Genomic DNA, 230,686 nt, shown 5'->3' on the forward strand with positions numbered 1-230,686 from the left:
TTCCGCGGCAACTCGGGCAAGCAGGGTCTGGTGGCCGCTGAGGTTGCCCAGGATGACATTGAGTTGATCTGGAAGGTCTTAGAAAATGCTCCGGGCACCGAGGTGACCGTTGACCTCGTGTCCAAGATGGTCACCGCTGGCACCGTTGTGGCGCCGTTCCAGATTGACGACTACACGCGTTGGCGCCTGCTCGAAGGCCTGGATGACATTGGCCTGACGCTGCGTGACGAGCCGGCCATTACTGCTTTCGAGGCCACGCGCCCGGCCTACAAGCCCTTGACGCTGCCGGTGAAGGTCTAACCCAAGCCTCGTAGCGAAAGTCGGTCCGTCCCAGAGCAGGGGAGGGCCGGCTTTTGGCTTCCCTGAAGCACGACGCCGGGCCCCCGCCTTGCGCTGCTGGCCCGGCTGAAGCGGTGCCCCGCCTTCCGCCAGGTCCATCTCCTGACTCAGCTCCGACGCCGCAGTACCCGTTGTACGCTTCCGAGCAAATTCGTGGGCCACTGTCCCGGAGGCAATTCATGCACGTTGCCGTGCAGGGGACTGCCGCGCTGTCTGTGTTCGGGCTAAGCTCCTGCGCTCCGGCACCGAAGCTGAGCGCCGCCACGCAACTGACCTGCCTAGGCGGAACCATCACGATGGGGAGTGAGAGGGTCTCCGGGCTGCCCTGGAAGCAGATGGTCGAGGGCCCCGGGAGTTCACCAAGACTCAGGCGCCGCGGGCCGGCTGGAAAATTGCCCGCTTGGGTGCTCTTGACCTGTGCGACACCGGCAGGGAGGGTGTTCCCAGAATTGGAACGTACCTGTCCAATGCTTGGATGGACTGCCCTGGAGGTGGGACGCACCGTCTGCGACAAAGTCGGTGGCGCCGTACACAGAGCATGGCCCGCTCATCTGTGATGAGCGGGCCATGGACGAACTGCGAAATTTGAGGCTTACCTCCAGCCCTGCCAGACCAATTCAAGCTGGCCTTCAACGCTGAAGTATCCGACCAAGGCGCCCGTCCCCGACAACGTGCCCCAGTAAGTTCCGCCGGTCGAGTAGAAGCTGATGTTCACTTCAGAGATTCCTGCTCCACCGCCGCTGGAAGTGAAGTTGCAAAAGCCCTTTCTGACTATGCCGATGGGGCTTTCCTCGTCGTGAAAGTCCTTGGACAGGCAGATCTTGTTTGGGTCCACCACAAATGACCCAAACGTCACACAGGTGCCGGTTGCCCACGCCTTCCAACTCGTTCCTGTGCCGCCAAACAAGAAGGACAAAGGCGCTTGGCCGAGAAAAGGAACCCCGCCGCCGATCGCCCACCCGTAGGCGGAACTGACACTGAAGTTGCCCGGGCCAGCGGACCAAGTTTCTGTGGTCGCGGCTGCGGTTGGAGCCAGGAGATTGCTGTTGGCCTGCACCAACTCGCCGTCGGGAACGAGTGTGGCATATTGCCTGATCTGCTCGATCTGTGTGTGGACGGCCTGATCAGCTGCGGACTTAAGTTCCGCTTCGTTCGCTATCGGCTGGCTTGCGTTTGCAGCGAGCGTCTCAAAGTTCGAGACGTCCAAGCTCTGTTGCAAATGCAGCTCTACTTCTTTCGTGCTTGCCATCACTCGCTCCTCTTTGGGTTGGTGACTTATCCTTTACATGCATTACGTAACAGCGTGTAACCAAAGTGTAAGAACAGGAGAGCTCGTTAGGCAATAGGTTAGGACAGTCTTTCTCGGGCTGCTAGGGCGCCGGAGTGAGCTGGCGATGGAACCGGCCGGCTTCGGGCCCAGCTGTGCCCATGATCCGCGGACCGATGCAGCGCCCAAAGGCGATGTTTCGACCGGACTGGGTGATGGTGGTCAGGGTCGCCCCAGACCCGTCGGAGGATGAGGAAATGTGCACGGCATCGTCATATTCGGCGAAGTTTTCGCACCTCAGGCTGAACTCCAGGGCCTGAGATCCGGAGACCAGCAGGTGAGATTGCAGCGCCGCGCGGGCGAACAGCATTCCGGAGAGGTGGTCGCTGACATGGTCGAAAATAAAGCGGTCCCTGAAATTCCATACCAGCTGGGCATTCAATACCCCCGGCATCTGGTTGACACCTGCCAGCACCACCCCCAGTGCGCCGGTGTCTTCTCCAGTCATTGCCGGCGCATTGCGCCGGATGGCCCGGAAGGTCTGGGGTGGCAGGACGGACAAGTCCCCGTGCCCACTTCCCAGGATTACGTTTCCGGAGACGTAGTCGGCTTCCAGCTGCAGGTCGCTGATCTGGCCCTTGCGCATCCTCGAAGCGCACAGGCGCACATGGACCCGTCCGGTGAACTGACCCGGGGATTCGGGCAGCTTGCCCCCATGCCAGTTGAAGGTGAGTTCGTTCATCAAGAATGCCCAGCCCAGGGGAACGCCGCCGCCCCGGTGTGCGAACGCGATGGCGCATTGACGCATCATCTCCACGCCAAGAAGCGTTGCGTCAAGGGGCAGTCGGCCTGCCAGGGGGTGGTCGGGGGAGAGTGCCACGTCGATCCCCAGGGAACCTGCCCCAAGATCTTCTGCGGCAACCAGCAGGACTTGGCTTGCTGACTTTTTATGGACGAGTGTGCTGTCAACTGGGTGCCACATGGAAACCATTTCTCCTTAGGGAAATCGGTAGCCCAACGCCAACAACGTGCTGGCCACCGTTTGGGAAATAAGTGCCTCGTCCAATCCCTGCAGGCCCGGCATCAGGACCCGCAGCAACAGTGGGCCTGTAAGGAGGTCCATGGCCCACTCCAGGTCTGGATTGGGTGGGATCTCCCCCCGGGCTGCGGCCCGGGTGATGATCATGCCCGCCCCGTACCGGCGGGGGGCCAGAAACTCATCTACAAACACCTTGCGCAGGTCAGCGTCGGTGTGAAGGGAGTCCAGGAACCCTGCCAGACAGCTTGCGACCAGCGGGTTCGAGAAAAGCTCGATCTGGTCGCGCTGGACCCATTTAAGGTCCTCCGGAAGGTTACCGGAATCGACGCCGTGATCAAGATCAACGGCGAATCGGTCCAGGAGCAAGGCAAGGACAAGGCGGGGAATGCCGTCAAAGCGCCGGTAGAACGCGGGACGGGTTGTCCCGGCTCGCGTGGCGACTGCCTCGACGGAAAGCGCGCTGAAGCCGCGCTCAAGAATGAGTTCCTCGGCTGCCCGGTGTAGGGCGGCATCCAACTCGGCGTTTCGTGGACGTCCAATTGATGGGAGCATAGTGTTACAGAGTGTAACGGTCAGCGGGCCAGACAGCGGCGCGCAACACAGAAGGGCATTTCCATCCTTTTGGTCTATGGATGCGGGTCCATGGGGACGCGCATCGCGTCCCTTGCCAGCGAGTCCGGATTCGAGACGATCCTTGCTGGGCGCCCGTCACCAAAGCTCGCGACCGCGGCAAAGCGACTCCACCTCAACTGGCGCGCCTCATCCTTGGAGAGCCCGGACGGGCTTGACTCCCTCCTTGAGGGCGTTCAGATCGTCATTAACACGGCTGGCCCCTTCGTTCGAACGGCCGCCGAGCTCATACGAGCCTGTCTCCGAAACGGATGCCACTACCTAGACCTGTCAAACGAACCTGGAACCTTCCTGGGCGCCTGGTCCCTGGACGCCGACGCGCAGCATGCCGGGATAGTGCTTGTCCCGGGGGCAGGATTCGGGACGGCGGTCACACAGGCCCTTGCCGTTCGCGTGCTTGAAGGAATCCATGGGCCGGACACTTTGACAATCGTTCGCACCTCAGCGACCGGGGCAAAGAGCCTGGGGACAGCCATGACCACACGTGAAATCCTGGCCCAACCCGGCGCGGGCATCACGGACGGCCAATGGCGGCTGCAGAGCAACAAGATCGTCTCTTTCGACCTACCAGCCGGCCGGCGCACTGGCGTGCCTGTGGGACTGGGTGACGCCTTTGCAACCGCACGGGCCACGGGCATTCCGCACGTGAGGACCTATGCCACGACGACGATGAACCCCATGTTGGCCCGCCTTGCACTTCCCATCGTCCGCCAAATAATCCGCACGGGCATGCCCGGCCGGTTGCTGGCACCCCGCGCCGGAAGCTATGCCGGCCAGTCAGGCCCAGACGACATACAGGTATGGATTCAGGCCGCCAACCCGCAGGGTGACACGGCAACCGGCTACATCCACGGGGACAGTGGCGGTGAACTGGCCACACGGATAGCCATGCTCGCAGCACTGCAGCTCAGGGGCCCCACAACCCCCGGCGTCATCACCGCCGGTGAACTTGTCGGATCCGAGGCCGTGCTTGACCTGCCCGGCCTCCGGGTCACCAACCTCTGACCCGAATCCGCGAGTAGTGCCCGTTGAAGGTGGAATTCCCATCGAGCCTTGAAAATTGGCGATTTTTGGCCAGCGGGCATGGTGGGGCCCGGGAAATGTTCCCAAGCTGTCGACCATCCGGCATTACGCCCACGCGCTCGAGGCGCTCGTCGTCCACCGAACGGCACTGGACGAAGGCCGGTTGTTCACAGACAACCGGGATGACTGGGACATGGCCGCCAAGGGTCGTTCCGCGGCAACTCGGGCAAGCAGGGTCTGGTGGCCGCTGAGGTTGCCCAGGATGACATTGAGTTGATCTGGAAGGTCTTAGAAAATGCTCCGGGCACCGAGGTGACCGTTGACCTCGTGTCCAAGATGGTCACCGCTGGCACCGTTGTGGCGCCGTTCCAGATTGACGACTACACGCGTTGGCGCCTGCTCGAAGGCCTGGATGACATTGGCCTGACGCTGCGTGACGAGCCGGCCACTAGTGCTTTCGAGGCCACGCGCCCGGCCTACAAGCCCTTGACGCTGCCGGTGAAGGTCTAACCTCCACCCCGCTCAGCACGCACACAGCAATGGTCATCAGCTAGTGAAATTGTCACTGGCGGGTGACCATTTCTGCGTCCACACTCAGGCTGCCCAAACCCGCCCGCGTTTACGGATACGTACAGGGAGAAACTATGCTTGGCTGAGGCCTCCGTGCATTGCGGTTGCCCGGATAGAGGTATAGGTGACAATGAGCAGAATTCTGACGGTCCGAGGCGGTGTTCCGCTCAAGGGACGTGTCCAGGTACGTGGAGCCAAGAACTTGGTCCCCAAGGCCATGGTGGCTGCATTGCTGGGAAATTCCCCGTCAACGCTGCGCAATGTGCCTGAAATCAAGGACGTTGAAGTTGTCACCTCTTTGCTGCAGCTTCACGGAATCACGGTGGAGAAGGATTCGCTCACCGGAGACCTGACCATGGATCCGGCCAATGCCAAGAAGGCATCCAGTGCCGAAATCAACACCCATGCCGGAGATTCCCGTATCCCGATCCTGTTGTGCGGACCCCTGATCCACTCGATCGGACACGCCTTCATTCCGGATCTGGGCGGTTGTAAGATCGGTGACCGTCCCATCGATTACCACCTTGACGTCCTGCGCAAGTTTGGCGCCGTCGTTGAGAAGACAGGCGGCGGCATCTCCATCACCGCGCCCAACGGCCTCAAGGGCACCAAGATTTCCCTCCCGTATCCCAGCGTGGGTGCTACGGAACAGGTACTGCTGTCCGCAACCCGGGCCGAAGGCATCACCGAACTCTCCGGTGCCGCCACTGAGCCGGAAATCATTGACTTGATCGCCATCCTGCAAAAAATGGGTGCCATCATCTCCGTCCAGACGGACCGAACCATCCGGATTGAGGGCGTCACAGAACTCACCGGCTACGATCACACAGCACTGCCGGACCGCAACGAATCAGCCTCCTGGGCCTCGGCGGCACTGGTCACCGGTGGTGACATTTACGTTGAAGGCGCCAGCCAGCGTGACATGATGACGTTCGTGAACACCTTCCGCAAAATTGGCGGTGGCATGGACATTCAGGACGACGGCATCCGCTTCTTCCACAAAGGTGGAGCCCTGAAGCCGCTGGTTCTGGAGACAGACGTTCACCCCGGGTTCATGACTGACTGGCAGCAGCCTCTCGTAGTGGCACTGACGCAGGCCGAGGGCGTCTCAATTGTCCACGAAACCGTGTATGAAAACCGCTTCGGTTTCACCAATGCGCTGACTCGGATGGGCGCTAACATTCAGCTCCACCGCGAGTGCTTGGGCAGCATCCCCTGCCGTTTTGGGCAGCGCAACTTCATTCACTCTGCTGTCATTTCAGGGTCCACTCCGCTGAAGGGCGCCAACATCAACGTCCCCGATCTGCGCGGCGGCTTCAGCCACATGATCGCTGCCCTCGCGGCAGAGGGCACCTCCACCGTGACAGGCATTGACGTCATCAGCCGCGGATACGAGCGCTTTACCGCCAAGTTGCAGGGACTCGGCGCCGACTTCGACGTGCACGATTCCACGAAGTTCGTAGGCTAGAGACCATGACCGCTGATGAGCCTGGCAAGGCACCCCGCAAGCGCCCCTTCAAACCCGCAGGCATGAGCATGGGCACCCGGATGTTCTTCGCGCTGCTCGCGGGGGTTGCCCGGACTCTCATGAACGTGGTTGTTGGCAAGGAATGGCATGGCTTGGAGAAGTTGCCCCGGGATGAGGGCTTCATTGTGGTCCCGAACCACTGCACGGAAATTGACCCGATTGTTGTGGGTCACCTGCTGTACAACCAAAACATCATGCCGTACTTCTTGGCCAAGGATGGGTTGTTCAAGACGCCCGTGCTCGGTGCTGTCCTGCGTGGCGCCAACCAAATTCCCGTGGAGCGCAGCGGTGCCGGTGCTGGCAAGTCCCTGGTTGCCGCGCAGACCGTGCTCGACGGCGGTGGCGCGGTAGTAATCTACCCCGAAGGAACGCTCACCCGCGATCCCGAGTTGTGGCCCATGAAGGGGCGCACCGGCGCTGCCCGGCTCGCCTTGGGCACCGGCGCCAAGGTCATCCCGGTGGTTCATTGGGGTGCTCAAGAGGTGTTTCCGCGGTACGCCAAGGGCTTCAAAATCTTCCCGCGGAAGCGCGTCAAGGTAGTAGTTGGCGACCCTATTGACCTCAGTGAATTTGACGGCCACGCCGCCGACAAAGCCACTCTTGAGGCCATGACAGAGGTCATCATGGCGGCCATCACCGTGATGCTCGAGGAGCTGCGTGGGGCGAAAGCCCCCGCCGTGCGCTGGGATCCAGCCGCTCACCAGCAGTCCAGTCACGGCCGTTTCGTAGAGCGCGGATCTGCCGGTCACGGTGGCCCTGACGCGAGCAGCACGCCTGACGTGAGCAACACGCACGAGGCCGGCACAACAGAAACAGGGGATCTTCAGTGAGTATTGTGGATGGCATTGCGCCGGCCAAGATAGCGGTTTTGGGCGCCGGTAGCTGGGGGACCACGTTCGCTAAGATCCTTGGCGACGCTGCAGCAGGCACCGACCGCAAGATCGTCCTGTGGGGCCGCCGTCAGGAAGTGGTTGATCAGATCAACCAGCTCCACCGCAATCCTCGCTACCTCTCCACCACTGACCTTCCCACTAATATCTCCGCCTCAACGGACGTCCAAGAGGTCCTCAAAGATGCCGAGCTCGTGGTGCTGGCCGTCCCCGCCCAAACCTTGCGTGAGCAGTTGCGCGGCTTGGCCGGGCACATCGCCCGGGATGCCGTCGTGGTTAGTTTGATGAAGGGGCTGGAGCTGGGCACGGACCAGCGCATGTCTCAGGTCATTGAGCAGGAGCTGGGAATCGGTAATGACCGAGTAGTGGTGGTCTCCGGCCCCAACCTGGCCATGGAAATTGCGCGCCAGGAGCCCACGGCATCGGTCGTGGCCTGTGCAGATGAGGACACCGCCAAATGGGTGGCCAACGTCTGCAAGCCGCGGTATTTCCGCCCCTACACTGTCGATGACGTGGTGGGCGTTGAAATTGGCGGCATCGTGAAGAACGTGATCGCGCTATGCGTGGGTATGTGCGAGGGCCAAAAGGTAGGAGATAACACCAAGGCCTCCGTCATCACGCGCGGACTCGCTGAGACCACACGGTTGGCGCTAGCGCTGGGCGGCAAGGCCGAGACCATGGCCGGGCTCGCTGGCCTGGGCGACCTCGTGGCCACCTGCTCGTCATCGCTGAGCCGCAACCACACCGCCGGGCGCATGCTGGGCGAAGGCCTCACCCTGGACGAGGTCAATAACCGCATGACGCAGACAGCCGAGGGCATTAAATCTGGGCGTGCAGTCTCTGACCTCGCCGCCAAAATGGGTGTCGATATGCCCATCACCAACGCGGTTGTGGGCGTCCTTGAAGGTAAACTGACAGTCGATGAACTGGGGCCGCTGCTGCTGGCCCGCCAATTGAAATCCGAAGGCGAATAACGCGTGACTACCGATTCCCCCGCTACTACTGCGCCCATCCGTGTGGCCATCCTCTTTGGCGGGCGCTCCAGCGAGCATGCCGTCAGCTGTGTGACCGCCGCCGGTGTGCTGGGTGCCATTGACAGGACCAAGTACGACGTCGTTCCCATCGGTATCGCAAAATGCGGCCAGTGGGTTTTGGCTGATGAGGACATCGCCGGCTGGTCCCTCACCGCGGGTGCCCTGCCGGAGGTTTTGGCGGGGGATAAGACGCTCTCGCTGGCTCACTTGGGCGGGGGACACCAGCTGGTGCTCTCCGAAGCGGGTGCGATTCCGCAGGAACTGGGCGCCATTGACGTGGTGTTCCCGTTGTTGCACGGCCCGTGGGGCGAAGACGGAACCTTGCAGGGCATGCTGGAACTCAGCGATACCCGCTACGTTGGTGCCGGCGTGCTGGCCTCGGCCATTGGCATGGACAAGCACTTCATGAAGGTGGTTTTTGAAGCGGCCGGGCTGAGTGTTGGACCGTACATCGCCGTGACCGATCGCGAATGGAGCGTTGACCCGGAGAAGGTGCGCGCACGCGTTGCCGCACTGGGCTTCCCCGTCTTTGTGAAGCCGGCCCGCGCTGGATCCTCCATGGGCATCTCCAAGGTGGATTCGCTGGCTGAGCTGGATGCTGCCATTGCGCAGGCCCGCGAACATGACCTGAAGCTGGTCATCGAGGCAGGCATTGTAGGCCGCGAGATTGAGGTTGCCGTGCTCGAAGGCCAGGGGAGTGCAGCGCCCCGCGTCTCTCTGCCCGGTGAGATTGCCATGGCTGATAATGATCATGCGTTCTATGACTTTGAGGCTAAATATGTTCAGGGCAGTGCCGTGAACCTCAGCTGCCCGGCGGATATGCCTGACGCTGACCTTGAACGGGTACGCGAGCTGGCAGCGCTGGCGTTTGACGCCGTCGGTGCCGAAGGCCTCTCCCGCGTGGACTTCTTCTACACCGAGGCAGGGGAGCTGATCATCAACGAGATCAACACCATGCCTGGCTTCACCCCGAGCTCCATGTACCCGCAGATGTGGCAAGCCACTGGCTTGGCGTACCCGGAACTGATTGACGAACTGTTGCAGCTGGCGCTGAACCGCAAAGTAGGCCTGCGCTAGCCCACCCCGCCAACGCTCCCTCAGCGATTGGGGCTTTTTCCCCAACGCTCCCTCAGCGATGGTTGCTTTTCACTCAACGCTCTATCAGCGATGGTGGTTTTTCATCCAATGCTCCCCCGTCCAGCAAGGTGGGGGAGCATTTGTTATTGGCACCGCCCTAGCGGTGGAACCATTTGGTGTCCCTCATGTGGGGGACAAATGCCTCTGCACCACTTAGGAATTGGTGTCATTTGTCTCTTATAGATGACAAAATGCAACAAGCTTAGGTGCTGCTCGATGACGGTTTTTCAAAACCGAATGGCGTAATTTAGCGGACAGGTAGTGGGCGCATCAGTACAAAGTCGTACCCCAGCCTTATGCTTTCCTTAGTAGCTGTACTTTTGGCTAGTAGCTGTACTTAATGGGGAGCAGGGTAGAAATGAGCGGTCTCGCAATTCGGGTTGGCGTTGTCGATGACAATGAAGTGGTGCGGATTGGTTTTTCAGCGGCAGCGGCCATGGATGCTAAGCATGCGCAGACCCCTATCAAGGTCATTGCAGCTGCTGAATCCGTACCCAAGCTCTTGCAGTCCCGCGCCAATATCTTCGATGTAGTGGTCCTGGATTTGTCTTTAGCAGACGGTTCAGAACCAGGGGACAACGTCCGTGCCCTGATAGCTGCCGGCTATCCAGTTCTGGTGTTCAGCGTGGCAGATAATACCGATGCCATCAGATCTGCCCTGGCAGCAGGTGCGTCCGGGATCGCTCGCAAGGGTGATGACATCAGACAGGCCTTGGCAATGGTCCGTTTGGTTGCTGCCGGGGAAACCATTGACAGTCAAGAACTCGCCATTGCCATTTCCTCTGATTCAGGTTTTGTGGCGGCTGAACTCAGTGGCCGGGAACGGGAAACTCTCAAACTTTATGCAACAGGATTTACCGGCGTTCAAATTGCCCGGCGCATGAATGTTTCTGCGAATACTGTTGGCACTAACATCAAGCGCATTCGGGAAAAATATGCGGCCGCTGGACGCTATGCCCCCACCAAATTGGAGCTCTACCACCGGGCGCTGGAAGATGGCATCCTTGCCCCTGATATGCATTTAGAACAGACCCGCTAGGAAGGGCCGCAGTGTCTTCACCTCAGGGAGAATTGTTGTGAGAGCCCAGCTGCAAGACACCAGTCTGCTGCCCAACACCGTGGAAATGACGGAAGTGGTGCTGGCTCGGTCCATTGGCGTGTTTTCGCTGCTATTGGTGGCGTTGGCGTTGCCTGACCTGTTGCAGAATACGGGCGGGCAGCCCCGCCCTGGCTACATCACCTTTGTAGTCATGGTCCCGGTGCTCATTATTGCCGCCATGCTGCCCGTTAAACATGCGGTGATACGGCGCTTTTTTGCCGGCTCGGCAGCATGGCTCATTCTCTTGGGTTTCTTGCTGTGGCACCTGGGTCTGATTGGAAACTCTTTGCACGCGGACGCGAGGCCGTGGTCTTGGGGGATAGCCGGCGCCGGGGTAGGTTTGGCAGCCGTGGCCAGGAACACCTCCATGGCCAGCGTGTACGGTGCGCTCTTCACCATTTTGGTTCTGGTCATTCCGGGTTTGCCGGCGGGTTCTGCCCGCGAATGGCAGGACTCCTGGCAGGACGCCTTGCTGACATTCGCCATGACGGCCGCCATCATCGCCCCCATTTGGGCCCTTCGCCAAGCCGTCCAGGAATCGGAGTGCGCTGCCGTCACTGCCGTGGAGAAATTCTCTGACGCCGCCAAGTCACAGGCCATCACTGTGGAACGGATGCGGTTGGATGCTCTGACCCATGACATTGTGCTGAGCACCTTGATTGTGGCCTCGCAAGCTGTCAATCAGGACGTTGTGGAAGCCTCTCGCCGGGCAGCCACTGCCGCACTCGCTCAGTTGGATGATGTGAGGAACGACGCCGGTCCCTCCCAGGGTGAGCAGGTCGCCGTTGGCGAGTGGTTGGGCAGGTTGGGGGCGGCGGTGTCGATGTATGGAATCACTGTGGATGTCCCGGCACCCGGTACCCCTGGGCGGCAGCGGATTCCGCTGTTGGTGGGCAGAGCCATAGTCCAGGCCACCACAGAGGCAGTTCGCAACAGCCTTGAGCATGCTAACTGTGCCCAGACCGCCGTTAACGTTTCCTTCCCCCATGAGGGCCAGACAGGGCAGGAGGTGGCAGATTCAGTACGGGTTACCATCTCGGACAATGGACCCGGATTTGATCTGGAGACCATCCCGCTGGAACGGATGGGCATCAGGGTCTCCATCGTGGAACGCATGCAGGACGTGCAAGGTAGTGCCACAGTGATTTCCAGTTCAACCGCAGGCACCTTGGTGCTATTGGAATGGGACGGAGGAATCCATGGAACAGCGTCGAACTAGATGGCTGGTGCTGGTGTTTGCCACCTTCATGCCCATCGCCCACGTGATTATGGGATTGGCCAACAGTGATGTGCCTACCTCGCTGTGGCAGTACTTCCTCGCCATGCTGATTTGTTTGGCTTTGGTGGTGCTTTTGTGTTGGGATTCAGGGAAGAATGCCATGCCGCTGTGGGCTGCCTGGTCTGTGGTGGCGGGCGTGCTGCTCATGGACCTATTGGTGAACAGTGTGCTGCCCGCAGGTATTCACCCGGGGTATGCCTCGTGGCAAAATGGGGCCATTCAAATGCTCCTTGTGGCGTTGACCTTCAGAGACAGGATGCGGCTCGCATGGTTGGGGATGGGTTTGTTTGCCGTCGCGGACTTGAGTGCATCGCTTGCGCTGGGGCTTTCGGTCACTGATGCATTGGCACTAGTGTTGACCCCCATTATGTGGATGGTCATCGCCACGGCCGTCCGGTCCGTTTTGGGCCGCAGTAAGAACAATATTGCTGTGTATTCAGCCCAGAGCCAGCTGGCGGCCACCAAGCTGGCCAAGGAACATGCCCACGGTTTGTACCGCAAGCAGTGGTTGTTGGAGCTGGAACAGGCCACCCGTCCGGCGCTGGAAGCCATTGCGGGGCAAGACGCGGGCCAAGGACTGTCGGCATCGGACCGCTTGGACCTGGCCCTGTTGGAGGCAGAGTTGCGGGATCAGATCCGCGGCCGCGCCTTGGTGACCCCGGAAATTCAACAAGCCACCCGGGCCGCCAGGAAACGCGGTGTCAAGGTGGACCTTTTGGATGACAGAAAAACGTCCCTGCCTGACACCATTGCCGCCGATGTTTTCGCGCAGCTGCTGGACATTCTTGGCGCGGCCCAGTCCGGGACTCTGCGCGCCCGGGCGCTGCCTGTGGGCGAGAGCCCCGCCGTCACCATTCTCGCCTTCGATGAATCCGCAGATCAGAATGAAACGTACGTGGAAATCAGTGAGCCCCACCCCGTGCCGGCCACATAGGCGCAGACAAGAAGCAGGCAGTTCCTGAAGGTAGATCAGCGCTCCGGCTGCCTTCCTGCAGGGGATAAACTGGCAGCTGGTCTTGTCCTGCAGCGGAAATCATCATCATGCTTGGCGCAGGCGACATTCTAGGAGCCTTTCCCCCATGAGCACTGAGCCATTGCAGCAGCAGAACATCCTCCGCTGGATGCCCCGCGATGCCCAAGCCCAAGCCCAAGCCCAAGATACTGAACCCACTGAACACACTGCCCTGTGGAGCAGCGCAAGCGGTGCCGCCATGCCCAAAAAGGTGGTGGCTGTAGATGATTCGCTCACCGCCGATGAGGCTTACCGGCTCGCCGCTCAGGGCACGGCCTTGTTGTGGCAGGGCGATTACCACAATGCCCGCCAACTGCTCTCGGCCATGGCTCGCCGCCTCCCCGTCTTTTCAAGGCTCGACGGCGAATCCGTCGCCCAGTCCTTCTACCGCTACCGCCAGGGCCGGACGCAAAGGGCCAAAATGTTGGGACGGGTGTTGGTGCCGCTGGCTCCTGGCCCGTCCGTTCCTTTGCGCCGAGCTCCGGACGTGTCGGAGGCCTGGCTGCTGGCCGCAGGCCCCGTTGAGGAGCCGGCCGTGGCTCCGCTGCAGGACATCCTCGGCGCCGTTGGTGCGTTGGAATGGCGGCGTAACGGCCTGTTTGTCCAGGAACTCGATGCCGTGATCTACCCGCACTATGGCACCTTTGCCCCTGTCCGCAGCGAATATCTTGGGCTCATGGAGGGCTTGGAACTGCCATCCAAGGAACTGGCCTTTGATATTGGTACCGGCACGGGCGTGCTGGCAGCCATCCTGGCCAAGCGCGGCATCAAGCACATCGTGGCAACGGACAGCGAACCGGCTGCCATTGCCTGTGCAAAGGAGAACTTGTCCAATCTGGGGCTGGCGGACACGGTTGAGGCCGTTCAGGTCAATATGTTCCCGGAGGGCAAGGCACCTCTGGTGGTGTGTAATCCGCCGTGGCTGCCCGGCACCGTCAACACCCTCTTGGACAATGCCGTCTATGATCCCAAGAGCCGCATGCTCAAAGCATTCCTGAGCGGCCTGGCCAAGCACCTGGAACCCGGGGGAGAGGGGTGGCTCATCATCTCGGATCTGGCCGAACATCTGGGTCTGCGCTCCCGTGAGGAACTGGCGGGATGGATTGCGGCCGGGGGCCTTGAGGTGCTGGACAAGGTGGATACGCCGGCTCGGCACCCGCGGTCTATGGACCGCTCCGATCCATTCTTTGATGCCAGGAGCCAAGAAGTCACCTCTTTGTGGAAGCTCGGCGTCAAGCCCTAGCTGATCGGTGACCTTCGTCACATAATGGTCCCAGGTACGGTGTGGATGCTGCGGTGTGGGCGGGTCGACGCGGCTGCGCGTGGCAAGATGGCATCCATGATGGATGAAACTCAGACGGACGTGCGTCCGCGCACGCGCCGGAAAACCCGGCGCAACGTTCTCTTTGTCTTCCTTGGAATCTTCTTGGTTGCAGCCATTGTGAGCGGAGCCTACGTTATTAACTTGGCCAATAGCTTCAACGGCCAGACGCAGAAAATCGCCAATGCCTTCCCCGAAGAGTCCACCCGCCCTACCAAGGAGGGTGCGGCGGCGAAAGCGCAAAACATCCTGGTCTTGGGAAGCGATAGCCGCGGGGATTCCGTGGACATGGCCAATGAAGGTGCGGCTTCTGATCAGCGCTCCGACACCATGATGTGGGTCCATATCCCGGGCGATCGCAAAAACATTGTCATGATGTCCATCATGCGTGACACCTGGGTGGATATTCCCGGACATGGTCAGGCCAAGATTAACGCCGCCATGGCCTTTGGTGGTGTTCCGCTGGTGGTGCAAACCCTTGAGGGTATGTTCAACGCCCGGCTGGACCACGTTGCCATTGTCGATTTTGAGGGCTTCAAAGCCATCACCGATGCTCTCGGCGGGGTGGAGGTCAATGTTCCCATCGCCTTCACCTCATCGGGCAGCGAGGGGTTCACATTTGCGGCCGGCCCTCAGCGCATGAACGGCGATCAGGCGCTGGCATTTGTTCGTGAGCGCTATGCCTTCAGTGACGGCGACTACCAGCGCGTGCGTAACCAGCAGCTGTTCTTGAAATCGGTCATGAACACCGCACTGACGCCGGCCACCCTGACCAACCCCGCCAAGATCAGCGATTTGGTGAGCCAGGTATCTCCCTATGTCTCCGTCGACGAGGGCCTGGACGCGGCCGCCATGGCCAGCCTGGGTGTGAGCCTGCGCGATGTCCGCGGCTCCAACGTCCTGTCCTTCACGCTCCCCAACTTGGGGACGGGGACCAGCGCCGATGGCCAGTCCATTGTGATCAAGGACGACGCCGCCATCTCGGGTGTTGCTGATGCCCTCGGCTCAGACTCACTCGCCTTGTACATGGAAAAGAACGGGCTGGGGTAATTGCTGTAGTTCCGCAATAGCGCCAAAAAAGTAGGGTCGGGCCATCAGGCCCGACCCTACTTTTTATCCGGGGCCTGTTCGCAGTGCCCGGAGCTGGCTGTTATTTGGTGGCGGTGGGTACGTCGCCGATCCCGATGCACCCGCCGGTGGAGGGAATCTTTGCTGCGGCCGCTGAGATTTGGGTGAGAGCCGTGTCAGAGGGAATCTTGTTTTGTTCAAGAATTAGTTCAGTGGCGGGCTTGCGCCCGTACGTGGTGAATGTCCAGGATGTGCCGTTTTCCTTGATGACCCAGTCCACGCCATTGACGGTCACGCATCGATCAGTGGTAGGTCCGGGTGCCTGAACGCCACAGCGCAACAGCGCTACCGCCGGATCTCCCCAGGCCGCGGTTGCTTGGCTGGAGGTGCTGCGGCGCTTGGTGTCTGCCAGGGAATCGGGCAGCGCAACCATCATGGGCGCGCAGGCCGGATTGTTGGCATCGGCTGCCTCATTGATGGTTACTACAGGTGAGCAGGCTGTCAGGATGAGCAGTGCGACGGCGGCAAAAGGCGCAGCGGTCCGCCAGGAGCGGGAAATCAGAGGCATGTCACCAGCTTATCCGTTCAAGCTGGGAGGATCCGTGCCATGGCTCTCGTGGGCAGTCCTTCATCCTGCCCCGCTGGTAGGTGCTTGCCGGTGCCCGGGGGTGTCATCATTCGTTTGCGTGGACAACGCGCTGGGGACGTTGGATTCCACCGGTCTTGCCTCACAAATCTTGGAAAGACGGTGGGATCCCATGACATACCTGAGTATAAACGGGGAAGAACTGTATTCGGAAGTGGCTGGTGCGGGAGATCCCGTGCTGTTGCTCCATGGCGGTTTCTGTTCCCTGGAGTAGCTGCATGGACAGTCCGATGCGTTGGCGGAGGATTGCCAGGTCTGCGCCTTTGAGCGGTCCGGCCATGGGCGTTCGGCTGACATTGACGCCGACTACAGCTACGCCCGCGGCATTGCCGACACCCTCGCCTTTCCTGAGGCCCAGGGCCTGGATCGGTGCATGTGATTGGCTATAGTGACGGCGCGATCATTGGCCTCATGCTGGCCATGGAGCATCCTGAGAGGGGCGCTCTCTGGTGGCCATCAGCGCCAACCTTGATCCCGCAGTCTTCATCCCCGCAGCCGGCAACGGCCCCAGACTTGGCTCCCCGCCGTCGTCCGCCAATGCGCTCCGCGCAGCAGCCTAAGGGGGAAAAGAAGGCGGATCTGGAGGGGATGCTCTATGGGCAGCTCTCGCCGGATGGCGCCGGACATGCCGACACGGTCCTGGCTAAACTCATGCGGGTGTGGACCAGCGAGCCGCCCGGCGGGCAGCCACAAGCCTTCTTCCTCCGACAAGGTAAAGATTCGGTCGCCAACGCCCGTGGTCAGGGTTCCGCCGCGCGCCCACACCAGCTCGTGGAGGGGATATGAGTGTGGCTCCCACTCGAGCGGGGTTTGGGGTGTTTCCCATTCAGCAAAAATGATAAAAGAGTCACGCATGTTTGGTGGCAGGCTCTGTCCGCGGCGAACAGCCGTGCTTGGTTCGCGACGCCACGCCCCGTGCCCGGCATCGGTGAGCGGCGGAAGAGGCATTCGAGTGATTTTTCCGGAGTCGGTAGGCCAGGGCGTGGCCCCGACAATGGTGAGGGGAGGCAGTTACCCGACGTCCCGCCGTCGTACTTCCGCATTGTCTTGGATCACAGACAGCCCCGCTAACGGACCCCTAGGAATGCGGGCACGGCGGGGCTTTGATGGATACATAGACACATTCTCCGGCCGCTGGCTGCGAGCTCGGACCACACACGAAGGACGCAATCATGGCGACGATGCATGACCCCTCCCGCACCATTCGCGCAGCCCGCGGCACCGAACTCTCCGCCAAGTCCTGGCAAACCGAGGCGCCCCTGCGCATGCTCATGAACAATCTGGACCCCGAGGTTGCCGAGCGCCCCGAGGACCTGGTGGTCTACGGCGGAACCGGCCGCGCAGCCCGCTCCTGGGAGGCCTATGACGCCATTGTTGCCACGCTGAAGACGCTCGAGGCTGACGAGACCCTGCTGGTGCAGTCGGGCAAACCCGTGGGTGTTTTCCGGACCAACGTGTGGGCGCCGCGGGTGCTGCTGGCCAACTCGAACCTGGTGGGGGACTGGGCCACGTGGCCCGAATTCCGCAAGCTCGAGGCTGAGGGCCTCATGATGTACGGCCAGATGACGGCCGGCTCATGGATTTACATCGGCACCCAAGGGATTCTGCAGGGCACCTTTGAGACGTTTGCCGCCATTGCTGAAAAGCGCTTCGGCGGCACCATGGCCGGCACGCTGACCCTGACCGGTGGCTGCGGCGGCATGGGCGGGGCTCAGCCACTAGCCGTCACCCTGAATGGCGGTGCCTGCCTGATCGTTGACGTTTCCGAGGAACGCCTGTTGCGCCGCGTGGGCAAGCGCTACCTGGACGAGCTGGCACCGTCGTTGGATGCTGCGCTGGAACGTGTGCTTGCGGCGAAGGCGTCTCGCGTGCCCTTGTCCGTGGGTGTTGTGGGCAATGCTGCTGAGGTATTCCCGGAGATCCTGCGCCGGCACCAGGCGGGCGAATTCACGGTGGACATCGTGACCGACCAGACATCTGCCCACGATCCGCTCTCCTACCTGCCCACCGAATACTCCGTGGAGGAATGGGCTGCCGAATCCGAGGCTGATCCCGAAGGTTTCACCAAGAAGTCCCAGAACGCGATGGCCCGCCACGTTCAAGCCATGGTGGAATTCCAGGACGCCGGCGCCGAGGTGTTTGACTACGGCAACTCCATCCGCGACGAAGCCCGCAAGGGTGGCTACTCCCGTGCGTTCGAGTTCCCCGGCTTTGTCCCGGCCTACATCCGCCCCCTGTTCTGCGAGGGTCTGGGCCCGTTCCGTTGGGTTGCACTTTCCGGCGATCCCGAGGACATCCGTGTCACTGATGAGGCGCTGAAGGAACTGTTCCCCGAGAACGCCCACCTGCACCGCTGGCTGGATGCGGCCCAGGAACACGTTGAATTCGAGGGCCTGCCGGCTCGTATTTGCTGGCTGGGCTACGGCGAACGCGCCAAGGCAGGCGTGCTGTTCAATGAGTTGGTGGCTTCCGGACGCGTTTCAGCCCCCATTGTCATAGGCCGCGATCACCTTGACTCCGGATCCGTTGCCTCCCCGTACCGTGAGACCGAATCCATGAAGGACGGCTCCGATGCCATTGCCGACTGGCCGCTGTTGAATGCCATGCTCAACACCGCCTCCGGGGCCACCTGGGTGTCCATCCACCACGGCGGTGGCGTGGGAATTGGCCGCTCCATCCACGCCGGCCAGGTTTCTGTTGCCGATGGCACTGCGTTGGCGGGGGAGAAGCTGGCACGCCTGCTGACCAACGATCCCGGCATGGGTGTGATCCGCCACGCAGATGCCGGCTACGAGCGCGCCATTGACGTGGCCGCCGAGCGCGGGGTGCGCATCCCGATGCAGGAGCGGTAGCCGCTGCCTCATTGAGCATGCCGGTGTCGCCGCGCCGGGCCAGTTGAGGTTGTAGGATCCCACGCTGCCTGTCTTCAGCGACTCGCCTTGACCTGCGGTGATGCGCAGGTCAAGATCACCGAGATTCTCAACTTCGCGTCACTTTCCTACAATTGCTTTGCCGTTGATGAAAACGACGACGCTCATTTCCACAAACGATGCCCAATCAAACTGGATTCGTCAGGTATTGGCGAGCAACGACCCAACGATTGCCGGAGCCAGAAAAAAGGGGCTTATATGAACGGAAATCTTGTCCCATATAAGGCCCGCGGGAATTTTTGCGGACGGGGTATACGGGAATCCGGCGACCGCGGAAGCACGCGGATTGATGTAGCTGGACCGTTGATGGACCGGCTTGCAGGACTGTGACGCCTAGTGGCAACCCGGCAGTACGTTGGGGAGTAAAAGATCCTGTGGATAGATGCAGCGTGCCCTCTGCTTGCGGGTTTTCATGAGTTCATTTCCGTTTCATAGTGTCAATGTCCCTAGTCATGGCCCGTGAATGAGATGTTGGATGGCACCCAAAAGTTCGTTGTCGGTGCCCGGGGACCGTAGCCCTGCGAAGCCGGCGCTCACGAGGGCCGCTCCTTCGAAAAGGGCAACAAGGGAGTTTGCCCTCGCTTGCTGTGTGGCAGTTTCCATTTCGGGCTGGGCGCGCTTGACGATGAGCTGGACGTACTCCGCGTATTGGCTGTAGAAATCCCGGAGCACTGCTGCTATTGCATCGTCTGATGCGGCCATGGCCCAGATTTCAACGTACAGCCGCACTGTGGTGGGGTCATTTTGCTGCTGCATCAGCGACGAGGCTATCTGGCCACTTTCCTCCCTCGTGATGCGCGCATGGCTGTCACGTTCAAGGTCGACGCCCGTGGATTCCCGCATCCAGGTTAAGGACCGTTGCAGCACACGGTCCAGTAGGGCCTGCATCAGATCCGAGCGAGTGGGGAAGTAGTGCTGCAAGTGGCCAATACGGACGTTGGATGCGGCCGCGAAATTGCGCATCGTGGCGTTGGCGTTACCCGCCGTGACGAGAACATGCTCGGCTGCTTCGAGGAGGGCTTCCCGTCGCAACTCGCCCTTGGTGCCCGTCATACGGATTCAATCAGAACGTTGTGGGACTCCAGCTCGGCCAGGCCGCTGGCTATGTCTGTTCGGGATTCTGGGAAACCCACTCCCGCAGTAGCCCCGCTGTCCAGGACTTGCTGGAGTCCAAGATATCCACCCAGGGCCGTTAGATGGGCCTGGCCGGCGGGGTCCGTGATGACGACCGAGCGGGCTCCTCCGGGACCTTGCGCGTCAATGCGGATGATGGCGCTCCCACCCTGTCCGGAGGAATAGAGAAGCGAACGCCGCAGGCCCGTCCAGCGTTCGCCGCGCCCCCAGCGAAAGAAGCCCAAGGTTTTGGCAGCGAGCAAGGCAGTGGTTGATGAGTTGGAGCTGAACCCAATTTTGGTGGTCGCCGACCCTATGCCCAAGGTAATGGGAAGTGTGACCTGCTCAGGCGTATCCAACCGGGCCACCTTGGTGCGGTGCCCGCCGATGTCCACCCAACTGGCGTCAGAGAGGGGACTTACCGTTGCCAGTGTCCCGCCACGTCGCACCTCATAGTCCTGCCCCAGGCGGTCGATGAAGTCTACAGAGTCGACCCCGGCCCGGTCATTGACGTCATACCTGATCGCGACTTCAACACTCTCCGCACCGCCAAGCTCATGACTTAGTGAAGCTGCCACTATATTCACAATGCCGCCCATCCATCCTGAAGACAGAAGAACGGGAGCACTCGGCTGGAGCTGGGTTGCCAAAGTGGCCGCCCGCATCATCCGACTCGTCCATCGGGTGACGTCCACGTAGGGAATGCCTGCGCCTACGGCTGCACGGAGGACACGATCTTCGGGGTCATTGACGGTGCTGACGACGGCCCTGGGCGCGGCGGAGAACGGTTCCGGGTCGTTCAAATCCCAGCGATGGACAGAAGCTCCAAGCCCCGATGCAAGCTCTTGCCCTTTCGATGGGTTCCGCCCGGTGAGCAGCAGCGGCCAGGTGGGTGCGCAAAGCCGGGCGAGAGCGCTGCCCACGGTCCCGTAGCCACCGACAATGAGGATTGGGCCGGTAGGGGAGTGCTGCAAATTGTCTGTCATAAAATTAATTTAGGTCAATAGACCTATTAAGTCGAATTGGGTATCCCTCTCAGAACAAGCGGTGGCCAAACAAGTCGATGGACTCTTGCCAGGTCCAGTAATTCTGGAGAATTCATGCCCGATGCCCCGATGCCCTGATGCGGCGCGCGGGAGGACCGCTCTTTCAACTTTTCGACCAGGAGCCCCGCTCAGGGGCCTCCCCTTCTGGCCAGTTGTGCAAACGAGTGACTGAGACTGTGACTCTCAACGTCTTCTGAGACGGTACACATCGACAACTCTCCCGGTGCGCCCCGGAACTTCTAACGCTCGCCGTGCAGCCGCTGCGTGAGCTCCTTCACGCGGGCGTGGATGTCGTCGCGAACCAGCTCCATGCGTTCGCGGCCCTCGATGCCGCGTTGGCTGGGCTCATCCGTTTCCCACACCTCCACGCTCACGCCGTCCACGGCTGGAACCTTCGCTTCAGTGCCCAGTACGACGACGAGCCCCGCCTTCCGCATCGCATCCTCCGTCAGGAGCGTAGGCCGCTCCGCGCTGATGTCGACGCCTAGCTCCAGCAGGACCTCGGCAGAGAGCTGGTTGACGGCCTTGCCGGGAACAGTGCCCGCCGAGGTGACGGTGACGCCGTCGTCGCTTTCAAGCTTCATGAGGCCGGCAGCCATTTGAGACTTGCCGCCATTCTTGACGCAGACAAACAAGACGGCGGGCTTCGCGGCTGTTGAAGTCATGCTCATACCTTCGGGGTAAGTGTGGCGGCCAGAGACTCGAGCGCGCCGGGTACCAGTGAGTAGTACGCCCACACGCCCCGCTTGTCACGGGTGAGCAGGCCAGCCTCCACCAGGATCTTCAGGTGGTGAGAGACCGTGGGCTGCCCCAGGTCCAGCGGCTCGGTGATGTCACAGACGCACGTCTCTGCCGCGGGATCGGCGGCAATCATGGAAAGGATGCGCAGGCGGTTGGGATCTGCCAGTGCCTTGAAGCGGGCGGCCAGCGCCGCGGCCTCCTCGGCCTCAAGAGCGCCCGCGGCCGGAGCGGAGACGCAGCATGGCGCGTCAGCCTGGGTGCCCAGAACCGCAGGGATATCAGTAACAAGCGTCGTGGACATCGCCTGGCCTCGCCTTCATTCTGCTCCCGGAGGGGAGATTGACAACTGTCGATATATTCAACCATACTCGAAACATCGAAAACCGTCGATGTCTCAAATTGGAGAGTATTTGCCGTGACAACCACCGCCACACCCCAGGAAACAGGGCAACTGACGGCCAAACTTTCCACCCTGGACCGCTTCCTCGCCGTCTGGATCCTCGCCGCCATGGCACTGGGACTCGGTCTGGGACGGCTCATACCGCACTTGGGTGAGGCGATGGGAACCCTTCAGGTGGCGGGAGTGTCGGCACCCATCGCCGTCGGACTTCTGGTGATGATGTATCCGGTCCTGGCCAAGGTCCGCTACAAAGAGGCCGGGCGGGTGTTGGGCGATAAAAAACTCATGGTGACCTCGCTGGTGATCAACTGGGTCCTGGCGCCGGCGTTCATGTTTGTGCTCGCGTGGATATTCCTGGCGGACCTGCCCGAATACCGCACCGGTCTGATCATCGTGGGGCTGGCGCGCTGCATCGCCATGGTGTTCATTTGGAACGATCTTGCGTGCGGCGACCGTGAGGCTGCGGCTGTGCTGGTCGCCATCAACTCCGTGTTCCAGGTAGTCGCCTTTGGCGCGCTGGGCTGGTTCTACCTGCAATGGCTCCCTGCCCTGCTGGGACTGCCCACCACCAGCGCCGACTTCTCGTTCTGGACCATCACGGTCTCGGTAGTCGTGTTCCTGGGCATCCCTCTGGTGGCTGGCTGGCTGAGCCGCACCCTGGGTGAGCGGGCACGCGGCCGTGACTGGTACGAATCCAGATTCCTGCCGCGCATTGGGCCGTGGGCGCTGTATGGCTTGCTGTTCACCATTGTGCTGCTGTTCGCGTTGCAGGGTGACGCCATCATTGCCCATCCGCTGTCAGTGGTGCGGATTGCGTTGCCGCTGCTGGTCTACTTCCTCGTGGTGTTCTTCGCCTCCATGGCCATCGGCTTCGTTCTGAAGATGGGTTACGCACGCACCGCCACCCTCGCCTTCACCGCCGCGAGCAACAACTTTGAGCTCGCCATTGCCGTGGCCATCGCCACCTTCGGTGTCACCAGTGGGCAGGCGCTCGCAGGTGTGGTGGGCCCGTTGATCGAGGTGCCGCTGCTCATCGCCCTGGTCTACGTGGCCCTCTGGAGCCGCAAATTCTTCACCACCCGCACTGCAGAAAGGCTCACCCTATGAACATCGCCAAGCCCTCCGTCCTGTTCGTCTGTGTCCACAACGCCGGCCGTTCCCAGATGGCAGCCGCCTTCCTGAGCAACCTCTCCGCCGGGCAGATTGACGTCCGCTCTGCCGGGTCCGCCCCTGCCGATTCGATCAACCCCGCCGCCGTGGCGGCCATGCGGGAAGTGGGCATTGACATGTCCGCAGAGGTCCCGAAGGTGCTGTCCACGGCGGCAGTGGAGATGTCCGACGTCGTTATCACTATGGGCTGTGGCGATAGCTGCCCCGTGTTCCCCGGGAAGCGCTACGAGGATTGGGAGCTGGCTGACCCGGCCGGGCAGGGAGTTGAGGCCGTGCGGCCCATTCGCGACCAGATCCGTTTGCGTGTTGAGGACCTGATTAACTCGCTACTGCCCGGCGCTGCGTAACCATTTTGGAGGAGACTGTTGTGAATTCGCTATACCCTGTTGCTGTCATTGGAGCCGGGCCCATTGGGCTTGCCGCCGCCGCACATTTGTTGGAACGCGGGCAGGACGTTGTTGTGCTCGAGGCTGGGCCGTCCGCTGGCGCCGCCATGTCCGCGTGGGGGCACATCAAGCTGTTCTCCTCGTGGCAGTACAACATTGATGCTGCCTCCCGGCGGCTGTTGGAAACGCCTACCGCCGGCTATGCGGGGGAGTGGGTGGCGCCGCGGGCGACCAAGCTGCCCACCGGTGCCGAGATGGTGTCCGAATACCTGGCACCGCTGGCCGCACACCCTGCTGTGGCGGCCGTGGTTCGCTACGGCCACCGGGTTACGGCCATCACACGGGTGCTTCCAAACGGTGCCGGAGTGGACCTGACGCGTTCAGCAGGCCGGGAATCTTCCCTATTCTTGGTGCGTTCCCTGGTGGGGGATGAGACCGTGGATGTCCTGGCGCGTGCCGTCATTGATGCCTCGGGAACATGGGGTGGTTCCAACCCGGTGGGCCGCTCCGGGATCGAGGCCATCGGTGAGGCTGCCGCACGGTCCTTGGGATTAGTGAGCCCGCCGCTGCCCGATGTGCTGGGTTCCTCGGCGGAACGGTTCGCCGGTTGCACGGTCCTGGTTCTGGGTGCCGGGCACTCCGCAGCCAACACGCTCCTGGCGCTGGGCCGGCTGCGCCAACAGCATCCAGCAACCACCATTCTGTGGGGACTGCGCGGTACCGCCAACCCGGTCCGGCTCTACGGCGGTGGCGCGGCCGATGAACTGCCGGCCCGCGGCCAGCTCGGCACGCGCCTGCGCCGATTCGTGGAGAACGGCGACATCTCGATTGTTGAGAATGTTGCGCTTACGTCCCTGTCGCCGGATGCCGGTGCTGCCGGAGTGCGTTTGGCGCTCGCAGATGGCCGCAGCCTTGCCGTGGACGTGGTGGTTCCGGCCACAGGATTCCGCCCGGACCTCTCAATCCTGGCCGAACTGCGCCTGGACCTGGATCCTATTGTGGAGGCGCCGCGCGCACTTGGCCCGCTCATCGATCCCGAGTTCCACAGCTGCGGCACCGTCTCTGCCCACGGTGCACGCGAGCTGGCGCATCCGGAGCCCAACTTCTACATCGCGGGCATGAAGAGCTACGGCCGGGCACCAACCTTCCTCATGGCCACCGGCTACGAGCAGGTCCGCTCCATTGCGGCGGCCCTTGCCGGTGACCGTGCCGCGGCCGATGCCGTTGAACTGGATCTGCCCGAAACCGGTGTTTGCTCCACGGATCTGGCAGGCTCCTGCGATGCCCCGGCTGCTGCAGGTACTGAGGCTGGCTCGGGTAAATCGAGCTGTGGTGCGCCTGACGTAGCGCCCTGCAGTTAGGGTTCCAGCGGCTGTTCGGTCCATGTCACGGAGGCCGTGGTGAGGTGTTGGAGCACTTGCTCGTAGAATTCATCCACGGCGTAGCCCAGCGACTCCGCCACGTCCTGTCCACCTGACGTAAAGACGATCTGCGCCGTGCCGTTCCCACGGTCCTGGACCTCCACGCTGAAGCCGCCGTGGAAATAGTGGCCGTGTTCGGCGTCGTATTCCAGTCCGGCTAGCCACCGCTCAAGCAATGCCTCGAGTTTCTCCGGGTCAGCTCCCCGGAGATTCATGGCGAGGCTGGCAACCTTGTCCAGGTAAGGATTGTCAGGCCCCCACACCCAGTCGAAGTTCATGGCGTAACGCTCTGGTGCCTTCGTCATGGTGCCGCTCAGCGCTTCCAGTTGTAGGGCGTGGTGGTGGAGACCTTGACCAGGCCGGAGCGTTCAAGGATGGGGCGGGAGAATTCAGTGGAGTCGCTGTGGACCAGTTTCCTGCCCATAGCAAGTGCCGAACGGGCCCGTGCAGCCGTCAGGGCCCGGTAGATCCCGCGGCCCCGGTACTCCTGGAGAGTGGCGCCGCCCCAAATACCGACAAAGTCTGTGTTGGGAACCGGCTCGAGCCGGCCGGCGCTGACCATCCTGCCGTCCATTTCTGCCACCCAGAGTTCCATGCCGTCGTTGCGCGCCAGCCGTGCAATCAGGGCGTTAGCCGTGCGGGGACCGGCAGGATCACCAAAAGCAGCATCAACCATGGCGCTCATGGCACGCACATCGGCGTCGGAGATCACCGTGCGGAGGGTGGTGCCGCCGGGCATAGGAACGTCGTGGCACAGGGCCTCGAGTGGGCCAATCATGATGGATTCGGTGTCATCGGGCGTGAAGCCGCTGCCCACGAGCGCCTCGTGCAGGCCGGGCGCGCGGTCGTGGCCGCGGGTCTTCCATTCGACGTCGGTGATGAGCGGATTGTTGCAAAAATGCGCCAAGGCGCTTGCCACCAGGGGAGCCATCTCCCGGGCGCCCACCCCCACAAGGTTTTGGTACGTGATGAAGCCGCGACCGCCGTCGAACGTCACCAGCCGCAAAGGGCCCAACAGGGTCACATCCCGTGCGCTGGGAGTCTCGGCGTCGGTGCGCAGTTGCTGATCGTAGGCCTGAAGGTAGTGCTGCTGAATTGTCATTGACATTAGCTTCCCAGACCTGGGCTTCCGGGGCCACCGCCGCACCACCACAACTTTTTGTCAGGGCGGTGCGGACTTTCGGTGACTTTTACGACGTCGAGCGCACGCACCAGAAATCGCTGGCCAAGGAACGGTCCAGCAGGTACCCGTAGGGCATGGTGGCGTACCCGGCCATGCCCCATCCGGTGCCCCAGGAGTTGCGGATGGTGAAGCTCTGGCTGGCATCGTCATAGCCGACGGCCACCACGCAGTGCCCGCCCAGGACGCTCTCGCTGGTTGCCGGCATGGGGACCACGCCCGTTCTGGCGACGTCGGCACTTTCAAAACTGTCGTAGACGGTGAAGCCGAACACCACGGGGAATCCGGAGGCCAGGGCGCCCTTCATGGTGCTCAACGACTGGCTGACGCGAGAGTAGCTGATCGCGCGGTTTTTTTTGGCAGCGGTGTAGCACTTGGCCAACGGTTTTTTGGCGAACTTGGTGATGGTGTAGGGCCACAGGGTTTCGTCGCAGGCGCCGATGCTGGCCACGGACTTGATTCCGTCACGGATCTGGGCGCCTGAGTCCGAGTCCACTGTGCCTTCGATGACCCTCTCGTTGTAGTAGATGAACAGCCGCGAGGGGGTGGAAGTGTCTGCCTGGCCCTCCTTCATGGCCATAAACTGCAGCACCCCTGCAATGCCGTTTCCCGTGCAAGAGCCGAGCTGTCCCTGATCGTAAACGGGAGGGCACGCAGGCCGCAGGTCCACGGACGGCGGCAGGCTCGCCTGCACGGCCACGGGTGCCGCGAACTGAAAGTCACGCTGATCCGGCAGGTCTGGGATCCATCCATACCGGGAGTTGGTTCTGGCCATGGCGGTACTGCCTCCTTCGCCACGCCGTGGTCTGGACAGGCCTCACTGAGCGTGGATACAACAGACGTTCCTCCTTGCATCACGGCGGGTCAAGACTTCCACGCATCATTATGATCCTCAAAAGGTAGGGCGGCTGGCTGCTGAGGGTGGCGCCCAGAATGTCCTACCCCCTCCGCTACGGTTAAAGAATGACCCTCACCGTGGACCAACTCTCCGAATCCGAGCTCCTGGCCCGGATCTTCCCGCGCCTGCACGCCGGCACCACCACTTTGCTGGGGCCCGGGGACGATTCCGCCATCATCTCCGCACCGGACGGTCGCACGGTCATCTCCATCGACACGCAGGTTCAGGACAAGGATTTCCGCCTCCTGTGGCCCAACGGCAGTGTGTCCGCAGGATACGACGTCGGATGGAAGGCCGCCGCACAAAACCTCAGCGACATCAATGCCATGGGTGCCGTTGCCACCGCCATGGTTGTCAGCCTCACCCTCCCAGGTACGACGCCGGTCGCCTGGGTTGAGGACTTTGCCAACGGCCTGAGTGCCGCCATCGTTGCGCTCGGGGCACCCCAGTGTTCGGTGGCAGGCGGGGACCTCTCCGGCGGCAGCGAGATTGTGGTCACCGTTGCCGTGACGGGTTCGCTGGAGGGGCTTGAGCCGGTGCTCCGCAGCGGAGCCCGTGCGGGCGACCAGCTTGCCGTCTGCGGAAACATGGGCTTCTCGGCCGCGGGCTGGGCACTGTATGAGAGCACCGTTGCCGCCGCCGAGTTCACCCCGGCCATGGCTCGCGCCGCGGCACTGTTTGCCCGCCCGGTTCCGCCGCTGACCGCCGGGCCGGCTGCAGCGCGCGCCGGTGCCACCGCCATGATGGACATTTCTGATGGTCTCTTGCGGGATGCCACCCGGATTTCCGGTGCCAGTAAAGTGTCCGTGAATCTGGATTCCGCCGTGCTCGCCGGCATGGCCCGCGAACTGGAGGAAACCGCCGTCGTACTTGGAAAAAACCCGCTCACCTGGGTACTGACGGGCGGGGAAGATCATGGACTGTTATCCACATTCCCGGCAGGCCGCACCCTCCCCGAGGGGTTCATTGGGATAGGCTCAATAGTGTCAATGGAGGCGGCTGTTGCGGCTGTGACCATTGACGGACAGAATTTTGAAGGCGTCGTTTCAGGCGCCCTGGGATGGGACCATTTTGCAGTCTAAGATCACCGCAACTGCACCCGTAGTCCGCCGCTGGCTGGCCATGGCCGAACAAACGTTGGCAAACCACAGCGACAGGCTCAACGCCATCAACATCTACCCGGTGGCGGACGCAGACACGGGCACCAACTTATACTTGACAGTTCGCGCTGCCGCGCAGGCGTTGGCGGAATTAGAGCCCTCCGATGTCGGCGTCACCATGGCTACCGCAGGACGCGCGGCCATGGAACAGGCCCGGGGCAACTCTGGAACGCTGTTCGCCGTATCGCTTGCAGCCATGGCCGAGCCACTCGCTGACGCCCAGCGCCTCAGCGGACCCCTTTTGGCCGCCTCGCTGCACCGCGCACAATTGCGGGCCTGGAGCGCCTTGAGCGAACCCATGGCCGGCACCATTCTCTCCGTGTTGGAGGCTGCAGCCCGGGGCGCCGCGTCCGTGGAATCAGTGTTCAATGGCGATGAGTCAAACCAGGCGCTGGCAGAAACCATTGAGGCTGCCGTCTGTGCCGCCCGCGAAGCCGTGGTGCTGACCGAATCCCAGCTGGGCGTCTTGAGTGAGGCACATGTGGTGGATGCTGGCGGTGTGGGCCTGTTGCTCATTCTGGACTGCCTGCGATCTGTCATCGTCGGTGAACCCCTCCAAGAAGATCTGATGGATGGCCTGTCCGGTTACAAGGTGCAAGATCCCAATATTGCCTTGACCATGCCGGAACAAGAAGGTGTTGAGGTCATGTGCACCATCACCCTGACCCCGTTGGCAGCCGCCGGTTTGCGCTTGCAGCTCGACGGCATGGGCGATTCCGTCATCATGAGTGCCGTCTCCGAACACGCTGACCCCACCGGCGCGTACCCCTGGAGGGTGCATGTTCATGTTCCCGCAGCAACCCTGGCCCTTGAAGCCATCAGGGCTGTGGGTGATCCCAGCAACGTGAGCATTTCAGCGCTGTCCGCCACCGCGGCGAAGGACGCCCATGAGCTCATCTGACCCGGCCCCCAGATTTCCCAACCCGGATCAAGGCTACTCAGATCTTGCCTTGAATATCTCCCGGCTGCTGGGCAAAGCCACGGCTACTGTGGTGGAAAAAAATCTCGGGATCACCACAGCGGGGCAGATGCTGCACCAGTTCCCGCGCCGTTATCTGGCCCGCGGCGATCTAACCGATCTGAACCAACTGGAACTGGGCGAGGACGTCACCATCTTGGCCAAAGTGGTGGCCGCGCACACCCGCTTCATGCACACGCGCAAGGGCACCATCACCGATATTGTGATCACTGATAATTCCGGGCGCGCGTCCCAGTTGGCCATCAGCTTTTTCAATGGCTTCACGGCCAAAAAGGAACTCCAAGAAGGAGTGTTGGCCCTGTTCTCCGGCAAGGTGGGGTACTACGGTGGCCATCAGGTGCTGACCAACCCCGGCTATGTCCTGTTGCCGGACGACGAACTGGCCGAGCATGAAGCCGAACTTCAGGCCGCGAGGCCCATTCCGGTTTATCCGGCCACGTTGAAGTTTCCCAGCTGGAAAACTGCGGATGTCATCAAGGCACTCCTGCCGGCGCTGGATCTGACCAAAGTGCCAGATCCCGTCCCCAAACACATTGCCGCGCGTGAGAAACTCATGCCGTTGGCGCTGGCCTATGACGAGATCCACACCCCTACGGACATGGAGTCCTGGCCGCGAGCCCGCAAACGCTTCCGTTATCAGGAGGCTTTGGCGCTCCAGACTGCCTTGGCGCAACGCCGTTTGGTGGCCATGAAGCAGGACGCCACCGGCCGGCCCCCTGTCCAAGGTGGGCTGCTGGACGCCTTTGACGCCAAGCTGCCCTACACACTCACCGCCGGTCAGGCGGACATTGGTGCGTTGATCGCCTCCGAGGTTGCCCAGGGTCACCCCATGCACCGGCTCCTACAGGGCGAGGTGGGTTCCGGCAAGACGGTCATTGCCTTGCGTGCCATGCTTCAAGTGATCGACGCCGGTGGGCAGGCAGCCTTCCTGGCCCCCACCGAGGTGCTGGCCGCCCAGCATCTGCGCTCCATTTCTGCCCTCTTGGGTTCCTTGGGGGAGGGTGCCTTGTTGGGTGGTTCGTCCGCCACACAGGTGACCTTGCTGACCGGTTCCATGCCCGTAGCGGCTAAGAAGAAAGCGCTGCTGGCGGCCGCTTCCGGTGCGGCCGGCATTGTTATTGGCACGCATGCGCTTTTATCCGATAATGTGCAGTTTGCCGATCTTGGGCTCATTGTTGTCGATGAACAGCACCGCTTTGGTGTGGAGCAGCGCGATGTCCTCCGCGCCAAAGCACTCAAGCCCCCGCACCTGCTGGTCATGACGGCCACGCCCATTCCGCGCACCGTGGCCATGACGGTCTTTGGTGATCTGGAAGTCTCCGAGTTGACGGAGCTGCCGGCCGGGCGCACACCCATCCTGACCCACGTGGCTCCTTTGGCGGAGCACCCCTCTTGGGAATCGCGCGTGTGGGCCCGTACTCGTGAAGAGGTCGACGCCGGACACCAGGTCTATGTGGTTTGTCCCAAGATCGGTGATGCTCCCGATGCCGAAGATGTTCCCACGGATAAGGCTGACGCCCGCCCCATGGCCGGGGTGTTGGAGACCGTGGAGTACTTGCGAACAGTTCCGGCGCTGGCCGGGCTGCGTATTGCCACGCTGCACGGGCGCATGGACTCTGCCGACAAACAGGAGACCATGGCGGCCTTTACGGATGGAGCCATTGATGTCTTAGTGGCCACCACGGTGATTGAGGTGGGTGTGGATGTGCACAACGCCACGCTCATGGTGATCTTGGATGCCGATCGCTTTGGCATGTCACAGTTGCACCAGCTCCGAGGACGCATTGGGCGGGGTGGGCACGCTGGAACCTGCTTGTTGGTGACGGGATTGGAACCTGGCCATCCCAGCCGCAAGCGCCTGGATGCGGTGGCCGCCACCATTGATGGGTTTGTGTTGGCTCAGGAGGATTTGGAAATGCGCCGAGAAGGCGACATTCTGGGTGCTCGGCAGTCAGGCGGCGTGAGTGGTTTGCGGATGCTCAGCGTGGTGCGCGACGAGGCGCTGATTGGCAGGGCCCGGCAGGACGCCACAGAGATTGTCGCCGTGGATCCTGAATTGGAATTCCACCCGGCCCTGAAGCTGGAAATTGAGATGTACTTGACCGAACAGAATGAGGCTTTCCTTGAACGTGGCTAAGAAGACCATGGCTAGCAGCACCGCAGGTGTTAACAGCACGGCTGTCAACAGCGTGGCTGCGAGTTCTGGCGCTGTGCAGGCTCTGGCGTTTGGAGCGCGGGCATGACCCGGATTGTTGCCGGAGCAGCCGGAGGCACCACGCTGGTATCGGTGCCGGGAGACGGGACCCGTCCCACCACTGACCGAGTCAAGGAAGCGTTGTTTTCTCGGCTGGAATCCATGAACATGCTCGCCGACACGCGGGTACTGGACCTGTATGCGGGTTCCGGATCGCTGGGTGTGGAAAGTGCCAGCCGAGGGGCAAAATCCGTTGAACTGGTCGAGTTCAATGACAAAGCCGCAGCCGTATGCCAGCGCAATGCCGAACTGGTCAATAAGGTCCTTGGTAGCAAAGTTGTCACGGTGCAGCGTTCCAAAGTGGAATCGTTCCTTGAACGAGTGGTGGGCGCCGGCGTTGACCAGTGGGATCTGGTCTTCATGGATCCGCCCTACCCGCTGACCGAGGAAGAGCTGTCACTCGTGTTGGGACTGCTGGCTCAGCGGCTGAGTCCCTTCGCCGTGGTGGTGGTGGAGCGTTCAGCGCGCACCCCCGAACCCACCTGGCCCGCTGGTTTGGACGGGTTTGCCGAGAAGAAGTACGGGGAGACCCGCCTCTGGTTCGCCGAGCCGGCTGCTGACTGAGTCAACACTCCTGACTGCCGTTCATCCTGGCAATACCTGCTCTGTGCATACCCGCCCTGCGCACACTGCCGGCACTAAGAAATAGCGAGTACTTTGGATGGTGGAGGCACCCTCAGGAAGGTGCTTACGCAGCAGTCGGACCCACAATTACATATTCAGGCCGTGAGATCGCCCCATGACGGGGGAACAGGTGAACCGTTGCGACCATTCTTCCTTTGAAAGGATTGGGGTCATGCAATACCTCATCGCGTTCATCCCGCTGATCGTCGGGATAGTTGCTCTGGTGGTTCTTGTGTTACTCATTCGTGGCGGCGTGAAAATGATGTGGCAGGTTGCCGAGCCCAATGAGGCGCTGATCATTTCAGGTTTCAGCCGCGGGCGCCCCTCTGCTGCTACCACTGATGGCATGGACTTCCGCATCGTCACGGGCAAGGGTGCTTTTGTGATCCCCGGCCTGCAAACTGTCAGGCCGCTGTCCCTGACCCTGAACGAGACGGAATTGCAGGTCAACTGCGTCACCTCCCAAGGGATCCAGGTGGTGGTCCAGGGGGTCGTCATCTTCAAGATTGGGGATTCGACGCCGTTCATCGCTAACGCCGCGCGCCGTTTCCTAGGTCAGCAGGCCAAGATGGAAAGTCAGGTGTACAACGTTTTCGAGGGACACTTGCGCTCGATCATCGGTTCCATGACGGTGGAAGAGATTATCCGGGAGCGCGATAAGTTGGCCTCGCAGGTGCGCAGTGCCAGTGGGACCGAAATGGAAAAGCTTGGCCTCGTGGTGGATTCCTTGCAGATCAAGGATCTTGAGGATCCCACCGGGTACATTCAAAACCTTGCCAAACCGCACATCGCCCAGGTGGTGATGGAGGCGCGTATTGCCGAGGCCACCCGTAACCGTGAGGCGGCAGAAAAAGAAGCAGAAGCCGCATGGTTGATTGCCGATGCCCAAAGTATCTCTGCCATCAAGCAGTCGGCCGCCCAAGCCAATGCCGAAACGGCCAAGGCCAACGCCGCACAGGCCGGTCCATTGGCGGACGCCACAGCACGCCAGCAAGTGGTGGTCCAGGAAACCGAGGTCGCAAAACTCGAGGCTGACCGCGAGGAGCAGAAGCTGCAAACCTCCGTCAGGAAGCCGGCCGACGCCAAGGCCTATGCCCAGCGGACCGAGGCCGAGGCCCAAAAAGCGGCCGATATCAGTGCGGCCGAGGCCCGGGCCAGGAAGACTGAGCTTGAAGCGCAGGCAAATGCGACGGCGGCGGCGGCCACTGCCGGCGCAACCCGCGTCACCGGCGAGGCCGAGGCGGCGGCGACGAAAGCGCGTGGGGAGGCTGCGGCGTCGGCCATTAAGGCCAAGGCCCTAGCTGAAGCCGAGGGCATCAAGGCGCGTGCCGAAGCTTTGGGGACTAATCAAGAAGCGGTCATCAGCCAGCAGCTGGCTGAAAACATGCCGGCGATTGTGGCAGCGGCGGCTGAACCGTTCGCTCATGTTGGCCAGCTGACGGTGCTCAACGGCGGTGAGGGAATCAACAATATGGTGGGCGGGATCCTGGCGCAGGTGGGCAACTACCTGCCGGCATTGACCACAGCCCTGAAGGATGTCAATGCAGCCAAGACAGTCAGCGCAGCCAAGACAAAGGAGCCGCCGCGTGCGCCGTGATCAGGACAGGAGCTTGACGGGGAAAATTGGCAGGGTCTCCGGGGCGATCGGGCCTGGCACGTTGGGCGAGGTCATGATTGAGGTGAGGGGCGGAACGTCGGCGTATCCGGCCCACCCCTATGACGGAATCAGCAGCTTTCTGGTGGGGGAGCGGGTACTGGTCATGTACCTTGAATCGCCGCAAACCGTCTTTGTTGAGGCGCTGCCCGAGTTCCTCCAGCATCCCGCATAGGGTGGAGGGAAATCGCATGTTTGCCGGGTAGTAAGGATCTTTTGTGGAGCAACTTCGAGTGGGCCTCATTGGTGCCGGCGGCATTGCAGGCGTCCACATTGCGGGGTGGCAGCAGCTGGGCGCGCACGTGAGCGTTTATTCGCGCTCCGGCGCAGCTCATCTGGTGCAGGAGTTCGGCGTCGCTGAGGCTGAATCGTTGGATGCGCTGCTGGCGGATTGCGATCTAGTCAGCATCCTCACTCCCACCACCACACATCACGAATACGCTATGGCGGCCATCGCCGCCGGCAAGGACGTGATGTGTGAAAAGCCGCTCGCTGAAACCACTGCCCGGGCAGCCGAGATTGCCAACGCGGCCAAGTCCGCCGGGGTGCGGCTCTTCCCCGCCCATGTGGTGCGCTTTTTCCCCGAATATGTTGCTGCCAAGGCGCAGCTTGAGCAGGGCTTGTTGGGGTCGCCCCAGGTACTGCGTCTGAGCCGTGCCAGTGCGGCTCCGGCGGCGGGGTCCTGGTTCTTTGACGAGGAGGCGGCCGGTGGCATCATCCGGGATCAGATGATTCACGATCTCGATCAGGCCCTGTGGCTGGCTGGAGACGTCATCCAAGTGGAGGCCCTGCAGGCCCCGTCCACAGTAGACGGCGTGGTTCCGCGGCCCGTCACTGCCAAAGTGTTCTTGACCCATGAAAGCGGTGCCGTCAGTTTCCTGCGGGGGGAGTGGGGCCCGGACAACATGCCGTTCCATACCTCAATTGCCGTGGAAGGCGACGCCGGAATGTGGCGTTTTCCGCTCCCGCTCGCAGCAGATCTCGGCGCCGCTACGGACGGTGGCCCTGCGGACGGTGGCGGTTCGGCTCCAGTGGGTGGCCAGTTGCCCGAGCAGTCACCGGCGAGCAGCCCTTACACCTTACAGATTGCCGAGTTCGCACAGGCGTGCAGTACCGCGGCGCCATCTCGAGTTAGCCCGTACGACGGCGTCATGGCCGTTGCGCTGGCGGAGGCCGCCTATGCCTCGATCGCCTCGGGCGGACCAGTGGAATTCTCAGCCGCGAGTGTGGCTAAGCTGCTGGATTAGCGCGTGAAACTAGTGGACTAGCGCGTAAACAAGGGGGCCAGCGCCCACGGACTGGGAATACGGGCCATGCGACGGTGCTCTCATCGTCGCCAGAAGCTACGTTTGTCCCCGTGGTGACGAGTTGAAAACCCACCGTTGACAGCCCACAGTGGGTGCCGTACGTTCAGGGCACTGCACTCTTGCCGAGCCTAAGGCTGGAATCATGCGCATCCGGACGCTGTCACTCTCAATAACCCTCGGAGCCATGGCGTTTTCCGCGCTGACGGCCTGCAGTGGCGGTGCATCAGATCCACCAGGTGCCGGGGGAGAGCAAGGAGCCTCCGAAGGCGCTGCAGTGGATGAAGCCGCACTCGCCCCCGTGGTCACTGATCCGGCAACCAACGCGCCCGGTGGTGCGGCACCACCAACTACTGAGCCATCAACAGCCCCGCACCCAAGCACGGTTGATATTCGGGCGGTGGATCTGGCCAACTCCGCGTGGCTGTATTCGTTCGGCGGCTTCGATCTGCCCGTTGAGGTGAAGCTGGTTAACGGGGAGGCAAGCTCTGACGGTGACGGTGTGCCCATCACTTATTCGCTGGGGGACGTGGTCTACGGTGACGTTGATGGTGACGGGGACGATGATGCTGTGGCTCGTATTAACCGTGCGCAGAGCATGGGCTCGGAGGGGCTCTGGTATGTGTGGCTCGCCGAGGGGCCGGATGCGCTACAAATGAAATATCCCGTAGCCCAAACCGGCAGGTGCAGCACCTACGTGGAATCCGTGGTGATCTCAGATGGTGGGATCGCGTTGACCGAATACCAACGAATTCCTGGTCTCGATGACGCCATTCCGTGCTCCGATCCGGGCACCGGTCTCAAGAAGCGCACCATCACCGTTCATTCAGAAGGCCAAGACAAGTGGCCGGTACAAACGGCGCCGGTGGCGGCATGGGGTGGACTTTGCCCGGGGCCGCGATGGAACGAATCGTCACCCGGCCTGGTGGATCTGTGGGCTGCGCCTGCCAAGAATTCTCCCGTGACGGCGACTGAAGCACCCGACGGCGGAGCGATGTTTGAGCAAAAGGACGCACCGCTCTTGCAGCGTGACGGGTGGCTTCTGATCGGAGTCAAGCTGTCAGGGATGGCGAATGAACAAGGCGTCACAGAAATGGAGTGCGCCTGGGCCCTGAAGTGACGCCGCCTCCTGCAAGAGCCACCCAGCATGTGATCGAGCGTTCAGGAAAGCACCCCAATCGCTGATCGAGGGTTTGGGAAAACACCCCAATCGGTGATCGAGGGTTTGGGAAAACACCCCAATCGCTGATCGAGCGTTTGTAGTGGGGTGGGGCTAGTTGGTCAGTTCGTCCAGTTCCACGCCACTCATCACAGTTGCCGGATGCGGGCCTGCCGCCACCAGCGCTTGAGTCCACCCTTGTGACCACGGGCTGTTTTTGCCCAACAGGATGATGTTTCCGGGGTAGCGGCGGCTAAATAGCATGGTTGTGCCATAAGCGGCCACGCTGGGCATGGCTTCCTGGAGTGCCTTGGTCTGGCTGGTGACCAGCGTGAAACCGGGCTCGTCTCCAACGTTGACGGCCAGAATTCCTTCCGGCGTCAGCACTGCCGCCGCCTCGCGGTAAAAGTCTTCGCAGGCGAGGTGAGCAGGCGCGTCCGGGCCGCTGAAAATGTCCAGCACAACGACGTCGAACATCAGGCCTGCGGGCAGGGCAGCCAGCTCTTCACGGGCATCACCCACGTGGCTGCTCAGATCGGTGCCGGCCGGTAGCGGCAGCTGCTCGAGGACAAAGTCCAGCAGCTCACGTTCCAACTCCACGGCATGCTGGACGGATCCTGGCCGGGTGGCCTGGATGTAGCGGGCCAGCGTCAGTGCACCAGCGCCCAAGTGCAGAGCCGTGATGGGTTCCCCGGCCGGCTTCACCAGGTCAATGGCGTTGGCGATGCGGCGCAGGTATTCGTAGAACACTTCCTGCGGTGCGGCCAGGTTCACGTGCGATTGCTCTGCGCCGTCAATGCTCATGACAAAGGCGTTGTTGTGCCAAGGATCGGCTTCGATCGTGGCGTGGACGCCGCTGGTGCGCAGGAAACGGCTGGGCGTGGCCATTAAATCTTGTCCTTGAGGGTGGCGAGACGTTCGGCGGCCTGTTCCAGCAGCGGAACTTGTTTGCAGAAGGCGAACCGCAGCAGGGAGCGGGTGCGTTTGGCGCCTTCGGGGTGGCAGAAGACCGGGACGGGGATGGCGGCAACGCCAATGAGCTCCGGGAGGCGGCGGGCCAATGCGGTGGCATCGGTAATGCCCAGTTTTTGCGTATCGGCGTTGATGAAATACGTGCCTTGGGGCAGGTAGACGTCGAGCCCGGCGGCGCGCAGACCCTCGGCGAGGATGTCGCGTTTGTGGGCCAGCGTCGCGGCGGCGTCAGTGAAAAAGCTGTCCTCCATGCGGAGTCCGGCGGCGATGGCACCTTGGAAGGGTGTGCCGGAGGAGTAGCTCAGAAATTGCTTGACGGTGCGGGCTGCCGCGACGAGTTCCGCCGGGCCGGAAAGCCAGCCGATCTTCCATCCGGTGAAGGAGAAGGTCTTGCCGGCGGAGGAGATGGTGAGCGTTCGCTCAGCCGCACCCGGCAGCGTGGCCACGGGTATGTGCCGGGGACCGAACGTCAGGTGCTCATAGACCTCATCGGTGAGGATGACGGCGTCGTACTTGATGGCGAGCCGAACCACCTCACTGAGCACCTCCACGGGGAACATGGCGCCGGTGGGGTTATGCGGATTGTTCAGGATGACCATTTTGGTGCGCGGGCTGAAGCTGTTTTCCAGCGTGGCCAGATCCGGCATGAAATCCGGAGCCAGCAGTGCAGCCGTGGTGTGCTTGGCGCCAGAGAGGCCAATCATGGCGCCGTAGGAATCGTAGAACGGCTCAAAGGTGAGGACCTCATCGCCCGGGCCGGTCAGCGCCAGGACGGCAGCAGCAATAGCCTCGGTGGCGCCGGTGGAGATGATGACTTCAGTCTCCGGATCGAGGGTGATGCCGTAGAAACGGTCCTGATGCTCGGCCACGGCCTGGCGCAGATCCAGAATTCCCTTGCCAGGCGCGTACTGGTTTTTGCCAGAGGCGATGGCATCCTGGGCGATGCGGCTCAGCTCCGCCGGGCCGTCCTCATCAGGGAAACCCTGACCCAAGTTGATGGCGCCGTGGTGGTTGGCGAGGGAGGTGATCTCCTCAAAAATGGTCACTCCGAGGGAGCCGTCCGGGCCCAAAAGGTTGGCTCCTCGTGCGGTGCGGTGCCAGGGCGTGCTCATGATGCTCCTCAGGATTGCTGATGTCTACCGTGACCACGTTACCGGCGACGGCGTCCCACACCCTAGTGGGACCGCCCCGCCCTGCGGCCAGGCCCTGTGGCCATGCCCTTGGCCAGGCCTGCGCCAGTGCCGGGCACAGTGGTTCCGGGGAGTGTGAATTTCGACGAACCGAGCAGGGGGTACGTCCGAGAATTCTGTTACCGGCCAGTACGCCACGGAATGCTAGAGACACGGCGAAATCATTGGCTGCTGGAGCGGATCTGGGCTAGATTCGTGAGTATGCGACGCGCTGTATGCCCCGGATCCTTTGACCCCATTCACAAGGGACACATTGAGGTGATTGCCCGCGCGTCGTCCCTTTTTGACGAGGTAATAGTTGCGGTCTCCACCAACTATGCGAAAAAGTACCGGTTCTCGCTCAATGAGCGCTTGGAGATGGCTCGCAACACCTTCTCGGCCTTGTCCGGGATTGTTGTTGAACCCATGGGTGAGGGGCTGCTCTCCGATTACTGTCACGCCAGGGGCGTCTCTGCCATTGTGAAGGGTCTGCGCTCGTCCTCTGATTTTGACTACGAATTGCCTATGGCAACCATGAACCGCCAACTCTCCGGAGTGGAGACGGTGTTCTTGCCGGGGGATAGCCGCTACCTGCACCTGTCCTCCACCCTGATCAAGGAAGTCCACACACTCGGCGGGGACATTGCTGACTTTGTCCCGCGCGCCGTCCTGCGCCGTTTGCAGGGTGATGTTGGCCCCGACACCACACCCGTCACCATGGTCCAGCCCAAGGCTTAGCCGCCTGGGCTGATTTTCCGGGTTCGTGGGATCCGTAGGGTCGCGGATTTCCACGGGTTATACGCATCGGTAGCGTGTGCGTCTTGCGTATAAACAAAGTCCACTTAACTTATACGCAGCTGGCGGCCCACCAGACTGCGGCACAGTGAAAGCACCGCAGCTTGCTCGGGCGCGGCGTGCGTATAAATAAAGTGCTGAGTTGCTGAGTGCTACCAGCCGCGCTTAGAGTCCTGTTTCGGGGTTTTCCTGTTGGACAGGGTTTAGCTGATGTCCTGGATAGTGCTGGTTCGGGTCAATCACGGCACCGGAAAGCGGCCCGTATGCGAACCACCCCACGCCGCCGCCCTGATCGGCCTCGAGGCGCGCCTTCAGTTCTTGCTCAGCGGCCACCATTGCGCGGAATGCTTCAGCGGCCGCGGGGTTCCGGCTGTGTTGCTCCGAGCGGAAGAGTTGGCGGGAGGAACCGGGCTCGTAAGAGTGGAATTCCACCACGAAGCCGTCACCTAGTTCTTTGGCAAGCCGCTGCGCTAGTTCGCTACCCGTGGCTGTGAACTGTGCGGCCCCGCTGCGGGACTTCCATGCCTGATTGCCGTCAAGAGAGGCATAGTAGGAGCCTTCCCACGCCTCCATGTCTGCAACGAGAGCAGGGGAGAGCTTCGCATCGGCGTACGTGACCGGGCCATGTAGCCAAAGGACAGTGTCGGCATAGTCGGGGAAGAGTCGGATCGTCATGATGGACCCACCCGCCGCGTCGGCTTGTGTGGCGTCAGTTGTATCCGCTGCTGGCTCTGGCTCCATGGCACTGATATCCAGATGCAGCACCACACCTGTTGTCACAAGATGTGGGGACGATCCGGTGCCGGCCCCTGCCTCGCCAGCCCCAGGAACGTACCGGGGATAGCTGCTGATGGGCCGGAACTGCTGATCGTGGCCTGGGGCTGGCGCCCAGTTCACTCCGCCACCGTCTTCGTTGGCATAGAGCAGGGTCGCCAGTTCCATGGAGTCCACTACCCCGAACACTTCCGGGAAGCCATCAGGCACCGTTCCGTAATCGGTGGCATCAATGATTCCGGTCAGGGTTACCGGTCCCTCGGTCAACACCGGCGCATCCCAGTACAACGCGAATTCATCACAGCTGATGGCAGTGGGGAAGGCTCCCTCCACGTGCGAGGCCTGATCGGCCAGATGCACGGCAACCCCTTTGACTGTGGTTTCCCGGCCAAAGCTGCCGTAGTGCATCTGCGGATCCCCGGTGTCTGTCCGGAACTGCAGCACGTGACTCAGCACCATGCCAATGTAGGGGTGTTCGATGTCACCATCGCCTATTTGCCAGTCGGGGACGTACACGGGAAGGATCATGTGCTCGATTATGCCCACTTTGCGGCCGTATCGCATGAGAAATACGGCATAAAGCGGGCCCTTTCGTCACCACACACCACACATGCAGGAGCCAACGGAAGGCGCACGAGTCGGCCATCCGGCGTCGTGCTTAAGCGTGAAAACCGCGCAGATACGGGCTCAAGACAGAAAATACATGCGAAAAATGCGGCTTGAGAGTTACATCACGCATTGCGGTTCGTCGCAAAGGCCATTGCTGTCGTAGACTGAATAAGGCCAATTTGGTCTGGTACCGCTCATTTTGATGCCCGGGAGCTTTCGGGCTAAGATGGTGCGTCGGTCATATGTTCTTACAGGAGTTCTCATTAGCGAAACCACGTTGGGCAAAAAGTCCAACCATGGCACGCCCCTCAACGTCAGTGTGAGGGAGCTTGGGCGCAGCCCGGGCAGCATGTGGAAGTTCGAAGAGCGTATACCTGTGCCGGAAGATTTTGGCACTCCGCTCATTGGCGCGATTTCCGGATCCGATTTGGATCTGGAACTCCGTTTTGAGGCCGTTCATGAAGGTATTCTGGTATCGGGTAACGTACTTGTCGAAGTGACAGGTGAGTGTTCCCGCTGCTTGGAGACGTTCGAGGATGACCTTGAAGTCGATGTGCAAGAACTTTTCTTCTACGAGGAGCCGTCCGCGGAATTCCTTGAACAAGAAGAAGATCAGCAACGTTGGGTCGAGCACGATTCTATCGATCTTGAACCGGTGTTGCGGGACGCAGTGGTAACCGCCCTGCCGTTCCAGCCGGTGTGCCGGGAAGACTGCGAGGGTCTGTGTTCCGAATGCGGAATACACCTTGCGGATGAGCCGGGGCACCATCACGAGATCCTAGATTCTCGGTGGGCTGCCCTACAGGGCTTAACCGGCGAAGAAAACTAGCAAATAAGTTTTACTTATGGGCACATGCCTGTGAGTTATCGAGAGAAAAGAGTTTGCCGTGGCTGTTCCGAAGCGGAAGATGTCCCGTGCCAATACGCGCGCACGCCGTTCCCAGTGGAAGGCCACCGCGCCTGCTCTGGTAAAGACCATTGAAAATGGCGAAGTTGTTTACAGCTTGCCGCACCAGGCCAAGGTCGTCACCGACTCAGCCGGTACCGCACTGTTCTTGGAATACAAGGGCCGTAAGGTTGCTGACGTCTAAAGACGTCCGTTCGGCCAACAGGTCCGAATGATTGTTTAATATTTAGCAGGAGTGTCATGTCCGCAGAAATTCCATCATCGGAACTCACGGACGGACACAAACTGCTGTTGAAGCGTCTCGGTGTCAGTATTGATGCCGGGACGCTTCGTCTTGCCCTCACACATAGGTCTTACGCCTATGAAAACGGTGGCATCCCCACGAACGAGCGTCTCGAGTTCCTCGGCGACTCCATTCTGGGCTTCTCCGTCACCGACGCGCTCTACCGCGACAACCCGTTGCTGCCCGAAGGCGATCTGGCCAAGCGCCGTTCCGCCGTGGTCTCCACCCGCGCCTTGGCCTCCATCGGCCGTGAGCTGGGGATCGGCGAATTCATCTACCTCGGACAGGGCGAGAGGCTCACCAAGGGCCGCAACAAATCCTCCATTCTGGCTGACACCATGGAAGCGCTCATTGGCGCCACCTACCTCACCCACGGCATTGAAGTTGCCCGCCAACTGGTCATGCGACTGGTTGGCCCGCTGCTGGCCGATTCCGCCGTGCTCGGCGCCGGCACCGACTGGAAAACCAATATCCAGGAAATCGCCGCCGCCCGCCGCCTCGGCACCATTGTCTACGACATCACCGGCGTTGGTCCCGACCATAACCGTTCCTTCACCGCCAGCTTGATCATTGGCGGCAAGCACTACAGCACCGGCACCGGGCCCTCCAAAAAGGAAGCCGAGCGGACCGCCGCCGCTGCCGCTTGGGTGGATCTGGAAAAGAAGTTTGGCTCCGGCTCTAGTACTTCTGCCTCGTCTGCCACTGCCACTGCCACGTCCGACGCCGTTGCCTCCGCAGCTTCCGGCTCGCCTGCCGCTTCTTCCGCTTCGGCCGGCTCACTTTCCGGCACGGCTGCCGCTGGCGTTTCTACCGCAGAATAATGCCTGAGCTGCCCGAAGTTGAGGTAGTTCGCCGCGGCCTTGAACGTTGGGTTGCCGGGCGGAGCATTATTGATGTCTCCGTTCCGGATCCCCGCTCCATCCGCCGCCACGCGTTGGGTGTTGAGGACTTCCGCGGCAACTTGATCGGCGCCACCGTGCTTGACGTGGTCCGCCGCGGTAAATTCCTGTGGATGCCGCTGTCGGATGAGCTTTCATCCTCTGCTGAGCCGCACACTGCGCTCGTGGCTCATCTGGGCATGAGCGGGCAGTTGCTGGTGGAATCACCGGAGCAGCCGCACGAAAAACACCTCAAGGTACGCCTTTCCTTCTCCCAACGAGCTGACGCCCCGGAAGAATTGCGGTTTGTTGACCAGCGAATCTTTGGTGGACTCTTCGTAACATCACTTGTCCCCACCTCTGATGGACTGCCCGGCGGTGCCGGCAGGAGTGATGCGGCTTCGATTCCCGCTGAAGCGGCTCATATTGGCCGGGACCCGCTTGATCCGCACTTCGACATGGAAGCCCTCCATCAGAAGTTCCGGGCTCGCAAGACGGGGATTAAACGTGCGCTATTGGATCAGGCTTTTGTCTCTGGCATCGGAAACATCTATGCCGATGAGGCGCTCTGGGCTGCCAAGATGCACTATGCCCGGCGCACCGAAACCATGCGCCGGCCAGACACCGAGCGGATCATTCATGCCGCTCGTGAGGTCATGTCGCGTGCTTTGGATGCCGGTGGGACCAGCTTTGACTCACTGTATGTGAACGTCAACGGCGCCTCCGGGTACTTTTCCCGCTCACTGAACGCCTACGGCCGCGACGGAGAACCCTGCCCGCGCTGCGGCACCCTGATCAAGCGGGAGACTTTCATGAACCGCGGATCGCACTTCTGCCCGCTGTGCCAACAGTTGCGCTGAGTTGACGCCGAATGGGGAGCTGGCCGCCAGCACAGTATGAGTTTTCTGCTGTGTCTGGTTGGCCCGTTGGCACTTGGGGTGGCGTTGAATGCGTTGGTACGTCCGGCCCTTGCCCGGTCACTCGGCGGGGTGCAGCACGGCAGTGGCGCCGGTGTCCGGTCCCAAGATACGTGGTGGTCCTTCGCCGCCGTCGAGGTTCGGCCTCAACTTCCTAGGATCAGCCTCAGCAACCCAGGACCACTGCAGTGCTACTGGACAAAAAATGGTGAAGACGGGCATCCTTCTGCGGCGAATTACTGGGCTGGTGTTGCTGCCGCTAATTCTTGTTACCGGGGCCGGATGCACCATGCCGGGCGCCCCTCAAACACTCGACGAGGAACAACTTGGTGCCATCTCCGAGCGTGTCACCCAGTCAAAGCCAGGGCTGGAAGCAGCGCTACGGGCTGATACTAAGAGCTGCGAAGGGTTGTGCCAGCGCATGAGCCTGGATCTCTCGCCGCGAAAAGCCAATTACAAAGCAGTGGACCTGGGCCTGGCCATCTATGAAACCGACCTGGCCCTGACAGCAGAAAATATCACGGCATTTGAGTACTGCTTCGATTGGCGTCACTGGACTCAGGAAGAAGTGCAGTATCTCGATGCCCGTCTCGGTGAGGTCCGCGGACTTGGCTACGGAGGGGTTCTACGCAACGCGGCGGAGCAACGGCCAACGTACAATTGCTACTCCTTCGCCTCAATCTCCGGGCGGGAACAACTCGCTACATTCCTCCGCGTTCAAGGCGCTATTGCTGACTAGAAACTCTATGTCCCCATCGACGTGACGCCAAGCTGCTCTCGAGAACGCTTGCTGTGCTAAAAAATATTTGTGACATTGATGCGGATGGAGGCGTCCGTTGTCCACAGATTGGGGCATTTGCTCATATTCGCCTTGTTTGCCCAGGATAGTCTGAGCAGAATCTGAGACATGGAAAAAGAACTCGCTGAGAGTCTCTTCACGAATTTATGGCCTAGTCAGCAAATCGTCGCAACCACTGGGCAGCTCAATGCGCTCGGCTTGAGTACGCGGGCACTGGAAGCCGGGGTCAGGTATCGCCTCGTCCATAGAATGCGGCGCGGTGTCTACATCCCCATGCACCAATGGCAGGATCAGCCTCTCTGGGTTCAGGACAAACTTGCTCTCATGGGCCACCTCGTTCAGGCGACAGCTTTGCCTGTGTATTCGCATTTCAGCGCTGCACGTCTGCATGGGCTTAATGTCTGGAACTGTTCGCCGCTCATTCACCTCAGCGCCGGGTACAACACGTCTGCATCGACGCTTCCTGCCGATGTTGTGTTGCACAAACTTGATACCTCAGAGTCTGAGTTCCAAGAGCTGTATGTCAGAGGAGTGGGCATGGTGCGCTTGACCTCGCTCCGTCAGACAGTGCTTGACTGCGCCACCATTGCGCCCTTGACTCAGGCAGTCGTGATTGGTGATTCTGCTCTGAACAAAGGGCTTGTTTTTGAGGAATTGGAAGAAGCCCTTGCTGCGGCAACAGGACGGCGTGGCGTGCAACGTGCCCGGCGAGCCATAGCTGCCATGAATGCCCTGTCTGAATCTGCTGGGGAAAGCCGAACACGTTTGATCATTGCAGAGCTTCCCATCGAGCAGCCGGAGATGCAGATCTGGCTTGAAGGACGATTGGGACGCTTCCGGGTCGACTTCATGTGGCGAAAACTTCGGCTCATCCTCGAATTTGATGGCAATATCAAGTACTTAGACTTCCAGCTGTCCGCCGAACAAGCACTCATTCAGGAGCGCGAACGGGAGAATGAGCTGATCGAACAAGGGTGGCGGTTTATTCGGATCAAATGGGCGCATCTCAATGACCCGGATTCCCTCAAAGAACGAATCCTCAGGGCTTATTGGGCCGCATCGGCCGCAGCAGCTTAGATGATAGCGACTTTCCCGGTCCTGGACGGTAGTTAGCTGCTGGAGGACACAGACAAAAGCGCTAACGGTATCTAACCACCGTCCTGTCGCGGTGTGAGCCTTCTAACCACCGTCCGGTTGCGGTGTGGGCCCTCTAACCACCGTCCGGTCGCGGTGTGAGCCTTCTAACCACCGTCCGGTTGCGGTGTGGGCCGGAAATGTGACTCTCCTGGCGCCGCTTAGCCCCGGTAGTGCTTCGCCAACCGCGCCAAACCCTCATCGAGTGACACCGAGGGAGTCCAATCCAGAACGGCTTGGGTGTGCCGTTGATCGAACCAGTGGGCTGTGGACAGCTGTTCAGCCAAGAATCGGGTCATGGGCGGTTCATCTTGAACCCAGCCGCGGGATCCCGCAGCCGTCCAGGCCTTTTCAATGACAGATCCGGCGCCACGCGCCAGCCATCCGGGGACAGAGTAACTGGGTGCCTTCACACCAGCCGCCGCACAGATTCCGGCAATCAGCTCGCCCACGGCACGAGGCTCGCCATTCGTGACCACGAGCGCCTGTCCGTGGGCCTGATCCATGCGTTCGAGTCCGCGAACAATGGCTTCGGCAGCATTGCCCACATACGTGGTGTCAATGAGCGCACGCCCGCCATCAAGAAGGGGAAGGCGGCCGGCGCGGGCACGCTCCACCACGCGTTCCACCAACTGCGTATCGCCGGGGCCCCACACCACGTGCGGGCGGATCGCCGTCACGCGGAACTCGGGTGAGTCCTCGGACAGTGCGATCTCTTCGGCGGCCGCCTTGGACCGGGCGTAGTGTCCGCGGGCTAAATCCGGATTCGCGGTGCCAGCGGGAGCACCCACAATGGAGGCGCCAAAATGCGCCACAGACGGTGAGGACACAAACACAAAATCTCGCAGTCCCTCATGCTGGGAGGCGCTGATGAGCTGGCGAGTGCCCACAATGTTCGTGGAGACAAAGTCGGTCCACTCGCCGGTGAAGGAAACCTTCGCCGCCAAATGCACCACGGCGTCCATCCCTGCCACGGCGTGGGCCGCAACATCGGGATCCACAATGGATCCCTGGAGAGATTCCCACGGAGCCTGAACGGGACGGCGCTGCAAGCTCCGGACAAAGTAACCGCGATCGTGCAGCAGTTGCGCCACGGCCCGGCCCAGCATGCCGCTGGTGCCGGTGACCAGCACCTTTCGTTGCCCAGCTCCAGCCGTTGAGCCAGAACCGGACCCGGGGTCAGCCCCAGGCGTTGAGCCGAAACCCGAGTCAGAACCTAACCCCGAACCCTCAGTACTCACGGCTGTCCGGCTTTCTCCCCAGCTAGCATGCGCGCAGCCCAGCGTGACAGCTTGGCTCTGTCGATCTTGGAATTGTGCCGCACATCGGTGGGCATGGCGTCAAGGGTGAGGACGGCGGCAAGCGGCAAGTCCACCGAGAGCGATGCAGCCCGAACCGCAGCGGCCAGCGCAGCAGGAGCCAGCCCCGGACGCTTGACAGCAGGAATGGTCTCGATGATTGCAACAGCAGCCTGCGTCCCCATCGGGCCAACGCCAACAACCGCAGCACGCGCAACGCCAGCCACCGTCTCGATGGCCTGCTCGGGCGCAACAGGTGTCTTGACGCCAGCAGACGTGGTCAGAATGTGCTCCATCCGGCCCTCAACCCACAGCCGGCCCTCAGTGTCCAGATGCCCCACATCGCCGGTGCGGTGCCAGCCTGGAATGGACACGCTGTGCTGTTCGGTGATCCATAGGCGGTCGTAGCGGTCCTTCACATGTGGGGCGCTGACCAAAATCTCACCGGTGACATTGGCCGCAGTCGTCGATTCCAGCACCAGTCCCGCGGCCGTGATGGGCGCGATCGACACCGTGGCACCGTCCACTGCAGTCCCAACACACACGCCATTTCCCACACCGGCGGCAAGGATGCCCGGCAGATCAATGTCAGTGATGGGCAGCGCTTCCGTCATGCCGTAAGGGGTGTGCAGGGCGGCGTTGACAGCCAAGTCCTGGACCTTGGTGAGTAGCGTGTGTCCCAAAGGGGCGCCAGCAGAGAGGAGAAGTTCGACGCCGGCCATCACCTTTTTCAGCTCGGGTGAGAGTTCGTCAGCGGTCGCCACCACGTTGACGAGCGCCGCGGGGGAGGCGAACACAACTGTTGCATTGATGGCGGCGGCAGCCTCAGCGAGGGCCTTGGCGGTCAGGGTACGCGGGGAGGTGACATCCATGTCGGGAGTGACAGTGGTGGCGCCCAGCGCCGGGCCGAGCAGGGCAAACGGAGCGAACCCGGCCACGAGGGCTGTTCCGGCCGCCAGGTTGTAGCTTTCCTTGAGGGTGTCGCGCATGGCGGCCAGACGGCGGTGCGTGTACACCACTCCCTTGGCCGGGCCGGTGGAACCAGAGGTGAACAGCACGGCTGCATCAGCATCTGGCTCGGGAGCTGTAAAAGCAGTGGGGTAACCAGCCAGGCGGGTGACGCGACCGTTGGCCATCAATTGCGGCACAGTCGCGGCAACGTTAAGCAGGGGCTTCTTCACAGCGGCGGTGGAGCCTGTGAAGTCTTCGGCAGCGATCCGGATGCCGGGCCAGTTGTAGAGCCGCGCACCAGCCAAAGCGCGTTCAATGCCAATGAGGAAGTCCGGTCCGGCTCCCTTGATGGCACGGCCCAGTCCCTTGGTGCCCAATCCGGCATCGGCCACCACAATGACGGCCCCTAAACGCAAGCAGGCATAGATCAGGGTGGTCAGATTGATACCGGGTGGCACCAGCAGGTTGACGCGGTCTCCGGCCTTGACGCCGAATTCACGCAGCCCTGCGGCGAGATCGTCCACGTCGCGGGACAGCTGGGCCCAGGTCAGGGCACGGGTGCCTCCGCCGGGCAGCATGTCCACCACGGCCGTGGAGGCGTCCGAGCGCCGGGCATCAACTTCGGCAAGCATCGAGACGTACGCGCCAACATCAGCTGAAGCAGCAGCGGCAGAAGCAGGCGTACCGGCAGTCAGATCAGCAGTAGCGTCGGCATCGGATCCGGCAAGGTGATCCGCGAGCCAAGCGAAGGCTGGCGTGGCGATGTCGCGGTCCTCTTGAACCAAATGGCTGGCACCTTCAAAGCGGTGCACTTGGGCCTGTGGCAGCCGGGTCAAAAGATCCCGCAGGTACCTGTCGGAGAAGACAGGATCCTTGGGGCCCCACAGCATCAGCGCCGGAACATCCAGAGCGCTGATGTCAGTGGAGACCGCATCAAGTGCAGCCCACGACGGGTGCGCCGGGGTGGCCGGAATATCGGCCACAAAGTTGCCTACACCAGCTCGGCGGGCGATGGTTTGATACGGGGCCATGAAGGCGTCCCGGACCTCGTTGGCCAAGGTGGGCTGCGCCAAACCGTGCGTGATGCGCAAAAAGGCGGAAGACGTCGTCGTACCCCATTTGTGAACAGCGGGATGCAGGGCCAAGGTCAGGGCCGGGGGAAGTGCGAATCCGGCCGGGTGAACAGCTGTGTTTGTCAGTACGACGGCGGCCAGCTGATCCTTGTGGCGGGCGGCCCAACCGAGGGAGATGAGTCCGCCCCAGTCGTGCCCCACGCTGACAACGGGACCACTGAGGCCCAGCTCGGCGGTGAAGTCGGAGAGATCGGTGATGCGGTCCTCGAGGCGGCGGAAGGTGCCCGTGCGCTCGGAGAAGCCCATGTCCAGCTGATCCACGGCGATGACGCGCCACGGGCCGCCGGTTGCCAGAGTTTCAGGGGACGTGGCCCCGGCGAGCAGGGTGCGCCACAGGTAGCTCCATGTGGGATTGCCATGCACGCACAACAAGGTGCCCCGGGGTTCTAACCCGGTGGCCAGTACATCGGCCTCGTTGTCCAGATAGTGCCACTGCCGGCTGGCGCCCTCGGGATCAACGGAGGCGGTGGAAGGAACACTGCGAACCTGGCGCCAGTGCGCTTCCACTCCGGGCCACGGCTGGGACACAGCAGCAGACACAGCAGCTGACACGGGCTGCGGAACCGCAGTTTGTTCAGAAGCCACTGCTACCACGCAATTTCCATCATGGCAGTGTTCAAGCCGGAGCCAACACCCATGCACAGCACGCGGTCGCCACGGTTCAGGCTCTGGGATTCCTGCGCCAGGGTCATGGGCAGGGACGCGGGACCAACATTGCCCCACTTGGGGAACGTGATGGGGACGCGGCCCTTGATGAGGTTCACGGCCTTGATAATGGCGTTCGTGTACGAGTTGGAGACCTGGTGGGTGACGTAGCGGTCCATGGAACGCCAGTCCCAGCCGTCGGTGTGAGCCTCGTGCCAGGCGTCGGTGACAAGTTCCAGGCCGTTGTCCAGCAGGCCCTTGGTGTCGGTAAACATGCCATCGGGTCCGCCAACGCACAGTTCATGGTGTTGAGTGGCAGCACGCGAAACACCGCCCACAATGCGGTGGCCTTCCGGGTGCAGATCGGACGGGCCCATCACGGCTGCTGCGGCCCCGGAGCCCAGTGTCAGGGTGGCGAATTCCTTCAAGTAATCTTCGCGGGTGGACGTCTCGGCGTTCAAGCGCTTGAAGGTGGTTTCCTGCGTTGCTTGGGCGTCCTCGCCAGCCACAATCAGGGCGTACTTGATCTGGCCGGAATCAATCATGTTCGCGGCCAGGGTCATGCCGTTGACAAAGCCCAGGCAGGCGTTGGCCACATCGAAGTTCATGGCGGAGGACGGCAAGCCCAGTCCGCTGTGAACCTTCACGGCAACCGAGGGTTCAAGGTTGCGGCGGGTCACGGAGGTGTTAATCAGCAAACCCACCTGGCTGGCCTCAATGCCGGATTCGGCCAGGGCCTTGGCGCCTGCTTCAATGGCGGCGTCGTCAAAATCAGTTCCGGGGGCCCACCAGCGGCGTTCCTCAACACCGGCCACACGTTCCAGCAATCGCTTGGACAGGCGCAGACGTTTCAGGCTCGGGGCCAGGCGGGCGTCAAAGTCACTGGACTTGACCACCACCGGAGCCTCAATGCTCGAAACAGCGAGCAAGGAAGTGTTGTGGTGACGAAACGTAGCGTTGCCGATCAAGTTCCAGCCTTTTTCTTGGGGTATTGAGGTGTTTGATGGCACCGGAAAACCAGTGACGTGGCCCTCAATGGTGCACTGCCAGCCGTCGACGGCCGCCTGAACACATCAAGGCCCACGCTTAACTATGCACCTATAAGGGGTGTTCCCGCACATGCGCCTCGGTGCATACACAGCGCCTACAGGGTGCCTGCGTGGTGTGCGCACGGTGCGGGAGGCCCTGTGGGATGTGGAAATTCACGGTAGATTGGCTTGTGAGAAATGGTCCGGCGCGGGAGAAGAAAACAGTTTGCATCTAAAAAGTCTTACCGTGCGTGGATTCAAGTCCTTCGCCTCGGCCACCACCTTTGACTTTGAACCCGGTGTGACAGCTGTTGTTGGCCCCAACGGTTCCGGTAAGTCCAACGTGGTGGACGCGCTGGCCTGGGTCATGGGGGAGCAGGGCGCCAAGACGCTGCGTGGCGGCAAAATGGAGGATGTGATCTTCGCTGGCACCTCCGGTCGGCCACCCCTGGGCCGTGCACACGTTGCCCTCACTATTGACAATTCCGACGGCGCCCTGCCGATCGATTATGCCGAAGTCACCATTTCCCGCACCTTATTCCGGGCCGGCGGCTCCGAGTACGCCATCAACGGAACCAGCTGCCGGCTGCTGGACATCCAGGAACTCCTCTCCGATTCGGGCCTGGGCCGTGAGATGCATGTCATTGTGGGGCAGGGCCAGCTGGACAAGGTCCTGCATGCCACGCCCGAGGACCGCCGCGGCTTCATTGAAGAAGCTGCAGGAATCCTCAAGCACCGCCGCCGCAAGGAAAAGACCCTGCGCAAGCTGGACGCCATGGGTGCCAACCTGGCCAGGCTCACAGATCTGACGGGCGAGATCCGCCGCCAGCTGACACCCTTGGGCAAGCAGGCCGCCGTAGCTCGACGCGCCCAAGGCGTGCAATTCGACGTTCGCGATGCCCGGGCACGCCTGCTCGCGGACAGCATTGTCACGCTGACCCAGGCAGTGGAACGCGACGAAGCCGCAGAGCTAGCGCTAAAAAACCGCCGCGAACACGTGGAACGTGAACTGCAAAGTGCCCGCGCGCACCAAGCAGCCTTGGAGCAACAAGCAGCGGCTGCCACTCCCGTACTGAACGCGGCACGGGATAACTGGTACCAGCTCTCAGCCACCCGCGATCAGTTCAAGGCCTTGGGCGTACTGGCCACGGAGCGCCGCCGTCACCTCGGGGCAACGAAAGCCGCGCCGGATCCCAGCCGCGATCCTGACCGCTTGGCCGAACAGGCTGCACGGCTGCGCCAGGAAGAAGCCGAGCTGGACCTGGCCCTTGAGGAACGCCGCTATGGCCTGGAAACTGCCATGGAGATCAAGGCTGATGCCGAAGGCGCCGTCCGGGCCGAGGAACAGCGGGTTCGTGAGCAGTTGCGCGCCGCCGCCGATCGCCGAGAAGGTTTGGCGAAACTGGCCGGAAAGGTTGCAGCTGCCCGCTCCCGCGTGGAATCGGCCGAAGCCGAGATTGGCCGCCTGCACCACAGCAAGGCAGCCGGTGCCGAGCGGCACAATACCGCGGCACAAGAGTTTGCAGCCCTCGAGTCTCAAGTAGCCGGGGTGGAGCAGGGCGAGGAGCGCCTCGACGCGGACTACGAAACTGCCGCCGCCGCCCTCGCCACCATAGATGAGCAGATTGCCGCCCTGACGCGTGAGCAGGTGGCTGCCGAGCGGGAACGCGATTCCCTGACAGCCCGCCGCGACGCTCTCGCCGTCGGGCTGCTGCGCAAGGATGCCAGCGCCCAGCTGCTCGAGGCCAGGCCGGAGGGTGTCCTGGCATCCATGGCACAGCTCATTGCCGTGGTGCCCAGCTACGAGACTGCCCTTGCCGCAGCCCTGAACGCCGCGGCCGAGGGCGTTGGGGTCACAGGTTTGAACGCCGCGCTGGCTGCCCTTGAGCTCGTCAAGAAGCACGACGGCGGCCGCGTCACCTTGGTCCTCACCGACGCCACAGGTGGTGCCGGGCCTGGGGCCGACTCAGACTCGGGTGATGAACAAACTGCATCGAAGCAGGCCACGCTGAATCGGGCCGCCCTGACGCAGGCTGCTGCGGTAGCCGCACAGAGCGTTGCCGGGGCTGTTCTGGCACGAGCCCAGGTAAGCGGTCCGCCCGAACTGGACCGGACCCTCGATGCGCTGCTGGCCGGCGTGGTGCTGGTTCCGGATATGGCAGCAGCCCAAGACGTCTTGGCCCACGACGCATCGCTGACGGCAGTGACCGTTGCCGGGGATGTCTTCACCCAGTGGTTGGTGCAAGGCGGATCTGCCATGGCGCCGTCGTTATTGGAATTGCAAGCAACAGTCGATGAGACAGAAGCGGCGCTGGCCAAGGCGGTGGCACGCGGGGAACAGACACGCTTTGCGCTCGCGGGCCTGCAGGGACGACGTGGTGCTTTGGCGCAGGCTGAGGCAGATGCCTTGGCGGCGCTCAACGAATCCGACGCCCGGCTGGCAGCAGTGGCCGAACGGCTTGGATTGTTGGGGGCCACATTGCGCTCGGCGGCGGGGGAGTCCGATCGCCATGCGCAGGCAGTGCAGGGCGCAACCGCCAATCTGGAGCGTGAACAAGAGGCCTTGGAAGAGGTGGCGGCACGGTTGGCTGCGGCGCAAGAGGCCCCGGCCGACGTCGAGCCTTCCATGGATGAGCGCGATGCCCTGGCCGCGGCAGCCACGGCCGCCCGCTCAGTGGAGTTGGAGACTCGGCTGCAATTGCGCAGCACCGAGGATTCGCTCAATGCCACACGCAACCGCGCAGCGGCGCTGGAACGGGCAGCCGCCACGGAGCGCACGGCGCGGGAGCAAGAGGCGCAGCGTGCTGCGCGCCGGCAGTTCCAAGCCAGGAAGGCTGCCGCCGTGGTCGCCGCAACCCAGCAGGTTCTGGCGCTGGTCCAGGAGTCCATTGAGCTGGCTGAGCACGTGCGGGACGAGGCGGAGGAGCAACGGGCTACGCGTGAGGTGGAGCTGATGGCTGTCCGCAGCGCCACGGTGGAGGCCGAGAAGGAGCGGGCCCGGCTGACCGATTCCGTGCACAAGGACGAGCTGGCCCGTGCGGCCCAGAAGCTGCGGATCGAAACGTTGGAAAACAAGTCGATCGAGGAACTGGGCCTAAGCGTGGATCACCTGCTCAAGGAATACGGTCCTGACACGCTGGTTCCGCTCGGCCCGGGTGAGGTCACGGACAAGTGGGCCGCGCTGCACGTGCGCGTCGATGATGACGGCAACGAAATCCGTGAGGGCACCCCGTTTGTGCGCGAGGAGCAGGAGAAACGGCTCAAACGGGCCGAACGCGATCTTGCTGCCCTGGGAAAGGTCAACCCCTTGGCGCTGGAGGAATTCGCAGCCCTGGAGGAACGCCACCAGTTCCTGTCCTCGCAGTTGGAGGATCTGAAATCCAGCCGTAAGGACTTGCTGGACATCATCAAGGAAGTGGACCAGCGGGTGGAAGAAGTGTTCACTGCCGCCTACACGGACACTGCCGTGCAGTTCGAACAGGTCTTTTCCAGGCTGTTCCCTGGCGGTGAAGGGCGGCTGGTGCTGACTGATCCGGAGAACATGCTGACCACGGGCATTGAGGTTGAGGCCCGGCCCGCCGGGAAGAAGATTAAACGCCTGTCCCTGCTCTCGGGTGGGGAGCGCTCGCTGACTGCCGTGGCGCTGCTGGTGGCCATTTTCAAGGCCAGACCCTCGCCGTTCTATGTCATGGATGAGGTGGAGGCGGCGCTCGATGACACCAACTTGGGCCGGCTCATCACCCTTTTTGAGGAACTGCGCGAGTCCAGCCAGCTCATTATCATCACGCACCAGAAGCGCACCATGGAGGTTGCTGACGCGTTGTACGGCGTCTCGATGAGGGGCGACGGCGTCTCCGCAGTCATCAGCCAGCGCATGGACCGCGCCGCCTCCTGACGCCGCATCACTTTCCGGCGGTTTTTCCGCGACGCGGCATCATTTTCCGGCGGTTTTTGCGCGACGCCGCATCACTTTCCGGCGAGATCTTTGCTGAACGCGAGGAACGGCAAACTCTCCGCCGGCGCCTCGAGATCGAACAGGGCCGTGTAGTTGGTGCTCAGGTACAGGCCCCTGGCCTCGGGCTGACGTGGCCCCGTGGTCAGATACACGCGCCGGTAGCCGAGCTCGACGGCCTTAGCCTCGAGCTCGGCCATGACGCGGCGTGCTAAACCGCGGCGGCGATGCTGTGAATGGGTCCAGATGCGTTTGAATTCGGCGGTGTCGGGAGAGTAGCGGCGGAAGGCGCCACCGGCAATCGACACACCATTTTCCTGAATGATCAGCAGGGCACCATCTGGGGCTTCAAATTCTTCGGCTGGGTACCTGTTGAGCTCGGCTTCGGCGTTTCCTGCCCCGAACAAGTCGGCGTACCGGTGTTCGTATTCCACGGCCAGCTCATCCAGGAGTGGGCGCACCCGATCGTCGTTGAGGGGCAGTGACAGCACCGTGAGTTCCGTGGTGTCTAAGGGTGAGTTCATGAGAGTGTCCTTCCGGAAAAAGCTGTCAATGTGGAGCGCTGGGTCAACGTGAGCAGAAGCAGTCGGGCGAGCGCATCGTTCTCTCGAAAGGGAGCCGCGTTGCTATTTGGGCGGGCAAACGCCCCGGAGCCCCAGGCCGAGGTGCCGGGTCCGACGGCGAAAAGAGACTCCGTCGCCTCATCCCGTGACCCCACCACCTGATGGGAATCGCTCACCAATAATCTGCCCGTGGACACTGTACCGTCGGCGGTCAGCAAATGTTGCTCCGCGCCACCGCCGCTGCTGTGGAGCGACGACAGGAGTGGGTTGGCCGAGTGGGCCACAGTGGGTGCAGGTAGGCGGGCCTCGATGAATGCCGCGGCCATAACTGTCGTGGCGCCCTGCGCGGCCGTGGCTCGAAACAAGCCGCTGGACTCTTCCGCAGTCACCTGCAGATTGGGGCCGAGGAACTCCAACAGCCCGGCCCGGTGGATGGCCAGGAGTTGCCGCAAACGGTGCGGTGGCGGGCCGGAATCCACAAAACTAAAGAAGCCATGCCACCAACCATGCACCGCGGCATGAGATCCGGCACTCAGCCGTTCGGCCGGAACCAGCGAGGCGACATCCATATACGCCCGCAGCAATCCCAGGAACAGTGCAAGGGTTTCGGGGTGCTCCTCGCTGTCCCGGCGCCGCAGATCCTCGGCAATATGATCGACGACGGCGTCGGCAACCTCACCGGGAGTGCCGTAGATGAACCCGTCGAGGGGATGGTCCAGCCGCTCAAAGTCGAGGTGGAGCGCGGGATCCGGCACGGCGGAGCTGACGAGGGTGCTCCGTTCGGGGCTATACCAATCAAGGCCGGCCAAAGCATCGGAGAACTCGGACCAGTCCATGCTCACGCGCTCCGGGCTGCCGCTGAACAGCTCCTGATAGTACGAGTGCGCCGTGTCCTTGGCGATGAGAGGCCACAGCTGGGTGCGGAAATCGAGTTCGCTGTGGTCGGCCAGGAGCCGCTGGACCGCCTCGGCCGTGAAGAACTGTGCCGCCCCGGGTGCCGTGCCCCGCAAGGTGGCGGAGATTTTCGAATGGAACGGCACACCGCGCCGCGAGCCTGCCCACAGCCTCGGCTCGTGGCCGGATGGCACATAGTCAAGTTCGCCGTCGTCCCTCTTACGGAAGCGACCGCCGCGGCCCTCCATGAGCAAGACCACGAGGTCCACGAATGCCAAGCCCATGCCGGAAACAATCACGTCCTGCCCAGGATCAAGCGCGGAATAGTCCACATCGGTGGTGTACGCCGGGGCGGCATGAAAGCGGCCGTGGCGGGCGGCAAAGTCGGCAAAGTGCGCCGAGGGGCCGTGCACCGTGGCATCAGTATGACCTAAGGCAAGGACGACGGCGCTCGCGGCCAACACTGTTCCGCCGGCAAGGCGGACAGTATGAATGCCTTCCTTGGCGGCCGTCACCTCGAGAGCGGTGTCCCGGTGGACGGTCACGGTGGCCTGCGGTGCCAAGGTGGCAACGGCGCGGCGGAAGAACCACTCGAGGTAGGCGCTGTGCAGCTGCCGGGTCGGGAAGGATGCGCGCGTCAGGGTTGCTGCCTGTTCCGCCAGATGAGCATGAAGCAGCGGGGCGTCATCGAGGGTGCCGGCGGTCAGCGCGGCCGCCCATTGGGCGAGATCCGGTCCGTCGACGGCGGGGCCTGCGCACGCCACGGAGGCGTCCGTAAACATGGTCACGTCCCCGGCCATGGAATTGAGCATGAGTCCGGGGTCTTGATCAAAGCGCCAGATCCGTCCGGAGCCGGCCGTGAACGGTTCCACGACGTGGATGTCCACGGCGGTCGGGAGGAGCTCCGGCGCGTTGGCGCCGAGACGTTCCAGCACTCCGGCTGTGCGCGGGCCGCCGCCGATGAAGACGAGGCTGTGGTCGTGGCGAGACATAGGGACTCCTGGCCGGTGCTGCACGGAAGCCCGTGGAGCAGCTCTAGCGAATGGGTGATGTGCCCATGTTAGGGCGCCGCACAGGGCCGAAAAAAGGGTGCGGTCATGTCACTTCACCGCCGTTCATGGGGCGTCATTTCCAGTTCACGCAACGACACATGACGCTCTGCGTCCCATCATGAAGCCGTGCAACGAAGGCTTTGGAAGCGGTTCCGAAATCCGCCTAGATTTGCAGCCATCGAAGCACAACAATCACGATGAAAGAATCGAGGTGGCGCAATGAGCACCGCACCTACCAAGCTGGCCCCGTCGGCCACCCAGGCCCCGGAGTCCGGGGCGCCGTCGGCCACCCAGGCCCCGGAGTCCGGGGCGCCGTCGGCCACCGAGGCGCCGGAGCCCGCATCGGCCCAGCAACGCGCCGTGGCCGACTATTCGGGGTACCGCATCGTCGCCGCTAAACACCCGTGGCGCTGGGTCGGCACCGTCGTGGTGGCACTGGGTGTCGCGGCTATTTTGTGGTCGCTGATCACCAACCCCCGGTGGGAATGGGATGTGGTGGCGCAGTGGTTTACCGCGGAGTCCGTCATCCGGGGTCTGGGTGAAACTCTTAAGTTGACGGTTATTGCCGGAGCGCTGGGTTTCATCCTGGGCTTCATTTTGGCGCTGATGAGGCTTTCCGCGTCCCCGCTGTTGGCGTCGGTGTCGTGGACGTTCTCCTGGATTTTCCGTTCCACCCCGCTGTTGGTGCAGATGCTGCTCTGGTACAACTTGGGTTATCTGTACGAAAAGATCAGCCTGGGCATCCCCTTCACAAGTGTGACGTTTTTTGAGGTCCAAACCACAACGTTGGTTAGCCAATTCGCTGCGGCCATTCTGGGCCTGACCCTCAACCAGGCCGCCTATTCCGCGGAGATCATTCGCGGCGGCATTCTCTCGGTGGATCAGGGCCAAATTGAGGCAGCGGCGGCATTGGGTATTCCTGCCTGGCGTCGATCCACCCGCATCGTGTTGCCCCAAGCCATGCGCTCCATTCTGCCCACGGCGTTCAACGAGATTATTGGCTTGGTCAAGGGCACCTCCATTGTGTACGTCCTTGCCTACTCGGAACTGTTCTACACCGTGCAAGTCATTTACAACCGCACCCAACAGGTCCTGCCGCTGTTGCTCGTGGCCACGCTCTGGTACATCGTGATCACCTCTGTGTTGAGTGTTTTCCAGTACTACATTGAACGCCACTATGCGAAGGGGGCGGTGCGGACACTGCCGCTGACGCCGTTGCAAAAAGCCCGGAAGTTCTTCTCCCTCCGCACCACCGCCAAGGATCTGTCATGACCATCACCGAAACGATACCCACGCTCAGCGATACAAGGGGCCTGGTAGAAATCACTGACGTCCACAAAAGCTTCGGCACACTGCACGTGCTCAAGGGTGTTTCCCTGACAGTGGAACCCGGAGCCGTAACAGCCATCCTTGGCCCGTCGGGTTCGGGCAAGTCCACACTGCTGCGCACCATCAACCATCTGGAGAAGGTGGATTCCGGCTACGTCGCCATTGACGGCAACGTAGTGGGTTACAAGAAGCGTGGCAACACTCTGCACGAGCTTCGAGAAAAGGAAATCCTCAAACAACGGACCGAGATCGGGATGGTGTTTCAGAATTTCAACCTCTTTGGCCACCTCACGGCACTGGAAAATGTGAGTGAAGCCCCCGTGGTGGCGCAGGGAAAAACCAAGGCCGAGGCTCGCCGTCGTGGTCTGGAATTACTGGGGCGAGTGGGCCTGAAAGACAAAGCGGACGCCTATCCACGCCAACTTTCAGGGGGCCAGCAGCAACGCGTAGCCATTGCCCGGGCGCTGGCCCTAGACCCGAAGATCCTGCTCTTTGACGAGCCCACCTCCGCACTCGACCCGGAATTGGTCAACGAGGTCCTCGACGTTATCCGGGAGCTCGCCACCTCCGGCACCACGTTAATCATCGTCACGCATGAGATGGGCTTCGCTCGCGATGTGGCGGACACGGTGGTGTTCATGGACCAGGGCCAGATTGTGGAAAGCGGCCCTCCTGCGGACATCTTCGCCAATCCACAGCAGCAGCGCACCAAAAGCTTCTTCTCCAAAATCATCGAACCAGCGTTTAACATCTAAGGACCATTCCCATGTCACAGCCTCCCGCACTCCGGAACCCCCGACTTCGCACCCTCGCCGTGCTCCCCGCCGTCGTCCTTGCTGGCATGGCCGTGCTGACAGGCTGCTCCGATCCAGGGGCGCAAGCCGCCGTGGCCGGGCAGGAAACCGCTGCCGCCAACGGTGTGGTGTACAACAGTTCGCCGGAGCAGAACCGCATCCGTGCCCAGAAGGATCCGGCCCTGGCTGCCAAGGTACCGGCGGCGATCGCCGAGGACGGCAAGCTCACTGTGGGCACCACCGCCGGTTCCGTGCCGCTGAGCTTCCATGCCACCGATAACAAGACGCCCATTGGTTCCGAACTGGACCTGGCGCAGCTCGTGGCCGACAAATTGGGCCTCGAACTCGACGTGCAGGTTACTGCCTGGGAGAACTGGCCCCTGAAGACTCAATCCGGAGACCTTGAGGTGGTGTTCTCCAATGTGGGCATCAATGCAGACCGGGTGAAACTCTTTGACTTCTCCACCTACCGTGCCGCCTTTATGGGCTTCGAAGCCAAGAGCACCTCCAGCTATGACATCAAGAGCTCAGCGGATATCTCCGGACTCAGGATCTCCGTGGGATCGGGCACCAACCAAGAAAAGATCCTGCTCGCCTGGAATAAGGAACTCGAAGCCGCGGGCAAGGCTCCGGCCCAGTTGCAGTACTACTCATCGGATGCCGACACCATTCTGGCCCTGGGCTCCGGGCGCACCGACGTCAACATCACGCCCTACCCTTCAGCTGTCTACCGTGCCAACACTCGTGACGACTTGAAGATTGTGGGTAAGGTCAACGCCGGCTGGCCCAATGAAACCTTGGTCGCGGCCACCACGCTCAAGGACAACGGACTGGCCCCGGTCATCACCGACGCCCTGAACGAGGTCATCAAGGACGGCAGCTATGCCAAGGTTCTGAACCGCTGGGGCCTCAGCGAAGAAGCCTTGACGGCCTCCGAAACGGTCAATGAATCCAACTACACCGGCGCCACCAAATGAGATTTCCACGATTAGAAGTCATCGCCGAAGATCACCGCACGCAGAGGAGTCATCATGTCCACAGCAGCACCCGCTGATACCAACCAGCCAGCAAGCAGCCAAACCCCCTTTGAATCCGCGTGGACACAGTGGCACGAAGCCCACGAGAGCCTCCGCCGCGATCCGCACGGATTCCTGGCAGTCACCGATCTGCACTGGATCACCACAGAAGCAGCAGCGCTCGCAGGTGCCCCGGGCACGTGGCGGCTCGCGGACGACGCCGTTCATGTCACCTTGGGTGCCGGCGAGAGCCTGCTGCGCGACGGCGTCGAACTGAATACGACGGAGAACCTGAATGCCGAGGGAGAGCTGGTCTTTGGACCCATCGAGGAACGAGACGGCATCAACTTAGGCCATAGGAATAGTGTGTTGGAGCTGGCCAAGCGAGGCGGCGAATACATCCTGCGGCCGCGGAATCCGAGCAACGCCTTGCTCCGCAACTATCAGGGCACCCCGGCGTTCGTCCCTACCAAGTCCCTGGTGGTGGCGGCACAGTACGTGCCGTTCCGCCAGCCGCGCGAAACCACTGTGAGCGCCGCCGTGGAAGGAATTAGCCACGTTTATCAGGCACCCGGGAAAGTGACCTTCAAGCTCGACGGCGCGGAGCTGGCCTTGACAGCCTTCAACGGTTCAGCTCCGGGCACGTTCCAAGTGCTCTTCACAGATGAAACCTCAGGAATCAGCACGTATGCGGCCAACCGGACACTGACATTCACCGCCCCCGAGCAAGGTGGGACCACAACGCTCGATTTCAACCGGTCCGTGAACCTGCCGTGCGCCTACACAGACCTGGCCACCTGCCCCCTACCACCCGCCGAGAACCACCTTCCGGTGGCCATCACCGCCGGCGAGAAAATCCCTTTTGAACGAGAGGCCGCCCAATGAGCTCCACAGAAAATTCCCTACCCGGTTTCCTAGCCCTTGAGCTCGACGGCGACGGAGCGCACCCGGCTGCGTGGCGGGCCGCCCGCCATACACCTGCCGAACTCTTGACCGGTGAGCGGATCCGCGCCACGGTACTGGCCGCCGAATCGGCAGGGTTTCAGATAGCAACCTTTTCCGATGGGCCATTGGTGGCTGGCCAAGAAGGCCATGCCGGGCACGATGTCGCTGGCCGGCTCGACGCCGTGCAACGGGCCGCGTTCGCCGCACCGCTGACACACAGCATCATCCTGGTCCCCGAAGTGGACACCGTGTTTACCGAGCCTTTCCACGTGGCCACCCAACTGGCCAGTCTCGATTACGTCTCGGGTGGTCGAGCAGGCTGGCTTGTGGCGGCCAGCGGCACAGAACGAGAGGGGGCCGCCGTCGGACGGGCCAAGGTGGAGGGTGCGGCACTGGCTGCAGAGTCTGCCGCCTCGGTGGAGGTGGCCCGCAGGCTGTGGGACAGCTGGGAGGACGACGCCGTGATCCGCGACGTCGAGTCCGGGCGCTACCTCGACGTGGACAAGCTGCACTACGCAGATTTTGAAACCGGCCCCGATTTCCCGGGAACGGGCTACTCCGTGAAGGGTCCGGCCATCATTCCCCGCCCCCTGCAGGGGCAGCTCCCCGTGCTTGCACCGCTGCGTCTGATCGGTGGCAACGGTCTCGAAGATGGAGGCTTGAACGTAGGTGGCCCCGATTCTGGAATTGACGCCGTGCTGGTGCGGGCACGTGAGGTGAGCGAGCTGGCTGCCGAGGTCACGCGCATCCGCGGGCTGTTCGCGGGCCGGGTTGCCGTCATCGCCGAACTCGATGTGGTGCTCGATGCCCGCGGTCAGAGCGCGGCTGAGCGGATTGCGGAGCTGGATTCTCACACACCGTGGCACAGCAGTGGCGCCCGGTACACCGGTAATGCGCAGGGCCTGGTGGAGGTTTTGACGGAGATTCTGGCAACCGCCCACGGAGTTCGGCTGCACCCGGCCGTTCTGGACGTTGATCTAGATGAACTGGCCAGATTGGTGCTTCCGGTCCTGCGCCGCCGGGGCGTACTGGCACCCACCACTACCGATGCCACCTTCCGGGACCTGCTCGGACTGGACCATCCGGCCAGTCGCTACGCAGCCGTTGAGAAGCAATCCGTTGACTTTTAGGGAGAAATCATGAGCAAGAACAGCGAGATCGGCAACGGTTTTGTACCGAGCGGGCAACTGCAATTTGGCGTCTTTTTCCAGGGAGTGAATTCCGGCACCGTCTGGAAAGCAGCCGAATCCGGCTCCCAAACCGACTTTGACTCCTTCCGGCATCTGGCCCAGACCGCGGAGCGAGGGCTCTTCGCAGCGTTCTTCCTAGGCGAGGGCCTGCGGCTGCGTGAACACCTGGGCAGGCCCCACTCCTTGGATGTGGCGGGGCGTCCGGATGCGCAGACCATGTTGGCGGCCTTGGCGGCCGTGACGGACAAGATTGGTTTGGTCGCCACGCAAAACACCACCTACAACGATCCGGCCCATCTGGCGCACCGGTTCTCCAGCCTGGATCTGCTCTCCGGCGGCCGGGCGGCCTGGAACGTGGTCACCACGGATAACGCCTGGACGGGTGAGAACTTCCGGCGCGGCGGATACCTCGAGCACGCTGACCGCTACCGCCATGCCGAAGCCTTCGTTGAGACGGCCAAGCGGATCTGGGACAGTTGGGAGGAGGCCGCCATTGCCGAATCTGAGACTGCTGCAACATGGTCGGCTCCGGGATCGATCCGGGAAGTCAGCCACACGGGCCAGCACTACACCGTGGAGTATGCGCCTCGGCTGCCACGCAGCGCCCAGTACCGTCCAGTGCTGTTCCAAGCCGGGGATTCACCGGAAGGCCGCGACTTTGCCGCGCGCCAGGCCGACGTCATCTTTTCCGCTCATCCTGCCTATGAGCCGGCACTGGACTTCCGTCGCGACATTGTTGCCCGAACAGTGAAGGCCGGCCGTGGTCCCAACGACGTCCAAATCATGCCTGCCAGCGAGTTCATTCTCGCCGCCACGGCACAGGAAGCCGTGGACAAGAAGGCCTGGGTACGCAGCCTGCAGATTGGCCCGCAACAGGCCATTGCCTATCTGGAGCAGTTCTGGGGCAGGGAGCTTTCCGAGTACGATCCCGACGGTCCGCTACCCGAGATCGACCCCGTGGTGGTGGAAACCTCTGAAACCAGGGGGAGTGGCTTTCACGGTGCCAAGGCCCGCCAGTTGGCGGATCAATGGCGTGCCGAAAGTAAGGACAAGGGGCAGTCCATCCGGGAGTTTGTGTCCGGTAAGACCAGCCGTGTCGATGCGACGTTCACGGGCTCGTACACCGACATCGCGGACACGCTGGCACGTTATGCCAAGAGCGGTGCGGTGGACGGTTTCAACATCTCGCCGTGGCTTGTTCCCACCGGCCTGGATGACATCGTCAACCACCTGGTACCCGAGCTGCAGGCCCGCGGTGTCTACCCCACGGAGTACGCCGGCAGCACTTTGCGCGAGCACCTCGGCCTGCCCGTACCTGAGCGGCCAGAGCAGGGCGGCAACACCACGGCGACGGAAGTTTCCCTGCAACTGGCAGTAGCCGCACAGCAACTCTAAGTAACGCTACAAATGGCGCGTTTCCAAGGAAAAGTACGACGGCGGGAGGTGAGCTGAATTTCTTTAGCTCACCTCCCGCCGTCGTGCTCCAAGCGCGGAACTCAGCTGGCGGGCAGGCCGGGTGGGTTCAGCTCGGAGTGCTTGACGGCTTCACTGGAGAGCCCCCAGATGTCAAGGATCCTGGCGTAGCTGCCCTCGGCGATCAGATGGTTGATGCCGGCCTGCGCGGCGACGGCAAAGCCATTCCCCTTTTCGGTGGTGACGGCGATACTCGCTTGGAGCGGCCAGCCGCCATCGACAGTGCCGAGAAGTTTCGTCTTGCCGTCGGCGGCGGCCTTGTACGCGCCGGTGGGATTCGGCCCAAAGGTTAGGTCCGCACGGCCAGCCAGCAGAGCTAGCGAGGACGCGGAATCGTCGTCGTAGTATTGGAAATCCACCGGGTCCAGTCCCTTAGCCACATTCTCCTTGTTCCAGGCCAAGAGGATGGCCTCCTGATTGGTTCCTGATCCGACAATGATCCTTTTGCCCGCCACATCGGCGGCGGCGCCGACCTTGGTGATGGGGGAGTCGCTCTTGGCGTAGAAACCCAGCTTGTCCTCCCGGTAGCTGGCGAAATCAAACTTGACTTTGCGTTCTTCAGTGACAGTCACGTTCGTGATGGCCGCCTCGTATTTTCCAGAAGCAACACCTAAGGGCCAATCAGCCCATGCCGTGGGGACGATCTCGGCTTCCAATCCCAGCGACTGTGCCAGCGCTACGGCAATGTCCACCTCATTGCCGATGGGGGTCACATTGTCCGTGGCGTACAGACCCAAGGGTGCTGCGCCCAGCGTCACGGCAACGGTGAGCTTTCCGTCTTTTTTGATGGCCGCGGGGACCAGAGCGGCAGCCGCAGGGTCCTTGGTGACGGCCACCCTGTCCTGATCCGGAGTGAGGTTAAAGGTCTTGGTGCCGGAGGTGCTCACCGGAATCTGCGCCGTGCTGGCACCCGGGTCTGAGCAGGCGGCCAAGCCCACAAGTGCGGAGACGGCAACCGTTACGGTCAGAACTGATTGGGGGATGGTTATTTTCATGATGTCCTTTGCTGCAGTGTTGGTGTTTTTGCGGAGGTAAAAGCAACTATCCGGCACCTTTCGCAGCAGTTCCAAGACCCAGGAAATGCGCAGATACATGCATTCATAACGCGTCGCATCCCGTCTCACGAGGTCATGACAACAGGGCAACTCTGCCCGTAATGATGAGGGAAATATGTCCTTGAGTGGCGCAATATTACGGGGTGCAACGCACGCCCGGTGCGCTCGTGAAACTCTCAAGAAAGCACGCCATCAACAGCCCCACATGGCTCAGGGTGCGTACCTGTGATTTCACTGCCCAGGAAGAAAAGTTCATCATGACAAATACCGATGCATCACATAGCGCATTCACTCCCGCAGGCCACCTCCAGTTAGGGGTCACGGTGTTGGGGCCCGGCGCCGATGTGAGTTTTGAGGAATTGCGTACTTTGGCCCAGACGGCGGAACGTGGATTATTCTCCATGCTGACGTTGGATGAACGCTATTGGCTGCGCGGTGATCCCGGTGCTCTCTCTGCCACGGACCCGGCTGGCAGCAATGATGTGAGCACTTTATTGGCTGCCTTGGCTGCCGTGACAACAAATATTGGCCTGGTTGCGGCAGCGTCGCCGGACTATGACGATCCCGCATCCCTCACCCGGCGACTTGATTCGCTGACCAGAATTTCACAGGATCGCGCTGCGTGGCAGGTCCTTGCTGATGGGGCAATTTACGGCGAGGAAGCCCTCGAGGAGGAGCTTGGGGAAGCCCTCGAGGACACTATCGAAGCCCCACCGAGCGGAGGTGGGCGCCACGCCCTGATCGAGTCCATGCGCCACCAATGGCAAACGTGGAGCAGGTTCGAAACTCAGGGCCCGGTGGAACTGTTGGGAGCCTTTGCACATGAAGGCCAAAAATACAGTGTTGGCATGGGTGCACTTCGCCGGAGCGAACCAAGGGGCGGTCCCGTCCTGATCCACGGTGCAGAGTCTGCAGAAAGCCTCGCCACGGCAACTGAGCTGGCGGAGGTCATAGTGTCCGAGCCCGCGAGCCTTGAAGGTGCATTGGCCTTTCGGCGAGAGGTGGTGGCCCGCAGCCTCAGGGCCGGACGTGGCGCCAATGATGTGAAAATCATGCAGGCTGCAACGTTTATTGTGGCTCCCACGAGGGAAGAAGCCATCGAAAAGGCTGACTGGATCCGTGAGCAATTGCCGGAATCCGTGTGGGATGAGCGGGCGTTTGTTGGATCCTACGCGCACGTTGCCGATCAGCTGTTGGACTTTGCCCGCTCCGGTGCTGTGGATGGCTTCAACGTCATGCCGTGGCTCTTTGCGGACGAGCTGGCCGATTTGGTGAATCACTTGATTCCGGCATTGCAGGCTCGCGGGGCCTATCCCACTGAGTATGCCGCTGGCACGCTGCGCGGCAACTTGGGCCTGCCCGATCGCACCGTAACCGCCACAGTGAATACTACGCACGCCCTGCCAGTCATCGAGGTGGGGGACCTGGGCGATGTTCGCCTGGACCCGGATCTGCGCATGGAATTGATAGTGCAAAAACTCTCGGCTTGAGCCGGTCAATTGTGACGCTGTGTCACTCGCCGTTGAGCACTATTGAGCAGTATTGCCTGCCATGAACGGAACCTTGGCTGGCGCAGCGCCACCATGATGGTCTGGCCAGACAGCAACGAAAGGAAGCGCCATGACATCCCAACCCTCCGTCACCCCCACCCAGCTGCGCAACGTCCTGGGCCATTTCGCCACGGGACTGACCATCATCACTGCCGAGACACCCCAAGGTCCTGCCGGCTTCACCTGCCAATCCTTCGCCTCACTGTCGCTGGATCCGGCACTGGTGACCTTCAGCCCGGCCCGGACCTCCTCCACCTGGCCGCTATTGCGTGCCACCGGCAGGTTCACCATCAACATTCTGCCCGCCGAGCACCGTCATCTGTCGGCCCAGTTTGCCCGCTCCGGGTCCGACAAGTTCGCCGGGGTTGCCTACACAGATTCGCCGTTGGGGAACCCCATCCTGGATCAGGCGCTTGCCTGGGTGGATTGTGAACTTCACCAAGAGTACGACGGCGGCGACCACACCATTGTGGTGGGTTCCGTCCACGCCCTGGAAGCGAGGGCGCACGGAGATCCACTGCTGTTTTACCGAGGTACTTATGGTCAGCTCCACAGCGCACCAGCTCTCGTGGGGGCTCCTGCGTGAAAATTGTCGGAGTTGACGCAAGTCCGTATGGCCCAGGGAAGACGGCAGCAGCCGTGCAGGCTGTTCTGGCCGGCGCAGCCAGCCATGGCGCCACAACAGAACTGATCCGCCATGACCACCCGGACGTGGTGGCTCGCATCGCTGAGGCGGACGCCGTCGTTCTTGGCAGCCCCACCTACCGGGCCACGCACACCGCTGCCCTACGGATGCTGTTGGAAAGGATCGATCGAAAAGCGGGGGCGGAACCACTGGCCGCAACGCCCGTTGCTATCGTCATGACGGGAGCCTCTGGGGAGCACTTCCTGGGAACGCGGGATCTCGCTGGCACGATGAGCGGCTTTTTCGGCACGCAGCTGTTGTCCCCGGATTTGTACTTCCACGGCGCTGACTTTGACGCAGGGGGACAGCCGGGCGACCGTGCGGCGGAGCTATGTGCGTTGCATGGCGCAGCGCTGGCAGAGCTGGCGGGCGCTGTGGGCGGATCGACGGCGCTGAAGGCACTGCGGCCGTTGGTGTGAGAGTCCTTCATGCGGCCCCGCGGCTCAGTTTTACGGAAGAAGCTTGGTGTCCTTCGCCGGGAGCCAGAGCAGAACAGCCAGGAAGGCCACAGCTGTAGCCATCAGGAATGCAGGGCCGTAGGAGAAGGAATCGACCAGGATTCCCGCGGCAATGGGTCCGATGATAGCGCCGAGGTCCGAGCTCATCTGGAAGGTGGCTAGGACCTTCCCGCCTGAGCGTTCGTTACCAATCACGTCGGCCACGGTGGCTTGTTGGGCCGGGCCCATGAGTCCGCTGCCTAGTCCCGCGATGGCTGAGACTGCGAAGAACCAGAACTCATTACCCGTGAAGCCGAGGACGCCCATGGCAATGCCGTTCACTGCCAATCCGGCGATGATCATGGGTTTACGGCCCCACGCATCGGCCAACTTGCCAGAGAAGGTCAGCGCTATACCGGTACCAATGGCAAACACGGCGAGGGAGATGCCGGCTACCTCGGAGCCGGCGCCCAGCGCCGTGGTGGCAAACAGCGGCACCAAGGCCATGCGGATGCCGAAGGCGGACCAGCCATTGGCGAAACCGGACGCCAGCACCGCCCTGTAGGCAGGCATGCCCAAGGCAACCCGCAGAGGCAGGGCTTCCTTCTTCATCGCGGCAGTAGCAACGGCAGCACCCGCAGCGCCGCCAGCACCGCCGGTCCGTGCGCTCAAGCTGGAGACCGCTGGCAGCTGAGTTGCCACCAATAGAGCCACCAAAACCAGGGCGCACGCGTAGACCAAGAAGGGCAATTGCATGCCCAGCCCTGCCAATAATCCGCCCACGGCCGGTCCGGCAATGTTGCCGAGCAAAAATGACCCGGCGTACAGACTTGACACCCGTCCGCGCGCTGCGGGAGGGGCCATTTTAATGAGCAAGCCCATGGCTGCCACGGTGAACATGGTGGAGCCAATTCCGCCGAGGCCCCGGTACAGCAGCAGTTGCCAGTAATTCTGGGCAAAGGCGCACGCTGCCGAGGACGCAGCAACAATCAGGATGCCCAAAATATAGGTGCGGCGCTCACCCATCCGCTCCACGAGCCAGCCGCTCAGCGGCGCAAAAAGCAGCCTGGTGAAGGCAAAGGCGCTGACCACTACGGCGGCGGCGCTGACGCTGACGTCGAAGCTTTGCGCGAATTGCGGCAGCACGGGAGCCACGATCCCAAAGCCAATGGCAATCATGAATGCGGCAGCGACCAGCACCTTGATCTCGCGGGGGAGCTTCACCGCGGGCAGATCGAGTGACTTCTTCGAGGAGGGCTTAGAGGATGACATCACTGATGAGTGTCCCACACAGGGTCAAGACGGCTGTGAAATCGGCACTCAAAGCTGGCTCTGACCGTGCCCGTGAGAGACTGTTGGGGTGAACGAATTTCTCCCCATCATCCTGTCCATCGTGGTTGGACTCGCCGTCATTGGCGGTCTCATCCCCGTCTTCCTCAAGGCCCGCCGGAGCAGCCAGAATTACACCGGCCCCCGTGATGCCAATGACCCGGCACCCCTGGACTCAGCCGCCAGCACTGACGCCCAGGGTGGCGGCACTCTGGTGGAGGACCGCCCGGAACCCCAGGGGCCGCCGTCGGACATTGGGACGCCAGACCTCGAGACCGTAGAGCTTGAGCCGGAAGCACCCGCGGCCCCATCGCTGGAGACCCCGCTGCCCGTAGAAGGCCGCCTGGTGCGCCTGCGTGCGCGCCTGGCCAAGTCCAACAACGCGCTGGGCAAGGGCCTACTGGCGCTGCTCTCCCGCGACACCATTGACGAGAACGTGTGGGAAGAGGTCGAGGAGACGCTGCTGCTGGCGGACATCGGCACTGATTCCACCATGGATCTCGTGGACACGTTGCGCGACCGCGTGAAGGTTCTGGGTGTCCGCAGCCCCGAACATGTCCAGGCCATGCTGCGTGAAGAACTCATCAAGCTGATGGATCCCACCATGGACCGCACGCTGAACATCTCCCGTCACGATGACCGCCCCGCCGTGCTCATGGTGGTTGGCGTCAACGGCGTGGGCAAGACCACGACCGTTGGCAAACTGGCCCGGGTGTTAGTGGCCGAGGACAAGGACGTGCTGCTCGGCGCGGCTGACACCTTCCGCGCCGCCGCCGCCGAGCAGCTGGCCACCTGGGGTGCCCGCGTGGGTGTTCCCACTGTGAAGTCCGACGTCGATGGGGCAGACCCAGCCTCCGTCGCCTTCGAGGCGGTCAAGGTGGGCATTGAGCAGGAAGTTGATGTTGTCATGATTGACACCGCTGGCCGGCTGCAGAACAAGGTTGGCCTGATGGATGAACTTGGCAAGGTCAAGCGCGTCATTGAAAAGCAGGCAACGGTTGACGAGGTGTTGTTGGTCCTTGACGCAACCACCGGCCAGAACGGCCTGACTCAGGCAAAGGTCTTCGCCGAGGTTGTCAACATCACCGGCATTGTGTTGACCAAGCTCGACGGCACCGCCAAGGGCGGCATCGTGGTGGCCATCCAGAAAACGCTCGGCGTGCCCGTGAAGCTGGTCGGTTTGGGTGAAGGTGCCGACGATCTGGCCCCCTTCGACGCAGAGAGTTTTGTGGACGCATTGCTGAACTAACTGAAGTAGTCTTGCGCGCGGAGCGATTTGAACCGCTCGAATATAATAAAAAAGGAAAGTGTCCGCTTCGGCGGGCACTTTCCTTTTTAACCCTGCGACTTAACCCTGTAACTTAACCCTGTAATTTAACCCTTTTAGATTTTACAAAACAAATTCCAACTCCCAAGCCTGTATTGTCCGCATGGTTAGTAGCCGGAAATTCCGCGGCATGACGCCAACAATGTTACTGAACAGTAGCCTTGGGATCGATCACTACTTGCCCTTTGGTTAGTCTCTTTGGCCAGATGTCCAAAATGTTTGGGCTACGATTAAGTCGGTTTAAGGGTAAAAAAATAGACGGTCCGTAGCGTGAAATTTATGAAAGTGCTTACACTGCGCTCTCGGAACTCTACGACGCATCATTCATCGATCGCGATGTACTCAAGGACCTCCCGTGGCGGGGGCCACAAGCAGGAAAAAACTTTCAGAGGGGGACTGATCACAGTGGACACATTAATGACTGGTAGAAAAGAAAAAACCAGAACTCTTCGAATGGCGCTGGTGGGCTGTAACTACATCACCGGGCTGGGGCTGAGCCAGCTCCTGCGGGGTGCTGATTTCATTGACGTTGCAGGATTTGCCGCTGATGCGGAGGAGGTGCTGCAGTTGATGGCTGCCGGACCCGTTGACATGGTCTTGATCGACGCCAGCATGCAAGCAGCCGAGCTGGCACAGACTTGCCGCTCCCTGAATCAACTTCCCGTGCCGCCCACTGTGGTGGTCATGGGGGATGTTCCTTTTGACTTGGCTGAGTCCTTAGTGTTCTCAGGCGTCTGTGCCTTCCTGAACCAGGGACTGCTGGCAGAGGATCTGCCCGTTGGTCTCCGCATGATTCACCGGGGCGGGGCACTCTTGGTCAACCGTAGTGCCCGTGAAACCCTCATGAAGCGCAGCCGGAGTTTCGATGCGAGCCAGCGCACAAGGTTCGAGAGCCTGAATCCGCGCGAACGCATTATTGCCCAAGGTGTGGCCGAAGGCTCCACGAACGTGCAGCTTGCCGGCTCCATGCACATGAGCGAAGCGACAGTAAAGCTGATTGTTTCCAACATCATGACCAAGTTGGGGGTCTCCAACAGGGTGCAGATCGCCGTGGCCGTCACCAAGGCGCGCGTGGTCTGATGGGCTAGCGGCAAAGTCCGTTGCAAAAGATGACGCAAGCAGGATCGCTGAAGCGCAGGAAATACGCCGGAAACATTCCCGACGCGCCAAGTTAACCCTGCCGGCCCAGATGTAACGCGGTGGAAACTTTACTCACTCCGCCGTGAAACACGGGTGAACTTTCATTGTAAGAGTCCAAAGTACACAGCTTCGTAAGCCGAGGCAGTCAACAACTCTTGCAACGAAAGGCCAGCTCAATGAACACTGGCGATACAGCATGGGTCCTCATCTCAGCAGCTCTAGTGTTGCTGATGACCCCGGGACTTGCATTCTTCTACGGCGGCATGACTCGTGCCAAAGCCGTCCTGAACATGATGATGATGAGCTTCGGTGCCATTGGTCTTGTCGGCGTTCTGTGGGTCGTCTTCGGTTACTCAGCCACCTTTGGTTCTGATGTAGGCGGCGGACTTCTGGGTAACCCGTTGGAGAAGCTGGGACTGCAGGGCGTTTTGGATACAGGCGACGGGGCGCCACTAGTTGGCACCATTCCTGAAATTGTCTTTGTTGGCTTCCAAGCTGTCTTCGCCATTATCACCGTGGCCCTGATCACCGGTGCCATCGCTGACCGTGCCAAGTTCGGCGCGTGGATGACCTTCGCGGCTATCTGGGTCACGGTGGTTTACTTCCCCGTAGCGCACTGGGTGTTCTCCTTTACTGAGGATGCTGACGGGAACCCCACAGGTGGATGGATCGGCCAAGGCATGGGAGCCATTGACTTTGCCGGTGGAACCGCCGTACACATCAACGCAGGTGCAGCGGCTCTGGCGCTCGCCCTGATCCTGGGTCGCCGCAAGGGCTTCGGCAAGGATCCCAGCCACCGTCCTCACAACCTTCCCTTCGTGATGCTCGGTGCCGGTCTGCTCTGGTTCGGCTGGTTCGGCTTCAACGCCGGCTCCGCGCTCGGTGCCAACGCTGTAGCCGGTTACGCCTGGATCAACACCCTCGCCGCCCCCGCCGCAGCAATCCTTGGCTGGCTGATCGTTGAGAAGCTCCGTGACGGACACGCCACCTCACTAGGTGCAGCCTCGGGTGCCGTGGCTGGATTGGTAGCCATCACCCCGGCATGCTCGGCACTGACTCCCATGTGGTCCATCGTTCTGGGTCTGCTGGCAGGCGCAGTGTGCGCCCTGGCTGTTGGCTTGAAGTACCGTCTGGGCATCGATGACTCGCTCGACGTGGTCGGCGTGCACTTGGTGGGTGGCCTGGTTGGCACCTTGTTCATTGGCTTCGCCGCCGATCCCAACTCACCCGCAGCCGGACAGGGCCTCTTCTATGGAGGCGGGCTGGAACTGCTCGGCAAGCAGGCAATCGCCGCTGGCGCAGTCATGATTTACTCTTTCGTCATTGCCTACGCCATCGGCTGGGTCATCAACAAGACCATGGGCTTCCGGATCTCATCCTCCGACGAAGCAGCGGGAGTGGATGTATCAGTCCACGCCGAGTCCGCTTATGACTTCGGTGGCCGCGCCACCGGCAGCTTTGTGCCGATGACCGAGAAGCGAAGCGTCACCTCCGAGCCTGCAACGGCAGCCACAACCGAAGTAAAGGTAGACGCATGAAACTGATCACCGCCATCATTCGGCCCGAACAGCTGGACGACGTCCGCAACGCACTAGAAAGCTACGGAGTGCAAGGTCTGACCATCAGCAGCGCACACGGCTACGGACGTCAACGCGGGCACACCGAAGTCTACCGAGGCGCTGAATATGCAGTGGACCTTCATGCAAAGGTTCGTATTGAAGTACTAGCGTCAGATGAAGTGGCGTGGGATTTGATGGACGTTATTGTTGGCAGCTCCAACACCGGAAACCCGGGCGACGGCAAGGTATGGATGGTGGCCGTGCAGGAAGTCATGCGCGTACGCACCGGAGAGCGAGGCGTCGCCGCCATCTGATCGAATTCATCTGATTCAACTCAGCTAAGAAATGACGCAGCTGCTGCACCCAAAAGTTCGGGTGTAGCAGCTGCGTCATTTGTGCTGTTAAGCCACGGTTAAATCAGCGGCAAATCACGGCTAGAAAACCAACGGCTGGCCCAGAGCGAGCGTCTTAATCGCCGCTGGTTGTCCACGCTTCTGGGCCATTAGAGCCTGCCGGGTATTCCTCCATAGGAACTGCTGCGGACTTCCAAGCGGCGAATGTTGGCTCCACGATCCGCCAGCATTCCTCAGCGGTATCGCCTCGGACCGAGAGGAGCGGGTCCGCGCTGAGTACGCCGTCGAGCACTTCACCGTAGGGCAACAAAGGATCGCTACCTAGAACAGCTTCCAACTGGACACGGTCCAGCGTGAAGAGATTGCCAGGACCAATAACGTCCAGATCGAGCGTGAGAGTTTCCGGTCCGAAACCAATATGCAGACGCGTGGGGGAGTCGGTGCCCTTGAAGCCAATGGGCAAGTGGGGGACAGCTTTGAACGTGACAACGGCTTCCTTGCGGGTCCGGCCCAAGGCCTTCCCGGAACGCAAAATGAACGGCACCCCCGCCCAGCGCCAGTTGTTTACATAGACCTCAACTTCGGCCAGGGTCTCGGTGTCGTTGGCGGGGTCTACGCCTTCTTCGGAGAGGTAGTCGGGAACCTGACGGTCGCCAATGCTCCCGCTCGTGTAGCGGGCCCGGCGAGAGTGGGTTGCGAAGTCTGTACTGCCTTGCGGGCCGATGGTGCTGGCACGCAGCACGGCGGCAATGTTGGAGCGTACATCGTTTTCGCCCAATGTTGCTGGGGGCTCCATGGCCATGATCGCCATGATTTGCAGCAGGTGGCTCTGGATCATGTCACGCCCAGCACCAGCGTGGTCGTAGTAGCGGGCCCGGTTTTCCAAGGTCAAGGACTCATCAAAGATGATCTCCACCTTTTCAATATGCTCGCTGTTCCAAGAGTGTTCCAGTAGGCGGTTGGCAAAACGTAGGCCAATGACGTTGAGGACTGTCGATTTTCCGAGGAAGTGGTCCACTCGGTGGATATGGTCTTCGGGGACCAGCTTGGCTAGCGTGGCGTTGAGTTCCCGGGCGGATTCGGCGCTTGAGCCAAACGGCTTTTCCATGACCAAGCGGGTGCCGGAAGGAAGATCCTGCTTGCGCAGAACCTCACAGGCCTTCTGGCTCACGGCCGGTGGCAAGGCAAAGTACAAAGCCACCGGGCCCTCGATATCGGTCAGGAACTCGCCCAAGGCGCCCTTGGCCGTCACATCCAGCTGGTGATAGCTGCTGTCTTTTTGAACGCGTTTGAGTTCCTTGATGCCCTCGGCGGTGGATCCGCCACCAGGCTTTCCATCCGATTTCTCATCCGGTGCAAGCGAGGCCGTAAAGCTCTCCGTGAGCCGGTCCTGCCACTGCTGGGCGGTCCAGTCATCATTGCCGGCGCCCACCAACGTCAGCCCGGGCGCTCGGCCCGAGGCAATCAGCCTGGCAACACCGGGCAGCAAGAGCCGGCCGGTCAGATCACCTGATGCCCCCAGGATCACCAGACTCTTGATCCGTTGCGCCGCGCTGCCAGAGGAAGCCGGGGACCCGGCGTCGTGCTGGGCGGGGGAGGATGTGCTTGCAGTACCTGTGTCAGAAGTGGATTTCATCACCACTTCAGCATGCCACCAATCGTCACTGTTTTTGATGGTGTTGCGCGTGTGCGGGGTGGAAATTTTCCCTGTGGCGCAATTGCCAATGTCGAGGCAGAATGTGCAGCGAAGAGTCGGCGTAGTTGGTACCCTTGATAGTTGAGTCCCTCAGGAAAGGGAGTGGGGCGGTGTTAGCGCCGTCCCGCCGTTCTCATCCTGACTAACGTAAATTGCCGCGTTCATGCGCGGGCCGGCCATTGGGCTGTCCCGCGCGGGCGTTGGTTAATCCCTGACGAAAGAAGTACCCGGCGCGTGTTCAACTCCCTATCTGACCGGCTGACAGCAACTTTTAAGAACTTGCGTGGCAAGGGACGGCTGAGCGAGGCCGACGTCGACGCCACAGTGCGCGAGATTCGCCGCGCCCTCCTGGACGCCGATGTTGCCGTGCCCGTGGTCCGCGCGTTCACCGCAAAGGTCCGCGAACGCGCTTTGGGCTCCGAGGTTAATGAGGCGCTGAACCCGGCGCAGCAGATTGTGAAGATCGTCAACGAGGAACTCGTTGCCATCTTGGGCGGGGAAACTCGGCGCATCAATCTGGCCAAGAACCCGCCCACAGTGATCATGCTGGCCGGTCTGCAGGGTGCCGGTAAAACCACCCTCGCCGGAAAGCTGTCCAAGTGGCTCAAGGGGCAGGGTCACAGCCCGCTCTTGGTGGCCGCGGATTTGCAGCGCCCCAACGCTGTCAAGCAGTTGCAGGTCAACGGTGAGCGCGCAGGCGTTCCCGTGTTCGCCCCGCACCCGGGCGTGTCCAGCGAATTTGAATCCGCCACGGGCGATCCCGTAGCAGTTGCCCTGGCTGGTTTGGCCGAGGCCAAGTCCAAGCTGCACGACGTTGTCATTGTTGACACCGCCGGCCGCCTGGGTATTGACGCCGAACTGATGAAGCAGGCTGCGGACATCCGCGCCGCCATCAACCCCGACGAGGTCCTGTTCGTCATTGACGCCATGATCGGCCAGGATGCCGTCAACACGGCCCAGGCGTTCAACGAAGGCGTCAATTTCACCGGCGTCGTGCTGACCAAGCTCGACGGCGACGCCCGCGGTGGTGCCGCCCTCTCGGTTGCTTCCATCACTGGCAAGCCGGTCATGTTCGCCTCCACGGGCGAGGGCTTGGACGATTTTGAGCTGTTCCACCCGGACCGTATGGCCAGCCGCATCCTTGACATGGGTGACGTCCTCACGCTCATCGAGCAGGCTGAAAAGAACTGGGACAAGGGCGAAGCCGAACGGATGGCGCAGAAATTCGCCGACCAGGAAGACTTCACCCTGGATGACTTCCTGTCTCAGATGCAGCAGATCCGCAAAATGGGCTCCATGAAGAAGATGCTCATGATGATGCCTGGTGCCGCCGGCATGCGTCAGCAGCTGGAAAACTTCGACGAGCGCGAGATTGACCGCGTCGAGGCCATTGTCCGCTCCATGACCCCGCACGAGCGTGTTGCACCGAAGATCATCAACGGTTCCCGCCGCGCCCGCATCGCCAAGGGTTCCGGCGTGCACGTTTCCGAGGTCAACGGCCTGCTGGAGCGCTTCGGTCAGGCCCAGAAGATGATGAAGAAGATGGCTCAGGGTGGCGGAATTCCGGGCATGCCTGGCGTTGCTGGCCCCGGCGGCTTCAACAGCGCCCGCAAGGGTAAGCAGGGCGCCAAGAAGAAGGCTCGCTCCGGTAACCCGGCCAAGGCTGCTGCTGAGTTGAAGGCCGCACAGGAGAAGGCCAGCGCACCCAAGGCGTTGCCCACGGGAGCAGCTTTCGGCGCCGGCGCGGAGGACTTCGATCCGAGCAGCCTGAACCTGCCCAAGGGATTCGAGAAGTTCCTCGGGAAGTAGCCTTTGCGTTTCAGGGCATGGTGCTCGAGACCGACGGACCCCCGTCGAGACCGACGCAGCGCTACGTCTGACTCGACGGCTCTCCGTCGGTCTCGGCGACGTGGGCGCACGGGAATGTCAGGCCCATCCGGTAACCTGCATCAATGAGTAAAACCCGGATTGTGTTTGTCCACGGCATGGATAGCTATGGAGCCGCTGCCTGGCCAGCCCAACACCGCCTCGCCGGGAACTACGATTGTCTCTTTCTCAAGCGCACGGGATTTGACGCCGTCGCACCTGTCACAGCAACTGACTTTGCCGCGGATGCCAAAATTGTCATCGATGCTTTGGGCCATGGCGGGCACGTGGTGGCCCATGCTCAGGGAGCCGTGGCCGCCATGATGGCAGCGGTGCAGCGCCCTGATCTGGTCACGTCGCTGGTTCTGATTGAGCCCTTGTTGCCGTCACTGACAGCCGAACTACCGGCAAGTGCGGCGTATTCTGCGCGTGTGGCGGAATTGTTCGCCCGTTCCGGGGAGCTTGGCGATGCCGAGTTCCTCATGGAGTTCAATACTTTGCTGGCAGTGACCACGGCGGGAGCGGCGGAGCCGGTGGCTCGCCGGGCGGCCCGGGCGAGGCTGCAGTTACCGTCGTCGGCGGCCCCGCTGCTCATCATTGCCGGGGTGCCTACTCTGGTGCTCACGGGCGGTTGGGAGCCGTTGTATGAAGAGGTTGCCGATTACTTGGAGAGCACCGGGGCCAAACATGTTGTTCTACGCAGCGGGCACCGGCCTCACGATACCGCCGCCGGTGCAGCACAGATTGAACAGTTCATCCAGGCCACAGCGGCCACAGCGCGCAGCGCCGTACAGTCTGCGGATGCTGATCCGGCCTGAGCTATTCTGCCTGAACCATTCTGATTGTCACACCCAGCGGATAGTCTTCTGAGATGTTGGAAATCCGCCCGGCCGCCTTGCCTGAGTTTGCCCTACTTCCTGCCATAGAAGCCGAAGCAGATGCGGCTTTTGAGGCCCTCGATCCGCCCCTGTCCATCGCGGACTTTCCCGCCCCGGACTCGGCGCAGGATTACGCCGACGCCTATCACATCATGGTTGCGGGGCGTCCACCGGCCGGTTTTGTCAGGCTCGAGATCGTCGATAACCAGGCCCATATGGCTCAGTTGTCCGTAAGCCCGCAGTATGCGCGGCAGGGGATTGGGCGGCAGTTAGTTAACGCCGCCATTGCGTGGGCAGCCGAGGCCGGGTTTCACTCCATGACGCTCACTACCTTTGCGCACATTCCGTTCAATGCCCCCTTTTATGCCAGTTGCGGCTTTAGTGAGCTTCCCCACGAGCAGTGGACTCCAGAGCTGGCAGAACTTCGCCAACACGAGGCTTTCTTGGACGCCAAGGGAGCCCGGATCGCCATGCGAATAAAATTGACCTCTCGGGAATAGGTTGAAGCTTCAAGTAGTTTGCTACTATAGAAGCAACAACAAACCTTGGAGACATCATGACTGTACAAAACGATCTGCTTTCCGCCGACCTCACCATGGGCACCGTGATGCTCAAGGTTGGCGACATGACCCTGATGAGCAACTACTACCAGAAGGCCCTCGGGCTTGATGTGGTTGCCGAAGCCGACGGCGGCCAGTACTTGGGCCGCGGCACCACCCCGCTGGTGCACCTCCAGCCGGCCGGTGGCCTGCATATTCCCGGCCGCGGAGAAGCTGGACTTTTCCACACCGCCTTGCTGTTCGATGATCAAGCGTCTCTGGCCGCCACCGTGGCCACCGCGGCCCAGTACAGCCCGCAGGCCTTTGCTGGCAGCGCCGATCACCTGGTGTCCGAGGCCTTCTACTTCACCGATCCTGAAGGTAACGGCATCGAGCTCTACTGGGACCGCCCCCGCGATGCCTGGACCTGGAGCAATGGCGAAGTTGACATGGACTCACTGGCCCTCTCGCCCCAGCACTACCTGCAGCGGCACCTGACCGAAGAAGCAGTTGTTGGTCAGCGCCAGTCAGCTGCCGACATTGGCCATGTGCACCTGCAAGTTGGAGATATCAAGACGGCCGAATCCTTCTACGTTGACACGCTCGGCTTTGAGAAGACCTCTGGTTTCCACGGTCAGGCACTGTTCGTCTCCGCCGGCGGCTATCACCACCACATGGCCATGAATGTCTGGAACAGTCGCGGCGCTGGTCCCCGCAAGGACACCCTGGGGCTGGGCGAAGTACTCATTCAGCTTCCGGGTAAGGACGACGTCGGCGCCTTGGCGCAGCGTTTGGCTCACCACGGCATTGCCGTCGCCAACACCGGTGCCGAGCTCCGCTTTGATGATCCGTGGATGAACAAAATTCGCGTTAGTGTTGGTAGTGGACAGTCCGTCTAAGTAATCAGCGGGCGCTCCGGCACCGGAAGCGGGCCGGATCACCAACTTGAAAGGCTTCTGCGTGGCCAATTACTCTGAGTTCTTCATTGCCGACCACCACCAGGCAGTCGCTCGTGCCAAAGCGCGGCAGTCCGGGAAATCGCCCCAGATCGATGTGCCGGTACTGCCCACACCCGGACTGAGCGACTTTGAGATTGAAGTACTTGGCGAACTTGCCGTCAAGAAAGTTCATGCAACAGGTGTTGCTGCCGAGCTGAGCCTGGTCGACATTGAGCTGGACACCCTGTTCGCTGTTCCGGATGCGCTGTTGGAGGTCTTTGCGGAGCTCAATGCCCCTGAAGATCCCGAAGAGGTCGTGGAGCTGGCTGCTCAGTGGGCTGCTGCCGAGGAGATGGAATCCACTCCCGAGGTCACCGAGCCGCTGCTGCGTGCACTGACAGCCATGGCTGCCGCTGCCCTTTCGGCCGCTGAAAGCAACGCCAAGATGGGGCTGTTCTACTACTCCGCTGAGTAATCCCCAGCCGCTCGCACCGCTCGCCAGCTCGCGGCGGGTCCCTCGCGGCTGTGGGCTCAGCCCGTTTCGGAAATGACACCGATTCCGCTTTATGATCCCGCGATCCCGGTATCGAAAAGCGGAATCGGTGTCTTTTTTGCGTGTGAGGCGTAGCGAGACAGGTCATTTGCCAAACGTGGCCAGTAACACGTCGCCGTGGGTAGGGATTGTCTGGCATAATGGACAGGTACTCGATCCGCATGGCCCCTCTCTCCGTGTGATGATCCTGTCCTTAGAAGTCCGCCGCACGGCCCGCCCCACGGGAGCGTAAAACGGATTTCGTCCCTTTTTCGAAACAGGAGTAACCACAAAAGTGGCTGTAAAGATTCGCCTTAAGCGCTTCGGCAAGATGCGCGCCCCGTACTACCGCATCGTCGTCATGGACTCACACTCAAAGCGTGACGGCCGTGCCATCGAGGAAATCGGTAAGTACCACCCCACCGAAAACCCGTCCTTCATCGAGGTCACCAGCGACCGCGCTCAGTACTGGCTCTCCGTCGGTGCTCAGCCGTCTGAGCCTGTTGCCAAGATCCTGAAGATCACCGGTGACTGGCAGAAGTTCAAGGGACTCAAGGGCGCCGAAGGCACCTTGAAGACCAAGGCTCCGAAGGAAGCATTCGTTGCTCCTGAGGCCAAGAACGTTGTTGTCAAGGAAGCCATCACCAAGAAGGCCAAGAAGGCCGACGAGGCAGAAGTAACTGAGAGCACCGAGGCTGAGTAGCTTGCTGGCCGAAGCGCTGGAGCACCTGGTTCGCGGGATTGTTGACTCTCCCGAGGACGTTAAGGTGAGCGTCAAGAACAACCGCCGCGGGGAATCCCTCGAGGTGCGAGTTCATCAAGACGATCTGGGCCGGGTTATTGGCCGTCAGGGTCGCACCGCACGTGCCTTGCGCACTGTAGTTGCTGCTTTGGCCAACGGCGAGTCAGTACGTGTTGACGTTGTTGACACGGACCGCCGCCACTAACCTGCCCGGAGCTTGCGCAACTGCTAAGGTTGCGTGAAGTTTTTCAGCAGTGAAGCCAAACGTTTGGCCCCGGCACCATAATGGTGACGGGGCCAAACTTTTTTCCCCAAATTTTTCGCAGTTTATTCAGCAATAACTTAGGAGTTCCCATGCAGGTCCAGGTTGCCCGGATTGGCAAGCCCCATGGCATCAAGGGTGAGGTCACCGTATTGGTCCTCACCGATGCCCCCGATTCCCGCTTTGCGGTCGGATCCGAGTTCGTGGTGGAACCGGCAAAGCTCGGCACCCTGACTGTTAGGAGCTCGCGCTGGAACAAGGACATCTTGCTGCTCGGCTTTGAAGGTACCAATACCCGCAATGACGCGGAGTTGCTCCGTGGCGCCACCATGTTCTTCGAATCAGATGACGACGAGGACGACGACGCCTGGTACGAACACGAGCTGCTGGGCCTTGAGGTCCGGGTCGGCAAAAACAAGGTTGGCAAGGTGACAGGGTTGCGCACCCAGGCCGTGCAGGATCTGCTCATCGTTGAAGACTCCGATGGCGATGAAGTCCTGGTGCCCTTCGTGGACGAGATCGTCCCCGAGGTCAACATTGAGGAGGGTTACGTCCTGCTCACCCCGCCGGCCGGCTTGTTCACTGTCAATAAGGACGCCTCTGAGAATGATGAAAGCGGCGAAGCTGCCGATCTCAATGGCGCTGATGGTTCGGATGGTTCAGAAGGAAAGCCCGAGTAATGCGATTTGACGTTGTCAGCATCTTCCCCGAATATTTGGCTCCCCTTGATCTGAGCCTCATTGGCAAGGCCCGCACCGAGGGGCTGCTGGAGCTGGTAGTGCATGACCTGCGCAGCTACACAGCAGATCGCCACCGCACCGTCGACGACACCCCCTATGGTGGTGGCGCCGGCATGGTCATGAAGCCGGAGCCATGGGCGATGGCCCTGACGGACATTGCCGCTTCTTCTCCCGCGCCCGACGGCGTGTTGCCCACCTTGATTGTGCCCTCGCCTGCCGGTGAGGTATTCAATCAAGCGTTGGCCTATGAACTGGCAGAGACCGAACACTTGGTTTTCGCCTGTGGCCGGTATGAGGGCATTGACGAGCGGGTATTGGAATGGGCCGCGGATGATTACATTGTGCGTCCCGTCAGCCTGGGCGACTATGTGCTCAATGGCGGCGAAGTAGCTGTCTTAGCGATGGTGGAAGCCATTGGCCGTTTGGTGCCCGGCGTGGTGGGTAACCCGGAATCCCTCATTGAAGAATCCCACTCCGATGGCTTGCTCGAGTACCCGGTCTACACCAAGCCTTCCGTATGGCGCGATCGAGAAGTGCCGGAGGTGTTGCTCAGCGGGAACCACGGAAAGATCGCCAAGTTCCGCAAGGAACTGCAATTGCGCCGCACCGCCGATCGTCGTCCTGACCTCATTGACGTTCTTGACGTCTCTAAGTTCAGCAAAGCGGATCGCAACGTTCTGTGGGAACTGGGGTACGCCGTCGTCGATGGTAAGGCAGTTCGTCGAGAAGATGACTAAAGTGTGAGGAAATCTCATGCCGGGGCTCGCCCTGATTAGCTTGACGGCCATCGATATGGCAAAATATGTAGAAGTGCCTACTGGGCGCACTCCTGCCACAGGGGGAGCGATCGTCAACAGGGCGGCACGCTGGTATTCCATCCATGGAATCCGGTCCAATTCTTTCGTTCTCCATGACTGGCCTCGTGCCGTCCATGGAAAATGTGACACAAAGCAAATGACCTGTGGCGTTTGTCTGGAGTGAGAAAAATGCAGATTCTCGATTCTGTTGACGCAGCTAGCCTGCGCAGCGACATCCCCGCCTTCCGTGCCGGCGATACCGTTAATGTTCATGTGAACATTATTGAAGGTTCCCGCTCACGTGTTCAGCTGTTCAAGGGCTTCGTCCTTGGCCGTCATGGCGACGGCATCCGCGAGACCTTCACGGTCCGCAAGGTCTCCTTCGGCGTCGGCGTAGAGCGTACCTTCCCGGTACACTCCCCGGTTCTGGACAAGATCGAAGTTGTCACCAAGGGTGACGTTCGTCGTGCCAAGCTGTACTACATGCGTAACCTTCGCGGCAAGGCTGCAAAGATCAAGGAAAAGCGCGACAACCTCCCCACCAAGTAACAAAGGGGAGTCGCACTTTGACTCAAGCGAAACGCCAGTCCAGGAAACTGGGCTGGCGTTTTGTTGTTATTGCCGTAATTATTGTCTTTTTCTTCCTGGCGCTGGTTCGCAATGTGTGGATGGATGTTTACTACATTCCTTCTGAATCAATGGAACCTCTGGTACTCACAGGTGACCGCGTATTGGTCTCCCGGCTGGCTTTCACCAACAAGCCCATTGAGCGCGGTGACGTGGTCCTCTTTGATGGCCGAGGATCCTTTTTGCCCTTGAAATCCGGAGCAGGTCCGGTGGCTGACGGCATTGTGGCTACCGGGCAGTGGCTGGGCCTTGTGCCCAATGACAACATTTACGTCAAACGCGTCTTAGGTGTTGCCGGAGATACTGTTAAGTGCTGCTCGTCAGAGGGTCTGTTGGAAATTAATGGTGTGCCCGTTACTGAGAGTTACCTGTATCCAGGGGATGAACCCAGCGCGTTGACGTTCGAGGTCACTGTCCCAGAGGGTAAGTTGTGGCTTATGGGTGATCACCGTGATGTCTCGCTGGATTCGAGGTCCTTATTGGGTTCTCCCGGTGGTGGCCTGGTGTCAACTGACAGGGTCATTGGAACACCCGTCGCCACGGTGTGGCCCCTGGGTCGGATACACATGCTGGACACTGATTCGGGTGCAAGCCCTAACGGCACAAGTAAAAGTGGCTTGCCGTAGGTATCACCTCGGTATTGGCCCCCGCTATCCGTCCCGAGCTCTTGCCCGAGTGCGATCGCCCTTTCTTTGACCTGACTTTGCTAAGGAAATAAACGTTGACGCAACACAGTGATCCCGAAGAAACCGATGAGCCGGACCCCGTAGGGGGAGCCGAGCCGGCTTCGTTAGATGAGCGGGTGCGTCAAGATCTTCGGGCCCGCCACCTGGCGTCGGATCCAGTCGTTGAGGTGCCATTGACAACAGGTCAGCAGGTGGGCCGGCAGGCATTGGCGTGGGGCAAAGAGATCCTCACCATTGTTCTCATTGCCTTGGTGCTGTCCTTCCTCATCAAGACGTTCTTGTTTAGAGCCTTCTTCATTCCATCCGGCTCCATGGAAAACACCCTTCAAATCAACGATCGAATCTTCGTGAACTTGTTGGTGCCCCAGCCCATCGGCCTCAAGCGCGGCGATGTTGTAGTGTTCAAGGATTCTCAGGGTTGGCTCAGTGAAGAACCCGTTGCTAACAAACCCTCGGGTTGGCTCAACGAGGTCGCCACGTTCATCGGCCTGGCACCGGATAGCTCCGAGCAGCACCTCATTAAGCGGGTCATCGGCATGCCAGGGGATAAAGTCGTTTGCTGCACCAGTGACGGCAAACTGAGCGTCAACGGCACTGCCATCACCGAGCCGTATCTCTTCCCCGGTGCGTCACCGTCAGACACAACGTTCTCCGTGACGGTTCCCGAGGGACACTTGTGGGTTATGGGCGATCACCGCAACAACTCCATGGATTCCCGTGCTCACAACAGTCTTAATGGGACCGGATTTGTCCCCATTTCAGATGTTGAGGGCAGGGCAGTTGTCATTGCATGGCCGCTGTCCCGTGTGGGCATCCTAGGCAACTATCCAGAAGTGTTCGCCGATGTTCCCGCCCCCCAAAGCGAAAGCGTCAGTTCCCCCACTCCCACTCCGGCAGGCCCCTAATGGCGGCAGCGGCTCCCACCCTTGACTGGGAACGGGAACTCGCGGCTCAGGGATACCATGCGGTGGCTGGCTGCGATGAAGTGGGTCGAGGCTCTCTCGCTGGCCCCGTCAGCGTTGGTGTGGTCATCATCCACCCAGAGACCGCCGTGGAATTGCCCGGGGTCAAAGATAGCAAGCTGCTACGGATTCCCGTCCGCGAAGCCCTGGTGCCAGCCATTATCGAATGGGCGGACGCCAGCGCTGTCGGTCATGCAACAGCCTTGGAAATTGATGCCCTGGGACTCGTAGCCGCGCTACGGCTGGCCGGCACACGCGCCATGGCTCAAGCCGCGGCGTCAGTGATCCCTGACTTTGTGATTTTGGATGGCAATCAGGACTGGCTCTCCGTTCCGGTGCAGCGTGACTTTGACTTGTTCTCGGCGCATGAGCCCCAGGAGCCGGAGGAAACCCCGGCGCCATGGCGGCTGCAGACGCGCATCAAGGCCGACATGACGTGCATGTCCGTTGCTGCCGCCAGCGTCTTGGCCAAGGTGGAACGTGACGGCATCATGGCGGAGCTGGCGCAGCAGTTTCCGGCGTTCGGCTGGGATGCCAATATGGGCTATGGAACGGCGACGCACAAGGCTGCCATTGCCCAGTTTGGCCCCACCGACTACCACCGCCAGACGTGGCGGCTGCTCTAGTTTTCGCCGCCGCGTGTGCCACTGTACCTACCGCTGCGTGTGCCCCGTTGGGTATCTTGGCCCCGCGTGATGGATGATGGAAGCATGAGTGCTGAGGATCTGGAAAACTACGAAACCGAGATGGAACTGCAGCTTTACCGCGAATACCGTGACGTGGTGAACTTATTCAGCTACGTGGTGGAGACTGAACGACGTTTCTACTTGGCCAATCATGTTGATTTGCAGGCTCGCTCGGCAGACGGCGAGGTCTACTTTGACCTGACCCTGCAGGACGCCTGGGTGTGGGACGTCTACCGGACAGCACGGTTCGTGAAGAACGTCCGCGTGATCACGTTCAAGGACGTCAACGTCGAAGAGCTGATGAAGACCGATGATCTGCAGATACCCAAGGACGGACAGCTGGGCAACTTCGGCTGATGCTTTCCGGGCCTACCTTAACCCACTAAATGATTAAGGGAAGGTCGACGACGAAACGTACGTTTCGCCGTCGACCTTCCCTTTGCTGCGTGTGGGCATTATTTCTGAGGGGACTGCTTTGCGTCGTAAGTCTCGCGGGCACTCATAATGATGGGCATATTGTCCTTGGCCCACGTCTCCAGGGCAAGGATTGGTTGGGCCAAACTGGTGCCCGATTCGCTCAGCTGGTACTCCACCCGCGGCGGGATTTGGGCGTACATGGTGCGGATAATCAGGCCGTCACGTTCCAGGCCTCGCAGGGTCTGCGTCAGCATTTTTTGTGACACGCCGTCCACCCGTTTAGCCAGCGCGGAAAACCTCAGCGGTCCCTGACTCAAGGCGCCTACAACGAGCACGCTCCAGCGGTCCCCGATCCTATCCAGGACTTGCCGGGACGGGCAGTTGCGATTGTAGGGATCCCACATTGGCTGATTCATTAGTCTTTTCTCCGTACCGATTGAACCCTCAGTCTATCAAGTGAAGTATCCAATGGTGTGTTACTCTCTTTTAGAAACCATAAATGGGCGTGGACATGAGCCACGGACAAGGAGTAATCAGAATGGCAAAGATCAAGGTCATCGGCGGAACTGGGTACGCCGGGAGCAACATTGTTCGTGAGGCTGTCAAGCGTGGGCATGAAGTGACGTCGCTGAGCCGCAAGCTGCCAGAGAGCCCGGTTGATGGCGCAACGTACATCACCGGATCGGTGCTGGATGCAGACTTCTTAGCGCAAAACATTGGCGATGCTGATGTTGTCATTGAGGCTCTTTCACCCCGAGGCGAGCTGGTGGGCAAGCTGGAAGACGTTGTGGCGGACTTGTTGCCTTTGGTTGCAGCAGCCGGTGCGCGTTTGGGCATCATTGGTGGAGCGGGCTCCCTGCAGGTTGCCCTGGGTGGGCCCCTCGTCATGGACACGCCAGGGTTCCCGGCTGAGATTCTGCCGGAGTCACGGACAGCAGGACGCCTGTTGGAAATGGCCAAGGACGCCTCGGCCGAGCTGGACTGGTTCTATGTCAGCCCCGCTGGCGGATTCGGTGCCTTTGCCCCCGGTGAAGCCACCGGGGCCTACCGCACGGGTGGCGATGTATTGCTCGTTGATGACGCGGGCAACTCCAACATTTCCGGTGCGGACTTTGGACTCGCAGTGATTGACGAGGTTGAGTCGCCTGCCCACCGCAATCAGCGTTTCACGGTGGCTTACTAACGCGGCTGCTTACACTGGCCACTCAGGTTGCTACCTGACGCGGCTTTCTATTCGGCTTGACGCTGGCCGAACAGTGACAGGCCCATCGTAAGATGCCAAAAGTGCCAGGACCCGGGTGCCCGGTCGGAATATTCCGGCCGGGCACTGCTGCGTCTGGGTAGTACGTCTGGGAGGAGTATTGGCAGCAATAATCCGGTATTTTGCGGACATTGAGTCCCTCACAGACAGTGCTGCCGGGCAGCTATCCACAATCGGGGGTTGAGGCCTTTCTTCGTTTCATGAAGCACGCCAAGCTGGCAGTGGAGGCAGTCATGAGAACAAAGGACATACTCGGCCAGACCGGTGAGCGGATGGCGGCAGATTACTTGGAAGACCGGGGAATCCGGGTCATCGACAGTAATTGGCGGTGCGCCAGCGGTGAGATCGATCTGGTGGCATTGGACGGTGGCGAGCTGGTTATTGTGGAGGTGAAGACGCGTCGCTCTCGCCGTTACGGCGACCCTCTGGAAGCGCTGACTAGGGCCAAATTGCTGCGGCTGCGTACTTTGGCAGTGTTGTGGGCGCGGGAGCACCACTATGTCGTTGGATCTCTGCGTATTGACGCGGTGGGCATTGTGATGGATCAGTGTGGACCGCCCTCCATAGATCACCTCAAAGGGGTGGCCTGATGGGCATGGGAAGAGCCCTCTCCGTGGCGCTGGTGGGACTCAATGGGTACGTCATTGAAGTTGAGGCTGACATCGGCCAGACGCTGCCAAATTTTGTGCTGCTGGGACTTCCTGATGCCTCGCTGAATGAAGCTCGGGAGCGGATTCGGTCAGCGGCCCAAAACTCCGGCATCCCGTTGAGTCGGCGGAAAATCACTGTGAATCTGGTGCCGGCATCACTTCCCAAAAAGGGATCAGGGTTTGATCTGGCCATTGTGATGGCGGCCTTGAATGCGGCCGGCAACGTGCGCCGCACCGGTGGTACTGTGTTCCTCGCCGAGCTCGGACTGGACGGGCGGCTGCGCCCCGTGCGAGGCGTGCTCCCTGCCGTCTTGGCTGCGTTATCTGCCGGGTGCAGAGAATTTGTTGTGGGTACGGCCAACCTGGCCGAAGCACAGCTGGTCAAGGGTGCCAAGGTTCGCGGTTACGAGAATCTAGCTCAAGTGGCCATCGATTTTGACGCCGATCCCAAGGACCTTTGCGGTGTTGATGGTGGCTGGACTGGCGGTAACGCCGAGTCCAAGACAGGCCAGTCCACTGCTGCTGCGCAACCGCTGGCGGATCTATCAGAAGTGGCGGGCCAGCCAGTGGCCCGCCTGGCGTTGGAGATTGCCGCGGCCGGGGGACATCACCTGATGATGGTGGGACCACCGGGTTCCGGAAAAACCATGCTGGCGGAACGGCTACCTGGGCTGCTCCCTGATCTCAGTGATGCAGAGGCCATGGAAGTCACAGCCATTCATTCTCTGGACAACAGGGGCTCCGGCCTGATGGAGTTGGTGCGCCGTCCGCCCTATGAACGGCCGCACCACTCGGCTAGCACGGCGGCCATCATTGGCGGCGGAAGCGGCATCCCACGTCCGGGGGCCGCCACTCGCGCCCACCGGGGCGTGCTCTTCTTGGACGAGGCCCCCGAATTTGATAAGCGGGTTCTGGATGCGCTGCGCCAACCCCTGGAGAGCGGGGAATTGGTGTTGCACCGCTCGGCCGGCACTGCGTCCTATCCTGCCCGCTTCCAACTCGTGATGGCTGCGAATCCATGCCCCTGCGGGAAGGCTACCGGCAAAGGAATTAATTGTGAGTGCACGCCCATGGCCCGGCGCCGCTATTTTGGCCGGCTCTCGGGACCGCTGCTGGACCGGGTGGATATTCAACTTCAGGTCACCAAGGTGCAGCTGGCGCAACTAGCCGATTCCGGGCCACGAGAATCCAGCCAGCAAGTTGCCAGCCGCGTGCAGCTTGCCCGCACCATTGCCAGCGAGCGGCTTAAACCATGGGGGTTGGTGCACAACGCCGACCTCACAGGGAGAGTTCTGCGCGGGCCTTTGCGGCTAGGTGGCCACAGCACCGCACTGTTGGACAAGGCCATGGGAACAGGAGTCCTCAGCGCGCGAGGCTATGACCGCGTGTTGCGCCTGGCGTGGACCGTGGCGGATCTGCAGGGGCGCGAACGCCCTGACAGTGATGACGTGGGCCTGGCCCTGACATTGCGACAACGAGGAGAAATATCATGAATGGCATTGAGCGCACCGAGGGGCCCGCGACGCGGCAAGTATTCAGCGCACAGGATAGCCCGGCTGCACCGAACAGCTCTGGCGGATACAAGAGCCCTGCCTGGCAGCCTGTGGCGTCCGGCATGGAAGCCAGGCAGAGTGGCTCCAATCGCGCCCTGCGCGTGGCTAGAGCGGCCTTGACCCGGCTGATGGAGCCTTCGGATTTGCCGGGGCTGGCACTCGTTCAAGTACTGGGGCCCCAGGACGCGCTGTCCTTGATACAAAGCAGCGATTCCTCCAATGCCCAGGTGGAACAACGTGTTACTGAGGTTCTCAACGAGGCCGGAACCGAGCGGTGGACCGGCCTTGCGGAGGTGCTGACACGGTGGCGGCCACGGCTGGCTGATGTGGCACCTGAACGTGACCTGGCAACGTTGGAAAGACTGCACGGGCAATTACTGGTCCCAGAAGACCCCTCCTGGCCCATGGCCCTTGAAGACCTCCAATTGGGGGCGCCGCTTGCCCTCTGGTGCAGGGGCAACCACGCCCTCATTCCTGAACAAGAGAAATGCATTGCCGTGGTGGGCTCTCGGGATAACACCAGTTACGGGGCCAATGTGAGCATGGAAATTGCCAGTTCATTGGTGCAACGTGACTTCACTGTGATTAGTGGCGGGGCGTATGGAATTGACGCCCATGCCCATAGGGGTGCCTTGAGTTCATCGTTGGGCATGATTGGAGCGCCCAACCAATCAGCAGGCCAAACCATCGGCGGCCCAGCACGTGGCCAGGGTTATGATGGAGACGATTTTGCCGATGGGGCACCGCCCACTATTGCTGTGATGGCCGGGGGAGTGGATAGGTTCTACCCCTCCGGGAATGAAGATCTATTGCGTACTATCGCCGAGCGCGGGCTGGTGATCGCCGAAGTCCCTCCGGGAACCAACCCCACGCGGTACCGCTTTCTGCAACGTAACCGTCTCATCGCTGCACTGTGTTCGGTCACCGTTGTGGTGGAGGCCCGCTGGCGGTCGGGCGCGCTGAACACGGCACATCATGCAGAATCCCTGAGTAGATTGGTGGGTGCCGTGCCCGGTTCTGTGTACTCGACAAATTCTGCTGGCTGCCACCGGCTGCTCAAGGAAGGCTCAGCCGTGTGTGTCACGGATGCCGCTGATATCGCAGAGCTGGCAGGCGGCATCGGCCAACACCTTACTTTTGAACCCGAAGTTGTACCGGCTCTGCATGACGGATTGGGAACCTCAGACCTCTTGCTCCTGGATGCCCTGCCGCTGAGGACGGCAACATCCATTGAGAAGCTCTGCGTGGTGGCAGGACTAAGTGCGGCAACGGTGCTGGCAGGGCTAGGGCGGCTCGAGGCTCTCGGCCTGGCGGAACGGTTTGCTGGCGGCTGGAAACGCAAGAGCCGCAAGTGACGGCGTAGTTGGTGGAGCAATGATCCCGCCCGGACACAGACAAAACCTTGGGGCGGTGGCATTATGAGCCTATGAGCACCGATGCGGAGCCTGCAGTCCCCGCCCGCCGCCGGCGAAACACCCGGAGGAACATTTTGCTGGGTGTCCTGGCGCTCTTTCTGGCGGCAGCTCTGGGCAGTGTGGTGTTCGTTGCCAATCTTGGCCATACCATTGACACACAGACGCACAAGATTCCCGAGGCTTTTCCGAACGAGACGTCTCGGCCGCTCAAACCCACAGCCGGTCCTGCCGCTAAAGCCATGAACATCTTGCTGCTCGGTAGTGACAGCCGCGGGGATTCCGTGGATTTGGCAGAAGGCGGCGATCCCTCCAATCAGCGCTCTGACATCATGATGTGGCTGAACATACCGGCCGATCGTAAGCACCTATACCTGATGTCCATTATGCGCGACACGTGGGTGGATATCCCCGGCGTTGGGCCAGCAAAAATCAATGCCGCCATGGCCTACGGCGGAGTTCCGCTGGTGGTCCAGACCCTTGAAGGGATGTTCAAGACCAGAATTGACCATGTTGCCATAGTAGATTTTGAGGGATTCAAGTCCATCACCGACGCCCTCGGAGGAGTGCAGGTCAATGTGCCGCTTGACTTCACATCCCTGCACGGGCAATTCACGTTCAAGGCTGGCCCACAAAAGCTCAACGGTGACCAGGCGTTGGCGTTCGTCCGAGAACGGTACGCCTTCGTCGACGGAGACTACCAGCGAGTCAAGGACCAACAGATCTTCCTGCGGGCCATGCTGAATGGAGTCCTCTCGGCCGCAACGTTGACCAACCCGCTGAAAGTGACTGATTTGGTGGACAAAATTTCTCCTTACGTCAGCGTGGATGCCAGCCTGGATTCTGGCACGATGGGTGCCTTGGCGCTGAGCCTGAAGAGTATCCGTGGCTCCGATGTTCTCACCTTCACCTTGCCCACCCTGGGCACCGGGAACAGCGCGGACGGTCAATCCATTGTCAACAGGGACGACTCCGCCATAGCCGGCATCGGCAAGGCACTGGGCAATGACACTCTTGGGGCCTACCTTCAGTCTGCCGGTCTTGGCTGAGCCATAAGCCAAATCCCCCACCCGGTATTTCCGCTGCCGCCAGAACAGACTGTGGCGGCGGGGTAACTTGCCACAGGCTGCCGGCTGGCGCACAGTGGAGGTGTGGATTCAGAAGAACGCGCCGCCTTACCGCCAGCTTTAGCCCAGGCGGCTGCTGCATTTGAGCGCTACTTGCGTATGGAACGGGGCCGTTCCGAACACACCATCCGGGCATATCTGGGTGACCTGGACGCCTTGCTGATCCATGCCGTTGCTGACGGCAACACCTCGGTGGCGGACCTCGAACTTGGCTCCCTGCGCCGCTGGCTCGGTGAGCAGAGCAGTGCTGGCTTGGCCCGGTCAACCCTCGCACGCCGTGCAGCAACGGTCCGCAGCTTTACGGCCTGGGCGTTGCGTGAAGAACTCATCACAGTGGATCCGGCGCTCCGGCTGAAGGCCCCCCAACGGGAGAAGAAGCTACCTGCCGTCCTGCAGCAACAACAAGTACAACGGCTGTTGGATGAACTGATTGCGGCAACACAGACGCGGGACCCCATAGCCATCAGGGATCTGGCCATGGTGGAGCTGCTCTATGCCACCGGCATCCGTGTGGGCGAGCTGGCTGGTCTGGACGTGGATGACATCAACCGCGAACGGCGCACCTTGAAGGTACTCGGTAAGGGCAACAAGGAGCGGACTGTTCCCTTTGGCGTTCCCGCTGACCGCGCCTTGGGCGCCTGGCTGGACTTTGCACGAGCACCATTACTCAAGCCCGGCACCGGAGCTGCGCTCTTTTTGGGCAAACGCGGCGGCAGGATCGATCAGCGAGCCGTACGCGCAGTGGTGGATAAGCTGTTGCAGGCCATGGGGGATACCTCCGCAACTGGTCCACACACACTGCGCCATTCTGCGGCTACACACCTGCTCGACGGCGGAGCCGACTTGAGAGCAGTGCAGGAAATTCTGGGGCATACCTCCCTGGCCACCACGCAGCTTTATACCCACGTTTCGGTGGAACGCCTGCGCGATAGCTACCGCACGGCCCACCCGCGGGCCTGATCACGCAGACGCACAAGTCATTACGGTGGCGTAATCAGCCCGGCTACGGCACAATGAGAAGAAGTAAATCCATATAATCGAAAGATAATCATGGGCAGGTTCAAATGCTTGGACCGTAGCCCAGAAAAAAGCCAGATAATTCTCAAGAAATTTAGCTAAATCGGGACCATTCAAGGCTCCTGTGCATGACATGTTCCGCCTGCATCACGCAAGAAGGTCGTTGGGGAAGACGCACCTACTGCTATGGAGGATGGAATGAAGGTCGTATCAACGCGCGGTGTTTTGTTCGTGCACTCAGCCCCGGCTGTCATGTGCCCGCATATTGAATCATCCATTGCTGCCGTGATGGAGCAGCGCTCGGACTTGCAGTGGACTGCACAGCCCGCGGCGCCCAATGTGCTGCGCACGGAAATTAGCTGGCAGGGTCCTGCGGGAACCGGTGCCCGGTTGGCTTCGGCGTTGCGTGGATGGGCCAACGTTCGCTATGAAGTCACCGAGGATCCCAGCCCCGGCGTGGACGGCTCGCGCTGGTCCCACACCCCCGAGCTGGGCATCTTCCACGCCGTCACAGACGTCCACGGAAACATCATGGTCTCCGAGGACCGGATCAGGTACGCCTACGAGGCTGGCAAGGGAGATCCTGCCATCGTCTACCAGGAGCTCTCCTTGGCACTCGGCGAGGCGTGGGATGAGGAACTGGAACCCTTCCGTCACGCCGCTGCAGGCGCCCCTGTCCGGTGGCTGCATCACGTAGGCTAGTCAACCAGGCCTCCACATAGCCCGACTTGCCATGGAAATCCTCCCCACGGCAAGTCACTCATCGCGAGGCGCCTCCTAAACGATGCACCAACGACGGCGGCGCTCACCTTCTAAAGGTGAGCGCCGCCGTCGTTGGTTAAAGGACTGAAATGCCACTGGCCACCAGCCGTCCGCGCAACCCTCGCAAGAAATCGAGAGGCTGGGCGGAACAACGGGTGGCCAGTAGAGAAGGCAGGAGCAGGCTACGCCATCTCCACCTTGGGACCGGTGCTGCGGATGGCCACAACAGCGTTGTGTCCGCCGAAGCCGAACGAGTTGTTCAGCGCCATAATCTCACCCTCGGGAAGTTCACGCGGGGTACCGGTGACAACATCTAGGGGGATTTCCGGGTCCTGGTTTTCCAAGTTGATGGTGACAGGGGCCAGGCGGTGGTAGACGGCCAACGCCGTCAAGACCGACTCCACGGCGCCGGACGCGCCGAGCAGATGGCCCATCTGAGACTTGGTGGCCGAGACACAGACGTTCTCCAGGTGATCGCCCAATGCGGCCTTCAACGCTGTGTACTCCGGCTTGTCACCTACGGGTGTAGACGTGGCGTGAGCGTTGACGTGGACGACATCCTCAGGCAAGGCTCGCGCGTCGTACAAGGCACCCTTGAGGGCGCGGGTGGCACCCAGCCCCTGGGGGTCCGGAGCCGTGATGTGGTACGCGTCAGCGGTGACAGCGGTGCCAGCGAGCTCACCGTAGATGCGGGCCCCTCGAGCAAGAGCGTGCTCTTCGGCTTCCAACACCAGAGCGCCAGCACCTTCACCCATGACAAAGCCGTCACGGCTGATGTCGTAGGGCCGTGATGCGGTCTCGGGGGAGTCGTTGCGCTTGGACAGTGCCTGCATGGCGGCGAAGGAAGCCATCGGCATGGGGTGAATCGCTGCTTCGGCGCCACCGGCCATGACCACGTCGGCCTTGCCCGAGCGGATCAATTCCAGTGCAATGTGCAAGGCCTCGGTCCCTGATGCACACGCCGAGACGGGGGTGTGTGCACCGGCGCGAGCGCCCAGGTCCAAGCTGACAGCCGCGGCCGGGCCGTTGGGCATGAGCATGGGGACAGTCATGGGCAGAACGCGGCGGGGTCCCTTTTCGCGCAGGGTATCCCACGCATCAAGGAGGGTCCAGACGCCACCAATGCCGGTAGCGAAGGCCACGGCGAGGCGGTCGTGGTCAACCTCTTCGATGCCTGAGTCCTTCCAGGCTTCGCGGGCGGCCACAACGGCAAATTGAGTTGAGGGGTCCATGCGCTTGGCTTCAACGCGGCTCAGGACGTCTGTGGCAGGAGTTGAGGCCTTGGCTGCGAAATGTACGGGAAGTGCGTACTTTTCTACCCATTCATCGGTCAGCGTGTGGGTGCCGGAAACACCCTTCAGGGCGTTCTTCCACAGGGTGGGGACGTCGCCGCCAATGGGCGTGGTGGCGCCCAAGCCGGTGATGACTACTTTGCGGGCCATGGTTCAACTCTCTACAAAAGTTTCGGGGGCAATGAAGGGTGTTGTGGTTGGCCGGTCTCGACGAGGGTCCGACCAACCACAAGCCCGGTTCCGCTGGTGCGGAACCGGGGACAATGCGAGGGGGCAGCTTACTTGCCCTGTGCGCCTTCGATGAAGCTGACAGCGTCGCCAACAGTCTTGAGGTTCTTGACTTCCTCGTCCGGGATCTTCACATCAAACTTCTCTTCAGCGTTGACAACAATGGTCATCATGGAGATGGAGTCGATGTCCAGGTCATCCGTGAAGGACTTATCCAGCTCTACTGCCTCAGGGGCAAGGCCGGTCTCTTCGTTGACGATTTCGGCCAAACCGGCCAGGATTTCTTCGTTGCTAGCCATTGATGGCTCCTTTTCATATTTTTTGCTGTGATCAAGGTATTGATCGGTCAGGCATATTGATCACCCCTCAAATGAGGGGGACGTGTTCTTAGGGAAGGCGCACCACTTGGGCGCCAAACACCAGTCCGGCACCAAAACCGATCTGCAGCGAAAGTTTACCGGAGAGCTCCGGGTTCTCTGCCAGTAGACGGTGTGTTGCCAAAGGAATGGAGGCTGCGGAGGTGTTGCCGGCGTCGGCAATGTCGCGGCCAATGATCACGTGCTCGGGAAGTTTCAGCTGCTTGGCAAGCTCATCGATGATGCGCATGTTTGCCTGATGCGGCACAAAAGCACCCAAATCATCAGCGGTAATGCCTGCTTCAACCAGGGCCTTCTTGGCCATCTTGGCCATTTCCCACACGGCCCAGCGGAACACTGTCTGGCCGTCCTGGCGCAGTGTGGGCCACAGGGTGGAGTGTGCCTCATCCGCAGCGGCGAGGGCAACGCCGTCGCCCTTCATGGCTTGTTCGCTGAAGTCACGAATGTCCAGCTGCGAGTGGGTCATGCCGATGGTGTCCCACTTGCTGCCATCTGATCCCCAGACCGAGGGGCTGATGCCGGGCTCGTCGGAGGGTCCTATGACAACCGCGCCGGCTCCATCGCCCAGCAGGAAGGAGATGGTGCGCTCGTGGTTGTCGATCACGTCGGAGAGCTTTTCTACGCCAATGACCAGGACATAGTCAGCGGTGCCGGAGCGGACCAAAGCGTCAGCCTGGGCAATGCCATAGCAGTAGCCTGCGCAGGCGGCGGAGATGTCATAGGCCGGAGCAGGGGCTGCGCCGAGCTTCTCGGCGATCAATGCAGCGGCCGACGGCGTTGCGTAAGGGTGCGTCACCGTTGAGACCAGCACGGCACCAATTTGGGACGCTTCGATGCCTGACTTTTCGATGGCCTCGGCGCCGGCGGAGACTGCCATGTCCACCACGGAGATGTCCTTGGGGGCGCGGTGGCGGGTGATGATGCCGGTGCGCTGCTGAATCCACTCATCGGAGGAATCGATCCACTGGCACACATCGTCGTTGGAGACGATCACGGACGGGCGGTACGCGCCAATGCCCAAAATCTGAGCTCCGGGACGGGTGGGGTTCTGCTTCAGCGTAGGGGTGCTCACAGTGTTCCTGCTTCCGGTGAAAGGTGTGCTGCCAGCAGTTCCTGGGCAGCGGGGAGGTCATCGGGCGTTTTGACTGCCACGGTGGTGATGCCGGGGATGCCACGCTTGGCCAGCCCTGTCAGGGTGCCTGCCGGAGCCAATTCAATCAGCCCGGTCACGCCCATACCGGCCATGGTTTCCATGCACAGATCCCAGCGAACCGGGCGCGATACCTGGGCGATGAGAGACTCCAGTGCCGCTTCCCCGGAAGGTACCGCGGCGCCGTCGTAGTTGGAGAGCAGTGTCACGGCAGGTGTGTGCGTTGTTAGCGACGGAGCAAGGGCCTGGAGCGCGGAGACTGCCGGAGCCATGTGGTGCGTGTGGAACGCGCCGGCAACCTGCAGTGCAATGACACGGGCTTTGGCGGGCGGAGCGGCCACCAAGGCGGCGATCTGCTCCAGCGTTCCGGCAGCCACTGTCTGGCCCTTGGAGTTCATATTGGCGGGGGTAAGCCCAGCGGCTGCGATGGCGGCGAGGACCTCATCCGGGTCTCCGCCCACAACGGCTGCCATGCCTGTGGGGGTGGCAGCAGCGGCGTCAGCCATGCGATTGGCACGTTCACGGACAAAAGCCATGGCATCTGCGTTGGAGAGCGTACCGGTGAGGGCCGCAGCGGTAATCTCGCCCACGGAGTGGCCGGCTACCAGCATTTGTCCGGGGACCAGAGCCGCCGTGGCGTCATCGCCCAACAGCGCCTGTGCTGTGATGAGCCCGGCAGCCACAATGAGGGGCTGGGCTACGGCCGTGTCTTTGATGGTTTCTGCATCTGAGGTTGTGCCGTGGGCCAGCAAATCAATGCCCGCGGCCTCACTCAGGGAAGCGAGTTGTTCTTGGACACCGGGGCGTTCCAGCCACGGTGAAAGGAATCCTGGGGATTGGGAGCCCTGACCCGGGCAGACTATTGCAAGCACATTAACCAGCTTTCCAAACTTAACGGTATTTACAGGGTGTTTTCATACACCAAGCTCTTCAGCACAATTTGTAGGAAGTCTACAATGCTCCCGTGACGTGGCGGGTATTCGTTACGAGACTTGGTGGGACTTGGAGCGCCTAGTGGCTTGCTGAGCCCGGGAGTGCTGCGGTAGTACGGGCCGTGGGGGACTTGGCGGGTGCTTGCTTCGCAGCGCCTTGATTTGTAGCTTTTGTCGACGTTGCCAGCCTGCCCACAATCAGGGCCGTTTGCAAGACAAAGGCTTCGCGGGGGATGAGCGGATCCCACCCAGTGACATCACAAATCCGGCGCAGGCGGTATCGGACTGTGTTGGAGTGTACAAAAAGATCCCGCGCCGCCGCTTCCAGGGAATGCCCGCCCTGGAGGTAGCTGCTGAGGGTTTCCACCAGTCCGTTGGAGGCTGCCATGAGCGGGCGGTAAATATTCACCAAGAGGGCCCTGCGTGCCGATTCGTCCCCACCAATGACGCGCTCTGGCAGCAGATCATCAGCGGAGACCGGGCGCGGGGCGGAGGGCCATCCCTTGGCCACCGAAATACCGGCGAAGGCCACCTTCGCGCAAGCGGTGGCCTCGGCCAGAGTTGTTGCCAGCGGTCCGTACACCACCGGCCCGGGCGCAAACAGCTCACTCAAGCGCACATAAGCCGATTCTGGATCCGTCACATTGCCCAGCACCAAGATCAATTTATCGCCCTGAATCCCCAGCATGACGTCCTCGGCGAAGCGCCCGGCGGCGCGGCGCAGAGTGGAGAGTAAGAGCGCATTGGTTTCCGAGGGAGCTGGCCCCACCATGACGGTGAAGCGCCCGTGTGAGGTCCAGCCCAGGGCTGAGATGCGTGATTGCAGGGCATCGGCATTTTCTCCGCGCAGGATCCCATCAACGGCAAGGGCCTCCAGTCGGGTATCCCAGGAGCCCCGGTTTTCTGCCGCCCGTGCATACACATCGGCGGCAGCAAAAGCCACTTCGCGGGAGTAACGCAGCACCGCCTCTCGCAGGGCAACTTGTTCCTCGGCGGCGGCCAGTTCCGGAACCTTGTCTTCCACTACCTGGACCACTGTCCGGATCAATTGCAGGGCGCGCTGGAGGCTGATGGAACGGGTGAGCTCTGTCGGTGCCGTGCCGAAAACATCTGAGAGGACCCAGCTGGGTGAGGAAGGATGCTCGTACCAGGAGACGAAGGCTGTGATGCCGTTTTGGGCCACCAGGCCCAAGGCGGAACGTTCATCGGCGCTGAGCCGCCGGTACCACGGCAGGGTGCTCTCCAGTTCCCTGCGCATCATGGTGGACAAGGGGCCAATGTTCGCTCGTAGCCGCTCTAGCGTCCCTGAGGTGTTCTTGGCCTTGCGCTGGGCGGGCGAGCTCGGGGAACTGTCCGGCTCCTGTGCGGGGTGGTGGGTGTCCGCTGAATTTTTCGCTGCCATATCTTGAGGATATGTCTTAATGACCGCCAAGCGTTATTTGTGTAAACCCAACAACTTCATCTTGAGGCGCTCGAGTGGCAGAACAGGCAGAACGTTACAGATTGGCGGGATACACAAAAATGGGCGGTTGGTGTTGCTGTAGAAGATCTACAGCAACACCAACCGCCCATCATGCGGGAGGAGCTGGTTAGCCCTCGCCGCCGGCGTTGCCGGTGGTGCCTGCATTGACATTGAGGAGATCGTATTTAGCGATCGCCTTAGCCGGAGCATCAGCATCCACTTCGCCACGCTTAGCCAGCATCTGCAAGGTTCGAACGACCACTGAGTGGCTGTCGATCTTGAAGAAGCGCCGTGCTGCGGCGCGGGTGTCGGAGAAGCCGAAGCCGTCGGCACCCAGGGTTGCGAACTCATTGGGCAGGAACTGACGGATCTGATCCGGCACTGCCTTCATGTAGTCAGTGACAGCAACAACGGGGCCCTGTGCATCAGCCATCTTGGCAGTGATGTACGGGACGCGAGGCTCGCTTTCCGGATGGAGGAAGGAATCCTCTTCGGCAGCGAGTGCGTCACGGCGAAGTTCGTTCCAGGACGTAACGGACCAAACATCGGCAGAGACACCCCACTCATCGGCGAGAATCTGTGCAGCTTCAAGTGCCCACGGCACGGAGACACCCGAGCCCAGCAACTGAGTCTTCGGGCCCGGAGCATCGCTCTTCTTGAGAAGGTAGATGCCCTTGATGATGCCGTCGACGTCCATGTTTTCTGGAGCCTTCGGCTGCACAATCGGCTCGTTGTAGACAGTGATGTAGTACATGACGTTGGGATCCAAAGAATCCTTGCCGTACATGCGCTCAAGACCGGACTTGATGATGGCGCCGATTTCGTAACCATACGCGGGGTCGTAGGAGACCACGGCAGGGTTCGTCGAAGCCAGGATCGGGGAGTGACCGTCAGCGTGCTGCAGGCCCTCACCGGTCAAGGTTGTGCGGCCAGCTGTAGCGCCAATGATAAAGCCACGGGTCATCTGGTCACCGGCAGCCCAGAAGCTGTCGCCGGTGCGCTGGAAGCCGAACATGGAGTAGAACACGTAGATCGGGATCAACGGTTCCCCATGGGTTGCGTAGGCGGTTCCCGCTGCGGTGAATGCTGCGACGGAGCCGGCCTCGTTGATGCCTGCGTGAACAATTTGTCCAGAAATGGACTCCTTGTAGGCCAGCACCAGATCGCGGTCCACGGACAAGTAATTCTGACCGTTGGGGTTGTAGATCTTCGCGGTGGGGAAGAAGGCGTCAATACCAAAGGTACGTGCCTCATCCGGGATGATCGGGACAATGCGCTGCCCAATCTCCTTGTCACGCATCAAATCCTTGAGCAAACGCACGAACGCCATGGTGGTGGCTGCCTGCTGCTTGCCGGAACCGCGGTTCGCGACCTCGTAGGTCTTCTCGCCTGGCAAGGTCAGCTCGGTGTGCTTGCTGCGACGCTCCGGAACGGATCCGCCCAATTCGCGGCGGCGTTCCATCATGTACTGGATCTCCGGCGTGTCCATACCCGGGTGGTAGTACGGCGGGCGGTACGGATCTGCTTCCAAAACCTCATCAGTGATGGGCAGGCGCAGGTGCGTACGGAAGTCCTTCAGGTCCTGCAAGGTGAGCTTCTTCATCTGGTGCGTTGAGTTACGCGCCTCGAAGTGTGTGCCCAGTCCGTAGCCCTTGACCGTGTGGGCCAAGATGACTGTCGGCTTGCCCTTGAAGTCCATGGCTGCCTTGTAAGCGGCGTAAACCTTGTGGTAATCGTGGCCACCGCGCTTGAGGTTCCAGACCTCGTCATCGCTCAGGTGAGCGGCGAGTTCCTTCGTCTGAGGCGTCTGGCCGAAGAAGTGCTCGCGCACAAATCCGCCGTTTTCAGCCTTGTACGTCTGGTAATCGCCGTCGCGCGTGGTGTTCATGACGTCCACGAGTGAACCGTCGGTGTCACGCTCAAGCAGGTCATCCCACTCGCGGCCCCACAGGACCTTGATGACGTTCCAGCCGGCACCGCGGAAGAACGCTTCGAGTTCCTGAACGATCTTGCCGTTACCGCGCACCGGACCGTCGAGGCGCTGCAAGTTGCAGTTAACCACGAATGTCAGGTTGTCCAACTTGTCATTGGCGGCCAGCTGGAGCAGGCCGCGTGACTCGGGCTCATCCATTTCGCCATCGCCAAGGAAAGCCCAGACGTGCTGATCGGAGGTGTCCTTGATGCCGCGGTTATGCAGGTATCGGTTGGACTGAGCCTGGTAAATGGCGTTCATGGGGCCAATGCCCATGGAGACCGTGGGGAATTCCCAGAACTCCGGCATGAGACGCGGGTGCGGGTAGGACGAGAGCGCATGCCCTTCCTTGGACTTTTCCTGACGGAAGCCATCCAAGTCCTCTTCGCTGAGGCGACCTTCCAGGAATGCACGAGCGTACATGCCGGGGGAGGCGTGGCCCTGGAAGAAGACCTGGTCTCCGCCGCCAGCGTGGTCCTTACCGCGGAAGAAGTGGTTGAAACCAACTTCATACAGGGTTGCGGCACCGGCATACGTGGAAATGTGTCCACCTACGCCGATGTCAGGACGCTGTGCGCGGTGCACCAAGACGGCAGCATTCCAGCGCAGCCATGCGCGGTACTTGCGCTCAATTTCTTCGTTGCCCGGGAATTCGGGTTCCTGATCGACAGGAATGGTGTTCACGTAGTCGGTGGTCGTGACCATAGGCACGCCAACGCTCTGTGCCCCAGCCCGCTGAAGCAGGCTACGCATGATGAATTGGGCACGCTCAGTGCCGCGTTCCTGAATCAACGTATCCAGGGACTCAAGCCATTCGGCTGTCTCTTCCGGATCGCGATCAGGCAGCTGGTTTGTCAACCCGCTGAGGATATGGGAGTTATCGTCTCCTGCAGCCACGTCCAACCTCTCTTAAAAGCAGTGTGAGCGCCCAGAGCTGTAGCCATGGGCGTGTACCAATACTGTAGACCGCAGGGGCCATTAGTGCGTAGCTGTGCCCGTTGCATGAACACCGGCCTAGGCATCCCGTGGCGTTCACTGTGGGGAACCGCGCACAATGTGGGTAATGTAAATCACAATATTCACACAGGTCACCGAGCCCTGTTGCGTCCAAGAATGCGTTAAGTGGAGGCAAGCGGCGCTCACCCCCTAGACTGGGGTCATTGACCAACAAACCAGCGCGCAAGTGCTGACCCCAGGAGGAAAAACGTGAGCGAGGCCGACGCCGGCACCATTGCCAAGGTGGCAGGCAGTTTAGGGTTCAAGGATGGGGATCTCATCCAGGAGCTCGGATACGACGACGACGTCGATTTTGATCTGCGCGACAGCATCGAGACCCTCATTGGGTCTGAGATGTTCGATGAGCAAGATCATGACGTAGTGGATTCAGTCCTTTTCTGGTGGCGCGATGGTGATGGCGACCTTGTGGACGCCCTTGTCGATTCGCTGACCACCTTGGACGAAGGCGGCGTGGTGTGGATCATGACACCCAAGCAGGGCCGTGATGGTTACGTCCCGCCGTCGGACATTCAGGAAGCTGCGCCCACGGCCGGCTTGCATGTCACCACCACGGCAGGGGTGTCTACCGACTGGGCTGCGGCACGGCTGGTTCCGCGCAAACGCCAGTAGCCCTGGCGAGGGAAGGACTGCCCGTGAAGAACGACGGCGCCACGCACCAAGGTCTAGCGCTCGGGGGCATTGCTCCCGACTTCACCTTGTCCAACCAGTTTGGCGAACCAGTGTCCCTCTCTGGCTTGCGTGGCACCGCCGTTGCGCTGGTGTTCTACCCGTTTGCGTTCTCTGGTGTTTGCACGGGCGAACTGAGCGAACTTCAGGAGAACGTCGGCGAGTTTGAAAAGGCCGGCGTGCACTTGTTGGCTATCTCTGTCGACAGCAAATACGCGCTTCGGGCCTACGCCCAGGCGCAGGGCTACTCCTTTGATCTGCTGGCTGACTTTTGGCCGCATGGCCAGGTGGCGCAGAGCTACGGCGTTTTCGATGCCGACCGTGGCATGGCCACTCGAAGCACATTCCTCATTACCGCCAGCGGCGTCCTTGCCGACACCTTCAGCACGCCCACGGGGCAGGCTCGTCCCTTGGGCCGATACCGTCAAGCACTCGAGCGGCTGTAGCTGTGGATCAATTGCGGCCGGGCATTGGTGAAACGGGCTTTGTCCCGGCTATGACGCCCGCAGTCCCGGGCATGACGCCCGCAGCAACCTCAGGAGCCAGCGCTGCCGCGTTGAGCCGCGATGAGATCGCTGCCGTGGACATGGTTGCTGCCACATTAGGCGGCCAGCCCTTCGCACTGCTTACTGGCGCGGGCATCAGCACCGATTCCGGCATCCCGGACTATCGGGGACCCGGCGCCCCGCCGCGGAATCCGCTGACGTATCAGGAATTTATGCGGGAGCCGTCTCTGCGCCAACGCTATTGGGCCAGAAATCATGTGGGCTGGTCGCGGATGCACTTATCGAAGCCCAATGCCGGACACTTTGCTGCTACCGAGCTGGAGCGTGCCGGAATGCTGAGCGGCATTGTGACTCAGAATGTGGACAGACTTCACGAGGCGGCTCTCGCCAGCAATGTGGTGGACCTGCACGGCCGCTTCGATCAGGTGCTGTGTATGGAGTGTGGCAATCACTATTCACGGTCCTTTCTGGCCATCATCCTCAATGAGCTCAACCCCGGCTTCTTAGAGGCAGTCGCGGCAGCAGGAGGAGTTTCCGCAGCCCCTGACGCGGACGCTGACGTGGAGAGCGAGAAGTTGATCTCCGCCTTCAACGTAGCCAAGTGCCCTTTGTGCGGGGGCCTGCTCAAGCCGGACTTTGTCTTTTTTGGCGAAAATGTTCCTCAGGACAGGGTGTTGCGGTCCTTCTCCATGGTGGATGCCGCCGCGGCGCTGGTGGTGGCAGGCTCGTCATTGTCTGTTCTTTCCGGCCTGCGATTCGTCAAGAAAGCGGCTAAGGACGGCAAGCCGGTCATCATCATCAACAGAGGCAAAACCCGCGGAGATTCCTTGGCAACAGTGAAGCTGGAGCTCGGAGTCAGCGAGGCTATGACCCAACTCACACGCTCACTAGGGTTGTAATTGGCGCAAAGGGCTAAATGTCGTGTACAGTAGTTTCTCGTTGGTCAGGCAAACAAGCGCATAGCTTGGAACGCCTACTGATGAATGGGTCTTTAGCTCAGCTGGTAGAGCGCCACGTTTACACCGTGGATGTCATCGGTTCGATCCCGGTAGGACCCACCAATAAGAACCTCGCCATTCCGCGGCCTGACGGCCCAGAGTGGCGGGGTTTCTTGTTTTTTGTACGTTTGGCCAGACGTTGCCCGGTCCGGGTGACCGCCAGGATGACCATCACCATCAGGGGGACGCATGGACGGGATTTCCTTCACGGCCATTGATTTTGAAACGGCGAACAACTTCCGCGCCTCTGCGTGCGCCGTTGGGCTGACCAAGGTGAGGGCCGGCAAGGTGGTGGACCAGGTTTCCTGGCTCATCAAGCCACTGCCTGGCTTTACGGAGTTCGCACCCGTCAACGTGAGCATTCATGGCATCACGGCCGCCCATGTGCGCCACGCACCCGACTGGCGCGGCATCCACGGCCCCATGATGGATTTCATTGGCTCCGATGCTCTGGTGGGCCACAATGTCAGCTTCGAGAAGTCGGTCATCTCCAAAGCCAACGATGCGTGTGGGCTGCCTGCCCCCGTTCAGGATTTCCACTGCACGCTGACGTTGGCCCGGAAGCATCTCGACTTGGACCACTACACATTGTCCGACGTAGTTGGCGCCTTAGACTTGCCGGCGTTCAATCATCACGACGCGGGCGACGATGCCCGGGCCAGCGCTTTGATTGCCATTGAACTGGCTCGGCTCCATGGTGCCTCGTCGCTTTCGGCCCTGTGGCCCGCAGCTCAGAAGGTGGCCGCAAAAGTCCCTGGCTATTATGCAGCGGGCTATACACGCAAGCTGGCAGATCTGCCGGTACCCAATGCCAAGGCAAACCCCTACGGGCCGCTCTATGGCCAGACCATCGTCTTTAGTGGAGATCTAGCGGCCATGCCCCGAACCGACGCTCAAGATGCGGCAGCTGCCAAGGGCGCCACGATTGCCAATAGCACCACCAAAAAGGTGACCATGGTGGTTAGCGCCGAGGTGGCCGGTGGCACACGCTCCAGCGCAAAGGTCAAGAGGGCTTTGGAATTGGCGGCCGCGGGGCAAGATATCCAGGTTGTGGGCGAGCTGGCATTCCTGCGGCTCTTGGCGTTTAAGTAACTCAACGCCGCACCTTGCTCGCTTGAATTAAAAGCAGCCGATCAGGCTAGTCCTGATTTCTAAACTGAGGCAGGCGGAACTTGCGCCAACTAAAAAGGTTCCCCGCCACAGCTATTGGGGGACGCTGTGGTGGGGAACCAGTAATAAAAATATATCGCGTGATGGGACAGGATGCAAACTGACACGCGGAATTTCCAGATCGTGTCGAAGATCGGATTACTGGAGTGTTTGTCATGGTCGCCATCCCCGGCGCGGTGACGAGTGGGCAGTCTCGGACCCGAGAATCTCGGGGAGTATTCAGCCTTAACGTGGATGATCCTCCACTGTGGCTATTGGGGGACGCCACAGTGGAGGATCTGAAGACGAATATACCGGCATGCTGGAAAAAACACAAGAGTGGACGTTCTACCTCTTTGCTTGAACAGTATGATGAAAACTGTCCATATCAATGTACTGTAAGTGGGCGGCAAAACACCGCTCCGGGACTCTCCCCGGGGAACCTTCAGCGTCGAGGAAAACTACGTGAGCGAAATTCAGGCCATGCCCAGCAGGAACAGTGAAGTGCGGGGCCATGGATCTCCCGCCCCTGCGGTGACCCGCGCTTCCGCCGTGCTTGACGCCTTGGCGCAGTCGGTCACGGGAAGGTTGACGCTCAGCGACCTTGCCCGCGAGCTGGGCATCCCCAAATCCTCCACATCCAACTTGTTGCAGGCTCTTGAGGATGCTGAGCTCATCACCCGCGTCGGATCCGACTATGCCCTGGGTGTGAAATTGGTGGAGCTCGGGGCCGCCTACCTGAGCCGCCGCGACGAGGTCAGGGAGTTTTACCGCTTTTGCGAAGCCGCACCCCTACTTAAGGGCGAGACGGTCCGCATTGCCATGCTCGACGGCGAGAATGTCATTTACTTGGCGCGTTATGAAGGGCATCCTGCGGTGCGGCTGACCTCCAATATTGGGGACAAAATGCCAGTCTCTTTGTGTGCGGTGGGGAAGGCGCTGATTGCCAAGCTGCATGACCATGACCTGGACCGGCTTTACCCCGACGCGTCTGCGCTCCCTGTCCTGACGCCCAAGTCACTCCGAACCGGCACCGAGCTCAAGGCCGAAATCGCAGTCATTCGCGCCCAGGGCTATGCCTTTGAGGATGAAGAGTCCACCTTGGGTGTGGTGAGTCTTGGCGTGGCCGTTCCCACCCGCGGCTCGCACGGCCCCAGCCTCGGCGTGTCAGTGACGGCACTGCAGGCCACGTTCTCCGATGCGCAGCGCGCAGCCATGGTTCAGGAGCTCGTGGAGCTGTCCAAGATGTTGGGCAATCCCATGGGCTAGTGAGCCACATAACATTTTCCTCTTGGCCTTCCGTTCAACATGTTGTACGCTGTTCAACATAGTGATCGACCTTAGGGTCGTTGTCGCCTGCCTGAACCAATGGTGGTTCGGTAAGTTTCAAGGGAGAATCAGTGACTACACAACCGCTACGCCCAGCCCAAGGCGCCGCCTCGACAGTCGACGAGAAGGTGGATCCGGACCAGCTGCGCCGGGCCACCCTCGCCAGCTCCGTTGGTTCGGCGCTCGAGTACTACGATTTCTACATCTTCGGGCTCGCGACAGCGCTGATCTTCGGCCCGCTGTTCTTCGCCCCGCTGGGGGACACAGGAGCCTTGCTCGCAGCCTTCGGCGTGTACGGCGTCGGGTTTGTCGCCCGACCCTTTGGCGGCCTGGTGTTCGGCATCATTGGCGACCGCTTCGGCCGCAAGCAGGTCCTCCTGCTGACCATCGCCCTCATGGGTGGCGCATCGTTCGCCATTGGCTTGCTGCCCACCTATGAGCAGGCAGGTATGGTGGGTGCCGTGCTGCTGGTGCTCATGCGCATCCTGCAAGGTCTGGGTGCCGGTGCTGAACAGGCTGGGGCCACCACCCTCATCTCCGAAGTTGCTCCGCGCAAGCGCCGCGGCTTCTTCGCCGCTCTGCCGTTCGTCGGCATCCAAGTCGGTACGCTGTTGGGCGCCGGAACCTTCGCGCTCCTTGGTCTGGCCCACCCCGAGGTCCTCGAAGGCTGGCTGTGGCGTTTTCCGTTCCTGGCCAGCATCCTGCTGATCGCCGTGGCCGTGTACATCCGCCTCCAGCTCAAGGAGACCCCGGTCTTCCAGGAGCTGGAGAAGCACAAGAACGTCACCAAGAACCCGCTGGGCACGCTGTGGCGGACCTCCAAGAAGAATGTCCTGATCGGCATTGGACTGCGCATGGGCGAAAATGGCAACTCCAGCATCTACTCCACCCTCCTGGTCGGCTTCATGGCTGCCAAGGGTGGCGTGTTTGAAGGGGATAAATTCATTGGGCCCGTGGGCCTGCTGATCGCCGCCGGATTCGCCGCCGTCATGGTCATCTCCTTCGGTGCTATCTCAGACCGCATCGGCCGCGTCAAGGTGTACCGTTACGGTGCCTTGTTCCAGTTGCTCTTCGCCTTCCCGGCGTTCTACCTGATCACCCTGGGGCACATCTGGCTTGTCTGGGCCGTCATGGTTGTGGGCATCTCCATCGGCGTGCAGTCCATGCTTGGCCCGCAGTGTGCCATGCTTCCGGAGCTCTTCGGCGCCACCCACCGCTTCACCGGCGTCGCCATGAGCCGCGAAATCTCTGCCGTGTTTGCCGGCGGCATTGCACCGATCGTTGGCGTCGCCCTGTTGGCCGTCACGAATCACTCCTGGTTGGTGCTGGCCGTGTATTCTGCGGTCCTGGCCGGCATCTCCTTCGTCACCACGTTCTTCGCCCCGGAAACTGTTGGCCGCGACCTGAACCTGGTTGAGGACGCCTCCTAACTTTCCATTGACCAGGCGGCACCTGCTCCGGCGGGTGCCGCTTGGCGTTTAACGTCCCTTGGTGATGGACGACGCCGGACCCGTGCCCTGCGCTGGGAGCCAGCCTGCCGCCGTCGTACTTCTTGAGGTCAAGCCGCCATCAAGATGCGGGCACGCAAAAGGGGAGCCTCCGCGAACGGAGACTCCCCTATAAGAGGTGCGATTAGTAGAAGTGGACGGGATCCACGGTGTGCAGCAACTCGGTGCCGGCTTGGAAGCGCTGAAGGTTCTCCATGAAGCGCTCGGCGATCAGGCGGTTCTCGGCGGAGCTCAGGGCCGAGGTGTGGGGGGAGACCATGACCCGCGGGTGCTCCCACAGCGGGCTTGCCTCCGGCAGCGGTTCGACGGCGAAGACGTCCAGGCAGGCGTAGGAAACCTGGCCGCTGTTGAGAGCCTCGAGGAGCGCATCCTCGTCAATGACAGTGCCGCGGCCCACGTTGACCACGATGGTGCCTGGCTTCATGGCGGCAAAGATCTCGGCGTTGATCATCTTTTCCGTGTACGGGGTCCCGGGGAGGGTGTTGATGAGAATATCGGCCGTGGCGACCAGCCCGGGCAGCCCAGCGGTGTCGGTGACAGTGTCGACTCCCTCGATGGGCTCCACAGTGCGCTTGGTGCCGCTGACGTTCATGCCGAGGGCACGGGCCAGGCGGGCGGTTTCGAGGCCAATCTCGCCCAAGCCGGTGATGACCACGTTGGAGCCGCGGGCCAGGCGGGTGGGGGTGCGCAGTTCGGGCCAGTGCTTGGCGGCCTGGTCCGCGGCCAATTCGGCGCTGCGCTTGAGGCCGTTGAGTGCGCCCATCATGGCGAACTCGCCCAGCGGCAGGGAATGCACGCCTGCTGAGCTGGTGATCTTGATGCGGGCCAGATCCTGATCTGAGAGTTTGGCCGCCTTAACTGCTCCGCCGGCGCCTGCGGCCATGGCCTGGATCCACTGGAGCTTTTCGCTGGAGGCAATCTCGGCCAGCCCGGCCGGACTCTCGTTGGGGAAGCCGTAGAGCACGTCGGCACTGCGGAGCATGTCCCAGTAGCGGGCTTCCTGCTCCTGCGTGCGTTTAAACGCCAAATCGCCGGCGTGGTCGGCTGGGAAACGCTCCTGGGGGAGCAGCTCGGGTTCGTACAATACGGTGACGGACGGGTTGGCGGCGCGGATGGCCTCCACATGCTCGGCTTCGAGCGGTACGGCAATCGCAACGGTGAGATTATTAGGCGTCATGATGTTCATCATACTGAATTGCGGATAGAATACTGAACAAATGTGGCGATGAGTCACTTTAGGAACCAAACCACAAAGTTGTGAGGACTGGTGTTCAATGACGCAAACCACTGATTCCCCCCGGCAGGCCCCGCCCGCCATTGGCTTTGTAGGCCTGGGCCACATGGGTGCGCCCATGGCAGTCAATCTGCTCCGCGCGGACTGGGACGTGACGGCGTGGAACCGTTCGGCTGCAGCGCTCGAATCGCTCGCCGCACACGGCGCCCGGACCGCTTCCAGTGTGGCCGAGTTGCGGGACGCCAGTGTCATCATCTTCATGCTCCCGGACTTGGGCTTCATCGAAGAGGCCGCGGAGCCGCTGCTTGCAGCGTGGCAGGAGACGCCCCCGGAGCCGGGAACTGTGGTGGTGGTCATGAGCAGTGTCTCCCCTCAGGCGGTCCAAGGTTTTGGCGCCCGTGTAGCGGCGGCCTCCGGAGGCAGGGCTTCCGTCATTGACGCCCCCGTCAGTGGAGGTACGGTATGGGCTGAAAAGGGCACCCTGGCCATCATGGCCGGAGGAGACGCTGCCGACTTTGAGCGCATCTCCCCAGTTCTGGACAGCATGGGCACCACAGTGCGCCTCTTGGGCCCGCTGGGCAGCGGATCCCTGGCCAAAGCCTGCAATCAGCTGTTGGTGGGAACCACCATGGCAGCCCTCGCTGAAGCGGCGGAGCTCGCCGAATCCTCAGGCATGGATGTTTCTGCGCTCTTTGAGGTGTTGTCCGGTGGTCTGGCCGGCAGCAACGTCTTGCGGCTCGGTGGGCCGAGGATTGCGGCCAAGGACTACACTCCTACCGGCCCAGCGAAGTTCATGCACAAGGATCTGGGATTCGTGCTGGAAAGTGCCGCAGCCGTTGGTTCCGCGACCCCCATGGCCAGTGCCGGATACGCACTGTACGGGACCCTGAAAGATCAAGGGCTGGGGGAGCAGGACCTGACAGTGGTGCGGGAAACCATCGCGCGGCTCGGTGCCGGGAGCAAGCCTTAGCTGCAGTAAGCACCACTTGGGTGACTTGGGTGACTTGGGTGCCGGTGACCCGCGCGCGGTGACCACCGCTTCGGTGACTCGTGCGCCGTCGTACTTTTGAAGCCTGAAACCCATGAGGGCCAGAAAACTATTAAGGCCAGAGCGCCATTAAGGGACAGAATTGATGAGTGGATTGTTTGATTTGACAGGCCGAGTGGCTCTGGTGACAGGGTCCAGCCGGGGGATTGGAAACTCTCTGGCCCGTGGGCTGGCGGAGGCAGGGGCCACGGTGGTGCTCAACGGGCTGAACGAGGAACGCCTGGCTGCTGCCGAGGTGGCCATGGCAGCGGACTTCGCTCCGGGGCAGATTCGCTCGCTGGCGTTTGACGTCACTAGCGATGTGGCGGCCGCTGAAGGCATTGCGTGGATCGAGGCCAACGTGGGGCCGCTGGAGATTCTGGTCAACAACGCCGGGATCCAGCACCGAGTTCCGTTGCTTGAGCTAGATGTCAAGGACTGGGACCGGGTCATCAGCACGGATTTGACGAGCGCCTTCCTCGTGGGTCGCGAAGCCGCCCGCGGCATGCTGGCACGCGGACACGGAAAAATCATCAACATTTGCTCCGTGCAGACAGATCTGGCCCGCCCCACCATCGCTGCGTACACCGCGGCCAAGGGTGGACTGCGAAACCTGACCCGCGCCATGACGGCTGAATGGGCCAGCGGCGGCCTGCAGATCAATGGCATTGCGCCCGGATACATTCACACCGAGATGACGCAAAACCTGGTCGATGACGAGACGTTCAACTCCTGGATCTTGGGCCGCACCCCTGCCAACCGATGGGGGACCGTGCAGGATCTGGTGGGGCCAGCCGTCTGGTTGTCCTCCGACGCCTCCAACTTTGTCAACGGACAGACCATCTTCATCGATGGCGGCATGACGGTGGTGGTCTAAATGGCGATCGAAGAACTCCCGCTTCCCGTGAGTGCTGCAGCCGTTGTGGTTCACGGCAAGGACGATCTGCGGATTGACCAGGTGCCGTTGCGTGAACCGCGTGCCGACGAGGCCGTCATTGAAATTGCCTACGGCGGCATCTGCGGCTCTGATCTGCACTACTGGCTGCACGGAGCTGCCGGGGAATCCATTTTGAAGGACCCCATGGTGCTGGGCCACGAGGTGGTTGGTGTCGTGGCCCGTGCGGCTGCGGATGGCACCGGGCCCGAGGTCGGAACCCCCGTTGCCGTTCACCCGGCCACTCCGGGCCCGGGTGCGGCGAGGTATCCGGCGGATCGACCTAATCTTTCCCCGGGCTGCACGTATCTGGGGAGCGCAGCACGTCATCCGCACACGGATGGTGCGTTCTTGCGCTACGCAAATCTGCCCACTCGCATGTTGCGGGTGCTGCCGGAATCCTTGCCGTTGCGGTTGGCTGCCTTGATTGAACCGGCCAGCGTGGCCTGGCATGGCGTCTCTCGCGCTGGCGATGTGCGTGGAAAATCGGTGCTTGTGGTGGGCTGTGGCCCCATCGGAACTCTCGCTATTGCCGTTCTCAAGCGCGCCGGGGCTAGCCATATCACGGCTGTCGATATGCATCAGTTGCCGTTGGACATTGCTGCTTCCGTGGGTGCGGATGTGGTGTTGCTGGCTCCCGAAGCCGAGAGAATTGCCGCGATCGAGGCCGATGTGGTGATTGAATCCTCCGGGAATCATTTTGGTTTGGGGACGGCCATCAACGGCGCAACGCGCGGTGGTCGAGTTGTTATGGTGGGCTTGCTCCCATCTGGTGTGCAACCGGTTGCCATCTCGCTGGCGATTACTCGGGAGCTTGAGCTCCTAGGGTCATTCCGCTTCAATGAAGAAATTGCCGAGGTGATTGCCGCTCTGGCCGACGGTTCGCTGTTTGTGGAACCCGTGATTACGCATGAATTCGCACTCAACGACGCCTTGGTGGCATTTGATATGGCTAAGAATTCGGCTCAGTCAGGGAAAGTTCTGCTCAACTTCGCTGATTGATTTTGATTTTTGGCATCCGATTGCCAAGTTTCCCGTGTAGCTTCTGTAATGTTACGTATCCAAATCATGGGACGAGCTGGGGAACGGCTGGCAATACCGATAAGCTGTAGCTAACCACGCAATTCACTCTGGAGGTAGTATGTCTGCACAAACTGGCACTGCACAGATCGGTGTCACAGGTCTGGCCGTCATGGGCGCGAACCTGGCACGCAACTTGGCTCGCAACGGATTCACCGTTGCGCTGCACAACCGCTCGGTCGCCAAGACCGACGCCCTGCTCGAAGCCCACGGCAGCGAAGGCGAATTCGTTCGCACGGAGACTCTGGCCGAGCTCGTTGATTCCTTGGAGAAGCCGCGCCGCGTGCTCATCATGGTCAAGGCCGGTGGCCCCGTTGACTCCGTCATCGACCAGCTCGTTCCACTCATGGAAGCTGGCGACATCATCATCGATGGCGGCAACTCGCACTACCAGGACACTCGCCGCCGCGAAGCTGCCCTGGCCGAGAAGGACCTCCACTTTGTAGGCGTTGGCGTTTCCGGTGGTGAGGAAGGTGCTCTCCTGGGCCCGTCCATCATGCCTGGTGGCTCCAAAGAATCCTACGATGCTCTTGGCCCGCTGCTGGAAAAGATTTCCGCGAAGGTTGATGGCCAGCCCTGCTGCGCTTGGATCGGCACCGATGGCGCCGGCCACTTCGTCAAGATGGTTCACAACGGCATCGAATATGCCGACATGCAAGTTATTGGTGAAGCGTTCGACCTCCTCCGCAGCGCCGCAGGCATCGAGCCGGCCGAGCAGGCAGAGATCTTCGGCAAGTGGAACGAAGGCCAGCTGGCCTCCTTCCTGATCGAAATCACAGCAGAAGTTCTGGGCCACGTTGACGCCAAGACCGGCAAGCCGCTGGTTGATGTCATCGTTGACTCCGCTGGCCAGAAGGGCACGGGCCGCTGGACGGTTCAGTCCGGCCTGGATCTGGGTTCACCCATCTCCGCCATCGCCGAGTCTGTTTTTGCTCGCGGCCTCTCCTCACAGCGCGATCAGCGCGCCATCGGCCAGGAAGTTCTGGCCGGGCACGAGGTTGCTGTTGAACTGGGCGCCGACTTCGTCGAAGACGTGCGTCAGGCACTCTACGCTTCCAAGCTCATCAGCTACGCACAGGGCATCGACATGCTCACCAGCGCAGCTACCGAGTACAACTGGGATCTGAAGCTGGACGAGATCGCTTCGCTGTGGCGTGGTGGTTGCATCATCCGTGCCGAGCTCCTCAAGGACATCACCAAGGCCTACGCAGCCGAGGACAAGCCGGCCAACCTGCTGTTCGCTCCGGCGTTCCAGGCTGAAATTGCCGAGGTTCTCCCGGCCTGGCGTCGCGTGGTTTCCACCGCCGTCCAGCTGGGTATCCCCGTGCCGGTCTTCTCCTCCTCACTGGCTTACTACGACGGCCTACGCCGCCCGCGCCTGCCAGCCGCACTGACCCAGGGTCTGCGCGACCTCTTCGGCGCTCACACCTACAGCCGTGTTGATGAAGAAGGAACCTTCCACACACAGTGGAGCGGCGACAAGTCCGAGATCAGCGCAGTAGACACACACTAGTCCCCAGGCTCTCCCCGTTATCAGCTCGCTAGGCGAGCAGATAACGGGGCCCCTCGCGGTTGTGGGCCCATTCAGTTTGGTGTTCTCGGGTGCGTGGGCCCATTCGGTTTGTGGGGCAACTTGCTTGAGTACGACGGCGGCCGGTGACCTTCCGAAAGGAAGGTCACCGGCCGCCGTCGTACTCTGCCTGCTACCACTGCTCGCAAGTCCCCAGCCGCTCCCACTGCTCGCAAGCTTGCAGCGGGAACCTCGCGGGCGTGGACCCACAGGGAAGAACTAGATCCACATGGCTGGGTCAATGTATTCGGCCGGGTCCACGGCAGGGGCCATTTCCTTGCTGGCGTCCCGATGCCGGATGGTGGCCGGGATGCCGGTGAGGATGGACGAGGCGGGCGCGTCCTTGACGACGACGGCGTTGGCACCAACTGCGGAGTCGTCGCCAATGAAGATGGGGCCCAAAATCTTGGCGCCGGCACCAATGGTGACGCGGTTGCCGATGGTGGGGTGACGCTTGGTTTTGGCCAGTGAACGCCCGCCCAGGGTGACGCCGTGGTAGATCATGACGTCGTCGCCAATTTCGCTGGTCTCGCCAATGACCACGCCCATACCGTGGTCAATGAAGAACCGTTTGCCGATGGTGGCGCCCGGGTGAATTTCAATGCCGGTGGCGAAACGGGTGAGCTGCGAGAGTACCCTGGCTGGGAAGCGCAGGGCAGGGTTGGCCCACATAGTGTGGGTGAGTCGGTGTATCCAAATGGCATGGAGGCCGGAGTAGACGAACAAGTTCTCCATGGATCCCCGGGCCGCCGGATCATGCGAGCGTGCAGAGTCGAGGTCTTCACGTATTCTGCCGAAAAATCCCACAGACTTCTTTCAGTTGATCGCCGTGATTCTCTCACGGCGGAGGTTGCAAGGTGCTTGGTCCAGATACCAGAAGACCCGCACCTCTGACATAGCGTCAGCGATGCGGGAAACATTCCGGCGAACCACAATGTGGACTCCTGGGCCCATGCCCCCGAGATCGAGGGCCCATAACTCCCAGGGCCCCTTGGGTTTGCTCGCTTGCGAGCTCAACCAAGGGAGGAGTTGGGGACTAGCCCCGGATGTCGTCGTAGAGTGCGGTTGAAATGTAGCGTTCACCGAAATCGCAGACAACGGCAACGATTAATTTACCAGCGTTCTCCGGGCGTTTGGCCAGTTCGAGTGCTGCCCATACGATGGCGCCGGATGAAATGCCGCCCAAGATGCCTTCGCGTGCACCCAAATCGCGGGCAACCCGGATTGAATCCTCAATTGTGGCATCAAGGACCTCGTCGTAAATGTCGCGGTCAAGGATCTCTGGAATAAAGTTAGCGCCCAAGCCCTGGATCTTGTGTGGTCCTGGGGCGCCGCCGTTGAGGATGGCTGAGTCTTTGGGTTCGACCGCCACAATCTGCACACTGGGCTTACGTTCCTTGAGTACCTGCCCGACGCCGGTGATGGTTCCACCAGTGCCCACCCCAGCGACGAATATGTCAACGGCACCGTCTGTGTCATCCCAAACTTCCATCGCAGTGGTGCGGCGGTGGATCTCGGGATTGGCGACGTTGGCGAACTGCTGGGCCCAGATGGCGTTCTCCGTGGTGGCGACAATTTCCTTCGCCTTCTCAACGGCGCCGCGCATGCCCTCGGAGCCCGGAGTCAAAACAATTTCAGCACCGTAGGCACGCAGCATGACGCGGCGTTCGGTAGACATGGTTTCCGGCATGGTCAAGATGACCTTGTAGCCGCGTGCAGCCCCCACCATGGCCAGCGCGATACCGGTGTTACCAGAAGTACCTTCGACGATGGTTCCACCGGCCTTGAGCTCGCCTGAGGCCTCGGCGGCATCAACAATGGCGACACCGATCCGGTCCTTAACGCTGTTGGCTGGGTTGTAGAATTCCAGCTTCACAGCGACCGTGGCACCAAGGCCCTCGGTCAGGCGGTTCAGGCGCACCAACGGGGTGCCGCCAACCAGCTGGGTGACATTGTCATAAATACGTGCCATGAGTGGTCCTTAATCTGTCTGTGAAGCGAAGGGATGCGTGCGGTCACCAAAGAACGACCACGCTGAACTTAGTCGTCAGCGTATCGAGTCGCTATGTACTGTTCTAGGCGGTGAGCCACTTCGCGTAATGTTTTCTAACTTTAGAGATTTTAGGGTTGATAATGACCTGGCAATAGCCAACCTCTGGCCGCTGAGCGTAGAAATCCTGGTGGTACTGCTCCGCGGCATAGGAAACGCCTAGCGGTGACACCTCGGTGACGATGGGATCAGCCCACAGCGGTTGGTTCCGCTCAATGGCAGCCCGGAACTCCGCTTCCTCGTCCTCGTTGCTGTAGTACATGACCGAGCGGTACTGGGTGCCGGTGTCGTACCCTTGGCGGTTCAAGGTGGTGGGGTCATGCTGGACAAAGAACATGTCCAAAATGACGTCCGCCGGGATGATGTTCTCGTCAAAGGTGACAGCAACAACTTCGGCGTGGCCGGTCATTCCTGTGCAAATTTGCTCATAAGTAGGGTTGGGCAGGGAGCCGCCGGTATACCCGGATACCACCGATTCCACGCCGCGGGTCATCTGATACACGGCATCAAGGCACCAAAAGCAGCCGCCGCCTAATACAAAAGTCCTCATAGTCATTTATAAGTCATTGTGGGCCCCGATGATTCCCTGACGGCGAATGTGTGCTCTATAGCTCCTGCCCGCAAGTAAGGTAGGAACATGAGCAAGGAACCAACTTTTCCCACGTCCGACGCCGGAAGTGCTGCAGGTGCCCACGGCCCCGACACTCCGGAACTGTCGGGTGTTGGCGCAGACGCCGCTTTTTCTGCCGCGGAAACCTCTGACCAGGGTGGCTCCGCTGATCAGGCTCACGATGACGCTGGCTTGATCGGTGACGATGAAGGTGGCACGGACGTTCTGGAATCGGAAGAAGACGTCACCTTCGAAGCTTTCGTCACGAGGCTTGAGGCTGTGCCCGACACCGGGCTCGTGGGGGAGTCGGACCAAGATGTTGAGCCGGTGAACTCTTTGCAGGCCCCCGTCTTGTCCGATGTCCTCCTCGCTGTAGAAGAACTGTGGCCGGAATCCCTCGCCGAGGAATGGGACCGCGTGGGTCTCGTGGTGGGGCGCCCCGACGCTGAGATTAGCCGCATCATGTTTGCCGTAGACCCCACACTTGAAGTCATTGACGAGGCGCTGGAATGGGGAGCGCAGCTGCTCATTACCCACCACCCGCTGCTCCTCAAGGGCGTTAATTCCGTGGCCGCCACTACGGGCAAGGGCCGAGCCATTCACAGCCTGATTGAGGGTGGCTGCGCTCTGTTGACGGTCCACACCAACGGTGACAGCGCCGTGGGGGGCGTCTCCGACGTTCTGGCTGACATCCTGAAACTGGACGATGTCCTGCCGCTTATGCCAGCACGCAATGGACTGGCTGAAGAAGGAATTGGCCGGGTGGGGTTCCTGCCCAATCCTGAGAAGCTCGGTGACCTGGCTGCCAAGGTTTTCCTTACTCTGCCCGCAGTGGCCGGGGGCGTGCGCGTCTCTGGCGAGAAGGACGCGCTAGTTCGCAAAGTTGCTGTCTGTGGCGGCGCCGGCGATAGCCTCTTTGATGCTGTACGAGCCAGCGACGCCGATGTGTTTGTCACTGCCGATCTGCGCCACCACCCGGCCTCCGAGGCCCGTGAGGCGCGACTTGATGGACGGCCCTACCTGATTGATCTTTCCCACTTTGCCAGCGAATGGTTGTGGCTGCCCAATGCCATGGTGGCTCTGGGCAACGTACTCGGTGACCAAGGGTTTGCTGCAGAATTGGCGCTGAGCCAGACCAATACCGATCCGTGGGACTTTATTCTTACTCCCGGGAACTAGCGCCTAAACTTAAGTACATATCGCATCACCTTGATGCAGCAGGAGGAGTTACATGGCTAAGGCAGCACCGGCCGAGCAAATGCGTTTGCTCGAGGTTCAGGTATTGGACGGCAAATTGCGGGCACTTGATGTTCAGGCAAAGGCGTTGAAGGAAGACCCCAGGTTGCCGGATCTCCATGCAGGAGTCACGGTAGCGAAGAGCGATCAGGTGGTTCTGGACACGGCCGTCAGCGACGCTCAGCGGGCGCTGACCAAGTCTGAAGATGATGTTGCCGCCGTTGTGGCACGGATTGAGCGCGACGAGGCCAAGCTGAACAGCGGCACCGGCCTGTCCAAGGACCTCATGGCGTTGCAGAGCGAAATTGAATCGCTGACGCGGCGCCGCAGTGAACTTGAAGACGTTGAACTCGAAGCCATGGAAGCCTTCGAGTCGGCAACGGCTAAAGCTCAGGCCGAACGTGATCTGGTGACCCAGATGCAGAGCGTCCTTGACGAAGTTCTGGATGAGGTGCGCAGCAAGCTCGGCGGGCTCAAGATGGAACGCGATGCCATTCTGGCAGAACGTGCCGAGTTGGCGGCTACCTTTGAGCCTGCACTCATGGCCATCTACGACCGTTCGCTGGCCAAGTACGGCGTGGGCGCAGCGCGCCTGTTCCACGGCAAGTCCGAAGGTTCCGGCATGCACATTAGCGCCGGTGACTTGGCTGAGATCAAGAAGGCCAGCCCCGAAACCATCGTGATGTGCCCGGATTCCGGTGCCATCCTGGTCCGCTCGGAGGAGTGGAGCTAGCCAGCTCGAGAGCTAGCGAAAGGCTGCGGCCGGCCCGGCATTTGCCAGGGCCAGCCGCAGCCTTTCTTGTTAACCGTCTAAGCGGTTAGTCATTCAGGATGATGTTCAAGGTGTGTGCCTTGCGCGGGGTGCCTGGCACGAGTTCCACGATCCATCGTTCCGCGGCCGCCTTCGCCAACTGGGCCGGGGTCTCCGGCGCCTTACCGCGGCGGGTCAGCAGGTGCCGGGCCAGTTCCCCACGGGTGTGCTTGGCGAAGTGTGAGACGACTTTGCGGACGCCGTCGCGCTCGGTGAAGACATTGACCGCCACCGTCCGGGCTGGATCTGGAACCCACGCCGCGGCATATGTGCTGGAACGGCAATCCACCAGCAGATGGTTCTCCGAGTGATCCGCCAGGGCCGCGGCCAGTTGTGGTTTCCAGTAGCTGGCCAGCTTGCCCACCCCGGGCAGACCGACCGACATGGAGAGCCTGTAGGCGGGAATGCTGTCGGCAAAGCCCACGGCTCCCCACAGCCCCGAGACAACAACAACAGCGGCATCGGCCTTGCGCTTTTGCGCGGGGGTCAGGCTGGGGTAGCCCAGGGCATCGAACAGCACGCCCGTGTAGATGCTGTGGGCGGGGGCGGCGGGCTCGTGGGCCAGCCGGGTGTTGCGGCTGACCTCGTGGACCAGTGTTGCTCCCACACCCAATTGACTGAGGGCATCGTCCTGCCCGGACACCTCGGCCAGAGCCGCGGCAACCCGTTGCCGCGCCTCGGTGAGGGACGGGAAACTGAGCGCGGCCAGATCAACCGGGGATCCGGCGTCGGGCGGGGTCTTACCTTCAGAGGGGGGAAGCAAAATTAGCACCGTTCGAGCCTACAGCTACGGTGAACCCCACGTGTCAGCTCCGCCCCTTCCTCGAAAGGTGAGTAGTTGGCAATCCTGGGCGTAAACATTGCCATCTACTCACCTTTCGCGGGGGAGGATCGCGAAAAAGTTAGACCGGTCTAGTGAGTGCGCTCACTGAACTCGCCGGTAATAGCCGCCCCCTGCGACACTAGAAAATGCTTGAACCAAGGGTGTTTCAAGCTGAAAGAGGGTAAGTACAGTGGTGCAAGAACTCGTGGCAAACAACTCCGATGCCGTCCTGGATTCCTGGATTGGACGCGAGACCATGGCAGAGGCCATGATTCCGCTCATCGGCAAGCTGTATCGGGACAACAATGTCCTGACCAACATTCACGGCCGGTCATTGATCAACCAATCGGTCATCAGTCTGTTGAAGGCTCACCGCTTTGCCCGTCAGATCGACGAGGTTGAACTTCCCCTGGAAGAGACCCTGCCGCTATTGCGGGCTCTGGTAACCCTGGAACTGGGTGCCGCATCGCTGGATCTGGCCCGCTTGAACGCCGGCTTCAAAGCCTCGGATGACGAGTCTCTGGAAACGTTCCTGCGCACCGAGCTGGCCGACGTCGTTGACCGTTTCGGCGCCGACGAACGCACTAGCACCGATGTGGTCCTCTACGGCTTTGGCCGCATCGGCCGCCTGCTAGCCCGCATCCTCATTGAACACTCCGGCGGCGGCCACGGTCTGCGACTGCGCGCCATCGTGGTCCGCAGCGGCGGCGACATGGACCTGACCAAGCGTGCCAGCCTGCTCCGCCGTGACTCCGTCCACGGCCCGTTCAACGGCACCATTACCGTGGACCACGAGAACAACATCATCCAGGCCAACGGCACCGCCATCCAGGTCATTTACTCGGACAGCCCGGCCACTATTGACTACACGAGCTTCGGCATCAACAACGCCCTGGTCGTGGATAACACGGGCCGCTGGCGTGACGAGGAAGGCTTGTCGCAGCACCTGTTGAGCACGGGCGTGGCTCGTGTTCTGCTGACAGCTCCGGGCAAGGGCTCGCTGAAGAACGTGGTGCACGGGATCAACCACGGCACCATCACGGCAGAGGACAAGATTGTCACCGCCGCTTCCTGCACCACGAACGCCATCACCCCGGTCCTGAAGGTCCTCAATGACAAGTACGGCATTGTGCACGGCCACGTGGAGACCGTGCACTCCTTCACGAATGACCAGAACCTGACGGACAACTTCCACAAGGGAGACCGTCGCGGACGTTCGGCAGCGCTGAACATGGTGCTGACCGAAACTGGTGCCGCCAAGGCTGTGGCCAAGGCCCTGCCCGAGCTCGAGGGCAAGCTGACCGGCAACTCCATCCGCGTCCCCACCCCCAACGTGTCGATGGCAATCCTGAACCTGACGTTGGAAAACGCCACCACCAAGGATGAGGTCAACACCTACCTGCGCGAGGTGTCGCTGCACTCGGGACTGCGCAAGCAGATCGACTTCATTGATTCCCCGGAAGTGGTCTCCAGCGACTTCGTGGGCTCGCGCCGGGCCGGAATTGTGGATGGCCTGGCCACCATCAGCACCAACAAAAACCTGGTCCTCTACGTTTGGTACGACAACGAGTTCGGCTACAGCTGCCAGGTAGTGCGCGTCATGGAGGAAATGGCAGGGGTTCACCCGCGCCCCTTCCCCTCCCTGGACGCGTCCGCTGTGCCAGCCACCGCGCAGGTTTAGCCGAGGCAGCCAACTCAGGCTCCGGCGTCGGACATCAATGGTCGACGCCGGATAGCCGCCTTTGCGCCAGAGCTCACCAAAGGCGCGATTCTGTCGAGTGAGCGTGGACGAATCGACTAGACTTAGTCACTGGATAGGGCAGCTAGGCAACCGCGCGTCACGCAAGTGGCTCGAGGAACGTCCGGGCTCCACAGAACAGGGTGGTGGGTAACGCCCACTCGGGGTAACCCGCAGGACAGTGCCACAGAGAATAGACCGCCTGCACGGCTTCGTACTGGAGCAGGTAAGGGTGAAACGGTGGTGTAAGAGACCACCAGTTCCCTAGGTGACTAGGGAAGCTAGGTAAACCCCACCCGGAGCAAGGCCAGACAGGGCATGATTGAGGGCTGTTCGCCCGAGTGCCTGGGTAGGCTGCTAGAGGGCGTCGGCAACGGCGTTCGTAGATGGATGGTTGCCTCTCTGCCGCGGGTAACTGCGGCGGATGACAAAACCCGGCGTAACGGCTGCCCTATCCAATTAACTCGTGATATTCCCCGTGAATCTGCGGATTTTGCGCCTGTGGATAACCCGGCGCATGGAGTTCACTTTCTCCCTAGACTTAAACCCATCATGATTCACCGTTTCCGGAACAACCAACAGGTGGGTCAGATCCTAAGACGGGTCAGGGGCGGGGTGGTTGATGTCACGGCATGCGCAAGCGCCCCCTGCGCGCCCGCTGCGCCCAGCGCGCCCGCCCCTTGCCGCTACTGCCTTATTGCTGGTTCTGGTGGCAGTGGTCTTGACTGGCTGGCTGCACACCTCCGGCCGCTGGCCTTTTACGCCCGACGCCGGTCCGCCGCCTAGCCTGGCCTCCTCACCTCCCGGTTTGGGGCAGCCCGTCATTGTGGTGGGCACCGGAACGGCCCTGGCCCTCTTGGATACTCTTGTTGTGAAGGGCAAATCGCCTGGCAATGACTACCAGCGCAGTGCCTTTGGCGAGGCGTGGTTGGATGCCGACGCCAACGGCTGCGACACCCGCAACGACATCCTGCGTCGGGACATGAGCAACTCGGCCTTCACGGCCGGATCCGGGTGCTTGCTGGCCTCAGGAACGTTGGCCGAGCCCTACACCGGGAGTGAAGTTTCATTTCAGCGCGGCAAGGACAGCAGCGAGGCCGTACAAATCGACCACGTGGTGGCTCTGGGCAACGCCTGGAAAACGGGCGCCGCCGCGCTGACGCCCGTGCAGCGCCAGAGTCTGGCCAATGACCCGTTGAACCTGCTTGCCGTGGATGGACAGGCAAACCAGGACAAGTCCGACGGCGATGCCGCCACGTGGCTGCCCCCGTCGAAAAAGTTCCGGTGTCATTATGTGGCCCGGCAGATTTCCGTCAAGGTGGCCTACCAGCTCTGGGTCACCCCTGCTGAAAAGGCCGCCATGCAGCGCGTGCTGGGACTGTGCCCGCAACAAAAAAGCCTGCCCTCCGGCTACCTCCCGTAGGGGGAGGCTGCGTGAGGGCAGGCTCTTTTGGATCCGCGAGGGAATCGCTGCGGTGCTACATCTTGGTGCCGATCTCGGTCAGCGGCAGCTCCGGGTGGTTCTTTTCCACGCGGCGCATGGCCCAAATGTCATTGAACAGGGCCAGGAATTCACCGTCGCTGCGCTCCAGCACCTCAGCGCCGTGGACATTGGCCAGCACGGCTGTGGCGTCCGCCGTCGTCAATCTGGCGAGGGAGTAGGGGAGGCGTTCCAGACGCATGGGGGCGTTGAAATCGTGGTGCATCCTGTCATCCACCACCTCAAACTGCATGGGTCCGACGGCGGCCAGCACCGGCGCCTGGTCTCCGCGCAGATCCGAGCGGAGCACCTGGATGACGCCTTCGTGTTCGAGCTGTTCGATCCCGCGGCGGAACTGCTTGTACTTGCTGGGGTCCTTAGAGCGGGCCACCTGGAAGTGTTCCGGGGCGAACAGCGGGATGGCCGGGTATTCCACTGACTCCTCGACGAACAAGGAATCGCCCACGCGCAGCGCCGAGGCGTTGACAAGGCCCACCACGTCACCGGGGAAAGCAGTGTCGATAACCTCCCGATCGCGGCCAAAAACCTGCTGCGCATACTTGGTGGCGAAGGACTTGCCGGTGCGGGTCTGAGTGACCACCATGCCGCGCTCAAACATGCCCGAGCAGACACGGACAAACGCCACATGGTCACGGTGCGCCTGGTTCATGCCCGCCTGAACCTTGAAGACAAATCCGGAGAACGGGGCGTCAATGGGGCGGGCGCTGCCATCGACATCGGGGCGGGGCGCGGGCGGCGGGGCAAAGTCCACCAGTGTGTCCAAAATCTGCTTGACACCAAAGTTCAGCGCCGCCGAGGAGAACAGCAGGGGAGTAGCCTTGCCGGCGTAAAACGCCTCCAGATCCAGGGGCGCGTCTTCGTCGATGACCAAGGACGCCTCATCGATGGAATCGCTCCACGCGACCCCTTCAGATGCGGCAGCCTCTTCGGGTGTCAGGATCTCGGTCAGTGCAATCTGCGCTCCGGAGCTGTTGCGAGCAAACTTCGCGAACTCGTTGCGGCGTACATCCCACACGCCACGGAAGTCACCGGCAATGCCAATGGCCCACGTCAGCGGCATCGGTGTCAGACCCGTGCGCTCGGTGATCTCATCCATGAGCTCCAGCGGGTCAAGTCCCGGACGGTCCCACTTGTTGATCACTGTGATGATGGGCAGGTTGCGCTGGCGGCAGACCTCGAACAACTTCATGGTCTGAGTTTCCAGACCCTTACCGGCATCTACGAGCATGACGGCGCAGTCCACGGCTGCCAGCACGCGGTACGTGTCCTCGGAGAAGTCGGCGTGGCCGGGGGTGTCCAGCAAGTTGATGACGGTGTCGCGGTAGGAGAACTGCAGCGCCGCTGAGCTGATCGAGATACCGCGGTCCTTCTCCATCTGTTGCCAGTCCGAGATGGTGTCCTTACGGTTCGACTTGCCGTTCGTCGCGCCAGCCGTGCCGATGACCTTCGCATGCAGGGCCAGGGCTTCGGTCAGCGTGGACTTACCGGCATCCGGGTGCGAGATGACGGCGAACGTTCTGCGACGCTCCGCCTGGCCGGAAATTTCGGTGGCGCGGGCGGGGGACTGGGCCGGAGAGGACACAAGACTACTTTCTAGCGATAAAGAATTTGTTCAGGCAACGTAAAGAGGGCGCAATGATCTAGTTTACCGTAGCCTGCGGCTGTCTTTGGTGGCAGGCACGACGGCGGCTCCCGCGGCTGGGCGCGCGTGCTCACCGCTGGCTAGACGGGCAGTGTGAGGCTGCCGAAGCCCAGCTGCCAAGCACCTCCGGCATCGATGCGGTTCAGGACAATCTGTTGCAACGCCGTCGTCCGGGGGAGGGCAGCCAAGTTCTCCATACTGCGTGTGCGGAAGGTGAAGTACACGGCGTCGGTGGGTTCGTTGTGGGGTTCGCCGTACGGGGTGAAGCGGGCGGCGAATTTGGCGATATTGGAGGAGGGGGCCAGGTGTGCCGATAGGTAGGGGTCCAGCAGCCAGGACTCGCAATTGGCGGTGCGGACGGGCTTCTCTGGAAAGTGTTCGGCAAAGAACGGGGCTGCCAGCGCCAGGCTGTGGGCCACCGCCTCCGCGGACAAACCACCGTCCTCGGGAATATGAATACCCAGAATCCACTCGTCCGGGGAAACGCCAGGAATTTGCGCAGCGGGCTGGTGGATCAGGTACTGCAAACGGCCCAGCTGGTAGATCCTGCCAGAGAAAACATGGTTGAGCCACTTGTACGTGTCCATGCCAAACCGCTGGTGGACACGGCGGTTGATGGCCATCTGACGGCCAAAATCAGCCAAGGTGGCCCGGGACGTCGCCTCCGGGATGCCCCGTTCGCTGTGCCAGGCCACGATCTCGGGGGCAAAGTGCAGCATGGCTGTGAGCCAGTCGAACTCGGTGACGGGGGCTGCGGGGCTGCCCAACGCGGGGTTTGAGTCATCGGTGCTGCCCAGACGAGCCGACAGATGAGCCAAAACGTGTTCCACGGCCGGGGTGACCGGAGCCTGAAGCAAGCCCAAAGCATCGGGGCGATCCTCCGGGGAAATGTTCAGGTAATCAAGTGTCTGTTCTGGGCTCATGGAAGTGCGCAAGGTCATAAGCCCAGCCTAGCGACCCTGCGGCTTTGCTCCTGAGCGTGGTTAAACCGAAACGGTGCGCCACTCCAGGAGTGGCGCACCGTTTCGGCGTAACCGGACACAGCTTCAGACTGCAGGGCCCGGTACAGAACAGATCGGGACTACTTGGCAGCTTTCGGCTTCTTATCGAACAGGGTTTCAGCCTGCTCCAGCGACATCCCGTTGGTCTCCGGGATCTTGAACATCACGAAGAAGAACGATGCCACGGCAAACAGCGCGTACATGCCATAGGTCAGCGGCAAGGACGCGGCCGCCATGGACGGGAAGGTCAAGGTGATGGCGAAGTTGGCAATCCACTGGGCTGCAGCAGCCAAACCGAGAGCGCGGGCGCGGATCCGCGAGGGGAAGATTTCGCCCAACAAGACCCAAACCAACGGCCCCCAGGACGCGCCGAAGCTGACGACGAATACGTTGGCGGCAACCAAGGCTACGGGGCCCCAAGCGCCGGAGAGCGAGACATCTGAGCCGGTGCCGGAAGCTGTGGAGAAGGCCAGAGCCATGGTGCCCAGGGACAGCGCCATTCCCACTGAACCCACCAGCAGGATGGGACGGCGGCCCACTTTGTCCACCAAGGCAATGGCGACCAAGGTGACCAGGATGTTCACAATGGCTGTCACCACGGAAATGGTCAGCGAGTCCTTTTCCTGGAAGCCCACTGCCTTCCACAAGGTGGTGGAGTAGTAGAAGATCACGTTGATGCCAACGAACTGCTGCAGCATGGACAGGATGATACCGATCCAGACCACGGGCATCAGGCCAAAGCGCTTTCCGCGCAGCGTACCTTGGCGTGCGGCCATCTTATCGGCATGGACAGCGTCCAGGATTTCGCGGATGCTGATTTCAGCGTCCTCGTTCGGTGCAATGGTCTTGAAGACCTTGGCGGCTTCTTCTTCCTTGCCGTGGAGGACCAGGAAGCGTGGGGATTCCGGCAGCACCATGGCAATGACAAAGTACACCACGGCCGGCACGGCGGCGGCGAGGAACATCCAGCGCCACGCCGGCAAACCAAACCACAGCTCCTGAGCAGCGCCACCGGCAGCATTGGCGAACAACGCATCGGAGAGCAGGGCAGCAAAGATACCGACAGTGATGGCCAGCTGCTGCAGCGATGCCAAACGGCCGCGGTGCTTGGCCGGGGAAATTTCAGAAATGTAGGCCGGCGCAATTACGGAGGCCAGGCCAATGCCCAAACCGCCAACGAGGCGCCAGAAGATCAGGTCGTAGACGCTGAAAGCAAAGCCAGTGCCCAAGGCGCTGACCAGGAACAGGATTCCACCAATTTTCATGGCGGGAATGCGGCCCTTGGCATCGGCAATGCGGCCAGCCAGGTAGGCGCCGACGGCGCAACCCAAAAGTGCGACGGCGACCGCGAACCCTGTGAGGGCATCGCCAAGAATGAAGTGATCCTGCATGGCGTCAACGGCTCCGTTGACTACCGATGAATCAAAGCCAAAGAGGAATCCTCCCACCGCACCGGCGATGGCCAGCCCCGCAACTTTTCGAGGTATCCCCGTTGCTGGCTGTTTTGGCGTAGTTGTCCCGGACATGGTTCCCCTTTGAAGCCGCCACGCTCATTTGCGTGGCCCGTTTGAAAAAAGTGCTTAGTAATTCCAAATGGTAAAACTACTCCTAGTGGAGCGTTTCTAGCCGTCATAATCGCTAATCGGGGCAGTGAGATATGACTCATGGGAGCTGCGCCACAGGCAGGGGCCCCGGCCGAGGAACGAGGTTGACGAGAAATCGCGTGGATGGGCCCACAATTCCGAGGGGCCCCGGCCGAGGAACGAGGGTGGGAAGAAAGCGCGTGGGTGGGCCCACAATTCCGAGGGGCCCCGGCCGAGGAACGAGGGTGGGAAGAAAGCGCGTGGGTGGGCCCACAATTCCGAGGGGCCCCGGCCGAGGAACGAGGGTGGGAAGAAAGCGCGTGGGTGGGCCCACAATTCCGAGGGGCCCCGGCCGAGGAACGAGGGTGGGAAGAAAGCGCGTGGGTGGGCCCACAATTCCGAGGGGCCCCGGCCGAGGAACGAGGTTGGGGAGGAATTGGGGATTAGTGGCCGAACGGGTCCGGGTCCACGCCGGGCATCCACGTCAATCCCGGTACGCCCCAGCCATTGTTCTTGGCTGAACGCTTGGCCTTTTTGGAGTAGCGGGCGTTGAGCTTGTCCACGTAGAGCTTGCCGTCAAGGTGATCGTATTCGTGCTGCATGCAGCGGGCAAACCAGCCAGTGGCCTCAAAGTCCAAAACGTTGCCGTCAACATCGAAGCCGCGAACGCGGACCCAGTCGGCGCGCTTGAGCGGAAAATCGACGCCGGGTACGGAGAGGCAGCCTTCTACCTCGTCATCCACGCTGGGCGGGTTCCCGGAAATTTTTCCTACCGTGAGCGTGGGGTTGATGACGACTCCGCGGGCGGGAACGTCGTCGTCGTTCTCCAACTCATAGGTGAAGAGGCGCAGACCTACGCCAATTTGCGGGGCTGCCAGGCCAACGCCATGGGCAGCGTCCATGGTCTCGAACATGTCAGCCACCAGCTCCGCGAGTGACGCGTCAAAGGCTTGGACCTCATCGGCGCGGCGGTGGAGCACGGGCTCACCCAAGATGGTTACAGGGCGAATGGTCATGACTGGTTCCTTTTCAAGCTCGAAAACTGTTTTCACGTTCTAGCGCGTTCAGGCAATGAAAAACACCCCGATCAATTGACCGGGGTGTTGTTCGTGATTCATAACAAACCACATAAGGGGTGAGATACGGGGGTTGAACCCGCGACCTCCTGGACCACAACCAGGCGCTCTGCCAACTGAGCTAATCCCACCATGTCCGCCGTGAGCTTGGAAGTTTGATCCCCCGTGCTTGCGGCAACGACGACTACTCTACCTGATCTCCAAGGGGGGTCAAAACCAAAAAAGGGCCTTTTGGTCAATATGTGATCTAGATCGCGTCACGGTGGCAGAAGAAACGCTAAAAGACGCGGAATTTATCCCGAGAACTTTGCGGAAATCTTCTTGGCTGTGTTGGTATCAGGGCCCGGGGCCGGCACAAACACGGCCTCCCGGTAGTACTTGAGCTCGTTGATGCTGTCGATGATGTCGCCCAGTGCCCGGTGGTTGCCAGTTTTTGCAGGGGACTGGAAGTAGGCACGTGCGAACCAGCGGCGTGAGAGCTCCTTGATGGTGGAGACGTCAATGACGCGGTAATGCAGGTGCTCCACAAGTTCGGGCATGTCACGGGCCAAGAACACCTTGTCGGTGCCAATTGAGTTCCCGGCCAGTGGGGCCTTGTTGGCCACGGGCACGTGCTTGCGGATGTATGCCAGGACCTGCTCCTGCGCGTCTTCCAGGGTGGTGCCGCCGGCCAATTCGTCCAGCAGCTTGGAGGTGGTGTGCATGTTGCGCACAAAGTCACCCATCTGCGCCAAGGCCTCATCGCTGGGCTTGATGACAACGTCAACGCCATCACCCAAAATGTTCAGTTCGGAGTCTGTGACCAGGGCCGCCACCTCGATCAAGGCGTCGTTGACGGCATCCAAGCCGGTCATCTCACAGTCAATCCATACAATGCGTTCATTAGTAATAGCCACCCGTCCAATGTACCGCTAACCAGCCTCCCGCCACCGCGTGCGCTAAAATTGGGGCTTCAGGACTTCAGTGTGGCCCTGTTCATTTGACCCCTTGAGATAAACGTATTTGCGACGGCCGGAGACCCAGGATGAGCAACACCCCGCCCGTCCCCGCCCCGGTGAATACTGGTGCGCAACGGCCTTGGATTGCTCTGCTCCAGGGGTTCATTGCTTCCCTGCTGATCTTGCTTGGATCGGTAGGGGTGGGGTGGATAGCCAATGGCTCGCCCATGATCCGCAATCAACTGGTGATTGACATGCGCACGCAAGGCGTAGGTGTCATCACCTCGACCATCATGCTGACCCTGGGCGCCATCGTCTTGCTGCGTTCCTGGCTGCGGTTGGGACAACGACTCAGCGGCTGGACAACTGGTTCATTGCGCACAGTTGTCGGTGCCATTGTGTTGTGGGGCCTGCCTCTGCTGTTTGCCGTTCCCATTTTTTCACGTGACGTTTATGCCTATACGGGGCAGGGCAGGCTCATGGCTGCTGGACAAAACCCGTACACCACCGGCATCTCCTCGCTCAGCAACTGGTTCATGCTTGGGACCGATCCTTCATGGGCGGAAAACCGGACGCCCTACGGGCCCTTGTTTCTGTGGCTGAGCCGAGGCGTGGTGGCCATTACTGGTGGACAGCCGGATCTGTCCGTGTTGTTGTTCCGTGCACTCGCCTGTGTGGGCGTTGTGCTGTGTGTCATTTATGTGCCAAAGCTTGCTGCACTGCATGGGGTCGACGGCGCCCGGGCGCTCTGGATCTCTGTGGCGAATCCGCTGTTCTTAATATCGTTCGTGGCCAGCGCCCATAACGATGGCCTCATGGTGGGTCTAGCCGTGGCGGGGATTTACTTCGCGGCGACTCACCGAGGGTTGCTGGGGGTGGTGTTGGCGACGGCCTCTATCGCGGTTAAACCCATCACGATCGTATTGCTGCCTTTTGTTGGCTTGTTGTGGGCCGGACACGCAGCTGGATGGGGGAGACGCTTCTTGTTCTGGGCGGCAACCGGCCTACTGAGCCTGGCCATGTTGCTGTTGATGGGTCTGCCCAGAAACCTTGGCTTGGGCTGGACATGGGCGCTGACGGACACCACGCCCGGATACACCGGCTATTCGCCCTCTGGTTTTGGTGGGCAGATGCTCGAGGCGCTCGGTAATGCCGTGGGACTCGACGGTCTGAGCATTGGCAATGGGTTCCGAACGCTGCTGACGGTAGCAAGTATGGGCATCGCCGCGTGGCTCATGCTCTTTGGCGACCCCAAGCAAGTGGTGCGAAGGATGGGGTTGGCGATGGCCGCCGTCGTGCTCCTGGCTCCCATTATTCAACCCTGGTACATCCTGTGGTTCCTGCCCTTCTTGGCAGTGACAGGCATCCGCAATAACTGGCAGATCAAGGCCTGCTACGTGGTCATTGCCTTCTTCGTGGTCTTCGGGGCCCAAGACCAGCTGTTTGTGTGGGGCTTTGTGGCGCTCCCGGTGGCTACTGGCGCGCTGTCCATGGCGGTGGCCGTGGCCGGCGTAGTGTACCTGCTGGTGGTGGATGGGCACACGCGCACGCTGATGTTCAGCCGGGAAGCCGAGACTGACTTGCCGCCTGTTACATCGAGGTAGCGGGTCCGCGCTGAGACGGCAACTTGCAGCGGTCAATCTCGACGCCTACCCGCTACCTCGACGTGATCACTTCATGCCGCCCTTGTGCAGGGCCGCCACAAGCCTGGTTTTGAAGGCGTGCTCATTGAAAAGATCCGCCCATTCGATCCTGATGATGCTCCAGCCGAGCTCAATCAGGCAGTTCTCGCGGATGCGTTCATCGCGCAACACTTCCTGGGTGGGGCGGTATTTGAAATATTTCCCGGCGCCGTCGAACTCGAGGATCACCTTGTAAGCGGGCCAGGCAAAATCTGCGCGATAGAGCCCCTTACGGGTGGAGACGGTGAACTGCAATTGGGCCGGTTCAATGCCGCATGTGCGGATGAGATCACGTGTCAGTGATTCACCTGCTGATTCTGATAACGCGGAGGCAAAATTGAGGGCTGCACGGAATATTCGGATGCCGCGGTGCCCGTCGAGGGCCTGCGCTTCCCTTTCCAACGTTGCGCGGTGAATGCCACTGCGCAGGGCATGATCCATGAGGATCAGGGCTTGTTGGTAGTTCATGGTCAATGCACAGTCCACTGTGGTGCGCAGCAGATTGGTGACGGGAAGCCCATCAATGACTGTGCACTCATCATCGCGAAGTTGCAAGCAGTGGACCCGGACGTCGGACGCCTTCTCGGCGGTACTGCTCTTTCCTGCCCGCGTGATGTGGATGAAATCATCGGCCTTCCACAAGGGCAGCCCATGCAATCGGGCGGCCGAGGCGTGGCTATAGACGGAACGAGTACGCTCACTCGCCACGGCTGTGTGGGCGTGCAGGAAGATGCGGGCCTTCTCCTGACCCAACCAGGTGAGGGATTCCCAATAGGTGGTCCTGACATAGCAGCCGCGGCGGATGCGAAGAAGTACACCGGTCCCGACGAGTGTATTGATGGCATCGGCGTTGAGGCCGGAATCGTTGAGTTGCCGGGTGCGCCATGCGTGCTCATTGGCGGGCAGTCGTCCCTGAAACCCGGAGGATGCCCGCGGCGGCGACTCTGGTGGATCTGGCTGGCTGCCCGATACGAGATGGAGGCCTTTGGCCACTGCCGTCGCCGGTGCGGCCTGATTATTGTTTACCATTGAGGTGGTCATTGTTCAAGCGTGGCTGTCATTTCACGCGACCACCAGACCCATTTTTAAGCCTGTGGATAACCGGCCGCGCGATGGCTGATGCCAGGGCGGTGGCCACTCTCACCGTCGTTATGCCGAGGTAGCGGGTTCGCGCCGAGAACGTAACTTGCAACGGTGGGTTTCGACGCCGAACCGCTACCTCGGCGAAAGACGGGGATAAGGGCGGGCGCCGCTACGGGTCTGGTGCTTACTTCAGTGCGGGGGCAGGAGCGCGTGTTGCTGTGCGGCCCAACTCCACCGTGCGGCGCATAGCCCACACCAGCAGCGTCACCAAGAGCACGTTGCGGATGGTCAGAACGGCGGCCATGATGGGGTTCGCATGGATCAACGGCGTGTAAAACAACGGGTAGATAATGAACGTGGTGAAGGCGATGCCCATCAAGAGTGTGGCTGGTATTTTCCAACGTTCCCAGTCATGCACCAAGCCGGCAACCACCACGGGCAGCAGCCAAATGATGAACTGCGGGGAGCCCACTTTGTTGAAAACGATGAACGCGGTCACCATCAGCAGCGAGCCTTCCAGGAGCAGCTCCTGGCGCTCGGCTCCGCGGCGCAACGCCCAGACCATCAGCACAGCACCAGCCACAGCCGCCACGATCAGCAGTGGCTGCATCAGGAACGCTGCCACCTCTGCCCCGGGACCGTAAACCTCAGTTGAGTTGATGGCCACGTTGTCGGCAATCTTAGACCCGCCAACGCCGAACACACTGAGCCAGACCCACGGCGTGGAGAACGTGGCCTCAAGCTGCATCCCGCGATCTCCCTGGTTAATAGCAAAGTCCAAGAGGTGCGAGCCCGCGCCGGTCAGTACTGCGAACACCGCAACGGCAGAGCTAACAGCCACCCCGGTGAGGAAAACCTGAACGCGTTTAGCGCTGGCAATCAGCAGGGGAGCAATGACAGCCGCCGGCCAGACCTTGATCCAGGTGGCCACCGAGAGCAGCAATGCAGCCACCACGGGCCGTTCAACCGCGTAGAGCAGCGCGATCAACACCAGCGATGTGGTGATGCCCTCCACTCGGGCAAAACTGAGGAACCCCATGAAGACAGTGAAGAACAGCCAGAACCACGCAGGCGCGATGCCACTGACAGCGCGCTTGCCGCGGGTCAAGAACGCCACGCCCACGGCGTTCAGGGCAATGATGATCAGCGTCCAGCCCAGCAGGTACAGGGATGGGCCAAAGATGTTGGCCGCAAAAATAGGCAGCTGTGCCAGCAGGGGATAAACCCACGGGCTGATCGTCTCGCCCAATGCTGACGGGTTGTAGCCCAACAGCGCCCATTGCCGGTATTGCTCGGTGTCGCTGAAGGTGTTGCCGTGGACAATGAAGCTGAACATCCATGCGAGGAAGAAGCCGTGGACTGCTGCGAAGCCCCACCAGACGCTGGCTGGGGTCCGGAACCAGGCAATAGCCGCCGGGGGCAGAATGCGCGCCCGCACGGTCACGGCACGTTCCAACAATCGCTCAAACAACGGCACAGGCGCAGAAATCTTAGAGCTCCTTGTTAGCAGGATCGGTGTTCACGGGCGCAGCGTTGAACGGTTCGGTGTTGACGGGCTCAGCGGCACCAGCGCCGCCGTTGCCGCTCTCAACCACGGCGGGCGTGACGGACACCGCGGAGGAGGCTCCGGCGTCGTGCCTGGGAATGGCGAGGGGATTGCGGCCCATGATGAACAGCTGGCGCACGCTCCACACGAACAAGACGATCAGCAGCAGGTTGCGCAATGTCAACACAGCGGCCATGACGGCGTTGTTGTGGGAGAGTGCGTCGTAAAAGAGCGGGTAGACCAGGAAGGTCAGCACTGCCACGCCGATCAGCATGGTGGCCGGGACACGCCAGGCCTTCCACTGATGTGCCAGTCCCACGGCGACTGCGGGGGCCAGCCACACCATGAACTGGGGAGAGCCAACCTTGTTGAACACAACAAAGGCGGTGACTAGGGCGAGCGAGCCGAAGAGGAGCAGGGCGGTGCGGTCGGCGCCACCATTGCGTTTGCCCGTGTGCAGTGCCCAGAAAACTAGGGCCGCGACGAGGAGAGCTGCGGCGATGAGCAGGGGCTGCATGAGGAAGCTCATGACCTCCGAGCCGGGTCCGTCCACCTGCATGGAGTTGATGTCCTGGTTCATGTACATGCGCGCTCCGCCAATGCCCAGCACGCTCATCCATAGCCACGGCGTGGTGAAGGTGGCCTCGAGCTGCATGCCGCGATCGCCCTGTTCGAGCAGGAAGTTCAGCAGCAGCGGCAGGGCGTTCATGGCCAGTGCCAGTCCCACCACGAAGGCTGTGACAAGCACTCCTGCCAGCACCACCTGCACGCGTTGTTTGACCACTGTGAAAAGCGCCAGCACGACGGCGGCCGGCCAGACTTTTGTCCATGTCGCCACGCTGAGGATGAACGAGGTCAGGAACGGGCTGGCCACACCAAAGCACAGAGCAATCAAGACCACGGGAGCCGTCAGCCCGTCCACCCGGGCAAAACCGAGCCACGCCAGCAAAGTGGTAAAGCCGATCCACCACAGAGCCGCCGGGATCGCCTTGCGGTTGCGGCCCCAGCTGGTGAGTTTGCCCACGGCCAAGGCGTTCAACCCGGCAATCATCAGAACCCAGATAAACAGGAACGGGCCTGGGCCGAAGATGTAGGCCACAGCCATGGGGACCAGCGCCAAAATGGGGTAGACCCAGGGGCTGGGACCTTCTACCCGGGTGCCGTCGAAGTCCACGGAAGCCCAGATGCGGTAGATGAAGGTGTCGCTAAATGCCTCACCGCGCAGCGACAGCAGGCCCGCTAGGACCAGGAAAATCAGGTGCACCGCTCCAAAAACGGTCCACATGCCGCGTGGCGTTGTGAGCCAGTTCTGGGTCCGTGCGGGAAGCAGCGCATCCCGGGAGCGGGTGAGGGCGGCAAAGAGTTTGTCCGTGGAGATGGTCCGGTCCTTCTCATGAGTGGGGCGGTCTGGGCTTGGACCGTAAGTGGTGCCAAGGTGGTGCTGACGCTCAGTAGCGTGGCGTCTTGCCAACGACCTACCCTGCTGGAGTGGGTAGAATGCCAAGAACGGAAGTCCGCGGCTGTTTTCATATTAGCGCAGCGGCCCTTTGCTACCCGGTCAAGAGCCGCGCAAGCGCAGGCCAGTCTTTGCCGCCTCAACGGGTGGAACACATTCAGGAGTTAGTTGTTGACCAGCACTCGCAATGCCCAGCCGGAGGTGAACGCCAAGGTGTCAAGCAAGCTGCTGTTCCGTGCCGGGACTGCTAATTCCGCCGTCTGGCAGGGTTTTGCCGGCTCCATGATGCTGCTACTTGGCTCCCTGGGCGTGGGCTGGCTGGCCAGTAGTTCGGTGCTGATCCGGAATCCGCTGTTCATTCTGGCCAGGACCACGCCAGTGGCAGTTATCACCACAACTGTGTTGCTGTGCCTGGGCGCAGCCTTGATGTTGCGTGCCTGGCTGCGGCTGCGCCAACATCTGGCCGGCTGGGATGAGAAAAGCGCACCTGTCCTGAAAAAGGCCTTGATTCTCTGGGTTGCCCCCATGATGTTGGCCTTGCCGTTGTTTAGCCGCGATTCCTACGCATACATTGGCCAAGGTCGGCTCATGCAACAGGGATTGAATCCCTATACTGACGGCATTTCAGCTCTCAACAACTACTTTTTGCTGGGCCCGGACACCTTGTGGACCGAGGCGCCCACGCCGTACGGCCCGCTCTGGCTCTGGCTGGAACAATTTGCCGTCCTATTACCGGCCAACAGCCCCGAAATCGCGTTGATTCCCTTCCGGATCGCCTGCCTGGTGGGTGTGATCCTGCTGGCCATCTATGTCCCCAAACTGGCCGCCCGCCACGGCTTCAACCCCCACCGCGCCCTCTGGCTGGTAGTTCTGAACCCTGTAGTACTGATCAATTTCATTGGCAGCGTGCACAACGATTCACTCATGCTCGGACTGGTGGTGGCCGGCCTCTACTTCGCCTCCGCTAAGCGCCCGCTGCTAGGGATCGTGTTGGTCACAGCCTCCATCGCCATCAAACCGATCACCTTGATTGCCCTGCCGTTCGTTGGCCTGCTCTGGGCAGGTTCGCGGGCAGGATGGGTGCGCAAATTCAGCTTCTGGGCAGCCACACTGGGTATCTCTACGGCCATCATGGCGGCTATGGGCGCCATCAATGGGCTCGGCTTCGGGTGGCTGGCAGCACTGCAAACACCCGGCACCGTTTGGATTTGGTACGCCCCCGTGGGCCTGCTCTCCAACACGGTGGGCTTTGTCATTTCACTGGTCGGCGGGCCCGGTGGCACTGTCACAGACGTCATCAAAACCATTGGCCAGCTGGCCTCGATCCTGATCGTCATGGCCTTGGCGTTCCTGCCGGTCAAGGCCCCAGCCGTCCCCTTCTCTGAAGAGTCCGACGGCGGCACTCCCGTCCTCGACGAAGCGCAGCTTTACAGCCAGGCCGTCATGCGCCGCATGGCGTGGGCTTTTGCTGCCGTGGTGCTGATGGCCTCCATGATTCAGCCCTGGTACATGCTGTGGCTGTTGGCTTTCTTTGCCATGACGGGGATCAAGGAGGGCTGGCAGATGCGCACAGTGCTGTATCTGAGTGCCTTCTTCACCTTGATCGCCTTGACTGACCAGTTGAGCGTCTTCCCGTGGATTCCCGTGGTGTTGGTGCGGGCCGTGGCCATTGTGGTGGGCTTGGCGAGTGTTTTGTTCGTTATGTTTGGGGATAAGAAAACACGCGGACTGTTTGTGCAAAAATGGGAAATCGCTGCCGCTCGTGACGCCGCCAGCTGATCCGCCAGCTGAGCTAGAAGTGCTTGAGGGCCTCGCGGCGTGAGAGCGGGCTGAGTTGGCTTTCATGGGCGGCAACGTAGTGAAGCACCCAATCAGGATCGGTTCTGGCATGCTGACGCAGTGCCCAGCCAATGGCTTTACGGATGAAGAATTCTCGGTCCCCCAAGTTGGGGCTAATCACCTCATGCAGCAGCTGGGTGTCTGTGGCTGACTTTGCTGCCAGCTGGGCAATGATGGCCGCCCGGCGGAACCAAAAATTGGGATGCCTACTCCAGTCACGTAGCAGCGGTTCCATCGTTGAGCGGTCCTGTTGCAGGAGTTCGCACAGCCGTGGCGCCACAGAATCCACATAATCCCACCATTGACCTGTTTCAATCACGACGGCGTAAAACGGCAGGAGCGTTGGCTCGCCGCGGCCTAGCTTGGAATCGGTGAGCATGATGGCGGCATAGCGTTCCTCACGGTAGCTGGCCTCAGCCCAAAGTTGGCTGACAGTGGCAAGTAGCTCGCTCGTGCTGGTGAAGGGGTATTCCTTCGCGAGCGCCCGCACCGTTTTGCGAACGGCGGGGGAGGGCACCCCCATGTACGGCATCGTGGATTTCATATAGCGGGCCATCCCTGCAGCCTTGTCAGGGATGGACACCGCGGCCAACCTCAGGCCCAGAGCCTGCAGGAAAGCTGTGTTCGAGGTGCCCTGTTCTGGGGATAAAACTGCTGCGCTCATTCCTCCAGCCTAGCGGCGGTGGGACTACCATGTGGTTGTGATGCAGGATCGCGCAACGACGCCCCAAGAAATGCTTGTTGCCGCGCTGCGCCATGCCGGTTGTGTCTTTGCCGAGGAGGAAGCTGCCATCCTGTTGGAGGCGGCAGGGTCTGGCGCTGACCTAGCGGATATGCTGGCACGTCGAGTCCAAGGCCAGCCATTGGAACACATTGTGGGATGGGCCCAATTCTGCGGAATGCGCATGCATGTCGCGCCGGGCGTCTTTGTCCCTAGACGACGTAGCGAGTTTCTCGTGGAGCGGGCGCTCGCCGAATTGTCCGCCAGGAAGATTCCAGGCAGCAACGTTCCTCGGCAGTCACCCGCCGCCAACTCCCCATCGCAGAGGCATAGCTCCCGCCGGCCGGTTGTCCTTGACCTGTGTTGCGGCAGCGGGGCAGTGGGGGCCGCACTGGTTCACGCACTGGAACACCAAGGGCGTGCCGGGAGTGCTGAGCATGCTGAGAGTGCGGCCTGGGCTGGGTGCGAGCTGTATGGGAGCGACATCGACCCAGCAGCCGTAGCCTGTGCCGCAGGGAACCTGGCCGTGGTTCACGGTGAGGCCTATTGCGGGGACCTGTTCGCAGCCCTCCCGGAATCACTGCGTGGCAGGATCGATCTGATCGTGGCCAATGCGCCCTATGTTCCCTCAGGGGCCATCGCGTTGCTGCCGGCAGAGGCTCGCATCTACGAACCCGACGCAGCCCTCAACGGAGGCGCCGACGGCTTAGAAATGCAACGGAGGATTGCTGCCGAAGCGCCGCGCTGGCTTCGCACGGGCGGCACCTTATTACTGGAAAGCAGCGCGCGGCAGGCGCAGGAAAGTCAGCGCATCCTGTCCATCCATGGCTTCGAGGTGTCCTGGCATCGTCGGGAGGAATCTGACGCGACGGTTGTCACGGGACGCCTGCTGACGGCCTTTTTGCCGGGTCAGCGGTGAGTCTTCCGCATTGCCTGCCGATGCGGGAAGATGGGACTACCCCGGCACACCGGACGGGCCCTGATCAGCAAGGGGGATGCCATGAAAGCACTCTTCGGACAAGGCTCAGTAGTGGTAGGCCTGGTGCCGGGACAAGACCCGGCAGTCTTGGAATCCGCTGTGGCTTTGGCCGTAGCCACAGGATCAGAACTTGTGGGGGCCTATGTTGATCCAGGCAGCTACCTCATTGAGTGGGACCCCAGCGGCAGTGTTCTAGGCCAATCCATGGAACGGGCTCTCGATCCGGAGGATGACGCGGCTCTCGACGTCCTGGAACTGGGGCCGCTGCTCGAGAGCGCTTTGGCACAAAATCGGCTTCAGGGGAGCTTTCGTATCCTGGGCGGGGATCCAGCCATGGCGCTGGGGCGGTTGGCGGAGGCCGTGAATTCGGCCGTCATTGTGGTGGGTGCCCGCCGCCCCGGCCTCTTGGCGGGGGTCAATGAGGCTTTGACCGGTTCGGTGGTGCGCAAGCTGCTGGCAACCCAGCGGGTCCCCGTGCTGGCCATTCCCCGCGCCGATGCGCACCGGCCGTTGCACGGCTGATCATCGCTGAGCATAGTGCCACCTGTACGGGCCACACCTTCACCGGCCATGTTGCCGGGCGCATCGCCCTGCGGGACGGTCAGCTCTGCGGAATAGTCAGCGCTGGGCAGCCACTACGGCGGCTAGCTGAGCCAGACCCTTTTCAAAGTCACCGCCCACCAGCTTGTCCATGTTCATGAACAAGGCAAATACCCGGCCAATTCCTTTGTTTTCACCCGTCATGGTCCAGGTGACGGTGGTTCCGTGGCCGTCCGGGGCAAAGGTGAACGTTGTGGGGTTGACTGCCTTCATGGGCTTGGTAAATTCCAGCCGAATGGCAATCCGCGAGGGCTCCACGGCTTCAACGATTTCCATGGTGCCGGCGCCTGCCTTGCCGTTGCCCTTCCACGCGTATTTGGCTCCCACGCCATCCACCGGACCGGAATACGAGCGCTGCATGGACGGGTCGATTCCCTCCCATGGTGACCAATTCAGCCACCCTCTGAATCCAATGACGTGTGGGTAGATTTCTTCTGCCGGGGCGGGGATGAAAGCGCTGCGGGAAACACTAAAAGTGGACATGGGGACAGCCTATGCCTGCGCACCCACCAAGTCTTCAAGAAGCCGGACAATTTCTTCCGGCGCCGACAAAGAGCCGGCAAAAACTTGAGCCGGCTCGCACGCTCGGCTGCCCGGACAGGCACAGTCTGGCTGTATAGGTCAGACTGAGGGAATGGAAAATATTGTGGCACGCTGGCGCAGGGAGCTGCGCGGCACCTTCAGCAACAATTCACCCACCGTCCCGCAGTGGGAGCGGGACCTGGAAAAGGGCGACGACGGAGGCTACTTTGGGCCCGAATCGGCGGCTTGGGCGGTGCACGGCTCAATGACGACCCTCGTGGCAGGCATCCAGGCCCTGCTCATTCAAGCCCTGCACCCGGGTGCGCTGGCCGGTGTGCAAGACCATTCCAGTTACCGCACAGACCCGCTGGGCAGGCTGGCCGGGACAATCCGGTGGATCTTCACCGTCAGTTACGGGGATACCGCGACGGCCCGGGCAGCCTCGGAGAAGGTGCTGCACATCCACAACTACATCCGCGGACGCTACACCACCAACACGGGAGAGGAACGCCCTTACACCGCCAACGATCCGGACTTGCTGCACTGGATTCACCTCGCCTTCACCCAAGCGTTCCTTGGCACCCATTTGGCCTACGGGGCCCAGCACGGCAACGGCACTGCGATCCCGGGAGGGCCCGACGCCTATGTGGCGGACTGGGCCGTGGCCGGGGCACTCATGCGCGTGGACAACCCGCCCGCCACGGTGGCTGAACTGAAGGCCCAACTGGCTGCCTACACACCCGAGCTGCGCTACGACGAACGTGTTGCCGAGACTGTCGCCTTCATCAAGAATCCGCCGCTGCCGCGCTCGCAGCAGGCTGGCTACCGGGTACTCTTTGCCGCGGCGGTGGCCAGCCTCCCAGCGGAATACCGGAGGCTGTTGCGGCTGAAGACTCCTAGGATTGGCCCGGTGCCGTTGCCGGTGACGGTGCCTACGAAAGCCGTGCTCGCCGTCGTGCAGTGGAGTTTGGGGGCCATGGGGCCCAGCGAAGCCGCCGCACGTGCCCGCCGAACCAGGCTCGGGGTGGAGGCGGCTCCCAGCAAGCGCCGGTAAGCTGTCGGTGGCACATTTGCCGTCCGCTTCCCAACGAGCCAAGGACTGAAGTCAGCCCATGACGCCCCGCATTTTTTACCGCACCATTGCCATTGCAGAAGCCATCACGTGGACGCTGCTGATCGCGGCAATGATCATGAAGTATGTCCTGAAGGTGGGGGACTGGCCTGTCAGCATTGGCGGTTTTGCGCACGGTCTGGTGTTCATCGCGTACGTGACCACAGCGGTTCTGGTGGGGCTGAATCAGCGCTGGCCCAAGCGGCTCATTGTTGGCGCGGCGGCCACGGCGTTCGTGCCGTACCTGACCATCCCTTTTGATAAGTGGCTGGAGAAGAAAAACATGCTCGACGGCGGATGGCGCACCACCGCCACCGACCACCCGCGCGATTCTCACTGGGTCAACGTGGTGCTGCGCTGGATGCTCAACCGGCCCGTGCTGTTGAGTGTGGTGTTCGTGGTTTTTGTTGGCGGGGTCATGGCCACCATGTTGTTTGTTGGCCCGCCCGGCGGCGGCGCGTAACCTCTTCGTTTGGGCCGGGCCGTCTATGACGGGCCCGGCCTAATGTTCCCCGGCTCCCGGGCCGTCCGAGCCACGGAACGCCAGCAGCTGCGCCTGCATCGTCCAGTAAGAGGTGGCCGCCGGCGGTTGGTGGCCGTCGCGCAAGGCATTGACAGCTTCGACGGCGGAATCCACGGCGCGGCGGTACGGCAGTGAACCGGAACTGACCCGCCGTACGCCCAAGTCCCCGAGCTCGGCAAGCGTCAGTGTGGGATGCGCCAGGACGTTGACAGGCAGGCTGATCCCGGCTGTGATGGCCCGGATGTCTGCCGGGGAGCTGAGCCCGGGAACAAAAATTCCGTCGGCCCCGGCATCTGCGTAGCACCGGGCGCGGGCCAGGACGTCCTTGACAGTGGCCTGCTCGGAGAACCAGAAATTGTCCACGCGTGCATTGATGAAAACACTCGGGCTGCGTTCCTTGACCGCGGCAATTTTGCCGGCAAAGGTGGCCGGATCCACCAGTAGCCCCTCCGTGCTGTCCTCCAGATTGATCCCGGCCACGCCCAGCGCTGCCAGCTCAGCCACTAAGTCAGCCACTTCGCCGGCATCCTCGGAGTAGCCGTCCTCTGAGTCGACGGTGACATGGGCAGGCAAATTCTGCAGTTCCGCGGCGAGTTTAGCGCTGGCCAGCTTACTGGAGCGGCCGCCGTCGGGCATTCCAGCGCTGGCGGCAATGCCGAAGCTGGTGGTGCCCACAGCGGGATATCCGGAAGCCGCGAAGGCCAGCGCTGAGCCCACATCCCAGGCGTTGGGCAGCAGGAGCGGTGTGTCGCCCTGGTGGAGTTCTAGAAACGTCGCCATGGTCATTCCCAACTGCGCACCCGACTGGTCACCCGTCTGTGCGCAAGGCATTGTGGACTGTCCACGAGTCTACAAGCGCAGGGTTGCTGGCGGCAGGCTTCGGCTGGTGCCATCGTGGCCAGCCCGGCCATCCGCCGTCGAGCGTTAAATCCGTTACATCGTTACATCACTGCACAGCCGGAGTCCGGCAGCACCCTATTCGTTGGCGGCGTAGGGGTTGACGGTTCTGCCCTCGAACGGAGTGAACCAGGCGGAAACGTCCAAGTTCGCCATGCCCATGGATGCCACGGCCGGGTCGTTGCCGATGCCGTCCAGCTCCGGGACATACAGCAGCTCGTGGTCAAGATCCTCGAACAACATGTCCTCGGCCGTGGAGCGCCAGTCCTCGGCGAGACCTAAGTTGGGCAACAAGTCCGCCAGCACTTCCACCTGGTCAAGGACCAGCTTCAACGCCAATTCCTGGGCTACGCAGGCGGGTGCTTCGAATGCTGTTGCCAGCGCGGTGCCGAGATCAAAGGCCACAGCTAGGAAGCGCTGGGCAAACAGCGGGCCGTAGCTGGCACCCTGCAGCGGGGGCAGGGCCGAGATCTGGGTGGTCTCAGCGGCGTCTTCCGGGTTTTGCCGAAGAATTGAAACATCGTCCAGGAGTTCATCGATGAACGTCTCGTAAGCCCAGTGGATGGCGCCGCGGAGAACGGTGGCCTCCCGCAGTCGGCTGGCCGTCAGTGCGGGAACGGTTTCCTCTGGGTCGCAACCCAGGCGTTCAAGGTCCAGGCCGGGCAACTTGGCTGCCGCCGCAAGGATCGTGTTGAGCCAGTCCTCTTCGCTCTCTTCGATCTCATCACCGGAATCCTCATGCTCGGCGGTGTCGGTGACGGTGTCGGCATCGTCGAAGACTCCGCCCTTCCCAGCGACGTCGCCAAAGGCCTCGCTCTCCCCAACAAAGTCGCCGTCGGGTTCGCCATCCGGTCCCTCCAGCCACATGGTTGCACCTACTGCCAGAACACCCGGAATGGCGCCCACTACCTCGGACGGTTCTACCAGCATCATTAGCGCAGCGTCGGCTCCTTCGCTGGCCTGCTCCAGCATTCCTGCCAAGGTTTCCGGGTCCGCTCCGGCGTTCTCTTGCGCCCACGAGCGGGCGTGGGCCTGTACCGCGCCGGCGTTGGTGAATTCAAGGTCTAGTTCTAGATGCAGTCGTGCTGTGCGGGAGGTATCCATGCAGGAAAGCCTATCCCGCCATTGCGCCCTGCCGCCCGCATCGCGTCACTGGTAACGAGTTGGGGCGGTTGTGGCGGTTGGCGGCACAGGCGTCACGGAACCGTGTCAGCTGGAGGGCCGCGGCGTCACCTCTAACGGGCGGGTGGCTAGGCGGGACAGGTCCAAGCGGTTGGCGGCCCCGGTTTTGCGCAGCATGTTTGAGATATGCGAGCTGACGGTCTTCTCGCTGACAACGAGAGACCGGGCAATCTCACCATAGGTGCGCCCGGCTACCACGTGGTCAAGTATCTCCCGCTCCCGCGGCGTCAAACCGGGGAGCACTTCGTAGTGGGAGCGCACGGCAACATCCGGATGACGTGTGTCGATGCGGGCCCTGACGGCTAGTTCCTCGAGCCGGCCCCGGAGCGGAGAGGCTGCCAGTTCTTCGGCCAGATCAAGCCCCCGACGCAGCCACAGGGTGGCAGTTGCGCGCTGGGTGTGGCCACGCAGCAGAATGGATTCAGCGCCCTGCCAACAACAATAAGTTTCCTCCCAGAGGAACTGCACGTCGTGGAAGGCGTCGGCTGCGGCCGTCCACTGGGCTGCGTTCTCGCTGCCAGCCCTGGCACGTCCAAGTTCCGCTGCGTACCAGTGGTTGAAGGCAGCCAACTGCTGCCGGGACAGGGCAGAATTGTAGCCCTCGTCGGAAACGACCTGTGGGAACCGCGCCTCCAGGTCATTGAGCAGGGCCAACAGCTCCGCGGTTGGATGTGCGCCGTCCTGAGCCTGCCGGATCCTGTCGGCGAGAGCCCGGGCGGCCAGCGGGATCAACCACTCGCACATGGTTGGCGGCGCTCCGGCAGTGCACGCCCCATACATGGCTGCGTCATAGGCGGCTTCCAGTTTCCCCGCGGCAAGGAGCACCTCAGCACGGACGGCGTCAAAACTCAGGTTCAGGAAGGCCACATTGGTGGCGTACAGCTCTTCCGCGCGGGCGAGGTGTGCCTCCGCCTCATCTTGTCTGCCCTGCCAGGCCGCGAGTCTTGCCGCTACGAGGCGGGTATCGACGTCGGCCATGACCCCGGGATCCCTGCCCAAGGCAAGGCGGAGGGCTTTGGCGCAGTCACGCCAGCGGCCCACGGCTAAATAGCTGGCCGCCTCGTTCGCGGCCAGTTTGGCGACGTAGGTATGCGGGGCGCTCAGGTCGAGAAGTTGCTGGCGCCCGGTGCTCATGAGCTCGGCAAACGCCAGGCTTGACCAGCATTCAGTGGCGTTGGCCCGCCACATTGTGGCATGGACGAATGCCCAGAAATCGCGGGCCGCCACAGCTGCGTGCACACCCCTGGTTGCGAAGCCGATGGCTGCTGTGGCCCGGTCAGCAAAAACGGCGGCCATGGCGTTTGCCGTCAATGCGTAGCTCAAGGCGCGCTGGTTCCCGGCAGCCTCTGCAACGGCGAGTGCCCGCCCGGCGCAGGCCGCAGCCTCGGTATCGTCATGCCACAGCCCGGCATGGGCGAGCTCGGCCAGCGCGAGCCCATGCTGCCAACTGCCCGGCTCGACGGCGGCCAGCAGCACCGCCTTGCGTGCATCCTCGACGGGGAGAAAAGCCTTGCCCGTTGAAAAACGCAGAAGGCTGCGGCGCACCCACAGTTCAGCTTTCGCCAAAGTCGCGGCACCGCCGTCGGGCAGGTCAAGAAGAGCCTCCACCGCAACAAGCTCCTCCTCCAGCTGGCCCGTTTCCTCGGCCGCCGCCCGCAGCAGCGCCCACAGCTGCGCAAAACTCTCCTGCGCTTCGGGAACACTGCTGCGCAAGGTGAGGGCGCGGCGGATCAAACGCAGCATTTCGGCCGCACCGCCAACCTCTCCTGCAGCAGCCGAGGCCCGCAAGGCCGCATGGAACGCGGCCGCGGCATGGCCGGCCGCATAGTGATGGTCGGCCAGGGCCGCCAGTGCTTGGAAGTCCGGAGGGTTTTGTCCGGACAGCTGGTCCTCGTAGTGTTGCGCAATCACCGCATGCCAGCTCCGGCGCTGATCACCATCGAGTTCCTGTAGGAGGGCCTCGGCAATCATTGGGTGGTGGAACCACCAGAGGGTGGCGTCGGGTCCACAGTCCAGAATGCCTGCGGCGGCGCTTTCGTGCAGGAGTGCCAACGCGCCGCCGGACCGCCGTTCGGTTGGGTCCATGGCGTGGTCCACTGCGGGCATCAGGGTCTCCAGCTCATGTGCCCCGATGGGGCGCCCATCCACAGCCATGAACTGGGTCAGCGTCTGGGCGCCGGGGGATAAGGCAACCCACGAACGCAGTACCGCCACCTTCAGGTCTGCGGGCAGCTCGCTGGGCAGGTGGCGTGAGCCCGTGTGGACACCGGCAACAACCAGCCGGTTGAGGTAGGCGTTTCCGCCGGTGTGGTTGAACACGTCCTGGACCAGGCTTTGGTGTGGCGGGCCGCCCATCAGGCCCGCCAACTGGAGCCCGGTGTTGAGCCGGTCCAGCGGGCCCAGCGCCATCCATTCCACACGTGGCAGGCGGCGGATGTCGGCGAGCCAGCGCAGCAGCCTGTTCCCCGCGCCGGGCTCGCCGTTTCTCAGGGTGGCAATGAGGGCTAGGCGTCTCTCGGCTGGCCCGGCAATGAGGTACATCAATACATCCAAGGTGCTGAGGTCTGCCCAGTGGAGGTCGTCGATAACGAGCACCACGGGACGCAAGGGACACAGCTGGTCCAGCCACGCATCAATGATGACAGGGATATCCGGGTGCGCCTGGCCGGAAATGATGTTCGTGGGGTGTTCCACACCGTCAACGTGCGGGGCGTTCCGGAATGCGGTGCGCAGGGCTAGGAAGGGCACGCTCATGGAGGCCAAGGGCAGGGCCGTACCTGAGAAGATCCATGGTGCCGAGCCGGCCGCGCGGCACGCTTGCTGCACCAAAGCGGTCTTCCCCACACCAGCGTCACCGGAGATGAGCAGGCTTCGGGCAGACCCGGAGGCTGCAGTGTCAAGAAATGTCCTCAGGGCAGCCAGCTGCGCGGCCCGCCCGACGATTCCGTCCCCTTCTGTTCCCGTGATTCCCTCCACGACTCATTTTCCCACGCCACACGCCGTCGTGTCCTGAAAATCTGAGGATGGAAATGGAGTTTCTCAGGGGTCTGCCCGGATGCCGGCGGGTACACCGCGAGTCACAGTTGAAGTACGAGAAATAGCCCGCCAAGGAGGCAGCATCATGAACACTTCGCATCAGGGGCGCCGATGGACCGGAGCAGCCGTTGCAGCCCTGCTGCTGGCCACCGCCATGGCGGCACCGGCCTCGGCCAGACTGGATCCAGGCGGCCCTCCGGTCGACAACACGCAGCACGTGTCCCCGCAATGTCTGCTGCAACGGATTGACCAGCAGCTAGTCCGCTGCGACAGCCTCACCGGGGGAGGGGTACCTGCCGCATCTTGGGTTCCGGAGCAATAGCGGGCCACCCCTGGCGAATCACCGGATGCCGCGGCCCGGTCGCTCACGCAGGGCACCGGCAGACCTGATGTACTCAGGTCTGCCGGTGCCCTGCGTTTTTCGAAAAACCGAGCGGATGGTGATGCGAGAAGATCTCGATCTGAGGGAGGGATTTCTGGCCTGCGATGACAATAAAAAAGAAATAATGAAAATTATTACACTGCGGACTGGATTTATGTAGACATTCTGCTGTAGCTTATCTAGTAGTCCCCGACGAGTCGTCCGGGATGTCCGCGTGCAACTGAAGGGAGGCCATGATGTTTACAAATATCAAGTCCGGAATTATCGGATCTCATCATGCCTTTACTGGCACGCCCGACAACCGCTGGCACATCTAACCACTGTCACAGCGTAGGGCCGCCACCGTAAGGCTGTTCGGCCAGTGCTGCATTTATGCGGCCACCTTCGGACCGATGATCCGGGTCATTCACCGCAATTACAGCTCGTAAAATTTCTGCACCTCAACTGCGTTGTGAGGGCTCAAATGCTGCATCTGCGGGAACCCCTAATGTCCTGGTCCGATCAATTCGTACAAAACAAATCGCGCATTTTTGTGCTCTTATGACGCCATTTTTCGTTTATTCAATAAAAGAGAAGAAGGCTTTATTTGCCGCGCCCCAATATGTCCACTTATTCACATCCAGCGCCGAAAGGAGGTGTCATTATGAGTCCCAAGCCCCGCAGATCGTCCATCAAGCGAGTCTTCTTCACGCCTGTAGACCAGGAAAAGTTCAACCAGATGCGCGAGCGTCAGTATCGCGAGATCATTCGAGTTGACCTCTTCAATATCCGGTAGTCTCCGCTGCCACTCAAGCGGTGCCGGCGACGGCGCCTCACTGAAAGGAGGCACCGAAATGACCATTACACATTTCGATTTCCTCATCCCGTACCTGGGGGCAGAGCATCATGCCCCAGGCGGACACCGTGAACAGCCCGTGCTGATATGCACGGGCTGTTTCGTTTAACTATTGCGCGCGAACGCCGAGGGTCTCATCGCTGTCCGAGGGTCAACTTCCCTAGGTGATACTTGAAGCTACAAGTAAAGGGTGTATCTTTAGAACAAAGGCCCCGTGCAGCGGCTGGCCACTACCCAAGGAGTTTGAATGAACACCACCTTGCGCGATGTGCGCTCACCTGGCTGGAGCGCCACTGATGCTCCTCAGACGCTAGTTCTGTTTCTGCACGGATACGGATCCAACGAGCACGATCTGCTCCAGTTGGCACCTGCCCTAGGCCTCGAGCTGCCGTGGGCTTCGCTACGTGCACCGCTGGATCTGGGCAATGGTGGAGCGGCATGGTTCTCAATTACCACTCCCGGAAACCCCGACGCCGCCCCGGTGGAAGAAGCCACTGAGGCGATTTGGGCCTGGATCGATAACAACGTGAACCCGGCGACTCGTGTTGTCCCCGTCGGTTTCTCGCAAGGGGGTCTCATGGCCAGCCAACTGTTGCGCACCCGGCCACAGCGCGTGGTTGCTCCGGTGGTGTTGGGCGGATTTGTTTTGGGTGCCGCACAACCTGGCGATAGCCTGCTGCTTGAACAACGCCCGGCACTCTTCTGGGGGCGAGGAGCCGAGGACCGGGTCATCGCCCCGATTGCCATCACGCGCAGTGGAGAGTTCCTGCCGGTGCACACCACGTTGACAGAGCACGTTTACCCAGGCCTGGCGCATGGGATTAATGCGAGCGAACTTAATGATGTCCGTGACTTCATCACCCTTGAAGTAGGTGCCCAGGAGGTGGCCTCGGCATGAGCGCGACCTCCCCGTTTGAGATCGGCATCTTCACCTTTGGTGAACTGACCCGTGACGTGCACGGGCAGCCCATCGATGCTCTGACGCGTACGCGCGACATCCTCGAGTGGGCAAGGGTTGCCGATGCGTCAGGGTTGGATGTGTTCGGAATAGGCGAGCACCACCGGGAGGACTTTGCTGTTTCCTCGCCCGCCGTGGTGTTGGCGGCCGCTGCCGCGCAAACCAAGAATATCCGCCTGACTAGCACAGTTACGGTGCTCTCCAGCGCTGACCCAGTTCGCGTGTTTGAAGACTTTGCAACGCTGGATCTTGTTAGCGGTGGGCGTGCGGAGATCACTGCTGGCCGGGGTGCCTATGTGGAATCCTTCCCGTTGTTCGGCCAGAACTTGGAGCGTTATGACGAGTACTTTGAGGACCGGCTGGATCTGCTGCTGCGCATTCGCGATGAAAACCCCATCACGTGGAACGGCACCACACGCCCTCCGCTGATTAACGCTGGGGTGTGGCCACGCCCGGCCCAAGCGGCACTTCCCATCTGGGCTGCCGTGGGCGGGACACCTTCCTCAGTTGAACGGGCCGGACGGCTGGGCTTGCCGATGTATCTGGCCATCTTGGGCGCCCCGGAGCGTTTCGGTGCGCTGGCACAGTTATATCGGCGCGCAGCGCAAGAGGCTGGTCGGGAGCCCGGGCAGATTGGCGTCACCTCACACTTCTATGTTGAGGAAACCTCCCAAGGGGCCAAGGATACGTTCTTCCCGCACTACTCCTCTTACATTGAGCAGAACATGCCGCGGGCCGGCAGGCTGGATCGTCCCAGTTTTGAGCATTGGGCCGGCCCCCGCGGAGCACTTTTTGCCGGAAGTCCTGCTGAAATTGTGGACAAGATCCTGTGGGAGCACGACGTTCTGGGCCACACTCGCTTCCTCGCACAAGTTGGCCTGGGTGGGTTGCCGCAGGCTGCCACCTTGCGTTCCATCGAATTATTGGCCACCGAGGTGCTGCCCGCAGTGCGAGCTGCGCTGAAACACTAAGGCTCTGGCCCGTCACAAACGCAGAAGGGCGCCTAGGCTGGTCAAAGTGCTGGTAAAAGTGGCTGTGAAGGGATGAACCGTGGACGTGCTTGAGTTCCATGACGGCGGTGAGTGGCAATCTTGGCTGAAGACTCGGCACGAGCAAAACAGCGAAGCGTGGTTGCGCATCGCCAAGCGTCATGCGGCTCTGGAGCTCATCAATATTGTTGACGCGGGAGACGTTGGACTTTGTTTTGGTTGGATTGATGGCCAACGAAAGTCCTACGACGAGCTGTCCTTTGCTCAGCGCTATTCACCTCGGCGGGCGAGGAGCCCATGGTCGCAGGTCAACGTGGAGCGCGTTGAGGCTCTCCTGATTGCCGGCCGCATGGAACCGGCGGGCGTGGCGGAAATGGAGCAAGCCAAGGCAGACGGCCGATGGAGCGCAGCCTATGCCCCGCAGCGAAGCGCCCGTCCTCCCGCTGAACTACTCGAGTCTCTCGCCCTGCGCCCACTCGCATTATCCGCCTTCGAGGACCTGCCGCGCTCAGAAAAGTACCTGCTGATGTTGCCACTGTTGAAGGCCTACACGCCCAAGGGCAAGGAGACGGCCCTGGCCCGCATCATGTCCCGCCTTGTGCAGAGTTAACACTTGCGCACGGTTAGGCGCCAGTCGGCAAAAGGTGGTTCGGGAGCCTGTTTCCTGGCGCCCGGCCACGGATTTCCAGAAGCTCCTTGGCGTGGGCGTGCAGGCGTTTGTCCTCGTGCGAAACGGGAATCCACGGCGGCACCGGGACCGAATTTCCGGCCTCATCCCGTGTGACCATGACTGTCAGGCAGTAGGTGGTCAGCTGCATCTCACGGTCTTTGGGATCTCCCGAACTGACATGGACGGCGATGTGCATGCCCTTATTTCCCGTGTAGACCAGCCGGGCCTCGACCTCCACAACATGGCCAATCAACAGGGGCCGGTAGAACCGGATGCCGCCGGAAAATACGGCTACGGTGTCAGCGCCGCAGTAACGGGTTGCGCACACGTAAGCGGCCTCGTCGATCCACTTCATGACGATCCCACCGTGAACCTTGCCGCCCCAGTTCACATCAGTGGGCGCGGCCAGGAATCGCAGCACCACACGCTCTGCCGTTCCGGCATCGGTGTAATCCTGGGCCTTCATGGCTTCCACGATCTCTTCCCGGACCTTTATCCGGGCCAGCGCGTCATTGGCTTGAGCGAGTTCGCGGGTGGTGGCGGGCTCATACGGGGTCACGGGGATGGGTTTTCCGTCAGCGCCTACGGCCACGAAGATGACAATGCACTGGCTGCGCATCGTGGGTGTCCCGCCTCGAGGGTCGCCCGAGGACACCACGGTTTTTACGTGCATTGAGGACCGCCCGGTGTGCACCACAGTGGCCTCAACCTCCACCATATCGCCACTGTTGACAGGGTCCGCGAAGTGGATATTGCCCACATAGGCCGTCACGCAATAGGACTTGGCCCAGCCCACGGCGGCCGCGTAGGCTGCCTTATCCACCCATTCCAATACTGTGCCGGCATCCACGGATCCGCTGTGCCCGATGTCCGTCGGTGCGGCAAGGAAACGAAGGGTTACGGAATTGGCTGGAGACTCATTCATAGCAAAGACTCTATTGAATCGGCCGGCAGGAACCACGGTGGGCTGACTCATATGCGGGGCGGCCCGTCATAATCAGGCGCTGCCAACCACCTCCTCAATGACCTCGCACAAGCCCCCGAGAGATAGTAGCTAAGGCTCGAGTCATGGGGTGCCGGAGTGAAGAAAGTTCGTGGTCCTGGAACAGCTTGCCTGTGGCGGTAGGCGGCGTTAGTTTCTCTGGTCCGTGACGTGGCCGTTGCGTGTCGCCAGCTTGTGGATCAGTAGGGCGATGAACACTGCCAGGCAGATGATGGCGCCGATCGCCAGTGTTGTGGTGATGCCAGCGCCCGTGGGATGAAGGTCCGGGGCCATGTGAGCTGCAAGTACAGCTCCGGCGATCGCTGTACCAAAGGAGCTGCCCACAGTGCGCAGTACCTGGTTGAAGCTGACGGAACTGCCCAGTTCCTGCGCTGCGACGCTGCGGGCGATCAGTGCCGGCATGGCGGCGTAGCTGGCACCCATTCCTAGGCCGAATATCAACATCCCGATGAGGATCTCCCAGAGTTCAGAGTGGGCGAACAGCAGGAGAAGCCCGGCAGCCGCCATGGTTCCTGCTCCGATGGGCAACAGCGTCGCCAAATGGATTCGGTCTGACAGGCTGTGAACCATCCGGTTCGCAGTGAAGCTTCCCACCGAGAGTGGGAACATGACGAATCCGGCCCAGAACACAGGCAGTGCAATGCCGTAGCCGGTAGTGGCAGGAGCCTGGGCAACCAGGCTGGAAATGGACAGGCCGATGTACATTGCGGCACCCAGCCCCACAGCTGTGCAGTTGGCCAGCATCACTTCGCCGTTCCGCAGCACGCGCAGGTTGATCAAGGGATGCTCCAGTCGCAATTCAGCGCGGACCCAAGCAGTCATGAGCGCTGCAGCCAAGGCAAAGGCCCCGATGGTCCAGGGGGAGCCCCATCCCCAGTTTGGGGCTTCGCTGATGCCCAGGAGCAAGGCGCTCAATCCGAGCCCCAGAAGGCCTGCGCCAACATAATCGAAGGATGTCCGAGTGGCCTGGGTGTCAGCTCCGCCCGGCACGATGCGGTACACCACGACAATGGCGGTGACGACGAACAACGCCGCGAACCAAAAGGCAAACCTGAAATCGAAGAGTCCGGCGATGAATCCTGTCAGGGGATAACCAATGCCAATTCCCGTTGAGACCGTCACCGACAAGCTGGAGATGGCAGCTTGTGCTGATGTGGCGGGAACGTAGCGGCGGGCCAGAGCGATGGTCACCGGAACAATCCCATAGCTGAGTCCCTGAAGAGCGCGGCCAATCAGGAAGATGGTGAAGTTCGGTGCCATCGCAGCAATGATGGATCCGATCAGAATGATCAGCAAGGACACCAGTAGGAGCCGCTTTTTGTGCGGACCGTCGCTGAGCCTGCCCATAACAGGCGTCGCGATGGCCCCGACCAGAAGATTGAGCGTGAGCATCCACTGCGCCGAACTGACCGAGACGTCCATCTCGCGAGAGATGGTGGGCACCAACAGCATGCCCAATGAACTCACAATGGCCGTGGACAGTGCCGCGTAGACCAGGGCAGGCACTAGGGGCGAGCGTGCCTCAGTCATGAGGGTGCTCTGAGCCAAGCTTGGCCAAAATGGGAATGACTGCTTGAAGTGCCGCCCGCTCTTGGGGTGTCAGCCGCTCGGTGATCACCTGATCAAGCCACGCATTGCCTGACAATGTCTCCTGTGCGAGGCGTTGCTTTCCGGCGTCGGTAATGTTAATCCATACCCGACGGCGGTCCTCGGCATCAGGGACGCGCACTAGGAACTCCAAGCGTTCTAGCTCCCGCACCGCGAGCGAGATCCCTTGGGGGCTCACGTGGATGGCCGTGGCCAGTTGCGAGGTCGTCGCCTGTCCATGCTGCGCCAAATGCCGCAACACCCCGATCTTCCCCGCCGAGAGGGTTCGTTCGGCAGTCAGGCGCCTCATGAGCGGATGCAGCGCTTCGAAGAAAGTTCGTGTCAAGAGTGGCTCGGTCATAATTCAAGTGTACAAGCAACTTGATCAATCTACTTGACTATATTCTGAAGCACGAGGTATCTCACTCCGGGGTGAGGGCCGGAATCAGCCCCCGTTTTGCCATCAGCGCGTGATGAGCTGACCTTTGGCTTGTGGTTCCTGCATCATTTTCTGTGCCTAGACCCATCCACTTGCTGTCTGATAATCCCGGCCTCGCCTAGTACACGATCGCCCGGCGGATGCTCGCGGCTGGTCAATGCCGTGACGTTAACGTCCTCCCGGTCCAGGTGCAGTCTGACCTGGCGGTCCTCGTAGCCGCTGCCTCAAAGGAGACAGTCGCAATCAACTGTTCGGCGCACCACCAACCCCGTATCAAGAAAGGGTCATGACAGGGTCACGGTTGAACGGCAACGTAGCATTTATCAACGCTCACTCCAGAATGAGGTCAGTCGGCTGCCATAGCCCACGGTGTGCAGGCGTTCACGGCTTCCTTGGCAAGGCGCACAGTGTCCCGGCTAGTGATCATGTATGAGTCGCCGCAGTTGGCCCCTACTTTGGTGCATACTTTGTCGCAACGATGTACGGCTTCCTTGGCGGAAAGATGCACGGCGGACAGTCCGGCCCTGTCCATGGAAGGGATGTCTGAGAGTAGCAGCCCTCCGCCGGCCATTATTTCAAGCTGTCCTGCGGCAAGCGTGTTCATCGCCGCCAGGGTGGACAGTCCATCCCCGGCGGCGGGGGCGCCGCCCGAGCTGAGGACGCGGGTGAAGCCTAGCGAGATGAGCGTCTCGATGGCCAACTCAGCGTTGTTCGATGAGTCGATGGCCCGGTGGAACGTCAGCTGAGCTTCCGGATTGATGGCTAGGGCCGACTCGGCGAATCGCCGGGATGCTGTGTAATCGATGTCGCCAGATGGCTGCAGGGCTCCGAACACCACCCCGTGCACTCCCCGTTTCAACAGCTCTGCGGAATCACGGATCATGGTTTCCAGTTCAAGTGCGGAGTAGACGAAATCGCCCGGTCGGCAACGCACTAGGGGATGGATCTCCAGCCGATCGGCTATGCATTCGCCGCTCAGTTCAAGCAGACCCAAGCTCGGCGTAAGTCCACCCAATTCCAGGCTGGTGCACAGTTCTATCCGGTCGGCACCCTCGTCGGCCGCAATGGCTGCTCCCTGGGCGCTGACCACCGCAATCTCCAGCTTCATCGGCCGGCACCAGCAACTTGCGGACGTCCCGCAGGCGCTTGAAAGAGCTCCGTACGGGTACTTGGGATGATGGGCTCTAAGGCATGGCTGGTTTTGCCGGTCTTCTGAGGAATGGGAGGAGCCTCCCATGACGTAGCGACGGCGCCGTTGTTTGGATTCAACCGGGCAAAGAGATCATCGGCTAGGTGCGAGCGTCCCGTGCGGCGCAGGTGCTCCATGTAAATCACGGGATCGTTGTAAAGCGCGGGCCCCTCCTGGAGTGCGCTCTGCATCGGGTCGGGTGCCGAGCCCGGCATGCCGGCGTAGCGGTTCCACCATTCTGCTAGCCGGGAGCGCATCAGCACCACTAATGCAGGCTCTGTGTCGAGGAGATTCTCCGTTAGGAAGGGGTCCTCCGTGACGTTGAACAGTGACTCCCACTCCGCCCTGAAGGCGCCGGGGTGGTAGGTGCGGATGTACAGGTAGTCACGGTCGCGGACCGCCCGTTGGAACGTGTGGGCGCCGTGTCCCATGACCAGATAATCGCGGCTTTCAAAGTCCTCGCGGTGCAACACCCTGGCAAAGCTGGTCCCTTGCCATTTAGCAGGGATGGGCAATCCCAGGAGCTCACAGATCGTGGGTGCGTAGTCGATGTTGTAGAGCAGGGCGTCATTGCGAATGTGCACCGGGCCGCCGTCGGTCAGCCCGGGCCACTTGATGATCATGGGCAAGTGATGGACCGGCTCGTTGGCCAGGCCATGCTCGGCGTAGGAGCCCTGTTCGCCAAAGGACTCACCGTGGTCGGCGCTGACGATGATCGCCACGTCCTCGCCTAGACCCATGGCCTTGATGCCCTCCAGCAGGCGGCCAAACTGGCTGTCCCAATACATGATGGCGCCGTCGTAGCCGTTGATGAGCCGTTCGTAGTCGTCCCGGGTGAGGATAGCCTGGGGCGAGTTGTCGGGGGAGCGGTTCTCAATCATGCCGTCGGAGTACATCAAATCCAGGGCCGATCGTGGCCCGTACACCTCGGCATGGGCGTCAATGGCGTCCTGGTCGGGCCAGACAGGTGCGGGGCCAGCAGCCGCGGCACGGTCGGACCATTCTTTGCCCTGCAGGTAGTCCATGTGTGGATCCCAGTACGTCAGGTGCAGGTACCAATCGGGGTTGTCCTTATGTCCGCCGATCCATTCCAGAGCCCTGTCGGTGATGATGTTGGCGGGCTCGTCGCCCACCTCGGGCGTGGCCCGCACTGTCTCGCGGAAGTTGCCCAGGAAATACCAGGCCCGGTGCCGCTCGGCAAACGAGGAAATGCACGCAGTGAGATAGCCGTGGGCTCCCAGATGTTGACCGAGAAGTGGCCGCCCCGGCTCCAGACCGTGGCCGGCGTCGATCCTGAAGCGCGCGGCGCTCCCATGATGACCTACAACGCCGTTGGTTATGCCGAATTGGCCGGAGGTCAGAGCAGTGCGTGAAGGAAGGCAGGGGGAGTCTGAGGCGTAGTAGCTCTCAAGGACAGCGGCGCCTTCGGCAAAAGCATCCAAGTGCGGGGTGATTTTCCGCCCGTAACCGTAAGGTCCGGTATGGTCGGGCCGTAAGGTGTCGACGTCAACATAGATTATCCGCATTGTTCATCCTCCTCGTCCTTGCGTTGTGCGTCGATAGTGCCGTGGTCCTCGATGTAGGCAGCCAGGCGTGCATGGGCCATCTCCAGCCAAGAGAGGTTCGATTGGCCCAGCAGGAATGAACGTTCCCCCACCATTCTGACCAGTTCGGCCTGCCAGTCCGCGTCCACCGGGACCGCCGCCTCACCCAGATCCGCCGGTGCTTCGTAAGGGCGGCTTTCGGCCTGCTGGCGACGCCTGTACTTCAATTCAGTGGTCAGCACATCCATGGCAGCTTGCGGGCCGATCACGCCACCCAGGAGCATCCGCATCTGGAAATCCGCCTCCAGGGGGCGGATAGTCGGGGAGTGCTCGGACATGGCCCAGCCAAGAAAAGCGGCAATGCCCGCGGGGGTCAGTGTGTACACCTTCGCATCGGGGCCGGAACCGCGCTGATCAATGGTGACCGCAACCCAGCCCTTCGTGAGGAAATCGTTGAGTTGACGGTAGATCTGCGGTGGCTTGGGGCTGTAGCCAAAATAGGGTGCCTCCTTGGACATCCATTTATACAGGTCGTACCCGGACATCGGATTGGTGGCCAGTCGCCCCAAAACAATGCATTCAAGTTTCTTCACAATGTGTTGCCCCTCACGTATCTATGTGATTATGATACTAGTGCAAGCCAGAGATAAAGGGCAAGACTTCTATAAACCATGAACATATCAACATAGTCTTGGTAGCCAGTTGGGGAATTACCGGAATAATGTAGCGCCTAAGGAGCAATCGTGATTTCACGTCGCAGTGTCTTACAAGGATTCGCAGCTGGAACTGTTTTGTTGGGAATAAGTGCCTGCAGCAGCAACAAGCCCGGCACCAGTGCCGTCGCAGGGGAAGCAACATTGACTCTTGGGGCAGGCGTCGAGCCGTTGTCCTTTGACCCGGCTCAGTCACGAGAAGCCCAATTTGTCCAGTATTTTCAACCCGTCTTTGACACGCTGATTCGCCGCACTCCGGATGGGCAGCCCGGCCCCATGCTGGCAAAGTCTTGGAGCTACAACGCGGACAACACGGAGCTGAGCTTCGTGCTTCGTGACGACGTGAAGTTTAGCGACGGCGAAGCGTTCAACGCGGCAGCGGCCAAGGCCAACCTTGATCGCTTCAAAACTGCCGGCGGGCCGTTGCAGGCGCAACTCGTCTCGCTTGAGTCTGTTACGGCCAAGGACGCAACAACCCTCGTCTTGACGCTCAGCACACAAGACCCCAGCCTGATCGTCAATCTTGGTGGACCCAGCGGCTACATGCAATCCCCCAAGCAGTTCACGAACGCCAACATCAAGACCCAGCCAGTAGGAACAGGCCCCTACAAACTTGACAGGTCCCAAACCACCCCCGGCGCCCAGTACACGTACGTTAAGAACGAGAACTACTGGAACAAGGAGCTGCAACAGTTCGCCACTATTGTCATTAAGCCAATGAAGGACGAGAATGCGCGTATCAATGCGCTGCGCTCGGGCCAGATTGACGGCATGATTGCAACGGCGAAGACGATTTCTGAAGCCAAGAAATCCAAGGTCAACGTAGTGGAATACCCGGGCGATTGGCAGGGATTTACCTTCTTTGACCGTGCAGGCACTCTTGCCCCTGAACTCAAAGACCCCCGAGTCCGTCAGGCAATGAACTACGCGATCGACAAAAAGACCATCCTTGACAAGGTGGGACTGGGCCTGGGTGAGGTCACCAGTCAAATCTTCAGCCCCGAATCGAGTGCCTACATTAAGGACCTCGACACCGCCTACGGATTCGACATTGCCAAGGCCAAATCGCTGATGGCAGAGGCCGGTCTTGCCGACGGTTTCACCCTCTCCATGCCATCTTCCTCGAGCATGGATCCAGCCATGGCGCCTGTGCTGCGAGACGGGCTGGCCCAGATCGGCATCAAGGTTGACTGGGTTGATGTGTCAGCCGCTGCTTACCAAGCTGAGCAACAGTCCGGGAAGTACCCGGCAGTCTTTGCAGGCTTCGGGCAGCCGGCCGTTGGGTGGGGTGCGGTTACCCAGCTCATTGCGCCCAATGCCGCATGGAATGTGCTCAAGTCAACTGATCCCACGATTGAAGCGTTGCTGCGTAAGATCAGGTTGGCCTCGGATGCCGACGCCGGGACCGCGTACCAGGAACTAAACAAGTACTTGGTGGATCAGGCGTGGTTTGCGCCGTTCTTCCGCGTCACTCAGCCGTACTACACCAGCAGCAAGGTTTCTGTGGTGGCGCAAACAGGCCAGGCAGTCCCTTCGATTTACAACTTCACTCCTGCCAAGTGACGTACGGCCACCACACTAGGACCTTCAGGAGCTAGACCCATGATCCACTATGTTGCGCGCCGTTTGGGCGCCGGAGTTCTCCTTGTAATCACCGCATCTTTTGTGGTGTATCTGCTGATGCTCGTTAACAGCGCGCACATTGCCCAGACCCTGCTAGGCCCGGACGCAACTCCTGACCTCGTGGCACGAAAGTCTGTTGAGCTTGGCTTGGACAAGCCGGGAATCGTTCAGTACTGGAACTGGCTGTCCCACGCCGTCCGCGGTGATCTGGGTAATTCGTGGAACGACGGGGAATCTGTTGGCTTCTTGATTTTGAACCGAATTCCAGTGACGTTGTCCATTGCCATTGGCACCATCGTGGTTTCGGTCGCCGTGTCGCTGGTCATCGGCATGGCGGCCGGAGTGCGGCGGGGCGTTCTTGACCGGATAGTTCAGGTCATCTCCGTCGGCGGTCTGGTTTTCCCCGGATTCTGGCTGGCACTTGTGCTGGTGGTTTTCATTGCCATCAATCTAGGGATTCTCCCTGCCACTGGTTACACGCCATTCACCCAGGATCCTGCGGGATGGTTCCTCAGTCTGGTCCTACCAGTCTTCTCGTTGGCGTTGGGTGCAGTAGCCGGGTTGTCGCAACAAATTCGCAGCGCAACCATCGCTACGTTGGAGAAGGACTATATCCGCACCCTGCGCAGCCGTGGCCTACCCGAATGGCTCGTATTATTGCGGCACGTGCTGCGCAATGCGGCACCTCCAACGCTGACAATTGTCTCGTTGAATTTCATTGGCCTGATGAGCGGGGCGGTCATGATCGAGCAGATCTTTGCCCTGCCAGGTATCGGTTCCCTTGCCGTTACCTCAACGACCAGTGGTGATATTCCCGTGGTTATGGGAACAGTGATTATCGCAGTGATCATCGTAGTCCTCGTCAACATAGCCGTAGACCTGGTCAACGGCTGGCTCAATCCGAAGGTACGTCTCTCATGAGCACCATTTCTCTCACTAAGGCCTCCGCCACCATGGCTCGACGCGGGACGTGGCACAGGCTTCTGCACGCACCTCTCGCTCTCACGGCACTGATCCTGCTGTTTTTGATCGTACTGGCAACCTTGGCGGCCCCTCTACTGACCCCGTATGACCCCAATGTTGGGATTTTGGCCGATGCACTCGCCACCCCGGGCCCTAACCACTGGCTTGGCGCCGACAGTGCCGGCCGCGATATTTTCGCACGCCTGCTTTTTGGTGGCCGGGTAACTCTCGGCGCCGCGGCCCTGGCCTTGACGGTGGCCACTGTGGTTGGTGTACTGACAGGTTTGTTTGCCGGCTTTTACGGTAAATGGTTTGATGTCTTCTCTGAATGGACCACCAGCTTGGTTATGGCGCTGCCTACCATCATGCTCCTCTTGGCTGTTCGGGCTGCCGTTGGCAATATTCTTTGGATCAGCATGGTGGTGCTTGGCTTGCATTTGGCTCCGGGCTTCCACCGCCTGACTCGAACCATCGTGGTGGGTGTGCGTCACGAACTGTACGTTGATGCGGCACGGGTCTCCGGTCTCAGTGACGTTCGAATCGTCCTTCGCCATGTCCTCGCCGCCGTCCGGGCGCCCATCATCATCAATGCTGCCTTGACGGCTGTTGTGGCCATTGGCGTTCAGTCCGGCCTTGAATTCTTGGGCCTCGCCAACACTCAAATTGCCTCCTGGGGAACCATGCTCAACGAGGCCATGGTCAATCTCTATGTGGCCCCGGCATTGATGCTGTGGCCCGGCATTGCCCTGGGCATTGTGAACGTGGCGTTGATCCTCTTTGGCAACGGACTCCGAGATGCTCTTGAAGACAGGCCGGCTGCTCAAGGTGGAAAGAAGCGCACGACGGCGGCCGCGTTGGCTGCTGCTGCGGCCCAAGACAGCGAGGGTGAGAGAGTCTCAGCGCTCGTGCCTGATGCAGTCCTGCGCGTGGAGGGCCTACGCATTGGCTACCCTAGCGCCGACGGTATCTCGACGGTTGTCCATGGCGTGGACCTCGCGGTGCGCCCCGGGGAAGTCCTAGGGCTCGTGGGCGAATCAGGTTCCGGAAAAACGCAAACAGCGTGGTCTGTTCTTGACCTGCTGCCTCGTGAAGCCATGATCCTTGGCGGATCCATCACAATCGACGGCCAGGACCGCGCTAAGCTTCCGGCTGGACGGCGTCGAGCTTTACTAGGGAACACCCTGGCCTACATTCCACAAGAGCCGATGTCCAACCTCGACCCATCATTTACAGTGGGTCAACAACTGACCCTGCCCCTGCGCCACACCATGGGAATGAGTCGTGGCGAGGCTAAAGCCAAGGCCTTGGCACTTCTGGAACGGGTGGGTATCGCAGACCCGGAACGGACGTTCAATTCATATCCGCACCAGATTTCCGGTGGCATGGCCCAACGCGTGCTCATTGCTGGCGCTGTATCTTGTGAACCCAAGGTGCTGGTGGCCGATGAACCAACCACGGCCCTGGACGTGACAGTTCAGGCCGAGGTTCTTGACCTGCTACGCAGTCTGCAGCAGGAACGCGGCATGGCGATCCTGCTGGTCACCCACAACTTTGGGGTGGTGGCAGACATCTGTGACCGGGTGGCAGTGATGCAGCATGGCCGCATTGTGGAAACCGGAGATGTCGCCGAGATCTTCGCGGCCCCGCAGCACCCCTACACTCGCATGTTGCTTGGTTCGCTGCTGCATGAGCGTGAACCGCGAACTCGACTTGTAGATTCGGAACAGCCGTTGGAGGCGTCGGTATGAGCGAAAATTTGTTGGAAATCAATGACCTGGTGACCGAATTCCCGATGCGCGGATGGGGAAAGGCGCCCTTCCGTGCGCTGCAGGGCATCAACCTGCAGCTTGCCAAGGGCGAGACCCTTGGCTTGGTGGGGGAATCGGGGTCGGGTAAAACCACCCTTGGACGTGCCGTGTTGGGGTTGGCGCCGGTGACCGAAGGGTCCATCATTTTTGAGGGCCGCAACCTGGCCACCATGACCCGGCAGCAGCGCCGTCAAATGTCCGATCAACTCCAGGTAGTCTTCCAGGACCCCTATACGTCATTAAACCCGGCCATGAGCATCGAAGAGATCTTGGCCGAGCCACTTCGGGTGCGTGGCACCTCCAGGGCCGATGCCAACACCCGCATAGCCCAGCTGCTTGATCGGGTGCAACTGCCGGCCGACAGCGGCCAGCGGCTGCCCCGCGAATTTTCCGGAGGACAGCGCCAACGCGTGGCTATTGCCCGGGCGCTCGCTTTGAACCCGCGGCTCATTGTGTGCGACGAACCAGTCTCCGCCTTGGACCTTTCCACGCAGGCCCGGATTCTGGATTTGTTTCTGGAACTCCAGGAAGACACCGGGGTGGCCTACCTGTTCATCTCGCACGACCTTGAAGTGGTCCGGCACATCAGCCACCGCGTCGCCGTCATGTACCGCGGCGAAATCGTCGAATGCGGCGACGCCGCTCAGGTCACGAAGAACCCGGAGCACCCGTATACCCGCCGCCTACTGATGGCGTCGCCGGTTCCCAATCCCGCGGAACAGAAGAAGCGCCGCGAGGAACGGAAGGCGCTGTCTCTCTAGGCAATCCCCACCTGAGTCCTCAAGGCTCGGGAAGATCGACGGCGACGATCGCCACTGGTGCCTGCAGAATAGCCCTGAACGCCATATCCCTCTCCCCGAAAGTCCTTCATCATGAGCAGCAAGCAAAACCTTGTCCCGGGATTCCAACAATTCACCCCGCGCGCCGGATCCAGCCTCATCGGCGACCGCCTGCAGTTTTTAGCGGGACCCGGGGCGGAGACGGTTACTTCCACACTTATTACGGATTTGGCCGAGCTGCACGGAATTCAAGCAGTGCTGTCAGTCAGCGCCCCGGCTAACACTCCAACGCTAGGCGAGGGAGCCGACGTCGTACTGAGCCTTGATCCGACACTTGCGGACTTCGCCGGCATTGACGAGCCGCTGCGTGCCGAAGCGTACAAACTGGACGTGGGGGAGCGAATCATTCTTACTGCCGCCACCGAGCAGGGGCTCTATTGGGCCAGTCGCAGCTTTTTGCAAATGATCCAGGAATCCGGTGAGGCCAGGGCCCTGGACTTCGGAACGGCACTCGATTGGCCGGAGTACCCCGTCCGTGGATTCCTCATTGATACCGGGCGCCGCTTCATGGCACCGGAGTTCATTCGAGACTTGATCCGCACCCTGAGCTGGCACAAGCTGAACACCCTCGTCATACATTTGAACGACAACGAGATCGTCAAAGACACCGGACGGAGCTGGGACGGGGCCCAACACGGCTTCCGGCTCCGGGCCGAATCCGGCGATTTTGCCTCGCTCGCCAGCGCCGACGGCTCCTATTCGCGTCAGGATTGGGACTCCTTCGAGGACCTGGCCGCCGCCCGCGGAATCACGATCATTGCCGAAATTGATGCCCCTGCCCATTCGCGGGCTTTCATCGCTCAGGACCCTGAGCTGGGCCGCGACAACGGCAATTCGGACATGCTTGACCTCACAGGTGACTACGCCCTGAACTTCATGAAACGGCTCTTTGACGAGTTTCTGCCGTGGTTCCGGGGTCCAGTGGTGCACTTCGGTGCGGACGAATACGAGCGCGGCCTCGATGCAGATTTTAAGCGCTATTTCAACCAGATGGCCGCCCATCTTCGTGCGGCCGGCAAGTCACCTATGGCTTGGGGATCCATCACCACGATGTCCGGTGGCGCTGGTGCACCAGCTCCAGAAGGATATGACCGCGACGTGGTCATCTGTTCCTGGAACAACGGCTGGTACGGGCCCAAAGAAGCGGTAGCCGATGGGTACCGCATCCTCAATACGAATGACGATTTGCTCTACACCGTGCCGTACGCGGACTACTACTGTGGCGACGGGCTGCGCTTGGAGAAGCTGTGGAGCGACTGGGAACCCCACGTTTTTGGTGGCGATCAGGACCTTCACAAGCAGCACCCGCAGCTCTTAGGATCGCTGTCGGCCTGCTGGAATGATCTGGTGCTGCTGGACTACGACGAGCATGACGTTTATCGCATGGTTTCGCCGAGCTTCCCCTTACTGGGTCAAAAGATGTGGGGTGGCACGCCTGAGGGTATGAGCTTCAGCGAATTTACCGAGCTCGCGGCCCGTGTGGGGGCTTGGCCCGGGAGGGAATTCGTCCTCTAGGAAGTCCCGCCAAACTGAGCCGGGCATTGAGAATGCGGGACTGGACGAGTCGGGACGTGCCAGGAGACTCAATGCTCGAATGGAGCGAGCCAGTCATCCTTGTCGCGTTGGAACCGCCACAAGCTCAGGCCCAGGAGGCCCGCTGCGAATGTTGACGCACAGTTAATCGCAAATTCATGACATCCGCTGCGCTTGTTAAATTGGCCTGACTACGTTGGCAGGCATGGATAACATTTCACGTAGAGCAATCCTTTCAGCTGGTCTTGGTGCCGGCCTCGTCGCCGCAGTGCCCGGAGCCGCCTTTGCCACTTCAATGGCGGATAACTCCAGCATTCGAAGCAATCCCTTCCTCCTAGGCATCGCTTCCGGCGAGCCGTGGCCGGATGGATTCGTGATCTGGACCCGACTAGCGTTGGATCCGTTAGCCGAAGATGGCCTGGGCGGCATGCCCTCCCGGAAAGTCGCCGTGGCCTGGGAGGTGGCCGAAGACGCCACCATGCGCAAAGTGGTAGCGCGCGGGGTGGAGCAGGCAAGTATCCAAACCGCCCACTCCGTCCATGTTGAGCTGCGCGGGCTGCGTCCGGGCCGCGAGTACTACTACCGCTTCCGCACCGGCCGCCACATCAGTCCCGTTGGCCGCACTCTCACCAGTCCGGCCCGGCATGAAACGCCGTCGTCGTTGGCCATGGCATTCGCCAGCTGCTCCCAGTACGAGCACGGCTATTTCACGGCTTACTCGCGACTGGCTCAGGACCACCCAGACCTGGTGCTGCACCTGGGCGACTACATGTACGAATACAAGAAGGGCAGCTACGTGATTGGCGGCGGCAACCCCCGCGACCATCAGGGGCCGGAAACGTCCACACTGCAGGGGTACCGGCAACGTCACGCACAATACAAGTCCGATGCCGATCTGCAGGCAGCGCACGCAATCGCACCGTGGTTGGTGGTCTGGGACGACCACGAAGTGGACAACAACTGGGCAGATGAGGTTCCCGAGAACAAGGACGCCAATCAGCTCAACGACACCACCGAGCGTTTCCGGCAGCGCCGGACAGCGGCCTTCCAGGCGTACTACGAGAACATGCCGCTGCGTCCCTCGTCCGTGCCGGCAGGGTTCGATATGAAGATCTACCGCACCATCAAGTGGGGCCAGCTGGCCAATTTCCACATGATGGATACCCGGCAGTACCGCGACGACCAGCTGGCCGGAGACGGCTGGAAGAAGAACGTCACTGAACGCCTGGCCGAGGATCGCACCATCACCGGGGAGACGCAGGAGAAGTGGCTGCTGGACGGCTTCAAGAACTCCACGCAGCGATGGGACATTTTGGGCCAGCAGGTGTTCTTCGCGGAGCGGGACCGGGACAAGGCTCTCGATATTGACGACGTCTCCATGGACGGCTGGGATGGCTATGCCGCCTCCCGCCGCCGCATCACCCAAGGCTGGGTGGACGCGAACGTTCGCAACGCCGTCGTCCTCACTGGCGATGTACACCGTAACTGGGCCAACGATCTCAAGGTGGATTACAAGGATCCGGCGTCAGCTGTGGTTGGTTCGGAATTGGTATGCACCTCCATTACCTCCACAGGTGATGGCACGGGGGCAACCACTGATTCGACCATGGCGTGGAACCCGCACCTGAAGTTCTACAACGACAACCGCGGCTACGTGAACACCACGATCACCAAGGACGCGCTCACCGCGGACTTCCGGACACTTGACTACGTCACGACGCCCGGAGCTCCCGTCAGCACGAAGGCGTCCTTCGTCATCCCGGACGGAATTCGGGGGCTGCAAGCGAAATAAAGGCTGGCATCAAGACCGGAAGGCCGAATCATGGCCTTCCGGTCTTCTGTGTTGCTGGGAAATCCGGTGGGCCGGCTGAGCTGGGATTGCTCGTCGTCGGCCATGGACTCAAACCTCGTGAGCTGTAGTCAGTGCGGACCTGCGGGGCTATTCTTTCGTTGAGGGCAGAAGTCTCGAATGACTCGACGATGGAAGGCTGAACAATGGACGCTAGGGATATCTCAAGACTCGACGACGTGCGCGCCGTGTCACTAGACGGGAGGCGTTTCCAGTTCACCGCACCAATCGAGTCTGCACTCGAACCAGGTACTTTCGTCACGCTGCGCAGTGAATCAGGGACGGTACAACTCGGACAAGTTGATGACGTTACTGTGGCCGTCGGCGAGGCGTTTCGTGGGGCCGGGAGGATTCTAGGGGCCATAGCGGAGAGCGGCGCCCTCGATGCTCGGCGCTCCTTCTCTTTTGCGGATGCAGAGATTGAGCACGCGGATGCGCCCACGACTGAGCTCCTGTACGGGAACACGGAGGCGCCCTTGGTGATCGGCTCCTATCTCAGCGAGGATGACATACCGGCCCGCCTGCTCCCGCATCGATTCAACCGTCACACATTCTGGTGCGGGCAGAGCGGTTCAGGGAAGACTTATGCGCTCGGTGTGGTGCTGGAACAGATTCTGCTCCATACCGGATTGCCGATGGTCATCTTCGACCCGAATGCGGACTTCGTCCGGCTGAGCGAACCCAACCCAGCCAGCGCGGACAATGCTGGGAGGGGCGCAATGGCGGACCGGAATATCCGGATCCTCCGGCCTGGTTCAGCAGACCCGGACTCGCTGCGTGTTCGCTTCACCGACTTATCCATGCAGGCGAAGGCCGCGGTGTTGCGGCTTCATCCCCTCGAGGATCGCGCCGAGTACAACGAGCTCATCCATCTAGAACAGACGGTGGGCAATCAGGCTGCGGAATTGATAGTGCCCTCACTGCGCCAACGTGACTCTGCCGCTGCGATGGCGTTGGCTGCCCGTATTGAAAACCTTCAAGTGACAGACTGGGGAATCTGGGCTCGAGGTGTGAGTACAGTCAGGGTGGTCACCGAGGTCCTGCAGGATCGTCCTGATGCAACTGTGCTGGATCTTGGCGGGTTCGCCTACCCCGATGAATCCCTAGTAGTGGCGTTGGCGGTCCTTGAAGATCTCTGGGCGAAGCGAGAGGCACGGAGACCGATCCTGATCGTGATCGATGAGGCCCACAACTTGTGCTCGCCCGAGCAGAACACTCCGCTACACGTTGCCGTCAGGGAACGGATCATCCAGATCGCTGCCGAAGGGCGCAAGTTTGGCCTGTGGCTGCTGCTTTCCACCCAACGCCCTTCGCGGGTTCACCCGAGCATCATTTCCCAATGTGACAATCTCGCGCTGATGAAGATGAGTTCACCCGGCGATCTCCACGAGCTGGCTACGATCTTCGGCTTCGTCCCGGCTGCGATGTTTGCCCGGTCGCCAAGCTTCCGGCAGGGCGAGGCGCTCTTCGCTGGTGGATTTGTTCCGGCGCCGACCATTGTCACGATGGGTGCTCGTCTCACTCGAGAAGGCGGCGCGGATGTGGGAGTGCCCATGAGGGCATGAGGCCTGCAGCCAGCCAGCTGCTCAGCTGGCTGGAACAGTGGGCGCGTCCCCCTCGATGGCTTCGGATGGCACGGCCTCGGTGCGTACTGGCCGTTGCACGAGTTCGACGACGACGATGGCCAGGATGGCGATCAACAGCGTCCAAGCGATGAGACCGGTGGTGAGCGGGCGGGTAAAGAGCACGATCGCCGCCGAAATAACAGCGATGGCTGCACGGATCAATGCGCGTTGGGCATAAATCCATTCGCCCGTTCTCCCCGTCGTAATGCCGTGCCTCTCGGCAGCCTCGCGGACCCACGTTGCCCCCGCGGTTGCGAAGCCGCGCAAATTTCGGGACACCGTGAAGGGTCCGGCGCACCACGTCACGATTGCCACCACAATTGCCAGCACCAGGACGGCCACGCCAGTGCCTGTCATCGCCGTCGTGACGGTGTCGAAGACGGTGCGTGCAACTCCTGCTGGAATGAGCGACGGCGATACGGAGCCAATGAAGATGAGCCGCCCAATCGCGATCCCGGCAACGACAACGACCATCGCCAGCGCCAACGCAACGGCGGCCCACACCAGTGCTAGTGCCCGACGTCGTGCGACAGCTACGCCGGCAGCCAAAAACAGTATGGCAATCCACGGCAGCCAGGCACCTGCGGCCAAGGCGAGACCGTAGAAGAGTTGAAGAGTGGGCAGTGACGTGTTCTGAGCGACGGTAATGGTGCGGTCAACTGAGGGAATTTGTGAGGCGAAGCTCAGGCCCCGCTCCAGCAGCACCGCTTTGACACGCTCAATGATGGGGGAGAGCTGGATACCGACGGAGCCGTCGGAGCCGATGGCGATCGCCGCCTGAGGATCGTTTTGCAAGGTGGCGATAAGCTGCGAATGACTCAAGCGCAGCGATTCCTGCCACACCTGAGCAAAAGCATCGGATTCGACGAAAGAGCCCACACTCGAGCGCACCAGCGACACAACGCCCTGGGCTGCCGGCCCCTTCAACGCCTGAAGCGCCGAGGTGGCGCCTGGTCCTGTTCCGAGTTCGATGATGCCGTCGAAGACTTCTGATGTGAGAGCCGGGATGTCAACATTATCTTGGATGACCTCCATGGTCTTGTCGGCCACAAAGACTTGGACGCGGGGATCCTTCGCGAGCGGTGAATACGTGGTAACGAAGGAATCGGTGCTCGTGAGCTGAACCTTGGCCCAGGAAGCAACAGTAGCTACCGGGGCCAACACAGCCCCGATGACCATGAGGACCGTAGCGAGCAGCGTCCAGCTCCAGCTGCGGTGATGCGTACGTGCGATCTTGTACGCTCCTGCAACAGGAGGGACGGGCAGCGTGTCCTCGGGGCGCAACACCCCGCGCAGCGCCGCATTCTCGCTCTCCAAACGTGCGATCTCGTCCAGTAATTCTGTGTTCCTCATCCGTGCCACAACGACTCCCATTCCCTAGCTAGCGATCCGCCTTGGTTTCGAGCCGCCCGTCCGCGACGGCTTGGCAGAAGGCTGCAAAGTCGATGTCATTCTGGTCGGCGTACGCTGACGCGAATTGGGCGATGGCGCGATCGAAGACCTCGCTCGTGCCCATATATGAGGCGATTGCTACCCGGTCGCCTGATCGGGCGTGCGCCCGCGCCAAGGTTTCGCCACAGATGCGCGCGTACATCATCGCCGTTGCAGCTGACATCGTCTCGACGTCAGCGGAGCCTTTCCAATCCTGCAGCTGACGGATGTAGAAGTCGCGCATCTGCCCGTCGAACGCCTCCGCCTGCTGCCAGCCGAGGAAGATATCGCTTGCAGCTTGCATGAGGCGCTGGCCCTTAACAACGCGTTCGCCGTGATTTTCGTAGCTGCTCGCCGGCAGGTAGCGCTCGAGCACCGAAGCCTCGGCCTGCTTGGCCTGGAGGAGGAGTGGATCGTCGTTGTCCCGCCCGCGCAGGAGAATGATCCACGCCCGGTTACCGACGCTCCCGACACCGACGACCTTCCGGGCCATGTCTACGAACTCGAACTCCCGGAGCGGGTGATTCTGTTGGGGCAGGGTGGTTTGATAGGAGCGCAGGAGCCGTGTCATGGCTTCTTCGTTGTCCTCTCGCTCCCGGCCCGCTGGGGTGAGGTCGGAGAGCGGAACGAGGAGCGGTGGATCCGCTTTGATCCGGATCCCGCCTCCGGAAACTTCGACCAGTTTCTCAAACGCCCGCAGGCTGTCCCTGGTCCGGGCCTTGGCGATCACTCCTTCCGCGCGCTTGATGTGCTTCTTTTTCGCCAGTTTTGCCTCGTGCTCCTGGTGCAGCCAGGCAGTGACCTGATCAGCTGCCAATCTGTCATACCAGGCAGTCAACACCGGTGCCATGGCTGCCGATCTCATCTTTTCTCGGTAGCTGCGCACCACGGTCAGGGCGATTGCCCGTCGGCGGGTCAGGGAGTAGTTGCGATGACGGCCCATCACTTCGAAGCTCGCAGTGAGCCGCTTGAGATCCCATTCCCAAGGTCCTGGCAGCGTTTCATCAAAGTCGTTGATGTCGAAGATCAGCGCGCGCTCAGGGCTCGCGAAAAGTCCGAAATTCGAAAGGTGGGCATCCCCGCAGAGCTGAACGGTGATTCCGGAATTCGGGGTTTCGGCAAGGTCCATGGCCATGAGAGCAGCGGCGCCGCGGAAGAAGGTGAACGGCGAGAGCCGCATACGCGCGTGGCGGATCGGAACCAGTTCGGAGACCCGGGACGCCTCTTGCCCTATCAAAACGGCGATCGGGTCTTGACGACCCGACGAGGCGACCCAGCCCGAGTGAGCGGATCGAGGCGACCGCTGGCGGGCCTCACGACCTACCTTTTCCCGATCCGCAAAGGTGCCGATGATGGGGGCAGGATCGTTAACGGGGCGCACGATTCCTCGTCCTTACACGGCCGTTGGATGGTGTTGGCCCGATATTGAGCGTGCCTTCAACGCGTCGAATTCGCTCTGGTTGATCGCTCCGGCATCCAAAAGCGACTTGGCCTTTACGATGTCCTCAACGGGTGAACTGGAGGATACGGATCGAATGTACTGTTCAGTTTCAGAAATCGAACGATTCACTGACGCAGCCTGGCGTTCGCTCATCCCGTGTCCACAGACAATCAGATAGACCAGCGACGTGAGGAATGGAACGACGAGCAGACAGAGGATCCAGACGGCCTTCAACCACCCATTCATATTCCGGTTACGGAACAGATCCCCAATGATCCAGAAGAGGACCATGAGGTAGGAAATGAAGATGTAACTCCAGAAGAAGAAACCGATAATTTCCCAGAAGTTCATGTCACTGACCCTTCAAATTGGCGTGCCCGGCGGGCTGTGCGGATGGCTTGAATGTACAGTTGGCCCGACCCCGCTGGCATCACCCACGGAGGGTGAGGGGCAGGCCTGGCCGCGGGGGCGGCCTACTGAAGTCCGGAGGTGAGGCGGGCGATTCCGTCCAGCACGGTGGAACGCAGCGGCTGCTTCGACCACTCGTCGGCTGTTAGTTCGCGGCTGATCGCTCGATAGCCGGCCTCGACCTGACGCATTTGTGCAACGAACGATTTTCCCTGCACCAGGAGTGAGATCTCGAGGTCGAGACTGAATGAGCGGATGTCCATGTTGCTCGATCCGATCACAGCTACCGTGTCATCGATAGAGAGGTGCTTCGCGTGCAGAATGTACGGCGGGGGATACATGAAAATGCGCACTCCTGCCCCCAGGAGTTCTGCGTAGTATGACCGCTGCGCGTGGAAGACCGGTCCCTGATCTCCGATCTCCGAGACGAAGAGCTGCACTTGAACGCCGCGTTGGCATGCGCTGGTGATGGCATACATCATCGCCTCGTCGGGGACGAAGTAGGGGCTGGTGATGATCGCGCGCTCTTCTGCGGCGTGGACAAGTGCCAGAAACAGGCGCAGATTGTTCTCTCCGGCAAAGCCCGGCCCACTCGGCACGACCTGGCAATCGAGATCAGCTTCGTTTCCCATCGGGGGGAACTGATTGGCAGGGGCCTGCTCGTTGGTGATCAACTCGTCCGTTTCGCTGTACCAGTCGGAGAGAAAGACCACGTTGATGGTGCTCACTACGGGCCCGGTGACTCGGGTCATGAGTTCCTGCCACTTCAGCCCCCGCTTGATGTTCTTTGGTGCGTTGTAGCTTCGATCGATGAGGTTTTGTGAACCCATGAAGGCAACTCTGCCGTCAACCACCACGAGTTTACGGTGATTGCGCAGATCAGGGCGCTGATATTTGCCGTGCAGGGGCTGCACGGGCAGCATAAAGCTCCATCGCACCCCGATCCGATCAAGTTCGGCGAGGGTTTGCTTGTGGCCAACTGTTCGCACGGATGCGACATGGTCCAATAGCAGGCGAACGATGACGCCACGGGTCACAGCGGCTTCCATGGCGGCGAAGAACTCTCGGGTCGTCGAGTCGAACGAGACGATGTAGAACTCGACGTGCACGAAATTCGTTGCCTTGCCGATCTCCGCGGCCATGTCAGTGATCGAGCGTTCATAGTCGTCAATGAGATGCGCGGCGTTTCCAGCCACCATCGGAATCGCACCCAGGTTTTGGTTCATCACGGTGATCGATGCGAGCCACGGAGGCCATTCGGTCGCGGTGGTGTCGGTGTGCAAGTGGGCGCTTGCTTTGGAGATCATGGCGTTGATGGCTGCCTGCTTCGCCCGTCGCTTCCGGGGAAGCTTTGAGCTTCCGAGGAGAAGGAAGAAGACGACGCCAGCAAACGGGATGAGGAACACGGCGAGCAGCCACGCCATGGCGGCACTGGGCTTCCGGTCGCGCGGGATGATGATCACTGCCGCGATGCGGATCGAGAGATCGACGACGACGGCGAAGATCCAGATGAGGTTTGTGACAAGTACCTGGTCCATGATTTCCTTTTTGTGACTGTAACGCCGCCGTCAGGCGCGGGCATCATTCTCCGGGGATGATGTGCAGTGGCACGGTGTTCCCTACGATGCCAGTAACGGAGAGCACCGCTGGGCGTCTGTCCACTAGCCCTGCAATGCGTTGTGAAGATGGGTCGAATTCCATGCCACGAATGTCAGGAGCACTTCCTCGCGGGGTTGTCATCCTCGTCGGACTCGCGGCGGCGACCCTTGTCTCGATTGGCCTCAGCGGCATCCGCAGCATTTTCGCACCGGTGCTGCTGACCCTCATCCTCACCATCTGCGCCCACCCGGTAAGAAGCTATGTCCAGAAGCGAGGAGTTCCCCAAGGTCTGGCCACCGGCTTGGTGATCGCGGTGATGTTCGCGCTTTTGGCCGGGTTCACCCTGACGGTGATCATCGCCGTCGGACAGTTCGTGGGAATGCTCCCGCACTATGCCAGCCAATTCGAGCAGATCGGTCAGGACATTAGCGCCGGGCTTGGTGCACTGGGGATTGGCCACGATCAGGCTGCCGCCCTCACCGCAACCATTGACCCGCGCAATGTCATGACCCTGCTTGCGGGCGCACTCGGCGGCGTGTTCAGCATCTCGGGAGCCCTGGTGATAGTGCTCACCATGATGATCTTGATGTCTGCCGACGCCGTGTACATTCCGACGATCCTGCATCAATTGGGCGCGAGAGCGCCCCACCTGGTCACGGCGCTCACCGAGTACGCTTCTAACGTGCGCCGCTACATGGTGGTGACAACGGTCCTTGGCGTGGCACAGGGTGCGCTTAATGCTTTGTCCCTCTGGATCTTGAACGTTCCGGCCGCGTTGCTCTGGGGCTTGCTCGCCTTTTTATGTAGCTTTATTCCCAACGTTGGCTATTTCTTCGCCATTATCCCGCCGCTGGTGTTCGGCTTCCTTGTTGGTGGCTGGCCGACCCTGATCGCGGTCATCATCATCTATGGGGTGATCAACGCAGTGGTCCAGTCCGTCATCCAACCCCGGGTCGTCGGCCAGGCCGTGTCACTCAGCCAAACGATCACGTTTTTCTCCGTCTTGTTCTGGGCCGTCATCATTGGACCGATCGGAGCGATTCTTGCGATTCCGCTCACCTTACTCGGCAAAGCGCTGCTGATCGACGCAGATCCCCAAACGCGTTTCTGGCGTCCAACGCTTGGTCCCACGGGGGAGACCAGGAGCATCAAGAAGCTGTCGGACCTCGAATCCAAACACAGCCGGCAGGCCGCTCACAGGGCAAGCAGCGACCCAGACACACAGTCTCCAGAGGGGCATCCCGCATGACCTCGGACGGTTCTGCCCTAGAAGCCATCGAAGGGCCAGCGGGTCGGAGCCGCTCGATCCTGCGTTCCGGTTATTGGTTGGTACTTCTCTTGATTGCCGTCTCGTACGCCCTGTGTGCGGCACAGGGCACTGCGGATCCCAACGCCGTCGCGTTGCTGGTGCAGCTTGCGACAGTTGCAGTGACTTTATGGGTTGCCGAGGTAAAAACCGGTCTTCGCCGGGCCGGCTGGATCATCGTGCTGGTGGCAGGCGTGGCGGTGGCGCTCGTGGCAGTCGTCGGGACCGCGGGACACCTGCTTGACGTACTTTTCTCGGGGGCGTCCATAGTCGCCTATCTCGTTGCACCCGTCGCGATCATCGCCCGTGAGGCTAGGAAGACACGAGTTGACGGGCAGACACTGCTGGCAGCAATTGCGGTCTACATTCTCGTCGGGATGTTGTTCACGTTCATTTACAACTTCATTGCCTTGGTGTCGTCGGTGCCCACCTTCAATGACGGGCAACTTGACTCGCTGTCTAGCCAGCTGTTCTTCTCCTTCACCACACTTACCACGACCGGGTATGGCGATAAGGTTCCCGCGGGAGCAGGCGTCCAAAGTGTCGCCATCATGGAGGCCATTACCGGCCAGCTCTTTCTGGTGATCGCGTTGGCGAGGGTTGTCGCAGGATGGAAGCCTGCCACTGCCCGGTGAAAGTGCGTCGGTCACCTTGATTTGGGGCGTCGATGAGCTCCCTGACGCCGGCAATCAGTTGGTACGTGTTCAGGGGTGGATCAATTACTCTCTGGGAAACGTGGCAACCGAGACAAGCTCGATGTTCAGGTTCCCGAAGAGCAAGAGCAACCCTCTTAGCTTGGCCTGATCGGACACCGGTCCAACCAAGTAGGTTAAACCGTCTTCGACGCGACTGACCTGGAAACCGTCGATGAGTCCCATGACGGGTTCGCTGATTGTGCCGTTGATGACGATCTCATATCGCGCTCGACGCATGGTGGAGTCCTCCCGAATCTGTCTAAATCCTCCAGCTTCCCTAGGAGAACGTCATCATCCGAGGCGGGTGAGGAAAAACCAGTGCGGTACGAGGAACATTAGCGATAGTGATGCCAGCAAGATGGCCCCACTACTGCGCCAACCAGCAGGCTGGCTGCAAGGAATCTGATGGAAAGCGGTCGGCTCATGAATACTGATAATTCAATGCAGCGTGTCACTCGCACCGGATGGACCGGATGGGCCCAGTTCGGAGGGGTAATCCTCTTCGTCAGCGGCATCTTCAGTGTTATCCAGGCTTTGATTGCTCTGATCGGCACCAACGCGTACTACACGGTCGTTGACGGTGACTTGTTTATTTTCGACACAACAGGCTGGGGTTGGTGGAATCTCCTGATCGGGGTGTTCCTGATCCTCACGGCCATTGCACTCCTCGCCGGAGCAACGTGGGCCCGTGTTGTCGCCGTGGTACTGGCGGTCATCAGCTCAATTATCCAGATGATGCTCATACCGGTGCAGCCCTGGTGGTCATTCATTGTTATTGCGATTGACGTGCTCGTCATCTATGCACTCGTCGCCCATGGAGATGAGCTGCGCGAGGAAGTGTAGGTCTACGGCAACCCTTGCTCGTTGGTGTGATTGATGTCACACTATTGGTGGAATGAGATAAGACCTTGATGACTTCTTCTGAACGACTAGTTCTGGACCACCTGATTGACAGGCCATTGCTGTGCGCTGAGCTCGACAAGGCGTTCAATCGGCGCCTGGCACTCATCGTCGCGCAGGCCGGCGCTGGAAAGTCGACATTGCTGCGTCAGTGGTCTGATGCGCACCCTGAGCGTGCATTCGTCTTTCTTGACATCGAGTCAGCCGACGACGACCCCGTCCACTTCATCCGTCGCCTCGTCGCGAACTTGGCGGTTGTTGAGCCAACTTTGACGGAGGTTTCCCAGCTGATGAGCACCCAGAATGTGGGACTCGAAGCCACAGTGATAGCCACTATGGTGGCCGCTTTGGAAACCATGGTCGATGTTGTCATCGTCGTTGACGATGCGCAGCGTCTGACGAATGTCCACCTTGTCACCGAACTGGTCGAGTTCGTCGAACAGATGCCCCACAACGTTCACCTGGTCGTTTCATCGCGTTCCGATCCGCCCATCGCGCTAAGCAAGTACCGCCTGAATGACGAACTCCTCGAGCTCAGGCAGGCGGAACTCGCCTTCAGTGACAGGGAGGCGGCTGAGTTGTTGGAGCGTATTGCAGGGCATCCGCTGAGCTCATTCAACGTTCGTGCGTTACGGGCAAGAACGGAGGGATGGGCTGCCGGGCTCCAACTTGCGGGACTCAATCTTAGGCATGAAGACGATCCGGATGCATTCGTTGCCGAATTTGGCGGCAGCGACCGGCTGGTGGCCGACTACCTTGGAGAAGAGGTGTTGGCGAGCATGCCCACCGAGCAGCGAGAGTTGCTCCTGCAGATGTCCGTTCTTGACGACATGTGCGCTGGACTCGTCCACGCGGTGACAGGATGTGACGCGGCCCAAGCGGTCTTGGAACAACTTCAACGAGACTCCATGTTCCTTGTGCAACTTGACACTCGCCGGGAATGGTTCAGATTCCACCATCTTTTTCGCGAGCTCTTACGTTCACGGCTTCACGCCGAGAACGGCAGCAACGAAAACCGTATCCTTGGTGTGGCGGCCGATTGGCTATTGGCGAGAGGGCGGACTAAATCCGCCGTTGAATATCTGTTGAGGGCCGGCTTGTGGCAGCGGGCGCTGGAAGTCATACTTTCCGACGCTGTAGATATTGCGGAGCATGGGGACATACTGACTGTCGCTCGCTGGATGCTTCGGATTCCGGAATCCGCGCGTAGTTCATACGCCTATGAGGAACTCCTACCGGGCGTGCTCGAGTTGATGAGCGACAGCAGTGTCGGCTCGGAGCTGATGCCGCAGCTCGCCTTTGCCGATCAGACGGGCGTGAGCAGTACCACATTGTCAGGCATGGGATTCTTTGCCGCTCAGATGATCCTGACCCGACATCCGCAGATAGCTGCAGCTGCAGCGTGGCGGCAACTGAGGGAACGTGAAAACAATGATGACGCTTACCCGGCGGCTACCAACACAGTATCGACAGGGACAAGGCAAGAGGGAATAATCCGCCGGCAAGCGCTCGTCGCCAGCGGCCGGACATCCTTTTTGGCTGGTGAGATGGATCGGGCGAGATCCTTGCTAATCCAAAGTCTGGCCGAAGTGGCGCCGAATGATCCTGAACGTGTCAGCGGTCTGAGTACGTTATCCCTTCTCGAAGCCTGGTGCGGCAACATTGAACGTGCGGAAACACTGATTTGTGAGGCTGTGCTGGCCGCCAGTAAAGCCAGCACTGCTTCTGAAGCGGCCATGGCTGATGCCGGCTTGGCCTCGGTATTGACGGCGCTCGGACGGGCCGAAAACTGCACTGCATTCAAGGTCGAAAGTCTGAGACTTCCTGGCCTGCATGAGAAGGTTCTAGCGGATGCATCCACAGTGCTCTTCGATCGCGCCATGTCACTCCTTACCCGTGGCGACCTTGAATCGGCGAGAGGCATCGTGAGTTCCTGGGCAGAACTCATTCCCGAGCCAGAGCCCCTGTCGGTGGTTCAAGGTCATATCCTGTTTGCCTGGCTCGCTGCCAGCGACAACAAACCGGACTTGGCCAAACGTCAGCTCACTGAGGCAGTTAGGGTAGCGGAGATCCATGGACTTGTCAGAGTGTTTCTGCGTGCTGGACCGAGTACCATCAACCGGCTTAACGATGTCGCCGGACCTCAAGCAGCGTTCCGGGACATCATTCTGGCGCGTGCACAGGAATCAATGGATCCTCACCAGCGGCCCGGGCTGCCCGAGCCGCTGACTGACCGTGAATTGGAGATCCTGACGTACCTGCCGACGCGATTCACCAATGTGGAACTCGCCGCGCACTGTTTCGTCTCCGTCAATACGATCAAGACCCACATGGTTCACATCTATCGCAAACTCGACGCCACCAACCGTGATTCGGCAATCGGGCGGGCCCGGGTGCTCGGCTTGCTTTAGAGGAAATGGAGTACATCGCCATGAGAAAATGGTCGGTTGTCATCATCTTGGGCTGCGCGCAATTTGTGATGGTGCTGGACGGTACCGTCATGAATGTTTCAATCTCCACCGTGGTGGATGATCTGGGCACCAGTGTTGCCGCGATGCAGGCGGCGATCACGTTCTATACGCTCACCATGGCAGCGGTGATGCTACTTGGCGCAAAGCTCGGTGACGTCTGGGGTCGGCGCCGGGCATTCGTGGTTGGCTCTTGCATCTATGCTGTCGGGTCGCTCATAACTGCGCTCAGCCCGAACGTGCAGATGCTCTTCTTGGGCTGGTCCATTATTGAAGGCTTGGGCGCAGTGCTGGTGATCCCGGCGATCGCTGCGTTGGTGGCCGACAACTACCAGGGCCGCCAGCGCGTCACCGCTTACGCCATCATCGGTGCCGTGTCGGGAGCGGCAGTGGCTGCGGGGCCACTCATCGGCGGCTTCGTCACTACCTATTTCAGCTGGCGCTACGTCTTCGTTGCGGAGGTCGTGATTATGGCCGGCGTCGTGCTGTCCGCACGTTTGGTGACGGATACGACTAAACGGCAAATCGTACGAATCGACGTGCTCAGCGTCCTGTTGTCGGCTTTCGGGCTGGTATCCGTGGTATTTGGCATGCTGCAGAGCAAGACGTGGGGGTGGATCACCCCGTTGTCGTCACCTGAGATCGGCGGCGTGGAGATTGCACCTCTCGGGATATCGATGACAGCGTGGCTGATGCTCGCAGGAGGGGCGTTGATCCATGCCTTTGCCAGACGGCAGTTGTTGCTGGTTGCGCGAGGTGACTCTCCGCTAGTTCATATCGAGATGTTCTCGATCAGCCAGCTGCGCAGCGGACTCTCCGTGCTCGGGGCTCAATATACCGTCACGGCGGGGCTGTTCTTCATGGTGCCCGTCTATCTGCAGATGACACTGGGGCTGGATGCGCTACAAACCGGGATGAGGATCTTCCCACTCTCCATCTCCCTAATCCTCTTCTCCATCGCCGGAACGGCTTTGTCACGCATTTGGTCACCACGGCGCATCGTCAGGGTAGGTCAGCTCATCTTAGTCGTCAGCGCGGCTCTCCTTCTTGGAGCTACCACGGCTGAATTGCGGAGCGGTATATTCGCGGCGGGAATGTTCCTTGCCGGAACGGCCCTAGGTCTTCTGGCATCGCAGCTCGGCAACGTCAACATGTCCAGCGTCACGGAGAAAGAGACAAGCGAGGTCGGGGGACTCCAAGGCGTTTTTCAGAACCTTGGCTCATCGCTGGGAACAGCCTTGATCGGCTCTATTCTGATCGGCGCACTGGCCACTTCTTTCGCCTCGGGAGTCTCGAGCAGTGATCTTTCGCCGGCAACCCGAGAGCTCATCAGCCAGGAGACTCACAATGGCATTACCATTGTGCCGGCGGCGAGTGTGGCAGATATCGCCTCCGAAGCCGGATTGAACACCTCAGATGCAGAAACGCTAGCCACAATTTACCGCGAATCACAGATCTCCTCCCTCCGCGTAGCGTTCTTCGGGCTCATCGTGGTATCTCTCCTAGCGCTGTTCTTCTCACGCGGAATTCCCTCAGAAGTGGCAGGTAAGAAGCGAACAAAGGCAGAGTTGGAATGAACCCCCCTATGAGCGGAAGCCAGCACTCGAACACTCAGGCCCCCTCCCGCGACGCGCAGGCCGGCTTTGTTACCGAAGAGTCAGTTTATGGAACCCTGCTGGTCAGCGGCATGATCGTAGTATCTGCAGGCTACGGAGCCACGTCGTGGGAGACGTTTCTCAGCGTCCTGGGAACCGTGGTCGTTTTCTGGGTCGCGCACGTGTACGCCGGGACAGTTGCCGGCTACGGTGTGATCGAGGGTGACAAAACGACGCTCAGCACGGCGTTCCGGCACGCCCTTCGGCGCTCACTCGGATTCCTCACCTCCGCGCTGCTACCGTCGATGGTGCTCCTCATCGGAGCGCTCCGAGTCATACCCGACGCACTGACGATCTGGGTGGCGCTCTGGCTGGGAGTCGTGATTCTCGGCGCGCTCGGCTACAGTGCCTTCGCGTTGCGCGGCAGCAGCTGGCCGGTCCGATTCCTAGGGTGTCTCGGCACCGCGGCACTCGGAATGGCGATGATACTTTTGAAGGCCTTGATTCACTAGTGGTGGGCCAGAATCACCCGCCCGGAATGATTTTTCTACAGTTGCCTGCGGCTACTTTTAGCCTATGACGACGTTCAATCATCGACGTCAGAATTCAAAGGGAAGGGTGCCCGCGTGAACCAGCCCATACCGATCGCTCGGCTGCTGCGGCATCCGGTGGCCAGTACAGAATCCCGTGAATCTTCCGCTCTGCTGATTGGCGCAGGCGTTTTCGTGGTCACGTTCATCGTGGCATGGCTTTCGTTTTTGGGCCGTGAAATCCCTATATCCGGCCGTGGATCGGTGGGTCAGTTCGTTGCACTTGGCTCGGCCTTGGCCGCCATCATCATGTTCGTGATAGCGCGAGTCCTGCTGAACACCAACAGCACCGACGGCGCTGCATTGCAGGGCGGGCAGGACTTCCCGACGGTTCGACTGCGTTGGTATGACATCGGGGCGCTCGCGCTGGCCCATGCGGTTGTTGCCTTGTTGGGATGGCTTGCAGTGGCTGATCTTATGGCTAAGAGCTTCAACGGAGCGATGGTATTCACCGTCCCCGGCGCGATACTCGCGGCAGTGGCTATCGCTGTGAGCTCCTACGCCGTTGTCCTCAGTTCCATCAACCTCACTCCCATGTCGGTGTCGGTCATCCTTGTAGTATTTCTTGTCGCAGGATCCTTCACCAGCATGCTCAGTGCCACCGACCCGCTCTGGTGGCAGAAAAACCTGAGCACCCTCGGCATCTCAGATGACATTTCAGCATTGGCTTTCAACCTCACTCTGATCGTCGCGGGTGTGATCGTGACGACCATCGCGCACTATGCAACGGCGGCCATACCTGTCAGGACAGCCAAAGAAGTCAGCGGAAGAAACTTCGTTCGCGGTTCCCTCGTCCTTCTCGGCGTGCTTCTGGCCTGCGTTGGAATCTTTCCGGTCGATAGATTTCTTACAGCTCACAATGTCGCAGCAAGCGGAATGGCGGCGGTATATATTGCGATGGTTCTCTGTCTCCAGAGATTCATTCCGGCCATGCCGCGCGTATTTGTCCTGCTCGGCTATGTCTTCGTAGCTGTCATCGTGGTTCTGGCCGTGTTCTTCGTTACCGGCTATTACAACTTGACCGCCGTGGAACTTGTCGCATTTCTGCTCATCTTCAGCTGGTTGGTCGTCTTCCTTCGTAATTCGCGGGCCATGGGCCGCGGAGATGGACCAAATGCGGACAAGGCCGCGGCGTCGATGACGGGCTCTAATCCGGTTGCTTCATGACGAAGGAGTCGAAAATTGGACCAACAACCATGGGAGGACTGTGGTGAGAGCGTCATTTGAGCCAGAGGATGCCGATGGGCTGGTGGTCCACTTCGCCGTGGATGTTTGGCGCTGGTCGGCGGTGCCTTACACGCGGCGGCGTCCGTTGGCGTCCGACGAGATGTTGCTGGACATGACCCTAAACGGCCCAGTGAATCCTGCCGATTTTGAACGAACGGAGCTTTGGCGCATTGCCAGACCGGTTCTTGAAGCGCGGGGAATCAACAACGAGCCCCTGGAGACGTACGCGGCAGGTACGCGTGGGTCCACATCTGGAAACCGGCTCGGCTAAGTCACGCTCATGCTGCAGGCACTTGGTCACATCCTACCCATCGCTGTAGCCTCGGCTGTCAGTTCTGTGCCGATCATGGCAACCATTGTGATTCTTTTGTCGCAGAACAAGCGTCGTTCGTCCGTACCCTATTTGATCGGATGGGTTCTGGGCATCGGGATAGTTGTTATCGGCTTTACTCTACTGGCGTCGGTCATTCCCGAGCCCTCGCCCGCGGGACAACAGATAGTGATCGGTATCGCCCAGATTGTCATTGGGCTGGTGCTGGAGGCGTTCGCCATCATCGTGTGGCGTCGCACCCGTGGCAAGCCGGCCGTCGATGAGCCCAAATGGCTGGCCACGGTCGGATCGCTGGGGCCCTGGTCGTCGTTTGGCCTCGGCTTCGTACTCAACCTGCGCCCCAAGTCGATCCTGCTGAGCGCTGCAGTGGCACTGTCCCTGCGAGGCAGCGCACTAACAGTGGGCGAAACTGCCGTCGTCATAGCCATCTATACGGCGCTGTCCGCTACCACGGTGGCGATTCCCGTCGTCGGAACTCTTATGTCTCCAGAGAAGACGGAGGCGTGGCTAGTGAGTACGCGAGGCTGGATCGCTCGGAACAACCGGACCGTCACCATCCTGATTCTTCTGATGATCGGTGTCGTCACCGTAGGGAATGGGTTGACGCGGCTTTAGCGGCAGCGGTGCTATCTCGACATCAAGGACCAGTGGAGTCAGCGCCTAGGTGCCGTGGTCGTGAAACTATCTGGTCGCAGCCGTGAACCGGGCAATGGATAGCGTGAAGAAAGATCGTGTCACGAGTGTCTCGGTCAAAAGATAAGTGCGCTAGTAATTTGATCATGTTGCCTGACTACATTCTTGCGGCTGCGGATTTACCGCTCGGCCAGCACACCCGGAGGCGCAGATGAGTCCGAGTTCGGCACATTGGGTTGACGTGTCCGAGCCGGGCTGGTGCGCTGATACTACCGGTAGGCGGCGAGGCTGATTATCCTCGAATTAGGAGCGGTTCAAGTGACGACGTGATCTAGCTGACCGTGTCTCCAGTGAAATCGCGCTGCGCATCAAGGGAGTAACTACATGAGGCCACTTCGATATTCGATCAATGTCACGCTCGACGGCTGCGCTCATCACGAGGCAGGGCTCCCTCCGGACGAGGAATCCATGCGCTACTGGACCGCTGAGATGGAGCGAGCCGATGCCCTGCTGTTCGGCCGGGTGACCTACCAGATGATGGAGTCGGCGTGGCATAAGCCGAGCACGGGCACGTGGCCTGACTGGATGGAGGGCTGGCAGATCCCCTTCGCCGAGAGCATCGACCGGGCGAAGAAGTACGTCGTGTCGCGCACGCTGAGCGGGGTCGATTGGAACGCCGAGCTGCTGCGAGGCGACGTGGGGCCAGCGGTTCAGCGACTCAAGCAGGAGGCAGGGGAGGGCCTGTGGGTGGGTGGCGTGAGGCTCCCTCTGGCGCTGGCAGATCTGGGTTTAATTGACGAGTTCGAGTTTCTCGTACATCCGGTCGTTGCCGGACATGGGCCGACGTTACTCTCCGGTCTGCGCGAGCGCATCCAGCTCGAGCTTGTGGGGCGCCATGAGTTCCGGTCGGGGGTGGTCGCCCTGCGATACCGGCCGACGGGAGTAACGGCTTGACGTAATTTGTCTTGGCTGCACTTTCGCCTGAGATGAACTCCTCTCCTTCTTATCTGCAGGCATTGTCAGCGGCCCTGCCAGTTGCACTCTTGACATCATTTCTGATCATACTCATAATTGAGTATGATCGGAAATATTGGAGATGAAAGTTGACGAGGCCATGACTGGAGATGTAGACGTGAACCACTTTCACGATGCGGTCACCAGAACAGTCGATGTCGGAGGAGTTGGCATTGCCTACCGCGAGATCGGCTCCGCCGAGAATATCCCGCTCGTGGCATTGACACACCTCGGCGCGAACCTGGATAACTGGGACCCGCGGATTGTCGACGCCCTTGCCACCGGACGTAGGCTCATCCTGCTCGGATACCAGGGTGTCGGGCGGTCTTGCGGCCCCATCCGCGCCCGCATCGAGGAGATGGCTGGTGACGCCATCAAAGCGATCCGGGCCCTTGTCCACTCGCGGATAGATCTGTTTGGCCTGTCAATGGGCGGGATGGTTTCACAGGAAATCGCACACCGAACCCCGTGGCTAGTCAGCAGGCTAATCCTTGCCATCAGCGGGCCCCCGGTGGTCCTGAGCTGACCTCAATGACTCGCGTCATGGCTGTCATGGTGGGGTTCTGCGAGCGCAACTCACCGCCGTGAATCGTTGGGGTAATCGGCAACTGTCGGCGGTGTCAACGTTTACTGGACCAGCACTCATCGTCCACGGTGACAGTGACCGGATGGTTCCCGTCGCGAACGCGACCGCACTTACTCAAGCATTTCCAGCGGCGTCGCTCACAGTGTATTGCCAGGTTGGTTACGGAGCCGTTTTTCAATGCCACGAGGAATTCACTGCAAGCGCACGAGAGTTTCTCCGCCGCTGACAGGCCAATCTGAGCACTGCCTTTTAGTTCCAACCCATTCCATTTCTGCCCACCAATAGGAGCATCACCAATGAGAGCGTTCATTCTCTCCAAGTACAAAACCGCCCTCCATGAAGCTGATATGCCAGAACCTGTGGTTGGTGACCATGACGTTCTTGTCCGGGTCCTGGCCGCGGGCCTGAACCAACTAGACGAGAAGATTCGGGTCGGTGAGTTCAAGCAAATCCTGCCTTACAAGTTGCCGATCATCCTCGGCCACGACCTCGCCGGTACCGTCATTCGCATCGGCGCGAAGGTCCGCAACTTCAAGCCGGGCGATGAAGTCTACGGTCGCCCAGGAACCGATCACATCGGCACCTTCGCCGAACGGATCGCCGTCCCGGAGCAGGACCTTGCCCTCAAGCCTGCCTCGATCACCATGGACGAAGCCGGGTCATTACCTCTGGTCGCCCTGACCGCTTGGCAGGCGCTGGTCGAAATCGGCCACGTGCAGCCTGGTCAGAAGGTTCTCATTCATGCCGGAGCAGGTGGTGTCGGATCGATCGCCATCCAACTCGCCAAACACCTCGGAGCGGAAGTAGCCACCACAGCAAGTGCAGCCAATGCCAACTTCGTGCGCAGCCTTGGCGCCGATCACGTGATCGACTACCGTTCGGAGGACTTCGAGCAGCGGCTCAGCGATTTTGACTTTGTCCTCGACAGCCTCGGCGGTGAGCATCTGCAGAAGTCGCTGCGCATCCTGAAGCGCGGTGGGACCGCCGTCGGTATCTCCGGACCGCCCACCCCAGAATTCGCACGACGCGCAGGGCTGAACCCTGTGCTTCGTCTTGCAGTCACCGTGATCAGCAGCAAGATCCGGAAGCAGGCCAAACGGATCGGCGTCAACTACCAATTCCTCTTCATGCGCGCCAGCGGTGACCAGCTCCGGGACATCACGGCGCTCATCGACAGTGGTGCCATTCGCCCTATCGTCGGACGCGTGTTCCCGTTCGATGACACCGTCCAGGGTCTCGAGTCCTTGGCGACAGGTGGCAACCGTGGCAAAGCTGTCATTAGCAACCCCTGACCACCAGTTCCATAACCGCATCCGATTATAGAAAGGGCCATCATGGTCAACAGTTCTCAGGAACCCATCGTCACCTCTTATGCTCTGGCGCCGGCCAAAACCATTACCGCCAAGGGCATCACCTACGCATATCGTGAACTTGGACCGACGGGAGGCATTCCCGTCGTGTTTTTCGTCCACCTCGCCGCAACTCTGGACAATTGGGATCCTCGCATCGTGGACCCCATCGCGCAGCACCGCCACGTCATCACCTTCGATCAACAAGGCGTTGGCGCCTCCACTGGAACAGTGCCGGATACCATCGAGGCTGCGGCCGATGACGCCTACGATTTCATCACCGCACTCGGTTACGACACGATCGATGTGTTCTCTTTTTCCATGGGAGGCATGATCGCACAGGACCTCGTCATCAAGCACCCGAACCTCGTGCGTAGGCTGATCCTCACCGGAACCGGCCCTCGATGGGGGAAAGACATGGACAAAGTCGTCAGGACCACCTACTGGGACATCCTGCGGGCCACGCTGACACGATCTGACCCGAAGGAGTTCCTCTTCTTCAACCGGGATGCTGAAGGGAAACGTGCAGGCAAAGCGTTCGTTAGCCGTCTTGCCGAGCGAACGAAAGACCGTGACAAGCCGATCGGCACGAAAGCATTCCGGACCCAACTCAAAGCGATCCAACGCTTCGGCCGATCGGCTCCGTCCGAGCTATCGGTAGTCGCGGCGCCGACTCTCATCGCCAACGGAGACAACGATCGCATGGTTCCTTCGATCCTCTCCAAGGATCTGCAGCACAGGATCACGGGATCGGACCTCGTCATCTACCCAAACTCGGGTCACGGCGGTATTTTCCAGTTCCACGAACAGTTTGCACCGATCGCAGTGAAGTTCCTCACCGATTAGCACGGAGCTACCCGTTCGTTGAAGGTAACCGCAAGCAAGTCGACAACGGGGCGCAACTATCACCACTTGAGAGGGCAGCGTCAGCCGGATCGATGAGTGGAGGTGAAAAGCATGGCCGCTGCATCGATTACAAGATGCCGTGGAGGATTTCCTCGGCTGCCCGGCGGCCGGAGCGAATTGCACCGTCCATGTAGCCATTCCAGATTGCAGAGGTCTCCGCGCCAGCCCAGTGGATACGGTCCACGGGAGCAGCGAGGGCCTTGCCGTACTGCGTCCAGGCACCGGCGCCGAGCCGTCCGCCATAGCAGCCGCGGGTGAATTCCTCAGCCGTCCAGTCCTGCTCAACGACGTCGAACGGCTTGGCTGCCTTCGGCCCGAAGTACTTCACCAGGGAATCGATGACGAGTCCGCGGCGTCGATCGGCGCTCATCAAACTGGCCGAGCGGGCGTGTGCGCCCTCAAGGAAGCCGACCAAAACCCCGCAAGATCCGTCACGTGGACTGTTGTCCAAGACGACATTGAAAGCGTCGTCGAAACTCCACACACTGCCGTTGAGTCCGTCCTCGCGCCAGAACGGGGTGTCGTAGCCGATGTGGAACTTGATGACGGCCCCGGCCGGCATCTGCTGGGTGAGTCCATCACGTAGCGCGGGCAGGGCAGGGGAGTAACGTATCCTCCCGGCCAACGTTTGCGGTATCGCCACGATGACGTGCTGTGCCGTGACGCTACCGCCTTCATGCTCGACGACGACGCCGGACCCGTCCTGGTGGATGGTTCGGACCACGCTATTGAGCCGTACCGCATCGCCCAGTGCGGCGGCCATCCTCTCAGAGATGAGATGAGTGCCACCGACCACCCGCCTCTCTTGAGCACCTCCTGTGGTGCTCATCAGCGAGTCCAGGCTGGTCCCGGATTTGACGTAGAAAAGGAAATGCAGGAGGGAAAGTTCGGGAGCCTCAGCCGAGAAAAGCGCCGGAACGAGGATGCGGAAGAACCGTCTGGCGAGGCTGTCTTCGGTGTGGGAGACGAGCCAGGAGTCAAGGGTTTGGCGGTCCAAGTCCTGGGCCTCTTCGGTTTCCCACGGCTCGCCAATGGCCACTGTTGAAGCCAGAGCTTCCAGCTGGTCCCAGAGCCGGCCAACTTCCGCAGCCGATTCAGCAGGAAGCCCAAACGTCCTGTCGGAGTAGCGGACAGTGTTCCCGTCGACCATTGTCAGCGCGTCGCCCTGATCGAAGCTGTGGAATGTCTCGAGTCCCAGTTCCTCGATGAGCCCAAGCACGGCATCCTGGGTAGGGCCGACCCATTGGCCGCCCAGCTCCACGGGAACTCCGTTACTGAGAAAGCCACCCATGTTCCGGCCTGCCACCCGGTCACGAGCTTCAAGCACGACGGCGGTCTTACCTTCGGCTACCAACTTGCGTGCGGCACTCAGGCCGGCTAAACCCGCGCCCACGACAACTACGTCCACGTCAAACATGCCAAGATCCTCCAAGTGCAAATCTATTCATCTAACCAAGGATGAGGGCACGGTTGGCCGCTCCGTTGTAATAGTTATCGGGTTCGATCAAGCTACTGCCGCGAACGCGGCATGACCCTGCACGGCCGAGGTTCCCAAGTCGCCCTTGGGCAGAGCAGTTCCGGACTTGACGGCGTGTACCCAGTCATCCGTGCTGGCAACGGCGGCAAAGTTGGAGTTCAGCAGCACCATCAGCGTCTCGTGCAGCTGCTGCGCGCCGACTTGACCTGCCTCGTTCGCCAGGTGGACCGCGCCACTGGCATCGGAGAGCACCTCAACTGCGAATCCCAGTGGTTCGGCAGCTGCCGCGGTGGCCAGGTCGCAGTTGTTGCTCATGTAACCGACCAAGGTGATGGCCTCGATATCGTTCTCCCGCAGCCACGCTTCGAAGTCGGTGCCGGCGAAAACACTGGCGTAGCCCTTGACGAGGTGCTTCCAAGAATCCTTGTGTCGGGAAGCAATCTCCGGGTGAAGCTTCCATCCTTCAGATCCCTCAGCGAAAACGGGAGCTCCGGCTGGGTACTGGTGCTGGACCACGGCAACAGGCATGTCCTGCGCTTCAGCGACGTCGATGGCCCGGGTGATGTTCGCCAGAGACTCATTGCGGTCGGGGTACTGGATCGCCAAGGGGCCTCCTTCGGCAAAGTAGTCATTCTGTACGTCAATGATGACGAGTGCGCGGCGCAATCCGGCCATGGTGGTCTCCAAGTCAGTGGTTGTTTTGCTTGTCGCTCCCAGCATGACAGTGTCCGGGAGTGTATCGTGAGTGGCGTATATGCACATCTTCGATGAAAACGGGCCAAGATGAGAATTGCCATCCACGCCTTTGATGGAATGACTATGTTCCACCTGGCGACCCCGCTGCTTGTTTTTGGTGAAGTGGCCAGGCTGGATCTGGCTCCCGACTGGGAGGCGAAGGTCTTTACCGAGGCCGGACTGCCGGTGCGCAGTGCTGAGGGGTACGTGATTAGTGAGGTGTTCGGACCGGAGCTTGCCAATGACGCCGACCTCGTGGTGTTCCCATCGTGGCTGTCAGAGTTGCCGGATCCATCCGAGGGCCTGATTCGTCTCGTTCAGCAGTCACATAAGCGCGGAGCCACGATTGCCGGCCTGTGCCTAGGGGCATATCCGGTAGCGCGCAGCGGCATCCTCGATGGCCGCACAGCTGTGACGCACTGGAATGCAGCCCCGGCTGTGGCGGTCAAAGCGCATACCGTGGCGTTCGACGACTCAGCACTCTATATTGACCACGGCGATGTGCTCACCTCGGCCGGCACCGCTTCGGCATTGGATGCTTGCCTGCATATTGTGCGAACACGGCTGGGATCGGCAGCCGCGGCCGCGGTGGCGCGACATATTGTCATCGCCCCCCATCGTGAAGGAGATCAAGCGCAGTACATTGCCCGGCCTGTTCAAGATCCGGACATGGACGGGCCCCTAGGTAGAACAATTCAGTGGGCGCTGGCAAACCTAGATCAAGACCTTGAGGTGGAGGCGATGGCTGCCCATGCCACCATGAGCAAACGGAACTTCACACGCAGGTTCAAGGAGATTACCGGACTCTCTCCGGCGCGTTGGGTGCTTGGCCGACGGCTTGATGATGCCCGCCAGCTCCTGGAAACCACTAAGTGGAGTATTGCCCGGATTGCGGAGTCCTGCGGCTTTGGCAGTGCAGTGACGTTCCGCCAGAATTTTATTGCCGCCTACTCCACGACCCCGACCTCGTACCGGAGCCGGTTTACTAACGGTTAGGTGCTTGGCTCTTCGGCTGAAAGTCGCGTCCAAGTGCTGACCTAGAATCGCCCCCTACCCTGCGGCGGCCGTGTCCTGCTTGCGGGCATAGGCACGATTGGCCCGCTGTCTGGCACCGCACCGTTCGGAGCACCACTGCCGCCTTGCATGCGTACGAACCATAAATCGGTCACACGGCGCGGACGCGCAGCGCGCGATACGGTCCGCTTCCGGGCCGGTCACCAGCGCAGCGGCGTCTTCAGCGATGTGCGCCATGGCGTGAGCGACGAGCTGGGACACTGGGTGGCTCGGGGTCCGTATTAGTCCATCGTTGGAGTCGTAGTGCAGCAGGGCGGCGCTGGCCACGGCAGTTAACGCCTGATTAATTCCGTCCATTGACCCGGAGCTCGGTGCATGACCCTCGGCCTGTGCCGACAGAACATTCCGAAGGTGCTCCCTCAGATCCGTGAGCTGAAGCTGGCAGTAGCGCAGCAATCCTGTGCCAATGGGTGCGAGGTTGTGCTTCACGAGCCACGCGGTGGCGTTTTCGGGGCTGTTGAGCTCATCGACCCGTTGCCCGCCAGGCAGCGTAACGATGCTATTGGCCAAAGCCAAGCACGGATGCTCGGCAGTGCCGGGGGCCGGTGGCAGTGGGATCTTCATCATGCACTCACGGTATCAGTTGCTCTTTGACGTGATAAGCCTCTACAGTGGATTATCACGTCAAAACAAACTTTATGCCGTGATAAGTGAGGTAGTTCATGAGCAAGCCAAGTCTTTCCGGCACCGCGCCCTTCGTTCTGTCAATACTCGATAATGCGCTCACTGGGGTCGGCGTTTCGGCCCAAGAGTCCTATGAAGAAGTCATTGAGTTAGCGCGCCTAGCCGACCGTCGCGGCTTCCAGCGGTTCTGGATGTCCGAGCACCACGCCATGCCCGGCGCATCAATCTCATCGCCGCAACTCATGATGGCCAGGCTCACCGGTGAAACTGAACGCATCAGGCTCGGAGCGGGCGGAATCATGCTGCCCAACCACGTGCCCTTGGTGATCGCGGAGCAAATCGGCATGCTTGAGGCGCTGGCCCCAGGAAGAATCGATCTCGGGCTGGGGCGGGCGCCGGGAACCGATGGGGCAACTGCTGCGGCTCTGCGCCGCCACCACGCATCGAACGAGGACTTTCCCGAGCAAGTTGCAGAACTTCTGGGGTTCCTGGGACACGACTTCCCGCAAGGTCACCCTTACAAAGAGGTGCCCGCCGTCCCGGGTCCCTGGCAGACCGAGCAAAACCGGGTGCCACAACCGGAGGCCAATGCTGATATCTGGATTTTGGGGTCATCGTCATACTCCGCGCAACTGGCCGCCCGGCTTGGTAGGCCATACGCCTTCGCGCTGCAGTTTGGCAGCGCCGACATCCTGACCGCCTTGAGGATCTACCGTGAAAACTTCCGACCCTCGAGCTTCTTGGCGGAACCGTACAGCCTCGTAAGCGTAGGGGTCGTCGCTGACGAAGACCGGGTTGAGGCTCGGCGGCAGTCGGCGTCCGGGGCCATGGCCATGCTGAGAATGTTCCAAGGCAAGCCCTACTCCCTGCTCCCTCCGGAGGAAGTAGAGGCTTATCAAGCCACCTTGCAGGAACGAGCGGTGATTGAGGAATACACGGATCGGAGCATCCACGGAACCGCCGCTGAGGTGGCGGCGGGTTTGGAGGCGCTGCATGCGCAAACAGGTGTGGACGAGGTGATGCTGGTTGTTATTGGGCATTCACGGCGGGCCCAAGCGCGCACCGTGGAGCTGATCGCTGACCATTACGGCATGCCCATCAACTGATGGAGCGCCTGAACAATGCCCAAGCGTTCCTCTTTGGCAACGCTTAGGCGTCATCGAACGTCGTTGTTGCTCTCAATAGGTACGGGCACACAGCCGTCCCGTGCGCGTCAACAGGGTCAACTGCATCAGAGGACCATGTAGCCTGCAGAGGCGACGGCAGCCCGTGTTATTTCTGGGGTTGCTGGGCCGCGGACTGTCAAGGTTGACGTTGATCCGGGTACTAGGGTGACGGCCACCGAATCTGCGCTTGCTACGGCACGGACGGCCTGCTCCACAGTGTGGTAGCGGAAAGCCTGTAGCTCATGTCTTCAATGGCCAACATGGATGAGAAGGGGATCCCGTTCGAACAACTCCAGTTCGAGCAGTTCGAAGGCATCACGTCCCGTTTCGGTCCGCAGTTCGTGAGCAGGATGCGCTTGCCGGGCTCTACCGCGACCGCCACTTCACCACAACACCAACCATGACTGTGGGGGAAGTCTCCGCGGCTGAAAGGGCATTGCAATTGGCAGACGGCGCCCGGGCAGTCAGACTGAATGCATGCAGACTTACCTCCCTTACCCCGATTTTCAGCAGAGTGCCGCCGCTCTGGACACCACAAGGCTTGGCAAACAGCGTGTTGAAGCGTTGCAAATTCTCCGTGCGCTGGTGATTCCGGGGTACGGCCGGCAGGAACACCCCGCCGTTCGCATGTGGATGGGACATGTTCCGGCTCTCACCATGTACGCGCTGGCCATGGCGGATGAATGGATCGCCCGCGGCCACCCGGACAACACCCGGGAGAGCATCAAGGAGTTCGCCCCGCAGGCCGCCCACCCCGACTATGCGGACAAGATCCCCATGCCGCCGTGGCTGGGCGATGCTGATTTTCACGCAAGCCAGCGTTCCAGGCTGATTCAGAAGGACTCGCGCTTCTATGACGCGGTTTTTGCGGACACCCCCACTGATTTGGAATTGCTCTGGCCCGAGCCACGCCGGGAGATTGTTCCCGAGGACCCTTATGAGGACTTCGTGTGGGTTCTGCGAGCGCCGCTAGGTGGCGTTGATCCGGAAAAGATCGACAAGGTCGGAATGCCGGCATGGGGCAAGTCCAAGCCTGAGGATGACAAGAACGACGGCGACGACGGCACCCAAGCCGACGAAAACTCGCGCAGGCCTGCTGCCAAGGCTGCACGCAAGGCGCCCAAGCAACTGACGAAGAAGCCCACTCGCAACCGCAAGCGACAGGACGAGGCTTTTAGGACCGTGCCCGGCAATACTACGGTGCTGATTCCCTTGGAAGACGGTGCCAGGTTTGCCTTGGGTAAGCTTCAAGGCCGCCCGATCACGCTCGATGACGGCCGTTTTGGGCGCACCTTTGAAATCCAGGAGATCATTGACCGCGCGGACTTCGACTACCCTGCGCTCCTGCAGGATCCGAGGGTCTTCTTCCCGATCCCCGGCCAGTAACGGCCAGGCTTGTTGGTTGCTGATACTCCCGCCCGGACGCCCTCACCACAACGTTGGTGAGGGCGTCCGCCGTCGTCCTGGATTAATTCCTGAGGGTGAGCGGTTCATGTCGGTCTTCGGCGCCCACGAAACAGACGCAATAGAGCAACCCGTCGTCGGCCAGTGGCGTCGGCATCTCTGATGGAAACAGGCAATTTGACTGCGGAGGTATTGACGAAGGATTGAAACTATACTCTACGTATAGTATTGTTTGATTCATGAGAGAAAATCGCCGAACTGAAATAGTCGCCAGCGCCGTAACGCTGGCTAGAGCCGAAGGGCTCGACGCCGTCACCTACGAGGCCATCGCCCGGAGCCTGAGCATCTCGAAGGCGGGAGTCGTCTACCACTTCCCGCAACGGCGCGATGTACTGCGAGCGATGGTCGAGCGGACGACCTCCGATGTTGCGCTCATTGTCGAGCAGCGCCACCACGAGACGGGTGAGCCGCGCATGGTCTCGTACGTCACGATGCTACTCGACGGGGTGCTGCCGCCTGAGAGTCCTGCGCTTGCTGGGGCGATCGCTGCCGACGAGGAGCTTGCCCGTGGATGGCGCGAAAAGCTGGAGGTATGGACCGATGAAGTCGTTGCAACCGGAGTAAATCGCAACGATGTTCTCACCGGTTACCTTGCGGCAACGGCCGGGGCATGGACGCAGACTCCTTCCCAGCTCCTTGGAGTGCGTCGCACTATTCTCCGCCTGCTCGGCGCCGACAACCAGGATGTCGCGAAATGACTCGCGTACGACTCGCCGGGGCGCTGTGGGCGCTCGAGATCCTCTTCTTTGTTGCGCATGCCATTGCCCAGGCAGCGTGGACCGTGCCATTTGACCCGATGGGCTATGCAATCAGCGACCTGGGCGCCGTCACCTGCTTCATTGAACCCAGCGCCGGGCGCGAGATCTGTTCACCGGCACATGTCGTAATGAATGTCGGGCTGATTGTCGCCGGACTCTTGATGGCGGCCGGTGCCTTGGTGTTCCCGTTGTCGGCGCAGCGGCCACGTGTCGATCGCCTAAGCAGGCTACTGCTTGTCATCGGCGGACTTGGCTGTGCGGGTGTTGGACTCGCACCAGAGGATGTCGCACTTGGCCCGCACACAATTGCCGCGATTGCGGCGATGGTTGTGGGGAACATCGGATTGGCGCTCTTTGGGTACGCGCTCCGGCCCAGCCGCGTGGTTCTCGGGAGTGCCGCTTCGACGTTCGCGATTGTCGGTCTCGGTGGCGTGACGTGGCTCATCGTGCTGCTCGTGACAGGCTCCCCGATGCGGTACGAGGTTGGTGGCCTCGCTGAACGCATTGCCGCTTTCAGCCTGATCGCGGGCCAAGTCGTCGTCGGAATCACCGTGCTCGTTCGAGGAGCCCACCGCGCCGGCACGGCTCTTGATACCTCACCCGCCAGCTCCCTGCCGATGGGCAGATGACAGCGGCTTATGACGGAGGAGCCGGCAGAACCTGGCGTGGCGGTCCGGTCGAAAGCTGGATTCAAGACAACCGGCTTCTCGTCTACGTCTTTTTCCGAAGGTGACGGGTGACTCCGTAGCGGTGACCGGTTCTGAGGTGAGTGTCGACGTCAAGGCCGATTTGAACGATGCTGCTAGACACGTATTTCCGAGCAATCAGCTGTGATGCTCCGTCCAGCAACCTAGAATTGTCGTCGCCATTTCGTAGGCGAACTTGCTCGCTGTGACCTTGTGCGGTCCCACCGTTGCCGGGAAAGCCGTGGCATTAACTTGCAGCGTCATATTGTCCTTGGCAAAAATGACGTTTCCGTCTTTGGACTGGTACCCGGGCAGGCCCAGGTTGGCCAGGCCCTCAATGGGAGCTGCCTGCAGGGATGTGGCGAGCCGCTCGGCCATTGCCGCAGCGTCGGCGTCGTTGTCGGATTCCGTCACTGTCATGACAAAATCACCAACATCCAGCGGGTAGGTGCAGGAATATGTGGTGCCGTCCCAATCGTGCGTTGTCTTGGGCGTTGCCGCCAGCGCCAGGATCTCCGTGACGGTTTGTTTGGCTTCCTCGGCGCACACCATGGTGGCTGCCGCGGACGGCCCACTTGCCGTCACAGTCAATACCCCCTGCATGTCACCGGCGCCGCCATGGTACGGGTAGCTTCCAGGTTTCGTGGGGGCCGCAAAGCTTGCCGTGCCCCCGGCGGGGACGCTGACATTGAAGCTGGTGGAGTCATCCGATATGACCGTTTGGGCGGTGGCATCCATGTTCATGACAGTTACCATGGAGCCTGCGGCCAAGGGCTTGGGATTCATGAATTTTCCGTCTTGAATGTGGATCATAGACTCCATAGATCCGGACCCGGGCGTCGCCAACCCCGACGACGTCGCAGAAGGTTCCATACCACCGGGTGAGGGAGAGCCCGCCATGGTCCCTTCGCCGCACGCCGACAAGGCGAGTATGGCGGCCACGGCCAGGGCGCCGGCCAGGCTGACTTTCTTGTTCATGATGATCCAATCCCGTGCTCTAAACCTCCGTTGCGGCGTCGCCTGGCGGCTAACCGACGTGGCTGGACACAAGGTGCCCGTAGACCACGGTGTTTTCGGTGAATTCGCCTGTGCTGGGCTCGTAGCCGCCGCAGGTGATGAGCCGAATTTCGGCTCGTTGAGTATTGCCGTAGACCGCCAGTGTGGGGAAGGCGTCCTTTTTGAACACTTCGCTTCTGTCTACCGCGAAGACGGCGACGCTCCCATCGGCCCGGGTCACAGAAAACGTTTGCCCCTGGGTGAGTTCATGGAGCCGGTAAAAAACCCCTTCGGCAATAGTGGTGGTGTTCACGTGCCCCAAAATGACTGAGGGTCCCAGCTCGCCGGGAGTGGGGGAGTACTTGTACCAGCCGGCGGGGGAGCCGGCCGGTCCGGGCGGAACCTCGGCCTCGCCTTTTGCATCTCGACCCAAGGACATCAAGTTTGTCGTGACAGCGATGTCCGGGATGGACAGTGTCACGGGTGCGGACGCTTGCAGAATCTCGCCCTGGATCTTCGGCGGGGGTGCCTGAGTGGGCTCTGGTGCTGGTGCTGGGGTTGTGGAACTGGACGACGACGGCGTCGGCGCAGTCGTTGCTGCGGGAGGCGCAACTGGTGAGCTGCCCGCGGACTGGGCTGCCGGCGTCGTGCCTGCGGAATTAGGGGCGGTTGCCGACCCGCATCCGGCAACACCAAAGGTGAGGGATGTCAGGAGCACCGCCGCCGTCGCGGACGCCATGAGGCGCCCGCGACGACTGCTGGTGATGACCATCGGAAATCGGCCGCCGCTACTTTACAGCGGCTGTCTTGACGGCGAGTGACTTTTTGCGATTCATGGCCAGGACTGCACCGGCTGCCAGCACCAGAGCGCCGCCGCCAGCAAACCAGGCAACGTCAGGAGACGTTGAGGCGTTGGCTGAGGCCACCTGAGTTGTCACACCGGTGTCCGGTGCGCCACCAGGCATGGCTGCCATCTGAGATACGGCCAACGTCCCACACAAAGCCGGCGACGTGGCTGCCAAAGGCAAGGTCGGCACCAAATCACTCTTTGCGGCCTGGCCTGCTGCCGACAACGTGGCCGGATCCAAACCATGAACAACAACAACACTCTTGCCAGCCTTCAGCGAAGCGATGGTCGCGGCGTTCATGGTGAAGGTCCGCTCGTACTTGTAGCTGGCCCCCATGCCACCAACGGCCAGATCCAGCCCGGCCTTGTCACTGGTGTCACCGCTGGTGGAAAGGGTGGTGCCGATCATTCCGTATGACGGCCCGCCCTCCGTAGTGCTGATGACCCCGTCACCATTGGTATCGGCTGAGGGGTCGGGGCAAACGCCTGCACCATCGATGTGGATGTGTTGGACGTGGGGGTAGGGTGCACCGTCGAAGGTGGCGGCGAGGCCGCTGACGTTCTCGGTCACTGTTGCCTGGTCACCATGGAGGGAGATCCAGACTGAGCCTGTGGCATTGCTGCCGTTGATGGCCCCCAAGTTGGCTTCATAGGTGGAAGTGTCGCCTTCGTGGGCCAGTGCGGTTCCGGCGGACATGGACAAAGCTGCCAGTGCGAGCACCGGCGCGATCAGTAATGCAGATTTCTTAGACATGAGAATCCTCCTGATACAGGGTGGGCGGTCCATCGTTGGGCACGTCCACAGTGTGATTCGGAGCACAAAGGGTTCTGGATTGGAATTACTTCAAATTGCTGCTGAGTAGGCTCTCATGGGGTGACGACTCCCGCAGGACGCTAGCTGGTCCTCGGGCTCGAGTAGGGCAGCCTAGGGGCAAACAGTGATTGTGCTAAGTCAAGCTCACGGATGCTGGCTCTGAGCGTCGATGCTACGGCAGCAGTGAGTCCGGCGGGTGCCCGTAGCCAAGCGATATGCAACCCGTCCAGATCGTGGTGCAAGGGCGCCTCGACGTCGCTGGACCACCCATCCGGCGTCGAAGGGCCATGCTTTGCTGGACGCAGATGGAGCCGTCGGGGCTCCACGGCCAGGCCGTGTCCGTGGACTTTCAGAGCAGCTTCCTTGGCCACCCAGAGACGGATGCGAGATTCGACGTCGGAACAAGCCAATCCCGCCTGCTCCGTGGCGGATAGCGAGAAGTCGTCGAATCCCGCATGCAGGCGCGCTGGTACTGATTCCAGATCGGCACCAAGAGATAAGCCCTGCGGGCCGGATGCAACCAAGACCGTCTCCCCGGAACGCGAGAGGCTCAGGCTGGTTCCCTCAATCATTGGTTTGCCGTGCGGTCCGCCACAGCTGTGACACTTCCTGCGGACAGCTAACCCGGATGATTTCTCCATGGGGATGCCAAGTACACGTACGGCCATGGAGCGAAACAGGATATGGGCTCCGATGTATGCTCGGCCATCGGCTGGCTTTCTAAACCTATCCGCAGTGTCAAGCTCGGCGCGAGGCAGCAGGGCGGTGGCACCGCCCCAGCGCCCAGCATGGTCGAGGACGTGGTTTGCGCTGGCGATCACAAAGTCAATGCCGGAGGGGCTGCCGCCCGCGGTCACCGCTTGCTGATCCGTACATATTGGGAGATGGCCAAGGGGGCGAAGATGGCGATGATGGACACACAGCAAAGCACTGCGTAGAGCAAAGCGTTGTCTGCTGGCCAACCGCTGGGAGGTGCGAACCCCTGCGGTTCGGCGTTGCCGAACAACTCGCGCACGGATGTAGCAACGGCCGTTACCGGGTTCCACTCCGCGAAGGTCCGCAACGGGCCCGGCATGGACTGGACCGAGACGAATGCCCCGGAGATGAAGGTCACGGGAAACAGCCAGATCAGGCCAAGGCTTTGTGCCACCTCCACACTTCGTGCTGTCAGAGCGATCACGGCACCCACCCACGACACAGCGAAAGTGAACAGTAGAAGCAGTCCCATGGCTATCAAAGCAGGACCGAGGCCGTTCGTCATGCGCCAGCCAATAGCCAAGCCACACAAAAGCGTCACGGCAATGGAAAGCAGACTAGTCACCAGGTCCGCCGAGGAACGGCCCAGAATGACGGCGCCCCGTGACATGGGTAGCGAGCGGAACCTGTCAATCAGTCCCAGTTGCAGGTCTTTGGCGAGGTAGACGGCTGTAAATGAGGCGTTGAATGTCAGGGTTTGGGCCAGGATGCCGCCGATCAGGAAGGTGCGGTACTCGGCCCCTCCCAGCGTGCCTCCAAAGACAAACGCCAGTAAGAGGACAAACATAATGGGTTGTGCCACGCTGGTCACCATGGCACCAGGGGTGCGGATGACGTTTCGTAGGTTGCGCCCGGCGATGACCGAACTGTCGCGCAGGGCTGCGCTAAGGCTGCTCATGACAGTAGTACCTCTTGGTCCTGGCCTAGGCCGGTTGATGTAACGTCGGTGGTGTTTGAGGCTGGCGCAGCTTTGGGTCGCTGACCGGTCAACTGGAGGAAGACGTCATCCAGTGTTGGTCGGCGCAGGGCCGCCTCGACCACCTGCAGCTGGGCCATTTCAAGTTCTCCCAGGGCGCGAACCAGCATGTGGTGGCCGTCAGGGGCGGCAACGCTGACCTTGCTGGTCTGTCGGTCAATTTCCGGTGCAGCCCCGGCGATTCTGTAGAGAATTGCCGCGGCACTGTCAACGCTGTCTTGTTGCGCCAGCACAACGTCTATCCGTTCCGAACCGACTCGGGACTTCAGTTCACTGGCGGTTCCCTCAGCGATGACGCGCCCGGCGTCAATGACAGCAATGTTGTCGGCCAGTTGATCAGCCTCCTCCAAATACTGGGTGGTCAGCAAGACGGTGGTTCCGTTACCGACCAGCGAGGAGATCACGGCCCACGTGTCCAGCCGCCCTCGGGGATCAAGCCCGGTGGTGGGCTCATCGAGCACCACAACTGGCGGCCGTGCCACCATGGCGCCTGCTAGGTCCAAGCGGCGTCGCATACCGCCTGAATATGCACCGGACCGTTTACCGGCAACATCTGATAGGCGGAATTCATCCAGCAACTCCGTGGCCCGGGCAGCCGAGGTTTTGCGGTTCATGCCGTAAAGCCGGCCCACCATGACCAGGTTTTCGTAGCCGGTTAACTTTTCATCCACGGCCGCGTATTGCCCAGACAAGCCTATGGAGCGTCTAACGCTGTCCGGGTCTGAGATGACACTGTGGCCGGCGACGGTCACCTCGCCGGCGTCCGGGGCCAATAGGGTGGTCAGAACTTTAACGGTGGTGGTTTTTCCGGCCCCATTGGGTCCTAAGAGTCCGAGCACCTGCCCTGGGAGAACATCTAGGTTCAGCTCATCAAGAGCCCGGAATGCACCAAAATTCTTGCACAGTCCGCGGACGCGGATCACTGAGAAGCCGCAAGTTCGGCAACCGTGCGCGGTGTCATGTCTGTCCAGCTCCGGGAGACGAAATCAAGACATTCTTGCCTGCCATCTGGGCCGAACATGACCATCCAGCCCTTGGGAACATCGGCGAAAGAGGGCCACAGAGAGTGCTGCTGTAAGTCATTGACCAAAATACGGAAGGTTGCGTTCGTGTCATCAAATGGGTTCGTCACGTAAATTCCCTCAGATTCCTTGCTAAATGTCGACTGACAGGAAAGGGGCACGGTAGATTGCCGAAACAACCTTGCCGTGCCCCCAACCACTAATAGCTATTCGGTGCCCTCACCCAACCGGATTGCCAGAACAGGCAAGATGTGAGCCAGCGCACCCTCGCTGAGCATCGCCGAGTGACGAGCAGCCACTGGTGTGTCGTGAATCTGGCCGCTGACGAACGGCGTCCAAGACGCTGAGCTCGGTGATCCTACCGGGACGTCCTCTGTAGCCCGGAAGATGTGTAAATCCCCGTCGAATCGTTGCACCTGAGCTTCGCGAATCATGCGCGCCAGGACGGAGAAGTTTTCCATCATGGCATTGAGAGACGCCAGTGGAATGCTGCCTAGTGCGTTGTGATTCTCTCGCAGCACCTCCAGGACACGGGCGCCATCCAAACTCGCAGCCTCATCCTCCTGCACTGGGAATCCGGCAGCGTGCAAGTAGTTTTGCCACAGCTCCGGGCCCGTGCCAACCTCGGCATTGTTTTGTTGCCGTGTCGGGAAGGCATCTAGGATGGCCAGGAACGCCACCTCGTGGCCCAATTCTTGGAGCCTCGTGGCAAGGCGGTGCACTAGGTTGCCACCAAACGACCAGCCGATCAGGTGGTAGGGACCTTCTGGCTGTACATTGCGGATCTGGGCGATGTAGTCATCAGCAAGCTCCGTGAGCGTCGTGGCCCGTAACTGCTCGTCTCCACCAGGGAGCATGCCCGGCATCTGCAGTCCGTACAGAGGCCTTTCCTTGTCTAGGTGTCGCAGCATGGCAGCGAAGCCCCAACTCACCCCGGTGGCCGGGTGTACTGCAAAGAGTGGCGCCTTACTCCCTGTGCTCCTTAGCGGCAGTAGTCGTCGTAGGCTGTCGGCCACATTCTCCGTGGTGCCCTTGGAAGTCTCGGCTAACAACTGTTCCACGCTCGGGGAGCGGAACAGCGCCTGGACGGGCAGCTCGGTACCCAATGCGTCGTTGATTTGGCTTATCAGTGGTTGCGCAAGGAAGGAATGCCCGCCCAGTTCAAAGAACGACTCGTCGACGCCGACCTGTGGGAGATCAAGCACTTCCGCAAAGATCGCTGCAACAGTGGCCTCCCGGGGAGTACGAGGCGCCCGGCCAGCATTGCGCTCCTGCCCCGCCGGATCCGGCAGCGCCGCAAAGTCGACCTTCCCGTTGGTGGTTAGCGGGATACTATCCACAACGATGACGGCGGCCGGAACCATGTAACCAGGCAGCACCTGCTGCAGTTGGGAGCGGGCGCGCTCCGATAGCTGCGCTGCGTTGACTGACTTCTTGCCGGTATCCGTCGTGGCCACCACATAAGCGGCAAGCCGGTGGGAGCCGGGAAGAGCCGGATCTACCGCTGTGTTGTGGACTATGGCCACGGCGGCGACCACGCCGGGCACATCTCGCAGGGCGCGTTCAACTTCGCCGAGCTCCACCCGGAAGCCACGGATCTTCACTTGCTGGTCATTGCGGCCCTGGAACAGAATTTCACCGGCGGCACTTCTCGTGACCAAGTCACCGGTGCGGTACATCCGCTCGCCCGGTGCCGCGAACGGGTCGGCAACAAATCGTTCGCTCGTCAGGTCGGTCCGGCCCCGGTAACCGCGGGCCAGCTGGACGCCGGCCAAGTACATTTCGCCGCGGACCCCGGCAGGCACGTGCTGCAAGGAATTGTCCAAGACATAGGCACGTGAATTGCGGGTGGGGGAGCCAAGAACCGGGTGCCCCGTGCCGGCCACAGGGGCCACCAACGAATCGACGGTCGCCTCGGTGGGACCGTACAAGTTCCAGGCATGAACCGTTGTGAGCAAGGACAGCTCCTCCCAGAGGGCGGAGTCAAAAGCCTCGCCGCCCAGAGCAAGCGTCAGGGTCGGGCCGCCGGAACCTTCCCTGTCCCGGAGCATCGTGGAAAAGGCCGGTTCGGCCAGCAGCTGGCGCACATAGCCGGGGGTGGTCTCCCAAGCGCCGATGCCATGGTCGGCGAAGTACCCGGCGAGCCGCTGGGGATCAAGGCGCACCTCATCGGTGATGAGGTGCAGTTCATGGCCGTCCACCATCCACAGCATCGGGTCCCAGGAGGCATCAAAGCCGACGCCCGTCGTATGAGCCACCCGCACCTGTCCCCGGGCAGCCCGCTCAGCGGCGTCGGGAAACAGGGTCTCCTGATGCGAGGCCAGCAAATTGGCCAAGGCGCCGTGGCTGATTTCCACGCCCTTGGGCCGGCCCGTGGAGCCGGAGGTGAACATGACGTAGGCAAGTTCCGACGCTGTCGGATCCGGCAAATCCGCAGGGACGCTGGCCGGGAGCGAGTCCATCCGAAGGATGGCGGTATCGGTCAGTCCGGCCGCCGCCAGGCTTGAACGAAGGGACGTTTCCAAGGAATTCGTCGTGACAATGGCGCCCGGGCCAGCGTCTTCTAGGATGGCCACCACCCGCTCGGCCGGGTAATCGGCGTCGATGGGGTTGTAGACCGCACCGGCTCGCAGCACTCCGAGAGTTGCCACCACGGTGTCCAGCGAGCGGGGCAGGTACACCGAGACAAGGTCTCCGGCCGTGACGCCTTGGTCACGGAGGACGCTAGCCAGCATGCCGCTAGCGGTGTCGAGAGCGGCAAAGGACATCGAGTGTGTACCGCAGGTTACGGCAGTTACCTCCGGTGTCCTGGCAACAGTCTTGGCAAAGACCTCCAGTACGCTCGGGGCCGGGTGCGTGAGGGCACCGGCCGTTGTGGCGACCAAGGCGGTGGTTTCCTTCGATGACTGGATGTCCAGCCGGGACAGGGGGAGGTCGGGGGACTGCACGGCCAGCCGAACAAAGGTCTCCAACTGCGCGATCAGGGTGGATATCGCTTCAGAGTTGAACATGGCCGCGTTATAGGCCAACGTGCCGGCCAAGCGTTGCTCGGGGCCCAATTCGCGGAAGGTGAAGGACAAATCAAACTTTGCTTCTCCGGTGGCTGTCTCGGGTTCGGGCAAGACCTGGACGCCGGGAAGTTCGACGGCGGCACGATCCATTGTCTCCACAGCAAGCATGGTTTGGAAGAGCGGGTGCCGGCCCAGTTCGCGCGGCGGATTAAGAGCCTCGACGAGCCGCTCAAACGGCACATCGTCCTTGTCAAAGGAGTCTAAGACACTGCGCCGAGCCGTGGCGAGCAGTTCGCGGAAGGTGGGGGTACCAGAGACGTCAAGGCGGATCGGTACGGTATTGACGAAAAAGCCAATCAATTCGGTGAGGGCGGGATCCGTGCGTCCCGCCGTCGGCGAACCGATCACCAAGTCCTCTCCTGCCCCCAGTCGTGCGAGGAATCCACCCAGCATGGCGTGCAGAGCCATGAACAGGCTGGCGTTCTGTCCCCCTGCCAAACCGGCCAGTGCCGCCGTCGTTTCGCTGCCAAGGGTGAAGGATTGTTGTCCGCCGGGCTGGCGGGCACCGGGTGCGCGTGAGCCTGCACCAGGGAGCATCAGCTCGGAGGGCGCCCCGGCCAGGGCGTCCTGCCAGGCATGCAATTTTGCCTCCAGCGCAGGTGTTGGCGCATCTGCCTGTAGTCCAGTAACAACATCATCGGGCCCAGCCATCTTGGTGGCCGGAGTGCCTTCCAGCACATGCCGCTGCCAGAGGGCGAAGTCTGCATACTGCAGCCCCAAGGGGCGCTGCAGGGGGCTGGCCCCGCAGCAGCGCGCCGTATAGGCGGTGGAGATGTCTCGGGCCAGGGGTGCCAAGGATGCTCCGTCGCTGGCAATGTGGTGGATCACTAGCTGGAGCACCCATTCGTCGTCGTCGAGACGAATCAGCGTGGCACGCAGGGGCAGCTCACGCAACAGATCAAAGCCACGAGATGCCCCGTCGGTGAGCAGGCGCGGCAAGTCGCCAAGGGCGCCGGCCTCCTCGACCTTAAGCAGCTTTGGCACCGTAGCTGCGGGATGAATCAACTGTTCGGGGCTGCCATCGGTCGCGGGGTAGCTGGTACGCAGGACTTCATGGCGTGCCACCAGATCATCGAGGGCTAGGGCAAGTGCTTCCTCGTTCAGGTCCCCGGTCAGTCGGACTGCTAGGACGATGTTGTAGTCGGCTGCGCCCGGGTCCAGCTGGTTGAGGAACCACAGCCGGGATTGGGCATAGGAGAGGGGAAGTCGGTTTGGGCGGTGGGCCTTGGCTGCTCGGGCCCAGGCATCGAGAGTTTGGCTGGGCACCTGGCCTGTGCGGTCCGAGTCGCCGTCGGGGATGGAGCCCAGAATCCCCAGCAGAGCTGCGGGGGTAGCGGACTCGAAGACGGCACGCAGCGGTAGCTCGACGCCGAATCCCTCGCGGAGGGCCGCAACCAACGCGACGGCCAACAAGGAATGGCCGCCCAAGCTAAAGAAGTCGTCGTCCATCCCCACATCGTTGACGCCCAGCACCGTCCCGAAGATGGCGCACATCTTTTCCTCCAGGGCTGTGGTGGGGACTCTGGAGTCGGTGCTGGTGGTGGCCGGGGCCGGCAGTGCGCGTTTGTCCAACTTTCCGTGCGGGGTCAGTGGGATCTCCGCCAAGGGGACAAAGGCCTTGGGCATCATGTAGTCGGGGAGGCGCGCGGCAGCAAACTCTCGCAGTTCTGCGGGGTCCGCGATGCCGACGTAGTAGCCGATGATGCGCCCGGTGGCGCCGGACTCGACCACAACCGCGGCACGCTCTACGTGGTCGTGACGGGCCAGCACGCCCTCAACCTCGCCAGGTTCCACTCTGAAACCGCGGATCTTGAGCTGGTCATCAGCTCGGGCCACAAATTGCAGCTCTCCACCCGGCAGACGACGGACCAGATCGCCGGTGCGGTACATCCTTGCGCCGTCGCTGTATGGATTGGCGATGAATCGGTTGGCAGTCTCGGCAGGTCGGTTGACATAGCCGGTGGCCATGCCCGCCCCGGCCAGATAGAGCTCCCCGGTAACACCGTGGGGTACAGGTGTCAGAAAGTCATCTAGGACGTAGCTTTCTACGTTGCGCACGGCCCGACCAATGTGGGCAACGGTGCCACGGATGCGGGTGAGGACCGAATCAACCGTGAACTCGGTGGGACCGTAGAAATTGTAGGCGGCGACTTGGTCGTTGCCGCAGAGTTCCTGCCACAGCCCGGCAGGGACACCTTCACCTCCCAGAACCAGCACCAGCGGTGCGCTCCGTGGGGTATCCAGAAGGCCGGTTTGCAGCAGGGCGCTGATATAGGACGGGGTGCTTTCCAGCACGGTGATGCCCTTGGTGGCGCAGAAGGCCACGAGTGCCTGGGCGTCGGTGCGAATGGTATCGGCCACCATGTGCAAGGTGGCACCTGCGACAAGCCACAGCATCGGGTCCCAGGCGGCGTCGAATCCGAGGCCGGAGATGTGGGCGACGGCCGTTCCCTCGCCATCTCCTTCTCCAAATGTCTCGGCGATGATCGTGTGCCTGTGATGCAGGAACAGGTTAGCCAGTGCGCCGTGCGTGACCTCTACACCCTTGGGAGTGCCGGTGGAGCCAGAGGTGTAGATAACGTAGGCCGGGTCGGCAGGGGTTATTTCGGTCAGGGGCACCGGAGGGTTTCCCCCCACCCCGGCGGCCCGCAACTCAGCCAAGTTTCCGGAGGCAATGGTCAGCTGTGGCGCGCTGTCGTCCAGGATCAGGCCGATCCTCTCGGACGGGTAGCTCAGGTCCACGGGTACATAGACGGCCCCGGCGCGGAGCACGGCAAGGGCTGCGCACACGACGTCGTTGCCGCGGGGGAGTGCTACGGCTACGCGGTCGCCGGGGGCCACCCCGGAGGCGGCCAGGCCCGCTGCCAGCATTTCCACAGCGGCGGACAGTTCGGCAAAGCTCAAGGTGGAGTGTCCGTCGCTGAGCGCTGTTCGACCGGGGTGGCGAGCCGCGGTGGCAACGAATTCGGCGGGCACGGTGACTGCCCCGTTGTCGATAACGGGCCCGCTGCCCAGCTCGCGAGTCTGTGCCGCCTCAAGAGGTGTGGACACGTGCAGGCGGGAGAGGGGAGTGTGCGGGTTGGCAGCAAATTGTTCCACCACGTACTTAAACCTGGCGGCGATCAGGGCCGCCGTCGCGGGTTCAAAGAGGGCAGGGTCAAAGCCCAGAGAGCCGGTCATCCCCAAGCCGGGACCACTTTCCGCCAAGTCCAGAAGCAAATCAAACTTGGCACCGCCAGGCTCGGTTGTCCTGTCCGCGACGGCGTCCAGACCTGCCATGGAGAGCTGTTCCGGGGCGGCGGAGGCGAGCGTCAGCATGACCTGAAAAAGTGGGTGGCGCTGCTGAGAGCGGGAGGGGTTGAGTTCCTCCACAACCCGCTCAAACGGGGCGTCCTGATTAGCGTAGGCGCGTAGGTTAGTGAACCTGACCGTGTCGATGAGTTCCCCGAGTGTGGGGTTGTTTGCGGTGTTGGTTCGAAGTACCAGGGTGTTGACGAAGAATCCAACGAGCTCGTCCAGTGCAGTATCCGGTCGGCCGGCTACCGGGGTGCCAAGAGGAATGTCGGTCCCCGCTCCGAGCTTGGTGAGCAGCGCCGCGAAGGCGGCCTGCAGCACCATGAAGAGGCTGGCGTTGTGATCCCGGGCTAGGGCGGACAGCCGCGCGTGGGTGGCTCCGTCGATCTCCAAGGGGATGGCGTCTGCGGCCCATTGGCCTGTGCGGGTACCACGGACGTGGTCGAAGGGAAGGGACAGTTCCTCGGGAGATCCGTCCAGCTCAGCCTTCCAGAACGCAAGCTGACGGGCGAGCGGGCTTTGTGGTTCGTCCTCACTGCCAAGTTCATCTCGCTGCCAGAGGGCGTAGTCGGCATATTGCACCGGCAGTGCGGTGAAAACCGGCAGCGCGTTGCTGGCGCGGGCGGAGTATGCCGTGGACAGGTCGCGCGCCAACGGGGCAAGCGACCAGCCGTCGGCCGCGATGTGATGCAGGGTCAGCAACAGCACGTGTTCCTTGGCGCCGAGCTGAAACAGCGCGGCACGCAGGGGTAGCTCGGTGGTGAGCTCAAAACCACGTGCCGATGCAGCACGCACCGCATGGTCAAGGTGCTCGCGGGTGGTCTGGACTGCGGCGAGAGGTACAACGGCGTCGTCCGCAGCCAGAATGCGCTGTTCCGGTTCACCGTCGGTGAAGGCGAAAATGGTGCGCAGGCTTTCGTGGCGGGCCACGACGTCGTTGATGGCGTTTTCGAGGGCAGCTACGTCCAACGAACCGGACAAGTTCAGTGCAATAGGAATGTTATAGGCGCCGGACGACGGATCGAAGCGGTTCAGGAACCAGAGGCGGCGCTGGGCGAAGGAGAGCGGCAGCGGGTTGGGCCGGTCCTGGCGGGCCAGTGGATGCCGTTCCGGGGCGGGTGAGTCCAGAGTCTGGGCGATTCCGGCCACAGTCGGTGATTCAAAGACGGTGCGCAGAGCTGGGGCGGATCCGTTGCTTGACCGGAGCACGGCCACCAGACGGGTTGCCAGGAGGGAATGGCCGCCAAGTTCGAAGAAGTCGTCGTCGCGGCCAACCCCGTCAAGTCCCAGTACTTCCGAGAAGGCGGCGGCCACGATCCGCTCCGCGTGGTTGCGTGGGGCCTCAGTCATGCCGGCCGTTTCCGGTTCCGGCAGTGCCTTGGTATCCAGCTTGCCGTTGGTGGTCAGCGGGATCTGGGGGATCTGAACGATTGCCGAGGGGACCATGTAGTCCGGTAGGTTGTGGCGCAAGTCAGCGCGGATGGCAGCCGTGTCCAGCCCGTCCCTGCCGGTGATGTAGGCCAGCAGCTGATCGTAGCCGGCACGGTTCTTGGCCACGACGACGGCGGCATGGTTCACACCGTCGGCGGCACGCAGGACCGCTTCGATTTCCGCCGGTTCGATCCGGAATCCCCTGATCTTGACTTGCTGATCGATCCGGCCGAGGAATTCAACGCCGGTGGTGGGCAGACGCCGGACAACATCGCCGGTGCGGTACATTCGGGAACCGTCCGCGGCAAAAGGATCGGCGATGAACCGTTCGGAGCTGAGCTGGGGTTGGTCAAGATAGCCCCGCGCCACGTTGTGCCCGGCCACGTACAGCTCGCCAATGGCATTGTTCGGCACAGGGTTCAGCCCAGAATCCAGGATGTAGTGACGGCTGTTGGCCACAGATGAACCCAAATGTGGGGTGGATCCGGGTTCCATGATGGCCGTCATGCTGTCCACGGTGGTCTCGGTTGGGCCGTAGAAATTGTAGGCGGTGACACCCTTGGCTTGTGCCAGCAGCCCCCACAACGTCGGGTCCACCGCTTCGCCGCCCAATGCCACCACGGAAGGGTGGAACTCAGCGTCGAACAGCCCTTCGGCTAGGAGCACCTTGGCGAAGGATGGTGTGGTCTCAATGCTGTCGATCCGGTGCTCGGTCAGATAACGTGCCAGTGCTTGCGGGTCTCTGCGCGTGAGGTCGTCGACCAGATGAAGTTCGTGCCCGGCCATGAGCCACAAGATTGGGTCCCATGAGGCATCGAAGGAAAGCCCGGCGGTGTGTGCCACGCGCAGAGTGCGCCCTAGCCTCGCCTCTGCCGGGCGAAAGATGTCCTCATTGTGAGAGGTGAACAAGTTTAACAGGGCGCGGTGTTCCACGCCGACGGCCTTGGGGCGCCCGGTTGAGCCCGATGTGAAGATGACATAGGCGAGGTCATGCTGGCCCGCAGCAGTGTTCCTCAGAGGGTGATGGGGGAGCCCGGCGAGCACTTCAGACATGACTTCTCCATCAAGAGCCACCTCTGGGCAGGGGCTCTCAATGTTTCTAGGTGACTGAGATCCGGAAAGCTCGACGGCGGTCAGCAGTAGAAGAGGCTCGGCGTCTTCGAGCATCCCGTTCACACGTCCCGCGGGATAGTCCGGATCGATCGGGACATAAGTGGCACCCGACTTCAGGATGCCCAGGATGGCTACGCCCAGCTGCTTGCTGCGCTCAAGTCGAACTGCCACAGCGGTGCCGGGTCCGGCACCACTGCCGCGCAGATAATGGGCCAATTGGTTGGACTGCTGATCAAGTTCAAGGAAGCTGAGATGGCCGTCGGGGGCCACAAGTGCTTGAGCATGGGGTCTTGCGGCCGCATGGACCTGGAATTCCTCGACGATTGTGTGCGATGGCAGGCTTCGGGATTCGGACCCGCCCATGGCCAACAGCTCTTGCTCTTCCTCGAGCGTGGTGACGGTGAGGGCCGCGACCGTGGAATCCTCGCCGCTGGTTATGCGTTCGAGCAATCGCATGAACCGCTGCAGGTGATCTCGGAGGGTCTCAGGCGTGTAGAGGGCGGCATTGGCCTCGAACTGGATGGTTACGTGGTTTTCGGCTCCAGCATTATCACCGTGCTGAAGACCATGGATGATGATCGACAAATCGTCGATGGGTCCGGTAGAAAGCACGTTCATGGTCCCGGCCGAGGCGCCGAAGTTGATGTCATCAATGATGGGCAGGATATTTACCGACGGTCCAATGTAGCTGGGGCGTCCGGATAAGTCTTCCTGGCGGAAGCGCTGGTGGATCAGCGCGTTGCGTAGTGCCCCGCCGGCTTTCATGACGGTGCCTTCGATGGTGTCATGGGGCTTGAGGTGAATGCGGACTGGGACGATGTTTGAGAGCATCGATGGTACTGACTTCGCTAGGGCGCCGCGCCGGGCTGTGACGGGGAGAGCTAGAGTGATGTGCCGTTCGGCTGTCATCTTGTGTAGGTAGAGGGCTACAGCGGCAAGGATGACGGCCGGGGCGCTGGCGGCGCCATCGGCCAGTCCACTGACAACCCGCTGTGGGAGTTCGCCAGTAAGCCGGAGGAGTGCTGAGGCATTTCGGTTGGGCCGTCCATGCAGACCGGTCGGAGGTTCCGTCACGGACCGTTCCCAAAAATCTTGGTCGGCCACGGCTTGACGAGAACCCGGATAGCCCGACTCTTCCGCCAAGAGCGCATCCAGTGGCGGGAAGGGGGTTGAAACGTCCGGGCCGGAAGAGTGCACCAGCATTTCGTTGTAGATCAGAGCAACGCGTTTAAGCACCAGGACAGCAGAGTATCCGTCCAGCATCAGGTGATGGACGCGCTGGTAGAAGAAATACCTGTCATCCGTGAGTCGGAACAATTCCACCCGGAGTAGTGGGTCTGCGGCCACATCACGCGCAGTGGCGAGATCATTGTCCATTACGCCCCTGGCATGTGCCTCAGCGGTTCCCGCATCACCCTCCACGCGCAAATCAGTCACAACCAGCTGCACCGGCGACGGGGAGGTCACCTGATAGGGACCGCCGTCGTCCTCGGCAAACAGCACATTCAAGGCATCCGTTTCAGCAATGGCCTTCTGGACAGCTTGACCCAGCAGGCGGGCGTCAACGTCACCGCAGATGTCTACAAACTGCGCAATCTGGTACATCGAGTTTTCCGGGTCGAGGTTTTGGGCGTACCAAATCCCCCTCTGAGCCGTGGTGAGTTCACGGCGGGTGCCGGTGGCGGACGAAGACTGGGAATTCGAGTACTGGGGCATAGTCCTTCTCGCGATGGCGGTGGCGGTGGTCCGGCGAAGGGCCGGGGAATGCTGTGGAATCCTGCGTTATTGGAACTGGCCCAATTGGAAGGGACCGAACGGAAGGGAGACCAGCGGGCCGTTGATGAGGGGAGCGGTCAGCAGCGGCCCGGAAATGAGAGAGCCATTAAGGAAGGAAAAGGAAGGACTGTCACTGGCTGACGCTGAGGTGGTGGGTTCGGCGATGGTTGTCGCCGCGCTCGCAGGCACAGCACCGACGGCCAGTGCGCCCATGATCATGCCACCGGCGATGGTGAGTGTTCCAAGGTTTTTGATTGACTTGTGCATAGTTGATCTCCTGGTGTTGTCGTCATGTTTCCTGCGCTGCCAGCGGTGAACTGCCAGAGCGCGTTACTAGTACATTCGGAGCCGCCGCGGTTCTGGATGGGTGCGGATGCCCGGAGGCTGAGGTTGGGTACGGTGCTGCTGGGTGCGATCCAGGGCAGCAACATTCGCAGCGAGTTCGATGATGTTGTCCGCGGGGAACCGTGAGCGGACGCCTCAGCGCCGGTTCAACGCGACGGTTCGAGGCGGCTTCAAACTGCTGCAGGCGTCAATTCCTTGCTCATCTCCACTTCACGTTGGCTTCATGCACGTGAAGTGTCAGGCTTCCTCCGTTATTTCGGGCCCAGAGTTCAATGGCCGAAATCAAGGAGTCGGTTAGGCCTACGTCAGCGCCTCGGAAGCCGGGGTGATGCGCAGGTGAAAACGCACTTCGCATCAGGGGAGAGCAACGAGATGAGAGCACTTCGATACTCGATCAACGTCACGCTCTGGCGTCCCGCAAGTATGACCTGAGGTCGACACTCGGTCTTGGTGTCAACAGATGAAGGGAATGAGATCTGTGCCAAGCCCGGGCCACTGTTTGTGTGCTTGGAGGAGTTGCGAGCCGCGTTCCCCTATCAGGAAGGCGTTCCTGGACCCGAGCCCGGGGCCGTGGCGGATGCGCTCAGGTGCGTCTGAGTTGCCGGCCGGACGTCAGCGCACCCAGCAGCGCCTCCATCGGCCCCTTGCCGACCAAGGCTGCCCACGTTGAGCAACCGATAAGCACCCCGATGGTCATAGGCCAGAAGGGGGCGAGTTCTCGGAAGTCGGTCCAAGGGTCGATATTCGGGTCGCGCCCGCTCTCGACCGAAATCCACACCGCCCAGATGACGATGTGCGAAACATAAGCTGTCAGCGGCATCGATCCGGCGGCGCGGATGGGCCAGAGCAGCCAACGCAGTGGAGTCGCGCCGATCAGCATGCACGCCCCGATCACTGCCAGTGCGAAGCCGCCCGAACCGAGAGCCTCTCCGATGCCTGAGGAATGGGGTTGGTCTTGCATCACCGACAGGATCCATGCATCCGACCAGGCATCTTCGTTGACGAAGCTGTCGGACGCAATCACCCGATTGCCAATCGGGCCGATAATTCCGTAGCCGACAAATGCGAACGCCGCTCCAACAATGAGGAGGCTCCAGGCGTGATGGGGACCTGCGCTGAGCACTCGGCCAGCCCCCATCCCCGCGGCGAGGAAGGCCGTCCAGAGAAGAAATGGGTAGTTCCAGCCCAGCATCCCCAAGGCATCCTCGATTTCCTGTCGGTCGGAACTGGTTGCCACGTTGTAGTCGATCGCCATGACGACAAAGGGCATTATCAGGGCCAGTAGCATGGCGAGCACGAACAGGGTGCTCGCAGGCAGACGCAGCAGCGGTATGCCAATCAGGAAGAGGATGGCGTAGGCCGGCAGGATGACGAATATTGGCACCTCGAGTCCGTCGAGGGTGATGCCAAGGACCCAGATGAGTGTGGCCCGAAGCACCAGCTCCGTCCGTCTTGACCACAGTCGGGTCGGCGCATCGTCATTGTCCTTGCGAGAAGTCGCGGCAGCCGTGACGAGCGCCAAGGAGACACCGGCGAGGGTGGCAAACAGGATAGATGAACGGCCAGAGACTATGCCTGACCACGTCTCACCCCGGCCCCATTCCAACGGCGTGATGACGGCAAGGTGCGCGGCGAACATGCCGAAGACCGCGAACCCGCGTGCCAGATCGATGCCGGGCAGCCGGTGCGGCGGTTCGAGCCGGACGAGGTTTGTCTTGAAACGCTCGAACAGCCGACGATGACGTAGCCGGGGGTTGCTCATGTAGCGCTCCGCTCATCTGTCTGGTGTGATCGCGGGCAGGGAATGCCAAGATGACGTAGTTCAGGCTGCCGCGACCGAGATGTCGTTCCAAGCTTCCCACGCAGTGACGCGAGGAGTCGGTTTTCGCGACGTCGAGTGAATAGCTGCCGAGGAAGAGCCGTCGCGGAGGCTCATCGGCGTCGACGCCTGCGAGCACCACTGCAGCGGTTGTCCGTGGATCTCACTAATTGGCTCTCGTTTGCGGATTCGAGGACGACCAGAATCCGGTTCGTGTGCTCGATGTTCCGCGTCGGCCCCGGCAAGCTGTCGCTGACCTCTCCGACGGCGAACATGCTCACCAAGGCAGCCATGGCCACCAAGTATCGTCCGCACATAAACCCGTTCTGCTTGTGCCGGGAATCGGGTGGCAGTCCACGCGGACAATTGTCACTCCGGGCTTCGTCTCTGGACGCACGTCTTGCCCAATTGCGAAAGTGTCTGTGGTCTCCATGGCTGGACGGGCAACTCTACGGTGTCGACTGGAGGTAATAGCAGTCCAGGGAGACGGAAGCTGTTGCACCGCCAAATGGTATGGGCCACCAGGACCGCAGGCGCTTTGAATTGGCTCCAGGCTCTAATTCCTTGGCAAAAGGAGAGTTCACCCTGCTGAAAAGAGGGGAGATTTCTGAAAAAAACTTTGCTGAAGTGGGGAAGCGAAGGGGGAGTTGGGCTGTTTTTGGATCAACTTCGTGAGGCAGACTGCGAACCTGAACTGAGTGACGGAGACGAGATAGTGCGAGCGTTCCGATCGCCGCGAGTTCAACAAATCGAGGTGGGACCGGTTGAAGCGTGGCGGCGGTGAATTCCAAGTGGCGCGGTCAACCTATATTCGGATGAGACTTATAGTGGAGGATGCGATTGACCCGAAGCCGTGACCGGCCACCCCTTGAGCAATGGTCGTTCGTCGTCTTGATTTGCCTTCTGTCAGCAGGGCTCTGGTTCGGTTGGTTCGGCTGGGACGCCGAGTACCAGTACGACGCAGCCACTGGCGAAATGACTGGACCGTATGAGATATGGCAGGGAGTGGCAGCGTTCCTGTGCGGCATCGTGGTGGTAGGGCTCGCCTACCGGCTCTTGCATTTTGTCGTTGCCCTGCTGGTAATTCCTATTTCCTTCACGCTTGCATGGATAAGCACTGCCTCCACCCTGGATTCGAGCGGCCTGTGGGTTGTCGGAGCGATACTTGTCGCCCTCGGTACTACTCTCGGCACAGCCGTCATGCTTGGCATAGCCGCAGCAGTCGACGCTATAGGTAACAGGCAAAGTAGCTCCGTTATCCCGAGTGAGTGATACTCGGCGTGTCCAGTAGCTCAAGGTAAATCGCTGAAACGTAAACAGTGCCCCGACGGATGGCCCTGCAGGACTGGGCGATTGGGGCTGCAGAAGGCTGCGAAAAGTGGCTCGTATGACTCTTCCGTGGACTTGTGGCGTGAGCCTTTCGGAGGTGATGTACCGGAGATACTCTGCGGACTTCGCTGACATCGACACAAACGTTCATGAGCACTGCCCGGAAGTGGGAGTTGGCCAGAGGGCGGGAGAACGAGGCGCCGTCGTTGAAGGACCCACCAGCCTAAACCGACCCCGCTAGGAAACGTTAGGGGGACGCCGCTAAAGTAGGGGGTTCCGGGATACGAGTCACATACGAGAACGCACCGCAGGTGGCGCGTCAGCTTCGGAGTAGCCAGTCTTATCCTTGGCCTCTATCTCCTGACCGGGCCGCTCAGCGACGGGTTCGCTGGTCTCGTGGGAGTCCTCTTCTTCAGCTTCGGCATCTCAGAGCTCTCGGGCTTGGCCCCCAAAATATAAATGGCGGTGATTCGCACTTCCGCGGTTACGCTTTTCGAGTCCGACATGAAAGCTAACTAAAAATGTCTGCTGCACTTTAAGGTGCACTACCGAGTTAGCTCCGAATTTTCCTGACGCAGTCAGATTGCGCCGAAACTGTCTCGGGGGAGGGGCGGAGTCATCGCTGATTGAAGATGTGACGGGAGGCAGATGATGGCAACATCTACCGAAGGGATGTTGGCGAAGCGCCCCTTTGGCCTAATGGCCGTGGAGGAGCATAAGAAGCGCATGTTCGTTGAGGTTCGTGGCTGCCTCCTGCACGAACAATCACCTTGCCTAGGTGCCCCGGCTGAACGCTTCCGGGCAGAGCACAAAAGACCAGCAGCGGCTGTCCAGTAGCCTCTAAAACATAGGGAGCAAACGCCCCTATCTAGTCCATTTGTTGCGGCGCCCGATAAAATCAGCCCTCCCACCACCGGGCTTAACTGCGGGCGGGTTATGCGGGAATCCGGCGACCGCGGCATCTCGCGGATTATTGTTCCTGGGAATTTTGGTGCGACTGGTCCGGTAGCGGGCCGGCTTACGGGACTGTGACATCTAAATGCCTGGCGAGTTCAACCGGTTGAACTCGCCATGCCATGTGGGACCGAGGTAGATCCCTGTGTGTTTATAGGCTTTGAGGTACTCGTTTCCACTCGAAACTGCACCGACCTGCCCGGGTTAGATGCGTGTGGCGCGATCGTGAATGGTGATTGTGTAACCGTCGGGATCCTGAAAGACGAATGTCATGCCGAATGGGCCCTCGAAGGGTTCCCGCAGAATGGTCGCCCCCGCCCCCGCTAGGGCACTGTGCAAGGCGACGGCCTCAGGATCATGCAGCCAGAGCGCAACGCCGAGCCCCAATGGGCCAGATTCGAGATCCAAGCCCGGCTCGGGGTCGCGAATCGCGAAGGTCGGCTGGGTATCGAAGACGACGGCGTGTGGAGGCGAGAAGGGTGCGCGGGTCAGGCCGACGGTGTTCTCGTAGAAGGCTGCCGCCTTCTCGAGGTCTCGTACCTGCAGGGCAATGAAGTCGGGACCGGTGACGGCCATAATGATTCTCCTTGTATGTCAGTTTCCTTACATCCAGACACTATGTCAGAATTCTTACATGAGCAACCGGGAACAACAAGTCGGATACGTGGTCAAGCAGGCACAATCATTGCTTCGTCTTCGCATGGAGGAGGCGCTGCACCGATACTCCCTCACTGTTTCCCAGTACTCATGCCTTCACCATCTGCTTCGCGAGCCGGGCATCTCCGCTGCTGGGCTGGCCCGGGCCACGTTCATGACGCGCCAGTCCATGAACTCGATGCTGCAGCAATTACTCGAACGTGGACTGGTTGAACGCCCTACCCGCCCCGAGAGCGGTCGCGCTTTACCGACAGCGCTCACACTGGAAGGTGCCGATCTTCTCGTCTCCGCACAGGCTGAAGTGGACAGAGTCGAAGAGCGGATGCTTTCAGGACTTAGCCCCTCAGAGCTCCTCTCGCTCACTCACGGACTCAACGCTTGCGTTAAGGCGCTGGAAGACTGAGCCTGCAGGCAGGACCACTTTCGTCGGCAGCTATCCCGCGAGACGTTCCACCTGCGGACGCGGGAGCGCTGAGCAGACGACTTCTGAAAACGACAACGGGACAAATGCTCCACCACGACATGAAGCGCCAATTTCCGGGTTTTTCAAACCGAATCGTAACCTCCAGCTTAAGGTGGAGACATGCTGCTTCTCGTGGATCTGGACAACACGCTGGTCGACCGGGCTTCCGCTTTTGACTCGTGGGCAATCGACTTCGTTGGAGCGCTCGGAAAGCCCAATTCGGAGGCAGATTGGCTCATCGAGACAGACCGGGACGGCTACGAACCTCGGGATTCACTGGCGCGCGCGATCAAGGAACGATTCAGCTTGGACATGCCCGTAGGGGATCTCGTGGACAGGCTGCTCAATGAGCACGTGCGTTCGATGACCATTGGGGCCCTCACTACGCAAGCACTTGCGAGGGCCCGCAAATATGGCTGGAAGATAGCCATTGTCACTAACGGAACAACGGCTCAACAGATGCTCAAAATCCAGGAGGTGGGGCTTGAACCGTATGTGGATGCTGTCGTCATATCCGAAGCTGAACGAGTCAAGAAGCCGGATCCAGAGATTTTCCGGATTGCGGCTCGTCGCCTGGGTGCAGAGCTCACCGGTGGTTGGATGGTCGGGGACCATCCAACTGCGGATATTGCTGGCGGCCAAGCAGCAGGTTTGGATACGGGCTGGGTTTCGCGCGGCAAGGAGTGGCCTGGCGAAACGGCCTCTCCCACACTCATCGCGGGCACTGCTGCCGAGGTCATCGATGCTGTTGTTCATCTGGGCACACTAGCTAAGTGATTCTGGCGCGGCTTACCGGATATCTTTGCTCTGCCCGGCTGCAGAAAATCGGCATGTCGGGATTGAATAATGATCGCTCGTCACTACAGTCGTGGCATGACTGATTTTCGCGTACAACAGGCATATTCCGAGAGAGCCGGTGAGTACACATCCGCACTCGGTGCGATCGACCAGATGCATGCGCTCGACAGACATCGCATTGGACGCTGGGCCAAGCTGATTAGCGGTCGCGTGCTCGACGCGGGATGTGGGCCGGGGCATTGGGCCGATTTCCTGCACAGGCGTGGCGTCAACGTCTCAGGCATTGATCTAGTTGCCGAGTTCATAGACGGGGCACGCCGCCGATTTCCCGAAGTCACATTTCAAGTTTCCTCACTCCGCCGTATCGACGTAGCGGATGGAAGCTTGGATGGTGTGCTCGCCTGGTACTCCCTGATTCATGTGCCGCCGGCAGAACTACCCGTGATCCTTTCCGAGCTTTCACGCGCGCTTGCACCACAAGGGCAACTACTCATCGGTTTCTTTGAAGGCGATCACGCAGAATCTTTCGACCATGGGATCACAACTGCTTACTACTGGTCTATAGAACAGATAACCTCACTGCTCCTTGCTGCGGGTTTCGACGTCATTGACATCGAAACGCGACAGGGTTCGGGAAGTCGACCCCACGCAGCAATTTCCGCGACTACCCGGTAAAGGCTCCCCTGCGGGATGAATCACCGTGGACGGGTACGTTCATTTTCCGAACGCGAAATACCCCGAAACCCGACCGGCTTGGGGGTACGACTAAAAGGTGGCTTAGGTAGGATGTGAATTCACATTCCATACCAGGGTTCAGGTCGTCGCGGGCCAGTGTTGTGCTGTCCCATTCAAGGTTCGACATACCGGACGCCGGTGTTCACGAAAATCGAGGCCGGAAACCACTGATCAAAAGACCGTCCGCCTGCCAACCGGATACGATCTAGTTCATGGATTGGGTTGCGGGAACAGTGCCGGCCTACATGGACCGGTGGGTTATAGGCCAGAGCGGGGACATGGTCATTACACCCTCCAGCTGGCTAGTTCCAGGTCGCTGGCATGACCGAAACGTCATGCTCAAGGTCGCCCGCGTTGCCGAAGAGGCACGCGGTGGCCGCGTTCTCGCTTGGTGGGCCGGTTGTGCCACAGCGGAGGTGCATGAAGTCAACGACCAGGCCGTCCTGATGGACCTGGCCTCCGGCAAACGGACCTTGACAGCGATGTGCCAGACAGGCCGCGATGATGAGACTACTAGTATCCTCTGCGAAACCATCGCCTCCCTGCACGGCGTCCCTGACAAATCGTCGGCTCCCAGTGATCTCGTGCCCTTGCCACTTTGGTTTCAAGACCTGATCGCGCCACCTGATGTAAAGCCTCATGCAGGCAAAATTGAGCGAGCGGTAACCATGGCACAAGAGCTACTGGAGGCTTCGACCGCAGAAACACAGGTGGTTCTCCATGGGGACGTCCATCATGGCAATGTTCTCGACTTCAACGAGTGTTGGCGTGCGATTGACCCCAAGGGGTTGTTCGGCCACCGGGCGTTCGACTACGCCAATATTTTCTGCAACCCGTCCACTGACGTGGCGTTGAAGAATTTTCACCGACGACTTGCGATCGTCAGCGAGCACTCAGGGCTCGACATCGATACGGTAAGATCATGTGTCATCGCTTGGTGCGCCCTTTCAGCCGTGTGGACCGATAAGAGCAGTGGCCCGCCATGGACGGCCCACGCCATCTTGAACACGTTTGGCTAGCACCAAGGGCCTGCGCTTCAGTCGCCGAACCCTGTCCGCAGGCGGTTCCCTCTACGGGCACCTGCAGGCAGTGGACCATGCTGACGAGTTTCCTTCTATATGGCTTTCAATAGCCAACTCCCATTTTTGGGCCAGTAGCCGCTCGGATGGCTTAGAAGCGACCCTGATGTGTCTCATAACCTAAGTGCCTCAAAACCCAAGGGATTCGGGATACTTGGCTCATGCGCACGACGCCCGTCATCCGCCGAAGTGTCGGGCACTCGTACGGCCACTGCATCGCCGAAGACACGGACGGTAGAATTGGCGCATGCCTGCGAGATTTACGACAGTCGACGAGTTCCTCACCGCGCAGTCGCTCGAGCGACGCGCTGACGTGGAGTCTCTCCGCAAGCTCGTACGTGAGGCTGAGCCCAGACTCGACGAGGTCGTTAAGTGGAACTCGCCCTCCTACACGCTCGACGGTATGGATCGCCTCACGATCAACGCTGCAGGGAGAGGGCCGGTGCAGCTAATTCTGCACTTCGGCACCAACCAGCCAGAAGACAAAGGTGCGGTGCCGACGTTCTCGAATGATCCAGATGGACTGCTGATCTGGCATTCCAACATTCGGGCCAGCCTCAGGTTGCCGAAAGCCGACCAGCTCGCCGCAGAGCGAGACGCGATCACCGCGGTCATCCGGGCGTGGCTTGCTCAGTAGAAGAGCGGCTGCGTCCCGGTGTCACAAAACCTGAGTGCCTCTTAACCTATGCGTTACGACACCCCTCAAGATGGTCTGTGTTGCCTTTTAGTCGTGCCAGGCTGGTGCTTCTGTGCTTGATAGTCCGGCTTTGCTGCAGTTTTTGAAAGCGCTTGGCTAGCCGGTCTTTCGAAGGAAAGGAATGCCTCCGCGGCTACTTTCGGTTGGCCTGAGAGGTGTCGGAGTGTGGTGAGGAGACGCGGGGTCTGTCTTTCCAAGCGCCGGTGGACCATAAGGTCACTGCGATGAGTGCTGGCTGGAAGAAGAGTCGCACTAGACGCTTGGAGTCGGTGTCGAGCCCGAATCCATCGCGCGCATGCAGCCACTGGGCGATGTTCCCGGGGAAGACGGCGATAAAGAACAGTGCCACCACCCAACCCACGGGGACTCGCCGCCGCGCGAGCAACATTAGCGCGGCACCGAGGGTGATCTCTGCAATGCCGGAGGCTACGACGACCAGGTCGGCATCAAGGGGCACGAACTTCGGGACCTGCGCTTGGAATTCCTCGCGGGCGACTGTCAGATGGCTGATGCCGGCGAACGCAAGCATTGCCCCCAGCACTAGACGAACGATCGTGCGTCCCGTGGATGTGCGTCCAGAGGGCGCGACGAGTCGTGCCAGGAATGACTTGCCGTTATCGGTCATTGTGAACCTTCCCAAGAATCATGCCGTTGTTTTGTGGTGCGCGTCGTAGGATAACGAGCTGATTTCATGAGCATAGTAGCTTTGCTCATACTCTTCAGAGGCGTGGTGTCCCATAACCTCAGTGTCTCTAAACCTATGTCATGCAAGACGGCTCTGAGCCTGATTTTGCCTCACCGACCATGGACCTGAAGTACCTAACTCCAACCGTGTCCAGCGCGGACGGGCCAGCCTGTCAAAAACGGTCCCATATGTCCAAGCCGCTACGGACCTATTTGCAGGGGCAAGGAGCCAGAATTCGATTTCTGGTGGGGGTTGGACGTCAAACGCGTTTGAGTGCAGATGCTTCTCCGAGACTGCTCAATTTCGTTATTTTCTCGTTACCCGAGGAGTGGGGCTTGTCAGGACTAGAATCAAGCAATGCCGAATACAACGAATCCCGAGAAGGTACGAGCTGAGCATCGCTGGCCTGCTGTTTTAGGGCTACTTGTCGCGTTGGGTTTGTATGCAGCTTTGCCTAGTGTCTTCTTTCCCGTGGTACGTTACACCGTGGTCGGGGTGGGTCTCGCGATGCTCATTCCGTTGATCATTTTGAATCCCCATCACCTGCATAAAGAAACGAAGTGGTCCAAGCGATTGGCCACCGGTCAGGCGCTGCTGTTAGTCACGGCCAACGGGGTGGCACTGGTCCAACTAATCATCTTGCTCACATCGAAGGGCAGCGACGACGGGCCAGGCATTTTGCTTGCTTCCTTGCAAATCTGGGTCACAAACATCATTGCCTTCGCGCTGGTCTTTTGGGAACTGGATCGAGGTGGCCCCGTCAGCCGGCGTCACACCAAACGCAAAGACCTTCCGGCAGCCGACTTCCGGTTTCCCCAAGACGAGGACCACGACGCTATCGAAGAAGTTGCCGCCCGCTCATCACAGAGAACAGGATGGGTGGCTTCCTTTATCGACTACCTGTATTTCTCCTTGTCCAACTCAATGGCCTTCAGCCCCACGGACACCATGCCCCTGTCCGCGCGCGCTAAAGCACTCATGGGACTTGAATCAGCCGGAGGATTCATCCTTCTGGCGCTCGTCATCGCCCGAGCCGTCTCTCTGCTGGAATAACCCACCCAGCGAAACTACGGGTGCTGGTCGGCACTGGTAGCTTCCTAGGACTTCTCCGACCAGCTCTTCAAAAATGTCTTCACAGCAAATGACACAAGTTGTCGTTCCTACCTGCTCAAAGCCCCAGATAACACCGGTGGCCCTGCCCCAGTCTCCAGGATGTTTACTGGAGGAGCTCTCGGTAGCTGAGTAGGTGCACAAGATTCAACTTTGTTTGGTGGCGAATACTGCACCCTCCACCTCGTCGGTTAGTTAGTACCAGCAATTTCCTGGGCCTTGGTCTGGGCTTGGTCACGAGGAGAGGGTATGAGGAATTTTCCGCGGGCTGGTGGAGGCACCAAAGACCAGTAGGCTCGGTGTTTTCGCATGAAGTGGCGTGCTGCCGTCGAAAAAAGCATGACTGCTAAATGCCGTTTGACGGCCTCGTCCATAACCACGCCTCAGATGCGGCGAGGGCTAGGGGGATGGAGTTCCTCCATTGACGTTGAGGGTTTCTCCTGTGACATAGCTGGATTCAGACGAGGCTAGGAAAACATAAGCTGGGGCAAGTTCTGTGGGTTGTCCGGCCCTTCCCAGCGGCGTTTTTTTACCGAATTTCGGGAGTTTCTCCTTGGGCTGGCCATCGCTGACCTGCAGGGGAGTCCAGATGGGTCCAGGGGCGACGGCGTTGACCCTGATGCCGCGAGGGGCGAGCTGCTGGGCGAGTCCTTTGGAGAAGTTGTTGATGGCGGCTTTCGTGGAGGCGTAGTCGATCAGGGTAGCTGAAGGGTTGTATGCCTGAATGGAAGTTGTGTTGATAATGGTGGAACCGGGCGCTAGGTGGGGCAGGGCTGCCTTGGTAATCCAGAACATGGCAAAGATATTGGTTTTGAAGGTCTCTTCGAATTGTTCGTCGCTAAGATCTTCAAGCTGCTCCACCGCGATTTGCCGACCGGCGTTGTTGACGATGATGTCTAGTCCTCCGAGCTCCTCGACGGCCTTCGCGACCAAGTCTCGTGCAGCCTTGGCTTCAGAGATGTCGCTAGGCAGGGGTACCGCCTTTTGCCCACAGTCTCGAATCAAGCCAACGATCTTTTGAGCGTCGGGTTCTTCGACAGGTAGATACGAGAGGGCGACGTCGGCCCCTTCCCTCGCAAATGCTATGGCAACGGCTGCACCGATGCCTGAGTCGGCGCCTGTGATGAGCGCTTTGCGCCCCGCGAGGCGGCCGGTTCCGCGGTAAGACTTCTCACCGCGGTCCGTCTGAGGCTCTAGATCACGATCCAGACCGGGTTCGGGTTGATCTTGCTTTGGCGGGCTGATGCTGGGGTAGCGGGTGACAGGATTTTGGAAAGTATATTGGTCTCCGTGTGCCATGTTGGGTTCCTTTCCTTAGCGCATATTAGGGCGCGTTGAATGATGTCGCGGCGCTCCGGATGAGACGCCTAAACCGGTGACTTAGTTTCCTGTTTCTGGGAGATGCCAGCTGGATTTGATCTTGCCCGTTTCGCTGCCGCTCAGAGCTGAGTCAGGAAATTCATCGGAAACCTCCGGGACGATATCCAGCGGGTTGGCACCGTTCGAGCTAATGTCAGCCGCCACCTCAGCCTGGCGTGAGTGATCTGGGGCCTGGTTTTTTGTGGAGGGCGGGATCAGCTTGTGGGCAAGGTCGGCGGCCGGTTCTTTGACAGTGTCTTGGACGGTGGCGATGTTGTTTTGAACTGCATCAGTGGTCCAGAGCGCTTTAGAAGCTGTCTTGATTTTTTCGTAGCTTGTCCGACCTGCACGGGTACCTAATACGTATCCGGCGGCCAGACCAGCCACAAAGGTGAGCTTTGCTTTCATTGTGTCCCCTTAGGCGAAGATCGATGAGGGTAGCAAGTACAAGCAGTTGTTAGAGATTTACGGTTCGGCTCTCGCCGGCGTCAATCTCTTCGCCTGTTATTCGGGCCTTGGCCCACTGGAAAAGGGTGGAGATGGCTCCGCCTGGCGATTCCCAATACTGGGCTCCCTCGGGGCGGACACGAATAAGGACTAAATCTTTGGATTCAGGACCGTCGGGATAGAACGCTGCCGCGGCTTCATTCCACATCTCCCGAGCCTTGGGCTCACTGGTGATAATCACAGCCGAACCATGAACAGAGAGCCAGTCATCCTTTCCGGTAAAGGAAAGATTAACCTGTGATCCCTCACCAATCTCTGCGACGGGCCCGGCACTAGTGGAGCTGAAGAACCACAGCTCTCCATCGTCTTCAACTTTAACCACCGTCATGGGCCAACTCTGAAGTGCCTCATCTGCCCCTAAGGCCGTTAGCATGCAGATCCGATGCTGCGTGATCATCTCAGTGACTTTATGAGTGTCTTCATTCATGGACATATGTTTGCTCCTGTCATTGCGCATGGAATCCAAATACAGTTCCAAGCCCGTTGAAGGCCGCCCGGATGGCGGGCGTCCTTCAGCGTTGCGCCGAAGTCGCGGCCACCACCAGGCTGCCGACACGGGTTTAGCTCGGGTAAGTTAAGCGGTGGTTTTGGAGCGGCCGGTGATGGCTCCATAGATTCCGGCGACGACTAGGCCACCCACGATCGCGAGGATCCAGGAACCGAGGTTCCAAAACTCCATCTTGCCTCCGCCGAAGAGCAGATCTCCGATCCACCCACCAACAATCGCACCGACCACACCCAAGATGAGGCTGGTGATCCACCCGCCACCAACCTTGCCCGGCATGATCGCCTTAACGATGACTCCGACAATAAGACCCAAAACGATCCAACCGATGAAACCCATGATTCCTCCTTGTAGGAAAGTGCATTACAGAGCAAAACTCTCTCTCAGTTCCTTAGACGGCGATGAGATTCTACTTCTTCTTCGCTTTAGCGGCCGCAGTCTTCTCCGTGTGGGTATCCGCACGTTTGAGCTCTCCGGTATTACTTTCCAAATGGGCCCGCATGAACCATTGGAAGAGCTCGAGCTTCGCTGTTTGGCCGATCAACATATCTTCGGTAATGGGGTCAATTTCTCCCGTAGCAGTGATCGCCTCACGATGGCTTGAAACGACACCGTCATACACGAGATCTAGAGCCGCCAAGTGTTCAGTTGTGGAAGCGCGACCGACGCTGTAATCATCCCAGTCACGCTCACGAACAATTGCCCCGGTAAGGCCATTGGGAGACACGCCCAGGGTGGCAATGCGTTCAGCGGTCTCATCAACCATGGCTCGAACGAGCTCAATCTGTGGGTCCAACTTTTCGTGGACTCCGATGAAATCCCGGCCCGCCACATTCCAGTGAGCGTGCTTCAAGGTGAGTTGCAGGTCGTTCAGGGCATGCAGCCTACCTTGTAACATAGCGGCCACCAGATGACCGATTTCCAAGGACAGGCCCGGGACCGTAAACGTTGCAGCGGAAGTTTTCTTGGAAACCATTCGAACTCCTCTCAAACCGGCCGACCTTCAACGACAGTCTTAACCCCACCCTAACCACAAAAACGACCAAAATATCAAAAAAGCGCCTTCATCGCGGGATACCAAAATTGCAAGTCCGTTGCTTCTAAGCCGGGTCCTTCTTCCCAACGCGTCTAGGGGTCCATGTCCAAGGCAAAGCCCTAGGAGCTTGCTTATTTCCTGCAGGGGTAGCAGCCCAATCCGGACGCTTCGGTTCAAGATGAGCGGAGTTGACGTTGTCACAATGAGCCATGAGCATGTGCGGACTAGATCACGGGTGGGGCTTCGGGAAAGAACGGGTCAGGATGGGTGGGCGAGCTGGGCTCCGGTACTGGAGGAATCGGCTCACCGGGCTGGTGCGGATCGGTGGGCGTAGTGGGATCTATGGGGGAGTTCGGTCCAGGATCTGCCGGGAGGGGGTCTGGGACTACGGGCTGTGGCTGTGTGGGCTGGTGCTCAATCATCTCTGATACCTCTCGTTGAATTCTCAGGTTCGTGGCCCGATGCTGACGGGACTTGGCAAAGCGCCAGCCGTCCTGAACGATGGCCGCTGTTTTCCATGCTATCGAGCTAGCTGGGACGCGTCCATAGTTCAAATAATCCCTGTCATAGCGCCCTGCATTGTGCCTGGGAACCTGGGGACAAGACCATCAGCGCTGGATCCTGAACCATAAAGTGGGCAGCTAGTCGCAGTTTAGGGATGCCTATTCCCCAGCAACGGGGCACGCCAGGGTGAGATGCGCCAGTGAGGGGTGCGGAGCGGAAGATTTCACCAGACTGAGAGAATCCGCGAGGGAGTGTCCAAGGGTTGAATCCGGTCACCAGAGTCCGTTGGACCATGGGTTTTCACAGAACGGCAACTGAGAAACAGCATCCTTATAGCCATCGTCTGTCGTGGCGGCCACCACGTGAACTCCCAGAACTCCGCTAGGGAGCCCTAGAGATCGCTTGGAGTATTGTCGCGACAGTGTGGCATCGACGATGAGGACGGCACGTGGTGTCGGGTGGCTTTTGGGTCATGGATTTTTTCGCCGGTCCTCGCTACAGTCGAAGTGGTAGACGAAGCAGGCATCATTGCGTGGTCGACTCGGTGGACTTGAAGTCTCCGCGCAAAAAGGCGTTAAGGTGCTTCGTCGAACCGATAAGAGGTAACTAAGTTTCCCGATGCGAATGCGGAGGTTAAACGATGTTTGAACACTTCAACACTGCAGACGAGGTCTTCCAATACAAGCTGGAAGTAGCTCTGAGCATGGAATACGATTCCTTGGACATGCACGACGCGATGGAAAAAGTCGCACTGCGCAGCGACGTGCAGGATCTGTTCCGTGATCATGCTCATGAAACACGCCAGCAAATTGAAAATTTGTTACAGAGCTTTAGGCTTCTTGGTGTCGAGGCCAATCAGGCGCCTTCACCCGCCACCAAGGGATTGGCCAAGGAACTTCGATCCCTTATCACCAAAACCGACAACACAGTTCTTGATGGCGTCTTGCTGGGCGGTGGATTAGAGGTAGTGCACTATGAGATGGCCATCTATGAATCCCTTGTCATCCAAGCCCGTGCCAAGGGCAGTGCCGGGATCGCTGAGTTGTTGACTCAAAACCTGAATCACGCAAAGGCAGCCATCGAGAAGATCAAGGCGGCGTTCGAATTAGTTGCCCGTGAAGATGCTGCAGCCCAGGAAGAATCAGCCGCAGACCCTAAACCTGCGATCGTGATACCTCCCTACCTTCCGCCGGGGAGCATTTAGCCAGGAATGTTATTTGCTAACAGAGGGAGAAGGACAGGAAAATGCCTGAGGACAAGAATCCCAGTTTGAAGGATCCAGAGATGTATCGGGCGCTTCGGGATGATGGTGCCTCTGAGCAAAAGGCTGCCAGAATTTCAAATGCAGCCGCTAAACGAGGCAGATCTGCTGTAGGAAGGAAAGGCGGAAAGTCCAAAGACTATGAGGACTGGACAGTGCCTGAACTGAAGGAAAAAGCCAAGGAGATTGGGCTGACTGGATATTCGAAGCAGCGTAAGGATGAACTGATCCACTCATTGCGCAATTCCTGATTGATGCGAAGAGTCTGGTTCTGAACGTTGTAGGGAGCGGAAGGCACAGCCCCAAGCCGTACCAAATAGCCATATGTTATGAAATAGGAGGACGAGATGAACGACAATACTAATGAACCGGTGGAAATATCCACACGCATGGCCGACGGGGAATGGACCCCCGAGTCGCTCGCAGAACAGCTCAGCTCCTACCAAGACAAACTGCGCGCGATGGGTGCGCCGGAATCTGAAATTGAAACGGCCGTGGAGACTCTGGCCGACGGATCGGCCACTGTCAAGGTCAGTTGGCACCGTGTAGGGTTGCACACCTTCGCAGAGATGGGGCAAAGCACCGTGCCGGAGGCGGAAAATTCTCGCGGACACGGAGAGATAATCCCCCCAGGAGATGCGACAGAGGACTCCAAAGGACTCGGTGCCGTGTACGGGGATGCAGAACGCTCGACCATTGATGAACCACCCACCCGCCGCGCCATGGAGGCACTGGACAAGCAGGTGGATCCTGACCTTCTAATCTTTACCACTGAAGAGGGAAAGACCTACGTCGAAGACGCAAATCCCACCAAGAACTGACACAACTCTTGGGAGCAGTCCAGAGGGCTACTTCCGCGGAAGAAGAAACCACACTCAACAGGAGGAATGCAATGGGTATCTCCGATAAATTTGATGCAGCAAAAGACAAAGTCGTAGGAAAGGTCAAGGAAACCGTGGGGAAGGCCACCGATGACAATGCCAAGGTGGTTGAAGGAAAGCTCGATCAGGCCAAGGGTGCAGCGAAAGACAAGCTGGCAGACACCAAGGCGCACCTGAAAGAAGATGCAACCGAGCTCCATACCGATGACACCGAGGGCGGAGCCTCCGTCAATCACAACGAATAGGGACCACGACAAGGCGTAGACGAGGAGGGTGCGGGAGCCTGCCCTCCTCGTCTACATTCGTCATGGCTTGTCCTCTGTCTGGTGACACGTTGAAGAGCTGATTTGGTTACAGGAATCAGTCCTGTGGTTCTTTGAGTTGGGAGTCCTCAAGATCTTCCTTTGCAACGGGCGGCTCCGTTCTCTGACCAACAGAGGAATCCCCAGTGGTTCCAAGAGTGGATCGCGAGCCTCTGCTGCCTGCTCTTCTCGGGATTCGTCACGGCCGGTTGGGTTTGTTCTCCATCCCGGCGTTCTTGGCCCGATGTGAAGCTATGGGCGAAGGAATTTCATCTTCGGGAGTTGCTGAGCATTAGCCACCTTGAGCCACCTTGTGGGCTCTCTGCTTCATGGGAAAGGGTTGGCTTTCTAACTGGCGTTCCGAACTATCTGACATCCTGATTGACGTATTCATCTGTGAGAGATCAGGAATGGTTCACTCATCATGAACCTTTTCGCAGGAAAATTGAACCCCCAGTCATGGGAAGAGGCCGAAGTGCCTCTATGCTGTGAATTATGGGAACTGCGGCCAAGCACGACGGACCTGACGCACATCATCAACGCGGTGAAGAGGTGACTGACGCCACCGTGAAAGCCTTAGGGAAACTCTCTGAGGCCCTCGAAGTCGTCGAGCACGCGCGAGGCCTCCTCTACGGCTTTCACCGACTGACCGGCAAAGCCGACTTGACCCTGGGCGATGCCGTGAGAATGCTTCACGACGCGGGACATCATGAACTAGCGAAGAACATCGAGCAGCGGATCGTTGGCAGGAACGTCATCAGCGGGCGCTGGACGTTCCAGATCGTTGAAGACTATGACGACGGGTACTATGCCGAGTTCAAGGAGGCCGAGAAACAGGCCCGAGAAGTACTTGCCGATGGTAAACGCCACTTGTTCGAGGCAGAGATGAAGGAGGAACGCAGGACCCATGGACGAGCCCATCATGAAGCAGTTCCAGCAGACGACCAGCTCTCGAACGACACCGATCCCTCCGGCTGATCTGGCTGTGGATTGATCGAGGCATGTCGACAATTTGCGGGAAAGCACAGCGATGTACCCGAGTAATGAGTCTGAGAACCCACACCCGTGCTACTACGCCTAGGGGCCGGAATTGGGTAGAGATTTCGTCTACTAGTTATAAGGCTCCTGTCTGCAACCTAGCCTTGAACTGTTGGGATCATGATCAGTCCGATGGCGACGATGCATTTTGGAAGACTACCTCGCCGGTCTTGCCATTCATGCAGGTGTTGAGCGGGCGGATAAGAAAATCATTCGCCAGTTTCACCAACCCTTGGTGGCTGTATAGTCCAGGGAGGATGACCTAGCGGATCTTCACGGCAACCTCTTTGTCAATTTGGCGGGAGTGGGCCAACGATGTAGCCGGGTCAATCCATCGATTTTGGAGATCAAATGGCAGGGCTGGCACTCAAACATCTCGCAGCCCTACTTGCATCGTTTCTGCACTGGCACGGGCGAATCAAGATTTCGTGGCTCCGCTGCTTACCGCATCTCGGATGTCAACGTGTCGGAGACGCTTTGGGGTGAGATGGAACCATGCGCTGCTCGGTGATGCCAGCCTACGCGGACGGATAGTTTTCGTTACGGAACACGCGTGCCAAGTGCGCGGCATTGCGAGAAAGCACCGCCGTGGCAGAGGCTACTGCCTCGGGAATAGTGTCTAGGTCTTTGTAGTCCATTGTCTGCATAGCTTCACCCACCCAGTACGTCGATCCCTGCGCTGGAAAAGTGAAACCGACGTCGTTCATGCCCTGCATCATGTCGGCGATAACGTTGTGCGCGCCGTCCTCATTTCCTACGACGGCGACGATAGCTACCTTCCCGAACATGATGGGCCGCCCTTGATCATCAGTCTCGGATAAGTCGGCGTCGAGCCTTTCCAATACCTGCTGTGCAAGGCTGCAGGGATGTCCCATCCAAATAGGTGTGGCCAAGACAACGATGTCAGCGGCAAGGATACTTGCCCGAATGGTAGGCCATTCATCTCCATCGCCCATATCGACCTTCACCCCTGGCTTGATCTCGTGATCGACAATGCGCAGGGACGCTGTTGTGACGCCGTGTTTTTCTAGGTCGGCTAAAACCTGGCGTGCCAAAACCTCGCTGCTTGAAGGTTCCGGAGAAGGTGTGAGACTGCAGACGATGGCAATAGCTGACAAGTCGGTCATGAATGTTCCCTTCGAGATCGCTGAGGAGCAGCAAAACCACACGCGCGTCACTGTGCAGAAAAACCTCTCAGGCGTCTGCAATGACGATCCTGTAGCACGCGACTCAACCCTCCCAGGTACTTCTGGTTCGGTCTATTAGCAGTACATCATGCAACGAGGCTTCCGGCCATTGCTCGCTAAAAAGCGGAGTCGGATGCGTCGCTTGGGAACGAGAGGGCGGGCCAAAACGGAAATTCAGAGTATTCTCGACAAATGTCACGCCGGAGCCAATTCTTCGCGAGCCCCGGCAGCCTAGTGCGTTGGTAACCTCTGAGATCGAACAATCAGATTCTCATGTAGCGATATTGCTAGATATATCGCCGATGGGGAAATGCGTTAGCCGATCGCTCACTATTCGCCGTTTTGAGCGCGCTGGCGTGCGTCGTTGGTGTCAATGGATGTCTGCGGGAACCTTTTTGATTGGAGTCTAGGGTGTCGGGTTTCCCATAAGGGGAACCTTCTCCGGGCCGGCTGATGCTTTGGCTATGCCCTGTCGGCTAGCTCTTTTATCCGCAGACGCTGCTCTTTCCACTGATCGGGCGTGAGGTCTGGAATGTTCGGTGCGGATGGGCGCAAACCGATGAAGCCGTCTAACTGCTCGCGCACGATATCCAAGTGTCCGGCATGACGGTGAGACTCGGCGATCATGTGCACCAGGAGGCGTTCCACCGTGGTGTGCCGATGCTTTATCCACCACGGCACCACGGCCGGGGAATCCAGTTCCAATTCGTCGAGTACTGCATCGGCTGCGGCGGTTGTCTCTCGATAGATATTAACCGCATCGACAAGCGCCATATTTGGCGGCGGGAGGAAGTCTGCCTGAGCGTCCTCTGCTGCGATGATGTCCCGGATGACGGGGTTCTCAATTTCCCGTCCAAGACATGCAATGAAATATTCGGATTCAGTGACGGCCAGATGGAGAAGTAGGCCCATGACATGGGTGCCTGTTGGAGTCAAAGGAGTACGTGCTTGGGCATCACTCAAGCCCTCACATTTCCACAAGATTGCTTCGCGGGCATCGTTCAGATATTCACGAAGCTGTGCCCCGCTGGCGTTTTTATCAATTGGCATGAACTGAGTCTAATATTGCTGTCATTCTCAGTACCCATCCGCACAGCCCTCGCCTGTCCGGAGAGTAACCTCATGCGAGACGGTGCTAGTTGACCTCAAAGCGGTTGAACTGACATCCTCGACTACATGCGTCCCAACCTGATCGTTATCGCGAGTATCGTTGTCATCCTTGCCACAAACATCGCATTGGACGTATCCACAGATATTCCTATGCTGATTCGTTGGACTGTGGCGGTTGTCCTAGGGCTGGTCGTAAGTTTCACACTGACCAAGTTGTCCAAACGTAGGCAACAAACATTAACCAATGGCACATCGGGCCGCCCGTAAACAGGCATCGGATCAAATTTCCAAAACCGGGCTGGTCGTGGGCTGCGCTAGCAACTGTGCAAGAGCCCATTCCAACCGGCCATCCGCACCAAATAAGGACCCCTCTGCGGGATAGGCATGTGTAAACGCCAATGTCGCTTTACCTGATGATGTATTCCGTGGCGACGTGAGGATCAGCCAAGGAGTGCTTCTGCCACCAGATCGGCATCCTAGCGGTTGGACAAGACGAACTGGTAGCGGTGACCACTGGAATCCGAGAAGGTCACGGCGGCGGAACCACCCATGGTCGCGTCAGGGAGCCGCGTTCATGCGAGGTTGCAGGCCAGTTCACCAGCCCCAGGTTTATGCCGTTATCCGCTGGATGCTACTGAGCCTGACTCGACTTAGCGGTGGCGGGTTGTGCTCTGGGGTGGGCGGCATCGCCTGCGATGATGGAAAGCATCAAGACTCCGCTGAATACAGCCATAGCTGCTGCGGCTCGCGGGTCCCAGAACCAGCCCAGGACCAATCCTGCTGCACCCAGGACCACCATAATCACTCCCAATGGCGTAAACATGGGTGTATGGAAGGCCGCGGCGAAGGGAAGGAAATGCAGTCCGACGGCCACCACGATCAAGGCCGGCCGCAGCCCGGTCTTGTCGGCGTTCTCCAGAACCAGGGTGCCGAGCCGGATCAGCAGGAGCATTCCGACGACACTGCCTAGATAGATGACTCCGCTCTTGGCCCCTACCCGATTGATCTGGGTGAAGACTCTCGGTGTGAGAAACACCAAGATGATGTATGCCAATAGCGCCACTGCCCAAATAATGACGGCCACCACGGTCCACGGGGTCTCTAACTCCCCACGGTAGGCCAATACGAACACTGTCGATCCGGCTGCCCCGATGATTGTGCCCCACACCCGAGGGTCCCACACGCGTTGAATGCCTCGCGTACGGATGAAACGC

At 60.7% G+C, this 230,686-nt stretch carries 209 protein-coding genes, 2 tRNA genes, 1 other RNA gene and 2 pseudogenes (1 of these 214 only partly in view); 132 read left to right on the forward strand and 82 right to left on the reverse strand.

Features of this window, described 5'->3' with window-relative positions:
• A pseudogene (locus CXQ93_RS05990) lies at nt 1-300 on the forward strand (3-isopropylmalate dehydratase small subunit); the annotation flags it as partial.
• A 631-nt stretch (nt 301-931) separates the two neighbouring features.
• Here the strand turns inward: CXQ93_RS05990 and CXQ93_RS05995 are convergent.
• The 3 genes from CXQ93_RS05995 to CXQ93_RS06005 form a co-directional block, all read right to left on the reverse strand.
• On the reverse strand, nt 932-1,588 hold the full coding sequence (locus CXQ93_RS05995) for a hypothetical protein (RefSeq protein WP_104109533.1): 657 nt from the start codon (nt 1,586-1,588) through the stop codon (nt 932-934).
• Nucleotides 1,589-1,709: 121 nt separating this feature from the next.
• Nucleotides 1,710-2,588 carry an AfsA-related hotdog domain-containing protein gene (locus tag CXQ93_RS06000; RefSeq protein ID WP_181036065.1) on the reverse strand — a complete coding sequence of 293 codons (879 nt, stop codon included), beginning with the start codon at nt 2,586-2,588 and terminating at the stop codon, nt 1,710-1,712.
• A gap of 15 nt (nt 2,589-2,603) precedes the next feature.
• On the reverse strand, nt 2,604-3,197 hold the full coding sequence (locus CXQ93_RS06005) for a TetR/AcrR family transcriptional regulator (RefSeq protein ID WP_104109535.1): 594 nt from the start codon (nt 3,195-3,197) through the stop codon (nt 2,604-2,606).
• A gap of 69 nt (nt 3,198-3,266) precedes the next feature.
• Here CXQ93_RS06005 and CXQ93_RS06010 point away from each other — a divergent pair, with 69 nt between their 5' ends.
• The 11 genes and pseudogenes from CXQ93_RS06010 (at nt 3,267) to CXQ93_RS06060 (ending at nt 15,218) form a co-directional block, all read left to right on the forward strand.
• Nucleotides 3,267-4,280 carry a saccharopine dehydrogenase NADP-binding domain-containing protein gene (locus CXQ93_RS06010; RefSeq protein ID WP_258068629.1) on the forward strand — a complete coding sequence of 338 codons (1,014 nt, stop codon included), beginning with the start codon at nt 3,267-3,269 and terminating at the stop codon, nt 4,278-4,280.
• Between the two features lie 228 nt (nt 4,281-4,508).
• A pseudogene (locus CXQ93_RS06015) lies at nt 4,509-4,808 on the forward strand (3-isopropylmalate dehydratase small subunit); the annotation flags it as partial.
• A gap of 190 nt (nt 4,809-4,998) precedes the next feature.
• Nucleotides 4,999-6,336: a UDP-N-acetylglucosamine 1-carboxyvinyltransferase gene (murA, locus tag CXQ93_RS06020; RefSeq protein ID WP_062287443.1), complete on the forward strand. Its 1,338-nt coding sequence runs from the start codon at nt 4,999-5,001 to the stop codon at nt 6,334-6,336.
• A gap of 62 nt (nt 6,337-6,398) precedes the next feature.
• Nucleotides 6,399-7,226 (forward strand): 1-acyl-sn-glycerol-3-phosphate acyltransferase, encoded by an 828-nt coding sequence (locus CXQ93_RS06025; protein ID WP_104109757.1) that lies wholly within the window; start codon nt 6,399-6,401, stop codon nt 7,224-7,226.
• Nucleotides 7,223-8,260: an NAD(P)H-dependent glycerol-3-phosphate dehydrogenase gene (locus CXQ93_RS06030; protein WP_104109537.1), complete on the forward strand. Its 1,038-nt coding sequence runs from the start codon at nt 7,223-7,225 to the stop codon at nt 8,258-8,260. The genes CXQ93_RS06025 and CXQ93_RS06030 overlap by 4 nt, the downstream gene beginning before the upstream one ends.
• 3 nt (nt 8,261-8,263) lie before the next feature.
• Nucleotides 8,264-9,397: a D-alanine--D-alanine ligase family protein gene (locus tag CXQ93_RS06035; RefSeq protein ID WP_258068630.1), complete on the forward strand. Its 1,134-nt coding sequence runs from the start codon at nt 8,264-8,266 to the stop codon at nt 9,395-9,397.
• A gap of 418 nt (nt 9,398-9,815) precedes the next feature.
• On the forward strand, nt 9,816-10,496 hold the full coding sequence (locus tag CXQ93_RS06040) for a response regulator transcription factor (protein ID WP_104109538.1): 681 nt from the start codon (nt 9,816-9,818) through the stop codon (nt 10,494-10,496).
• 37 nt (nt 10,497-10,533) lie between these two features.
• Nucleotides 10,534-11,775, forward strand: a complete 1,242-nt coding sequence (locus CXQ93_RS06045) for a sensor histidine kinase (protein WP_104109539.1) — start codon at nt 10,534-10,536, stop codon at nt 11,773-11,775.
• Nucleotides 11,756-12,769 carry a hypothetical protein gene (locus CXQ93_RS06050; RefSeq protein ID WP_146073173.1) on the forward strand — a complete coding sequence of 338 codons (1,014 nt, stop codon included), beginning with the start codon at nt 11,756-11,758 and terminating at the stop codon, nt 12,767-12,769. Before CXQ93_RS06045 ends, CXQ93_RS06050 begins: the two co-directional genes overlap by 20 nt.
• Nucleotides 12,770-12,914: 145 nt before the next feature.
• On the forward strand, nt 12,915-14,090 hold the full coding sequence (locus tag CXQ93_RS06055; protein WP_258068631.1) for a class I SAM-dependent methyltransferase: 1,176 nt from the start codon (nt 12,915-12,917) through the stop codon (nt 14,088-14,090).
• A 96-nt stretch (nt 14,091-14,186) separates the two neighbouring features.
• The gene (locus CXQ93_RS06060) at nt 14,187-15,218 is read left to right on the forward strand and encodes an LCP family protein (protein WP_258068633.1); all 1,032 of its coding nucleotides are present in this window, start codon (nt 14,187-14,189) and stop codon (nt 15,216-15,218) included.
• A gap of 100 nt (nt 15,219-15,318) precedes the next feature.
• On the opposite strand, the gene CXQ93_RS06065 is transcribed toward CXQ93_RS06060, so the two are convergent.
• Nucleotides 15,319-15,804: a DUF3515 domain-containing protein gene (locus tag CXQ93_RS06065; RefSeq protein ID WP_062287460.1), complete on the reverse strand. Its 486-nt coding sequence runs from the start codon at nt 15,802-15,804 to the stop codon at nt 15,319-15,321.
• Between the two features lie 313 nt (nt 15,805-16,117).
• On the opposite strand from CXQ93_RS06065, the gene CXQ93_RS20605 reads away from it, so the two are divergent.
• The 3 genes from CXQ93_RS20605 to hutU all read left to right on the forward strand — a co-directional run bounded on the left by CXQ93_RS20605 (nt 16,118) and on the right by hutU (nt 18,734).
• On the forward strand, nt 16,118-16,261 hold the full coding sequence (locus CXQ93_RS20605) for an alpha/beta fold hydrolase (RefSeq protein ID WP_181036066.1): 144 nt from the start codon (nt 16,118-16,120) through the stop codon (nt 16,259-16,261).
• Entirely contained in the window at nt 16,258-16,668 is a 411-nt protein-coding gene (locus tag CXQ93_RS06070; protein WP_104109541.1) for a hypothetical protein, read from the forward strand. The genes CXQ93_RS20605 and CXQ93_RS06070 overlap by 4 nt, the downstream gene beginning before the upstream one ends.
• A gap of 386 nt (nt 16,669-17,054) precedes the next feature.
• On the forward strand, nt 17,055-18,734 hold the full coding sequence (gene hutU / locus CXQ93_RS06075; protein WP_062287468.1) for a urocanate hydratase: 1,680 nt from the start codon (nt 17,055-17,057) through the stop codon (nt 18,732-18,734).
• A 528-nt stretch (nt 18,735-19,262) separates the two neighbouring features.
• Here the strand turns inward: hutU and CXQ93_RS06080 are convergent.
• From CXQ93_RS06080 to CXQ93_RS06095, 4 genes are all read right to left on the reverse strand, one after another.
• Nucleotides 19,263-19,865, reverse strand: coding sequence for a TetR/AcrR family transcriptional regulator (locus CXQ93_RS06080; RefSeq protein ID WP_104109542.1), 603 nt, complete (start codon nt 19,863-19,865; stop codon nt 19,263-19,265).
• Nucleotides 19,862-20,911: a saccharopine dehydrogenase gene (locus tag CXQ93_RS06085; RefSeq protein ID WP_062287474.1), complete on the reverse strand. Its 1,050-nt coding sequence runs from the start codon at nt 20,909-20,911 to the stop codon at nt 19,862-19,864. Before CXQ93_RS06085 ends, CXQ93_RS06080 begins: the two co-directional genes overlap by 4 nt.
• A 299-nt stretch (nt 20,912-21,210) precedes the next feature.
• Nucleotides 21,211-21,636: a low molecular weight phosphatase family protein gene (locus CXQ93_RS06090; RefSeq protein WP_062287477.1), complete on the reverse strand. Its 426-nt coding sequence runs from the start codon at nt 21,634-21,636 to the stop codon at nt 21,211-21,213.
• A 2-nt stretch (nt 21,637-21,638) separates the two neighbouring features.
• Nucleotides 21,639-22,013, reverse strand: coding sequence for a metalloregulator ArsR/SmtB family transcription factor (locus tag CXQ93_RS06095; protein WP_062287480.1), 375 nt, complete (start codon nt 22,011-22,013; stop codon nt 21,639-21,641).
• A 114-nt stretch (nt 22,014-22,127) separates the two neighbouring features.
• On the opposite strand from CXQ93_RS06095, the gene arsB reads away from it, so the two are divergent.
• From arsB to CXQ93_RS06110, 3 genes are read left to right on the forward strand one after another with little or no spacing between them, the layout of a single operon-like run.
• The gene (arsB, locus tag CXQ93_RS06100; RefSeq protein ID WP_062287483.1) at nt 22,128-23,219 is read left to right on the forward strand and encodes an ACR3 family arsenite efflux transporter; all 1,092 of its coding nucleotides are present in this window, start codon (nt 22,128-22,130) and stop codon (nt 23,217-23,219) included.
• Complete coding sequence (locus CXQ93_RS06105; RefSeq protein ID WP_062287486.1) at nt 23,216-23,629, forward strand: arsenate reductase ArsC; 414 nt, start codon at nt 23,216-23,218, stop codon at nt 23,627-23,629. The genes arsB and CXQ93_RS06105 overlap by 4 nt, the downstream gene beginning before the upstream one ends.
• 20 nt (nt 23,630-23,649) lie before the next feature.
• Nucleotides 23,650-25,029, forward strand: a complete 1,380-nt coding sequence (locus CXQ93_RS06110; protein WP_062287489.1) for an FAD-dependent oxidoreductase — start codon at nt 23,650-23,652, stop codon at nt 25,027-25,029.
• Here the strand turns inward: CXQ93_RS06110 and CXQ93_RS06115 are convergent.
• From CXQ93_RS06115 to CXQ93_RS06125, 3 genes are all read right to left on the reverse strand, one after another.
• Nucleotides 25,026-25,394 (reverse strand): hypothetical protein, encoded by a 369-nt coding sequence (locus CXQ93_RS06115; RefSeq protein ID WP_062287491.1) that lies wholly within the window; start codon nt 25,392-25,394, stop codon nt 25,026-25,028. The two genes, CXQ93_RS06110 and CXQ93_RS06115, sit on opposite strands and share 4 nt — an antisense overlap.
• 8 nt (nt 25,395-25,402) lie before the next feature.
• Nucleotides 25,403-26,197: a GNAT family N-acetyltransferase gene (locus CXQ93_RS06120; RefSeq protein ID WP_062287494.1), complete on the reverse strand. Its 795-nt coding sequence runs from the start codon at nt 26,195-26,197 to the stop codon at nt 25,403-25,405.
• Nucleotides 26,198-26,279: 82 nt separating this feature from the next.
• Nucleotides 26,280-27,044 carry a C1 family peptidase gene (locus CXQ93_RS06125; protein ID WP_062287497.1) on the reverse strand — a complete coding sequence of 255 codons (765 nt, stop codon included), beginning with the start codon at nt 27,042-27,044 and terminating at the stop codon, nt 26,280-26,282.
• 188 nt (nt 27,045-27,232) lie between these two features.
• On the opposite strand from CXQ93_RS06125, the gene thiL reads away from it, so the two are divergent.
• From thiL to CXQ93_RS06165, 8 genes are all read left to right on the forward strand, one after another.
• The gene (thiL, locus tag CXQ93_RS06130; protein WP_062287501.1) at nt 27,233-28,249 is read left to right on the forward strand and encodes a thiamine-phosphate kinase; all 1,017 of its coding nucleotides are present in this window, start codon (nt 27,233-27,235) and stop codon (nt 28,247-28,249) included.
• Nucleotides 28,239-29,228 (forward strand): DAK2 domain-containing protein, encoded by a 990-nt coding sequence (locus CXQ93_RS06135; RefSeq protein WP_237760012.1) that lies wholly within the window; start codon nt 28,239-28,241, stop codon nt 29,226-29,228. The genes thiL and CXQ93_RS06135 overlap by 11 nt, the downstream gene beginning before the upstream one ends.
• Nucleotides 29,215-31,443, forward strand: a complete 2,229-nt coding sequence (locus tag CXQ93_RS06140; RefSeq protein ID WP_062287504.1) for an ATP-dependent DNA helicase RecG — start codon at nt 29,215-29,217, stop codon at nt 31,441-31,443. The genes CXQ93_RS06135 and CXQ93_RS06140 overlap by 14 nt, the downstream gene beginning before the upstream one ends.
• Before the next feature lie 102 nt (nt 31,444-31,545).
• Nucleotides 31,546-32,124: a 16S rRNA (guanine(966)-N(2))-methyltransferase RsmD gene (rsmD, locus tag CXQ93_RS06145; protein ID WP_062287507.1), complete on the forward strand. Its 579-nt coding sequence runs from the start codon at nt 31,546-31,548 to the stop codon at nt 32,122-32,124.
• Between the two features lie 232 nt (nt 32,125-32,356).
• Nucleotides 32,357-33,781 carry a flotillin family protein gene (locus CXQ93_RS06150; protein ID WP_104109543.1) on the forward strand — a complete coding sequence of 475 codons (1,425 nt, stop codon included), beginning with the start codon at nt 32,357-32,359 and terminating at the stop codon, nt 33,779-33,781.
• Nucleotides 33,771-34,013: a hypothetical protein gene (locus tag CXQ93_RS06155; RefSeq protein WP_104109544.1), complete on the forward strand. Its 243-nt coding sequence runs from the start codon at nt 33,771-33,773 to the stop codon at nt 34,011-34,013. Before CXQ93_RS06150 ends, CXQ93_RS06155 begins: the two co-directional genes overlap by 11 nt.
• Nucleotides 34,014-34,056: 43 nt before the next feature.
• Nucleotides 34,057-35,085, forward strand: a complete 1,029-nt coding sequence (locus CXQ93_RS06160) for a Gfo/Idh/MocA family protein (RefSeq protein WP_104109545.1) — start codon at nt 34,057-34,059, stop codon at nt 35,083-35,085.
• A 202-nt stretch (nt 35,086-35,287) separates the two neighbouring features.
• Nucleotides 35,288-36,262: a hypothetical protein gene (locus CXQ93_RS06165; protein WP_104109546.1), complete on the forward strand. Its 975-nt coding sequence runs from the start codon at nt 35,288-35,290 to the stop codon at nt 36,260-36,262.
• Nucleotides 36,263-36,415: 153 nt separating this feature from the next.
• Here the strand turns inward: CXQ93_RS06165 and CXQ93_RS06170 are convergent, their stop codons facing one another.
• Together CXQ93_RS06170 and CXQ93_RS06175 are read right to left on the reverse strand one after the other, a co-directional pair.
• Nucleotides 36,416-37,189, reverse strand: a complete 774-nt coding sequence (locus tag CXQ93_RS06170; protein ID WP_181036067.1) for a spermidine synthase — start codon at nt 37,187-37,189, stop codon at nt 36,416-36,418.
• On the reverse strand, nt 37,189-38,385 hold the full coding sequence (locus CXQ93_RS06175) for an aminotransferase class I/II-fold pyridoxal phosphate-dependent enzyme (RefSeq protein ID WP_104109547.1): 1,197 nt from the start codon (nt 38,383-38,385) through the stop codon (nt 37,189-37,191). The genes CXQ93_RS06170 and CXQ93_RS06175 overlap by 1 nt, the downstream gene beginning before the upstream one ends.
• 279 nt (nt 38,386-38,664) lie before the next feature.
• Here CXQ93_RS06175 and coaD point away from each other — a divergent pair, with 279 nt between their 5' ends.
• Entirely contained in the window at nt 38,665-39,180 is a 516-nt protein-coding gene (coaD, locus tag CXQ93_RS06180) for a pantetheine-phosphate adenylyltransferase (RefSeq protein WP_062287521.1), read from the forward strand.
• 222 nt (nt 39,181-39,402) lie between these two features.
• Here the strand turns inward: coaD and CXQ93_RS06185 are convergent, their stop codons facing one another.
• Nucleotides 39,403-40,539, reverse strand: a complete 1,137-nt coding sequence (locus CXQ93_RS06185) for a hypothetical protein (RefSeq protein WP_146073174.1) — start codon at nt 40,537-40,539, stop codon at nt 39,403-39,405.
• 430 nt (nt 40,540-40,969) lie between these two features.
• Here CXQ93_RS06185 and CXQ93_RS06190 point away from each other — a divergent pair, with 430 nt between their 5' ends.
• From CXQ93_RS06190 to CXQ93_RS06215, 6 genes are all read left to right on the forward strand, one after another.
• Nucleotides 40,970-41,449 carry a DUF177 domain-containing protein gene (locus CXQ93_RS06190; RefSeq protein ID WP_256939770.1) on the forward strand — a complete coding sequence of 160 codons (480 nt, stop codon included), beginning with the start codon at nt 40,970-40,972 and terminating at the stop codon, nt 41,447-41,449.
• Between the two features lie 58 nt (nt 41,450-41,507).
• A complete protein-coding gene (rpmF, locus tag CXQ93_RS06195) occupies nt 41,508-41,711 on the forward strand; it encodes a 50S ribosomal protein L32 (protein ID WP_054011667.1) in 204 nt (67 codons plus the stop codon).
• A 56-nt stretch (nt 41,712-41,767) separates the two neighbouring features.
• Nucleotides 41,768-42,631 carry a ribonuclease III gene (rnc, locus tag CXQ93_RS06200; protein WP_104109549.1) on the forward strand — a complete coding sequence of 288 codons (864 nt, stop codon included), beginning with the start codon at nt 41,768-41,770 and terminating at the stop codon, nt 42,629-42,631.
• Nucleotides 42,631-43,548, forward strand: coding sequence for a bifunctional DNA-formamidopyrimidine glycosylase/DNA-(apurinic or apyrimidinic site) lyase (gene mutM, locus CXQ93_RS06205; protein ID WP_104109550.1), 918 nt, complete (start codon nt 42,631-42,633; stop codon nt 43,546-43,548). Before rnc ends, mutM begins: the two co-directional genes overlap by 1 nt.
• Before the next feature lie 262 nt (nt 43,549-43,810).
• A complete protein-coding gene (locus CXQ93_RS06210) occupies nt 43,811-44,344 on the forward strand; it encodes a hypothetical protein (RefSeq protein ID WP_104109551.1) in 534 nt (177 codons plus the stop codon).
• Nucleotides 44,345-44,512: 168 nt separating this feature from the next.
• Entirely contained in the window at nt 44,513-45,481 is a 969-nt protein-coding gene (locus tag CXQ93_RS06215) for a DUF559 domain-containing protein (protein ID WP_146073175.1), read from the forward strand.
• A gap of 218 nt (nt 45,482-45,699) precedes the next feature.
• Here CXQ93_RS06215 and CXQ93_RS06220 read toward each other — a convergent pair whose 3' ends face one another.
• The 3 genes from CXQ93_RS06220 to CXQ93_RS06230 all read right to left on the reverse strand — a co-directional run bounded on the left by CXQ93_RS06220 (nt 45,700) and on the right by CXQ93_RS06230 (nt 50,533).
• Nucleotides 45,700-46,671, reverse strand: coding sequence for an NAD(P)-dependent oxidoreductase (locus tag CXQ93_RS06220; protein ID WP_258068673.1), 972 nt, complete (start codon nt 46,669-46,671; stop codon nt 45,700-45,702).
• A 104-nt stretch (nt 46,672-46,775) separates the two neighbouring features.
• The gene (locus tag CXQ93_RS06225) at nt 46,776-49,505 is read right to left on the reverse strand and encodes an alpha/beta fold hydrolase (RefSeq protein ID WP_258068636.1); all 2,730 of its coding nucleotides are present in this window, start codon (nt 49,503-49,505) and stop codon (nt 46,776-46,778) included.
• A 2-nt stretch (nt 49,506-49,507) separates the two neighbouring features.
• The gene (locus CXQ93_RS06230; protein WP_104109553.1) at nt 49,508-50,533 is read right to left on the reverse strand and encodes a 3-oxoacyl-ACP synthase III; all 1,026 of its coding nucleotides are present in this window, start codon (nt 50,531-50,533) and stop codon (nt 49,508-49,510) included.
• Between the two features lie 286 nt (nt 50,534-50,819).
• On the opposite strand from CXQ93_RS06230, the gene smc reads away from it, so the two are divergent.
• The gene (gene smc / locus CXQ93_RS06235) at nt 50,820-54,488 is read left to right on the forward strand and encodes a chromosome segregation protein SMC (protein WP_181036068.1); all 3,669 of its coding nucleotides are present in this window, start codon (nt 50,820-50,822) and stop codon (nt 54,486-54,488) included.
• 71 nt (nt 54,489-54,559) lie between these two features.
• On the opposite strand, the gene CXQ93_RS06240 is transcribed toward smc, so the two are convergent.
• Both CXQ93_RS06240 and CXQ93_RS06245 read right to left on the reverse strand, forming a co-directional pair.
• Nucleotides 54,560-55,069: a GNAT family N-acetyltransferase gene (locus CXQ93_RS06240; RefSeq protein ID WP_104109555.1), complete on the reverse strand. Its 510-nt coding sequence runs from the start codon at nt 55,067-55,069 to the stop codon at nt 54,560-54,562.
• Complete coding sequence (locus CXQ93_RS06245) at nt 55,066-56,994, reverse strand: FAD/NAD(P)-binding protein (RefSeq protein ID WP_104109556.1); 1,929 nt, start codon at nt 56,992-56,994, stop codon at nt 55,066-55,068. The genes CXQ93_RS06240 and CXQ93_RS06245 overlap by 4 nt, the downstream gene beginning before the upstream one ends.
• Before the next feature lie 279 nt (nt 56,995-57,273).
• Between CXQ93_RS06245 and CXQ93_RS06250 the strand changes: the two genes are divergently transcribed.
• The 6 genes from CXQ93_RS06250 to CXQ93_RS06275 are packed head-to-tail and all read left to right on the forward strand — an operon-like array spanning nt 57,274 to nt 63,723.
• Nucleotides 57,274-58,326: an amino acid ABC transporter permease gene (locus CXQ93_RS06250; RefSeq protein ID WP_181036069.1), complete on the forward strand. Its 1,053-nt coding sequence runs from the start codon at nt 57,274-57,276 to the stop codon at nt 58,324-58,326.
• A complete protein-coding gene (locus tag CXQ93_RS06255) occupies nt 58,323-59,138 on the forward strand; it encodes an amino acid ABC transporter ATP-binding protein (protein WP_104109558.1) in 816 nt (271 codons plus the stop codon). Before CXQ93_RS06250 ends, CXQ93_RS06255 begins: the two co-directional genes overlap by 4 nt.
• A gap of 11 nt (nt 59,139-59,149) precedes the next feature.
• A complete protein-coding gene (locus tag CXQ93_RS06260; protein WP_104109559.1) occupies nt 59,150-60,154 on the forward strand; it encodes an ABC transporter substrate-binding protein in 1,005 nt (334 codons plus the stop codon).
• Between the two features lie 54 nt (nt 60,155-60,208).
• On the forward strand, nt 60,209-61,078 hold the full coding sequence (locus tag CXQ93_RS06265; protein WP_104109560.1) for a DUF1684 domain-containing protein: 870 nt from the start codon (nt 60,209-60,211) through the stop codon (nt 61,076-61,078).
• Nucleotides 61,075-62,268 (forward strand): LLM class flavin-dependent oxidoreductase, encoded by a 1,194-nt coding sequence (locus tag CXQ93_RS06270; protein ID WP_104109561.1) that lies wholly within the window; start codon nt 61,075-61,077, stop codon nt 62,266-62,268. The genes CXQ93_RS06265 and CXQ93_RS06270 overlap by 4 nt, the downstream gene beginning before the upstream one ends.
• A 9-nt stretch (nt 62,269-62,277) precedes the next feature.
• The gene (locus CXQ93_RS06275; RefSeq protein ID WP_104109562.1) at nt 62,278-63,723 is read left to right on the forward strand and encodes an NtaA/DmoA family FMN-dependent monooxygenase; all 1,446 of its coding nucleotides are present in this window, start codon (nt 62,278-62,280) and stop codon (nt 63,721-63,723) included.
• A 101-nt stretch (nt 63,724-63,824) separates the two neighbouring features.
• Here CXQ93_RS06275 and CXQ93_RS06280 read toward each other — a convergent pair whose 3' ends face one another.
• A complete protein-coding gene (locus CXQ93_RS06280) occupies nt 63,825-64,796 on the reverse strand; it encodes an ABC transporter substrate-binding protein (protein WP_104109765.1) in 972 nt (323 codons plus the stop codon).
• A 203-nt stretch (nt 64,797-64,999) separates the two neighbouring features.
• On the opposite strand from CXQ93_RS06280, the gene CXQ93_RS06285 reads away from it, so the two are divergent.
• The 3 genes from CXQ93_RS06285 (at nt 65,000) to CXQ93_RS06295 (ending at nt 67,510) form a co-directional block, all read left to right on the forward strand.
• The gene (locus tag CXQ93_RS06285; protein ID WP_104109563.1) at nt 65,000-66,346 is read left to right on the forward strand and encodes an LLM class flavin-dependent oxidoreductase; all 1,347 of its coding nucleotides are present in this window, start codon (nt 65,000-65,002) and stop codon (nt 66,344-66,346) included.
• A 130-nt stretch (nt 66,347-66,476) separates the two neighbouring features.
• On the forward strand, nt 66,477-66,992 hold the full coding sequence (locus CXQ93_RS06290) for a flavin reductase family protein (protein WP_104109564.1): 516 nt from the start codon (nt 66,477-66,479) through the stop codon (nt 66,990-66,992).
• Nucleotides 66,989-67,510 carry an NADPH-dependent FMN reductase gene (locus CXQ93_RS06295; RefSeq protein WP_104109565.1) on the forward strand — a complete coding sequence of 174 codons (522 nt, stop codon included), beginning with the start codon at nt 66,989-66,991 and terminating at the stop codon, nt 67,508-67,510. The genes CXQ93_RS06290 and CXQ93_RS06295 overlap by 4 nt, the downstream gene beginning before the upstream one ends.
• A gap of 30 nt (nt 67,511-67,540) precedes the next feature.
• On the opposite strand, the gene CXQ93_RS06300 is transcribed toward CXQ93_RS06295, so the two are convergent.
• On the reverse strand, nt 67,541-68,800 hold the full coding sequence (locus CXQ93_RS06300) for an MFS transporter (RefSeq protein WP_104109566.1): 1,260 nt from the start codon (nt 68,798-68,800) through the stop codon (nt 67,541-67,543).
• Between the two features lie 88 nt (nt 68,801-68,888).
• Here CXQ93_RS06300 and ftsY point away from each other — a divergent pair, with 88 nt between their 5' ends.
• The 4 genes from ftsY to CXQ93_RS06320 all read left to right on the forward strand — a co-directional run bounded on the left by ftsY (nt 68,889) and on the right by CXQ93_RS06320 (nt 73,197).
• Nucleotides 68,889-70,106: a signal recognition particle-docking protein FtsY gene (gene ftsY, locus CXQ93_RS06305; protein WP_104109567.1), complete on the forward strand. Its 1,218-nt coding sequence runs from the start codon at nt 68,889-68,891 to the stop codon at nt 70,104-70,106.
• Between the two features lie 495 nt (nt 70,107-70,601).
• Nucleotides 70,602-71,264: a response regulator transcription factor gene (locus CXQ93_RS06310; RefSeq protein ID WP_181036070.1), complete on the forward strand. Its 663-nt coding sequence runs from the start codon at nt 70,602-70,604 to the stop codon at nt 71,262-71,264.
• A gap of 236 nt (nt 71,265-71,500) precedes the next feature.
• The gene (locus CXQ93_RS06315; RefSeq protein WP_104109569.1) at nt 71,501-72,862 is read left to right on the forward strand and encodes an ammonium transporter; all 1,362 of its coding nucleotides are present in this window, start codon (nt 71,501-71,503) and stop codon (nt 72,860-72,862) included.
• Nucleotides 72,859-73,197: a P-II family nitrogen regulator gene (locus CXQ93_RS06320; RefSeq protein WP_062287583.1), complete on the forward strand. Its 339-nt coding sequence runs from the start codon at nt 72,859-72,861 to the stop codon at nt 73,195-73,197. Before CXQ93_RS06315 ends, CXQ93_RS06320 begins: the two co-directional genes overlap by 4 nt.
• A gap of 154 nt (nt 73,198-73,351) precedes the next feature.
• Here the strand turns inward: CXQ93_RS06320 and CXQ93_RS06325 are convergent, their stop codons facing one another.
• Complete coding sequence (locus CXQ93_RS06325; RefSeq protein WP_104109570.1) at nt 73,352-74,872, reverse strand: glucose-6-phosphate dehydrogenase; 1,521 nt, start codon at nt 74,870-74,872, stop codon at nt 73,352-73,354.
• Nucleotides 74,873-75,166: 294 nt separating this feature from the next.
• Between CXQ93_RS06325 and ffh the strand changes: the two genes are divergently transcribed.
• From ffh to CXQ93_RS06395, 14 genes are all read left to right on the forward strand, one after another.
• A complete protein-coding gene (ffh, locus tag CXQ93_RS06330; RefSeq protein WP_104109571.1) occupies nt 75,167-76,741 on the forward strand; it encodes a signal recognition particle protein in 1,575 nt (524 codons plus the stop codon).
• A gap of 143 nt (nt 76,742-76,884) precedes the next feature.
• Nucleotides 76,885-77,616, forward strand: a complete 732-nt coding sequence (locus CXQ93_RS06335) for an alpha/beta fold hydrolase (RefSeq protein WP_104109572.1) — start codon at nt 76,885-76,887, stop codon at nt 77,614-77,616.
• 53 nt (nt 77,617-77,669) lie between these two features.
• Nucleotides 77,670-78,176 (forward strand): GNAT family N-acetyltransferase, encoded by a 507-nt coding sequence (locus CXQ93_RS06340; protein ID WP_218712170.1) that lies wholly within the window; start codon nt 77,670-77,672, stop codon nt 78,174-78,176.
• A gap of 56 nt (nt 78,177-78,232) precedes the next feature.
• On the forward strand, nt 78,233-79,114 hold the full coding sequence (locus CXQ93_RS06345; RefSeq protein ID WP_104109573.1) for a VOC family protein: 882 nt from the start codon (nt 78,233-78,235) through the stop codon (nt 79,112-79,114).
• Between the two features lie 61 nt (nt 79,115-79,175).
• Nucleotides 79,176-79,628 (forward strand): hypothetical protein, encoded by a 453-nt coding sequence (locus tag CXQ93_RS06350; protein WP_104109574.1) that lies wholly within the window; start codon nt 79,176-79,178, stop codon nt 79,626-79,628.
• Between the two features lie 352 nt (nt 79,629-79,980).
• Entirely contained in the window at nt 79,981-80,388 is a 408-nt protein-coding gene (rpsP, locus tag CXQ93_RS06355; protein ID WP_104109575.1) for a 30S ribosomal protein S16, read from the forward strand.
• Nucleotide 80,389: 1 nt separating this feature from the next.
• Entirely contained in the window at nt 80,390-80,632 is a 243-nt protein-coding gene (locus tag CXQ93_RS06360; RefSeq protein WP_062287604.1) for an RNA-binding protein, read from the forward strand.
• 149 nt (nt 80,633-80,781) lie between these two features.
• On the forward strand, nt 80,782-81,369 hold the full coding sequence (gene rimM / locus CXQ93_RS06365; protein ID WP_104109576.1) for a ribosome maturation factor RimM: 588 nt from the start codon (nt 80,782-80,784) through the stop codon (nt 81,367-81,369).
• On the forward strand, nt 81,369-82,166 hold the full coding sequence (trmD, locus tag CXQ93_RS06370; protein WP_104109577.1) for a tRNA (guanosine(37)-N1)-methyltransferase TrmD: 798 nt from the start codon (nt 81,369-81,371) through the stop codon (nt 82,164-82,166). The genes rimM and trmD overlap by 1 nt, the downstream gene beginning before the upstream one ends.
• A 249-nt stretch (nt 82,167-82,415) precedes the next feature.
• Nucleotides 82,416-82,775: a 50S ribosomal protein L19 gene (gene rplS, locus CXQ93_RS06375; RefSeq protein WP_104109578.1), complete on the forward strand. Its 360-nt coding sequence runs from the start codon at nt 82,416-82,418 to the stop codon at nt 82,773-82,775.
• 17 nt (nt 82,776-82,792) lie between these two features.
• On the forward strand, nt 82,793-83,479 hold the full coding sequence (gene lepB, locus CXQ93_RS06380; protein ID WP_104109579.1) for a signal peptidase I: 687 nt from the start codon (nt 82,793-82,795) through the stop codon (nt 83,477-83,479).
• 95 nt (nt 83,480-83,574) lie between these two features.
• Nucleotides 83,575-84,444 carry a signal peptidase I gene (gene lepB, locus CXQ93_RS06385; protein ID WP_104109580.1) on the forward strand — a complete coding sequence of 290 codons (870 nt, stop codon included), beginning with the start codon at nt 83,575-83,577 and terminating at the stop codon, nt 84,442-84,444.
• On the forward strand, nt 84,444-85,127 hold the full coding sequence (locus tag CXQ93_RS06390; RefSeq protein WP_104109581.1) for a ribonuclease HII: 684 nt from the start codon (nt 84,444-84,446) through the stop codon (nt 85,125-85,127). Before lepB (CXQ93_RS06385) ends, CXQ93_RS06390 begins: the two co-directional genes overlap by 1 nt.
• Nucleotides 85,128-85,211: 84 nt before the next feature.
• Nucleotides 85,212-85,544 (forward strand): DUF2469 domain-containing protein, encoded by a 333-nt coding sequence (locus tag CXQ93_RS06395; protein ID WP_062287623.1) that lies wholly within the window; start codon nt 85,212-85,214, stop codon nt 85,542-85,544.
• A gap of 98 nt (nt 85,545-85,642) precedes the next feature.
• Here the strand turns inward: CXQ93_RS06395 and CXQ93_RS06400 are convergent, their stop codons facing one another.
• Nucleotides 85,643-86,020, reverse strand: coding sequence for a helix-turn-helix domain-containing protein (locus tag CXQ93_RS06400; RefSeq protein WP_104109582.1), 378 nt, complete (start codon nt 86,018-86,020; stop codon nt 85,643-85,645).
• A 122-nt stretch (nt 86,021-86,142) separates the two neighbouring features.
• On the opposite strand from CXQ93_RS06400, the gene CXQ93_RS06405 reads away from it, so the two are divergent.
• From CXQ93_RS06405 to CXQ93_RS06435, 7 genes are all read left to right on the forward strand, one after another.
• A complete protein-coding gene (locus CXQ93_RS06405; RefSeq protein WP_104109583.1) occupies nt 86,143-86,787 on the forward strand; it encodes an NAD(P)-dependent oxidoreductase in 645 nt (214 codons plus the stop codon).
• Between the two features lie 311 nt (nt 86,788-87,098).
• Nucleotides 87,099-87,455, forward strand: a complete 357-nt coding sequence (locus CXQ93_RS06410) for a YraN family protein (protein WP_104109767.1) — start codon at nt 87,099-87,101, stop codon at nt 87,453-87,455.
• A complete protein-coding gene (locus CXQ93_RS06415) occupies nt 87,455-89,008 on the forward strand; it encodes a YifB family Mg chelatase-like AAA ATPase (protein ID WP_104109584.1) in 1,554 nt (517 codons plus the stop codon). The genes CXQ93_RS06410 and CXQ93_RS06415 overlap by 1 nt, the downstream gene beginning before the upstream one ends.
• Before the next feature lie 122 nt (nt 89,009-89,130).
• Nucleotides 89,131-90,423 (forward strand): DNA-processing protein DprA, encoded by a 1,293-nt coding sequence (locus CXQ93_RS06420; RefSeq protein ID WP_104109768.1) that lies wholly within the window; start codon nt 89,131-89,133, stop codon nt 90,421-90,423.
• A 71-nt stretch (nt 90,424-90,494) separates the two neighbouring features.
• Nucleotides 90,495-91,529, forward strand: a complete 1,035-nt coding sequence (locus CXQ93_RS06425) for an LCP family protein (RefSeq protein ID WP_104109585.1) — start codon at nt 90,495-90,497, stop codon at nt 91,527-91,529.
• Nucleotides 91,530-91,631: 102 nt separating this feature from the next.
• Entirely contained in the window at nt 91,632-92,567 is a 936-nt protein-coding gene (locus CXQ93_RS06430; RefSeq protein ID WP_104109586.1) for a tyrosine recombinase XerC, read from the forward strand.
• A gap of 255 nt (nt 92,568-92,822) precedes the next feature.
• On the forward strand, nt 92,823-93,326 hold the full coding sequence (locus tag CXQ93_RS06435; RefSeq protein WP_104109587.1) for a DUF3145 domain-containing protein: 504 nt from the start codon (nt 92,823-92,825) through the stop codon (nt 93,324-93,326).
• Nucleotides 93,327-93,568: 242 nt separating this feature from the next.
• Here the strand turns inward: CXQ93_RS06435 and fabF are convergent, their stop codons facing one another.
• The 6 genes from fabF to aceE all read right to left on the reverse strand — a co-directional run bounded on the left by fabF (nt 93,569) and on the right by aceE (nt 101,696).
• Complete coding sequence (gene fabF / locus CXQ93_RS06440) at nt 93,569-94,828, reverse strand: beta-ketoacyl-ACP synthase II (protein ID WP_104109588.1); 1,260 nt, start codon at nt 94,826-94,828, stop codon at nt 93,569-93,571.
• A 128-nt stretch (nt 94,829-94,956) separates the two neighbouring features.
• Entirely contained in the window at nt 94,957-95,205 is a 249-nt protein-coding gene (locus CXQ93_RS06445; protein WP_104109589.1) for an acyl carrier protein, read from the reverse strand.
• Between the two features lie 88 nt (nt 95,206-95,293).
• Nucleotides 95,294-96,355: a beta-ketoacyl-ACP synthase III gene (locus tag CXQ93_RS06450; RefSeq protein ID WP_104109590.1), complete on the reverse strand. Its 1,062-nt coding sequence runs from the start codon at nt 96,353-96,355 to the stop codon at nt 95,294-95,296.
• Nucleotides 96,352-97,305, reverse strand: a complete 954-nt coding sequence (locus CXQ93_RS06455) for an ACP S-malonyltransferase (RefSeq protein ID WP_104109591.1) — start codon at nt 97,303-97,305, stop codon at nt 96,352-96,354. Before CXQ93_RS06455 ends, CXQ93_RS06450 begins: the two co-directional genes overlap by 4 nt.
• 139 nt (nt 97,306-97,444) lie before the next feature.
• Nucleotides 97,445-98,767, reverse strand: a complete 1,323-nt coding sequence (locus CXQ93_RS06460) for a CdaR family transcriptional regulator (RefSeq protein ID WP_104109592.1) — start codon at nt 98,765-98,767, stop codon at nt 97,445-97,447.
• Between the two features lie 187 nt (nt 98,768-98,954).
• Nucleotides 98,955-101,696, reverse strand: a complete 2,742-nt coding sequence (aceE, locus tag CXQ93_RS06465) for a pyruvate dehydrogenase (acetyl-transferring), homodimeric type (protein WP_104109593.1) — start codon at nt 101,694-101,696, stop codon at nt 98,955-98,957.
• Between the two features lie 309 nt (nt 101,697-102,005).
• On the opposite strand from aceE, the gene CXQ93_RS06470 reads away from it, so the two are divergent.
• The 7 genes from CXQ93_RS06470 (at nt 102,006) to CXQ93_RS06500 (ending at nt 107,894) form a co-directional block, all read left to right on the forward strand.
• Nucleotides 102,006-102,425, forward strand: a complete 420-nt coding sequence (locus CXQ93_RS06470) for a DUF3052 domain-containing protein (protein WP_062287646.1) — start codon at nt 102,006-102,008, stop codon at nt 102,423-102,425.
• Nucleotides 102,426-102,448: 23 nt separating this feature from the next.
• On the forward strand, nt 102,449-102,928 hold the full coding sequence (locus CXQ93_RS06475) for a peroxiredoxin (RefSeq protein ID WP_258068639.1): 480 nt from the start codon (nt 102,449-102,451) through the stop codon (nt 102,926-102,928).
• A gap of 2 nt (nt 102,929-102,930) precedes the next feature.
• On the forward strand, nt 102,931-103,887 hold the full coding sequence (locus tag CXQ93_RS06480) for a Sir2 family NAD-dependent protein deacetylase (protein WP_374953389.1): 957 nt from the start codon (nt 102,931-102,933) through the stop codon (nt 103,885-103,887).
• Between the two features lie 86 nt (nt 103,888-103,973).
• Nucleotides 103,974-104,049: transfer RNA gene (locus tag CXQ93_RS06485), tRNA-Val, on the forward strand.
• A gap of 126 nt (nt 104,050-104,175) precedes the next feature.
• Entirely contained in the window at nt 104,176-105,078 is a 903-nt protein-coding gene (locus CXQ93_RS06490) for an exonuclease domain-containing protein (RefSeq protein ID WP_104109595.1), read from the forward strand.
• Nucleotides 105,079-105,618: 540 nt separating this feature from the next.
• Nucleotides 105,619-106,404: an IclR family transcriptional regulator gene (locus tag CXQ93_RS06495; RefSeq protein WP_104109770.1), complete on the forward strand. Its 786-nt coding sequence runs from the start codon at nt 105,619-105,621 to the stop codon at nt 106,402-106,404.
• A 131-nt stretch (nt 106,405-106,535) separates the two neighbouring features.
• Nucleotides 106,536-107,894 (forward strand): MFS transporter, encoded by a 1,359-nt coding sequence (locus CXQ93_RS06500; protein ID WP_104109596.1) that lies wholly within the window; start codon nt 106,536-106,538, stop codon nt 107,892-107,894.
• A 202-nt stretch (nt 107,895-108,096) separates the two neighbouring features.
• Here CXQ93_RS06500 and CXQ93_RS06505 read toward each other — a convergent pair whose 3' ends face one another.
• Nucleotides 108,097-109,161 (reverse strand): D-2-hydroxyacid dehydrogenase, encoded by a 1,065-nt coding sequence (locus CXQ93_RS06505; protein WP_104109597.1) that lies wholly within the window; start codon nt 109,159-109,161, stop codon nt 108,097-108,099.
• Nucleotides 109,162-109,246: 85 nt separating this feature from the next.
• On the opposite strand from CXQ93_RS06505, the gene CXQ93_RS06510 reads away from it, so the two are divergent.
• The 4 genes from CXQ93_RS06510 (at nt 109,247) to gndA (ending at nt 113,760) form a co-directional block, all read left to right on the forward strand.
• A complete protein-coding gene (locus tag CXQ93_RS06510) occupies nt 109,247-110,176 on the forward strand; it encodes an NAD(P)-dependent oxidoreductase (protein WP_104109598.1) in 930 nt (309 codons plus the stop codon).
• 163 nt (nt 110,177-110,339) lie between these two features.
• Nucleotides 110,340-111,110 (forward strand): SDR family oxidoreductase, encoded by a 771-nt coding sequence (locus CXQ93_RS06515; protein ID WP_104109599.1) that lies wholly within the window; start codon nt 110,340-110,342, stop codon nt 111,108-111,110.
• The gene (locus CXQ93_RS06520; RefSeq protein ID WP_104109600.1) at nt 111,111-112,169 is read left to right on the forward strand and encodes an L-idonate 5-dehydrogenase; all 1,059 of its coding nucleotides are present in this window, start codon (nt 111,111-111,113) and stop codon (nt 112,167-112,169) included.
• Nucleotides 112,170-112,308: 139 nt separating this feature from the next.
• On the forward strand, nt 112,309-113,760 hold the full coding sequence (gene gndA, locus CXQ93_RS06525; protein WP_104109601.1) for an NADP-dependent phosphogluconate dehydrogenase: 1,452 nt from the start codon (nt 112,309-112,311) through the stop codon (nt 113,758-113,760).
• A gap of 276 nt (nt 113,761-114,036) precedes the next feature.
• Here gndA and epsC read toward each other — a convergent pair whose 3' ends face one another.
• The 3 genes from epsC to msrA all read right to left on the reverse strand — a co-directional run bounded on the left by epsC (nt 114,037) and on the right by msrA (nt 116,417).
• Nucleotides 114,037-114,624 (reverse strand): serine O-acetyltransferase EpsC, encoded by a 588-nt coding sequence (epsC, locus tag CXQ93_RS06530; protein ID WP_104109602.1) that lies wholly within the window; start codon nt 114,622-114,624, stop codon nt 114,037-114,039.
• Between the two features lie 229 nt (nt 114,625-114,853).
• Nucleotides 114,854-115,789 (reverse strand): cysteine synthase A, encoded by a 936-nt coding sequence (gene cysK / locus CXQ93_RS06535; protein WP_104109603.1) that lies wholly within the window; start codon nt 115,787-115,789, stop codon nt 114,854-114,856.
• A 103-nt stretch (nt 115,790-115,892) separates the two neighbouring features.
• Nucleotides 115,893-116,417, reverse strand: a complete 525-nt coding sequence (msrA, locus tag CXQ93_RS06540) for a peptide-methionine (S)-S-oxide reductase MsrA (protein ID WP_104109771.1) — start codon at nt 116,415-116,417, stop codon at nt 115,893-115,895.
• Nucleotides 116,418-116,804: 387 nt separating this feature from the next.
• Between msrA and CXQ93_RS06545 the strand changes: the two genes are divergently transcribed.
• Nucleotides 116,805-117,656 carry a Nif3-like dinuclear metal center hexameric protein gene (locus CXQ93_RS06545; RefSeq protein ID WP_258068679.1) on the forward strand — a complete coding sequence of 284 codons (852 nt, stop codon included), beginning with the start codon at nt 116,805-116,807 and terminating at the stop codon, nt 117,654-117,656.
• A gap of 52 nt (nt 117,657-117,708) precedes the next feature.
• Nucleotides 117,709-118,446 carry a zinc ribbon domain-containing protein gene (locus tag CXQ93_RS06550; protein WP_062287672.1) on the forward strand — a complete coding sequence of 246 codons (738 nt, stop codon included), beginning with the start codon at nt 117,709-117,711 and terminating at the stop codon, nt 118,444-118,446.
• 85 nt (nt 118,447-118,531) lie between these two features.
• Here CXQ93_RS06550 and CXQ93_RS06555 read toward each other — a convergent pair whose 3' ends face one another.
• Nucleotides 118,532-119,296 carry a YaaA family protein gene (locus tag CXQ93_RS06555; protein WP_104109605.1) on the reverse strand — a complete coding sequence of 255 codons (765 nt, stop codon included), beginning with the start codon at nt 119,294-119,296 and terminating at the stop codon, nt 118,532-118,534.
• A gap of 256 nt (nt 119,297-119,552) precedes the next feature.
• Here CXQ93_RS06555 and CXQ93_RS06560 point away from each other — a divergent pair, with 256 nt between their 5' ends.
• The 3 genes from CXQ93_RS06560 (at nt 119,553) to CXQ93_RS06570 (ending at nt 122,508) form a co-directional block, all read left to right on the forward strand.
• Nucleotides 119,553-121,028, forward strand: a complete 1,476-nt coding sequence (locus CXQ93_RS06560) for a glyceraldehyde-3-phosphate dehydrogenase (protein ID WP_104109772.1) — start codon at nt 119,553-119,555, stop codon at nt 121,026-121,028.
• 134 nt (nt 121,029-121,162) lie between these two features.
• Nucleotides 121,163-121,543, forward strand: an RNA gene (gene rnpB / locus CXQ93_RS06565) — RNase P RNA component class A.
• A 164-nt stretch (nt 121,544-121,707) separates the two neighbouring features.
• Nucleotides 121,708-122,508, forward strand: a complete 801-nt coding sequence (locus CXQ93_RS06570; protein WP_104109606.1) for an HNH endonuclease family protein — start codon at nt 121,708-121,710, stop codon at nt 122,506-122,508.
• Nucleotides 122,509-122,563: 55 nt separating this feature from the next.
• Here CXQ93_RS06570 and CXQ93_RS06575 read toward each other — a convergent pair whose 3' ends face one another.
• From CXQ93_RS06575 to orn, 6 genes are all read right to left on the reverse strand, one after another.
• Nucleotides 122,564-124,168: a peptide chain release factor 3 gene (locus CXQ93_RS06575; protein WP_104109607.1), complete on the reverse strand. Its 1,605-nt coding sequence runs from the start codon at nt 124,166-124,168 to the stop codon at nt 122,564-122,566.
• Between the two features lie 140 nt (nt 124,169-124,308).
• Nucleotides 124,309-125,169 (reverse strand): acyltransferase domain-containing protein, encoded by an 861-nt coding sequence (locus tag CXQ93_RS06580; protein WP_104109608.1) that lies wholly within the window; start codon nt 125,167-125,169, stop codon nt 124,309-124,311.
• A 140-nt stretch (nt 125,170-125,309) separates the two neighbouring features.
• Entirely contained in the window at nt 125,310-126,755 is a 1,446-nt protein-coding gene (locus CXQ93_RS06585; RefSeq protein ID WP_104109609.1) for a sugar porter family MFS transporter, read from the reverse strand.
• 500 nt (nt 126,756-127,255) lie between these two features.
• Complete coding sequence (gene def / locus CXQ93_RS06590; protein ID WP_104109610.1) at nt 127,256-127,828, reverse strand: peptide deformylase; 573 nt, start codon at nt 127,826-127,828, stop codon at nt 127,256-127,258.
• Nucleotides 127,829-127,946: 118 nt separating this feature from the next.
• A tRNA-His gene (locus CXQ93_RS06595) sits at nt 127,947-128,019 on the reverse strand.
• A gap of 162 nt (nt 128,020-128,181) precedes the next feature.
• Entirely contained in the window at nt 128,182-128,784 is a 603-nt protein-coding gene (gene orn, locus CXQ93_RS06600) for an oligoribonuclease (protein WP_104109611.1), read from the reverse strand.
• Between the two features lie 128 nt (nt 128,785-128,912).
• Here orn and mptB (CXQ93_RS06605) point away from each other — a divergent pair, with 128 nt between their 5' ends.
• Nucleotides 128,913-130,430: a polyprenol phosphomannose-dependent alpha 1,6 mannosyltransferase MptB gene (mptB, locus tag CXQ93_RS06605; protein WP_104109612.1), complete on the forward strand. Its 1,518-nt coding sequence runs from the start codon at nt 128,913-128,915 to the stop codon at nt 130,428-130,430.
• A gap of 66 nt (nt 130,431-130,496) precedes the next feature.
• Here mptB (CXQ93_RS06605) and CXQ93_RS06610 read toward each other — a convergent pair whose 3' ends face one another.
• The 3 genes from CXQ93_RS06610 to CXQ93_RS06620 all read right to left on the reverse strand — a co-directional run bounded on the left by CXQ93_RS06610 (nt 130,497) and on the right by CXQ93_RS06620 (nt 134,422).
• The gene (locus CXQ93_RS06610) at nt 130,497-131,549 is read right to left on the reverse strand and encodes a hypothetical protein (protein ID WP_104109613.1); all 1,053 of its coding nucleotides are present in this window, start codon (nt 131,547-131,549) and stop codon (nt 130,497-130,499) included.
• A 226-nt stretch (nt 131,550-131,775) separates the two neighbouring features.
• Entirely contained in the window at nt 131,776-133,035 is a 1,260-nt protein-coding gene (locus CXQ93_RS06615) for a DUF2029 domain-containing protein (protein ID WP_104109773.1), read from the reverse strand.
• Nucleotides 133,036-133,081: 46 nt separating this feature from the next.
• Nucleotides 133,082-134,422: a DUF2029 domain-containing protein gene (locus CXQ93_RS06620; protein WP_104109774.1), complete on the reverse strand. Its 1,341-nt coding sequence runs from the start codon at nt 134,420-134,422 to the stop codon at nt 133,082-133,084.
• A 342-nt stretch (nt 134,423-134,764) separates the two neighbouring features.
• Between CXQ93_RS06620 and mptB (CXQ93_RS06625) the strand changes: the two genes are divergently transcribed.
• Nucleotides 134,765-136,372 (forward strand): polyprenol phosphomannose-dependent alpha 1,6 mannosyltransferase MptB, encoded by a 1,608-nt coding sequence (gene mptB / locus CXQ93_RS06625; RefSeq protein ID WP_104109614.1) that lies wholly within the window; start codon nt 134,765-134,767, stop codon nt 136,370-136,372.
• A 13-nt stretch (nt 136,373-136,385) separates the two neighbouring features.
• Here mptB (CXQ93_RS06625) and CXQ93_RS06630 read toward each other — a convergent pair whose 3' ends face one another.
• Nucleotides 136,386-137,096: a DNA alkylation repair protein gene (locus tag CXQ93_RS06630; RefSeq protein ID WP_104109615.1), complete on the reverse strand. Its 711-nt coding sequence runs from the start codon at nt 137,094-137,096 to the stop codon at nt 136,386-136,388.
• Between the two features lie 40 nt (nt 137,097-137,136).
• Between CXQ93_RS06630 and CXQ93_RS06635 the strand changes: the two genes are divergently transcribed.
• Together CXQ93_RS06635 and CXQ93_RS06640 are read left to right on the forward strand one after the other, a co-directional pair.
• Nucleotides 137,137-138,072 carry a methyltransferase domain-containing protein gene (locus CXQ93_RS06635; protein ID WP_104109616.1) on the forward strand — a complete coding sequence of 312 codons (936 nt, stop codon included), beginning with the start codon at nt 137,137-137,139 and terminating at the stop codon, nt 138,070-138,072.
• An 81-nt stretch (nt 138,073-138,153) separates the two neighbouring features.
• Nucleotides 138,154-138,654, forward strand: coding sequence for a universal stress protein (locus CXQ93_RS06640; RefSeq protein WP_181036071.1), 501 nt, complete (start codon nt 138,154-138,156; stop codon nt 138,652-138,654).
• 96 nt (nt 138,655-138,750) lie between these two features.
• Here CXQ93_RS06640 and CXQ93_RS06645 read toward each other — a convergent pair whose 3' ends face one another.
• Nucleotides 138,751-139,215 (reverse strand): SRPBCC family protein, encoded by a 465-nt coding sequence (locus CXQ93_RS06645; RefSeq protein ID WP_104109618.1) that lies wholly within the window; start codon nt 139,213-139,215, stop codon nt 138,751-138,753.
• A 151-nt stretch (nt 139,216-139,366) separates the two neighbouring features.
• Between CXQ93_RS06645 and CXQ93_RS06650 the strand changes: the two genes are divergently transcribed.
• Entirely contained in the window at nt 139,367-140,308 is a 942-nt protein-coding gene (locus tag CXQ93_RS06650) for an oxygenase MpaB family protein (protein WP_104109619.1), read from the forward strand.
• A 58-nt stretch (nt 140,309-140,366) separates the two neighbouring features.
• On the forward strand, nt 140,367-140,828 hold the full coding sequence (locus tag CXQ93_RS06655; protein WP_104109620.1) for a DUF3817 domain-containing protein: 462 nt from the start codon (nt 140,367-140,369) through the stop codon (nt 140,826-140,828).
• 39 nt (nt 140,829-140,867) lie between these two features.
• Here the strand turns inward: CXQ93_RS06655 and CXQ93_RS06660 are convergent, their stop codons facing one another.
• From CXQ93_RS06660 to CXQ93_RS06670, 3 genes are all read right to left on the reverse strand, one after another.
• Nucleotides 140,868-141,668 (reverse strand): isocitrate lyase/phosphoenolpyruvate mutase family protein, encoded by an 801-nt coding sequence (locus CXQ93_RS06660; RefSeq protein WP_104109621.1) that lies wholly within the window; start codon nt 141,666-141,668, stop codon nt 140,868-140,870.
• 195 nt (nt 141,669-141,863) lie between these two features.
• Nucleotides 141,864-142,889: a hypothetical protein gene (locus CXQ93_RS06665; protein WP_104109622.1), complete on the reverse strand. Its 1,026-nt coding sequence runs from the start codon at nt 142,887-142,889 to the stop codon at nt 141,864-141,866.
• Nucleotides 142,890-142,994: 105 nt separating this feature from the next.
• Entirely contained in the window at nt 142,995-145,943 is a 2,949-nt protein-coding gene (locus CXQ93_RS06670) for an AAA family ATPase (protein WP_104109623.1), read from the reverse strand.
• A gap of 145 nt (nt 145,944-146,088) precedes the next feature.
• Between CXQ93_RS06670 and CXQ93_RS06675 the strand changes: the two genes are divergently transcribed.
• From CXQ93_RS06675 to CXQ93_RS06690, 5 genes are all read left to right on the forward strand, one after another.
• Entirely contained in the window at nt 146,089-146,325 is a 237-nt protein-coding gene (locus CXQ93_RS06675) for a hypothetical protein (protein WP_104109624.1), read from the forward strand.
• Between the two features lie 703 nt (nt 146,326-147,028).
• Nucleotides 147,029-147,160, forward strand: a complete 132-nt coding sequence (locus tag CXQ93_RS21065) for a hypothetical protein (protein WP_256939682.1) — start codon at nt 147,029-147,031, stop codon at nt 147,158-147,160.
• A 307-nt stretch (nt 147,161-147,467) separates the two neighbouring features.
• Nucleotides 147,468-148,118: an alpha/beta hydrolase gene (locus CXQ93_RS06680; protein WP_104109625.1), complete on the forward strand. Its 651-nt coding sequence runs from the start codon at nt 147,468-147,470 to the stop codon at nt 148,116-148,118.
• Entirely contained in the window at nt 148,115-149,149 is a 1,035-nt protein-coding gene (locus tag CXQ93_RS06685; RefSeq protein WP_104109626.1) for an LLM class flavin-dependent oxidoreductase, read from the forward strand. The genes CXQ93_RS06680 and CXQ93_RS06685 overlap by 4 nt, the downstream gene beginning before the upstream one ends.
• Nucleotides 149,150-149,228: 79 nt before the next feature.
• A complete protein-coding gene (locus tag CXQ93_RS06690) occupies nt 149,229-149,777 on the forward strand; it encodes a YdeI family protein (protein WP_104109627.1) in 549 nt (182 codons plus the stop codon).
• 13 nt (nt 149,778-149,790) lie between these two features.
• Here the strand turns inward: CXQ93_RS06690 and CXQ93_RS06695 are convergent, their stop codons facing one another.
• From CXQ93_RS06695 to CXQ93_RS06720, 6 genes are all read right to left on the reverse strand, one after another.
• Nucleotides 149,791-150,762 carry an acyl-CoA thioesterase gene (locus CXQ93_RS06695; RefSeq protein ID WP_104109628.1) on the reverse strand — a complete coding sequence of 324 codons (972 nt, stop codon included), beginning with the start codon at nt 150,760-150,762 and terminating at the stop codon, nt 149,791-149,793.
• 207 nt (nt 150,763-150,969) lie between these two features.
• Nucleotides 150,970-152,370, reverse strand: a complete 1,401-nt coding sequence (locus CXQ93_RS06700; RefSeq protein WP_104109629.1) for an MFS transporter — start codon at nt 152,368-152,370, stop codon at nt 150,970-150,972.
• On the reverse strand, nt 152,363-152,788 hold the full coding sequence (locus CXQ93_RS06705) for a MarR family winged helix-turn-helix transcriptional regulator (RefSeq protein ID WP_104109630.1): 426 nt from the start codon (nt 152,786-152,788) through the stop codon (nt 152,363-152,365). The genes CXQ93_RS06700 and CXQ93_RS06705 overlap by 8 nt, the downstream gene beginning before the upstream one ends.
• Nucleotides 152,789-153,212: 424 nt before the next feature.
• Nucleotides 153,213-153,974 carry a copper homeostasis protein CutC gene (locus CXQ93_RS06710; protein ID WP_104109631.1) on the reverse strand — a complete coding sequence of 254 codons (762 nt, stop codon included), beginning with the start codon at nt 153,972-153,974 and terminating at the stop codon, nt 153,213-153,215.
• Complete coding sequence (locus CXQ93_RS06715; RefSeq protein WP_104109632.1) at nt 153,971-155,581, reverse strand: sulfatase; 1,611 nt, start codon at nt 155,579-155,581, stop codon at nt 153,971-153,973. The genes CXQ93_RS06710 and CXQ93_RS06715 overlap by 4 nt, the downstream gene beginning before the upstream one ends.
• Entirely contained in the window at nt 155,572-156,192 is a 621-nt protein-coding gene (locus CXQ93_RS06720) for a PadR family transcriptional regulator (RefSeq protein WP_104109633.1), read from the reverse strand. Before CXQ93_RS06720 ends, CXQ93_RS06715 begins: the two co-directional genes overlap by 10 nt.
• Before the next feature lie 150 nt (nt 156,193-156,342).
• Between CXQ93_RS06720 and CXQ93_RS06725 the strand changes: the two genes are divergently transcribed.
• The 7 genes from CXQ93_RS06725 to CXQ93_RS06755 all read left to right on the forward strand — a co-directional run bounded on the left by CXQ93_RS06725 (nt 156,343) and on the right by CXQ93_RS06755 (nt 166,492).
• Nucleotides 156,343-157,875: an ABC transporter substrate-binding protein gene (locus CXQ93_RS06725; protein WP_104109634.1), complete on the forward strand. Its 1,533-nt coding sequence runs from the start codon at nt 156,343-156,345 to the stop codon at nt 157,873-157,875.
• Nucleotides 157,876-157,914: 39 nt separating this feature from the next.
• Nucleotides 157,915-158,856 (forward strand): ABC transporter permease, encoded by a 942-nt coding sequence (locus tag CXQ93_RS06730; RefSeq protein ID WP_104109635.1) that lies wholly within the window; start codon nt 157,915-157,917, stop codon nt 158,854-158,856.
• A complete protein-coding gene (locus tag CXQ93_RS06735) occupies nt 158,853-160,646 on the forward strand; it encodes a dipeptide/oligopeptide/nickel ABC transporter permease/ATP-binding protein (RefSeq protein WP_219817330.1) in 1,794 nt (597 codons plus the stop codon). The genes CXQ93_RS06730 and CXQ93_RS06735 overlap by 4 nt, the downstream gene beginning before the upstream one ends.
• Nucleotides 160,643-161,467, forward strand: coding sequence for an ATP-binding cassette domain-containing protein (locus tag CXQ93_RS06740; RefSeq protein ID WP_104109636.1), 825 nt, complete (start codon nt 160,643-160,645; stop codon nt 161,465-161,467). Before CXQ93_RS06735 ends, CXQ93_RS06740 begins: the two co-directional genes overlap by 4 nt.
• 111 nt (nt 161,468-161,578) lie before the next feature.
• Nucleotides 161,579-163,060, forward strand: coding sequence for a glycoside hydrolase family 20 protein (locus CXQ93_RS06745; RefSeq protein ID WP_104109637.1), 1,482 nt, complete (start codon nt 161,579-161,581; stop codon nt 163,058-163,060).
• A gap of 223 nt (nt 163,061-163,283) precedes the next feature.
• Nucleotides 163,284-164,870, forward strand: a complete 1,587-nt coding sequence (locus CXQ93_RS06750) for an alkaline phosphatase (protein WP_104109638.1) — start codon at nt 163,284-163,286, stop codon at nt 164,868-164,870.
• A gap of 203 nt (nt 164,871-165,073) precedes the next feature.
• On the forward strand, nt 165,074-166,492 hold the full coding sequence (locus tag CXQ93_RS06755) for an ATP-binding protein (RefSeq protein ID WP_104109639.1): 1,419 nt from the start codon (nt 165,074-165,076) through the stop codon (nt 166,490-166,492).
• A gap of 21 nt (nt 166,493-166,513) precedes the next feature.
• Here CXQ93_RS06755 and CXQ93_RS06760 read toward each other — a convergent pair whose 3' ends face one another.
• The 4 genes from CXQ93_RS06760 to cls all read right to left on the reverse strand — a co-directional run bounded on the left by CXQ93_RS06760 (nt 166,514) and on the right by cls (nt 171,370).
• The gene (locus CXQ93_RS06760; protein WP_258068649.1) at nt 166,514-167,905 is read right to left on the reverse strand and encodes a hypothetical protein; all 1,392 of its coding nucleotides are present in this window, start codon (nt 167,903-167,905) and stop codon (nt 166,514-166,516) included.
• Between the two features lie 28 nt (nt 167,906-167,933).
• Entirely contained in the window at nt 167,934-169,364 is a 1,431-nt protein-coding gene (locus tag CXQ93_RS06765) for a DUF2252 domain-containing protein (RefSeq protein WP_258068651.1), read from the reverse strand.
• A 12-nt stretch (nt 169,365-169,376) separates the two neighbouring features.
• Entirely contained in the window at nt 169,377-169,775 is a 399-nt protein-coding gene (locus CXQ93_RS06770; RefSeq protein ID WP_104109641.1) for an SHOCT domain-containing protein, read from the reverse strand.
• A gap of 122 nt (nt 169,776-169,897) precedes the next feature.
• On the reverse strand, nt 169,898-171,370 hold the full coding sequence (cls, locus tag CXQ93_RS06775) for a cardiolipin synthase (protein WP_104109642.1): 1,473 nt from the start codon (nt 171,368-171,370) through the stop codon (nt 169,898-169,900).
• Between the two features lie 161 nt (nt 171,371-171,531).
• Here cls and CXQ93_RS06780 point away from each other — a divergent pair, with 161 nt between their 5' ends.
• The gene (locus tag CXQ93_RS06780) at nt 171,532-172,680 is read left to right on the forward strand and encodes an AI-2E family transporter (RefSeq protein ID WP_181036072.1); all 1,149 of its coding nucleotides are present in this window, start codon (nt 171,532-171,534) and stop codon (nt 172,678-172,680) included.
• Nucleotides 172,677-173,372 (forward strand): ion channel, encoded by a 696-nt coding sequence (locus tag CXQ93_RS06785; protein WP_104109644.1) that lies wholly within the window; start codon nt 172,677-172,679, stop codon nt 173,370-173,372. Before CXQ93_RS06780 ends, CXQ93_RS06785 begins: the two co-directional genes overlap by 4 nt.
• Before the next feature lie 84 nt (nt 173,373-173,456).
• Here the strand turns inward: CXQ93_RS06785 and CXQ93_RS06790 are convergent, their stop codons facing one another.
• A complete protein-coding gene (locus CXQ93_RS06790; RefSeq protein WP_104109645.1) occupies nt 173,457-173,669 on the reverse strand; it encodes a hypothetical protein in 213 nt (70 codons plus the stop codon).
• A 186-nt stretch (nt 173,670-173,855) separates the two neighbouring features.
• Between CXQ93_RS06790 and CXQ93_RS06795 the strand changes: the two genes are divergently transcribed.
• The 11 genes from CXQ93_RS06795 to CXQ93_RS06845 all read left to right on the forward strand — a co-directional run bounded on the left by CXQ93_RS06795 (nt 173,856) and on the right by CXQ93_RS06845 (nt 184,971).
• The gene (locus CXQ93_RS06795; protein WP_256939684.1) at nt 173,856-174,275 is read left to right on the forward strand and encodes a hypothetical protein; all 420 of its coding nucleotides are present in this window, start codon (nt 173,856-173,858) and stop codon (nt 174,273-174,275) included.
• Nucleotides 174,276-174,343: 68 nt separating this feature from the next.
• Nucleotides 174,344-176,743, forward strand: coding sequence for a LuxR C-terminal-related transcriptional regulator (locus tag CXQ93_RS06800; RefSeq protein WP_104109646.1), 2,400 nt, complete (start codon nt 174,344-174,346; stop codon nt 176,741-176,743).
• A 20-nt stretch (nt 176,744-176,763) separates the two neighbouring features.
• Nucleotides 176,764-178,377: an MFS transporter gene (locus tag CXQ93_RS06805; RefSeq protein ID WP_104109778.1), complete on the forward strand. Its 1,614-nt coding sequence runs from the start codon at nt 176,764-176,766 to the stop codon at nt 178,375-178,377.
• A gap of 8 nt (nt 178,378-178,385) precedes the next feature.
• Nucleotides 178,386-178,907: a hypothetical protein gene (locus tag CXQ93_RS06810; protein ID WP_104109647.1), complete on the forward strand. Its 522-nt coding sequence runs from the start codon at nt 178,386-178,388 to the stop codon at nt 178,905-178,907.
• Nucleotides 178,908-179,021: 114 nt separating this feature from the next.
• A complete protein-coding gene (locus CXQ93_RS06815; protein WP_181036073.1) occupies nt 179,022-180,152 on the forward strand; it encodes a hypothetical protein in 1,131 nt (376 codons plus the stop codon).
• 43 nt (nt 180,153-180,195) lie between these two features.
• Nucleotides 180,196-180,483: a hypothetical protein gene (locus CXQ93_RS06820; protein WP_146073176.1), complete on the forward strand. Its 288-nt coding sequence runs from the start codon at nt 180,196-180,198 to the stop codon at nt 180,481-180,483.
• A gap of 9 nt (nt 180,484-180,492) precedes the next feature.
• Nucleotides 180,493-181,158 (forward strand): GAP family protein, encoded by a 666-nt coding sequence (locus CXQ93_RS06825; protein ID WP_104109649.1) that lies wholly within the window; start codon nt 180,493-180,495, stop codon nt 181,156-181,158.
• A 402-nt stretch (nt 181,159-181,560) separates the two neighbouring features.
• On the forward strand, nt 181,561-182,130 hold the full coding sequence (locus tag CXQ93_RS06830) for a dihydrofolate reductase family protein (protein WP_104109650.1): 570 nt from the start codon (nt 181,561-181,563) through the stop codon (nt 182,128-182,130).
• Nucleotides 182,131-182,272: 142 nt separating this feature from the next.
• A complete protein-coding gene (locus tag CXQ93_RS06835; protein ID WP_104109651.1) occupies nt 182,273-182,716 on the forward strand; it encodes an alpha/beta fold hydrolase in 444 nt (147 codons plus the stop codon).
• 356 nt (nt 182,717-183,072) lie between these two features.
• Nucleotides 183,073-184,068, forward strand: coding sequence for an NADP-dependent oxidoreductase (locus tag CXQ93_RS06840; protein ID WP_104109652.1), 996 nt, complete (start codon nt 183,073-183,075; stop codon nt 184,066-184,068).
• Between the two features lie 42 nt (nt 184,069-184,110).
• Complete coding sequence (locus tag CXQ93_RS06845) at nt 184,111-184,971, forward strand: alpha/beta fold hydrolase (RefSeq protein ID WP_104109653.1); 861 nt, start codon at nt 184,111-184,113, stop codon at nt 184,969-184,971.
• Nucleotides 184,972-185,098: 127 nt separating this feature from the next.
• Here CXQ93_RS06845 and CXQ93_RS06850 read toward each other — a convergent pair whose 3' ends face one another.
• Entirely contained in the window at nt 185,099-186,448 is a 1,350-nt protein-coding gene (locus tag CXQ93_RS06850; protein WP_104109779.1) for an FAD-dependent oxidoreductase, read from the reverse strand.
• An 87-nt stretch (nt 186,449-186,535) separates the two neighbouring features.
• Nucleotides 186,536-187,228, reverse strand: a complete 693-nt coding sequence (locus tag CXQ93_RS06855; protein ID WP_308470607.1) for an isochorismatase family protein — start codon at nt 187,226-187,228, stop codon at nt 186,536-186,538.
• A 63-nt stretch (nt 187,229-187,291) separates the two neighbouring features.
• Between CXQ93_RS06855 and CXQ93_RS06860 the strand changes: the two genes are divergently transcribed.
• Entirely contained in the window at nt 187,292-188,239 is a 948-nt protein-coding gene (locus tag CXQ93_RS06860) for a GlxA family transcriptional regulator (RefSeq protein ID WP_104109654.1), read from the forward strand.
• Nucleotides 188,240-188,293: 54 nt separating this feature from the next.
• Here CXQ93_RS06860 and CXQ93_RS06865 read toward each other — a convergent pair whose 3' ends face one another.
• A complete protein-coding gene (locus tag CXQ93_RS06865; protein WP_104109655.1) occupies nt 188,294-188,884 on the reverse strand; it encodes an ABATE domain-containing protein in 591 nt (196 codons plus the stop codon).
• Between the two features lie 95 nt (nt 188,885-188,979).
• Here CXQ93_RS06865 and CXQ93_RS06870 point away from each other — a divergent pair, with 95 nt between their 5' ends.
• The 4 genes from CXQ93_RS06870 (at nt 188,980) to CXQ93_RS06885 (ending at nt 192,958) form a co-directional block, all read left to right on the forward strand.
• A complete protein-coding gene (locus tag CXQ93_RS06870) occupies nt 188,980-190,047 on the forward strand; it encodes an LLM class flavin-dependent oxidoreductase (protein ID WP_104109656.1) in 1,068 nt (355 codons plus the stop codon).
• A 537-nt stretch (nt 190,048-190,584) separates the two neighbouring features.
• The gene (locus tag CXQ93_RS06875) at nt 190,585-191,493 is read left to right on the forward strand and encodes an MSMEG_6728 family protein (protein ID WP_104109657.1); all 909 of its coding nucleotides are present in this window, start codon (nt 190,585-190,587) and stop codon (nt 191,491-191,493) included.
• A gap of 257 nt (nt 191,494-191,750) precedes the next feature.
• On the forward strand, nt 191,751-192,269 hold the full coding sequence (locus CXQ93_RS06880) for a TetR/AcrR family transcriptional regulator (RefSeq protein ID WP_104109658.1): 519 nt from the start codon (nt 191,751-191,753) through the stop codon (nt 192,267-192,269).
• A complete protein-coding gene (locus tag CXQ93_RS06885; RefSeq protein ID WP_181036074.1) occupies nt 192,266-192,958 on the forward strand; it encodes a DUF998 domain-containing protein in 693 nt (230 codons plus the stop codon). The genes CXQ93_RS06880 and CXQ93_RS06885 overlap by 4 nt, the downstream gene beginning before the upstream one ends.
• Nucleotides 192,959-193,153: 195 nt before the next feature.
• Here CXQ93_RS06885 and CXQ93_RS06890 read toward each other — a convergent pair whose 3' ends face one another.
• The 10 genes from CXQ93_RS06890 to CXQ93_RS06940 form a co-directional block, all read right to left on the reverse strand.
• Nucleotides 193,154-193,993: a hypothetical protein gene (locus CXQ93_RS06890; RefSeq protein WP_146073177.1), complete on the reverse strand. Its 840-nt coding sequence runs from the start codon at nt 193,991-193,993 to the stop codon at nt 193,154-193,156.
• A 49-nt stretch (nt 193,994-194,042) separates the two neighbouring features.
• The gene (locus CXQ93_RS06895) at nt 194,043-194,750 is read right to left on the reverse strand and encodes a class F sortase (protein ID WP_258068658.1); all 708 of its coding nucleotides are present in this window, start codon (nt 194,748-194,750) and stop codon (nt 194,043-194,045) included.
• A gap of 49 nt (nt 194,751-194,799) precedes the next feature.
• Nucleotides 194,800-195,612 carry a hypothetical protein gene (locus CXQ93_RS06900; protein ID WP_181036075.1) on the reverse strand — a complete coding sequence of 271 codons (813 nt, stop codon included), beginning with the start codon at nt 195,610-195,612 and terminating at the stop codon, nt 194,800-194,802.
• A gap of 140 nt (nt 195,613-195,752) precedes the next feature.
• Nucleotides 195,753-196,244 carry a 4'-phosphopantetheinyl transferase superfamily protein gene (locus tag CXQ93_RS20610; protein WP_181036076.1) on the reverse strand — a complete coding sequence of 164 codons (492 nt, stop codon included), beginning with the start codon at nt 196,242-196,244 and terminating at the stop codon, nt 195,753-195,755.
• Between the two features lie 281 nt (nt 196,245-196,525).
• Nucleotides 196,526-197,326, reverse strand: coding sequence for an ABC transporter permease (locus CXQ93_RS06910; protein WP_104109663.1), 801 nt, complete (start codon nt 197,324-197,326; stop codon nt 196,526-196,528).
• The gene (locus CXQ93_RS06915; protein WP_104109664.1) at nt 197,323-198,327 is read right to left on the reverse strand and encodes an ATP-binding cassette domain-containing protein; all 1,005 of its coding nucleotides are present in this window, start codon (nt 198,325-198,327) and stop codon (nt 197,323-197,325) included. The genes CXQ93_RS06910 and CXQ93_RS06915 overlap by 4 nt, the downstream gene beginning before the upstream one ends.
• The gene (locus tag CXQ93_RS06920; RefSeq protein WP_103465487.1) at nt 198,324-198,536 is read right to left on the reverse strand and encodes an MbtH family protein; all 213 of its coding nucleotides are present in this window, start codon (nt 198,534-198,536) and stop codon (nt 198,324-198,326) included. The genes CXQ93_RS06915 and CXQ93_RS06920 overlap by 4 nt, the downstream gene beginning before the upstream one ends.
• A 96-nt stretch (nt 198,537-198,632) precedes the next feature.
• Nucleotides 198,633-209,051: a non-ribosomal peptide synthetase gene (locus CXQ93_RS06925; RefSeq protein ID WP_104109665.1), complete on the reverse strand. Its 10,419-nt coding sequence runs from the start codon at nt 209,049-209,051 to the stop codon at nt 198,633-198,635.
• A 66-nt stretch (nt 209,052-209,117) separates the two neighbouring features.
• A complete protein-coding gene (locus CXQ93_RS06930; RefSeq protein ID WP_104109666.1) occupies nt 209,118-209,378 on the reverse strand; it encodes a hypothetical protein in 261 nt (86 codons plus the stop codon).
• A gap of 661 nt (nt 209,379-210,039) precedes the next feature.
• The gene (locus tag CXQ93_RS06940; protein ID WP_104109668.1) at nt 210,040-211,218 is read right to left on the reverse strand and encodes a heparan-alpha-glucosaminide N-acetyltransferase domain-containing protein; all 1,179 of its coding nucleotides are present in this window, start codon (nt 211,216-211,218) and stop codon (nt 210,040-210,042) included.
• An 891-nt stretch (nt 211,219-212,109) separates the two neighbouring features.
• Between CXQ93_RS06940 and CXQ93_RS06945 the strand changes: the two genes are divergently transcribed.
• Complete coding sequence (locus CXQ93_RS06945; protein ID WP_181036077.1) at nt 212,110-212,547, forward strand: hypothetical protein; 438 nt, start codon at nt 212,110-212,112, stop codon at nt 212,545-212,547.
• A 1,215-nt stretch (nt 212,548-213,762) separates the two neighbouring features.
• Here CXQ93_RS06945 and CXQ93_RS06955 read toward each other — a convergent pair.
• Nucleotides 213,763-214,134, reverse strand: coding sequence for a VOC family protein (locus tag CXQ93_RS06955; protein WP_104109670.1), 372 nt, complete (start codon nt 214,132-214,134; stop codon nt 213,763-213,765).
• A 58-nt stretch (nt 214,135-214,192) separates the two neighbouring features.
• Between CXQ93_RS06955 and CXQ93_RS06960 the strand changes: the two genes are divergently transcribed.
• From CXQ93_RS06960 to CXQ93_RS06980, 5 genes are all read left to right on the forward strand, one after another.
• Nucleotides 214,193-214,618 (forward strand): MarR family winged helix-turn-helix transcriptional regulator, encoded by a 426-nt coding sequence (locus tag CXQ93_RS06960; RefSeq protein ID WP_104109782.1) that lies wholly within the window; start codon nt 214,193-214,195, stop codon nt 214,616-214,618.
• Between the two features lie 180 nt (nt 214,619-214,798).
• Nucleotides 214,799-215,455 carry an HAD family hydrolase gene (locus CXQ93_RS06965; RefSeq protein WP_104109671.1) on the forward strand — a complete coding sequence of 219 codons (657 nt, stop codon included), beginning with the start codon at nt 214,799-214,801 and terminating at the stop codon, nt 215,453-215,455.
• Nucleotides 215,456-215,551: 96 nt separating this feature from the next.
• Entirely contained in the window at nt 215,552-216,151 is a 600-nt protein-coding gene (locus CXQ93_RS06970) for a bifunctional 2-polyprenyl-6-hydroxyphenol methylase/3-demethylubiquinol 3-O-methyltransferase UbiG (protein WP_104109672.1), read from the forward strand.
• A 272-nt stretch (nt 216,152-216,423) separates the two neighbouring features.
• Entirely contained in the window at nt 216,424-217,230 is an 807-nt protein-coding gene (locus tag CXQ93_RS06975; protein WP_104109673.1) for an aminoglycoside phosphotransferase family protein, read from the forward strand.
• 307 nt (nt 217,231-217,537) lie between these two features.
• Nucleotides 217,538-217,927, forward strand: a complete 390-nt coding sequence (locus CXQ93_RS06980; RefSeq protein WP_104109674.1) for a DUF1801 domain-containing protein — start codon at nt 217,538-217,540, stop codon at nt 217,925-217,927.
• Nucleotides 217,928-218,120: 193 nt separating this feature from the next.
• On the opposite strand, the gene CXQ93_RS06985 is transcribed toward CXQ93_RS06980, so the two are convergent.
• Nucleotides 218,121-218,612, reverse strand: coding sequence for a MauE/DoxX family redox-associated membrane protein (locus CXQ93_RS06985; RefSeq protein ID WP_104109675.1), 492 nt, complete (start codon nt 218,610-218,612; stop codon nt 218,121-218,123).
• 417 nt (nt 218,613-219,029) lie between these two features.
• Here CXQ93_RS06985 and CXQ93_RS06990 point away from each other — a divergent pair, with 417 nt between their 5' ends.
• Nucleotides 219,030-219,725 (forward strand): hypothetical protein, encoded by a 696-nt coding sequence (locus tag CXQ93_RS06990; RefSeq protein ID WP_104109676.1) that lies wholly within the window; start codon nt 219,030-219,032, stop codon nt 219,723-219,725.
• 456 nt (nt 219,726-220,181) lie between these two features.
• Here the strand turns inward: CXQ93_RS06990 and CXQ93_RS06995 are convergent, their stop codons facing one another.
• From CXQ93_RS06995 to CXQ93_RS07015, 5 genes are all read right to left on the reverse strand, one after another.
• Nucleotides 220,182-221,081: an SDR family oxidoreductase gene (locus CXQ93_RS06995; RefSeq protein WP_104109677.1), complete on the reverse strand. Its 900-nt coding sequence runs from the start codon at nt 221,079-221,081 to the stop codon at nt 220,182-220,184.
• Nucleotides 221,082-221,162: 81 nt separating this feature from the next.
• Nucleotides 221,163-221,549 carry a protoporphyrinogen oxidase gene (locus CXQ93_RS07000; RefSeq protein WP_104109678.1) on the reverse strand — a complete coding sequence of 129 codons (387 nt, stop codon included), beginning with the start codon at nt 221,547-221,549 and terminating at the stop codon, nt 221,163-221,165.
• A 49-nt stretch (nt 221,550-221,598) separates the two neighbouring features.
• Nucleotides 221,599-222,105 carry a pyridoxamine 5'-phosphate oxidase family protein gene (locus tag CXQ93_RS07005; RefSeq protein WP_146073178.1) on the reverse strand — a complete coding sequence of 169 codons (507 nt, stop codon included), beginning with the start codon at nt 222,103-222,105 and terminating at the stop codon, nt 221,599-221,601.
• A 117-nt stretch (nt 222,106-222,222) separates the two neighbouring features.
• Nucleotides 222,223-222,492: a GlsB/YeaQ/YmgE family stress response membrane protein gene (locus CXQ93_RS07010; RefSeq protein WP_104109680.1), complete on the reverse strand. Its 270-nt coding sequence runs from the start codon at nt 222,490-222,492 to the stop codon at nt 222,223-222,225.
• 70 nt (nt 222,493-222,562) lie between these two features.
• Nucleotides 222,563-223,129, reverse strand: a complete 567-nt coding sequence (locus CXQ93_RS07015; RefSeq protein ID WP_104109681.1) for a Dps family protein — start codon at nt 223,127-223,129, stop codon at nt 222,563-222,565.
• 1,204 nt (nt 223,130-224,333) lie between these two features.
• On the opposite strand from CXQ93_RS07015, the gene CXQ93_RS07025 reads away from it, so the two are divergent.
• The 5 genes from CXQ93_RS07025 (at nt 224,334) to CXQ93_RS07045 (ending at nt 227,115) form a co-directional block, all read left to right on the forward strand.
• Nucleotides 224,334-224,897 carry a ferritin-like domain-containing protein gene (locus tag CXQ93_RS07025; RefSeq protein ID WP_104109683.1) on the forward strand — a complete coding sequence of 188 codons (564 nt, stop codon included), beginning with the start codon at nt 224,334-224,336 and terminating at the stop codon, nt 224,895-224,897.
• Nucleotides 224,898-224,938: 41 nt separating this feature from the next.
• Nucleotides 224,939-225,205, forward strand: coding sequence for a Rho termination factor N-terminal domain-containing protein (locus CXQ93_RS07030; protein ID WP_104109684.1), 267 nt, complete (start codon nt 224,939-224,941; stop codon nt 225,203-225,205).
• Between the two features lie 96 nt (nt 225,206-225,301).
• Nucleotides 225,302-225,775 carry a hypothetical protein gene (locus CXQ93_RS20615; protein ID WP_181036079.1) on the forward strand — a complete coding sequence of 158 codons (474 nt, stop codon included), beginning with the start codon at nt 225,302-225,304 and terminating at the stop codon, nt 225,773-225,775.
• Between the two features lie 71 nt (nt 225,776-225,846).
• Nucleotides 225,847-226,080 carry a CsbD family protein gene (locus CXQ93_RS07040; protein ID WP_104109685.1) on the forward strand — a complete coding sequence of 78 codons (234 nt, stop codon included), beginning with the start codon at nt 225,847-225,849 and terminating at the stop codon, nt 226,078-226,080.
• A 552-nt stretch (nt 226,081-226,632) separates the two neighbouring features.
• Nucleotides 226,633-227,115 (forward strand): hypothetical protein, encoded by a 483-nt coding sequence (locus CXQ93_RS07045; protein ID WP_104109686.1) that lies wholly within the window; start codon nt 226,633-226,635, stop codon nt 227,113-227,115.
• Between the two features lie 578 nt (nt 227,116-227,693).
• On the opposite strand, the gene CXQ93_RS07050 is transcribed toward CXQ93_RS07045, so the two are convergent.
• From CXQ93_RS07050 to CXQ93_RS07060, 3 genes are all read right to left on the reverse strand, one after another.
• Entirely contained in the window at nt 227,694-228,302 is a 609-nt protein-coding gene (locus CXQ93_RS07050; protein ID WP_104109687.1) for a flavodoxin family protein, read from the reverse strand.
• Nucleotides 228,303-228,824: 522 nt separating this feature from the next.
• Entirely contained in the window at nt 228,825-229,412 is a 588-nt protein-coding gene (locus CXQ93_RS07055; RefSeq protein ID WP_104109688.1) for a DinB family protein, read from the reverse strand.
• A 691-nt stretch (nt 229,413-230,103) separates the two neighbouring features.
• Nucleotides 230,104-230,686 carry the 3' portion of a hypothetical protein gene (locus CXQ93_RS07060; protein ID WP_104109689.1) on the reverse strand. The gene runs 23 nt beyond the window's last position, so 583 of the gene's 606 nt are visible here — the last part of the coding sequence; its start codon lies off the right edge, out of view; its stop codon occupies nt 230,104-230,106.

It is taken from the genome of Arthrobacter sp. N199823, assembly GCF_002929705.1.
In the GTDB taxonomy this organism is placed as follows: Bacteria; Actinomycetota; Actinomycetes; order Actinomycetales; family Micrococcaceae; genus Specibacter.

Coding starts and splice junctions, on each gene's coding strand:
- CXQ93_RS05995 (WP_104109533.1), bottom strand. CDS start 1,588: ATGGCAAGCACGAAAGAAGTAGAGCTGCATTTGCAACAGAGCTTGGAC.
- CXQ93_RS06000 (WP_181036065.1), bottom strand. CDS start 2,588: ATGTGGCACCCAGTTGACAGCACACTCGTCCATAAAAAGTCAGCAAGC.
- CXQ93_RS06005 (WP_104109535.1), bottom strand. CDS start 3,197: ATGCTCCCATCAATTGGACGTCCACGAAACGCCGAGTTGGATGCCGCC.
- murA (WP_062287443.1), top strand. CDS start 4,999: ATGAGCAGAATTCTGACGGTCCGAGGCGGTGTTCCGCTCAAGGGACGT.
- CXQ93_RS06025 (WP_104109757.1), top strand. CDS start 6,399: ATGAGCATGGGCACCCGGATGTTCTTCGCGCTGCTCGCGGGGGTTGCC.
- CXQ93_RS06040 (WP_104109538.1), top strand. CDS start 9,816: ATGAGCGGTCTCGCAATTCGGGTTGGCGTTGTCGATGACAATGAAGTG.
- CXQ93_RS06050 (WP_146073173.1), top strand. CDS start 11,756: ATGGAACAGCGTCGAACTAGATGGCTGGTGCTGGTGTTTGCCACCTTC.
- CXQ93_RS06055 (WP_258068631.1), top strand. CDS start 12,915: ATGAGCACTGAGCCATTGCAGCAGCAGAACATCCTCCGCTGGATGCCC.
- CXQ93_RS06060 (WP_258068633.1), top strand. CDS start 14,187: ATGATGGATGAAACTCAGACGGACGTGCGTCCGCGCACGCGCCGGAAA.
- CXQ93_RS06065 (WP_062287460.1), bottom strand. CDS start 15,804: ATGCCTCTGATTTCCCGCTCCTGGCGGACCGCTGCGCCTTTTGCCGCC.
- hutU (WP_062287468.1), top strand. CDS start 17,055: ATGGCGACGATGCATGACCCCTCCCGCACCATTCGCGCAGCCCGCGGC.
- CXQ93_RS06080 (WP_104109542.1), bottom strand. CDS start 19,865: ATGACGGGCACCAAGGGCGAGTTGCGACGGGAAGCCCTCCTCGAAGCA.
- CXQ93_RS06085 (WP_062287474.1), bottom strand. CDS start 20,911: ATGACAGACAATTTGCAGCACTCCCCTACCGGCCCAATCCTCATTGTC.
- CXQ93_RS06090 (WP_062287477.1), bottom strand. CDS start 21,636: ATGACTTCAACAGCCGCGAAGCCCGCCGTCTTGTTTGTCTGCGTCAAG.
- CXQ93_RS06095 (WP_062287480.1), bottom strand. CDS start 22,013: ATGTCCACGACGCTTGTTACTGATATCCCTGCGGTTCTGGGCACCCAG.
- CXQ93_RS06105 (WP_062287486.1), top strand. CDS start 23,216: ATGAACATCGCCAAGCCCTCCGTCCTGTTCGTCTGTGTCCACAACGCC.
- CXQ93_RS06115 (WP_062287491.1), bottom strand. CDS start 25,394: ATGACGAAGGCACCAGAGCGTTACGCCATGAACTTCGACTGGGTGTGG.
- CXQ93_RS06120 (WP_062287494.1), bottom strand. CDS start 26,197: ATGTCAATGACAATTCAGCAGCACTACCTTCAGGCCTACGATCAGCAA.
- CXQ93_RS06125 (WP_062287497.1), bottom strand. CDS start 27,044: ATGGCCAGAACCAACTCCCGGTATGGATGGATCCCAGACCTGCCGGAT.
- thiL (WP_062287501.1), top strand. CDS start 27,233: ATGACCCTCACCGTGGACCAACTCTCCGAATCCGAGCTCCTGGCCCGG.
- CXQ93_RS06140 (WP_062287504.1), top strand. CDS start 29,215: ATGAGCTCATCTGACCCGGCCCCCAGATTTCCCAACCCGGATCAAGGC.
- rsmD (WP_062287507.1), top strand. CDS start 31,546: ATGACCCGGATTGTTGCCGGAGCAGCCGGAGGCACCACGCTGGTATCG.
- CXQ93_RS06150 (WP_104109543.1), top strand. CDS start 32,357: ATGCAATACCTCATCGCGTTCATCCCGCTGATCGTCGGGATAGTTGCT.
- CXQ93_RS06165 (WP_104109546.1), top strand. CDS start 35,288: ATGCGCATCCGGACGCTGTCACTCTCAATAACCCTCGGAGCCATGGCG.
- CXQ93_RS06170 (WP_181036067.1), bottom strand. CDS start 37,189: ATGGCCACGCCCAGCCGTTTCCTGCGCACCAGCGGCGTCCACGCCACG.
- CXQ93_RS06175 (WP_104109547.1), bottom strand. CDS start 38,385: ATGAGCACGCCCTGGCACCGCACCGCACGAGGAGCCAACCTTTTGGGC.
- coaD (WP_062287521.1), top strand. CDS start 38,665: ATGCGACGCGCTGTATGCCCCGGATCCTTTGACCCCATTCACAAGGGA.
- CXQ93_RS06185 (WP_146073174.1), bottom strand. CDS start 40,539: ATGATCCTTCCCGTGTACGTCCCCGACTGGCAAATAGGCGATGGTGAC.
- CXQ93_RS06190 (WP_256939770.1), top strand. CDS start 40,970: ATGTGGAAGTTCGAAGAGCGTATACCTGTGCCGGAAGATTTTGGCACT.
- rnc (WP_104109549.1), top strand. CDS start 41,768: ATGTCCGCAGAAATTCCATCATCGGAACTCACGGACGGACACAAACTG.
- mutM (WP_104109550.1), top strand. CDS start 42,631: ATGCCTGAGCTGCCCGAAGTTGAGGTAGTTCGCCGCGGCCTTGAACGT.
- CXQ93_RS06210 (WP_104109551.1), top strand. CDS start 43,811: ATGGTGAAGACGGGCATCCTTCTGCGGCGAATTACTGGGCTGGTGTTG.
- CXQ93_RS06215 (WP_146073175.1), top strand. CDS start 44,513: ATGGAAAAAGAACTCGCTGAGAGTCTCTTCACGAATTTATGGCCTAGT.
- CXQ93_RS06240 (WP_104109555.1), bottom strand. CDS start 55,069: ATGAACTCACCCTTAGACACCACGGAACTCACGGTGCTGTCACTGCCC.
- CXQ93_RS06245 (WP_104109556.1), bottom strand. CDS start 56,994: ATGTCTCGCCACGACCACAGCCTCGTCTTCATCGGCGGCGGCCCGCGC.
- CXQ93_RS06250 (WP_181036069.1), top strand. CDS start 57,274: ATGAGCACCGCACCTACCAAGCTGGCCCCGTCGGCCACCCAGGCCCCG.
- CXQ93_RS06255 (WP_104109558.1), top strand. CDS start 58,323: ATGACCATCACCGAAACGATACCCACGCTCAGCGATACAAGGGGCCTG.
- CXQ93_RS06260 (WP_104109559.1), top strand. CDS start 59,150: ATGTCACAGCCTCCCGCACTCCGGAACCCCCGACTTCGCACCCTCGCC.
- CXQ93_RS06265 (WP_104109560.1), top strand. CDS start 60,209: ATGTCCACAGCAGCACCCGCTGATACCAACCAGCCAGCAAGCAGCCAA.
- CXQ93_RS06270 (WP_104109561.1), top strand. CDS start 61,075: ATGAGCTCCACAGAAAATTCCCTACCCGGTTTCCTAGCCCTTGAGCTC.
- CXQ93_RS06275 (WP_104109562.1), top strand. CDS start 62,278: ATGAGCAAGAACAGCGAGATCGGCAACGGTTTTGTACCGAGCGGGCAA.
- CXQ93_RS06280 (WP_104109765.1), bottom strand. CDS start 64,796: ATGAAAATAACCATCCCCCAATCAGTTCTGACCGTAACGGTTGCCGTC.
- CXQ93_RS06290 (WP_104109564.1), top strand. CDS start 66,477: ATGACATCCCAACCCTCCGTCACCCCCACCCAGCTGCGCAACGTCCTG.
- CXQ93_RS06300 (WP_104109566.1), bottom strand. CDS start 68,800: ATGTCATCCTCTAAGCCCTCCTCGAAGAAGTCACTCGATCTGCCCGCG.
- CXQ93_RS06310 (WP_181036070.1), top strand. CDS start 70,602: ATGACTGGTAGAAAAGAAAAAACCAGAACTCTTCGAATGGCGCTGGTG.
- CXQ93_RS06315 (WP_104109569.1), top strand. CDS start 71,501: ATGAACACTGGCGATACAGCATGGGTCCTCATCTCAGCAGCTCTAGTG.
- CXQ93_RS06320 (WP_062287583.1), top strand. CDS start 72,859: ATGAAACTGATCACCGCCATCATTCGGCCCGAACAGCTGGACGACGTC.
- CXQ93_RS06325 (WP_104109570.1), bottom strand. CDS start 74,872: ATGAAATCCACTTCTGACACAGGTACTGCAAGCACATCCTCCCCCGCC.
- CXQ93_RS06335 (WP_104109572.1), top strand. CDS start 76,885: ATGAGTAAAACCCGGATTGTGTTTGTCCACGGCATGGATAGCTATGGA.
- CXQ93_RS06340 (WP_218712170.1), top strand. CDS start 77,670: ATGTTGGAAATCCGCCCGGCCGCCTTGCCTGAGTTTGCCCTACTTCCT.
- CXQ93_RS06345 (WP_104109573.1), top strand. CDS start 78,233: ATGACTGTACAAAACGATCTGCTTTCCGCCGACCTCACCATGGGCACC.
- rimM (WP_104109576.1), top strand. CDS start 80,782: ATGCAGGTCCAGGTTGCCCGGATTGGCAAGCCCCATGGCATCAAGGGT.
- trmD (WP_104109577.1), top strand. CDS start 81,369: ATGCGATTTGACGTTGTCAGCATCTTCCCCGAATATTTGGCTCCCCTT.
- rplS (WP_104109578.1), top strand. CDS start 82,416: ATGCAGATTCTCGATTCTGTTGACGCAGCTAGCCTGCGCAGCGACATC.
- CXQ93_RS06390 (WP_104109581.1), top strand. CDS start 84,444: ATGGCGGCAGCGGCTCCCACCCTTGACTGGGAACGGGAACTCGCGGCT.
- CXQ93_RS06395 (WP_062287623.1), top strand. CDS start 85,212: ATGAGTGCTGAGGATCTGGAAAACTACGAAACCGAGATGGAACTGCAG.
- CXQ93_RS06400 (WP_104109582.1), bottom strand. CDS start 86,020: ATGAATCAGCCAATGTGGGATCCCTACAATCGCAACTGCCCGTCCCGG.
- CXQ93_RS06405 (WP_104109583.1), top strand. CDS start 86,143: ATGGCAAAGATCAAGGTCATCGGCGGAACTGGGTACGCCGGGAGCAAC.
- CXQ93_RS06410 (WP_104109767.1), top strand. CDS start 87,099: ATGAGAACAAAGGACATACTCGGCCAGACCGGTGAGCGGATGGCGGCA.
- CXQ93_RS06415 (WP_104109584.1), top strand. CDS start 87,455: ATGGGCATGGGAAGAGCCCTCTCCGTGGCGCTGGTGGGACTCAATGGG.
- CXQ93_RS06420 (WP_104109768.1), top strand. CDS start 89,131: ATGGAAGCCAGGCAGAGTGGCTCCAATCGCGCCCTGCGCGTGGCTAGA.
- CXQ93_RS06425 (WP_104109585.1), top strand. CDS start 90,495: ATGAGCACCGATGCGGAGCCTGCAGTCCCCGCCCGCCGCCGGCGAAAC.
- CXQ93_RS06435 (WP_104109587.1), top strand. CDS start 92,823: ATGAAGGTCGTATCAACGCGCGGTGTTTTGTTCGTGCACTCAGCCCCG.
- fabF (WP_104109588.1), bottom strand. CDS start 94,828: ATGGCCCGCAAAGTAGTCATCACCGGCTTGGGCGCCACCACGCCCATT.
- CXQ93_RS06445 (WP_104109589.1), bottom strand. CDS start 95,205: ATGGCTAGCAACGAAGAAATCCTGGCCGGTTTGGCCGAAATCGTCAAC.
- CXQ93_RS06460 (WP_104109592.1), bottom strand. CDS start 98,767: ATGGCAGCGAAAAATTCAGCGGACACCCACCACCCCGCACAGGAGCCG.
- CXQ93_RS06490 (WP_104109595.1), top strand. CDS start 104,176: ATGGACGGGATTTCCTTCACGGCCATTGATTTTGAAACGGCGAACAAC.
- CXQ93_RS06495 (WP_104109770.1), top strand. CDS start 105,619: ATGCCCAGCAGGAACAGTGAAGTGCGGGGCCATGGATCTCCCGCCCCT.
- CXQ93_RS06505 (WP_104109597.1), bottom strand. CDS start 109,161: ATGATGAACATCATGACGCCTAATAATCTCACCGTTGCGATTGCCGTA.
- CXQ93_RS06510 (WP_104109598.1), top strand. CDS start 109,247: ATGACGCAAACCACTGATTCCCCCCGGCAGGCCCCGCCCGCCATTGGC.
- CXQ93_RS06515 (WP_104109599.1), top strand. CDS start 110,340: ATGAGTGGATTGTTTGATTTGACAGGCCGAGTGGCTCTGGTGACAGGG.
- CXQ93_RS06520 (WP_104109600.1), top strand. CDS start 111,111: ATGGCGATCGAAGAACTCCCGCTTCCCGTGAGTGCTGCAGCCGTTGTG.
- gndA (WP_104109601.1), top strand. CDS start 112,309: ATGTCTGCACAAACTGGCACTGCACAGATCGGTGTCACAGGTCTGGCC.
- cysK (WP_104109603.1), bottom strand. CDS start 115,789: ATGGCACGTATTTATGACAATGTCACCCAGCTGGTTGGCGGCACCCCG.
- msrA (WP_104109771.1), bottom strand. CDS start 116,417: ATGAGGACTTTTGTATTAGGCGGCGGCTGCTTTTGGTGCCTTGATGCC.
- CXQ93_RS06550 (WP_062287672.1), top strand. CDS start 117,709: ATGGCTAAGGCAGCACCGGCCGAGCAAATGCGTTTGCTCGAGGTTCAG.
- CXQ93_RS06570 (WP_104109606.1), top strand. CDS start 121,708: ATGTCACGGCATGCGCAAGCGCCCCCTGCGCGCCCGCTGCGCCCAGCG.
- CXQ93_RS06580 (WP_104109608.1), bottom strand. CDS start 125,169: ATGACCTTGCGCACTTCCATGAGCCCAGAACAGACACTTGATTACCTG.
- CXQ93_RS06585 (WP_104109609.1), bottom strand. CDS start 126,755: ATGTCCGGGACAACTACGCCAAAACAGCCAGCAACGGGGATACCTCGA.
- def (WP_104109610.1), bottom strand. CDS start 127,828: ATGACCATTCGCCCTGTAACCATCTTGGGTGAGCCCGTGCTCCACCGC.
- mptB (WP_104109612.1), top strand. CDS start 128,913: ATGAGCAACACCCCGCCCGTCCCCGCCCCGGTGAATACTGGTGCGCAA.
- CXQ93_RS06610 (WP_104109613.1), bottom strand. CDS start 131,549: ATGACCACCTCAATGGTAAACAATAATCAGGCCGCACCGGCGACGGCA.
- CXQ93_RS06620 (WP_104109774.1), bottom strand. CDS start 134,422: ATGTGGACCGTTTTTGGAGCGGTGCACCTGATTTTCCTGGTCCTAGCG.
- CXQ93_RS06630 (WP_104109615.1), bottom strand. CDS start 137,096: ATGAGCGCAGCAGTTTTATCCCCAGAACAGGGCACCTCGAACACAGCT.
- CXQ93_RS06635 (WP_104109616.1), top strand. CDS start 137,137: ATGCAGGATCGCGCAACGACGCCCCAAGAAATGCTTGTTGCCGCGCTG.
- CXQ93_RS06640 (WP_181036071.1), top strand. CDS start 138,154: ATGAAAGCACTCTTCGGACAAGGCTCAGTAGTGGTAGGCCTGGTGCCG.
- CXQ93_RS06645 (WP_104109618.1), bottom strand. CDS start 139,215: ATGTCCACTTTTAGTGTTTCCCGCAGCGCTTTCATCCCCGCCCCGGCA.
- CXQ93_RS06650 (WP_104109619.1), top strand. CDS start 139,367: ATGGAAAATATTGTGGCACGCTGGCGCAGGGAGCTGCGCGGCACCTTC.
- CXQ93_RS06655 (WP_104109620.1), top strand. CDS start 140,367: ATGACGCCCCGCATTTTTTACCGCACCATTGCCATTGCAGAAGCCATC.
- CXQ93_RS06660 (WP_104109621.1), bottom strand. CDS start 141,668: ATGGCGACGTTTCTAGAACTCCACCAGGGCGACACACCGCTCCTGCTG.
- CXQ93_RS06665 (WP_104109622.1), bottom strand. CDS start 142,889: ATGGATACCTCCCGCACAGCACGACTGCATCTAGAACTAGACCTTGAA.
- CXQ93_RS06675 (WP_104109624.1), top strand. CDS start 146,089: ATGAACACTTCGCATCAGGGGCGCCGATGGACCGGAGCAGCCGTTGCA.
- CXQ93_RS21065 (WP_256939682.1), top strand. CDS start 147,029: ATGAGTCCCAAGCCCCGCAGATCGTCCATCAAGCGAGTCTTCTTCACG.
- CXQ93_RS06680 (WP_104109625.1), top strand. CDS start 147,468: ATGAACACCACCTTGCGCGATGTGCGCTCACCTGGCTGGAGCGCCACT.
- CXQ93_RS06685 (WP_104109626.1), top strand. CDS start 148,115: ATGAGCGCGACCTCCCCGTTTGAGATCGGCATCTTCACCTTTGGTGAA.
- CXQ93_RS06695 (WP_104109628.1), bottom strand. CDS start 150,762: ATGAATGAGTCTCCAGCCAATTCCGTAACCCTTCGTTTCCTTGCCGCA.
- CXQ93_RS06700 (WP_104109629.1), bottom strand. CDS start 152,370: ATGACTGAGGCACGCTCGCCCCTAGTGCCTGCCCTGGTCTACGCGGCA.
- CXQ93_RS06705 (WP_104109630.1), bottom strand. CDS start 152,788: ATGACCGAGCCACTCTTGACACGAACTTTCTTCGAAGCGCTGCATCCG.
- CXQ93_RS06710 (WP_104109631.1), bottom strand. CDS start 153,974: ATGAAGCTGGAGATTGCGGTGGTCAGCGCCCAGGGAGCAGCCATTGCG.
- CXQ93_RS06715 (WP_104109632.1), bottom strand. CDS start 155,581: ATGCGGATAATCTATGTTGACGTCGACACCTTACGGCCCGACCATACC.
- CXQ93_RS06730 (WP_104109635.1), top strand. CDS start 157,915: ATGATCCACTATGTTGCGCGCCGTTTGGGCGCCGGAGTTCTCCTTGTA.
- CXQ93_RS06735 (WP_219817330.1), top strand. CDS start 158,853: ATGAGCACCATTTCTCTCACTAAGGCCTCCGCCACCATGGCTCGACGC.
- CXQ93_RS06740 (WP_104109636.1), top strand. CDS start 160,643: ATGAGCGAAAATTTGTTGGAAATCAATGACCTGGTGACCGAATTCCCG.
- CXQ93_RS06745 (WP_104109637.1), top strand. CDS start 161,579: ATGAGCAGCAAGCAAAACCTTGTCCCGGGATTCCAACAATTCACCCCG.
- CXQ93_RS06750 (WP_104109638.1), top strand. CDS start 163,284: ATGGATAACATTTCACGTAGAGCAATCCTTTCAGCTGGTCTTGGTGCC.
- CXQ93_RS06755 (WP_104109639.1), top strand. CDS start 165,074: ATGGACGCTAGGGATATCTCAAGACTCGACGACGTGCGCGCCGTGTCA.
- CXQ93_RS06760 (WP_258068649.1), bottom strand. CDS start 167,905: ATGAGGAACACAGAATTACTGGACGAGATCGCACGTTTGGAGAGCGAG.
- CXQ93_RS06770 (WP_104109641.1), bottom strand. CDS start 169,775: ATGAACTTCTGGGAAATTATCGGTTTCTTCTTCTGGAGTTACATCTTC.
- cls (WP_104109642.1), bottom strand. CDS start 171,370: ATGGACCAGGTACTTGTCACAAACCTCATCTGGATCTTCGCCGTCGTC.
- CXQ93_RS06780 (WP_181036072.1), top strand. CDS start 171,532: ATGCCACGAATGTCAGGAGCACTTCCTCGCGGGGTTGTCATCCTCGTC.
- CXQ93_RS06785 (WP_104109644.1), top strand. CDS start 172,677: ATGACCTCGGACGGTTCTGCCCTAGAAGCCATCGAAGGGCCAGCGGGT.
- CXQ93_RS06790 (WP_104109645.1), bottom strand. CDS start 173,669: ATGCGTCGAGCGCGATATGAGATCGTCATCAACGGCACAATCAGCGAA.
- CXQ93_RS06795 (WP_256939684.1), top strand. CDS start 173,856: ATGAATACTGATAATTCAATGCAGCGTGTCACTCGCACCGGATGGACC.
- CXQ93_RS06800 (WP_104109646.1), top strand. CDS start 174,344: ATGACTTCTTCTGAACGACTAGTTCTGGACCACCTGATTGACAGGCCA.
- CXQ93_RS06805 (WP_104109778.1), top strand. CDS start 176,764: ATGAGAAAATGGTCGGTTGTCATCATCTTGGGCTGCGCGCAATTTGTG.
- CXQ93_RS06810 (WP_104109647.1), top strand. CDS start 178,386: ATGAGCGGAAGCCAGCACTCGAACACTCAGGCCCCCTCCCGCGACGCG.
- CXQ93_RS06825 (WP_104109649.1), top strand. CDS start 180,493: ATGCTGCAGGCACTTGGTCACATCCTACCCATCGCTGTAGCCTCGGCT.
- CXQ93_RS06830 (WP_104109650.1), top strand. CDS start 181,561: ATGAGGCCACTTCGATATTCGATCAATGTCACGCTCGACGGCTGCGCT.
- CXQ93_RS06835 (WP_104109651.1), top strand. CDS start 182,273: ATGAAAGTTGACGAGGCCATGACTGGAGATGTAGACGTGAACCACTTT.
- CXQ93_RS06840 (WP_104109652.1), top strand. CDS start 183,073: ATGAGAGCGTTCATTCTCTCCAAGTACAAAACCGCCCTCCATGAAGCT.
- CXQ93_RS06845 (WP_104109653.1), top strand. CDS start 184,111: ATGGTCAACAGTTCTCAGGAACCCATCGTCACCTCTTATGCTCTGGCG.
- CXQ93_RS06850 (WP_104109779.1), bottom strand. CDS start 186,448: ATGTTTGACGTGGACGTAGTTGTCGTGGGCGCGGGTTTAGCCGGCCTG.
- CXQ93_RS06855 (WP_308470607.1), bottom strand. CDS start 187,228: ATGCTGGGAGCGACAAGCAAAACAACCACTGACTTGGAGACCACCATG.
- CXQ93_RS06860 (WP_104109654.1), top strand. CDS start 187,292: ATGAGAATTGCCATCCACGCCTTTGATGGAATGACTATGTTCCACCTG.
- CXQ93_RS06865 (WP_104109655.1), bottom strand. CDS start 188,884: ATGATGAAGATCCCACTGCCACCGGCCCCCGGCACTGCCGAGCATCCG.
- CXQ93_RS06870 (WP_104109656.1), top strand. CDS start 188,980: ATGAGCAAGCCAAGTCTTTCCGGCACCGCGCCCTTCGTTCTGTCAATA.
- CXQ93_RS06875 (WP_104109657.1), top strand. CDS start 190,585: ATGCAGACTTACCTCCCTTACCCCGATTTTCAGCAGAGTGCCGCCGCT.
- CXQ93_RS06880 (WP_104109658.1), top strand. CDS start 191,751: ATGAGAGAAAATCGCCGAACTGAAATAGTCGCCAGCGCCGTAACGCTG.
- CXQ93_RS06885 (WP_181036074.1), top strand. CDS start 192,266: ATGACTCGCGTACGACTCGCCGGGGCGCTGTGGGCGCTCGAGATCCTC.
- CXQ93_RS06890 (WP_146073177.1), bottom strand. CDS start 193,993: ATGAACAAGAAAGTCAGCCTGGCCGGCGCCCTGGCCGTGGCCGCCATA.
- CXQ93_RS06895 (WP_258068658.1), bottom strand. CDS start 194,750: ATGGCGTCCGCGACGGCGGCGGTGCTCCTGACATCCCTCACCTTTGGT.
- CXQ93_RS06900 (WP_181036075.1), bottom strand. CDS start 195,612: ATGTCTAAGAAATCTGCATTACTGATCGCGCCGGTGCTCGCACTGGCA.
- CXQ93_RS20610 (WP_181036076.1), bottom strand. CDS start 196,244: ATGATTGAGGGAACCAGCCTGAGCCTCTCGCGTTCCGGGGAGACGGTC.
- CXQ93_RS06910 (WP_104109663.1), bottom strand. CDS start 197,326: ATGAGCAGCCTTAGCGCAGCCCTGCGCGACAGTTCGGTCATCGCCGGG.
- CXQ93_RS06925 (WP_104109665.1), bottom strand. CDS start 209,051: ATGCCCCAGTACTCGAATTCCCAGTCTTCGTCCGCCACCGGCACCCGC.
- CXQ93_RS06930 (WP_104109666.1), bottom strand. CDS start 209,378: ATGCACAAGTCAATCAAAAACCTTGGAACACTCACCATCGCCGGTGGC.
- CXQ93_RS06940 (WP_104109668.1), bottom strand. CDS start 211,218: ATGAGCAACCCCCGGCTACGTCATCGTCGGCTGTTCGAGCGTTTCAAG.
- CXQ93_RS06945 (WP_181036077.1), top strand. CDS start 212,110: ATGCGATTGACCCGAAGCCGTGACCGGCCACCCCTTGAGCAATGGTCG.
- CXQ93_RS06955 (WP_104109670.1), bottom strand. CDS start 214,134: ATGGCCGTCACCGGTCCCGACTTCATTGCCCTGCAGGTACGAGACCTC.
- CXQ93_RS06960 (WP_104109782.1), top strand. CDS start 214,193: ATGAGCAACCGGGAACAACAAGTCGGATACGTGGTCAAGCAGGCACAA.
- CXQ93_RS06965 (WP_104109671.1), top strand. CDS start 214,799: ATGCTGCTTCTCGTGGATCTGGACAACACGCTGGTCGACCGGGCTTCC.
- CXQ93_RS06970 (WP_104109672.1), top strand. CDS start 215,552: ATGACTGATTTTCGCGTACAACAGGCATATTCCGAGAGAGCCGGTGAG.
- CXQ93_RS06975 (WP_104109673.1), top strand. CDS start 216,424: ATGGATTGGGTTGCGGGAACAGTGCCGGCCTACATGGACCGGTGGGTT.
- CXQ93_RS06980 (WP_104109674.1), top strand. CDS start 217,538: ATGCCTGCGAGATTTACGACAGTCGACGAGTTCCTCACCGCGCAGTCG.
- CXQ93_RS06985 (WP_104109675.1), bottom strand. CDS start 218,612: ATGACCGATAACGGCAAGTCATTCCTGGCACGACTCGTCGCGCCCTCT.
- CXQ93_RS06990 (WP_104109676.1), top strand. CDS start 219,030: ATGCCGAATACAACGAATCCCGAGAAGGTACGAGCTGAGCATCGCTGG.
- CXQ93_RS06995 (WP_104109677.1), bottom strand. CDS start 221,081: ATGGCACACGGAGACCAATATACTTTCCAAAATCCTGTCACCCGCTAC.
- CXQ93_RS07000 (WP_104109678.1), bottom strand. CDS start 221,549: ATGAAAGCAAAGCTCACCTTTGTGGCTGGTCTGGCCGCCGGATACGTA.
- CXQ93_RS07005 (WP_146073178.1), bottom strand. CDS start 222,105: ATGCGCAATGACAGGAGCAAACATATGTCCATGAATGAAGACACTCAT.
- CXQ93_RS07010 (WP_104109680.1), bottom strand. CDS start 222,492: ATGGGTTTCATCGGTTGGATCGTTTTGGGTCTTATTGTCGGAGTCATC.
- CXQ93_RS07015 (WP_104109681.1), bottom strand. CDS start 223,129: ATGGTTTCCAAGAAAACTTCCGCTGCAACGTTTACGGTCCCGGGCCTG.
- CXQ93_RS07025 (WP_104109683.1), top strand. CDS start 224,334: ATGTTTGAACACTTCAACACTGCAGACGAGGTCTTCCAATACAAGCTG.
- CXQ93_RS07030 (WP_104109684.1), top strand. CDS start 224,939: ATGCCTGAGGACAAGAATCCCAGTTTGAAGGATCCAGAGATGTATCGG.
- CXQ93_RS20615 (WP_181036079.1), top strand. CDS start 225,302: ATGAACGACAATACTAATGAACCGGTGGAAATATCCACACGCATGGCC.
- CXQ93_RS07040 (WP_104109685.1), top strand. CDS start 225,847: ATGGGTATCTCCGATAAATTTGATGCAGCAAAAGACAAAGTCGTAGGA.
- CXQ93_RS07045 (WP_104109686.1), top strand. CDS start 226,633: ATGGGAACTGCGGCCAAGCACGACGGACCTGACGCACATCATCAACGC.
- CXQ93_RS07050 (WP_104109687.1), bottom strand. CDS start 228,302: ATGACCGACTTGTCAGCTATTGCCATCGTCTGCAGTCTCACACCTTCT.
- CXQ93_RS07055 (WP_104109688.1), bottom strand. CDS start 229,412: ATGCCAATTGATAAAAACGCCAGCGGGGCACAGCTTCGTGAATATCTG.